Raw genomic sequence first — 230686 nt, 5'->3', positions numbered from 1 at the left:
TGGATCAGGTCCAGCGCAAGACCCTGGAAGGGGTCTCGCTGATGCTTTCGGCCGGGGCACCGATCCCCGAACCATTGCTGGCCAAGGTGCAGGAACTGGTTCCGCAGGCCGAGGTCCACACCCCCTATGGCATGACCGAGGCCTTGCCGGTCACCGATATCGACCTTCCCGGCATCCGCACCGCCGGCCAGGGCAATGGCGTGTGCGTCGGCACGGCTGTCGCCGGGGCCACGGTTGCCATCGCGCCGATTGATGCGTTGGGCGTGGCCGGCGATAAGCCGGAATTCACCCCGAATGCCACAGGCGAGATCCTGGTGCGTGCGCCGCACGTCAAGGACCGCTACGACCGCTTGTGGATCACCGAACAGCACAGCAGCTCGATCCCCGGCTGGCATCGCACCGGCGATGTCGGGCACCTGGATGACCAGGGGCGGCTCTGGGTCGAGGGCCGGCTGGGCCATGTGTTGCGCACCGCCACCGGCGCGATTACCCCGGTGGCGGCCGAGCACGCTGCCGAGGCGGTCGCCGGGGCCGGCCGTGCCGCGCTGGTTGGCGTGGGACCCGACGGAACCCAGGCAGCAGTCGTCGTCATGGAGACCGTGCCCCCGGCCCGCAAGCCGGGCCCGGCCAGCAGCGAACTGGCGCGCCAGGTGCGCTCCGCGGTCGCTGCCACCGGCACCGACGTGGCGGCCGTGCTGGTAGTGCCCAACCTGCCGACGGATATCCGCCATAACTCGAAGATTGACCGTGCCGCGCTAGCCGGCTGGGCCGCCGCTACGCTCGCCGGTGGAAGGATCCGCAACCCGTGAGTGCTCCAGACACTGCTTCGACCCCTCGCCGCGTGCTGGTCACCGGCGCCAGCGGCATGCTCGGAGGCGCCGTGGCACAGCTGCTGCGCGACAACGGCCACCACGTGCGCACCTTCCAGCGCGGTGCCTCGGCCGGTGCCACCGATGAAGTCCGCGGATCGCTGACCGATCTGGACGCCGTGGCTGCTGCCGTAAAGTCCATGGATGCAGTCATCCATCTGGCGGCAAAAGTCTCCTTTACCGGCCAGTGGGAGGATTTCGTCACCACGAATATCGACGGAACCAGCAATCTGCTGGCAGCCTCCAAGGAATCAGGCGTCAAGGATTTCGTTTTCGTTTCCTCGCCATCCGTAGCCCACTTTGGCGATTCGCTGGCCGGCGCCGGTGCCGGCGACGCCGATCCGCAGCAGGCGCGTGGATTCTATGCACGTTCCAAGGCGGCCGCCGAGCTGGAGGCCCTGGGCAACGATTCGCCCGAGTTCCGGGTGGCAGCCATCCGCCCGCATGTGGTGTGGGGGCCAGGCGATACCCAGCTGGTGGAGCGGGTCATCGCGCGGGCCAAGGCCGGACGGCTCCCGTTGCTGGACCATGGCGCAGCGTTGATCGACACCACCTATATCGACAACGCGGCGGCTGCCATCGTTCGCGGCTTGGAGCGCATGGACCACGCCCATGGACGTGCCCTGGTAGTCACCAATGGCGAACCCCGTCCGGTGGGCGAATTGATTGCCGGCATCTGCCAGGCCGGCGGGGCCCCTGCCCCGAAGCTCAACGTTCCGGGCTGGCTGGCCCGCGGTGCCGGTTCAGTGATCGAGAAGTTGTGGCTGGCCGCCGGTTCGCGCAACCTCGTGCACGATGAGCCGCCGATGACGCGTTTCCTCGCCGAGCAGCTGTCCACCGCGCACTGGTTCGACCAGCGGGCAACGCATGAAATCCTCGATTGGAAGCCCGAAGTCACCATCGACGAGGGACTGCAGAAGCTCACCGCGCACTACCGGAACTAATTGGCCTGCAAGGCGCCCGGCAGCCGCCTCGACGTCATCTGCTTTCTCCGATTCCGGCCCCGCCATGGCGCTGGGATATGTTGGTTCAATGCGCAAGAAGATTTCCTACCAGGGCGAGGCCGGCTCCAACTCGAATATGGCCTGCATGCAGCGTTTCCCCGAGATGGAAGCCATTCCGTGCGCCAGCTTCGAGGATGCCTTCGCCATGGTGGAAAACGGCGAGGCCGAGCTGGCAATGATTCCGATCGAGAATTCCATTGCCGGCCGCGTTGCCGACATCCACGTCCTGCTCCCCGAGTCCGATCTGCACATCGTCGGCGAGCACTACCTGCGCATCCGCTTCGACCTGCTCGGGCTGCCTGGCAGCAGCATCGCCGAAGCCACCGAAGTGCACAGCCACATCCATGCGCTGGGCCAGTGCCGCAAGGTCATCCGCGAGCACGGGCTGACCCCGGTGATTGCCGGCGATACCGCAGGTTCGGCGCGCGAAGTGCGCGACTGGAATGATCCTGCCAAGCTCTCGCTCGCACCTCCCATGGCGGCCGAGCTGTACGGCTTGGAGGTACTGGCCTCCGGGGTCGAAGATGACCAGACGAATACGACCCGCTTCGTAGTGCTCGCCCGCGAGCAGCAATTGCCGCACCGTTCGCAGCTTCCGGACTCTGTGATTACCACCTTGGTGTTCCAGGCACGCAACGTGCCCAGCGCCCTGTACAAGGCATTGGGCGGATTCGCGACGAACGGCGTGAACATCACCCGCCTGGAAAGCTACATGGTCGGTTCGTCCTTCGCCGCCACCACCTTCATGGTGGACATCGAGGGCCACCCCGAGGATTTGCCGGTGCGCCTGGCTTTGGAAGAGCTGGAATTCTTCACCTGGGAAATCAAGATCCTCGGCACCTATGCGGCCAGCGAGCATCGCCAACGCAATACGGCGGCATTCGTCTAGGCCAGGTTCTGGGGAACTATGCCCGCCAGGAGTAGCGGCGTTCGGGCCTGCCGACTCCGCCGTAGCGCAGATTCACCTGCGCCAAGTTCTCGTCGGCAAGATACTCCAGGTACCGGCGAGCGCTGACCCGGGAGGTTCCGAGCTTTTCAGCCGTTTCGGTGGCCGAGATGGGTTCGGCGGCTTCCTTGACGATGTTCTGGACCAGCTCCATGGTTTCGGCGCTGCAGCCTTTGGGCAGCGGGCGGCGCTGCTGCCCGGCGAGTCCGAAAAGCCTGTTGACGTCAGCTTGCTGCAGTTCCTGGTCGGTTGCCTGGCCCAGCGGCTGATAGGTCTTTGCGTAGTGCTCCAGGCGCTCGCGCAGGTCCTCGCGCGAGAAGGGCTTCATCAGGTAGTGGACAATCCCTCCGCGCAGCGCACGGCGCACGGTCTCCATTTCCCGCGCCGCACTGATCACCAGGACGTCGAGTTCCGGCTGGACTTCGCGCAAACGCTGCAACAGGTCCAGTCCATTCATGTCGGGCAAGTGGATGTCGAGCAAGATCAGATCCGGAGATAGCGCGGCGGCGGCCTTGAGCGCGTCGCTCGCGGAGTGCGCCACGCCGACCACGGTAAATCCAGGCTCGCTGTTGACGAACCCTGCGTGCACCTTGGCGACCATGAAGTCATCGTCGATCACCAGTACTTTGATCACTTCTTGCTTCCTACTTCCTGAGCGTGGCGGTAAATCGGGCACCGTGGTCATTGGCTGCGGCCAGCTCACCGCCGCGGCGCCGGCACACCAGGCGGCTGATCGCCAGGCCGAAGCCCCGGCCGCCGGAGACCGAGCTGTCCTTGGTGGAGAAACCCTGGGTGAAGATCTCGTCGATGGCATCTTCGGCGATCCCTTCTCCATTGTCGCTCACGATGACGCGGACCAGCTCGTTGGTTTCCTCGATGCCGACCTTGATTTGAGGCGTGGATGCCGAGATGGCCGCGTCCATCGCATTATCGACGAGATTGCCGATCACCGTGGTCAGATCCCGCGCCAGCTGGTCCTCGCACCGGCCCAAGGCCGAGTTCGGCACCATCGCCAGGTGCACTCCGCGTTCGGTGGCGACGCTGGACTTGGCAATCAGCAGCGCGGCAATCGTGGGTTCTGCGATGCAGGCGGAGACGTCCTCGAAGATCTTGCTCCGGCTGAAGCTCACGCCATCGATGAAGCCGATGACCTCGTCGTATTCCTCGAGCTGGATCAATCCGGAAATCGCGTGCAGCTGGTTGGCGAATTCGTGGGTCTGCGCCCTGAGCATGTCGGCAGTCGCTTTGCTGTCGCCCAGTTCCTGCTCCAGCAAGGTCAGTTCGGTCTTGTCGCGGAAGGTGGTGACGGAGCCCAGGTCCCGCCTGGCGGTCTTGACCGGCATGCGGTTGAACACCAGGACCCGCTCGCCGACAAGGAACTGCCGGTCGGGCTGCTCCTGGCTGGTATTCAGCGCGTGCCGCACCTGCGGCGCCACCTCCAATTCGTCCAGGGTCTTGCCGACACAGTCATCAGGCAGTTGCAGCAGCTCGACGGCGATGTCATTGGCCAGCATCACCCGGCTGTCCGGAGACACCGAGATGATGCCTTCCTTGACTCCGTGCAGCAGGGCCTCTCGGTGCTCGAACAGCTCCGCGATTTCGCCCGGTTCCATCCCGCGGGTCTGGTGCTTGACCCTGCGGGAGAGCAGTACCGAGCCGGTGGTTCCCAGCACCAGGGAAATGAGCAGGGTGGCCAAGGCGCTGGGAGCGATATCCTGGATCATTTCGCCGGTACTGGGATAGCTTTGGCCTGCGCTGACAATGCCGACCATCTTCCCGTCGTCATCCAGCACCGGTACCTGGGCAATCAGCACATGGTTGCCATTGCGCCAGATTTCCCCGGTCCATCCGCGGCCTTCGGCGACAGCGGATTCGGGGTGCAAGATCGAGGTTCCCACTTCATCGGGGTAGCTGGAGGTGATGACGGTGCCCTGGGGATCGGCGATGATCACGAATTGCAATCCCGAGGTGCTGCGTACCGATTCACCCATGGCAGGCAACGCCGAGCCCATTTCCGGCTCCGCTTGCGGAAGCAGAACGCGCAGCAGCGGGTTGGCGGCCAGCGATTCGGCTGCCGAGAGGCTGCGGCGCCCCTCGATCTTCTCGAAGTTATTGGTGGCCTGGGTCAGCGCGACCGTGATGACTCCGGCGAGCACCACCGCGATAATCAGCAATTGCAGGACCAGGTACTGTCCGGCCAGGGTCATCCTGCGGCGCGGGTACAGCTGAGCGAGAAATAAACGCATGGACTTCATTGCCTCGCCCCCCAAAAAATCCAGAATCCCATTGCGGCCCCCGGCAAGCCCCCGCTGGGCGGCTTGCAGCTGGCACTGTGCTACCTTACCGAAGATTTGAATGGTTCAGATCACAATTTCCGGTTACACAATGAACAGTATTTTCTTTGAGTACGCAAGAGTGACCGGATTCACCATCGCGCATAGGTTGGAATCACTCGCAACCCCGATGAAAGCAAAGAGGCTGAGTCAACATGAAACCATTCAAGTCCTTCCGTGCCCTGACGGCGCTGGCCGCGGCTGCCGCGCTTGCACTGACCGCCACCGGCTGCGGCGTGACCTCCGAGACCTCCAGCACCGACGCTGCAGAGTCCAAGGGCCCAATCGCGAACCTTCGCATCATGGTGCCGAACACCCCAGGCGGCGGCTACGACACCACCGCCCGCGTTGCTGCCAAGGTGATGGATGACGCGTCGCTGGCCAGCAACCCAGAAGTCTTCAACCTTGCAGGTGCCGGCGGTACCGTCGGCCTGGCCCGCATTGTCAACGAGAAGGGCAACGGCGATCTGGCCATGCTCATGGGCCTGGGCGTAGTCGGTGCCAGCTACACCAACGAAACCGACGCCAAGTTGACCGATACCACGCCGATTGCCAAGCTCATCGAAGAGCCCGGAGCGATCATGGTGTCCAAGGATTCGCCATACAAGACCATCGATGACTTGGTGAAGGCCTGGAAGAAGGATCCGAGCAAGCTCTCGGTCGGCGGCGGCTCCTCCCCTGGCGGACCTGACCACCTGCTGCCGATGCAGCTGGCCGAAGCCGTGGGCATTGATCCCAAGGACGTGAACTTCGTGTCCTACGACGGCGGCGGCGATTTGCTGCCTGCCATCCTGGGCAACAAGCTGGCCTTCGCGGCCTCCGGTGCCGGCGAGTACATGCAGCAGATCGAAGAGGGCTCCGTGCGCGTGCTGGCCACCAGCGGCGAGGAGCGCCTCGAAGGCGTGGACGCACCAACCCTGAAGGAATCGGGTATCGACCTGGTGTTCTCCAACTGGCGCGGCCTGGTGGCTCCACCGGAGATCTCCGAGGAGGACAAGGCCAAATGGGTCAACCTGATCACCGAAATGCATGATTCGGCCGAATGGCAGGAAGCCTTGAAGACCAACGGCTGGAGCGACGCCTTCATGACCGGCGATGAGTTCTCCGCCTTCCTCACCGAGCAGGACGAGCGCGTTGCCAGCGTCCTGAAGACCCTGGGTCTGGCGTGAGCGAAGTAAGCACCGCAAAGAAGAAACGCGTCGAACTCCTGTTCGCCGCGTTTCTTCTTCTCGTCGGAATCATTGTGTTTGTTGATGCGTCGCAGCTGCATGTGACGTACTCCCAGGCAGACGTGGTCGGCCCCAAGGCCCTTCCCTACGTCGTCTCGGGCATTCTTGTTCTTTCAGCCATTGCCTTGGCCATCACCGTGATGCGCGGAAACCTCGCCGAGGGCGAAGAAGGCGAAGACGTGGATCTGAGCCAGCCCTCGGACTGGAAGGTCCTGCTGCCGCTGATCGGCGTCTTCGTGCTGAACCTGCTGATCGTGAACTGGGCTGGCTGGGTCATCTCGGGAACCATCATGTTCTTCGGTGCGGCGACCTGCCTGGGCGCCCGGCGCTGGGTTTTGACCCTGGTCATTTCCCTCGCACTGGCTCTCGGTTCCTTCTACGGCTTCTACCTTGGCCTGGGCATCAAGCTTCCGGCCGGAATCCTCTCGGGGGTGCTGTAAGTGGAAACTCTTGACCTCTTGATGGGCGGCTTCGCCTCGGCGCTGACCCCGATCAACCTGCTCTTCGCCTTCGCCGGAGTCCTCCTGGGCACCGCTGTCGGCGTGCTGCCGGGCATCGGCCCGGCCATGGCCGTGGCCTTGCTGCTGCCCCTGACCTTCGGCATGGAAACCTCCAGCGCCCTGATCATGTTCGCGGGCATCTACTACGGCGGGATGTACGGCGGGTCAACCACCTCGATCCTGCTCAATACCCCCGGCGAATCCGCGACAGTCATCACCGCCATCGAAGGCCACAAGATGGCCAAGGCGGGCCGGGCCGCGCAAGCTCTGGCCACCGCGGCCATCGGCTCGTTCGTTGCCGGCACCATCGGCACCGCGCTGCTGGTGACCGTTGCCCCGATCGTTGTGAAGTTCGCCGTGAGCCTGGGCGCGCCGAGCTACTTCGCAATCATGGTCCTCGCTTTGGTCACCGTGACCGCCGTGCTGGGTTCTTCCAAGATCCGCGGTTTCGCCGCCTTGGGCCTGGGCCTGGCCATCGGCCTGGTCGGCATGGACCCGGTCTCCGGGCAGAGCCGCCTGACCTTCGGCTTCGCGCCACTGGTCGACGGCATGGACATCGTGGTGGTCGCCGTGGCGATCTTCGCCATTGGCGAGGCGCTGTGGATTGCCGCGCACCTGCGCACCAGCCCTGCACGCACCATTCCGGTGGGCACCCCGTGGATGGGCAAGGAGGACTGGAAGCGTTCGTGGAAGCCGTGGCTGCGCGGCACCGCCTATGGTTTCCCGTTCGGTGCGCTGCCTGCCGGCGGCGCCGAGGTTCCGACGTTCCTCTCCTATGTCACCGAGAAGAAGCTCTCCAAGCATCCGGAGGAGTTTGGCCATGGCGCCATCGAGGGCGTTGCCGGCCCTGAAGCGGCGAACAACGCCTCGGCCGCTGGCACCCTGACCCCGATGCTGGCTCTCGGCCTGCCCACCAACGCCACCGCTGCGGTGATGCTGGCGTTCTTGACCATGAAGGGCATCCAGCCCGGTCCGCTGCTCTTCGAGAATGAACCCGATTTGGTGTGGGCGCTGATTGCCAGCTTGTTCATCGGCAACACGCTGCTGCTGCTGATCAACCTGCCGCTGGCCCCCATGTGGGCGAAGCTGCTGAAGATCCCGCGCCCCTACCTGTATGCGGGCATCTTGTTCTTCGCTACGCTCGGTGCCTTCTCGGTGAACATGCAGGTCGCCGACCTCTGGCTGCTGCTGATCATCGGCTTGCTGGGCTTCGCCTTGCGCCGCTTCGGCCTCCCGGTACTTCCGCTGATCCTCGGCGTGATCATCGGCCCGATGGCCGAGGAACAGCTGCGCAAGACCTTCCAGCTCAGTGCCGGCGAGGTCTCGGGGCTGTGGAGCGAGCCGCTGGCCGTGGGCATCTACGTGCTCATCGCGATCCTGCTCCTGCTGCCGGTGCTGATCTCCATCATCCGCCGCAAGCGCGGAACCGGATCGGACGCTGCAGAAGCCCTGCTGGGCGAGAACTCAGCTGGCGGCGACCAGACCGAGCTGGCAGAGCCTGCCCACCGCAATGAGCACAACCAGGGTGCTGGAAGGAATGAATCATGACGATCGTTGTGGGCTACATCCCCTCGCCTGAAGGCGAAGCCGCCCTGGAACGGGCGATCATCGAGGCTAGGCGCAACGAGGCGCGATTGATCGTGGTGAACTCCTCCAAAGGCGACCAGCTGGTGGACGACAGGCTCATTGATGCGAAGCAGTATCACGAGCTGGAAGCCCGGCTTGCCGAGGCAGGCATCGATTTCTGGATCGAACGCCATTCCCAGGGAGCCGATGCGGCAGACCAGATCCTGCACATCGCCGAGGCGCAACGTGCCGAGCTGATCGTGATCGGTCTGCGCAAGCGCACGGCCATGGGCAAGTTCCTCATGGGGAGCAATGCGCAGCGGATTCTGCTCCAGGCGGCTTGCCCGGTGCTCTCGCTGAAGGCGTCCAGCGACTGGTAGTTCTCTTTCCATTCGCTCATTAACTGCAGATGGCCCGCACCAGTGGTGCGGGCCATCGACCGTTATCCCTACTTCTGGTAGGGGTTGGCTGGCGGAGTGTTGTTGCCGCCATTCGCAGTTGGATCCTGCGGCTGCTGCGGAGCTGGTGGATTGCCCGGGTGCGGGCGGTAGCCGCCGTCTGCCGGCGGGATTCCACCGGCCAGTCGAACCAGTTCCGTGGTGTTCTCCGCGGTGCGGATCTGCGCCAGCAAGGATTCGAGGCTTGCACGGACCAGAACCAGGTAGACCAGGGACACCAACGGACCGACGATCAAGAGCATCAGGAAGCCGAGCATCGCATCGGTCATGAACCCGGTAATCACCAGTCCGAGGTAGCCGATTGCCAAGAGGACCATGATCAAGATGTAGACGATCTTGATGATCGATGGCGTGATGAACTGCCTGAATTCCAAGTCGAAGAGGGACTTCACCTTATTTCCTGCTTTCTTTAGAAAAATCGTGCTGTCCCGCCCACGCTATCGAATTTCTCAGGAATCGCACAGTAGCTGAAGCGCAATATCATCATTTGTTGCAAAAAATTTCGCCAACAATTCCCGAACAGTCACTGCAGCTATTCTCCCAACCCATGCCAGAGCCTAGACTGGTGGAATGCCAAGCCCGCTGAAGCCGACCCTCATCCCTGCCCGATTGCAAGCCGGAGACACCGTCAGGGTCATCGCGCCCTCGTGTTCCCGCACCTTCGTGATGGAATTCGACAATACGCAGTGGGTCAATGAACGCTTCGATGCCATGGGGTTCAAGGTGGAATTCGGCGAGCACGTGGATGAGAATGACGATTTCGACAGCTCGTCCATTCCATCGCGCGTGGCCGATCTGCATGCCGCATTTGCCGATGCATCTGTCGCCGGGATCATCTCGGTCATTGGCGGCTTCAATTCCAACGAACTGCTCCCCCACCTCGACTGGGAGCTCATTGCCGCCAACCCCAAGGTCTTGTGCGGCTACTCGGATTTCACCGCCCTGGCCAACGCCGTGCACGCCAAGACCGGGTTAGTGACCTACGTCGGCGCGCATTGGTCCAGCTTTGGCATGCGCGATCATTTCGAGCCGACCGGCCAGTGGTTCCGAGCGGCAACCCACGAGCATGCCTGGAGCATCGAGCACGCCACTGAATTCACCGACGACCTGTGGTTCATGGACCAGGACAATCGCACCTCCAACGCAACCAACGGACCATGGATCCTGAACGAAGGCGCCGCCACGGGCATGGTGATCGGCGGGAATCTGGGCACGCTGAGGCTGCTGCAGGGAACCGAGTCCATGCCGCCCTTGGACGGGGCTGTGCTGTTTGTCGAGGACGACGGCGCCGCAGACGTCCACGAATTCGCGCGCAGCCTTGCCTCGCTGCTGCAGACCCCCGGAGCCGAGAAAATACGTGGACTTGCCATCGGCCGGTTCCAGCTCGAATCCAGCATTTCTCGCGACCTGCTGGAACAAATCATTGCCAAGCATCCGCTGCTCTCCACCGTGCCGGTGGTCGCCAACCTAGACTTCGGGCATACCTCGCCGATGTTCACCATCCCTGTCGGCGGCGTCGCCCGGCTCGACGCCCGAGGTCCTGTGCCCCGCATGGATTTCGCCCACGAGGCGCATCAGCTGGGTTAGCAGCTCCAGTCTCAGCCGCACGGGCAAAGCACCTGAGGCTCCCAAGTGCCTCTAGTGCTGCAGCAGGTAGCGGGACAGCTCGGCCAGCCGCGGGTTGAGCTCTTCCTTTTTGTCCTCCCGGTGCAGCCGGTACTCCAACAGCCGTTCGACCAGGTACCACTCTTCGACGCTGGGCAGCCACGATTCGCCGTTGACCGGGCGTTGCTGGTTCGGGTCCCAGTAGCCGAAAATTTCCAGGATCTCGGACCTGTCCAAGAAGAACTCCGGCTGCGCCGAGTAGCGTTGCATGCGATCCGGGATGTACCCACCGGCGCGGATGAACCACCCGGCGAACGTCGAGTCGCACTCGATGTTCCGGTCCCGAACATCATTGCCCTTGTACTGTGCCAGGCGCGAGGCCATATGCTCCGCCAACGCCGTTGGATCATCCATGAGCTTGCGCCCACGCTGGGTGGTGGTGAGCACTCCCTTGGCCTTGCGCAGAAGCCCCATGCGCTGCGCAGCTTCGCGAATCCTGGCCACGGTCAGCATGTTGTTTTCGCGCTTGGAGGACCCGCTTTCGAAGTCGATGCCTTCCAGGTCTGAACGTTCCACGAGATCGCCGACAACCTTCGGCGGCATCCAGCCAGCCTTGGTGAGAATCAGCCCGTCGCTGCACAGCTCGGCGAGCACCGTGAAGGGCCGCAGCAATTCGACAAACCAGGCAGGTGCCGGCCCGCCGTACGGTTCCAGGCCCAGACCAATCTGGGTGGCAGGGACGGACATGGCCAGGCGCAACTCCGGATCCATCGATTCGAACCAGCGCCCCAGACCGTTTCCGCCCGTGCCCTGGGTGGAGAGCATTTCCAGACGCCGACCAGCCACCGTGGCATTGAATTCACCACGATTGAACGGATTCCAGCGCCCGCCCCGCCAGTTCATCCACCAGATGATGTGGTCAGCCTCGTCATCGGCCATGTCTTCCACGAGGCCCGGCACCGGATCGCCGTTGAAGATGCCCAGCTTCTCGTTCCAACCGTGGATTCCGCCGCTGTCTTCCAGCGGCGCGCGCAGCGCTCCGTCCAGGACGCGGTAGCGCGGATCGCCAGCAGCCCCGCCGCACTGCGATTCCACAGTTATTTTGTGCATCCAGCAGTCGCCAAAGTCGTATTCGAAGTAAAGTTCGCCATTCGCGGCGTTCAAGGCCTGGCCCAGCGTGGTGCTCTCTTGGGGTTCGCCCATCTCGATTTCCAGCCGGCTTCGCTCTTCGTACCAGGTGATGACCTCGTCGGAGTGCCGCTGGAAATACGGATTGATGCTGTGAAAGGCCTGCAGGTGCGCGTGTTCCCAGCCCATGACACACTGCAGCGCTAGGCCTGCCTCGTCGAGCATGATGATGTCATCCATTTCCATGGTGCGCCAGATCAACGGGTCGGACCCCCCGAGTTCGATTCGCAGGGTCAGCATTCGATGCAGTGAAATCACGCCAGTCATGGACTCGACCTTATCGGCCCACGGCACGAATCCGGAACGGCGAGCGCAACACTGGCCAGGCCGGTGATGGCCGTGCAGGAGGCATTCTCCCGGTACACAAGGAAACCCCGCCGGCGGCCGGCATCAAGTGGCCGGCACTGCCAGGAACCGTGAAACGGGCGAGGGACCCGCCGGATATTCCGGACGGATCCCTCGTCTGCAGGGCGGAGGCAATCAGGCCTTGGCGACCGCTTCCTTCAGCGCCGACAGCAGCAACGCCACCGAACCTGGATTCGCATTGGGACCCATCATGCCGATGCGCCACACGGTGCTCGCGTACTTGCCCACGCCGCCGCCGATTTCAATATTGAAGCGGTCCAGCAGGTAGCCGCGGACCTTCGCCGAGTCAACGCCTTCAGGAACGTAGACGGTGGTCAGCTGCGGCAGGCGGTACCCGTCCTGGGCGAAGAGCTCCAGGCCCATCTCCTGCAAGCCAGCTTGCAGCAATCCGCCAGCTTCCTGGTGGCGCGCAGTCACCGCTTCCAGGCCTTCGGCCATGATCCGGTCGATGCCTGCTTCCAGCGAAGCGACCATCGAGACCGGCGCGGTGTGGTGGTAGGTGCGCTGACCTCCGGTGGAACCGGTGGCATAGCCGCCGAGCAAGCCCAGATCCAAGTACCAGGACTGCGGCTTCTGGACCCGACGCTCGAAAGCGCGGTCCGAAATCGTGAATGGTGCCAGGCCGGGAGCCACGCCGAGGCATTTCTGCGTACCCGCATAGCCGACGTCGATGCCCCATTCATCAGCCAGCACCGGCATGCCGCCGATGGAGGTCACGGCATCGGTGATCAGCAGGGCGTCGCCCTTGATTGCTCCCAGTGCAGCAATATCGGAAACGACGCCGGTGCTGGTTTCGGCATGCACGCCGGCGATAACGGTGGGGTTCGGGTGCGCCGCGGCAACGCGTTCGGCATCGATCGGAGTGCCGTATTCATGCTCAACGCGGACCACTTCTGCGCCAGCGCGCGAAGCAACTTCGCACATGCGCTCGCCGAACAGGCCGTTGATGGCGATCACCGCAACGTCCCCCGGATTAATGGTGTTCACGAACGCGGCTTCCATGCCGGCTGATCCCGTGGCACTCAGCGGCAAGGTGCGGGAGTTCTTGGTTCCCCAGAGCGTGCGCAAGCCATCGGCAACGCGGTCCATGCGTGCGATGAACTCCGGATCCAAATGCCCCAGCAGCGGCAAGCCGAGTGCCGCCGTGGCTTCTGGATACGGGTTGCAGGGACCTGGTCCGAACAGGTGGCGCTGAAGAACAGTCTTGCTCATGACGACTCTCTTTCATCTCTGTGGGATGTTCCAACTAGAGCCCAGCTTATCCCTCATTCCGCGGCAAAACGAAACATATCTTCCGCATTGCAAAAGTTTTCACGCAGGACTAGGCCGCCTCGGACTCGATGGACGCAAGATATTCCGGCAGTCCCGCGACCGATTCGAGAATGGCTGCATGCGGATACCGCTCCAGATCCTCGCGGCCCAGTTTGCCGGTAAGCACGCCGATCCCATGGACGCCCGCATGATGGGCGGCGAGCAAATCATTGGCAGTATCCCCGGCGGCAACGACCTTGGCTACATCGCGGATTCCGGTCAGTTCCATGGCGCGATGGATCATGTACGGTGCGGGGCGCCCGGCGGCGGTTTCGTCCCCGGCAACCACGGCATCCAGAAGCTCGCCAGGACCCACCTTCCAGCCCAGGCCATCAAGGATGATATCGGCGACATCGCGCGAGAAGCCCGTGGTCAATGCGATCCTCGTGCCACTGGCAGCCAAGTGCTGCAGCGCTTCGACGACTCCTGGCAGGGCAACCGGTGGGTTCTCCTGGTAATACCCCAGCAGCAGCTCGCGGAAACGGACAAACTGCGCCTGAACCTGCTCATCGCTGGCACTGCCGCCACCCAGTTCAATCAGCGCCTTGATCGCTTCCTTCTTTTCGGCGCCCATCCACTGCTGCAGGTCTTCTTCCTTGACCTCGACGCCGAAGTCTCGCACAGCATTCTCCAAAGCCCGGTAGACGTCGGCATGCTCGTCAATGGTTGTTCCAGCCATATCGCAGGCAATGAGTTCAAACATGTCTTCTCTTTTCGTCGTGTTTTCTGTTTCAGCCAGCAATGCTTCGCACACGGCTTAATGAGGCGCGCTGCTCGCTGGTGTTTTCAATGGTGAAGTTGGCAAGGTGGGGCAGGTACCGGTCATCGGAGAATTCGAGTTTCTGCCCTGATTTGGAGGCGGTCACTCGCTGCTCGCGCAGGAGCGGAGCGCCGACAGGCACGCCGAGCAGCTGCGCGTCCACTTCATCGGCGGCAACGGCGTCGATGGTGTGCTTTCCGCGGTAGAGGTCGACACCCTGTTCCCGCAGGTACGCGAAAATCGAACCGCTGTCCGTATCGAAGTCAAAGAGCAACCGCCCAACTTCTTGCGGAAAGCTGGTCCGCTCCAGCATCGCCGGACTCCCGTCGAGCAAGCGCAGGCGCAAAAGCTGCACCACCTTGGCGTCTTCGTCGAGTTCAAGCTGCTCGGACACGAAGGCATCGGGCCGGCGCTGCGCCAATTCCCTGGTGTCCTGCCCAGCTTCCAATCCGATGGAGCGAGCCCAATCGGTAAAGGACATGAAGGTCGTAAACGATTGGGATTGCACCTGTTGCGCCACAAATGGCGGCTTGCCCTGGCCTCCGGCGATGAGTCCCTCCGATCGCAATTGGGCGAGCGCATGCCGGACGGTGCCGCGTGAGGCATTGGCCCGCGCGCAGAGTTCAGCTTCGCTGGGCAGGACATCTCCTTCATGCCAGGTGCCGGACGCGATTTCCTGCCGCAACCAGGTGGTGAGGGCTTGGTATTTGGGTTGCTTCTTGTTCTCCATCACCACTTGATCATACAAGCCGACTTACCGAGAAATCACCGGTTTATAAGACATTTCAGTGAACTCAATGTGAACGAACGGGCGCCATTCTGAACACTGGGCAAACTTGTCCAGACAAGTGCCAATTTGGCTTGATTCCCCTCCTTTCAAGCGTGGATGATCACTGTCGTGAGCAAAGAAAAGACTTCCCCACAGACCCAGCCACGCGCCAACCACGCAGATGTGCTGGTGATCGGAGCAGGCATTGTCGGCATGGCCCATGCCGCCCGCTCTCTGGACGCAGGCCTCTCCGTCATCGTCATCGACCGCGACCATGAGGCCGTCGGCGCATCGGTCCGCAACTTCGGCCACTGCTGCATTACTGCACAGTCCGGAAAACTCTACGACCTCGCGCAGTCGGGCCGTCCCTTGTGGCTCGACTACGCTGAACGTGCCGGTTTCTGGGCCGTCGAATCGGGTGCCGTTGTGGTGGCCACGACGGAAACAGAATTGCAGGTGCTGCGCGAGCTGTCAGCGCGCCGCGTCACCGGCCAGGTCGAAATGCTCAACGCGCAGGACGTCGCCGAACAGCTCGGACGCGAAAGCACCGAAGGCATCCTCGGCGGAGCGTTCCTGCGTGATGATCTCCGGGTCGATCCGCGCACCACGGTAGCCAAGCTGGCCCAGTGGGTTGATGCCCACGTTGCTGGCAGCGTCCAGTTCAACACCAGCGCCTTGGGATTCGGTGCCGGCAAGCAACGCCGTGCCAGCGTGCACACCAATCGCGGCAGCTTCGAGGCCGACCAGGTGTTCATCTGCGTCGGGCACGATGTCGACTACCTCTTCCCGCAGATCGCGCAAGATCACCAGATCACCCGCTGCGCACTGCAGATGCTCCGCGCAGAAGCATCCGAGGATCTGGAGGTGAAGCCAGCCGTGCTCACCGCCACCTCCATGCTGCGCTACGAAGCCTTCACCGAAGTGCCAGCGGCCCAGGCCCTGCAGGCTGAAGTTCTCGCCGAGCACCCAGAGCTGCTGAGCATCCAGGCGAACGTCATGTTCACCCAGCGGCCCGACGGCACCCTGCTCATGGGCGATTCGCACAGCTACGCCGCAACCCAAGCGCCCTTCCTCAAGGAATCGACCTCGGAAACCTTGCACTCGGCCATCGCCGGCTACCTGCAGGGCACCGAGCTGAAAGTCATTGAACGCTGGCAAGGAATCTACGCGTCCAGTGCTGTCGCTCCCCTGCTAATCCGCAATGTTGCCGACGCCATCACCGTCGTCTCCGTCACCGCAGGTGTCGGCATGACCCTGTCCTTCGGCCTGGCCAATAAGAACGTCAACGAAATCGCCATCCCGGCAATCGCTTCCCCGATCAACGCCTAACTCAGCTACAGAACACTTTGGAGCACACCATGAAGATCTCTTCCATGATCAAATTCTCTGCCGTTTCGCTGGGCCTGCTGGCCCTCACCGCCTGCGGGTCCGCGCAAGCAGATGAGCAGGCCAATTCCGCGGCCCCAGCGTTCTGCGCCGACGGTCCGATCAATTTCGGCATCGAGCCGTACGAGGCCCCTGCCAAGCTGGAACCAGCCTACGGCGTGCTTGCCGACGCGTTGGAACGCGAACTCGGCTGCGAAGTCGAGATGCTGGTCGTCGAGGACTACGCCGCAGAAGTACTGGCAATGCGCAATGGAAAACTGGATCTGGGCCAGTTCGGACCCGTGGGATACGTGTTCGCCAGCCAGCAGGCGGGCGCTGAACCGCTGGTGTCCTTCGGCACCGCCGAGGGCGAGCTCAGCACCTACACCGGCGGCATCTGGGTGGCGAAGGATTCAGAAATCAAGACCCTCGAGGATCTGCGTGGAAAGGACTTCGCATTGGGCGGCGTGGGTTCGACGTCCGGAGATGTCCTGCCGCGCTACGCGCTGAAGACTGCCGGCATTCCCGAGTCCGAGATCAATTTGAACTATTCAGGTGGCCATCCCGAAGCATTGCTCGCACTGACCAACGGAACCGTCGACGCAGCCCAGCTCAACTCGCAGACCCAGGCCGTCGCCGAAGAAGAAGGCAGCTTCAACCCAGAGGACTACCGGCAGATCTGGACGTCGGATCCCATCCCGAACGACCCGATCACTATCAGCGCCGATGCCGACCCTGAATTGAAGAAGGCCGTCAAGGATGCGCTGCTGAACCTGTCCAAGGAAGACATCGCCCAGGTCGGCGCGTTCCTTGATGTCACCCCTCCAGGCCCGCTGCTGGAAGTCACCAAGGAAACCTACGCACCGCTGTTCGACCTGGCGTCCAAAATGGGCCTCACCGAGGATGACATCTAGCCATGAACACTACGCAGAATGCCGGCCCGGCTCTCTCCGTGAAGTCCCTGGCCAAGTCCTACAACCAGCGCCATGTGCTTGACGACGTCGATTTCTCCGTCAACCGCGGCGAGCTCGTAGCCTTCCTGGGCGCCAACGGCTCCGGAAAATCCACCACCCTCAAGTGCGTCGCCGGATTGACCACTCCGGATACGGGCAGCATCGAATTGGATGGCGTCCACCTCGCTGATCTGCATGGACGAGACCTAACCCGTGCACGATCCCGGGCAGCCATGGTGTTCCAGAAGATCCATCTGGTGCCCCGCCGTACTGCGCTGGACAATGTCTGCGCTGGCGCCCTGTCCCGCGTCTCCGGCTTCGGTTCGCTCTCCCCCGCATTCTTCTCGCGCGAACTGCGAGAAGAAGCAATGGCCTGCCTGGACCGGGTCGGCATGGCTGACCGGGCGCTGGACAAGGTCGGACGCCTTTCTGGCGGACAGCAGCAGCGTGTAGCCGTCGCCCGGGCGCTGTGCCAGCGCGCTTCGGTGCTGCTTGCCGATGAGCCGGTTTCCGCGCTGGACCCGCATGCGGCCGAGAACATCATGGAATTGCTCGCTACCCTGGCGCACGAAGAAAATCTTGCAGTTGCGGCGGTTTTGCACCAGCCAGAACTTGCCCAGAGGTACGCAGACCGCGCCATCGGGCTGCTGCACGGGCGCATCGCCTTCGACGGTCCGATCCAGAATCTCGGTGACGACTTCCTCGACGTTCTCTACTCTCCCGAGAGGATTGCAGCATGAGTCTCCATACCCCAAGCAGCGTCAAGGAGCAGGCAGTGGAAAGCACTACGCACATCACCGCGGCAAAGATCGCGCCGGCACTGCCCAAGGACCCGCACAAGACAGCACGACGCACCCTCTGGGCGACCGGAATCGCCGTCATTGCCGTCCTTCATTATCTGGCCATCACCGGAACTGATTTCGATCCGGCGCTGCTGGTGGACGGCTGGCGCGGGATGGCACGATTCATCAGCGATGCATTCCCACCGGACCTGAGCTGGGACAAGGTCATCCGCCCCGGCCTGGAGGCCACGCTGGTCACCTTGTGGATCGGCCTGCTGGGCACCACCCTCTCCATTCCCACGGCCTTGGTGCTCGCAGTGCTGGCCTGCCGGACGACGACGCCGCATCCGCTGGCCTACCAAACGGCACGCAGCATCCTGTCGTTCTTCCGCGCGGTCCCCGATATCGTCTTTGCGCTGATCTTCGTCACCGCGGTGGGACTGGGTCCGTTCGCCGGCGTGCTGGCGTTGATCTGCCACAACACCGGCGTGATGGGAAAGCTCTGGGCCGAGTCACTGGAAGAAACCGACCAAGGACCGCAAGAGGCTCTGTCCACCACCGGCGCATCACGGCTGCAGCAGTTGGCTCATGGATCATTGCCTCTGGTCATCCCGCAGTTCGTTGGCCTGCTGCTGTACCGCTTCGATGTGAATGTCCGTTCCTCGCTGGTCCTGGGCCTGGTTGGTGCCGGCGGCATCGGCCTGCTCATCAACCAGGCGATCAAGTCCTTCCAGTTCGATACGATGCTCACGCACATCATCATCGTCCTGATCTTGATCATCGTGGTTGACCAGGCATCGGGCTTTATCCGCCGGAAGCTGGCGGTTTAGCTACTGGCCATGTGGCGCAACGGTCTTGAGCCCCAGCAGGTGTCCGTGGTCCGGAAAGGATCACAGGCACCGGCTGGAGTTCTTGGCGTCGGTCGGCTTGCCGCGGGCCGGTGAACCCCTCCAGCACCTTGGACTTGGCGCCATTGGTCATGCAGCTACACAAAGCCGCAGCCAAGGCCACCGCGTCCATTGCCCCAACGGTTGTGTTGACTCGAATCTTGGTGCATGGTTCCGCACAACATGCTGGCAACTTGTGCGTCCCCCTTGCGACAGCCTGCAGGTTGTACAAGGGTGGAAGGACGAATGCGAAAGGAGCACACCTTGAAGAAAATCCTCATGGTCCTGACCAGCGTTTCCGAAATCGGCGAGGACAAGGAGCCTACCGGTTACAACGTCGCCGAGGCCGCGCACCCATGGAAGGTGTTCCGGGATTCCGGGCACTTCGTCGACTTTGCGTCCATCAAGGGCGGACAGCCCCCGCGCGACACGGTGGACCAGGATGACCCGATCCAGGTGCAGTTCACCCAAGATGAAACGACCCGTGCCGGCTTGTACAACACGGCACGTGTCGAGGTGGTGGATCCTGCGCAGTACGACGCGGTGTATCTCGTGGGTGGCCACGGCACCATGTGGGACTTCGCTGGCAATGCTGGCCTGCAGAAGGTGGTCAGCGACATCTACAACAAGGGTGGCGTGGTCGGTGCCGTCTGCCACGGTCCGGCTGGACTGCTGGATGTCGAGTTGCATCATGGCCTGAAGCTCCTGAGCGGTAAGACCGTTGCGGCGTTCACCAACGACGAAGAAGTGGCCGTCGGCAAGGACAAGATCATTCCGTTCTTCCTTGCTGACAAGCTCACCGAGCAAGGCGCCACGCATATCGCCGCCGATAACTTCGAAGAGAATGTACAAGTCTCCGAACGCCTGGTGACCGGGCAGAACCCGGCGTCCGCAGCGGGTGTCGCGAAGGAGATGGAGAAGCTCCTGGCTGAGGTGATCCACCAGGAAAAGGCCGAAGAGGCCGCGGCAGCCGAGGCTGAAGCAGAGGCCAAGGCAGAGTAAGCAACCGCGCGATGCGGCCTCTGCCGGGCAAGAAAATCCCCGCCTCCTGAGACGAAGGCGGGGATTTTCTTGCTCTGAAGCCAAGGACTACTTGCGCAGGCCCAAACGCTCGATCAGCGAACGGTAACGCTCGATGTCGGTGTTCTTCAGGTAGCCGAGCATACGACGACGACGACCAACCAGAGCCATCAGGCCACGGCGGGTGTGGTGGTCATGCTTGTGCATCTTCAGGTGCTCGGTCAGGTCCGAAATACGGCGGGACATGACGGCAATCTGAACCTCAGGCGAACCGGTGTCACCCTCGTGGGTAGCGTAAGCCTTGATGATTTCGTTCTTGATAGTGGCATCCAATGCCATAACAAACTCCTAGAGTTGGACCGCGTTCATAAGTCAGTGCGAACGCCGAGGCATTCACAGGGGAAACTCGCAACCGCGGACTGCAGCGAGAACCATCGTCAATCATATCACCGACGGGGACGCCGGCGGGACCTCCAAGCATGGGTGAGATACGGCACCTGCACCTTCTTATCTGGCTCATGCCCCAAATGCTCATGCCAGTACCATGCCAGGTTCGCTTCGACCTTGGCCCGCGTGGTGTCCGAGGACTTGCGGTAGTAGCTGCGTGATTTGGTCAGCTCGATAATCTCATCGAAATCCAGCTCCATGGACCAATGCCAGATGCCATGCTCGGGTTTCTGGAACTGCGGTCCCAGCGGCGGCTCCAGCTCGGGCCGGTGCACATCCCCTGCATGCATGATCCGTGCTAACCGGTGCATCCAGGGAACGGTGACATCCAACTGGTTCCACAACAGGGCCAGCCAACCGCCGTCATGGAGCAAGCGCGCCGCTTCGGCACTGGCTTGCGGGTGGTCAACCCAATGCCATGCCTGCGCATAGGTCACCAGATCAAAACTGTCAGCGGCCAAACCGGTAGCTTCACCAGCAGCGCAGGCCACCTCGATGTGCGGCAGGCGCTTGGACAGGACCGAGAGCATGTCCGCGGACGGATCTACGGCTGTGACTTCCAAGCCTGCAGAAACCAGTTGCTCGGTAAAGATCCCCGAACCGCAACCGATATCCACCGCAGTTGCCGGTCGGTGCTGCAACGTGAAATCCAGCGCTTCCTGGGGATAGGACGGACGGATCTTGTCATAGCTTTCGGCATCCGACTGGAACGCCGATGCCAATTCTTCGCGGCGCTGTGCTCCCACAACGAAGGCGCGTTGCGGCAACGAAGGTATTTCAGCCATGATTCCTAGTGGCGTTCGGCAGCCAGTACCGCACGGGCCTGGTCGACATCCTCGGTCATCTGCTCAATCAAGGCTTCGATGCCGCGGTAGGCGACCATCGGGCGCAGATGGGAAATGAACTCGACGACAATCTGCTGGCCATACAGGTCGAAATCTTCCACCCCTTCTTCGGGACGATCGATCACATGCGCCTCGACCACGCGGGAGACACCATCGAAGGTCGGGTTCGAGCCAACGGAAATTGCCGCCGGCCAACGCACCTCGGCCTCATCGATGACCCAGCCGGCATACACGCCATCGGCAGGGATGATGCCGGTGGCTTCGGGATCCAGATTTGCGGTGGGGAATCCCAGCTCGCGTCCGCGCGCGTGGCCATGCACTACTTCGCCGCGCATGCGATGCGGCCGGCCGAGGATCGCGGCGGCGGCCTCAACGTTGCCAGCCGCCAGTTCCTCGCGCACCCAGGTCGAAGACAAGCGCCGCTTATCCCCCACGTCTTCAACGCCGATGACCTCGAAACCGTATTTGGCTCCCAGCTCCTGCATGTAGCCGAAGTCTCCGGAATTGCCGCGGCCGAACCGCACATCGTGCCCGACAACGACGGCTACGGCGTTCAGCTTCTCCACGATGATGGAACGGACGAACTCTTCAGCGCTTTGATCCGCAAATTCCAGGGTGTAGTGGATCATCAGCGTGGCGTCCAGGCCAACGCTAGCCAGGGTGTCGATGCGGTCGGTGATGCCCATGATCAATTCAGGAGCACTCTCGGGACGGTGCACCAGCGCCGGGTGCGGGTCGAAAGTGATTGCCACCGATTGTGCAGAGCGCGCTTTGGCCTGTGTGACAGCTGCATCCAGCACTTCGCAGTGGCCCAGGTGGACACCGTCAAAGTTGCCAATGGTCACGACAGTGGGCGCCATATCCGCGGGGACGGCATCCAAGCCCTTCCAATAGTGCACTTTGCTCCTTCAGAAATTCTGCTGCGGTGGATGGAAAACCCACCGAGGTAATTCTTGCACGTCTTTAGGCGTGACGCTCATTACGATTACGGTACAGCCACCACAAGCCGATGATCGGCAGAACCAGCGGAATGTATCCGTACCCTTCGCCAAAACCGCTCCACACCGATGGATGCGCGAATTCTTCGGGGTGGGTCAGCGACAGGATTCCCACGACGATCACGCCCACCAATTCAATGGCTACCGCATACAGCGAGACCAGCCAGGCGCCACGCTTGGCCGAGGACAGCGAGAACGTGGCCAGGATGTAGATTAGGCCGGAAACCAGCGACAGGCTGTACGCGATCGGTGCCTCGTCGAATTTGCTCATGATCTGGTAGACCGCGCGGACCGTCGCTGCCAGAGCGAGGATGCCGTAGACGGCAATGATCACGCGGCCCAGGCCGGTGGACCGGCTCGGCTTGGGGGCCTTGTTGGCGCTGCGCGCCTCGGCGGCCTGCATGATGCGCGAGTTGCGCTGCTTTTCACCCATGGGGTACTCCTACTGCCAGATCTGTTCCATGCGGAACACCATAACGAAAGTGACCGCGGCTGACGCGGCCAGCACGGCGTTGGACCAGCGGCTCTTCTCGCTGATGGCCCAGAAGAAGGCGATCGGCGGCATGATCAGCGCCGTGATGAAGTAGCCCCAGAATTCCACCGGGTCCCCCTGCACCGCATTGCCGCCAGCCTGGCGGATCACCGCCGCAATGCCGTAGGCAATCAGGTACAGCTCGGTGGCCACCGCGCCGATCAGCGCCCAGTCATCCGGGTGCTTGCGAATTGCTGTTGCAATCACTGCCACCAGAAATGCCAGCGCACAGACCACCGCACCGGCGATGAAGAATCCATTCAGGGCAATCAAGCCAGGTCCTTTCGGGATTACTTGGCGGTGAAGACCAAGGCGGTACGGGCCTTGTCGCCTTTGTCTTCCAGCAACGCGACGAGCACGCCGTTGGGCGCGAACGCGGCAACGGTCTGGCCTTCGGCGATGTCCATGCTCAAGTGCGAGGCGGGGATGGTGCGGCCGAACGACAGCTCGACTGCTTCGTCGACGCTGACCGTGCGGTTGGGGAACAGCGTAGCGGCGGCCTTTTCAATGGGGAGGATCTCGAATTCCTGGGCCAACTGCTCCAGGGTGCGGGTGAGCTCGATCTTGTACGGGCCCACCTCGGTACGGCGCAGCGCGGTGAGATGTCCGCCCACGTTTAATGCTTCGCCCAGATCGCGGGCCAGCGCACGGATGTAGGTTCCGGATGAGCAGGAGACGGTGACGTCGACGTCGAGGATCTTGCCGCCGTTTTCGCGGCGCACCTCGTGGATCTCGAAACGCGAAATGGTCACCGGACGGGCCTTGAGCTCCACCTGTTCGCCGGCGCGCACGCGGGCGTAGGAACGCTTGCCATCGACCTTGATGGCCGAGACCGAGCTCGGGATCTGCTGGATGTCGCCGCGCAGCCGGGCCACCTCGCGTTCGATGTCCTCGTCGCTGACAGCTGCTGCGATGCGTTCGGAAATGATCTCGCCTTCGGCATCGTCGGTGACGGTGTTCTGCCCCAGGCGGATGGTGGCGGTGTAGGTCTTGTCGTGGCCCACGATGTAAGTCAGCAAGCGGGTTGCCTTGTTCACGCCGACCACCAGCACGCCGGTGGCCATCGGGTCCAGGGTGCCGGCATGGCCGACTTTCCTGGTCCCAGCGAGTCGGCGGATGCGGCCCACCACGTCATGGGAGGTCATTCCCTGGTCTTTGTCGACTAATACGAGGCCTGATGCCTGCTCTTGCGTGTTCTGCCCGGCTTTACTCACGCCTTCCAGTATATGGGCTGTGCAGAGAATAAGCCTGCCGCGGGTTCCAAGCGTGGCAGATCCCACGTGCGGACCAATCCCCCTCCGATAGCGTGGCTGCAGACCCGCCCGGACGCCGCGTCACAGAGGGACTGGAAAATTATTTTGACGGGATTCCAATCCGCCAGGCATCCGGCACCGAATGCTCCATGACAGCCTGCTCCGCACGGACAGGAAAGGAACCGACGACAATAGTCGCGGCGAAGCAAGGAGAAAATCATGAAGCGCACATACAGCAAAGCCGCTGGAGTCTTCGGGCTCATCGCAGTCGCCGCCATGGGACTGAGCGCCTGCTCAACAGGTTCGGAAACCATGGAATCGCCCACCGCTTTCGCTTCGGAAAGCAGCTCTCTCATGGCCAGCGAGTCCGCCATGGATCCAGCCGGAAATCTCGTTGGCCCAGGCTGCGCAGCCTACGCCGAAGCAGTCCCGACCGGTGATGGCTCGGTAGAAGGCATGGCGCAGGATCCAGTAGCCGTCGCCGCCTCGAATAACCCGCTGCTGACCACGCTGACCTCGGCAGTCTCCGGTGAGCTGAACCCGGACGTGGACCTGGTCGATACGCTCAACGGCGGCGAATTCACCGTCTTCGCACCGGTGGATAACGCCTTCGCCGAGATTCCGAAGGATGACTTGGCAGCAGTGGCCAAGGACGCCGACACCCTGACCAGCGTGCTGACCTACCATGTGGTTTCCGGCCAGATCGCACCGGCTGATCTTCCCGGAACCCACGAAACGGTCCAGGGCGAGGATCTTGAAGTCACCGGCAGCGGTGATGATCTGGAAGTCAACGGGGCCTCGGTCATCTGCGGCGGCGTGCAAACCGCCAACGCGACCGTGTATCTGGTGGACACCGTCCTGATGCCGCCGGCCAAGAAGTAGCACCCCCGGAAACAGCAGGTCCGCCGGCATGGAGGTGGTGCGTGGAATACCTTCCATGCACCACCTTCGCCGGTGCTGCGGGAACGTGGTTCCCGCAGCCCAGCTATTCCCCGAACGCCACGCCACCGCAGAGCGCCGCTGAGGCACAAATGCATGAGACTCTAGGATTCATGAGTTCCAATAGACTCGACGCCATGGAAGACGATTCCGTGCAAACGCCAGACGACTTGTTGCGACAGGTCGCGCTGGGGGCCGAATCTGCCTTCGAATCGCTCTATGATGCCATGGCATCGCGGGTCTTCGGCCTCGTGCTGCGGGTGCTTCGCGACCAGGCGCAGAGCGAAGAGGTCACCCAGGAAGTATTCGTCGAAGCGTGGCAGCAGGCCAAGCGCTTCGATCCGTCCCGCGGAACCGCTGCATCCTGGCTGCTGACCATAGCCCACCGCCGAGCCGTGGACCGGGTGCGCTCCAGCCAAGCGAGCCAAGCCCGGGATCTGCGCATTGGAATCAAGGAATTCCAGGACAGCTACGAAGACGTGGAAGAGAACGCCATCTTGCACGACGAGACCGTACGCGTTGCACGGGCACTGCAACAGCTCAGCCCACCGCAACGCGAAGCCATACAGCTGGCCTACTTCGGCGGATACACCCACCTGGAAGTCGCTGAGCTGCTGAAAGTACCGGTGGGAACCGCTAAAACGCGAATACGCGATGGCATGGGCAAGCTTCGAGAACTGATGGGAGTGGCGTAATGGAAAAGCATGAGAACGAGCGGACCGACAGCTTCGCCCTGGAAGCTCTGGGAGACGAGGACCGCGGCAAGCTCGCGCACCAGGACTCAGATGCCGCCCAGGCCCGCCACGAGCTGGATGCCTTGCAGGAAACTGCTGGACTGCTCGGCTTGGCAGCGCAGCCGGTTGCTCCCCCAGCACGGCTCAAGAACGATGTCATGGCAGCTATCCGCGCCACCGAGCAGCTGCCGCCCGTCCAGGACCAGGAGCCTGCCTCGGGCAGCTCCCCCGCCAGTGGCTCCACGGCTGGTGCGGAACGTGAATCCGATGCCCCGGCTACGCCCCCGGCGCCGCAGCCCGGGGCACCGCGCGGCAACCAGCGCTTCTTCGCCTTGGCCGCCGGCGTCCTGCTACTGGCAGCGGCGGCGTTGGGCGGCTTGGCCATCCAGCAGAATTCCGAGCAGCGCGAGCTGGAAAGCAAAATGGCAGCCATGGCCGAACATCAGGAAGAACTCGCCCGGATCTTGGGGGCTCCCGATGCCAAGTCCAAGACGCAGACCTTGGATGACGGGGCAACGATCACGCTGTCCTATTCCGCGGCCGAAGGACTGATGGCGGTTTCCACCTCGGGCATGCCGGAGCTGTCCAGCGACAAAGGGTACGAGCTGTGGCTGATTTCCGCCGACGGCGCAGTCCCGGCAGGAATGCTCACGGGCAGCGATGCCAACGGCATGATCATGGTTTCCGATCCGATGCAGGGGATCACTCATTTCGGGATCACCGTCGAGCCGGCCACCGGCTCCCCCGCCCCGACGACGGATCCCATCATGCTGCAGTCGCTATGAGATCGCAGAAGATCTTGTAGCCGGTTCCAATCTGCTGTGCGTCCCGTTCCGAAAACACTGTGAGTGGTTGTTCCCCCGCATTAGGGAGGGGAACATGGAACGAAACGCATGAGGTGAGTGGCAGTGGGCTTCAAGAACAAGCGCGGCAGCAGGGTTTACGTTTTCCACGCGGTAGCCGGAATATGTTCGGCAGCGCTCATGTTTGCCGTCGCCCAGTTGGCCTCGGCATTTTTCAATAGTGCTTCCTCGCCGTTTTTCGCTCTGGGGTCTGCCATCATCGACTTGACGCCTCCATGGCTCAAGGACTTCGCCATCTCCACCTTCGGGACCAATGACAAGCTGGCGCTGTTCATTTCCATCGGCGTGGCGGCAGCGGTGCTCTCTGCCCTGATCGGCCTGCTGGCCAAGCGGAGTTTCGCGTTGGCCTGCACCGCCATCATTGCTTTGGCGCTGGTGCTTGCCAGCGCTGTGGCCGCCCGCGCGTCCACCAGCCTGCTGGATGTTGTCCCTACGGTGCTGGGCGCAGTCGCCGGAATCGGAGCTCTTCATTGGCTGGCCCGGCTGGCTACAGCCACCGTCCCCGAACCCGGCCAGGGCACGGCAGCTGCCGGCCCAAGCCGCAGAATATTCTTGCGCGGCGCGGTCCTGTCCTTGGCGGCCGCGGCACTGGCCACCGCGGTGTCCACCTCCGTCTCCGCTACACGCAATATGGCTGTCGCCGCCCGCAACGCCCTGCGCCTGCCAGCGGCCCGGACGAAGGCCAAGGCCCTGCCCGAAGGAGTGCAAATAGAGGAGGCGAATATGCCCCGCTTCGTTACTCCCAACCAGGATTTCTACCGCATCGACACCGCGCTGTCGGTGCCGCAGATCGACCCGAACCAGTGGTCCTTGCGCGTGCACGGCATGGTGGAGAATGAATTCACCATCGGCTTCGACGAGCTGCTGGGCGAGGAACTCGTGGAAACGTATCTGACCCTGACCTGCGTATCGAATCCTGTCGGAGGAGATCTGGTAGGCAACGCGAAGTGGCTGGGCTACCCGCTGCGCAAGGTGCTGGAGCGCGCGGTTCCCCAGGCCGGCGCCGATATGGTGCTTTCGACTTCTCATGACGGTTTCAGCGCTTCCACACCGCTACAAGCGCTGACCGATGACCGGATGGCCTTGCTGGCTATCGGCATGAACGGCGAGCCGCTGCCCTTCGACCACGGATTCCCCGTGCGCATGGTGGTTCCCGGCCTCTACGGCTATGTCTCGGCCACCAAATGGGTGATTGATTTGGAGGTGACGCGTTTCGAGGACAAGGCCGCCTATTGGACTACCCGCGGCTGGTCTGAACGCGGTCCCATCAAGATGTCCTCCCGCATCGACACGCCTCGGCCTTTCGCCGAGGTCCCTGCAGGGGAAGTTGTCTTGGGCGGAACTGCTTGGGCGCAGACCCGGGGCATTTCACGCGTGCAGGTGCAGATCGATGACGGCCCCTGGGAGGATGCGCAGCTGGCCGCCGAAGCGTCGCTGGATACATGGCGGCAGTGGCGCTTCGTGTGGAAGGACGCGGCACCGGGCATGCATGCGGCGTCGGTGCGAGCCTATGATGCGCAGGGCAAGATGCAGACCCGCGAGAAAGCCAACCCTGTGCCCAATGGCGCCAGTGGTTGGCAGCGTCTGCAGTTCACCGTGCAGTAGCCTTGCTCACCAGCACCCTATTCGTCACGCAGCGCCTTGATAGCTTTCTCGACCCGGCGCGTCCTGGTGTCTTCGCCGCGGGCAGCCACGATGGGCTCCACATGGCCTCGTTGCTTGCTGTAGGACAGCTTGTTCCACGCTTCAAGGAGCTGCGGCTCGGCGGAGAGCAGCACGGCCAGTGGCTCGGGAATTTCGACGGTCCGCGGCTCTTCATCCAATTCGAGTTTCACGCTGATCTCATCGCCTGCGCCCTTGCCCGTGGCAGCGCGGGTTTCAGCGTTGAAGGAAATCAGAAACTGGCCACGCATCGATGAAATGGTGTTCCGGTAGCTATATCCCCCGTCAATGGTTACCAAGACAGGAACGCGCTTGCCACGGCCGAATCCGGCAACGACGTCATCTGGAACGACAATTCCGACGTTGTTCCCGCCGGTGGCACTGAGCACGGTGATGAATTCTGGCATTCTCGGGACCCCTGTTTCGGCTTATGCTGGTGATGGCTACGCTATCCCACGAACTCTGACCGGGTCTATGGGCCCGCACGGTTCCATGAGTGCTCCCGGCACGAGTCAGCCAGCACATCACACCGGTCCAGAGCATCAGAACGGCCAGCTGCCGCTCGGGGTTCGCGAGCACTTTAAATGAGTCTCGACGGACCCTTGCCCCGCCTGTGCCCCGGCCTAGAATTCGATTCATATGAGCGCATTGCCACGCGCCACCGCTGGGCTCGACATCCATGGAGGATGCCGCCAGGACCGTGTTCCACGGATTCAGCAGGCTCGTGCCATGGCTCTGGAAGCATCTGGTACTCAGCGGGTTCAAGTCTGCGTCTTCTTCGCGGCCGTCATCTGGCCGCGGCTCACTCGCACTCCCAGGAGAATCTCCCATGAAATCCCGAGTTCTCGCTGCCCTCGCGGCGGGATCGCTACTTACCGTGCCGCTCGTCGCTGCCCCGGCCCACGCTGCCGGTGCGTCCGAGCACAGCAAGCCGTCCATTGATTCGGTGCAGTCCGTTGCCGAGGGACTCGTCGGTCCGCTCAAGGTGGCTTTCGGTCCCGAAGGCTCGTACCTTGTCGCCGAGGCCTTCGGCGGAATCCTGTCATCCATCTCAACTGATGGCACCCGCCAGGTCTTGGTATCGGCTCCCGGCAAGGAAATCGCGGGCGTCTCGCATGACCGTGGCAACACCTATTACTTCGAGAACCTCGCCGGCACGGATGAAAATCCGCAAGCCGAAGGGCCCGCACTGGTCAAGGCCATTGATGCCCAGGGATCCACCCGCACCTTGGCGGACCTGTTCGAATACGAGGTGGCCCACGACCCGGATGGCCAGACGCTCTACGGCGTACGTGACGCCTCACCCGAATGCCTGGCCCAGGCCCCGTACCTCCAGACGCTTGGCGAGGTGTACTCGCACCCGTACTCCAGCGTTCCGGCCGCCAACGGCCTGTACGTGGGCGATGCCGGAGGCAACGCCCTCTACCACGTCGCAGCCGACGGCACGGTCGGCCTGCTGAAGACGTTGCCGGCTGAGCCGATCAAGATCACCGAGCAAGTAGCGGCTTTGGCCGGGGAAATGGGCTTGGCCGTTCCGGAGTGCATGATGGGCCTGGATTACTGGGCCCAGCCGGTGCCTACCGACATCACCGTGCACAAGCAGTGGCTCTACTACACCGTCTTGCCCGGCGTTCCGGGCGAGGGCCTGTCGATGGGCAAGGTTTACCGGATGAACCTGCACAGCAAAGTCACGCAGCTAGTGGCCACCGGGCTGAATGCCCCGACCGGGGTGGCGGTCGATGACCGCGGCCGGGTGTTCGTGGCCGAGCTCTTCAGTGGCGGCGTGGGAGCCATCCGGCACAGCGAGTCCATGACGGTGCTGCCGGTGTCGATGGCTTCTGATGTGGCAATCGACGGCACCAGGGTGGCCGTCACCGCCAACGCCCTGACGCCTACGGGCACCCTGCTCAGCGCCCGGATAGCCCGCTGATCGCCGGCATCCACCGGAGGGCTTGCCGCGACGGAAACTCATGAATTAAAAATGCTGGGGATCGCACCATGGTGCGATCCCCAGCATTGCATCCGGGCGGAAGGATTCCGGGAAGCTCCTAGGCTTCTTCGGCGTCCTCGTCCTTCTTGTATGGGTCTTGGTCTCCGGCGAAGTCCTTGCCTTCGCGCAGGGCCGCTACCTCAGCATCCTTCTCGCGGGCTTTGGCCAGCAGTTCCTCCAGATGCGAGGCGCCCTCGGGGATCTCGTCGGCAACAAAGGCCAGCGTCGGGGTCAGGCGGATGGTCAGGTTCCGGCCCAATTCCTTGCGCAGGGCGCCGCCACGCTTTTCCAGCAGGGCGGCGATGTCCTTCTTCATCTCGTCATCGCCAAAGACGGTGTAGTACACCGTAGCGTGCTGCAGGTCGTTGGTGACGCGCGCGTCGGTCACGGTGACGTTGTCGATGCGCTCGTCCTTGATGACGGTGCGCAGCGACTGGGCCATGAGGACCTGGACGCGCTTAGCCAGGCGTGCGGCGCGGGCTGAATCAGCCATGGTTTTCTCCTAATGGTTCAAAACTCGTGGGCGCTTGACCAAAGCTTATCGGTCAAACGCCCACGAATCAGTGAGTCACACTGCTAATTGCCTGTCGGCAATTAGTCGCGTGGCTTTTCGCGCATCTCGAAGGTCTCGATGATGTCGCCTTCCTTGATGTCGTTGAACGACCCCAAGCCGATACCGCATTCGAAGCCCTCGCGGACCTCGGTGACATCGTCCTTCTCGCGGCGCAGCGAATCGATCGACAGGTTGTCGCCCACGACGTTGCCATCGCGTACCAGGCGGGCCTTGGAATTGCGCTTGATGGTGCCCGAGCGGATGATCGAACCGGCAATGTTGCCGAACTTCGAGGAGCGGAAGACCTGGCGGATCTCGGCGGTGCCGAGGGCCACTTCTTCGTACTCCGGTTTGAGCATGCCCTTGAGCGCAGCTTCGATGTCGTCGATTGCGGAGTAGATGACCGAGTAGAAGCGCATGTCGACGCCTTCCTTGTCGGCCAGTTCTGCCACGCGCTCGGCTGGGCGGACGTTGAAGCCAATGATGATGGCGTTGTCCACGGTTGCCAGGTTGACGTCGTTCTGGGTGATCGCACCGACACCGCGGTGGATGACGCGCAGCTGCACGTCGTCGCCGACCTCGATCTTCATCAGCGAGTCTTCCAGTGCCTCGACAGCACCGGAAGCGTCACCCTTGAGGATCAGGTTCAGGGTATCGATCTTGCCATCGGCAACAGCCTTGTCGAAGTCTTCCAAGGTGATGCGCTTGCGGCGCTTGGCCAGCAACGCATTGCGCTCTGCGGTCTCGCGCTTGTCAGCGATCTGGCGGGCGGTGCGCTCGTCTTCGGTGATCAGGAAGCCGTCGCCAGCACGCGGAACCGAGGACATGCCCAGGACCTGTACCGGACGCGATGGCAGTGCCACGTCGAGGTTCTCGCCGTTCTCGTTGAACATTGCACGCACACGGCCGTGGGCGGTGCCCACCACCATGGTGTCGCCAACGCAGAGGGTACCGGACTGGACCAGGACGGTGACAACCGAACCGCGGCCCTTGTCCAGGTTCGCTTCGATAGCCACGCCGCGAGCGGACTTGTCCGGGTTGGCCTTCAGCTCCAGGACATCGGAGGTCAGCAGGACAGCGTCCAGCAGCTCTTCGATACCCTGCTTCTGCAGTGCAGAAACCTTCACGAACATGGTGTCGCCACCGTATTCCTCGGGTACCAGGCCGTACTCGGTCAGCTGGCCCATGACCTTGTCAGGGTTGGCGCCTTCCTTATCGACCTTGTTCACTGCGACGATGATCGGCACGCCGGCAGCCTGTGCGTGGTTCAGCGCTTCCACGGTCTGCGGCATGACGCCGTCGTCCGCTGCGACAACCAGCACTGCAACGTCGGTGACCTCGGCACCGCGGGCACGCATGGCGGTGAACGCCTCGTGGCCCGGGGTATCGATGAAGGTCATCGCGCGCTGGCGGCCCTCGTGCTCATGGTTGATCTGGTATGCACCGATGTGCTGGGTGATGCCGCCGTGCTCGCCCTCGATGACGTTCGACTGGCGGATGGCATCCAGCAGTCGGGTCTTACCATGGTCGACGTGGCCCATGATGGTGATGACCGGGGCGCGCTCTTCGAGCACGTCTTCGCCTTCGGCCTCAAGTTCGGCTTCCAGGTCCAGTCCGAAGCCTTCGAGCAGCTCCTTGTCCTCGTCCTCTGGGGAGACGACAAGCACCTTGTAGCCCAGCTCTTCACCGAGCACCTCGAAAGTCGCCTCATCCAGCGACTGGGTTGCGGTAGCCATTTCACCGAGGTGGAACAGCACGGTCACCAGCGCGGCCGGGTTGGCGCCAATCTTGTCAGCGAAATCGGTGATCGACGCGCCGCGGCGCAGACGGATCTCGGTGTCACCGGTGCCGCGCGGAACATTCACGCCGCCCAATGACGGAGCACTCATCTGCTCCAATTCCTGGCGCTTTGCGCGCTTGGACTTGCGCTGCTTGCCGCGACCGGCGCCTCCCTTGCCGAAAGCGCCGCCAACGCCACCGCGGCCGCGTGGTGCGCCTGGGCGGAAGCCGCCACCGGTGCCGCCACCGCCGCCGCCACCTGGGCGACCGCGTCCGCCGGCACCTGCACCCGGACGTCCGCCGCCTGCTGGGGCTGGACGATCGGTGCGGTTAGGCATCATGCGCGGAGTTGCAGTGGTGCCGGCGCCTGGGCGTGGACCGCCTGCACCAGCTGGGCGTGGAGCGCCCTGGCCTGCTGGGCGTGGGCCGCCTGCGCCGGCTGGACGTGGACCGCGCTGGCCATCGCGTGGCGGGCGTGGGCCGCCCTGGCCGTCGCGGGCCGGGCGTGGACCGCCAGCACCAGCTGGACGTGGACCGCGCTGGCCGTCACGTGGCGGACGAGGACCGCCCTGGCCACCTTCGCCGCGCATGCCCTGCTGCGAGGAGAACGGGTTGTTGCCTGGACGTGGACCGCCCGGACGTGGGGCGCCTGGACGTGGGGCACGACCGCCTTCGCGGCTGCCGCCGCCACGGCGTTCGCCGGACTCAGCGCCGCGCATTCCCTGCTGGGACGAGAACGGGTTGTTGCCTGGGCGCGGAGCACCTGGCTTTGGAGCCGGCTTGGCGCCTGGCTTCGGTGCTGGGGCTGCACCCGGCAATGGAGCGCCAGGGGTTGCCTTCGCGGTTGGAGCGGCAGGTGCAGCAGGAGCCGGAGCCGGCTTGGCGCCTGGCTTCGGCGCCGAGGCACCTGGGGTAGCTGCCGGCTTTGGAGCTCCAGGCGTCGCTGGCTTGGCGGCGGCTGGCTTCGCAGCTGCTGGCTTGGCGGCACCGTTCGAACCCGGGAATGCGTCGCGCAGCTTGCGCGCTACGGGTGGTTCAACGGTCGAGGAAGCGGAACGAACGAATTCGCCCATGTCCTGCAACTTGGTTAGTGCTTCTTTTGAAGTGATTCCGAGCTCTTTGGCGAGCTCGTGAACGCGGGGTTTAGCCACATCTCTCCTGTGTCGATGTGATCTGCTCAAACCCCGGTATCAAAAGATAAATCTTTGGATCAGCGGTCTGGCAGATCAGCTGTGTAATTCGTGAAATTCTTCCGTCGCACGGTGGATCACGCAGAACTGATAATTCATCGTTGTGCGCTCAGCATTGCCGACTCATCGGGTTGCCATCAGATTTCTGACCCGCTTTCATCATGTTTGCCAGATAGCTGGCTTGCTGCCAACTGATCTTCGTATGCAGTGAATTCCTGCAGTACCTGCGAATCGTCTACCGCGGCTCTGAAGGTCCGCGCGAACGCTCGGCGCTGCACTGCTTGCTGCACACACTTTTCGGTCCCGTGGGTCCAAGCACCCCGCCCGAAAGCGGAACCTTGCAGATCCAGATTCACCGCACGCAGCGGTGCACCGTCTTTGAGGACCCAACGGAGCAGCTCGTTCTTATTGGTTACGGTTCGACAGCCAATGCACGTGCGTTGCTGATGCAGCTTCATGCGAGCGCCGTCGCCACCTTCCCAAGTTATTACGAGCCATCTACTAGTCTAGCGCGTTTGGACGCCATAGCGCGCATGAGATGCGGCTCACACGCAACCAGACGTCCAGCACGCTGAACTGGAATTCTTCGGCAGCTGCTTACAGCTGCGGTTCCTTGCCGCCTGATGCCGCCAGGATGTCAATGCGCCAACCGGTCAGCTTGGCTGCGAGGCGGGCATTCTGCCCTTCCTTGCCGATCGCCAGCGAGAGCTGGGAGTCGGGGACAACCACGCGGGCACGGCGTTCACTTTCGTCCAGGATCTCCACCGAGATGACTTTCGACGGGGACAGGGCCGCTGCGATGAATTTTGCTGGATCCTCGTTGTAATCGACGATGTCGATCTTTTCGTCGTTCAGCTCGTTCATCACAGCGCGCACGCGGGTTCCCATTTCGCCAATGCAGGCACCCTTGGCGTTGACGCCGGCCTTGGTTGCACGCACGGCGATCTTGGTGCGGTGGCCAGCTTCGCGGGCCAGCGCCTCGACCGCGACGGTGCCGTCAGCGATTTCCGGAACTTCCATTTCGAACAGCCGGCGAACCAGGTTCGGGTGGGAGCGCGACAGGGTAATGGCCGGGCCCTTGTTGCCGCGTTCGGCCGAGACAACGTAGGCGCGCAGGCGGTTGCCGTGCTGGTACTTCTCGCCTGGCGACTGCTCGACCGGCGGCAGCAGCGCTTCCAGGTCGCCGAGCTTGACCTGCACCATGTGCGAGGAGTAGCCCTGCTGGATGACGCCGGAGATCAAGGTGCCGACACGGGCCGCGTACTCGCCGACGACCTGCGCATCTTCTGCTTCCCGCAGGCGCTGCATGATCACCTGGCGTGCGGTCGAAGCGGCAATGCGGCCGAAGCCGTGAGGAGTATCGTCGAATTCGCCCAGCAGCACGCCAGCGTTATCGCGGTCTTCCACCAGGATCGCCACATGGCCGTTGCTGCGCTCAATATGCGCGCGAGCGCCAGGCATGGCGCCTTCGGTCTTGTTGTAGGCCAGCAGCAGGGCCGACTCGATGGTTGGAATCAAGACATCCATCGGGATGTCGCGGTCTTTTTCCAGGATGCGCAGCGCATTCATATCAATATCCACGCTTAGCCCTCCAAATCTTCAGTATCGACAGTGTCCAAGAGCGCGTCGTCGAAGTTCAGTTCTGGATCGACAACTGCTTTGCGGATATTTTCAAATGCATGGGTCGCAGGTTCGAGCACCTTGACCTTCATGCCCTTCTTGGCCGGCTCGCGGTGCTCGGCAACCAGCACGTCATTTTCGTTGACCTCTAGCAGGCGTCCGCGGAGCTTCGTGCCGTCCGCCAGTGAAAGCTTGACCATGCGGTTGATGGCGCGGATCCAGTGGCGCTGGGCAGTCAACGGTCGGGAGAGTCCAGGGGAACTGACTTCGAGTTCGTATGGAGCCGCATTCGCATAGACGGCGTCCTTGTCCAGGGCATTGGAGATGGTGGTGGTGACTTCGCCAAGTTCATCGAGATCCAGCGTTTCATGCCCGTCAGCTTTGTCGACGATGATCTGCAGGATCATTTGCTTGCCGGAGGGACGCAAGGTGACTTCTTCTAAGAGAAGCCCGTGGGATTCTACGTCTTTGGAGAGCAATGCAGTCAGACGCTGCGCTTCCTGTTCGGTATCGGCCGGCATTCCGGTCATGGATATCCTCCCACGCTATTCGATGTTGTCCTTTAAGCCTATATTGCGTTCCGCCCATTGAGAACATCCAAACGGGCACAGGTGAAGGAACTCACGCCCATTTTCCATTCATCGTGGCGCGCGGCACCGCCAATGCCCTCATTGCCTGTGTTGATCATGGCATGATCGAAACGCTATGACTGAAAAAACGCCTACTTCCTCCCCTCGCTCCGACAGGCAAGCACGCCGTGCTCCGGGCTGGATTGCTCCTGCCTTGGCTGGCGCAGTTGCCGTGGCAGTGACGTGGGGAATAGGCAGCACGCTCTTTCATGGTGCCCTGGTCGAGCACGGACTGCCCGAACAAGTCAGTGAGGCCAGCGCCGATCAACGCACGATGTGGGAACAGGGAGCAAAGCTCGCGGATCTGGCATCCCAGGCACAGGCTTTGGCCAAACTGGCACCCGAGGAAAACGCGTCGCAGCTGTCTGCACTGGCAACTTCCTTGTCGCAGGGTTCAGCGCTGCTCGGCGAATTGCGTTTCGATGACCAAGAACCTGCGGCGTTGCCGCAACGCTACTCCCCCGACGCACTGGTTGCCCTTGCCACGAATGTCGCCCATGCCTCGGCACAGATGCCTGCATTCGAGGAGCCGTCGCTGCCCAGGGATTCGAAACTGGCCGAGATTGCCTTCCAGATCAATCTGGATGCCCGCCGTGCAGTTGCATCATCAGGTGACGAGCACGACCTCGACTTGGCTCTGCCGCTGAGCAAAGTCGCGGGCGAGGAAAAGCAGAATGACCAGCTGGTAGCCTGCCTGCCGCATGCAGATCTGCTGGATCCGGCTATGGAAATCACCGGAGCGCAGGACATCGAGCCAACGGCCGTCGCCCGTGCACTGGACCGCGGCTACGCGCTGGATTTCCTTCTTCAGCTCACGGCTGCTCGTGGCGCTGAGTCAGCCGAGGATGCCATTGAAGATCGGCGCAGCGAATTGGGAAATCAGCTTCGCGGCCTGCGCGACGTCGTTGACGACCGGTGTGCAGACCTGCGCGAGCCCGCCTATGCATTGCCCGAAGGCGGACTGGAAGAACTAGCCAAGCTCTCCGCAGCAGCCGAAGAAGATTTTGCTGAAGCGCTGGTCGTAGCAGCGGGAAATACCGATGGCGCCGCTGGATTGGAAATTTCCGGCCTAGCATTCCAAGCTCTCCGCGAACTGCACGAATCAAGCAGTGACTACCGTCTCTTGGAAACTGTCGAGTCCATGAAATAGCTTGAGTTCCTGCAGATTTTTCAGGCATATTTCCCACGTCGTTGATTTATCACGAAATAATTACAACCTTGATTCTCCACGGCGAATTATGGCCAGGGTTGGAACAGGCGTTTCCGTCGAGATGAAGCAGGCAATGTTTCAGCGATCAGTGGTTTTTAACCTTGCCCCTCGTTGAAACTGGCATACCCGATACTGATTTTTCGTAATCGACCGTAATTTCAGTTACCAGTCTTCCCTATTCTCCCCACCATCGAATGGAGCTGTAACTACATGAATTTCATTCCTACTCAACTGCTCTCGATATTCACTGCCAAAGGGTCTATGGTGAATTACAAGTGCTTAAGATTCGGCATTCAGCTCCGCTAAAATGGAGTGAAACTTTCCGCTTTCTTCCACTTATTGGGGAACTAACCACTTGCAGCTAGGTCGTCAATTGGAGGTAGTGAAATGTCAGGTCGATACATGCGTTCGACGATAGCTGAACTGGTCAGCGAAGTGATCAGTTCACGGCAAGGTCGTGCGCAGCTCAGCGCACATGGTTGGATTCAGGGCATGCCCATTGTCATTGCTCAATCCGGAGAATCTGTCAACGACGTCATGTCGCTCGTAGCCGCGCATCAGCCTCCGGTGCTGGTCGCTACCCTCGACCCCGAGAACAACGATTTGTGGTTCTTGTACGTATCAATCGGTTCCACCGCGTTGAAGGTCGTGGATCCGCTGGAACCCCGCACGACAATTGCCCAACTCTACAAAGCCGCATTAGGCTCTAGCTTCCTGACCTTCAGGATCGCGCAAATGCCGACCAGTTCCATGGTTCATGCCATGGAACCGCAACAGGTCCAGCATCATGCCGGTTACCCGCCAATTAGCACATCAGCTGCCGGAAGCCGCTAGTCTTTTCAGTTGCCGGCCAGGATCAGGTCCGAACCGAGCTTGATGATCAGTGCCGAAACGACGATCACGAAGACTATGCGTATGAAGGCGCTGCCCTTTGAGATGGCCATGCGCGCGCCGAGGTAGCCGCCGAGCATATTCATCAAGCCCATGGCCAGGCCCAAGGCTACCAAGACGTGCCCCGTCGGGATGAAGAGCAGCAACGCACCCAGATTGGTGCACAGGTTCACGATCTTCGCCTTGGCGGAGGACTGCAGGAAGTTGTAGCCCAGCACCGTCACCATGGCGATGATCAAGAACGATCCAGTGCCTGGCCCGATCATCCCGTCGTAGCCGCCGATCAGCAGCCCGATCAGGATGGCGCGCAGATAGTGCCCATGCCCGGTGAAGCGCAGGCGCGACAGCTCCCCCGCTTTGGGCTTGAGGATCGTGAAGAGCAGCACCGCAATGAGTGCTGCGATGATGATGGGCTGAATCGCTTCGGCTGGAAGTATTGTTGCCAGCGCGGCTCCGCCGAACGCCCCGAGCATCGCGGTCAATGCCATCGGAATCGCAGTTTTCAAATCCGGGCTGGTGCGCCGGTAGTAGGTCACCGCGCTGGTTGCAGTTCCGAAGATCGAGCCGAGCTTATTCGTGGCCAGCGCCTGCACCGGAGTGATGCCGGGGAAAAGAAGCAGCGCGGGCAATTGGATCAGGCCGCCGCCGCCAACCACCGCGTCGATCCATCCAGCGCCCAAGGCTGCCAGAAGCAGCAAGACCAGGGGCCAGAAGGAGACGGGTTCACCGTTGACGGACAGCAATTCCAAGATCTCTTGCACCGCGCTACTCCCCTATTCAGTTTTCGGCTGCCGCGCTCTTAGGCAGACAGCTCCGCAACGACGTCTTCGACCTTGACGTCGCGGCGTTCGCCTGAGGTACGGTCCTTGACCTCGACTACGCCCTCTGCGAGGCCACGGCCCACCACGACAATGGTTGGGATGCCGATCAGTTCCGCATCGGAGAACTTCACGCCAGCGGAAACCTTTGGACGGTCGTCCAGGATGACCTCCAGGCCGGCCGCTTCGAATTCGGCGGCCAGCTTCTCGGCGGCTTCCAGCAGCTCTGGGCCCTTGCCGGTGACAACCATGTGGATGTCGGCTGGGGCAACCTGCTTTGGCCATGCCAGGCCGTTTTCGTCGTGGTACGCCTCGGCGAGCGCGGCTACCGCACGGGTGACGCCAATGCCGTAGGAACCCATGGTGACGACGGTCAGCTTGCCGTTCTGATCCAGGACCCGCAGATCCAGTGCTTCGGCGTACTTGCGGCCGAGCTGGAAGATGTGTCCCATTTCGATGCCGCGTTCGGTGCGCAGCGGGCCGGAGCCATCCGGTGCCGGATCTCCTTCGAGCACGTTGACCGACTCGATGGTGCCGTCAAAGCCGAAGTCGCGCTCGGCCACCAGGCCGAAGACGTGCTTGCCCTTTTCGTTTGCGCCGGTGATCCACGAGGTGCCGGATACGACACGGGGATCAACCAGGTAGGTGATGCCGCTGGTTCCCTCGGTACCCAGAACAGCCTTGTCCAGGCCGTTGCCCGGGCCGATGTAGCCAGCAACTAATTCTGGGTGCTTGGCCAGGTCTTCGCCGTTAGCGGCTTCAACCTGGACCTCGCCGATGATGCCCAGCGGGGCACCTACGGTAGCTTCGACGCGCTTCAGGTCCACCTGGCGGTCGCCTGGAACACCGATGACTACCAGCTGGCGGTTGCCTTCAGGGTCGGTCACGGCCAGGACAACGTTCTTCAGGGTATCCTTGGCTTCCCAGGCACCGGCCTCGCGTGGGCGCAGCTCGTTGGCCGCGGCCACCAGGGTTTCGATGGTCGGGGTGTCCGGGGTATCGACGACCTCGAACGCAGGTGCGTTGGTGTAATCGATGGATTCTGGCACCACGGTGGTCACAGCCTCGACGTTCGCAGCATAGCCGCCTGCCGAACGCACGAAGGTGTCCTCGCCGATAGCCGTTGGATGCAGGAACTCCTCGGATTTGGAGCCGCCCATGGCGCCTGCCTGCGCGAAGACCGGGACAACTTCCAGTCCCAGGCGCTCGAAAATCTTCAGGTAGGCGGCGCGGTGCGCCATGTAGGCCTCGTCCAGGCCCTCGTCATCGATGTTGAAGGAGTAGGAATCCTTCATGATGAATTCGCGGCCGCGCAGCAGGCCCGCGCGCGGACGTGCTTCGTCGCGGTACTTGTTCTGGATCTGGTACAGGTAGACCGGCAGATCCTTGTACGAGTTGTACAGGTCCTTCACCAGCAGGGTGAACATTTCCTCATGGGTCGGAGCCAGGAGGTAATCCGCATCTTTGCGGTCCTTCAGGCGGAACAGGCCTTCGCCGTATTCGGTCCAGCGGCCGGTCTGCTCGTAAGGCTCGCGTGGCAACAGCGCTGGGAAGTGGACTTCCTGGCCGCCGATAGCGTTCATTTCCTCGCGAACGATAGCTTCAACACGCGCAAGGACCTTCAAACCCAACGGCAACCAGGTGTAGATTCCCGGGGCCGCACGACGGATGTAACCGGCGCGTACCAACAACTTGTGGCTGGCGACTTCGGCGTCAACCGGATCTTCACGCAAGGTGCGCAAGAAGGTAGTGGAAAGCTTCAAAACCACTCGGGGTGTCCTTTTCCGTCCGTCGACTTCAGAGATATTTCCGGATGCCGACTAGCTATGCAAAATCAAATGGGTTTTGGCCAGAAAATTGGCCTTAATCAATGCTACAGCTTTCGGCGACTTCCCAATAAATTCAAGGGGTCGAGCGGAACCGTGTTGCGTTTTCAGTAGCTTGCTCCCGCTTCTGGGCCACTGCTGGGCGTTGCAAGGTTCTTGCTTATTGAGGAGGTGACTTTAAACGAGACACCGCCTCGGTGCGCGTTTCTCACTGATTCTTGCTCGAAGCGTGTCCGCACATTGCGCCGCTCCACTGGCCATGGACACGGTTCATCAGCAGGTTCTTAACCGAACCTTCGTCTGAGACCACTCCATCCATCGGCAGCTGCTGCCTCACTTTGGAAGTATTTTCCATGCAAATGCGCGAAGCCCCTCTGGTCCAGGAACCAGAGGGGCATTCGCCACCGGAAGCGAGCCTACTTGGCCGCCGCCTTGACCTCTGCAACCGCCTTGTTCAGTTCATCAACGAGAGTCTTCACAGCCGCGTCTTCACTTTGTTCGGTGGTTTGGGTGTGGGAGACGGCAACGACGTTGTCGCCAACTACGCCCTGAATCTGGTACGAACCGCCCGGCACTTCAGCACCGTTCATGGTCATGGCGGTGTGGGTAGCGATAGTCTTGTCTGCGTCAGACTCAGCATCCAGGATCTTGGCAGAGGCCGAAACTTCCTGGCCTGCTACCTTCATCGAGAAGTCCTCGCAACCCTGCAAGTCCTTGGCATCTGCCATCTTGTTGATTGCTTCCAGCTTGGCAGCATCCTCGTAGCCAGCGACCGAATAGCTGCTGCTCTCACCGGCCTCGCCGACGACAATCGCTGCAGCCATGTTGACGCCGTCCAGGTCCTGGGTTCCCTGCTGCGCAACGTATTCCGCGCACTGCGCTGGTTCGATCTCCATCTGATCGATCAGTCCCTTTGCGCTTTCAACCGAGGCGCTCAGCGCAGCGCTATCCAGAACCTGCACATTCGGTTCGTCTCCACCGAGAGTTTTGGCGACCGCAGCGGCTTGCTCGGCGGTCAGCGCCGGGACTGCCGTGCTTTCCTGTTCCTGAGGGGCCTCCGAAGAGCCTGCAGCTCCTTCGGTTCCCGAATTCGAGCTGCAACCGGTCAGTGCCAGGGCAACTGCTACGGGCAGCACCCAGAGTGAACGCTTTTTCATGGTGATTTCCTCACTATGGTGATGATAAGCCACCCACAGCATTTCACAATATGTTGGAAATAAAAAGACAACAAGAGAGTGTTTCAGTGAATGGACTTGAGCAAGCTGTTCACTTGAATCGTCAAGAGCTGGTCAAGCGCCACCCACTGCCAGGAAAGCATCAGTCAAAGAGAAATCCGCAGGTGCCGCACATGGACAAGCCCCTGGCAGTCGAATCGCACTTCAACTGCCAGGGGCTTCAATGTGACTCGGAAGATGCATTGCTTCTCGGCAAACTATCCGCGTCGCTACCGCCACGGGCATCCCTCTCCTACGCGCAGCACCGCCTGATATTGGCGAGTCGGGGCACCGAGCACATGCGACTATTGCTTTCGAACCGCGTCGATTTCGGCGAACGCACGATCCGTCAATTCCACCGCTTGCGCGGCCAGCTCAGCTGCTTGCTGCGAACCTGTCTGCAAGGTAACCAGGACGAAATCGCCGTCCCGCAGCGCCTGCACCACGACCGAGGTCAATAGCTGTCCTCCACCTGCGTCCATTTGAGTCGACATGGTCAACGACTGGTCAGCTTTGACGTCCAAGGGCAGGATCTGGCGTTCAGTTTCGATTTTTTCGCCACCGGTCTCAACGGTGACGTTTTCGCATCCCTCTAGATCATCCAGGGTCAGCGCCTGTGAAACGTTGTTGCGGGTGGCATCGTCTGTCAAGGAGAAGACCTGCACGACCTTGCCGACGGATTCCGAGGAGCTGGTTGCCGTTGCGGATACGGATGCTGTCAAGTCGGTGACTGAATACTTGGCATTCAACTCGGCGCATTTCTCCGGCTTGATGCCGCTGGGAGCCTTCGCATTCTTGGCAATTTCCAGTTGCTGCTGCATTTGCTCGTTGCCGACCACCTGGACTGCGTTGTCGCCTTCCATAAGCTTGGAAGCGACGGATTTCACCTGCTCGGCAGTGAGCGCGCCACCCGAGGCAGCCTCTTTCTGGCTGTCTACGGAGGTCGTTGAAGCAGCCGATTGCGCAGGTTCACTAGCTGAATTTGAAGAACAGCCGGCCAGCATCATGCTCACCGCCAATGGCAGGGCCCAAAGGGTTAAACGCTTAGTCATTTACTGCTTTCCGTTGTTGCCGCCGAAGAGCCGACGACGTCGTAAAAATAAACTACTGGGTCAGCTGGCCCATGAGCTTTTGAAGGATCTCTGACGCTTCTTCAATTTCATTCGCGGTGTTCCCCGCTGATGTGGAGCGCTGTAGGCCGAGAAGGACATTCGAGCTGGCAGTGCGAATGATCAGCTGTTGCTGGGTCGACGACCCATCACTGCTGGTGATCACATACCCATCGGATAATCCTGCTGAAGAGTCTATGGGCTGCTTGGCAAGATGATAGGCACGAGTCTCGTTGCCCCGCTTGACGGTGTACCGCGCGCAATCAGCGTTGGCCGCCGTTTTGGCATCCCATTGGGCCTGCAAGAATTCAGAATCCTTGTAGATTGCGACCGTGAGGTAGCTGTCCTCGAATTCAATGGCGCCCATCGTGGCGTTCCTCAATTGATCGGCCACTGGCTCAGCAAAAGTGACCCCGCATTTGCTTGGATTCACTTTGACGTTCTCGATCCATTCCTGGGCTTGCGGAATGTTCTCACGAAGTTGCTTGTCGCTGATGACCTCGGAATTCTTTTCTTCTTGGGCGAATTCCTCGAGCAGGTTCTCCAGCTGTGCGCCATCGAGGCGAACCTGGGGTACCGGTGATGCGCCGACTTCGGCTTCTGGTGAGCTGCACCCGCTCATCAGGAGTACTGCTGCGCACATAGCAGCGCCCAAGTGCGCTCTAGCGCCAAAGCCTCGAACCACCAATTTTCCCATCACCATCGCCGTTACACCTTCGAGTCTAGAAGACCGCGGATCATTCGCTGAGCATTGTTGCTTCCGCGTTGGGCACAAGACGAAACATCACGAGGACAATGCCGGGGTCGACATTTTCATTGCGGCGCCCGTCGCGCGATCGGGTTGCGCTGCAATTCCCCACGGCATCGAGGCTCGCTGTGCTGAAGCCATACAGGAATCTGCGAACGAATCAGCATCATCGGCTTCGAAAATTAACGCTTTTCCATGGCGCCGGCTTCGGAGATCAGAACAGGATCGTCGCGAAGGTTCCGACCTGTTCAAATCCGATGCGCTGATATGTCTTAATCGCAGCGGTGTTGAAATCGTTGACGTAGAGGCTCACGACTGGCGCGAACTGCATTGAGTAGTCCACAGCGGAGGCCATGTAGCCGGCAGCCAACCCCTGTCCGCGGTACATCGGATTCACCCAAACACCTTGGATTTGCACAACTTCATCGGTGACCGTGCCCAGGTCAGCCTTGAAAATCACGTTGCCCCGCTGGTCGCAGTCCATGAGGGTATGCCCGTCACGAATTAGCTGGCGTACACGATTGCGGTAGAAGCTTCCCCCGTTTTCCAACGGCGAATAGCCAAGTTCCTCTTCGAACATTGCTGCGCTGGCCGGCAGCACTCGATCGAATTCCTGGACCGGGGCCGGGCGGAGCCGATTGCGTCGAACGCCCGACGGGTTGTGCGAGATCGCCATTAATGGCTGATTCGCCCGGAGCTCGAAAATTTCTTGCGGACCGTCCCGCAAGACCTCATGCATGGCCAGCACGGTTTCCGCCGGGCCGAAGACCGAGGCGAATCGCTGGCGGGTCTCGATGGCATGCATGGCGAATTTCTGGGCATCGGCCTCCGGCATGGCGGTGGGCGCCATATTGGCGCCCACCCAGCATGCCGATTCAAGGCCTTCACTGCCGTCCAAGCCAACGATATGGGCAAAGCCATCTGGAACCGCTGACTTGTGGATGTTCACCTGCGAACGGGTGAAGATGTTGGCGACGGGGTCGCGATCGAGCAACTCGATGAGGGCGGCCGTGTCACGACGGCCCAAGATGCGCGGCGCTCCCTCGACGCTTCGTCGGCTAGTTCTAGCTGACGGAGACCACGGGAGAACCCGAGGAAGGATTCTCGTCATTGTCCAGTCCCATTTCTGCCGCCAAACGGTTGGCTTCTTCGATCAAAGTCTCGACAATCTGGTCTTCCTGGACGGTCTTGATGACCTCGCCCTTGACGAAGATCTGTCCCTTGCCGTTGCCCGAAGCTACACCGAGGTCCGCATCGCGGGCTTCGCCCGGTCCGTTGACGACGCAGCCCATGACTGCCACGCGCAGTGGAGCCTTCATGCCTTCCAGCCCAGCAGTAACCTGCTCAGCCAAAGTGTACACGTCCACCTGGGCACGACCGCAGGATGGGCAGGAAACGATGTCCAGCTTGCGCGGACGCAGGTTCAGCGATTCCAGGATCTGGTTGCCGACCTTGACTTCCTCGACCGGTGGCGCCGACAGCGATACGCGAATGGTGTCACCAATGCCCTGGGAAAGCAGTGCACCGAAAGCGGTCGCGGACTTGATGGTGCCCTGGAACGCAGGACCGGCCTCGGTCACGCCCAGATGCAGCGGCCAGTCGCCGCGCTCTGCCAGCATCTCGTAGGCGCGGACCATGATCACCGGGTCGTTGTGCTTGACCGAGATCTTGAAGTCGTGGAAGCCGTGTTCCTCGAACAGGGAGGCTTCCCAGACAGCCGATTCGACCAGTGCTTCAGGGGTGGCCTTGCCGTACTTCTGCAGCAGGCGGCGGTCCAGTGAGCCGGCGTTGACGCCAATGCGGATCGACGTGCCGTGGTCCTTGGCAGCCTGGGCGATTTCCTTGACCTGGTCATCGAACTGTCGGATATTGCCCGGGTTCACGCGTACGGCGCCGCATCCTGCCTCGATGGCGGCGTAGACGTACTTGGGCTGGAAGTGGATATCGGCGATGACCGGGATCTGCGACTTCATCGCGATGATCTTCAGCGCTTCCGCGTCCTTGTCCGTTGGGCAGGCAACGCGCACGATGTCGCAGCCTGCAGCGGTCAGCTCAGCGATCTGCTGCAGGGTGGCGTTGATGTCGTGGGTCTTGGTGGTGGTCATCGACTGGACCGAAATCGGCGAGTCGGAGCCGACACCTACGGATCCAACCTGGAACTGGCGAGTCTTACGACGTGGTGCGAGTACCGGCGGTGGGCCTGCCGGCATGCCTAGGCTGACCGAAGTCAATGGACGCCTCCGAATAGATTGTGGGTATTTCTCTACTCCAAGTATGTCACCGTATCGCGGTGAGCGGGTATTGATGCGAGAAAGGCCACGGGAACCGTGGCCTTTCTCCCATCATTTTGCAGCTGGAGCCTGCGAAAGCCTAGTTGGCTTCGGCGATTTCCTTGATGCTTTTCAGCACGCCGGAAACCTGCTCGACAACTTCAGCGTCGTCCTTCGGGTGCAGTTCTGCGAAGCGCACTACCGAGTTCGGGATGGCCAGCTTGACGTTTTCAAGTACGTTGGCGCCGGCGATGTTCAGTGCCTTGCGTGCTTCGTCCTGTGCCCAGACGCCGCCGTACTGTCCGAAGGCGGTGCCCAGGACTACGGTTGGCATGTCCTTTAGTGCACCGGCACCGAAGGGACGGGACAGCCAGTCGATGGCATTCTTCAAGACAGCTGGCATGGTGCCGTTGTACTCGGGGGTGACCAGCATCAGCGCGTCTGCTTCGCCGGCTGCGTCGCGCAGGGCCTGGGCTGCGGCTGGAACGCCACCTTCCACGTCATGGTCCTCGTTGTAGAACGGGATATTCTCCAAGCCGCTGAACACTGAAATTTCCATGCCTTCGGGGGCGTTGTGCGAAGTGGCTTCCGCCAGCTGCTGGTTGGTCGAACCGTTGCGCAGGGAACCGACGAGGGTGAGGACTTTGGTGGTCATAAGGTGTTCTCCTTGGGGCAGAATTAATAGAAAGCTGACGCTTCATCTACTTTCAACCGCATCGCCAAACCGGGCATTCCGCCGATTCCAGTGACATGGGACACAGTACTTGCTTTCTCCGGTCAGTCCATTCCCGGCTTGCGGCGAAGCTGCTTCGTGGCCGAGCGATTGGCCTTGGCGCTCAGCCTGCGCCGGTGCGATCCCCGGGTGGCTTTCGTTGCTTTGCGCGCGGGCGCATCCGGGGCCAGGGCTTTTTCGATGATGCGTCCCAGCTTCTCCTGCGCAATCTGGCGGTTGCGCCATTGAGATCGTTCCTCGGCGGCAGTCACGACCAGTGCTCCAGCCACGAGGCGCGGTCCGAGTTTCTCGAGCAGCCTCTGGCGCTGCCAGTCGGACAATGCCCGTGAAGCGCCAATCACCCAAGCGAGCTCCACGCGGGAGTCAGAGGTATTCACATGCTGGCCGCCTGGGCCAGAAGAACGGGAGAAATGCCATTTCAGCTCCGCTGCAGGGATCGCCAGTGCCGACGTAATCTGCACATCCATGATGCTCTCCCCTTTCTTCTCCCCTACCAGTCTGGGCCATCGATGCCGTTTAAGGCAGCCAGCCTCCGCCGTTCTTGGTACAGAACAACGGAGGCTGGCACATGCAACCTGTCGCCTAGGAAGCGAATTCCTTCAGCAGGCCCATGACCGGGTTCCATTCTGTGATGGTGGCCGAGCCGACTGCGCCAACCAGCTGGAATGGGTCATTGGACAGCACGTCTTCCAATGCCACATGCGATTCGGCTGCGAAGATCAACAGCGCGCCGTCGCTGACCGGAGTTGGCCCCGAAGCCAGAAGGCGTACCGATCCTTCGCCAAGGAATCCCCCGAGGTACTCGCGGTGCGCTGGACGGTGTTCGTCGCGCAGCTCGGTGGAATTTTCGGCGTAAGCGTATTCAACAGCAAAAACAGTCATGTCTACAGCTTATTTCTCTCGTCTCAGAACAGTTGTATCGGCTGGAAGATATCCGCATATATTAAGAGCCCGCCCATGACCAGCATCGCCACCACGACGACATAGGTCAGGGGCAGTAGCTTGACCGTGTCAACCGGCTTGACCTTCTTGATCTTGAAGATCCGTGCAAACATGCGCTTCAGCCCCTCGTACAACGCACCCACCACGTGGCCGCCATCCAGCGGCAGCAGCGGGATCAGGTTGAAGGCGAACAGCGCCAAGTTCAGGCCCCCGACGAGCGACAGCAACGTTGCGAATTTGTCGGCGACCGAGATGGAATCCTCGGCGCTGATCTCTCCGGCGATGCGTCCAACGCCCACAATGGACACCGGCCCGTTGGGGTCGCGTTCCTCATTGCCGAAGGCCGCTTGGGCGACATCCACCATGCGCTGGGGTAGGTGAAGGATGACGTCACCGATCTTCAGCAGCTGCTCCCCGATCACGCCGGGAACCGCGCTCAGGGGCTGGGTTAAGTCGCGTTGCAAAGAGCCCATCCCGACGAAACCGACCTTGGTCATGATGTATTCGCCGTGCTCATCGAGCAGCACATAGCCGTTCTCGTCAGTGGCCGGACGCTCGGTCAGGTACGGGGTCAGCTCAGTGGTGTGGCTCTGCCTGTCACGGGAGTATTCCAGGGTGATGGGCTCTCCTGGATGATCGCGGATGACATCGGTGAGCTTGTTCCACTCGGCTTGCGCGACAGGGGTGCCGTTCACCGCGGTAATCGTATCGCCGGGCAGCAGGCCAGCCTCGTAGGCAGGAGCCGGGACGTCCTCGTCGGTGCATTCGGTCTGCTCCGCGTTCTGCGCGCTGGCAATGCACTGGTACACCTCGGAGACCGTGGTGGTCGGGGTGGCCTGCCCGAAGCTGGTGAGCACTATGGCGATCACCACGAACCCGATGAGCAGGTTCATGATCGGGCCGCCGAGCATGATGATCACGCGCTTGTAGATCGGCAGCTGGTAGAACAACCGGCCTTCATCGCTGGGCAGCACGTTTTCGTTGGCCTGCGAACGCGCGTCATCGACCATCTGGCCGAAGACCTTCTGGAAGAGATTCGCCTTCTTCCCCGGAACATCGGCAGCGACCTGCTCGCGTGGCGGGTACATGCCGACCATCGAGATGTAGCCGCCCAGTGGCAGCGCCTTGATGCCGTATTGGGTTTCACCCCGCTTGAAGGAAACCAGTGTCTTGCCGAAACCGATCATGTACTGCGGAACCCGCAGCTTGAAGAGCTTCGCGGGCACCAGGTGCCCTATTTCATGCAGCGCGATGGACAGCCCGACGGCTACCAGCATGAACAGGACGCCGCCGATGAACAGCAATGCACTCATGCGCTCGCCTCGATGATCTTCGTTGCATGGGCGCGGGCCCAACGATCGGTTTCCAGCACTGTTTCCACCGACAGCTCGGCATTCACCGGGGTGTACGCGTCCAGTGCGCGTTCAATGGTCTCGACGATGCCGGTGAAGCGGATCTTTCCATCATGGAAGGCATCCACTGCAACTTCGTTGGCGGCGTTGTAGACGGCCATATGCGTCCCCGACGAGGACGCTGCCTGCTTGGCAAGCTTCACAGCGCTGAAGACTTCTTCATCCAGCGGTTCAAAGGTCCAGCTGGCCGCGGTGGAGAAATCGCAGGCCTTCGCGGCCCCGTCGACCCGATGCGGCCAATTGATGCCCAGGGCGATGGGCAGGCGCATGTCCGGCGGCGATGCCTGGGCAATCACCGAACCGTCGATGAACTCCACCATCGAGTGGACGATGGACTGCCGGTGCACCACGGGCTCGATCTTCTCCAGCGGCACGTCGAAAAGCAGGTGGGCTTCGATGACTTCCAGGGCCTTGTTGACCATGGTGGCCGAGTTGGTGGTGACCATGCGCCCCATGTCCCAGGTCGGGTGGGCCAGTGCCTGGGCAGGGGTGACATCACGCAGCTGCTCGTAGCTGCAGCCGAAGAATGGGCCTCCGGAGGCCGTGACCAGCAACTTGGCCACTTCCTCCGGCGCACCAGAGCGCAGGGCCTGGGCAAGGGCGGAGTGCTCGGAGTCTACCGGCGAGATCTGGCCAGGGGCTGCGATCTGCTTGACTACCTGGCCTCCGATGATCAGGGATTCCTTGTTTGCCAGGGCCAGCAGGTGGCCGGCTTCCAGCGCAGCGATGGTCGGAGCCAGTCCAATGGCACCGGTGATGCCATTGAGCACTACGTCGGCCTCGGCAAACGCGGCTACCTCGGTGGCTGCCTGCGCGCCAACCACCAGCTCGGGTTCGTATCCGGTCACCGATGCGTCCTCGGCGGCCTCCTGGATGGCCGCGGCCAGCTCATCCTTTGATTCCACGGCGCTGCCGACCATTGCAGGGCGGTGCTTGATGGCCTGGCGAGCCAACAGTTCAAGGTTATATCCGCCGGATAAGGCGGCCACGGAGAATTGGCCGGATGCCTCTTCGATGACGTCCAGTCCCTGCGTACCGATGGAACCGGTGGAACCGATCAGGCTGACTCGACGGGGATGCCCGGCTGGAATGAAGGTTTTCTGGAAGCTCACCTAACCCATTATGGTTCGTTTAACTGTGAGCGCCCAAAGAGCGCCACACCCTGGAATCAGAATGCGGCGCTCCCTGCGGGTGGTGTTCAGAGACCAAGGCTGCGGGCAATGAGCATCTGCTGGACCTGCGTGGTCCCTTCTCCGATTTCCAGGATCTTCGAATCGCGGTAGTGGCGTGCCACCAATGACTCATTCATGAATCCGTACCCGCCAAAGATCTGGGTAGCATCTCTTGCATTGTCCATCGCCGCTTCGCTGGCAATCAGCTTTGCGTGCGCGGCTTCAATCTTGAAGTCCTTGCCGGCAAGCATTTTTGCCGCGGCCGCGTAATAGGCCAAGCGGGCAGTGTGGGCGCGCGAGGCCATGCGGGCAATCATGAAGGAAATGCCCTGGTACTGGCCGATTGCCTGGCCGAAGGAGGTACGGGTCTTGGCATATTTAACCGCCTCGTCAAGGCAGCCCTGCGCAGCGCCGGTGGCCAGGGCGGCGATGGCGATGCGTCCTTCGTCGAGGATTTCCAGGAAGTAGGCGTATCCGCGTCCGCGCTCGCCCAGCAGGTTCTCCTCCGGAACCCGCACTCCGCTGAAGCTCAGCGGATGGGTATCGCTGGCACGCCAGCCCACCTTGTCGTAGGCCTTTTCCGCGGTGAATCCCTCGGTACCGGTCGGCACGATGATGGCAGAGATTTCCTTTTTACCGGTTGCTTCATCGACGCCGGTCACTGCGGTAGCCGTGACGAGGGAGGTGATATCGGTGCCGGAGTTGGTGATGAATTCCTTGGCGCCGTCGATGACCCACTGGCCACTTTCAAGCTTCGCCTTGGTCAAGGATGCTGATGCATCGGATCCTGCGCCCGGCTCGGTCAGGCCGAAACCGGCCAAACGTTCACCAGCGGCCAGGTCAGGCAGCCACTTCTGCTTTTGCTCCTCGCTGCCGAAGCGGTAGATCGGCATCGCGCCCAGGGAGACACCGGCTTCCAGGGTGATGGCTACCGACTGGTCGACCTTGCCCAGCTCTTCAAGCGCCAACGCGAGGTGGAAGTAGTCGCCGCCGGAACCGCCGAATTCTTCGGAGACCGGAAGTCCAAAGAGACCCATCTCCCCCATTTGCTTGACGATGTCGTAAGGGAAGGCATGGTTCGCATCGTTCTGCGCGCTCTGCGGAGCAACGACTTCTCGGGCGAATTCGCGGACCATGTCAACCAGGTCTTGATGCTGGTCGTCGAGTTCGAGGTCAATCATCAGGCTCTCTCTTCGTTGAGGGACGAACCGACACCGGCTGCGGAGTGTGCATTATCCGATGGCGGTCATGTTATGCGCTTGGTGCGCAAGTTTCTTGGAAGCGCACGCTGCGACGAGTATGGTTAATATTTATTAACTGGTCACTGCCTACGGGTGGGTAGAACAGCTACATTTTTGACAGTAGTGGCAGCCGTCACAGTTGTCCAGACTGGGCTTGGCAAACGTAAGGAGTTGATGGTGTTGGCGAGCAAATATCAATCGCTCAATGAACCAACAGATCGCGAGCGCGCCAAAGCTGAACGACGCGAAGCGCTGTTACGCGAAGCCACGAGGCTATTTGCCTTGAATGGCTACGCGGGCGTTTCCCTGGAAGACCTCGGCGCGGCCTGCGGAATTTCCGGTCCGGCAGTGTACCGGCATTTCGCTGGCAAGCAGGCCGTGCTTATCGCCCTGCTGGTAGACATGTCCAAAGACATCTACGCCGGAGGTTGCACAGCGGCGGAAGCCGGCGGCACTCCCCTGGAGGTGCTGTCGCGCTTGGTGGATTTCCACACCGATTTCTCGCTGTCCCGCCCGGATATCCTGCAGGTCCAAGACCGCGACCTGAAATCGTTGCCGAAGGCCGAGCTGGAACTGGTTCGCAAACTCCAGAACTCCTATATCGGGCTATGGACTACCGAACTGGCAAAATTGCATCCCACCGGAAGCAAGCAGTCGCACCGGTTCCGTGCGCATGCTGTCTTCGGCTTGCTTAACTCAACAGCCCATTCCGCTCACTCACCGAGGACTAAAAAATCGGGTCTGAAGCCGTTATTGTCCAATATGGCACTCGCGGCGCTCACTTCCCCGGTAGTGTAGGTTTCAAGCCACTATTCCCTGGCGTGCCGAAACCGGCACGCTGACCCATACGATTGAAAGGCCTTTATCGTGCAGCTACGTGAAGTCCGCCCTTCCGACTTGGACGCATTCTTCGCTCACCAGCAAGAACCCGAGGCGAACCTCATGGCCGCTTATCAGGCGCGTAACCCAGCCGACCGCGCGGTATTCGACCACCACTGGAACTCGATTCTGAACGATCCTAATGTTCTGGTTCGCACCATCGAGCATGAGGGCGAAGTCGTTGGATCCATTCTGGTCTTCGACGGCGAAGTACCAGAAATCAATTTCTGGACTTCGACCAAGTACTGGGGCAAGGGACTGACCACCAGCGCAGTAGAAGCATTCCTTGCCGAATACACCAAGCGCCCCTTGACCGCACACGTGGTCCAGGACAACCTGGGTTCGATCAAGGTCCTGGAACGCCGCGGTTTCAAGACCATCGGCACCGAGCAGATCTTCTCCAACGCCCGTGCAGAGGTTGTCACCGAAAACGTCATGCAGCTGGATTAATTTCCCAACGCATTAAGCAAGAGCTGGCACTCAATTGAGAGCCGGCTCTTGCTTCTTAACACGGTCCTGCAGCCAAAGTTTGCCCCTCGGCGGGCCGCAACGTTGCCTTCGTTCTGCGAAAGGCAACGTTGTTTCCGCGGGAGGCTGGCTGGGCGTCTGTTCATCGGAATTGAGCCTTCACCCAACCTGCCGGTCACAACGCTGTGGTACTCAACTCCCGTCTTCCACGGGCCTGCAAGCACCACTTTCGACGTGCGGACAACCGCAAAATGCCATGGCGGGCGAAAGGGGCGCGTTTCCAATGGCAATATTGGAAACGCGCCCCATTCGCTGTTCAGCGTAATGCCTACTTCGTGTTGTTCAGCAGGCGCCAAGCCTCACGGCGTACTGCCTGCTCATGCGGATCCGGAACAGGTGCCGCAGCCAACAGCCGCTTTGTGTATTCATGGGTTGGGGCGTGCAGCACGGTGTCCACCATGCCCTGCTCAACCGCCTTGCCGGATTGCATCACCACGACCGCGTCCGCCAGCGTGTCCACGACCGCCAGGTCATGGCTGACGAAGAGGCAGGCGAAGTTGAAGTCCCGCTGCAGCTCCTGGAGCATTTCCAGGACAACTGCCTGCACCGACACGTCCAAGGCGCTGGTCGGCTCATCGGCGATCAGCAGCTCCGGGTTCAAGGTCAACGCACGGGCAATGCAAATACGCTGGCGCTGGCCGCCGGAAAGCTCGTGCGGGTACCGGTTGATCACGTTGCGCGGCATCCTCACGGCATCGAGCAATTCTTCGGCACGCTTGGTGCGCTCGGCCTTGCTGCCGATCTTGTGCACCACCATGGGTTCTGTGATGCATTCTCCAATCGGGAATCGCGGGTTCAGGGATGCGGCCGGGTCCTGGAAGATCACGCCGATGTCCTTGCGGACCTTGCGTGCTTCCTTCGGGGAAAGCTTGGGCAGGTTGTGGCCCCTGACCGACAAGGTGCCGCTAGCTACCGGCAACAGGCCCAGCACCGCCTTGGCAATGGTGGACTTGCCCGAGCCGGACTCGCCCACAATGCCCAGGACTTCGCCCTTGGCAACATCGAAGCTCACGTTTTCCACGGCGCGGAAGATCTTCCCGCGCATGTCGTACTCCAGCACGAGGTCCTTGGCTTCCAGAACCAGCTCGCGCCCTGGAGGGGCGGTTTCCGAGCTGTGCGCAGCGGCCTGCGTGGTGACAACGGCCGGAGCGGACAGGCGGGGCACCGCAGCCAGCAGGCGCTGGGTGTATGGATGCTCTGGGCGCAGCAATACCTGATCTACGGTGCCCGTCTCCACGAGGTTGCCCTGGAACATCACCGCCACTTCATCGGCCATATCCGCAACAACACCCATATTATGGGTGATGAGCAGGATGCCGGTATTCAGCCGGTCTTTCAGCTCGCGCAGCAGATCGAGGATCTCGGCCTGCACCGTCACATCAAGTGCGGTGGTCGGCTCATCGGCGATGATGACCTTCGGGTCGCAGGAGATCGCCATGGCGATGACGATGCGCTGCCGCTGGCCGCCGGAGAACTGGTGCGGGTACTGCTTGATGCGCTTGGCGGGATCCGGGATGCCCACCATTTCCAGCAGCTCGATAGCCCGGTCGGTCGCTTCCTTGCCGTAGGCGATGTCGTGCAGTTCCAGCGCTTCGGTCAGCTGGCGCTCGATGGTGAGCACCGGGTTCAGTGCCGTCATCGGCTCCTGGAAGACCATGGCGATATCGGTGGCGCGCATCTTGCGCAGCTTGCCTTCGTCCAGGCCAACCACGTTGACGTTTCCGACCTTGGCGGCACCGGAGACATTCGCGTTTTCCGGCAGCAGGCCCATGGCCGCGGTCGAGGTGACGGACTTGCCGGAACCGGACTCGCCGACCAGCGCGACGACCTGCCCCGGGCGGACGGCCAAGGACAAGCCCTTGACCGCGTGGACATCGGCCCCGCCGGTGGCAAAGACGACGTTGAGGTCGTTGAAGCTCAGTGCGAAGTCTTCTGAACCTTGTTCATTCATTGGTGCTGCGTGGCTCATGGCTTCTCCTTGCGGGTTGGAAGGGCGAACATGCCAGCGCGGCGGCGGCGCTTCTTTCCGACCTGGCGCGGGTCGAAAGCATCGCGCAGGCCGTCACCCAGGAAGTTCACCGACAGGGCGATGGCAACGATGATCATGCCTGGCCACCAGAACAGCCATGGACGGGTGGTGAAGGCGTTCTGGTACTGGCTGATCAGCAGGCCCAGCGAGGATTCCGGGGCCTTCACGCCGAAGCCGAGGTAGGACAGCGAGGACTCCAGCAGGATCGCGCCGGCGATCGCGAAGGTGGCGTTCACGATGATCACGCCCATGGTGTTCGGGATCAGGTGCTTGAAGATCACGCGGCTGGTCTTCGAGCCCATGGCCTGGGCTGCGGCCACGTATTCGCGTTCGCGCAGCGACAGGATTTCGCCGCGGACCAGTCGGGCCAGTCCGGTCCAGGTCACCAATCCGAGCACCAGGGCCAGTGTGATGATGGAGCCGGTGGAGGCACCGGCCATCTTGCCGAGCACTGCCGCCAGGACCAGCAGCGGGATCACGATGAACAGGTCGGTGATGCGCATCAGGATTTCATCGACCCAGCCGCGGAAGTAGCCGGAAACAGCTCCGATGACGGTTCCCAGGACGGTGGCGACCAGGCCGACGACGACGCCGATGATGATGGACTTCTGCGTCCCGTTCATGACCAGCGCGAAGTAGTCCTTGCCCACAGAGTCCTGCCCGAAGGGGTGCTCGCCGATGCGGAAGCCTTCGCCGCCGAGCCAGGTGGGAACCAGGCTCAGCGTCGGCTTGCCGCCGTCCACGACCGCTCCGGCATGGTAGTAGTTCTGCCCCCACCAGCCGGGGAACGGGCCCCAGCCGATGGAGCTGAATGCGAAAACGGTGATGACGATCAGCACGATCGTGGAAATCATCGCCGGCTTGTGGCTGACGAAGCGATCGAAGACGATGCGTCCCTGGCTCTTCGGCTTTTCGTGGATCTGGGCCAGCTTGGCGTCTTCCACCTCGGCCACGGAAGACAGGTTTTGCGGCTCGTTCAAGTTGTTATTCGTGGTGCTCATCGCTGGTCCTTAGGGTTGCAGGCATGAAGGAAATTCATTGGTTCATGCCTCCTAGACTCGGATTCGTGGGTCAAGCAGGGCGTAAACGATATCCGCCAGCAAGTTGAAGAGGATGGCGGCGGTACCGGTAACCAGGAAGAACGCCATCACAGGTGCCGGGTCGACATGGTCCAGGCCGGTGGCGAACATTTCGCCCATGCCCTTCCAGCCGAACACGCGCTCTGTGATCACTGCGCCGCCGATCAGGCCGGCGAAGTCGAAGGCGGCGATGGTGGCAATGGGGATCATCGCATTGCGGAACGCATGGCGGAAGATCACGGTGCGTTCGCTCAAGCCCTTGGAGCGCGCGGTGCGGATGTAATCCTGGCGCTGCACTTCGAGCATGGAGGAACGCGTGTAGCGCGAGTAGCTGGCCAGGGAGATCACCGCGAGCAGGATGGTTGGCATCAGCAGCTGGGTGCCGTTATCCAGGAAGTGGTCCCAGAAGCCGCCCTCGAGGTTGGCCGTGGAGGAACCGATGGTCGCGATGGGGCGTCCCTTGACGTCCAGGAATCCAGGCCAGGCGCGGAACATGTGGTCGATAACGGTCAACGCTGCGCCGGCGACACCGGTGATGATGGAAACGGACATGGCTGCCTTGCGCAGACGGCCTCCCATGGAACGCCCGATGGCTGCCGGGATCACTACCGCGAGGACCAGGCCGAAGAAGAGGATCCAGCCATTTGGCTCCAGCAGCATGTAGAAGGTCGCGTAGTACATGGCCAGGACCAGCACGACGGTAATCAATGCCGGGTACAGCACGCGCTTTTCCTTCAGGCCAACGCTCATGGCGGTGGCGCTCAGGGCCAGCAGAGCCGTCAGCACGATGATGATGGCCGGGCCCATTTGCGGGTAGCGGTAGAAATTCAGCCACAGGCTGTACTGCAGCACCAGCGGGACGAAAACCGCGGCGGCGAAGAAGGTGATGCCACGGCGCTTGAGCGAGCCGCCGAGGAACATCTGCAAGACGAGGCCGACAACGATGCCTATGGCTATGGACGTCCCCACGGATATCTGCGGATCGGCCAGCCAGTCGTTGTAGCTGATCGCCAGGTACTCCTTGAGCAGCACAGCTGCCCAGAAGACGGGAAGCGAGAAGAAGAGGAAGGTCAGGAAGGTAACGATGTAATCCAATCCGGAGTACTGGCGGATTGCAGTCAGCACGCCAATGGCGATACCCAGAACCGCGGCAATCACCGTAGCGAGCACGACCAGGCGCAAGGTGGATGATGCGGCGTTGGCCAGCAGGCCGGAGACCTCTACGCCGTTGATATTCCGGCCCAGGTCGCATTGGCCAATCAGGCACTTGCTGGCACCGGTCAGCCAGTCCCAGTAGCGGCCGTACCATGGTGCATCCAGGTTCATGTATTCCACACGCTGGGCCATCAGGTACTCGCGGTTATCCGCGTTGCTTTCGCGGAGGTCCTTGAGCGGGTCGCCTGAATTGATAACCAGTACGTAGAGCAAGAGCGATGCGGCAAACAGCACTGCCAGCGCTGAGCCCAGTCTCTTGGCGATAAATTTCCACACGGTTCTAATGTCCTACTTTCATCTCACGGAAGTGAGCCGGCCCTTGCGGTTGGGGACCTTTGAACACACTGCGGGGCCCGACTTGTGATCGGGCCCCGCACGTGTTCGCTCACGTTGTGCAAGTACGCTGCCTAGGGCAATTACTCAGCACGTACCCACTGCTCGGCGTTCCAGACGATCTGGTCCTGCGTTGCGGTGTGGCGGACATTCTGGATATCCGAACCCGAGGCGCTCAAGCCTGGGTGGGCGAATACCGGGATGCCGAACAGGTCATCCCACAGCAGCTTCTCGATCTTCTTGGTCTGTTCCGCGTGGACTGCTGGGTCCAGCGAACCTGCCAGGGTCTCCCATGCGGCGTCGACTTCAGGGTTCGAGTACTGGCCGAAGTTCTGCGGCTTGCCGGTGGCGTAGATGTTCTGGCCGGAGGTGATCTGGCCGGAACCTGCCCAAGCGAACAGCGCTACCTCGTAGTCGCCACGATCCTGGGCACCATTTGGCGAGAAGAAGTCAGCCGAACCGGAGTCCACGATCTTGAAGCCAGCTTCGTCACAGGAGGACTTGATGGCCGAAACCTCGTTGGCACGACGCTCGTTAGGTGCCGAGTAGCCGATGCGCACTTCGGTGCCAACAGCATCCTGCTCTTCGAGGATCTTCTTTGCGCCCTCGATGTCCACCTCGTCGTAGCGGCCGTCATAGGATGCGTCCACTACTTCCTGGTAGTTGTCCTGGAATGGGAAGACTTCGCGGGCGTTCATCACGATGGCGTCTGGGTTCAGCGGCTTGACCAGGTTGTCAACAATCTGCTGGCGTGGAACGCACATGGCGAAGGCCTTGCGCAGTTCCAGGTTGGTCATTGCGTTGCCCTTGGCAAAGTTGAAGTCAAGGTGCTCCCAGGTCAGGGTGTCGCCCTTCTGGATGGCCACCGCGTCGCCCAGGTTCTCCAGCTGCGCGAGCGTATCCACGGTCGGCTGCGGGTTGATGACGTCAACGTCCTTGTTCTGCAGCGCCTGGACCATGCTGGCGTCTTCAAGGAATCGGAAGGTCAATTCCTTGGTTGCCGGTGCAGGGCCGTAGTAGTTCTCGTTGGCAACCAGGGTTACGGATTCGCCAGCCTTCCAGCTGCCCAGCTTGTACGGGCCGGATACAGGCGAGATCTTCTCATCGGGCAGCTTGCCCGGGTCGGTCATCCAGCCTTCGTTCCAGAAGTCGGCGGCCTTCTTCAACTTGTCGGACTCCCCGGCGCGGATGGCGCTGACGAGTTCTTCGGTGCTCATGCCCGATTCCTCGGCCACGACATGTGCTGGGTGCAGCATCCAGGACTGCAGAGCCCAGTCCGGATCAGGCTCGGCGAATTCAACAGTGAATTCCTTGCCGTCCCAGTCGCCCTGCGGGCCTTCTGGCACGGTGTCGCCAAGATCAACGGAAACCGAGTTGAACAGCGGCTTTTCCTTGGAGCCCTCATTGAGGTTCAGGTTCTGCACTGCCCATGCAAGCACGGAGTCGGCGACGGTGATCGGGGTGCCGTCAGACCACTTGGCTTCTTCGTTGATCGTGTACTTGATGGTGAGCGGGTCGTCGCTGACCTTCTCGTAGCTGCCCAGGGCCTCATTCGGGTACAGGGTGCCGTCGGTGCCGAAGTAGCTGAAGCCGGCAAACATGCGGTCCACGATCGCCGAGTTGTAGGTGGAGTACGTGTTCGGAGTAAAGCCGTTGTAGCTGATGAATTCCGGTGCACCTACGGTGACGTTGATGGTGTCGTCGGCAGTGGTGATATCACCGAGATCAGCCTTGCCGCTGTTCGCTGCTTCTGCCGAGCCGTTGCCTCCACCTGCGTTGGCATCCTTCGATGCGTCTGCGCCGGTGTCTCCGCCGCCTGGAGCACAAGCCGACAGGGCCAGGGCCAGGGCAGCTCCTACAGCTACTGCTTTCGAAACGCGCTGAAACCGCATTTCGCCTCCTAGAGTTCTTGAATGGTACGAGTTCCGGATCGGTGGATCCACTGTGGATCAGATCACATGATCAATCCATTGAGGAATAGACTAACCCGAATTTTCTGGCTTGGATATAGAAAGAAGCGCTTCAGATTTCCGCCACCCCCCTGCCCCTGAGAGTCATTCGCAATGCGCTTGTTACTCGCCAGTTTTCGAGACGCACCTCACATCCCCGAGATTTCAAGGATTTCTTTCAGATTGGGAAAAATCAATCGGGCAACTGTTTCACGCATGTTGACTCACGGAGTGATTTATAACATTTTTGCAACGTTTGTTTCAGTTTCATTAAATCTGAAATATTCGTTGAATATGACGCTGTTTGAGCTTACATTAAGCGCCGAATGGGCCGGTGAAACCTTTCGGTTTCACCGGCCCACTCAGTTGGTTCCGGAGCTGCTAGATCAGTGAAGCACCTGGAATAGCAGCCAGCAGATTGCGGGTGTAAGCGCTCTTTGGCATATCGAAAATCTCGTCCGTCGTTCCCTGCTCTACGATCTTGCCGTGTTCCATCACGCAGACGTTGTCTGCAATCTGGCGAACCACGGCCAGGTCGTGGGTAATGAACAGGTAGGTGAGGCCCATCTCGCGCTGCAGTTCATCGAGCAGCTCCAGCACCTGGGCCTGGACCAGCACGTCCAACGCGGAAACAGCCTCATCGCACACGATCATTTCCGGCTGCAGGGCCAGGGCACGCGCGATGGCGATGCGCTGGCGCTGCCCGCCGGACAGCTCATTCGGGAAGCGGTGCATTGTGGAAGCCGGCATGGAGACCTGCTCCAGCAGCTCCTTGACCTTCTTCTCCCGCGATGCTGCATTGCCAATGCCGTGAATGCGCAGCGGCTCTTCGATCGTCCGGTAAATCGAGTACATCGGGTCCAGGGAACCGTACGGGTCCTGGAAGATCGGCTGCACACGCCGGCGGTACTTGAACAAGTGCTTCTCGCTCAGGTTGCCGATCTGCTCGCCATCAAAGATGATCTCGCCCTCGGTCTTGTCCAGCAGGTTCAGCACCATCTGGGCGATGGTCGACTTGCCTGAACCTGACTCGCCCACCACGGCAGTCGTGGTGCCCCGGGGGATCTCGAAGGAAACGTTGTCCACCGCGGTGAACTTCTCCTTCTTGCCGAAGCCCTTGCGGATATCGAAGACCTTCGTCAGGTTGCTGACCTTCAGCAGCGGTTCAGCCTTGCCCGGCTCAATCTCGTCCACAATGGCTTCGTGCTTGTCACCGCGCTGCGCAGACAGCGACGGAGCCGAATTGATCAGGCGCTGGGTGTACGGGTGCTGCGGGTTGCGCAGGATCTCCAGCGCCGGGCCGTATTCGACGACGCGTCCCTTGTACATCACGACGACCTTTTCGGCACGCTCTGCTGCCAGGCCCAGATCGTGGGTAATCAGCAGCACCGCGGTGCCCAGTTCACTGGTCATGGTGTCCAGGTGGTCCAGGATCTGCTGCTGCACGGTGACATCCAACGCGCTGGTTGGCTCATCTGCAATCAGCAGGCGCGGACGGCATGCCAGGCCAATGGCGATCAGCGCACGCTGGCGCATGCCACCGGAGAATTCGTGCGGGTACTGGCCGGCACGGGTCTCCGGGTCGGGCAGACCGGCATCAGCCAACACCTGGGCCACACGCTTCTTGGGGTTGTCCCCCGCCAAGCCGTTGGCCTTCAGGGTTTCCTTGACCTGGAATCCGATCTTCCAGACCGGGTTCAGATTGGACATCGGGTCCTGCGGAACCATGCCGATATGGTTACCGCGCAGCTCTACGAAACGCTTTTCGCTGGCCTGGGCAATGTCTTCGCCGTCAAAGAGAATCTGGCCGGAGGAAACCTTGCCGTTGCCGGCCAGCAGGCCAATAGCGGCCAGTGCCGAGGTGGACTTGCCCGAACCGGACTCGCCTACGATGGCCACGGTTTCGCCGGGCATCACGGTGAAGTTCGCGTCGCGGACAGCGTGCACCGGACCGTCAGGAGTGGAGAAGGTGATCGCCAGGTCCTTGACTTCCAGCAGCGGCTTGGGAGTTGCACTCTGAGTCATTGCTTAGGCTCCCTTCCGGGCCTTCGGATCCAGTGCGTCGCGCACTGCATCGCCGAGCATGATGAAGCTCAATACCGTCACCGAAAGGAACAGTGCTGGCCACATCAGCATGGTCGGGTTGTTGCGCAGCTGGGTCTGTGCCGACGAAATGTCGTTGCCCCAGCTCATGATGTCCGGTGGAAGTCCGACGCCCAGGAAGGACAGCGTGGCTTCGGCCACGATGTACACGCCGAGGTTCACCGTGGCAACGACGATGATCGGCGCCAAGGAGTTCGGGATCACGTGCTTGACCAACGCGTTGAATTTGGACAGGCCCAGGGCACGCGAGGCCTTCACGAAGTCCGCATTGCGGGCCTCGATCACGGCGCCGCGGGTAATGCGTGCCAGCTGCGGCCAGCCGAAGATCGCCAGCGTGACGATCACCGTCCAGACGCTTCGGTTCTCGCGGAATGCCGGAAGCTGCATTACGATGATGGCGCCCAAAATCAGGGGCAGGGCGAAGAAGATGTCGCCCAGGCGAGCCAGGATCGTGTCGACCCAGCCACCGTAGTAGCCTGCCAGCGCGCCGATGACGCCGCCGAGCACGACCACGATGATTGTAGTGAAGAGGCCTACCAGCAGCGAGGCGCGCGTGCCGTAAATGGTACGTGCATAAATATCGCAGCCTTGGAGGTTGAATCCCATGAGGTGCCCTGGGCGAGCTGGCTCATTGGAATTCTCCAAAAGACACGCTTGGTTGCCAGACGGATCAATCGATGTGAAGAGCTGCGGGAAGGCAGCGACAACCATGACAGCAATGATCATAATTGCGGAGATGATGAATAGCGGCTGCTTACGCAGGGACCGCCACGCTTCGGCCCACATTGACAATGGCTTGCCGGTTTCCTTGACCGAGTCCACCGCCTGCAGCGGAGTCTCGTCCAGCGGAGCAACGTAGTGCTCGATCTTGTACTTGGAAACCTTGCCGGCGCGGTTGCTGCGGATGGGCAAACCGTCTTCGGGATTAAAGTTCTGGTTCTCAGGCATAACGGATCCTTGGGTCAAGCAGTGCGTACAGCATATCCACGATCAGGTTGGCGAGTACGAAGACGATCACCAGAACGCCTACGATTGCAACCACCGTCGGGGTTTCGCCCTTCTGGATTGCCTGATAGAGCAAGTGGCCGACACCCGGGACGTTGAAGATGCCTTCGGTGACAATCGCGCCACCCATCAGCGCACCCAAATCAGCACCCAGGTAAGTCACCACGGGGATCAGTGAGTTGCGCAGAATGTGCACGGTAACCACGCGGTTGCGACTCAGGCCCTTGGCGGTTGCGGTGCGCACGTAGTCAGCGGTCTTGTTCTCAATGACGGAGGTACGCGTCAGGCGCAGCACGTAGGCCAGGGATACCAAGCCGAGGACCAATGCGGGCAGGATCAATTCGCCCCAGGTTGCCGCGCCGGAAACTGTAGGCTTGGCCCATTCGAGCTTTACACCGACCACGTACTGCAGCAGGAAGCCCAGTACGAAAGTTGGAACTGCGATAACCAGCAGCGACGCAACCAAAACGGTCGAGTCGAAGAGCTTGCCCTTGCGCATACCAGCAATAACGCCGAGGATGATGCCGAATACGGCTTCAATCAGCAATGCGAGGATTGCCAAGCGTGCCGTGACCGGGAATGCTCGTGCAAGCATGTCCCTGACTTCCTGTCCGGAGAACGAGGTTCCCAGGTCCAGAGTCACCAGGTTCTTCAGATACAGGCCATATTGAACCCAGAACGGCTTGTCCAGGTTGTACTGTGCGGTCAGGGCCGCTTTGGTGGCATCGCTCATGGGCTTGCCACCGGACAGCGCGGAGATCGGATCACCAGGAGTGGCGAAAACCAGGAAGTACACCAGCAGCGTTGCTCCGATGAACACCGGGATCAGCTGCGCGATTCGCTTCAGGGTAAAACTTAACATGCTTGCATCTCACCTCGAGACGCGTGAGGGCACAGGGCCATTTTCATCCTCTTTCCGTCGATAAATAATTCGACGTGTATTTTTGCGAGGCAGGACAAACACGCCAAAGGGAGACCCTGTTTTCCTCGGGTCTCCCTTAACGCGTTTTCAGCTTCTATTCGACCTGTCTAGGCCTGAAGCCGAAGGGAACTTATTTGCCAGTGATTTGCTGGTACATCGGAACACCGTTCCACCCGAACTCGACGTTATCCACGTTCTCGCTCCAACCACCCTGGACTGCCTGGTACCACAGCGGGATGGCCGGCAGATCCTTGAACAAGATCTCCTGTGCTTCGTTGAAGATCTTCGCGCCTTCAGCAGGATCCGTGGCGGCCAAGCCTTCGGCCAGCTTGTCGTCGAATTCCTTGCTGGAGTACTTGCCATCGTTAGAACCGGCCCCGGTGCCGAATAGTGGCCCAAGGAAGTTGTACAGCGATGGGTAGTCGGCCTGCCAACCGGTACGGAATGCGCCGGTCATCTTGTAGCTGGTCACCTTCTCGCGCAATTCCTTGAAGGACGAGAATGGCTGAGCGACTGCATTGATGCCCAGGTTGCTCTTCAGCTGGTTGACGACAGCTTCAACGTATTCCTTGTTGCCAGCGCCATCGACGTTGTAGCCGATGGAGAATTCGTCGCCGGACTCCCACTTGCTGATTTCATCAGCCTGTTCCCACAGCTTCTTGGCTTCAGCAGCGTCGAAATCGAGGACTTCACTGCCTGGAACCTCAGCACTGTAGCCTTCGAGCACGGGTGCGGTGAAGTCATCGGCCTTGACCTTGCCGCCGTTGTATACCTTGTCGATGATCAACTGGCGGTCAATGGCGCGCGAGATCGCTGCACGGCGGAGGTTGCCCTCTTCATCCTGCTTGAAGTGATCCAGGTAGCCCGGGATCGTGATGGTTGCGTTGCCGGCGTATGGCGAGTTGACCGAGCGGTCGCCCAGGTCAGTCTCGTAGGAAGCCAGCGAGCTTGGCGGGATCTGGTCCAGCACGTCCAAGTTATTGGACTGCAGATCGCTGTAGGCCGAGTCGGTGGACTGGTAGACCTTGAAGTCGATGCCGCCGTTGGCAGCCTTGCGTGGACCGTCGTAGCTCTCGTTGACTTCCAGCTTCAGGTTGACGTCGTGGTTCCACTCGGTCAGCTTGTATGGGCCGTTGCCAACTGGCTTTTCACCGAAGGCCTTTGGATCTTCGAATGCTGCTTCAGGCAACGGCATGAATGCGGTGTAGCCCAGGCGCAGCGGGAAGTCGGACTCAGGCTGGGACAGCTCGACGGTGAAGGTGGTGTCATCCACAACCTTCAGGCCTTCCATCTCTTCCTTCTTGGAGCCTTCCTTGTTGACCTCATCGAAGCCCTTGATGGACTCGAAGAAGTACGAGTTCAACTGCGCGTTCTTGGCTGCGGCACCGAAGTTCCAGGCATCCACGAACGAAGCAGCAGTTACTGGGGAACCATCGGAGAAGGTCTGTCCGGCCTTCAGCTTGATGGTGTAGTTCTGGGAGTCTTCGGTTTCGATGGACTCGGCGAGTTCATTGACCGGCGCGCCCTTGGCGTCGTAGCTGACCAGGCCGGTGAAGATCAGGTCCATGACGCGACCGCCGCCAACTTCGTTGGTGTTAGCCGGCAGAAGGCCATTCTGCGGTTCGGTGGTGTTTGCGGTTACGACATACGAGCCGTCACCTTCGCCACCGGCGGTTTCGGTCGAACCGCCGCCACAAGCGGACAGGGTCAGCGCCAAGGCTGCAGATAAAACGACAGCCTTAGATGCGTGCGAGTATCGCATCCTATTTCTCCTCAACAGATCGTTGCTGCTTCTGCATTTCGCAGAGCCGTGCAGTCAAGCGTGAGCTATAGCACGTAGTGAATGAGATTACATCAAACATTGCGAAACAACCAATGAATAGTCATGAAAGTAATGCTTGAAATCGGTTTATTCACCTGGCTGAATTTACTTCAGCCCGGTCATGATTTACTTTGAATCAAATAAAAATATTCAGCATTCCGGGGTCCTCCAGCACCGAGCCGACACCTGCGAGGAACTCGCTTGCTTCTTTGCCGTCGACCACCCTGTGATCGAAGGACAACGCCAGTGTCATGGTATGGCGAAGTGCAACTTGGTCTTGGTATTCCCAAGGTCTGCGCTTCACTTGGCCTAGTGCCAGAATTCCTGCCTGCCCCGGCGGCAGAATTGGGGTGCCGGCATCCACGCCGAAAACCCCCACGTTGGTGATGGAGAATGTGCCACCTGTCAATTGGGCTGGTGACAATGTTCCTTCGCGGCCTTGGAGAATGATGCCGCTGAGTTCGGCAGCCAATACTGGCAGCGTCTTAGCTTGGGCATTTTTCAGCACCGGAACCAGCAGACCACGATCACTTGCCACGGCCATGCCCAGATTCACTGACCCGAATTCAATGATTTCGTCAGCCTTTTCATCCCACGTCGAGTTCAGCGCGGGATAGGTCTTCAACAGTCTCGTCACTACGAGCGCTGCCAGCGTTGTGATATTGAGCTTCAGATCCTTGAGCAGTCGATGCGACCGCATGCGTTCCAGCAGCTCCATGGATTCGGTGACATCAACCGTGAGGAACTCCGTGGCATGCGGGGCGGTAAACGCCGACTGCACCATGGCCTTGGCCGTGGCCCTGCGAATCGCGGTGATCTTCACATGGCGATCCGCTCCTGGTGAAGACATGGATTCGCTGTCCATGGCCGCTGGCTTGATCGCACCGGCGGAGTCGATGGCCTGCTGGACATCCCGGCGCAGCACCAAGCCGTCCTCGCCGCTGCCGGCGAGCGCCGAAATATCGACCCCGTGATCACGTGCCAGCTTGCGTACCGGCGGGGTGCATCTGGTCACCGCATGCTGTTCACGTTCATGGGTGCCCGGCCCGTCAGCCGGCTGGGATGCAACTGGTGCCGAAGCTGCTGGTGCAGGTGCTGGCACAGCTTCCGGGTTGCGCGAGCCGCGGGCTTTGCGCTTCGGACGGTTTCCGGTATCTGCCGGCGCACCGTAGCCAACCAGGGTGGGGGTGCGTTCGCCGGCCTTGCTTTGCTCCTGTTGCGCCGAATCAGGCGCTGCCGGCTGCTCGCCGGAACCGCCGGGCTCCTGGTCGAAAGTGACCAGCGGACCGCCGACCTGCACGGTTTCGCCTTCGGTGGCGTGCAGGGCCTGGACGAATCCGGCAAAGGGCGAGGGAAGTTCAACGACCGCCTTGGCGGTTTCGACCTCGGCAATGATCTGGTTGAGCGCAACATGCTCGCCAACCTTGATCTTCCAATTCAGCACCTCGGATTCGGTGAGCCCTTCGCCGAGGTCGGGGAGTTTGAAGGTGTGGGCGGTCATCACTTGGCAGCTCCTTCGGTTGCCTCGTGGTGGCGCATCACGGTATCGACCGCGTGCATCACTCGATCCAAGTCGGGCAGGTGGTGGCTTTCGAGCCGCGATGGCGGATACGGGATGTCGAATCCGGTGACGCGCAAGGGGGCATGCTCCAGGTAGTCGAAGCAGCGCTCGGTGATTTCGGCGCAGATCTCCGCGCCAATGCCGCTGGTCCGGCTGGCCTCATGGACCACCACCAGCTTGCCGGTGCGCTTGACGGACTCGGCTACGGTGTCGATGTCCAGCGGATCCAGCGTGCGCAGGTCGATGACCTCCAGGCTGGTGCCTTCATCTTCCGCGGCCTTGGCCGCATCGACCAGGGTGTAGGTAGTGGATCCGTAGCCGACCACGGTGACGTCCTCGCCGGGGCGAACGATCTTTGCCTTGGGCGATGCATCGGGCGCCGGGGGGAGAAGTTGCGCGGTGGTTTTCTCGTGGTAGCGGCGCTTCGGCTCGAAGAAGATCACCGGATCATCGCAAGCGATGGCCTGGCGCAGCATGGAGTAGGCATCCTCGACGCTCGATGGCGCGAAGACCCGCAGGCCTGCTGTGTGGGCGAAGTAGGCTTCGGGCGATTCGGAGTGGTGCTCCGGCGAGCCGATTCCTCCGCCATAGGGGATGCGGACGGTGACCGGCATCTTCACCCGTCCCCGCGAACGGTAGTGCAGCTTGGCCAGCTGGGACACCAGCTGGTCGAAGGCCGGGTAGGTGAAGCCGTCGAACTGGATCTCCACCACCGGGCGATAGCCTCGATAGGCCAGGCCGATGGCGCTGCCGACAATTCCGGATTCTGCCAGCGGGGTATCGACGACGCGGTGCTCGCCGAATTTGGATTTCAGCCCATCGGTGACCCGGAAGACTCCGCCGAGGGTTCCGATGTCTTCGCCGAGCAGGATGACCTTCTCGTCCTGGTCCAGCGCATCGTGCAGCGACTTGTTCAGCGCCTTGAGCATGGTGGTTGCCACGGTTACTCTCCACCTTCAAAATCTGCCAAGTAGTCAAGGTAGTTCTTGGCTGCGCGTTCGGTTGGCTCATGCTTTTCTGCGTACACATTGGTGAACAGCTCTTCGGCCTTGGGATCTTCCATGCTGGTGATCGCCGCGCGAAGCTTCGCGGCGAGGTCATCGGCGGCGTTCTGCGCGCGTTGCTCGTAGGACTGCACATCGGCACCCATCTCATGCAAGTACTTCACCAGGCGGTCGATGGGATCCTTGGCCTTCCACTCTTCGAGCTGCTCGCTCTTGCGGTAGCGGGTTGGATCATCGGCGGTGGTGTGCGAGCCCATGCGGTAGGTGACCGCTTCGATGAAAGCCGGGCCCAGGCCATGGCGCGCATGGTTCAGCGCGGCCTTGGTGGCGGCGTAGACGGCCAGGATGTCGTTGCCATCCACCCGCCAGGTCTTCAGCCCGAAACCGTGGGCGCGATCGGCAATCTGGGTGCGGCTTTGCAGGGCGACAGGTTCTGAGATTGCCCACTGGTTGTTCTGGCAGAAGAACAGCACCGGCGCCTGGTAGCTGGCGGCGAAGACCATGGCTTCGTTCACGTCGCCCTGGCTGGTGGCGCCATCGCCGAAGTAGGCTACGGAGACTTGCTTGCCGCCATCGAATTTGATGCCCATTCCGTACCCGGCGGCGTGCAGGGCCTGCGAGCCGATGACAATCTGCTGGCAGGCGATATTGACTTCATTCGGATCCCAGCCGCTGGCCTGCGCTCCGCGCCACACGCTGAGCAGGTCCTCTGCCTTCACTCCCCTGGCCCAGGCGACACCATGCTCGCGGTAGGAGGGGAAGATGAAGTCGTCGTCATTGGTGGCCCGCACGGAGCCGATTTGCGCGGCCTCCTGGCCGAGCAGCGGAGCCCACAGGCCCAGCTGGCCCTGGCGTTGCAAGGCGGTGGCTTCATTGTCCATGCGGCGCAGGACAACCATGTCGCGCAGGAAATCTGCAAGGTCCGCTTCCTTGAGTTCCTTGAGATAGTGGTCAAGTTCTTCGTCCGGGATTCGTTTCCCGTCGACGTTCAGCAGCTGATGCGTGGGTAGGCATCCGGCGGCTACGTCAATGTGCTGTGTGGACACGATCGGCATCCTTACTCTCACGTAGTCGGTTGCGGGTTTTGATTCTCAAACGCCGCTTAATGTGATGCTACTCACGCAAGGCAGGATGCACAATGGTGTTTTTAAAATTAGAGCAAAACGCACTGTTTGATTGCCGTGGGGGATGCTAACGTGCACATTATGCAACTTCTGGACACCACCGACCGGCGCATCCTGCTTGCGCTTTCCAGCGCTGCCAAGCGCACCGGCGCAGCCATTGCCACGGCCTTGAACCTCGGGCGCAATACAGTGCAGACGCGGATGACCCGCCTGGAAAACGAGGTGCTTGACTCCATCGACCGCCGCATCCCGCCCGAAGTCCTGGGCTACGGGCTGCTGTCCTTTGTCGAGCTGCACGTCGACCAGCGCTGCCTGGGCGACATTGCCGCAAAGCTGGAAGCCATCCCCGAGGTGCTTGAGGCGCACGGCCTCACCGGCTCTGCCGACATCCTGGTGCGGGTAGCTGCCAAGGACGCCGAGGAACTGTTCCGGGTGCACGGCCAGCTGCTGCATATCGACGGGGTGAATCGCGCGGATTCGGCGCTGTCCATGGCCGAGCTCGTCCCCTACCGCACCACCGCCCTGCTCCAGCACTCGCTCTCCGGCAACGCATAGCGCTCCAGGGCAGCGAAAAAGTTCCGGGAACCAACCTGCTGGCTGGTTCCCGGAACTCTGCTTTTGCGCTTTGCCGCTATTCCCGGCTAGTGGTCGACAGCCTTTTCAGCACCGACACCGGTCAGCGAACGGACTTCCATTTCCGCCTGCTTGGTGATGTCCTCGACACCCTTATCGGTGACCGAGCCCAGCCAGCCCAGGAAGAAGGCCAGAGGAATCGAGACGATGCCCGGGTTGGCCAGCGGGAAGATCGCCATGTCGATGCTCGGGATCATCGAGGTTTCCGAACCGGAGAAGACCGGCGAGATGATGATCAGGAGCAGGGCCGAGCCGAGGCCGCCGTACATGGACCAGACTGCACCGCGGGTCTTGAAGCCCTTCCAGAACAGCGAGTACAGGATGGTCGGCAGGTTTGCCGAGGCCGCGACCGCGAAGGCCAGTGCCACCAGGAAGGCCACATTCTGGCCCTGGGCGCCGATGCCGCCGGCGATGGCGAAGACGCCGATCACCAGAACCGTCCGGCGAGCCACCTTCATTTCCTTCTCCGGGGTGGACTTGCCCTTGGCGATCACCGAGGCGTACACATCGTGGGCGAAGGAAGCGGCTGCGGTAATGGTCAGGCCGGCAACCACCGCGAGGATGGTTGCGAAGGCCACTGCAGAAATCAGGCCCAGCAGGACGGTGCCGCCCAGTTCGTAGGCCAGCAGCGGTGCCGCCGAGTTCACGCCACCGGGAGCCGCCTGGATCCGCTCCGGGCCGATCAGCGCGCCGGCACCGAAGCCCAGCACCAGGGTGAAAAGGTAGAAGGCGCCGATCAGCCAGATGGCCCAGACCACCGACTTGCGGGCTTCCTTGGCGGTAGGAACTGTGTAGAAGCGCATCAGCACGTGCGGCAGGCCTGCGGTGCCCAGCACCAGGGCCAGCGCCAGCGAGATGAAGTCCAGCTTGGAGGTTTCCGAAACGCCGTACTTCATGCCCGGGTTCAGGATCTCCGGGTTGCCGGCCACTTCAGCTGCCTTGCCCAGCAGTTCGGAGAAGTTGAAGCCGAACATGGCCAGCGTCCACATGGTCATGATCAGCGCGCCGGCGATCAGCAGGCAGGCCTTGATGATCTGCACCCAGGTGGTGCCCTTCATGCCGCCTACCAGTACGTAGAGGATCATCAGTGCGCCAACGATGACGATCACCAGAGACTGGCCGAACTTCTCGTCGATGCCCAGCAGCAGGGATACCAGCGCACCTGCGCCGGCCATCTGCGCCAGCAGGTAGAAGACGCACACCGCGAGGGTGGAGATCGCCGCAGCGATGCGCACCGGGCGCTGCTTGAGGCGGAAGGACAGTACGTCGGCCATGGTGAACTTGCCGGTGTTGCGCAGCAGCTCTGCGACCAGCAGCAAGGCAACCAGCCAGGCGACCAGGAAGCCGATCGAGTAGAGGAAGCCGTCGTAGCCCTGGATGGCGATAGCGCCGACAATACCCAGGAAGGATGCCGCCGAGAGGTAGTCTCCGGCAATGGCGGTGCCGTTCTGCGTTCCGCTGAAGGAGCGGCCGCCGGCGTAGTAGTCGGCTGCGGTCTTGTTGTTCTTGGAGGCACGGAGCACGATCACCAAGGTGACGCCCACGAAGGCCAGGAAGATGGCGATATTGACCAGGGGGTTGCCGACCTGGGTCGACTCGCCTGCGGCCTGGGCCAGGATGCTGAGCTGGTTCATCTAGTTCACTCCCTCGCGCTCAAGGCGCTCACGGATCTTGGCTGCCTTCGGGTCGAGCTTCTTATTCGAGAAGCTGACGTAGGCAGCGGTGATCGCGAATGTCGACACGAACTGCAGCAACCCGAGAACAATACCCATGTTGATATTGCCGAAGACCTTGATGGACATGAAGTCATGGAAGTAGTCGGCCAGCAGCACATAGGCGAAATACCAGACGAGGAAGAAGATGGCCATCGGGAAGACGAAGCTGCGGTGGGTCTTGCGCAGTTCCTGGAATTCCTCGGATTGGCTCTCCTTTACGAAATCAACGCCGGCAGAGACGTCGTGTTCCGGGTTGGCACTCATGATGCCCTCCTTGAGCGAGTTGGTGATGTGACTGAGCGCACATCGCTTGTGTGACTAAGTTCACTATTGGGGATTAATCCTTTGGCGGCTAGGGGGGCTGTGCCGCTCGTGGCTCAACGGACTGCTTTCTGCGCCCAACGGCGCACCTTGGCGCGCTGAACGGTCAACGGATTTCGCGGGGCCCTAAGATGGGGTACATGTCTCCAGCACTGCAAGTCACCCTGATCGTCGCCATCGTGCTGGTCGGAATCGCCCTTGTCGGCTACTTCGGTTTCAAGATCTCCCGCTCCACCCGGGAAATGGGCACCGACGTCGAAGAAGCCACCTACAAGACGCTGCACCACATGTCGGTTGCGGTCCCCCATTTGGAACGCGGCCTGACCGAGGACGGGGCGGCGAAAAGCGCCAAGGCGCTGCGCCGGCTGCTGAACTGCCAGGTGCTGCTGATCTCCGACACCACCCACGTGCTGGCCACCGATGCCGGTGCCGATTTCACTGCGGAGCATGAAGAGACAGCAGCCAGTGTTTCGAAAAGCGTGCTGGCGACCGGCAAGACCCAGGTAGAGCGCTCTTCCGGCATGGACTTCGTTTCAGCACCCATCACCGTAGGAGATCTGAGTGTCGGGACCGTGACGGCCCTGTCGCGCAGGGCAGGCGCCAGCTTTGTGCGGGCCGTCTCCGAGGTGGCAGTCTTCGTTTCGGCGCAAGTCTCCACCGCGCAGCTGGATGAGTCCAAGGCCATGCTGCTCGAAGCGCAGATGCGGGCCTTGCGCGCCCAGATCTCCCCGCACTTCATCTACAACTCGCTGAATGCGATCGCCTCGTTCATCAACACTGATCCTGCCCGCGCCCGCGAGCTGGTCATCGAATTCGCGGACTTCACCCGCTACTCCTTCCGCCGCCGCGGCGAATTCACCACCCTGGCCGAAGAGCTGGAAGCCATCGACCGTTACCTGCTGCTGGAAAAGGCCCGCTTCGGCGAGCGCATCAAGGTCTCCCTGCAGATCGCCCCCGAGGTGCTGCCCACGCAAATTCCGTTCCTGGCCCTGCAGCCGCTGGTTGAAAATGCCGTGCGCCATGGCCTGGAAGCACGTCCAGATGGCGGAGTCATCTCCATTACCGCCACCGAGGACGGAATGCACGCGCTGATCAGCGTGGAAGATGATGGCATGGGCATGGATCCCGAGCAGCTGGCCAGCGTGCTGGCCGGCGACACCCCGAATATGCATGTGGGCCTGCGCAACGTGGACCTGCGCATGCGCCAGCTCTACGGCAATTCAAATGGTCTGGTCATCGAGACCGCGCCGGGGGCAGGAACGCTGATCACCTTGCGCGTCCCGAAGTTCCGTCCACCCAGCGCCATTGCGTCGGATGTTTAGATAATCCCGATAAACGGTAGAATTTTCGCATGATTAACGTGGTGGTTGCCGATGATGAACTTCCAGCGGTAGAAGAGATCGCTTTTCTGCTCAGCCAGGATTCCCGCATCGGGAAAATTCACCGCGCCACCTCGGGTGCCGCGGCGCTAAAGGCGCTGGAGGAAAATGCGGTCGACGCGCTGTTCCTGGATATCCACATGCCTGCGTTGTCAGGCCTGGATATCGCCCGCGTCATCTCCCGCTTCGCCAATCCCCCGCTCATCGTCTTTGTCACTGCCGATGAGGACCAGGCACTGCAGGCCTTCGACTTGGCCGCCATCGACTACGTGCTCAAGCCCATTCGCCCGCAGCGCCTGGCCGAATCCGTGCGCCGCATCTGCGAACTGGTGGAAGATACCCCTGCCAAGCCGGAAATGATCACGGTGGACCAGGGCGGCATCACCAAGCTGATTCCCCGCGCGGACATCGCCTATGTCCAGGCGCAAGGCGACTATGCACGATTGCACACCAAGGATTCGAGCTACCTCATCCGGGTTCCGCTCAACGATCTGGAGCAGCAGTGGGGCGAGTCCGGCTTCGTTCGGATCCACCGCTCCTACCTGGTGTGCATGGACAAGATCGAGACCGTGCGCCTGCAAACCGGCAAGGCCGCCGTGGTGGTCAACAGCACCGAGCTTCCCATTTCCCGTCGCGCATTGCCCTACCTGCGTGAGCGCCTGGCCGCCAATCGCGTCCGCCCGCTGTAGGAAGCAGCTGGCCTTCCGTGGAACAGATTCCCCAAGACAGCAGCCGGCAAGAGCCCCCAACGCCCGGACGATTCGCTGAACAGCGTCCGCAACGTGTGCGCGTGCAGGCTCCGCAAGACGCCTCCTTGACAGTCTCCCCTGCCCGCCCCGAGCACACGGCAGAAGAGTTCTATGTTCGCCAGCTGATCCGTTCCCAGCTGCGGCTGGCCTGCGCCGTGGCTGCGGGCCTGCTGGCGCTGCTGGTCGGCATCAGCGCGCTGCTCGTCTTCTGGCCGGTCTTCGAGGACATCCGCCTGCTCGGCCTGCCGCTGCCTTGGTGGGTTTTGGGCATCGGGATGTATCCGCTGATCATCGTGGCTGGAATGCTCTATAACAGGGCCGCCGAGCGCAATGAAGAACGGTATCGGAGCATCAGCCGTGGCTAGCTTGCTGTCCGTTTCATCCTTGGTGCTGGTCTGCCTGACGACCATGCTGATTGCCTTCCATGGCTTGCGCCTGTCCCGCACTACGTCCGACTTCTACGTCGCTTCGCGCACCGTGCGCCCGTGGTGGAATGCCTCGGCGATTGGCGGCGAGTACCTTTCGGCGGCGTCGTTCCTGGGTGTTGCCGGGCTGATTGTGCTCTCGGGGCAATCGGGGTTGTGGTTCCCCATCGGCTACACGGCCGGCTACTTGATGCTGCTGCTGTTCGTTGCAGCTCCCCTGCGGCGTTCCCGGGCCTACACCATTCCGGACTTTGCGCAGATCCGCTTTGAAGGCTCCCCGATGTTGCGCAAGCTCACCACCTATCTGGTGGTGGTGATCTGCTGGCTGTATATCGTTCCGCAGATGCACGGAGCAGCCCTGACCCTCTCCATTGCCACCGGATTCCCCAGCTGGGTCGGTCCGGTCATTGTCGCGGCGGTGGTCTGCGTGACGGTGCTGTCCGGCGGGATGCGTTCGGTGACCTTCGTCCAGGCATTCCAATACTGGTTCAAGCTGGCTGCCCTGGTCATCCCCACGATCTTCTTGCTGGGGCGCGCCATCCCAGAGCATTCGTCCTCCGGCCATGTGCAGGCCCTGTACGCGCAGCTGGAGTCCGCGAATGCGATGAATCTCTACGAGACGGTCTCCATCATCTTGGCGCTGCTCTTCGGCACCCTGGGCTTGCCGCATGTGCTGGTGCGCTTCTACACGAACCCGACGGGCCAGGCAGCGCGTACCACCACGGTGATTGTGCTGTGCTTGCTCTCGGCCTTCTACCTGTTGCCCACGACGTTGGGTGTCCTGGGCTTGCTGTACACCCCGGAGCTCGGGGCCACCAATGAAACAGATGCCACCATCCTGTTGCTGCCCTCACGCCTTTTCGAAGGATTCCTGGGCGACGCGCTGACCGCAATCGTGGTCGGCGGCGCCTTCGCGGCATTCCTGTCCACCACCTCCGGGTTGGTGGTATCCCTCGCTGGCGCTCTGTCGCAGGAATTCTTTTCCGGCACCGTGCGCGGGTTCAGGATCTCTACCGTTCTGGCTACCGCACTGCCGGTCTTGATTGCGGTGGTGACCAATTCCTTGGCCTTGGCCGGTGCCATTGGCAACGTCTTCGCTTTCACTGCATCGACGATCTGCCCGCTGCTGCTACTAGGCATCTGGTGGCGTTCGCTGACCGCGCGAGGTGCGATTGCCGGCCTGCTGGCCGGCGGCATTTCCTGCGGGCTGTCCTTGATGATCGGCACCTTCCTGCCCCAGGAAGACGAGATCTGGATCCATCTCTTACGCCAGCCCGCGGCGTGGAGCGTTCCGCTGGCCTTCCTGGCGATGATCTTCGTTTCGCGCAGCACCAAGCGCAGCGTGCCAGCCAACGTTGAACGCGTCATGGCCCTGCTCCATGTCCCGGACTGGCGGGCGAAGTTCTAGCAGCTCTTCACCGCTTGCCCGGCAGGCGCGTCGCGGCTCGGCAACTCTGGTTCGGGAAGCGGTTTGCGCCGGGAGCCGTTGGCCAGCCCCAGCAGGACCCCGCCGAGCACCAAGCCCATCCCCAAAATGCTTTGAAGCCCAAGGCTTTCGGCTGCCAGCAGGGTTCCGAGCAGGACGCCGGTGACTGGATTGAGCAGGCCGATAAGGCCCACGGACGATGCTGGCAGTTGGCGCAGCCCGGTGAACCAGGCGAGGTATGCGGCCGCGGTAGCGACGAGGCTGACATATCCGAAGCCCGCCGCCGCCTGGATACCAAGCTGAGGCGGCGCTCCATGCACGAGCAGCGCGCAGGGCACCAGGACTGCCCCTCCGGCCACCAGCTGCCAGGCCGCGACCCGGACAATCGGCAGCCCTTGCGACCACCGCTTGGTCAAGATGAATCCGGCACTTGAGCAGAGCATCGCGACCAAGGACGAGATGATGCCCCGGATATCGATGCCGCCCTGCGCATCGAAGACCATGACGGCCACGCCGATGAATCCCATGAGCGCTCCAATCATCGGCCAGCGTGCAGGTCGCTCGCCGAGCATGAGCCAGGCGAACAGCATGAGCACACCGGCGGAACTCGCCATGGTCGTCGCAGCGACACCCGATGGCAGCAGTTGCGCCACCACGTAGACCAGAGCGAAGAAGGCGCCGATGTTCAGGATGCCCAGGACCGCGGATTTCCACCACCAGCTGCCGTGCGGCAGTTTCCTGGATATCGCCAGCAACACCAGGCCTGCGGGCAACGCGCGGATCGCCGCACCCCAGAGCGCCGAGTCTTCCGGAAGGAATTCCCTGGTGACGTAGTAGTTGGACCCCCACGCGATCGGGGCAATCGCGGTCAGCGCAACCCATCCGAATGTCCGCAGCCGGATTCCGGCAGAAGCTAAAGTATCTTCCATGGAAGATACTTTAGCTTCCTTGGAAGATATAATAAAGGGATGCAGCACAATGACCATGTCTCGCGCATCCAGCAGCAGTGGGCCGAACAGCGTCCGGATCTCGACACCGCTCCGCAGGGAATTATCGGACGGCTTCACCGGCTGGCCAATTACCTCACTGAAGAGCTCTGTGCGGTGTATGCAGAACACGGGCTGACCGAAGCCGAATTCGATGTGCTGGCAACCTTGCGGCGGGCAGGCGAACCGTTCTCCCTGACTCCCGGCGAACTTGCCTTGCAGACGATGGTGACCACCGGAGCCATGACCAAGCGGCTGGACAAGCTCGTAGGCAATGGCTGGGTCACCCGGACCCAGTCCGGTGAAGACCGTCGAGGACGCCTGATCTCCTTGACTGCCACCGGCAAAGAGAAAATCGACGAAGCCTTTGCCGCCCACATGCGCAACGAAAAGCGCCTCGTGGAAGAGCTCTCCCCCGCCGACCGTCCGGTGCTGGAGAACATGCTGCGCGACTGGTTGGCCCACCACGAACAGCCAGGCCTCTAAGTTGTCCGGTTTTTCCCTCTATGAATGCGAAAAGCCGCGGACGGCAACGGGAGAGAATTTCCCGCTGCCGACCGCGGCATGGCTTTGGAGCCGGTGGCGGCGACTAGTCGATCGAAGCCATCAGCTCGACTACACGGTCGAGGAACGCATCGACCTGCGACTCCTCGTAGCCATCGGTGCCCTGCGCAGAACGGAATTCCACGCGGCGCACGGTGTCAACGGCCATCGGCACGTCGTTCTCGAAGTAGTCGATGAGCTGATCGCACAGGCGATCGACGTCCTCGATGTTGTAGCTCGACGCGTTGGAACGCGAAGGACGGCGGAAACGCTCGCCCTTGGCACGGTGCAAGCGGCCACGCAGGATCGCGGCCAGGCGGCCAACCTGCTGCAGCCAAACCTCTTCGCCCTGATGGGCAATCAAGTCATCACGCTCGCGCTTGGCAAAGACATCTTCCAAGCGGTCCAGCGCGCCATCGACTTCGCGGGCCTGGTACCCGCCCTTCTGCGGTGCAAAAGTGGTGCGGCGGATCAGGTGGCTGGTGACCACACTGTCGTCGTTTCCTCCACCGTTGAAGGTGGCACGGGCACGGCTCAGGAACGCATCAACTTGCTTTGCGTTGTAGCCGAATTCCGAGTCCGGTACGCGGGAAAACGGAGCATCTTGCTGCTGCGACACGACAGTTCCTTTTTCTCTAGGGAGATATCCGTTGGGCACCGCACTCAGGCGGTACCCCTCATATTCTATTGGCTTGTGCCGATAGTTGGCCTGATGGCCACACCAGCGAGTGCATTCCGGTAGCGGATCACACCCGCTGGCGTCGCGGGCCGGGGACGCGGTCAGAAGACTGCGACACTCCACGCCAGCACATGTGAAATCACGTAACCCAGCGGAATGACGAACAGTACCGAGTCCAAGCGGTCCATGATTCCGCCATGGCCCGGAAGCAGGTTGCTCATGTCCTTGATGCCCAGTTCGCGCTTGACCATGGATTCCGAGAAGTCGCCGGTAGTCGCTGCAATGGTGGTGAAGAACGCCAGGATGACACCCGTCCACCATGGCATGTCCATCCAGAAGTGCATTGCGCATGCGCCGATGGCCATGGAACCGAGCATTGATCCGGCAAAGCCTTCCCATGACTTCTTCGGCGAAATCTTCGGCGCCATCGGATGCTTGCCGATCAGCACGCCCACGATGTAGCCGAAGGTGTCATTGGCGACCGCAAGCAGCAGCAACGTGGCGATGAGCCACTGGCCATTGACCGAATCGAGAATGAGCAGAGCAAAGGACAGCAGCAGCGGCACCCAGCTGATGATGAACACGCTGCTCATCACCGAGGCCACCGCTCCCTTGGCGCCATCCATCAGCCTGAAGAGCAAAGCGATCAGGATGCAGGCAATATAGCTGAACCCGAGTGCCTCTACCCCGCCCCAGATGGCACTGGCCGGCAACAAGATCGAAGACAGGTACAACGGCAATTGCGGTACCGCTGTCTTGGCATGGGTAGTAGCCCTGGCCACCTCCCAGCAGCCAATGCAGCTGAGCGCGATCAGCGCGATGACCAGCAACGGGTGGAACCACAGCAGGCCAACCAGCACGACTCCGAGCAACAGCACGCCGACGCCGATGGCCGCTGGCAGATTGCGCCCTGCACGCGACTTCTTCGGTTCCGGGGTTCCGATCAGCAGCTCGGCAGGGATATCTGCTTCTTCCGCGTCGGGTTTCCCGGTCTCGGCAAGGTCCGTGGAATCGGATACCGGCGGAGCAGGCAGCTTGCTGTCTGCGGGCGCGGGATTCTGCGCCGCAGATGCGGCTTCCGGTGTGGCTGTTTCTGCCTTCTTCGACTTGTCATCTTCGGCCGCGGGGTCCGGAACCGTCTTGTCGTTTCCGGGTGCCGCCGGCTGTGCAGGCTTCGCTGGTTCTGCCTGCTTGGCAGGTGCCTGCGCCTCAGCTTTCACCGGCTTGGACAGGTCGGCCTTGAAAGCGGCTTTGGCGCGCTCTTTCGCTTGCCCGGTATCAGCCTTGGCGGTATCAGCCTTGCCGGTCGATTCCGCGGCTGCCTGGCTGCCAGCCGCAGCTGGTTGAGGGGTCGGCAATGCGCCATCTTTTCCGGCATCCGGTTTCACTGCTGATACCGGCGTTGGCATGGCCGGTGGAGCGGGTACCGCAGAGGCAGGTGCAGGCTTGACCGGTTCCTGGATTCCAGTGGCAGGTTCTGGAGCTTCCTTTGCCCCGCGGTTTTTCATGAAACCGCGTTTCTTCCCCTTGGCGGCGGCTTCGCGCCGCGCGCGAGCTTCACGTCGGGTCAGGGGCTGGGATTCTCCGGATGCCACTGAGGGCACCGCCGAAGCGTTGCCCTCAGTGTTGTCTGTCGAGCCTGGCATTAGACTTCCAGCAGCTCTGCTTCTTTTTTCTTCAAGATCTCATCGACTGCGTCAACGTGCTTCTTGGTCAGCGCGTCGAGGTCCTTTTCTGCACGGGTACCCTCGTCCTCGCCAATTTCGCCGTCCTTGACGAACTTGTCGATGGAATCCTTGGCCTTGCGGCGGTGATTGCGCAGTGCAACGCGAGCGTCCTCGCCCTTGGCCTTGGCCAGCTTGACGTATTCCTTGCGGCGCTCTTCGGTCAGTACCGGAAGGACAACGCGGATCATCTTGCCGTCCGAGGATGGGTTGGCGCCAACTTCTGGATCGCCCAGAGCCTTTTCGATTTCGCGCAAAGCGGTCACATCGAATGGGGTGATGGTGATGGTGCGTGCTTCTGGCACTGCGAAGGAAGCCAGCTGCTGCAGCGGGGTTGGGGAACCGTAGTAGTCCACCATGACCTTCGAGTACATGCCTGGGTGGGCACGACCGGTACGGATCGTCGCGAAGTCCTCCTTGGCGGCCTCAATGGTGCGTTCCATCTTTTCGGCGGTATCCGCCAGCGTTTCCTCAATCACCGGTACTCCTCAAGTACTTCATCTGTGTTTCCGCTACGGGAAATTAAATCTACTTCAATCCTAAGCCACGATCACCGATTAGACGGTGACGGTGGTGCCAATCCGCTCGCCGCGAATTGCCGCGGCCACATTTCCTTCGCCTTCCATGCCGAAGACCAGCATGTCCAGCTTGTTGTCCTTGCACATGGTCATGGCGGTCTGGTCCATCACGCGGATGTTCTTGACCAGGGCGTCGCTGTAGGTCAGGGTATCCAGCTTGGTGGCGGTTGGGTCGGTCTTCGGGTCGGCAGTGTATACGCCGTCCACCCCCGACTTGGCCATCAGGACTTCGTCAGCATCGACTTCCAGGGCACGCTGCGCGGCCACGGTATCGGTGGAGAAGTACGGCAAGCCGGCGCCGGCGCCGAAGATGACGACGCGGTCCTTCTCCATGTGGCGGATGGCACGGCGCGGAATGTAGTTTTCGGCGACCTGGGCCATGGCGATGGCCGACTGGACGCGGGTTTCAACACCGCACTGCTCCAGGAAGTCCTGCAGCGCCAGGCAGTTCATGACGGTGCCGAGCATGCCCATGTAGTCTGCGCGCGAGCGGTCCATGCCGGAAGCGGAGAGTTCCGCGCCACGGAAGAAATTGCCGCCGCCAACCACGATTGCCACCTCGACCTCGCCAACGGTCTGGGCGATCTGCTGGGCGATGCCGCGAACGGTATCTGGGTCAACGCCGATCTTGCCGCCGCCGAATACTTCGCCGGAGAGCTTGAGCAGTACGCGGCGTCGTTTGGTTTCTGGGGTGCTTGGCATGAGGTGTCTTACTCCTGGAGGTCGGAATCAAGCTGGGGGTTCTACGTCCCAGATCCCAAGCTATCGTGAGATCCGGGCTCAAGAAAAGGGAGGCGAGTCACCGAGTTTTCTCTCGGTGCCCACCTCCCTTTGATCTTGTGCGCTCAGGTTGCCCCGAACGCGGTTCGCTTAATGCGTATGGCTACTGCTTAGAGCTGCAAAGCCTAGGCGCCAACGCGGAAGCGTGCGAAAGCAACTGGCTTGGTGCCAGCTTCTTCGAAGACCTGGCCAACGGACTTCTTTGCGTCCTTGGCGAAAGCCTGGTCAACCAGGACGATTTCCTTGAAGAAACCGGTCAGGCGGCCTTCAACGATCTTGGTGAGTGCAGCTTCTGGCTTGCCCTCTGCGCGAGCGGTTTCGTCAGCGATGCGGCGCTCGTCGGCAACCTTGTCAGCTGGAACCTCTTCACGGGACAGGTAGGTAGGAGCCATTGCAGCGGTGTGCACTGCAACGTCGTGCGCGACGGTTGCGGCAGCTTCGCTGTCAGCGTCAACAGCCATCAGGACGCCAACCTGGGCTGGCAGGTCCTTGCTGGTCTTGTGCAGGTACGAAGCGACCTTGGCACCCTCGATGCGTGCAACACGGCGTACAACAACCTTCTCGCCGAGGATTGCGCCCTCTTCGATGACGGTGTCGCCAACGGTCTTGCCATCCAGCTCGTAAGCCAGCAGTGCTTCTGCATCTGCAGCGCCGGAAGCCACAGCGGCATCCAGAACCTTGTTGGCCAGTGCGATGAACTTGTCGTTCTTCGCTACGAAGTCGGTCTCGCAGTTGATCTCGATCATCACGCCGACGTTGCCCTCAACCTTGGCAGCAACCAGGCCTTCAGCAGTCGAACGGCCTTCGCGCTTGGTAGCGCCCTTCAGGCCCTTGACACGGATGATCTCGATGGCCTTCTCGGCGTCGCCGTTGGCCTCGTCCAGTGCCTTCTTAACGTCCATCATGCCGGCGCCAGTGCGCTCGCGCAGTGCCTTGATATCAGCAGCGGTGTAGTTTGCCACGTGCAATCCCATTCAGCTAGGAGTTTCAAGTTTATTTTGCTTATGGGACGGGTCGGATTTCCGGCCCGTCCCACAAGACTTGGTGAAGTTCACCTCGAGCTACACGCTAGTGCGCCCAGGCAAACTTCTGGAGTCACGGAGGTGACTACTTGGCTTCTGGAGCCTCGGTTGCAGCGTCTGCAGCTGGAGCTTCGGCCTTGGCCTTCTCGCCCTCAAGCAGTTCGCGCTCCCACTCAGCCATTGGCTCAGCAGCACCCTCGGTCTTGCCGGCAGCCTTGTTGTTCTTGGCGATGAGGCCTTCGGCCACAGCGTCAGCAACAACGCGGGTCAGCAGGTTGACGGAGCGGATTGCGTCGTCGTTGCCTGGGATTGGGTAGGTAACCTCGTCTGGATCGCAGTTGGTGTCCAGGATGGCCACAACTGGGATGCCCAGCTTCTGGGCTTCGTCGATAGCCAAGTGTTCCTTCTTGGTGTCTACGATCCAGATAGCGGAAGGGGTGCGGGTCAGGTTGCGGATACCACCGAGGTTGTTCTGCAGCTTGGTCAGCTCGCGCTTCAGCAGCAGCAGTTCCTTCTTGGTGTGGCCCGAGCCGGCAACGTCCTCGAAGTTGATCTCTTCCAGTTCCTTCATGCGCTGAACGCGCTTGGAAACGGTCTGGAAGTTGGTCAGCATACCGCCGAGCCAACGCTGGTTGACGTATGGCTGGCCAACGCGGTTAGCCTGCTCGGCAATGGCTTCCTGAGCCTGCTTCTTGGTACCGACGAACAGTACGGTGCCGCCGTGGGCAACGGTCTGCTTCACGAACTCGTAAGCGCGGTCGATGAACGACAGCGACTGCTGCAGGTCGATGATGTAGATGCCGTTGCGCTCGGTGAAGATGAAGCGCTTCATCTTTGGGTTCCAGCGACGGGTCTGGTGGCCGAAGTGGACGCCGCTGTCAAGCAGCTCTCGCATGGTTACGACTGGCATGTCGCAACTCCTTTCAGCAGTGGCGGACCGGGCGCGCGTGCGCCCGCGGTAACTGCTCTTGGTTGTTCGGGTTGATGCAGATAGCCATTGTGGATATCCGCCCTAGCATGAGTACCGATTGATGCTTGGCATCTCGACTTCGGTCCACCGATTCTCTCGGACCACTGGAACCTCAGGCCACAGCCGATTTAGCTGTGAATACTCATACGCGAAGTCAATCTCCTGCCCGATGCACCCAATTTTGGACACACCTGTGACAGGACACTGCTGCTTCAAGTGTACTACAGAGAACCCCTTGCCCCGCACCGCGGTTTCGGTGATGTACAGCCCATTGCCTTGCCCACAATTCGTTCCCCCGGTTGCCCATGATCCATGTTCCGGGGACACCTTGGAAAGATGAAAATCAAGTATCTCATCGCAGGATTGCAGGTTCTGCTGCTGGCCTTCAGCTTTCCTCCGGCCGCGCCCACGGACGCCGAGCCGCAGCAAGTCCAGATACCTGCCGCACTTGCCGCCACCAATGGCTGGCGCTGGCCGCTGGCTGGCGAACCGGCAATTCTGGCGCCCTTCGACAAACCGGAGAAAAATTGGCTTCCCGGGCACCGAGGCGTGGACTTGGCAGCCAGCGCTGGTGATGCCGTTTTCGCACCGCAGCGCGGCAGGGTCTCGTTTGCTTCAGTGATCGTGGATCGGCCTGTGCTGGTTATCGATCACGGCTCCGGGTTCAAGACCAGCATCGAACCGGTTTCCGCTGAAGTCTCGGTGGGCGACTGGGTGGAGGCCGGCACCAAGGTGGGCCAGGCAGCAACCGGGGCGCATTGCTCTGGCCGTTGCATCCACTGGGGTGTGCACCTCGATGGAGAATATATCGACCCGGTATTGCTGATCCGCGACATGCGTCCATCGATTCTCTTGCCGTTGAACGAATGATGCGGCATCTCCCGAGGGCGGCACGAACCGGATCACCATCCGGCTCCAATGCACTTCTTCACACACCCGTGCATCCAGCGGGATCAGGCTGTGCACTGGAGCGGAACCGGGAACAAGAAAATCGTCCAGCAACTCATTTTTCAATAGCTGCTGGACGATCTGCCTTGGTAGGGAGTGACGGACTTGAACCGACGACCAAGGGATTATGAGTCCCCTGCTCTAACCAACTGAGCTAACTCCCCACATGGGTTCATCGCCGAAGCGGTGCAACCACACTCGAAATATTCTAGGGCATCACTAGCCGAAACACCGATTTGGCGCACCCAATGATGACATTCCGGCTAGTGGGTGGTCACTTCTTGGCCCCGGTAGAGGGCTTCGAAGGAGTTCATCGTCTTTTCCTGCGCGTGGTTCTTCACCTTTTCGTGCCCAGCTTCACCCATCTTGGCGCGGCGCTGCTCGTCCAAGGCCAGAACCTGGTCCAGCTTGTTGGCCAGATCCTGCCGATCACCCGGCGTGAACATATAGCCATTGACGCCTTCATCCACCAGATGCGGCAGCGCCATCGCGTTGGCCAGGACCACTGGCTTGGACGCCGAAAGCGCCTCAAGGGTCACCAATGACTGTAGCTCGGCGGTGCCTGGCTGGCAGAATACGTCGCAACGCAGGTAGGCCTGGCGCAATTGCTCGTCACTGACGTGCCCCAGGAAACGGACGCGGTCTCGGATCTGCAAATCATCTGCGATCTTCTCCAGATGAGCGCGCTGCTCTCCGCCTCCGACGATCTCGATGATGGCGTCAGGCACCTTGCTCATCAGAGGCAAAGCCTCGATCAGTTCGTTGATGTTCTTCTCCACCGCGAGGCGGCCCACGAACAAGATCGTAGGGAACTCATTGCGGATGATTTCTTCCCCGTCCGCCAGCTCGTAGTTGCCGATCTCAATGCCATTGGACAGCGGGAGCACGTGATTCAGTTTGGCCCGTTCGCGCATGGCCTTGGCGGCCAGCGGAGTGGGGGTCGTGACGGTATCCGCACGGCCAAAGATCTTCCCCATGTCTTTCCACGAATTGTGCGCGACAATTCGCTTGAACCATTGCGGGAACGGCAGGAATGGGTCCAGGTTTTCCGGCATGAAGTGGTTCGTCGCGATGGAGCGAACGTTGTTCTTCCGCGCCCATGCGATGGTGCGCTGGCCAATCATGTAGTGGCTCTGGGCGTGGACCACGTCGGGCTTGATATCCGAGAGCAGCTTGCTGATCTGCTTATTGACTTCCCACGGGAACACGATGCGGAAGTATTCATGGGTCGGTACCGAGTGCGATTCCAAGCGATGGACAATAGCCTCATCGCGGATTTCCGTATAGGTCTTTCCCTTGTCGCCACGGGCTGCCAACACGTGCACCCGGTGGCCTCGCGCATGCATCGCCGTAGCCAACCGGTAGCAAAACATCGCTGCTCCGTTAACGTCTGGCGGATAAGTGTCAGCAGCAATGACGATGGTCAGCGGTTTTTCCTTGGCCACGGGCATCCTTCGGCGTTCACACGCGTTGTAGTTTTTGATAGAGAAATTTGCAGCTTCAGTCTATTTGGAATCAGGCATGGATTTTTCGCCTTCGGTCTTGTTCCGGCGTTCGATCACGTCGGGGTGGTGCCTGGACAGCGCGGTCACGCCCACGATAGCCAAACCGGCAGCCACCAGCATCAGCACGGTGACCAGTACTGGGACATCGGGACGCAGCTCTCCGAGGATGCTGATTCCTATGGCAATGCCAATGATCGGATCGATCACGGTCAACCCTGCGATGACGAGGTCTGGAGGCCCTTTTGAGTAGGCCTTTTGCACAAAGTACGAGCCGAGCAACCCGGCGACTGCCACCGATAGTCCAGCCAGCCACGGCAGTTGGAAAAAGCTGCTGTCGCCGATATTCAATACGGCGATGGCAATGGTTCGCACCAGCACGGCAACGAATCCGAAAAGCACACCGGCGCCGAGGATGAAGAAGAACGCGCCAAGCTTCTTGTGGAAGAAGATGGTGGCCAATCCCACGATGGCGACGACTACCGCCAGGATCATTTCAATCAGGTGGGCTTCGGTTTCAGTCACTTCCTGGTTGCCGCTGGTGGCCGTGACTGCCAGCAGCACGAACCCAACCGAACCAACCATGCAGCTGATGATCGCCAGCACGGTGGGACGGTTCATCGTCAGGTCGGTTTCCTTGGCATTGACCATAGCGGTGATCACCAGTGCAATGGCGCCGATCGGCTGTACCACTGTCAGCGGTGCGCTGGCCAGGGCGAAGACGTTCAAGGCCATGCCCAGGGCCATGAGGCCCAAACCGCTCATCCAGCGTTTATTGCTGGCCAGCTTGCCGACATTCTTAAGCGTCAGATCCAGCCCGCCGACTGCGTTGCGTACTGCCTGCGATTGGAAGTGCGCGCCAAAGGCAAGGCAAAAGGCACTGCATAGTGCCGCTGCGATAGCGATCCAAACCATGTCAGTGCCTTTCTAGCCTAAGTTTTCAAATGACGGGGCAGGTGCACGCGTACTAGGCCGATGCACGGCCCCGTCGGCGAAAGACCTAGGAGCGCTTGAACAATGCCCGGATAACAGCGACCAGTGCCAGCCCGGAACCTGCCATCACGATATATGGACGTGCCTGTTCAGCGCGGTGCGAGCCGGCTCTGTCAGCCTCCGATTGGTCTTCGGAAGACGAAGACGAGGAAGGGCGGACAAATCCCTTGGCCTTGGCCGCTGCCCCGGCAAACTTTTCTCCAGCACCGTGGGTGAAGGAACGCACCTTGTCGATCTTGGCCAGCGGAGCCTGCACGCTTTCGCCCAGGTTGTCACGCAGTGCCTGGATCTGGCGGCGGCGACGCTTGGTGCGAAGGACCAGCTCATCGGCGCTCGGTGCCGGCGGCTTCGGTTCCTTCTTCTTGTCTGCGGACTCATCATCCTCAGCCGACTTCTTCTTCAGCGGCTCGTCAAGAGTGCTGACATCGAAGGCGCTGCCATCCTTGAGCACGCCAAAATCGTGGCGGAGTCCGCGAATAGCTGCTTCCGGCTTCAGCGGCAGTGCCTTCTTGACCTTTGAATATCCGACCAATCCCAAGATGGCGGCAATCAGCAAGAAGAAACCTGCAACTATCAATGCGGCGGCCCAACCTGGCAGCCAAAGAGCCAACACGTTGACCAGGGTTACTACTACGGCAATGACGAAGAGCAGCACTACGAGCAGTGCGGCGCCTGCAAGCGCCGCGGCCATGCCAATGCTGATTCCCTTGCCCTTGAGCACGGTGGTCGCAAGCTTGATCTCGTCCGAGAGCTGTTGTGGAACAAGCTCCTTGAGTCCATCAACCTGCGCCTTAGCACTCTTGACACTCGACTTAAGGCTTTCGTCAGCTTGCGTCGATTCAGCTTCAGACATGGTTTCTCCATATTCTCGATCGCTCAGCAACCGGTACAACAAACGCTAACACCCCGGTTGCCGCATACGACTCAGTCTTCAGGCGTAAAACCCACTGCTTTATCTCATGCTGTGGGTGTAACTGGTAACGATTCGAAAGTCTATCGTCTAATCACCTGTGGTTATAGGAGATTCAGGCGTTGCCGGGTTTTCACTTCAATTTTGCGCACCGGCACCACTGTTTTCGGGTAAAGCAAAACCTCCCAGTTGCTGGTGCAACTGGGAGGTTTTCTTGGCTCCTCCAACTGGACTTGAACCAGTAACCCTTCGATTAACAGTCGAATGCTCTGCCAATTGAGCTATGGAGGAATGCAACGAGTAATACTTTAGCACTGGCCAAGTCCGGTTTTCAAATCGGCAGCTCCTCATGCGGAGCACACGTTCCCTTCCCCGATTTTCCGCCATTATTCGCGTGCGACAAGGTGCTCAACCGCCACTGCGAAGCAAATTACTTTCTGTGATCTGCCGCATACCTGGCCAACTCCAGCAGCTGCTGCGCCGACTGCTCCCATGAGTAGTGGGCGGCTCGTTCCACAGCCCGTTGCGAATATTCTTTCCAGGCTCCGGGCTCATCCAGGGTGCGTACTTGGTCCGCGAACCCCTGCGCATCATCTGCCGACGCATACAGCGCGGCGTCTTCTGCGACTTCCCGGAAGATCGGCATGTCGGTGGCAATCACCGGAGTTCCCATGCTCATGGCTTCAACCAGTGGCAGGCCGTAGCCTTCTTCGCGCGAAAGGGTGACCAAAGCCGTGCACTCGCTGAGCAACCGTTCGTATTCCTCATCGCTGACTCCCCGGTGGAATACCACAGTGGCGCCTGAAGGAATGAGCTTGGTTAATTCGGCATGACGCTGTTCGCTGATCCCGCTGAGCAGATGCAGCTCATAGTCGGGCAGATGCGCCATACCTCGGATGAGCGTCTCGGCATTCTTGTATTCCATGAAAGAGCCCATATAGATCAGGGTCTTCCTTGGCCGCTTCGCCTGGTCCCGGCGTGCAAAGTTTCCCGTCGGTGCGTTGGACACCAAGCCAATATGCTTCTTGGTCAATCGATGCTTGCGCATCAGCTTGGCGGTGGTGTTGGAGACGGTAGCTACCGCGTCGGCACGATTCAGCAGCATTCTTTGCGGCCAGTAGACCTGGTGGAACAGGAACCACCCGGCACGGATCGGCAGGGGCAGGAATTTCGGCGCGTGCGGATGCGAGTAGTAGATCAAATCATGCAGGGTCAGGATCACGGGATATTTTCGCCCCACGGTCCCCATGGTTTGCATGGGCGAAAACACGACATCAGGGTTGAGCTTATTGACCTGCAAGGCCACGAACGGTTCGAACACACTGGTGGGTCCGGAAATCTTCAAATACGGGACATCTGGAAGCATACCCAGTTGCCTGGTGTCGTTGACCAGCATCGTGACGTCGGTAACTTTGCTGGCGGCTTCGATCAACCCAGCGGTGTACCGGCTGATGCCGTCGTGGTGGGTGATGCGGGTGTATCGAGCGTCGATAACGAGTTTCACGTGCGCAGTTGCCTTTAGTTCGTGGTGCTTACGCTGTCCAGCCTAACGGGTTGCCGGGTCGCGCATCGCCAGATAGCTGATAACCGAGAGGGCCGCGGCAACAACCCAGCCAAGCAGTCCGGCGGCAATTCCCCATGCGCTGGCCACTGCGCCGCCAGCCAAACCGCCGACGGGAACCACTCCAAAGGTGAATAGCCGTCGTGCACTGAGGACTCGTCCCAGCAGGTGCTCGGGAACGATCTGCACGACCCATGAGGAGGCAGCAATGTTGAAGAGCAGCACGATGATTCCCCAGCCCAACGAGAACGTGCCCAGCAGCACCATGGACCACAGTTCTGGTGCGTAGGCTGCGGCCAGTACGCAGCCAGTCAATGCCGCCTGCAGTGAACCGGTGCAGACCAATAGCGTTGCCGGCGGAAACTTCCCAGCCAGCTTTCCTGCGACTGCTGCGCCGATCAGCCCGCCGATGCCGCCAATCGAGACGAAGATGCCGTACCCGAATTCGCCAAAGCCGAGCTCGTTGATGATGAAGATCGCCTCCACCGACGAGCCGATGGCCAACCCCAAGTTGGAGAACATCACGGCAACCGTGATCGCTAAGAGCAGCCGATGCCGGAGAAGATATCTGAGGCCGGCGAGCATGCCGCTCTGTTCGGCCGACGGCTTGAGCGTGCCACCAGGGCCTTGCGATGGGTGATGGGAATGCACACGCAGCGCCATCAGCAAGGCCAGCAGGCCCAGTGCCGCCGAGATGCCCAGCAGCGGCGGCGCTCCCCACAGCGCGAAGCCGGTTCCCGCAAGCCCCGGGACAACCACTGTCATGGATTGGTCCGCCGCGCTCAGCGAGGCGATCAGCTTGCTAATGCCCGCTGATCGGTTCTCGGGATCATCTTCGATGAGTTGCGGGACGGCAGTGGTTTGCGACGTTTCGGAAAAGACGTTGCAGATGCCAAGCAATGCGCACAGCAGCATTCCCATCGGGATCGATAGCGCGTCTGCGGATGACAGCACCGCCAAGCACCCCAGCAGGAACAGCTTGGCCCCGAGACCGATGCGCAGCACACGGAACGCGGAATACTTGTCGACCATATGGCCCGCGGGAATGCTTGCGAGCACGAAGGCCAGGGAACCAAGCGCATTGAGCATGCCCATTTGCATGGCGGTTGCCCCGAGGGCGCCAACGAACAACAGGTCAATCGTGATATCCGATAGCGAGCGTCCTGCCGCGTCAGTGGCATTCGCCCCGAGGAGCAGACGTTGGGATCGCTCGGCTTTCCGTGGGCTTACCGTAGTCACCTGCCCTCCCTTGCTCCAACTGTTTGATCATACATGCTCGCGATGAAAACACAATCAAACGATTAGCGATACTTCTTGAACGCTACAAGTCGAGTCGATTACTCCGCTTCGCTATTGAAAGAGCTAATTATTGAAACATCAACATGCAGGTCGGAGGGCAACTTACCACAACTACGTGCCACTGATGCGAAAATTGAGAAATTTTTCCCTGGGAGAATCCATCGAATTACTCGGCTTGCATTAACTAATTGAAGTGTGTTGTTAATAGATTCTTGTTAGGTGAGCCTGACCAACTATTGATTGTCTCTATTTGAGGAGCATGCTCTTGGGTGCCTCACTGCCTACCCTGCAAATACCTGATCTGCCGCTGCCGATCTACGACGATGCGCTGCTCTGCGCAAACACCGTCCACGTCTACGAAAACGAATCACGTGATGCCATCTCACGTGTGGCCAACCGATTGGCATCGGTCAACGCGCCGACAACCGGACCGACCCCGCAGCAGCTGAAAGCACGCATCGACCTGGTCGATCTGCATCGCCCCTTGGGTTCGACCCAGGACTCGTTCACCGAGTTGAACGAGTTGTACTTCAACGACGCGGTCTACTTCCACGACCCGAAGTATGCTGCGCACTTGAACTGCCCCGTCGTGATCCCTGCAGTCGCCGCCGAAAACTTCGTCACGAGCATCAACACCTCGATGGACACTTTCGACCAGAGCGCCGGAGCCACACTGATCGAACGCAAGCTCATCGAATTCACCGCCGAACTGATCGGCTTCGACGCCGGGCAGGCCGATGGAATCTTCACCTCTGGCGGAACGCAATCCAACCTCCAGGCCATGCTCATCGCGCGGAACACCGCGACCGCGAAGCTGCGTGGAACTTTGCCTGAACGGCTGGCCAACCTGCGGATCTACTGCTCGGAGGACGCGCACTTCTCGATTCGCAACGCCGCGATGCTCCTGGGCCTGGGCTACGACGCAGCCGTGGCCATCCCCACCGACGCCCAGCACCGCATGGACGTACAGGCCTTGCGCGCGCAACTTGATGCAGACCGTGCCGCCGGGCTGGTGCCCATGGCCATCTCCGCCACCAGCGGGAATACCGACTTCGGTGCCATCGATCCGCTGCCCCAGCTGCGCGCCATCGCCACGGAAGTCGGTGCATGGTTCCACGTCGACGCCGCATACGGTTGCGGTCTGCTCGTCTCCAGTTCCCACCGCCACCGGTTGGACGGAATTGAACAAGCCGACTCGGTCACCGTCGATTACCACAAGTCCTTCTTCCAGCCCATCGGTTCCAGCGCCTTGGTGGTCCGCTCTGCGGATTCCATGGAATCCATCGCACACTATGCCGAGTATCTGAACCCGCGCGCGGAGGCGGACTCCACCCCTAACCAGGTGGCGAAGTCGCTGCAGACCACGCGGCGCTTCGATGCGCTCAAGCTGTGGGTCACCTTGCGCTCCTTGGGTGCTCAACGCCTGGGCGACATGTTCGACCAGGTCATTGCGTTGGCCGAGGACGCGCAGCAGGAAGTGGCCATGCGCGCCCAGTTGCATATGGCAGCCGATGTGCAGCTGAGCACGCTAGTCTTCTCCTTTGAAGATCCGCAGCACCCCTTGGACCTGGCCGAGCACAATGCCCTGGCCAACGAGATCCGCCAGCGCCTCTACGCCAGCGGCGAAGCAATGATCGCCGCCACCACGGTCAAGGGCAAGCGCCTGTTGAAACTCACGCTGCTCAATCCGAATACGACCTTGACCGATATCAGCGAGATCCTCGACGCCATCTGCCGCATCGGTTCGGGCATCCTGGCCGAACGCACTCTTGGAGAGAAGAAATGATTCAACCTGCCGAACATTTTGATGTCATCGCCATTGGGGCTGGCCCATTCAACCTGGGCTTTGCCGCTTTGACCGATGGCCTGGCCGATCTGGATGTCGCCGTGCTGGAAGCCGGAGAGGAATTTATCTGGCACCCCGGCATGATGCTTCCCGGAACCCACCTCCAGGTTCCTTTCATGGCGGACCTGGTGACCATGGCGGATCCGACCAGCAAGCACTCATTCTTGAACTACCTCAAGGAAAAACATCGACTCTACCCGTTCTATATCCGCGAAGACTTCTACGCCTTGCGCGAGGAGTACTCCAACTATCTGGCATGGGCGGCGGAAAATATCCGCAGCGTTCGTTTCGGGCACCGGGTGCTCGAAGCCGACTACCGCGATGGGACCTACCAGCTGTCGGTGCTCACCGCCGCGGGACTGACCCGCTTCACCGCAGACAAATTGGTGCTCGGCACCGGAACCCAGCCTTATCTGCCGCCTGTCATCACACCGGAAGCGCAAGCCAGCGGCAAGGTGCTGCACTCCAGCGACTACGCGTTCCACCGCGAACGTATCCTTTCGCCCCGGGCACCAGGTTCATCTCCGCAGGTAACAGCTGTGCTGGGCAGCGGCCAGAGTGCCGCAGAAGTCTTCCTGGATCTGCTGCGCAGCTTGCCAGCCGAGGACCATCTGGTGTGGGCAACCCGTTCGGAACGCTATTTCCCGCTGGAATACACCAAGCTCACCTTGGAAATGACGTCTCCGGAGTACATCGACCACTTCCACTCCCTGCCCATGGACCAGCGGGATGTGCTTTCAGCTGAGCAAAAGGGGCTCTACAAGGGCATCAATGCGGATCTGATCAACGAAATCCATGAAGAGCTCTACCAGCGAAGCGTCAATGGAGCCCCGAATGTGCACCTGCGCACCGGTTGCGCTGCCACGAGCATCGACGCCGACCCGGATTACCTGGCGGTCCGCCTGCACCATGAACGCACCGGAGAAGACTTGGAGTTCCTTGCCGACAACCTGGTCATGGCAACCGGCTACCGTGCCAGCGCGCCGGACTTCCTGGAAGGCATCAGCCAGCGCATCGACTACCTCCCCGACGGCCGATTCAATGTCGACCGCGAGTATTCCATCGGGCTGGATCAGGACATCTTCGTGCAGAACGCCGAATTGCACACCCACGGCTTCACCGCCCCGGACCTCGGCATGGGCGCCTACCGCAATTCGGTCATCATCAACCGCCTGGCTGGACGCGAGGTCTACCCGGTAGAGCAACGGATCGCCTTCCAGCGATTCGGCGCCGCTGAACTCAGCGGCCTGCCCACTTCCTCCAATGCCAGTGCACGATCCTAAGGATTTACCGATGACCAGCTACACCTTCCGCCCCGTTTCACTGCCCGACGATTCGGCGCTGCTTCATTCGTGGATTGCCACCGAACACGCATCGTTCTGGGGCATGCCCAATGCGACCGAAAAGGAGATCGAAGCGGAATACCGCACCTTGCTCTCTACCCCCGGATACGAAGTGCTCCTCGGTATCGACGCTTCGGGAGACGAGAAATTCCTGGTCGAGCTCTACGACCCAGCCGCATCCCCACTGGCCGACGCGTACAACTATGTACGTGGCGATCGCGGATTGCATTTCCTGGCGCCGGAGGCAGCGACCCCCCAGCCCGGGTTCACGCTGGAGGCGCTGGCCGCAGCCATGGTCCAGGCGTTCGCCCTGCCTGGAACTGAACGAATCATCGTGGAGCCAGATGTGCGCAACAAAGCCATCCATGCGCTGAATGCCCGCGTCGGCTTCCGACCGGTACGGCCAGTGGAGCTTCCCGAGGCAGACGGCTCGATCAAGCAGGCTCTGCTGTCCATTTGCACCCGCCAGGATTTCGAGAACGCAACCGGCCGCCGCTTGGAATCCTCGTTCCTCTCCCCCGTGCGTTGGGATATCGCCAATCGCCATGTTCTGGCCAAGGCCTTGGGCGAATTTTCGCATGAGCGCCTGCTGGAACCTGCCGAGCATGGCGACAGCCGATATTCAGTCCAGAAGGACGCGCACCGCTACAGCTTCAGCGCCCAGCGCTACCAGCTGAACCACTGGATGGTTTCACCGAAGTCTGTGGAACACCACGTTTTCGTTGACGGCAGTTGGCAGCCGGCAGACGCGGATGCCATCGAATTCATCACGCTCTTCGCCGAGGAACTCACGCTCTCCCCAGCGCAGCTTCCCACCTATCTGGAGGAGCTCTCCTCCACGTTGAGCAGCCACTGCTACAAACAGGTCCATGCAACCCATGATTCAGCGCAGCTGGCCGAATTCAATGGCAGCGCCGCACAATCATTCCAGCTCATCGAATCCTCGATGACCGAGGGGCATCCGTGCTTCGTTGCCAACAATGGACGCATGGGCATCGGACGCACCGACTACCTGAAGTACGCCCCCGAAACCGGGGCCGCACTGCACCTTGGCTGGGCGGCGGCCCACAAGTCCCGGGCGCAATTCGATGCCATCGATTCGCTGGACTACGAAGGCCTGCTGGCTAGCGAACTGTATCCCGCCGAACGCCAACGACTGGATGCCGTTTTGGAGGCCGCACTGTTCGGCACGGGCTTGGCAGCCGAAGACTACCTGTTCATTCCGGTACATCCTTGGCAGTGGGAGAACCGCCTGTCGATCACGTTCGCCAACGACATTGCCCGCAAGCAATTGATCTGGCTGGGCAGCGGCGCCGACGAATACCAGGCCCAGCAGTCGATCCGCACCTTCTTCAACCTGTCCAACCCACGCCGCCACTACGTCAAGACGGCAATGTCGATCTTGAACATGGGCTTCATGCGCGGCCTGAGTGCCGAGTACATGAAGGTGACTCCGGCCATCAACCAGTGGCTGGGCGAGCTGTTTGCAAAGGATCCGGTGCTCTCGACCCAGCCGGTCGCCCTGCTGCGTGAAATCGCGGCCGTAGGCTACCGCAACCCGCAGTTCGAAGCGGCCACGGCCAAGAGCGATCCGCAGCGCAAGATGCTTGCCGCGCTGTGGCGCGAGTCCCCGATCAGCTTGCTCGGCCCGGATGAGAAGTTGGCCACGATGGCCAGCTTGCTGCACGTCGATGCATCCGGCCGATCCTTTGCCGGCGCCCTCGTCCGCCGCAGCGGACTGGCTCCGGCCGAGTGGCTGAGCCGCTATCTGGATGCCTACCTGATTCCGCTGGTGCATTGCCTGGCAGCCTATGATCTGGTGTTCATGCCGCATGGCGAGAACGTGATCATGGTGCTGGAAAACGGTGTCGTGAAGAAGGTGCTGCTCAAGGATTTGGGCGAAGAGATTGCGGTGCTGTCGGATCGGGTGGAACTGCCGGAGGAGATCCGCCGGGTGCGTACCGGAGGAGACCCGGTCTTGTCGGTCTTCACGGATGTCTTCGATTCGTTCTTCCGCTTCCTCGCCCCGCTGCTGGATGCCGAAGGCCTGCTGTCGGAAGCTGAATTCTGGAAGACCGTGGTGGATCGGCTGCTTGATTACCGTGGGCAGCACCCGCAATTCGCTGACCGCTTCGACGAGCTGGGGCTCTTTGCACAGAGTTTCCCGCTCTCTTGCCTGAACCGCTTGCAGTTGCGCAACAACCAGCAGATGCTCGATCTGGCCGACCAGTCCGGCGGCCTGCTCTATGCCGGGGATCTGGAGAACCCGTTGGCCACCGTGGCCGCCCCGGTGTCCTGACCTTTACTTTCCCCAGTGCCGTCGTGCCCAGATCGGGTGCGGCGGCACTGCAGTTCAATGGCCTAGTCAACGCCGCAATCCACAGTATTGGAGGCAGTGCGGCGGCTATTGGTGAAATTTCCTTGGGAAAATTACTTGACGTTTCAATCAAATGCTCCTAGTATTTAGTTAAAGCTTCAACAAACAATTCCAAGTAGTCATCATGGTCAACGTCAGCATCATCGGCAAGGGCAACATGGGCCAGGCCATCTCGTCAGTCTTCAGCAAGGCAGGGGCCACCATCCAGCTGCTCGGCTCGGCGATTCGGCCACCGCCGCCTCCGGCGACATCATTGTTCTTGCCGTCCCATACCCGGCCATCGAAGCCATCATCGCCGAGCGCGGCGAACAGCTGGAGGGCAAGATCATCGTGGACATCACCAACCCGCTGAACTTCGAGACCTTCGATTCCCTGACTGTCCCGGCAGACAGCTCGGCCACCGCAGAAATCAGCAAGGCCCTGCCTTCATCCCGAGTCGTTAAGGCCTTCAACACCAACTTCGCCTCCACCATCGCTGAAGGCAAGATCGGAACCACCCCGACCACCGTGCTGATTGCCGGTGATGACGAGGATGCCAAGTCCCAGCTGGCCGATTTGGTCACGGCCGGCGGCCTGCGCGCCATCGACGCTGGCGCCAGCAAGCGCGCCCGCGAGCTGGAAGGCATCGGCTTCATGCAGATCTCCCTGGCAGCCGGCGAGAAGATCGCTTGGACCGGAGGCTTCGGAGTCAACTAATCCCGCCAACCCCTCATGCGCACCATGCCCCGGCGGCGGACAATGTCCACCGCCGGGGCATTGCCGTGCATCAAGCTGCCCGCACTCCCCACCGCTGGCTGCCAGTTGCCTATGTCGGCGCTTGCGCTGCGATCCTGCGGTCGAGTTCTTCAACCCCTGAGCCCTCAAGCCGCGGGAGCACCTGTTTCCTGCCGGCCATGGCGAGGAGAAGATCGAGCAATACGCCACGCACCTCGGGTCCCGCCCCGCTGCTGAAATCATCATCGGCTGCCGATATCCGCAACCCCTTGACCAGGGTGCTGCTGTTGACCGCGAAATCCCTGGAGGCGAAGAATTCTGCCACAACGCGCAGCGCCTGGGGATCCGGGAACAGCGGCGCATCCAGCGCCTTGGCGATGTCTTGCCCATGCACCACCACTTCGCCCAGCAAACCGGTCACCAAGTTCAGCGGGGCAATGCGTTTGGCCGCGGAACGATTGAAGTTCTCCAGTGTTTGCCAAGTGCCGATCCCAAGCTGCTTGCGCAACAGCCGTTCATTGTGCCGGCCGGTATTGAATCCGGAGCGGGCCATGCTCGCCAGCCAGTGGACGGTGGTAGTGGATCCGGCCGCCGCCAGATGCGCTGCAACGTCATGCACCTGCCAGTTCTCGCACAGCGACGGGGCAGTCCACTGCTCGGGCGCCAAGTCGCCCAGCATTTCTGCCAGCTTTGCACGCTCGGCATCAACCAGCCCCCAGTGCCATTTCGCATCTTTCATGGGGGCCCTTCCCATCGGGTCCAGTTCCGGATCAGCTTCAAGGAGCATACCGGATTGGTGCCTCGTTATCTTGCCACTGGTCATCCCCCCCCACTTCTCCGGAGTTCCAAAAAATCCCTGAAATCCTCCGGTACCAAGTGTTGCTAAATACCACTACCTAGTTCTACTATCTAGTTGTACTCAATGATGCTAAGTAGAGAGGGGTGCAGCATGGCCTCGCAGATGACTGAGATGCTCAAAGGCACCTTGGAGGGGATCGTCTTGGCGATCCTGGCCGAACGCCCGGCCTACGGATACGAGATCACCACGGAACTGCGCGAACGCGGCTTCACCGATCTGGCCGAGGGGACCATCTACGCACTGCTGGTGCGCATCGAGCAAAAGGGCCTGGTTTCGGCGGAGAAAGTCCCCTCCGAAAAAGGACCTCCACGCAAGGTCTTCACCCTCAACCCCCGAGGCAGGCAGCAGCTCGACGATTTTTGGAGCACCTGGAACCTGCTCGTTTCCCGCATCGACAGCCTTCCCCACCCAACAACTCCGAAGAAAGGGCACTGATCATGGTCGCCAAATGGATTGAAACCTTCACTGGATCGCTGGAACAGAAAAAGCAGTACAAGCAGAGCCTGGCGCGCCTCAAGGAGCTGCCGCAGCCCTATGCGAAGGCCGCTGCGGGATTGCAGCGCTACCTGATGAACCAGAGCGGAATTACCGACGCCGAGACGATGATCTCGATGTACTCGGATTTGGCAGACCTCTTCGAAGGGGCGGCCGCCAACGGCACCTCGCTGCGCGAACTGCTGGGCGAAGATCCGGCGGAGTTCGCCGACGACTTCGCCCAGGCCTACGGCGGCAAGCGCTGGACCGACAAGGAGCGCGCCCGTCTGGCACAGGCCATTTCCGAAGCGGAAAACGAGACGAAGGAGCAATGACATGAACACCGCGCTGGCCCCCGAACCGGCCATCGAGGTCATCGGCTTGGCCAAGTCGTTCAAGAACCTGCCGGTGCTGCGCTCACTGGACTTCGCCGTGCAGCCTGGCAGCATCTTCGCCTTGCTCGGCTCCAATGGCGCCGGCAAGACGACACTCGTGCGGATCCTGGACACCCTGCTGCCCGCCGATGCGGGCACTGCCCGGATCTGCGAAACGGCAACCTGCGAGAATCCCGCCCAGGTCCGCAGGTCCCTGGGCCTGACCGGCCAGTTCGCCGCCGTGGATGAGGTCTTGACCGGACGCGAGAACCTGCTGCTGGTCGCCCGGCTGCTGCGGCTGCCCGATCCGCCAGCGATCGCCAGCGGACTGCTGGAGCGATTCAGTCTCTCGGACGCGGCCGACCGCCCCCGGCACCTACTCCGGCGGGATGCGCCGGCGCCTGGATATCGCCATGGGTCTGGCCGGCGACCCGCCAGTGCTCCTGCTCGACGAGCCGACCACGGGACTGGATCCCCAATCGCGCCGCGAGGCCTGGCAGCTGATCCGCGGCTTGGCCGAGTCCGGAACCGCAATCCTGCTCACCACGCAGTATTTGGATGAAGCGGAACACCTGGCCGATCACATCGCCATCCTCCACGAGGGCACCATCATCCAGCAGGGCACGCTGGCCGAGCTGCAGGCCCTGCTGCCGCCGGCCATCACCGAGCCGGTCACCAAGCGGCCGAGCCTCGAGGAGATCTTCCTGGAACTGGTCGGCAGCAACCAGCGAACCGATGGGAGCCAGCCATGAGCATCGCAGCACTGCGTGAAACCCGGATCCTCACGGGCCGCTCGATGCGCCACGTGATGCGCAGCCCCGACACGATCATCACCACCGCAATCACTCCGGTAGCCATGATGCTGTTGTTCACCTATGTCTTCGGCGGTGCCCTCGGCACCGGCGCCCCCGGTCCGTACATCAACTACTTGCTGCCGGGCATCCTGGTCATCACCATCGCCTCCGGGGTCGCGTACACCTCCTACCGGCTGTTCCTGGATCTGCGAGACGGCCTGGTCCAGCGTCTGCGCGCCATGCCGATCTCCCGTTCCAGCGTGCTCTGGAGCCATGTGGCCACGTCACTGGCGGCCAACTTCCTCTCCCTGGCGCTGGTGCTGGGGGTGGCCGTTACCATGGGCTTCCGCTCCTCGACCCCCGTTGCCTCGTGGTTCGCGGTGTTCGGGCTGCTGTGCCTGGTGACCCTGTGCCTGACCTGGATCGCCGTGCTGGCCGGATTGGGCGCGAAATCGGTGGATGGTGCCAGCGCCTTCAGCTACCCGCTGATCTTCCTGCCCTTCATTTCCTCGGCGTTCGTTCCCACCGCGGCCATGCCCGGCCCGGTGGCCGGGTTCGCGCAGCACCAGCCGATCACGGCGATAGCCGATTCCCTGCGCGCCTTGCTATCGCAGGACCCCGTGGGCTCCGAGCTGTGGGCAGCACTGGCGTGGCTGGCGGGCATCACGCTCCTGGCTTGGGCGCTGGCCGCGCGGATCTACCGGGGCAAGACCACCAGCTGAGCAGCAGATGCCGCGTGCGGAGGAGTGCAAACCCCTAACTTGAACATTGTTCAAGTTAGGGGTTTTTCATGCTACATTAAGGCCAGCAATTGAACACCGTTCAGGACTGGCTGATTCTTGGCAGGCAGTCGCCCAACCACGCTAAGGACCCCATGAGCATCTCCACGCATCAGATCGGCACCGCAGATTTCACTGAGCTGGCCATCCGCATCGCCGACGGCCACCAGCTCACCGAGGCAGAAGCCCTCGGCCTGCTGGCAACGCCGGACGCCGACACGACACGGCTGGTCAACGCGGCCGGACTGCTTCGGCGCAAGCATTTCGGCAACACGGTGAAAGTCAACTACCTGGTCAATCTGAAGTCCGGCCTGTGCCCCGAGGACTGCACGTATTGCTCGCAGCGTTTGGGCTCCAAAGCTGAAATCCTGAAGTACACCTGGCTCAAACCGGAAGAAGCGGTGCACCAGGCCGGCCTGGGCATCGCCGGCGGCGCCTCGCGGGTCTGCATGGTGGCCTCCGGAAAGGGGCCCACGGACCGCGATGTCGACCGGGTGGCTACGATGATCGGCGCGCTGAAGGAAGACCATCCCGAGGTGGAGGTCTGCGCCTGCCTGGGCATCCTGAAGCAGGGGCAGGCCCAGCGGCTCAAGGAGGCCGGTGCGGATGCCTACAACCACAATCTGAATACTGCCGAATCCCTCTACCCGGAAATCTGCAGCACGCACAGCTTTGACGAGCGTGTCTCCACCGTCCAGCAGTCCCAGGCCGCCGGCCTCTCCCCCTGCTCGGGGCTCATCGTCGGTCTGGGCGAAACCCCAGAGCAACTCGTCGAGGCGATCTTCGCACTGCGCGCGCTGGATGCCGATTCCATTCCGGTGAACTTCCTGATGCCATTCGATGGCACCCCGCTGGAAGGGACCTGGAACCTGACACCGCTGGCCTGCCTGCGGATCTTGGCCGTGGTGCGCATGGCCTGCCCGGACAAGGAATTGCGGATGGCCGGCGGTCGCGAGATGCACCTGCGCTCCTTGCAGGCCACCGCGCTGGAAGTGGCCAATTCGCTGTTCCTCGGCGACTACCTGACCAGCGAAGGCCAGGATGCGAAAGCCGACCTGGCAATGATTGCCGACGCCGGGTTCGTGGTGCTCGGGCAACAGGGCAAGGACCCGATGCAGCTGGCCGCGGAACTGAGCGAAGCCGCCGGCCATGCTGCCCGCCAGCCATCGGATGCCGGCAATGCCGGATCCTCTGGCTGCGCAGGTTCCTGCTGCTCCCCTGCTGATTCTTCGCCCTGCGGCAGTTCTGCCCCCAGTTGTGGCAGCGGCAACGGAAGCGCCGAACCGGTGCTGCGCCGCCGCGGCGCCGGAACCGCGCAGAGCCCTAACGCATGATCGCCACCGGAACGACGCTGCTGGAGAGGGATGCCGGGCTGCTTTGGCACCCCTATGCTTCCCTGGATGCCGGCGCGCACTATGCGGTGCGCGAGGCGCACGGCGCCCAGCTGGTCCTGGAAGACGCCGCAGGAACCCGGCGGGAGGTCATCGACGGGATGTCCTCATGGTGGTCGACGGTGCACGGCTATCGCCACCCGGCTCTGGATGCCGCGGCCCGCGGCCAGCTGGAGCGCTTCAGCCACGTGATGTTCGGCGGCTTGACACACCAGCCGGCCATCGAACTGGCCGAACGCCTGGTCGCGCTGGCCCCGGAGAGCTTGCGCCACGTGTTCCTGGCCGACTCCGGGTCGATCAGCGTCGAAGTCGCGCTGAAGCTCGCCCTGCAATACCAGGAGGCCAAGGGCCGCACCGGACGCCACCGCTTTGCCGCGTTGCGCGGCGGCTACCACGGGGACACCTTCGCCACCATGGGCATCTGCGATCCGGTGGACGGGATGCATGCCGCGTTCGCCCCGCGCTCCTCCGGCGAGCTGTTCCTGCCCAAGCCTCCGGCGGCGCGCCGCGACGCCTCGGGCGGCTGGGAATATTCAGCCGCTGAATTGGCGCAATGGGAACTGGAAACGCAGGCACTGATCGCGGCCCACGCCACCACGCTGGCCGGGCTCGTCTTCGAGCCGGTGCTGCAGGGAGCCGGCGGGATGCACATCTATCCCCCTGCGGTGCTGCGCACCCTGCGCGAGCTGGCAGACCGCCACGGACTGGTGCTGATCGCCGACGAAATCGCCACCGGCTTCGGGCGCACCGGGCAGCTGTTCGCGGTGCAGCATGCCGGCATCGAACCGGACATCATGTGCGTGGGCAAGGCGCTGACCGGCGGTTACCTGACCCTGGCGGCGATGCTGTGCTCTTCGCGGATCGCTTCTGCCCTGTCCGGCAGCGGGGACTCGGCGGGCGCGGCATTGCTGCACGGCCCGACGTTCATGGGCAACCCGTTGGCCTGCGCGGTGGCTTGCGCTTCGCTGGATCTGCTCGCCGGGGAACCGGGCACCGCACCCAGCCGCGCTCCGTGGCGGCAGCAGGTCGCCACCTTGGAATCCGGGTTGCGCACCCACTTGGCACCGGCCGCGCAGCTGGCCTCGGTGCAGGAGGTGCGGGTGCTGGGCGGGGTGGGGGCCATTGCGCTCGCCTCCCCGGTCCAGGTGGCCGAGGTAACCGAAGCTGCCGTCCAGCGCGGGGTCTGGATCCGCCCCTTCCGGAACCTGGTCTACGTGATGCCGCCATATATCAGCACCCCCGAACAGCTCGCGGTCCTGGGCCGCGGCGTGGTGGGCGCCGTGGAGCAGGTCCATGGCTGAGCCGGGTTGGGACTCCTGGCTGGCCACGCGCGCCACGGTGCGCCAGCGGCGGGGGCTGCAACGCAAGGACACGGCCGCGGCGGGGCTCTTCGACTTGTCTTCCAACGACTATCTGGGGTTGTCCGGGCACCGCGATATCCGGCAGGCCGCCGCTCAGGCCGTCCTGGATTACGGCGCCGGAGCTTCGGCCAGCCGGGTGGCCGCCGGAACCCTGCCGGTGCATCAGGAGCTGGAAGCCGGGCTCTGCGACTACGCCCAGCGCCAAGCCGCCCTGGTGTTCTCCAGCGGCTACACCGCCAACCTCGGGGTGCTCGCCGCCCTCGGCGGTCCGGGGAGCCTGTTTATCCTCGACGCGCATGCCCACGCCAGCCTGATCGACGGCGCCCGGCTATCGGGTGCCGAAGTCGCCACCGCAGCGCATAATGACCTGGCTGATTTCACCCGCCTGCTGGAAGCCAACAGCAGCGCCCAGCACCCCAAGCCCCGCGTGCTGCTGGTGGTCGAATCCGTCTATTCGGTATTCGGCGACGCCGCACCGCTGCCCGGGCTGGCGGCCCTGTGCGCCGAGTTCGACGCTTTGCTGCTGGTGGACGAAGCGCATTCGCTGGCCGCCACCGGCCAAGGCTCCGCAGTGCTGGCCGCCGGACTGGCTGGCCACGGACGGGTAGTGTCCACGGCGACCTTGTCCAAGGCCCTGGGGTCGCAGGGCGGCGCGGTGCTCATGGGCGGGCCTGGCGCGGCGGCACTGCGCGATCATCTGGTCAACACTGCCCGCACCTTCATCTTCGATACCGCGCTATCCCCTGCCGCGGCAGCAGGAGCGCTGGCGGCCTTGCTCTTGGCCGGGCCGCAACGCCGTGGCGCACTGGCGGAGAATGCACTGCTGATCCGCGACCAGCTGCAAGCCCACCCGGCCCTGGCCGGCCGCCTGGAAGTCGGAGCCGGAGCCGTGCTCTCGGTGAAGATGCCCAGTGCCGGCGCGGCAACCCGGGCGGCCGAAACGCTGGCCGTCCAGGGCATCTCGGTAGCCTGCTTCCGACCGCCCAGCGTGCCCGATGGCATCTCCCGCATCCGGCTCACCGCCCATGCCCACCACGGGCACCCGGAATTATCTGCGGCTGTCCACGCGGTAGCCCGCGCCATCATCCAGGAGGATTCATGAGCTGCCCTTTCGCCGCGACGGCGAGCGCTTTGGACCTGGCACCGCTCGCCGGGCCGCTGTCCGAGGCCTACCCGGACGTTGTCAACGCGCGCTACCGGAGCATCGAGGATCCGGACACCGTCCGCACCATCCTGGCGCGGCCCGATGTGTTCTCGCCGGCCAATGCCCTGTCCACTGCGGTGGAACCGGAACCTGCCGCGCTGCGGATCCTTGCCCGGGCGCGTTTCACGCTTCCCGAGGTGCTGGCCAGCGCTTCGGGCCCAGCGCATCTGGAAGTGCGCCGGATTGTCGCTGGATTCTTCAGCCCCGCCAAGGTCCGTGCCCAGCGCGAGCCGATCCTCGACCGGGTGCGCGGGATCTGCGCGGACCTCGAACCCAGGCTGCGCAAGGGGGAATCGGCGGATCTGGCCACCGAATTGGCAGCCGTGATCCCGGCGGAAGCCATGGCCCGGCTCACCGGGGTGCCGGTGCCTGAGCTGGGGACACTCAAGGCCTGGAGCCGGGACTCACTGGAGCTGTTCTGGGGCTGGCCGGATGCGCAGCGGCAGCTGGCGCTGGCCCGCAGCGCGGCACAATACTTCGGCTGGCTGGATGCATCGGTGCACCAAGCAGTGCAACACGACGATGGGAATCTCTACGCCGCATTGCACCGGGCCGGGGTATCCGAACCCCAGATCCGCTCGCTGGCTTATTTCCTGGGCATCGCCGGACAGGAAACCACTTCGATGCTCATCCAGACCGCGTTGCATTCGGCGTTGCATGAACATCGCTGGGAAGCCCTGGCGCAGGCGGGCACGGAAGAGGCCGCGGCCCAGGGGCTGGTGCGCGAGGTGCTGGCCCGGGCCTCCTCGGTGCCGACCTGGCGGCGTATTGCCCTCAAGGACACGCGGATCGGGGACCTGGAATTCGCCACCGGGGAGCAGCTGGTGCTGCGCTTGGCCGGTGGCGAGCTCGGCGCCGCCGGCGATGATTCACTGGCTTTCGGCTACGGGATCCACCGGTGCCTGGGCGCTTCCCTGGCCAGGATGGAAACCGAGCTGGTGCTCTCCGAAACCGCACGCTGCCTGCCGCTGGCCGTCGCCGATGGGCCGCCCGTGCCCTTCGGCCATCTGCTGTCATTCCAGGCGCCACCCGCAGTGCCCATCGCCTACCGTGCAGAGAGGATGCTGGAATGATCCATGCAATGACCGGAACCGATACCGAGGTCGGAAAGACCGTAGCCACCGCGGTGCTGGCCGCCCGCTCACTGTCCCACGGGCACAGCGTCGCCATCTACAAGCCGACTCAGACCGGCCTGGGCAAGTCAGAACCCGGGGACGCCCAGGATGCGGCACACTGGCTGGGCAATCTCGGCCAGCTCTCGGCCTTCGAAGGGGTGCGCCTGCGCCACCCGATGGCACCGGTGGATGCAGCGCTGTGCGCTGGGCTGGATCCGGCTGCTGTGCTGCCCACCTTGGCCCAGCACGTGCAGCAGGTCGGCGAGCTCGATGCCACGCATGATGTGGTGATCATCGAGGGGGCCGGCGGCTTGCTTGTGAAGCTGACAGCGGCCGGGGAAACCATCGCCGATCTGGCGCAGGCCGTGGGGGCCAGCCTCGTCGTGGCCGCCCGCCCGGATCTGGGAACGCTGAACCATACGGCATTGACCCTGGAGGCCTGCGGTACACGCGGTTTCACCCGGGGCACGTTGCTGCTGGGCAGCTATCCGGAACACCCCGAGCCGCTGCATCAACGAAATCTGGCGAATCTGCGGAACATGGCCGCCAGCCATGGCTGGGATTTTGCCGGGGCGCTGCCAGCTGGCCTGGTCCGCGATCCTAGCCGGTGCCGCGCCGCCCTGCATGAAGCGGCCGCGACACTGGCCTGGCCTTGCCCTGGACCCTGCTAGTTCTTTGGCAGGGTGAGGATCTCGGCTCCGGTATCCGTGATCGCGATGGTGTGCTCGGTATGCGCGGTACGGCAGCCGGTGGAACTGCGCAGAGTCCACCCATCCTTATCAGTGACCAGCTTGCTGGTGTCTTCCATGATCCAGGGTTCAAGCGCGAGCAGCAGGCCCGGGCGCAGCGTGTAGCCCCGGCCTGCACGGCCGTCATTGGACACGTGCGGGTCCTGGTGCATCGTGCTGCCGATGCCGTGGCCGCCGAATTCCAGGTTCACCGGATAACCTTCGGCGGTGAGCACCGAGCCAATAGCGAAGGAAATATCGCCAATCTTGGCTCCCGGGACCGCAGCTGCGATACCTGCGGCCAAGGCGCGCTGGGTTACCTCGATCATCTTGAGATCTTCTGCCCGCTGCTTCTCTCCCACAATGAAGCTGATGGCCGCGTCCGAAGCGATGCCGCGCAGCTTCACCGCCAAATCCAAGGTCAGCAGGTCGCCGTCGGCGAGCGCATAGTCATGCGGCAAGCCATGCAGCACCGCGTCGTTGACGCCGGTGCAGATGTAGTGGCCGAAGGGACCATTGCCGAAGGCGGGGGCGTAATCGACATAGCAGGATTCCGCGCCGGCTTCCTCGATCAGTTCCTTGGTCCAGGTGTCGATTTCCAGGAGGTTGGTGCCGACCTTGACCCGGTTCTTGAGCGTTTGCAGGATGGTGCCAACAAGGCGTCCGGTGTCCCGGGCGCGGTCCAGTTCGCTGGGGGTGAGTATCTCAATCATTCCAATTATTATACCGGTCAAACTTTACCGGTACTATAATTTTTCCATGGTCAGATTGCCGCTTACTCCCCGCGAAATCGAGCAGGGAAAGAACCTTGGTGCACTGCTTCGGCGGGCGCGCGGGGAACGCACCATCCTCGATATCGCGCTCGAGGCCGGGCTTTCCCCTGAAACATTGCGGAAAATCGAGACCGGACGCGTAGCCACTCCCGCGTTCTCAACCATCGCCGCCATTGCAGCAGTGCTGGACCTTTCCCTGGACAGCATCTGGTCCAGCATGAACGACGCGGAGCCGGATAGGGCCGCAGGGCTTTCGGATAGGCGGCTGCTGCGCCGCTAGCCGTGCTGGTCCGCCGCGGAATAACGGCATGCGGCCGCTTGTTGCCCCAAGCATGAAGAACATCGGCTTTTTGTCCTTCGGCCACTGGACCGAGCATCCGCAATCCGGCACCCGCTCAGCATCCGACGCACTGCTGCAGGCCATCGACCTGGCAGTCGCAGCCGAGGAGCTCGGCGCGGACGGCGCCTACTTCCGCGTGCACCACTTCGCGCAGCAATACGCTTCCCCGTTCCCGCTGCTCGCCGCCATCGGCGCACGGACCAGCCGCATTGAGATCGGCACCGGCGTGATCGACATGCGCTACGAGAACCCGTTGTACATGGCCGAGGATGCAGGTTCAGCCGACCTGATTTCCAATCGCCGGCTGCAGCTGGGCATCAGCCGCGGCTCGCCCGAGCAGGTTATCGACGGTTGGCGGCATTTCGGCTTCGAGCCCCGCGAAGGCGAATCGGATGCCGACATGGGCCGCCGCCACGCCGAGCGGCTGCTCGAAGTGCTCTCCGGCGAGGGCTTCGCCGAACCCAGCCCCAAGCCGATGTTCCCCAACCCTCCCGGCTTGCTGCGCATCGAACCGCACTCCAGCAGCTTGCGCGAGCGCATCTGGTGGGGTTCGGGCTCCAATGCCACCGCAGTATGGGCGGCGAAGCTGGGAATGAACCTGCAAAGCTCCACGCTGAAGGACGATGAATCCGGCAAGCCTTTCCACGTCCAGCAGGCCGAGCAGATCGCGCTCTACCGCCAGGCATGGAAGGACGCCGGCCATGCCCGCGAGCCACGGGTATCGGTCAGCCGCAGCATCTTCGCGCTGACCGACGAGCGGGACTGGCAGTACTTCGGCCGCGACCGCTACAGCTCCGACCAGGTGGGCAACATCGATGCGAAGACCCGTGCGGTCTTCGGCAAGTCCTACGCCGGCGAACCCGATGAGCTGGCCAAGAAGCTGGCCGAGGACGAAGCGATCGCCGCAGCCGACACGCTGCTGCTGACCGTTCCGAACCAGTTGGGCGTCGATTACAACGCGCACGTCATCGAATCGGTGCTCAAGCATGTTGCTCCGCAATTAGGTTGGCGGTAGCACAACGAAGGATGGTGCGCCTAGATTGACCGTGTCATCATAGCCACATCATGCTCAGCCCGTTGCCGCAAGGCGCGGGCTGGTTTTCTGTGTGCAGGAGAGCCAGATGGCAGAGCATTTTAAGCACCGGCTGAAGCGTATCAGGGTTCGCCGCGACAGCTCTGTACCAGCTGGGCATGCACAGCAACGCGAATGCCATCGAATCGGTGCTCAAGCACGTGGCCCCGCAACTGGGTTGGCACTGAAGCGGGGGAATCGTTACGCCGACTCCTTCCCCAGTTATTTCATTGAGATCTGCAGCACTAGGGTGGATCAAAAGAACAAGAAGATTTCACGCAGATCCAGGGAGTAACTCATGAGCAAGCCATTGAACATCGCCTTCATCAAGGCCAGTTGGCACGCGGATATCGTTGACCAGGCGCTTGCCGGGTTCAAGGCCGAGATGAAAGCTTCCGGGCAGGAATGCTCCATCCACGTCGTTGCCGTACCCGGTGCCTACGAAATGCCGCTTCAGGCCATGCGCCTGGCGAAGACCGGGAAGTACGATGCAGTGGTGGCCGCGGCCCTAGTGGTTGACGGCGGCATCTACCGCCACGACTTCGTGGCCCAGGCTGTGGTCGACGGGCTGATGCGCGTGCAGCTGGACACCGACGTGCCGACCTTTTCGGTCAGTCTGACCCCGCACCACTTCCACTCGAACGATGAGCACCAGGCCTTCTACTTCGAGCATTTCCTGAAAAAGGGTGCAGAAGCTGCCCGTGCAGTGCAGGCAGTGGCAGCTATCGAGCTCTAGAGTAATTCGCGGAAAATGGCGTGCCGCCTTGGCCAAGATTTCACTGGCCAAGGCGGCACGCCTGTTTTTCCCAACCTGTCCCCCGAGCTCGGTACGCTCGGTGCATGATCGACTTCAATAATTCTTCCGTCCTCAAACTGGGCCCTTGGGACCTGTCGCAGGTGGCCCCTGAAATCATGCCCATGCTGGTTGCTGGCGAAGAGCTGCAGGCCGCCTTCAAGGGCGCCCGCGACTACGTGGTGTTCACCGATAAGCGGCTCATCGCCGTCAATGTGCAAGGCATGACCGGCAAGAAGCGGGATTACACCTCGTTGCCGTATTCGAAGGTCCAGTCGTTCTCGGTTGAAACGGCTGGAACCTTCGATCTGGATGCTGAACTGGATCTCTGGTTCAGCTCATTGGGCAAGGTCCGTTTGGAGTTCAAGGGCAAGGTGGATATCCGTGCCCTGTCGCAGCTGGTCGCCGGCTACGTCTTGTAGCGGACCCTTTTACCACGCCTCGCGCGGGCTCAGCCGTGCCGCGGCCATCGAGGCACCCAGGATGATGGTGCGCATGAAGCGCTCGGCCGCTTCGATGAGCAGCCGTTCCCCGTCATCCACTGCTTCCTGCAGTGTCATGGGAATGGGCATGATCGAGGCAATGGCATCGATGCCGATATCGTGCACGTCGCGGCAGCCGCGGCCCAGCGTTCCTGCCAAGGCCACTACCGGCACGCCATGCAGCGAGGCGCGCCGCGCGACTTCGGCAGGCACCTTGCCCTTGGGAGTCTGGAAGTCGATGGCGCCTTCTGCGGTGATGACCAGGTCCGCTCCGCGCAGCATCGAGTCCAGATCGATGCCGGCCAAACCCGAGTCCAGGATCGCCTCGAAGCGGGGCAGGAGCACCGCTCCCACCGCGGCCAGCCCGGCACCCAGTCCGCCCGAAGCACCGGTTCCCGGGGCCAAGGCGAAATCGGTGGAGCGCGCGGACTCCAGCGCATCGCGGCGCAGGATCGAGGCCCAGCGTTCGAAGCCTGCCGACATGCTTTCCACCTGTTCCTCGGTGGCGCCCTTCTGCGGTCCGAATACGCGCGCCACTCCGCGCGGTCCGGTCAGCACATTGTGCTGGTTCAACGCCATCGTGATTTGCACTGTCCCGGCGGCCAATGCCGGGTGCAGGCCGGAGAGATCGAGCCGGTCCACGCGGCCGAGGTAATTGCCGCCGGCTTTGACCTCACGGCCCTTGGCATCGAGGATCCGTGCTCCCAGTGCCTGCAATGCGCCCATGCCGCCATCGGAGGTGCCCGAGTCGCCGCAGCCCACCAGGATCTTCGAAGCCCCGGCATCGATCGCGGCCGCGATCAGCTCCCCCACTCCGAAACTGGTCGTGGTTCCCGGATCCCGCTGGTCGCGGGGAACCAGTCGCAGGCCCGCCGCGGCTGCCATTTCCACGACAGCAGTTCCCTCCGCCTCGTCGCCGAGCATCGCGTAGTGCGACTGGACCTGCTGGCCGACCGGACCGGTGACCGTTACCGGCATCAGCTGGCCGCCGGTAGCGCAGGCCAGGGTTTCAGCGGTGCCTTCGCCGCCATCGGCGATGGGCACGGCCTTGACTGCCGCTCCGGGCAATGCCCGGCGGACGCCGGCGCCGATGGCTGCCGCTACGGCTGCGGCGTCGAGGGATTCCTTGAAGCCCGACGGTGCGACCAGGATGCGTTGTGGAAGTGCGTGTGCCATGATTCTTTGTCCTATTCAGTGAGGATGGATGCGTTGGAAATGAAGCTTTGAAGTGAGTCAGAGGAACAGCGGCAGTCCCATGGCCGGCCAGATCCAGAAGGCGAAGGCCAGGACCAGCAGGACCATGAGCGGTCCGAGCACCGCGCTCAGGCGCAGCAGGTCTGCTGGCCGATAGGTTTCGATGCTTTCGATCTCGGAGAACAGGTTCACCGGTTTCGCGCTGCTGGTCAGGGTGTGGCAGAAACCGGCCGCAGCGGTGGATGCCAGGGCAATAGCCACCGCATTGACCCCGACGCCCGGGGCGAGGGACACCACCAGCGGGATCAGCACCGCTGAGCGGGCCGAGCGGGACTGGACGACCAGGTGCGCCGCGGCTGAGATCACCACCACCAGAATGGTGAAGACCCAGGCCGCGGCAGCTCCGAGCTGCTCTACCGGGCCAAGCACCCGGCGGGCCAGCCAGTCAGCGGCTCCGGTTCCGGCGAGCGCGGTGCCAAAGGTCAGGGTCGCTGCCATGAAGATCAGCATCGACCACGGCACCGACTTCAAGGCCTTGGCCAAGCCGACCGAGCCGTATCCCGGACTGGCGACCAGCAACGAGCCGAGCAGGGCCACGATGGCTGGGTGGAGCTGATGCAGCGGCTCGGTGCACCAGAGCACCACCATCGCCGCGACCAGCAGCGCTGCCCTGGATTGCCCTACGGTGAGCGGGCCGGTCAGCGGCACCGGCGAATGCTCCTGCAGCCGTTCGATGCCCACGGCCAGCGGCTGGGCACGATCTTCGGCGCGGGTGAACATCCACAGCACCAGTTCGGCGCACAGATGCGAGGAAACGAACGCCAGTGGCAAGCCATAGACCAGCCAGCCGGCGAAGGAGAAACCTTCATGCCCTGAGGCCGTGAGGATCTGGCTGGTGATCAGGTGCGCTCCCGCGCCCAGGTAGGATGCCACCGCCGAAAGCAGGATGACCGAGGGGAAGACCAGGGCCAGGGCCAAAACGACGCGGCGGCGATCCGCCAGGGCCTTGGCCAGGGCGATGAACACCGGGATGGCCAGGGCCGCGCGCCCGGAGGTGGAGGGCACCGCAAATGCGGTGGCAACCAGCACCCCGGTGCTCAGGTGGATCAGCTGCCGCGGGGTGTTCGCGCCCGCGGCGATCCAGGCTGCGGCACGGGTCGCCAGTCCGGTGGCGGTGATCCCCGCCGCGATCACGAAGGCGGCCAGCAGCAGCCAGATGGTGTCTTCGCCCAGTGAGGAGAACAGTTCGGCTTCGGGCAGCACCCCCATGAGCACCAGTACCACGGCTGCACCCAGGGCGATGTAGGTATCGCCGACAGGCGAGAAGATCCAGAGCCAGATGGCCACGGCGAAGACCGCCAGGGTCAGGGCTCCTTGCGCAGGCAGTGCCTGCGCTGTCCCGGCCGCCGGGCCGAAGGCTGCGTAGGCGCACCAGGCAAGGAAGGCCAGCAGGAGCAGCGCGGCGATGATCCGCGCGGCGCTCTGCCTGCTCCACCGGCTTGGTGCCGCGCCGGCCTTGCCCGGTTCGGCACTCTGGCCCATGGGCCGCTGGGCGGTGTAGCGGAATCCCGCGCGGGGTGCGGTTGGCTTGATGCTCATGACTCGCCTCCAAGGCTGCTGGCCATGGACTGGGCGAAGTCTTCCTCGCAGCTGCTGCCATGGCCGGCGTCGGCAAGCGGCAGGGAGAATCCGAAGCTGGTCCCGTTGCCCTGTCCCGATTCCACCCAGGCCGTGCCGCCGTGGGCTTCGGCAACCGCTTTCACCACGGCCAGTCCGAGACCCATGCCGGACCCCTGCTCGCCGGTACCCGGGGCGCTGCGGTAGTTCTCCAGCAGGGCACAGGCTTCTTCCGGGTCCAAGGCCGGTCCATCATTGGCAACCCAGAAGCTGGCCATGCCATCGGCTGCGGCAGAACCGATCCGGATGCTTTGGCCGTCTTCGGTATGCGCGACCGCATTCTGGATCAGCTGGTGCATTCCCTGGGCTACGCGCAGCGGATCCAGCCACGCCTGGGCCTTGGCGGACTCGGCGATCCTGAATCGGCGGTCCGGGTAGGCTCCCGGACGGGAAGCCGCCGCGGCGACTTCCGCCGTGACTTCGCCAACGGAGATCATCTGCCGATGGATGAAGTTCGGGGTGGAGCTTTGCGCCAGCAAGTCCAGGTCGGCAAGGGTCTGCCCCATTTGCGAAATATGGTCGTGCGCGGTGCTGATGATGGCGTTGCGTTGCTTGCGCGGAAGATCTTCCTCATTCAGCTTCTGCAGGGCAGAGGCCAGCTGGCGTTGCGGGCTGCCCAGGTGCTCGCGTGCTTCGGAGATGAAGTGGCGTTGGGCCAGATGCGAGGCTTCAACCCGGTCGAGCATCGCGTTCAGCGTGCTGGCCAGTTGCGCCAGGTCGTCTCGTCCTTCTACCGGAACGCGGGCCGAGAGGTCTTTGGCGGTAATCGATGCGGCGGTTTCGCTCATGGTGCGGATGGGGCGCATGATCTGGCCGGCTGCCAGCCAGGCGATGCCCGCCGTCAGGGCCAGTCCCCCGGCTGCTACGCCAAAGAGCATCGTTGCCTGCCGGTTGGCTACTTCCTGGGCACCGCCGATGAAATGCGCGACAACCAGGTGTGCCTGGTGGCCTTCGCCGTTGGCCCCTGAGGCGTCCTTCGCCTCGGCTTTCGCCCAGCGGACCGTCCCATGGTTGCTCTCCTGGATTCCAGAAGTCTTCGCGTCATTGAGAATCCGTCCCAGGAGCGCCGGGTCTTCAGCCAGCCATCTCCCGGCCTGGTTTGCGGCGGTTCCTGCGGCGAGCACCCGACCGTCGGCCTGGCCGATGATCGCTTCGCCGGCCATTGGCTGCTGGCGGGCCAGATAGCGTTCCATCAATTCGCCCATGGAGGAAAATGGCCGGGCAGTCTTCGGATCCAGACCCTCGGCCGCGAACGTCCGGAACTCCTCGATTTCCTGCGCGATACCCACGTTGGCTGCCTCGGCAACCTGGCCGGACAAGAGCGAACGCATCGAAACCGTGACCGCCAGCAGCGCCAGTGCAGTAGTCAGCACGATCCAGCCGACAATGCGCAGCCGCGCCGAAACCGTTGATCCTTGGTTCTCCCGGGAGTCAGTCATGGTTTACTCCGTCCTGCTCCTGCGCTTTCGCAGCATTTGGCGCCGGGGCTAAAGAGAGCTGGACAACAATCGGCTCATGATGCGGGATGGGCGGATTGGCCTTGTCGGCAAGAGCCTGGCTGGCACCTGCCAGTCCCGCTGGCACGGCCAGCACGACGAGGATGAGAAGTATGCGACGAATCATGTTTTGAACATTAAAAAACCCTTGTGAGGGGCTCATTAGGGACTTGTTAGAAGATCATGGCTCGCCCATGAGAATTAAATGAGAGCGTTCGAAAACCCCGTGATCTCGCGCTTTCCCCGGGCTCTGAGTCGCGGAGAATTTCATGAAGATTTGTTCAATCCCGCTGATTTCCATGTTCTTGGTGCTGTAACAATTGCTGGTTGGCCTTCGGCCACTGAAGAAGGCAGGGAATCAACGAGGTCCGCGGATGGAAGGCTCTTGAGGTGCCGGCGCGAAAAAGCGGTACAAGAAAAGAGGCTCCGCCATCCTTGATTGGATGGCGGAGCCTCTGCGAATGCGAGCTACTTCGTAGCCCAGAGCACCGATTCATCGGAGAACGAGATCGTCTCGCTCACGCGGATTTTCGCATCTTCCACGGCCTCGGCCGGCACGTCGAAGACTACCTGGTAGCTTCCCTTGCCGCCGTTGGCCAAGGTAGGCAGGTCCATGCCCGGCTTCGCGGGGACCGCGGTCGCGCTGGAAGTGCTGTAAATGCTGGCATCCGATCCCACGAGTTCTGGATTCAGATCCAACTAGGCATCTCCCTCTTCGTCCCCGTTGTAGACCACGGAGAGGTCAACCAGCGCATACTGGCCTTCGGCCTTCTCATTGAACTCGTTGGCCTTGGCGATCTGAGCTCCGGCGTCCAGGTTCACTGCGCTGACGTTCACCGAATACTCGCCAACGGTAGCCGCCTCACCCAAGGCAAGTACCTGTGATTCATCTTCGGCCTGCTCGATGACCTCCGCCGGGGCTGCCACTTCGCCGTCCGATGCGTCGGCAATATCGTTGGCAACCTCATCGATCGCCTTCACGTAGGCTGCCTGGGTGGCAAAGACCAGGATGATGGCCACGATGGCAATGATGCTCGATGCGATGCCCAAGCCCTTGCTGCCACGGCGCTTGGAGGCGACGACGAGCGAGATGACACCGAGCACCAGGGCAATGAAGCCGAGCACCGCGGCGATGTTGTTGACGATCGGCACCCAGCACAATGCCAAGGCCACGATGCCCACGACCAGGGCCGCGATGCCCAGGCCCTTGCCAGCCGTGGTCCCGGCCTGGGGCGCCGGCGGCACCACATTCGGGTCGAGCGGATTTTGTACAGACATGAAAGCTGCCTTCGAGTGAAGACGGTGCCACGCTGGCTCCGAGTCGGCGATCGGCTCAAGCGGATGACTGCTCCAGCCGATTCGGAGTCTTTATTGACTCTTCAAGAGCTTGTCATTGCGCACCGACAATTTAGCTTCCCGCAATTCTTTGCCTGCGATTCTGCCGAGAATTTTCGTCCCCTTGGCGGACCGTTCGCACAACCCGGGCGATTAATTACAGAATGCAATCATGGCCACTTCCATTGAACGTTCTCCGGGCCGGAGCACGCTGCGCTATGTGCGCCTGATGCTGCTCGTGGTGCCCCTGCTCCTCGTCGTCGCCATTGTCATCTATGGCATTGCCAACCAGCGCATCGAAGACTCGCTGAGTTCCTACTACCTGGGACCGGCACGAGACCTCTTCGTCGCAATGCTGGTGACTACCGGGGTGTTGCTGGTGGTCTATACCGGAGAAGAGCTGGAAGATTTTGCCCTGAATTTAGCCGGCTTCTACGCCATGTTCGTTGCAGTGGTCCCCACCAGGCTGGGAGAAACGCTGGCAGACCTGCCAATCGGCGAGCAGCGGCGGCTGATCTTCTCCGTGCAGGTATCGGTCATTGCGGTGCTCGTCGTCAGCGTGGTTTTCATCTGGCTGGGATTCCGGACCAGCAACGCTCCGCACCGCGCGCTGTTCCAGAGCAACTTGACCAAAATCCTGGGATTGCTCAGCACCCTGCTCCTGATCGCCTTTGTCCTTCTGCTGTTGTGGCGGACTGTCGAAGGCGGGCAGTTCGCCGGAGTGCATGCCGGCGCCGCGTTCCTGCTGATATTCTCCATGGGCATCGCCATTGCAAGCCATCTGGATCATAGGCCGCTGTGCTCCATGGATACCAGCGGCGGCAAGAAGACCCACTATGCAATCCTCTTGGTGCTGATGCTGCTGGGGCTGACTGCCTGGCCGATTCTGCTGGCACTGGGTATTGAGGAAGCGCTGTTCATTGTCGAATGGTTCGAGATCGGGTTGTTCTCGTACTTCTGGTATCTGGAATCCCGGCGCTTGTGGAACCTGGCGGACTGACTGCTACTGGGAAAAATTGCACCGGCGTGCCCGGCCCGAGGCCCCGATGCACGGCTCGTGGATTCCGGGCTTCTCAGGCGAAAATAAAAAGTTCCGGCTCGCAGATGCGAGCCGGAACTTTTCTGTAAGCTCCTCCAACTGGACTTGAACCAGTAACCCTTCGATTAACAGTCGAATGCTCTGCCAATTGAGCTATGGAGGATTGCAACGAGATATAACCTTACCCAAGAATCCCGTGATTGCAAAATCGGGGTCCTAGGTCCCGCGCAAGATCCTCCGGCGCATTTCCAGTTCCATCAATTCCCGGTTGATCTGCGCATATTCTTCACCCTCAGGTTCCATTTCCGCACGCTGCAGCCGGCCGATGAGCTCGGCCTTGCGGTGTGTGATTTGAAGCTCAATCAATCCATTGATGATGTCGGCGCAGTAGCGGTTCAGGCTGTGCTCATCCGATGCCGGAATGCTGGTCACGGCAAGTTCCGAGACGAAGCTGCGCAATTGCTCCGGGACTTCGTTGCGGATCACTTCAACCCAAGAGGTCGCCGAAGCTCCTGCACTGGAAGCGGCAACGATCCCGTCGTGGACAGCCGAGTGGGCCGGGGCCAGGAACCGGGCCTCGTAGAACGCCTGCCATTGCTCGTCCTTCAGCCGTTGCGGCTGCTGGATGACAACTTCCAGTGCCTGCCGTTCAAGGCGCATCACCGGGTCTCGGTGATCAGGGCGTTCGAAGGCCGGCGCGGCCGGGATGGCCGGTTCGGCTTCGCCTGGCTGCGGGCGCGGTGCCTGCAGTTCAGCGTTTTTCGGCAACCGGGCGCGCTTGATGGAGGCGCCGACCGAGCGGTTAACGTCTTCGTTGTTCATTCCCAGCCAACCGGCCAGCTCACGGGCATACGCCGGACGAATGGCGGAGTCGCGGATCTGCGCAACGATCGGAGCGGTCTGGCGCAAGGCCTGGACGCGTCCTTCAACGGTGTTCAGATTGAATTTCTTCAGTTCGGCACGGATGGCGAATTCGAACAGCGGACGCTTGAGCTCAATGAGCTCGCGTACCGCTTCATCGCCGCGGTGCAAGCGCAGATCGCAGGGGTCGGCACCGGTTGGCTCAACGCACACATAGGTCTGGGCGATGAACCGCTGGTCCTCCTCGAACGCACGCAGCGCGGCCTTCTGCCCCGCGGCGTCGCCGTCAAAGGTGAAGACCACTTCGCCTCCGGTGCCGTCATCCTGCAGCAGGCGGCGGGCAATCTTGATGTGGTCGGTGCCGAACGCGGTACCGCAGGTGGCCACCGCGGTGGTGATGCCAGCCAGATGGCAGGCCATCACATCGGTGTAGCCTTCCACCACGACAATCTGCCGGTTCTTGGAAATCTGCTTCTTGGCCAGGTCGATGCCGTAAAGCACCTGGGACTTCTTGTAGAGCTGGGTCTCCGGGGTGTTCAGGTACTTTGGCCCCTGGTCGTCCTCGTAGAGCTTGCGCGCACCGAAGCCGATGGTTGCCCCCGACAGGTCGCGGATCGGCCACATGACCCGTCCGCGGAACCGGTCGTAGATGCCGCGGTTGCCTTCGGAGAACATGCCGGTGAGCTTCAGCTCGTCATCGACGAAGCCCTTGGAACGCAGGTGCTTGAGCAGCGAATCCCAGCCCTTGGGCGCATAGCCTACCGTGAATTGGGCTGCGACTTCCGCGTCGAAGCCGCGGCCGGCGAGGAACTCGCGGCCCGCGGCGCCTTCATCGGTGGCCAGCTGCTCGCGGAAGAATTCCTCGGCGACCTTGTGCGCGTCGACCAGGCGCTGGCGCTTGCCGTAGTCCTCGCGGCGCGGCCCCGGTCCCCCGTCCTCGTAGTGCAGCTCGTAGTTGATCCGGGCTGCGAGCAGTTCCACCGTTTCGGTGAACGAGGAATGGTCCATTTTCTGGATGAAGGCAATGACATCGCCGGACTCGCCGCAGCCGAAGCAATGGAAGGTGCCCAGCTGCGGGCGGATATGGAAGGACGGGCTGCGTTCGTCGTGGAAAGGGCACAGGCCCTTGTACGAGCCGATGCCCGCGGATTTGAGCGTGACGTAGGATTCGACAACCTCGCGGAGGTCGGTGCGGTTGCGCACCTCGTCGATATCTTCACGCTTGATCAGCCCTGCCATGATTCCCTTCTAGAACAACTTTGCGTCAGGGGCTTCGCCCTTGACCAGATACGAGTGCCACTCGGTGGCCGACAGGTCGGTGAGCGAGGCGACCTGGTCAATCACCACGCGCAGCTGCGCGGCCTCATCAGCGGCGTCCTCCCAGTCGGCTGCGAAGATCGGCTCCAGGTTGTCCCGGCCGGTCTCGAAGAGCAGCTGAACCAGTTCGGCCAGCAGCATGCGCTGGTCCTCGTAGAGCGGCTGGCGCACCTCGGAGGTCATCACGTAGCTGGCGGCGATGCCCTTCATCACGGCAATCTCATGCTCGGTTTCCTCGGGCACGATCAGGCTCGCGTTGTAGCGGGTGAGCTTGCCGTCCCCGTAGCGGGCACGGGTGGCATCCATGGCGGCGGCGGCGAAACGGCCAATGAACTGGCTGGTCATGTCCTTCAGCGCGGCCATGGAACGCCGCGAGCCGTCAAAGTGGGCAACCCACTCCTCGCTGGCTTCCAGGCGGCGCAGCGCAGCATCGATATCGGCCTCGTCGGTCATCGGCAGGTACCAGTCCTTGGTCACCTGCAGCGCACGCTCGCGCTGCAGGTCCTGCTTGAGCCAACGCAGCTGCAGCTTGCCGCCGACAATTGCGTCTTCCACATCATGCACGGAGTAGGAAATGTCGTCAGCCAGGTCCATGACCTGGCCTTCCATGCAGACTGCTCCCGCCGTGGCCTCCGGAACATTGCGCAGCCACGCGAAAATCGTCGCGTCATCTTCATAGACGCCGAACTTCTTGGTCTTCTTGCCGTTGACTTCGGGGGCATCAGCCTTCAACCACGGGTACTTGCATGCCGCGTCCAGCGAAGCGCGCGAGAGATTCAGCCCGGCCGAATGCCCATTGTGCCTGAAGGTCTTCGTTTCCAGGCGGGTCAGCAAGCGCAGCGTCTGCGCGTTGCCCTCAAACCCGCCGATGTCCTTGGCGACCTTGTCCAGGGCTTTTTCCCCATTGTGGCCGAAGGGCGGATGGCCCAGATCGTGTGCCAAGCAGGCGGTATCAACGACATCCGGATCGCAGCCCAGGGCTGCACCGAGCTCGCGGCCCACTTGGGCCACTTCCAATGAGTGCGTCAGCCGATTGCGTACGAAGTCATTCTGGTTCGGTGCCACAACCTGGGTCTTGGCACTCAAACGGCGCAATGCAGAGGAATGCAGCACGCGGGCACGGTCCCGCTCAAACGCGGTGCGGTACGACTTCTTTGCTGGTTCAGGCACCCACCGTTGCTGGTCGGCTTCGGTATATCCGGGGATCTGAGTCATGGTTCCCAGTCTAGTGAGTGATTGCCTGCATTTCGGAGTTATCCACTAGTGGCGTAGCCGTGGCCAGCGAATGGGACCTAGCCGCCGGAAATATCCAGTTCGGCGGCCTTGATCATTTCGCGGTGGGCGTCGCTCATCACGCGGTTATCCAGCCAGCCGTCGGGCACGTGGGTCTTCTTCGGGTGGCCGGCGCGGCCACGGGTGCCCTCAGCGCCCTCGCCCGGGTACGGCAGGTCCAGATCCAGCTGGTCCAGCAGTTCGCGCAGGCGGGCCAGGGATGGCACCTGGGCCAGCTGCGAGCGGATCTCGCCGCCGACCGGGTAGCCCTTGAAATACCAGGCGATGTGCTTGCGGATATCGCGCATGCCCTTGCCCTCATCCTCGAAGAACTCGGTGAGCAACTCGCCGTGGCGGTACACGGTGTCAGCCACCTTGCGCACCCCGGGACGGAAACGGTCCTCGCGGCCCTCGAAGGCAGCCTGCAGGTCGCCGAAGATCCATGGGCGGCCCTGGCAGCCGCGGCCCACCATAATGCCGGCGGCACCGGTCTGCTCCACCATCTCGATGGCGTCCTCGGCGCTGAAGATGTCGCCGTTGCCCAGCACCGGCATATCATCCATGGCCTCGCGCAGGGTGGCGATGGCCGACCAGTCGGAGTGGCCGGCATAGTACTGGCCAGCGGTGCGCGCATGCAGGGTCACTGCGGCGGCGCCGTGGTCGCGGGCGATCTTGGCGGACTCCAGGTAGGTCACGTGGTCCTTGTCGATGCCGATGCGCATCTTCACGGTCAGCGGGATATCGCCCTTGGCGGCCTCCGACGTCGCAGCCTCGATGATCGAGGTGTAGAGGTCGGTCTTCCAGGGCAGGGCCGAGCCTCCGCCCTTGCGGGTGACCTTGGGGACCGGGCAGCCGAAGTTCAGATCAACGTGGTCCGCCAGGTTCTCATCGACCACCATGCGCACGGCGGCACGCACGGTTGCCGGATCCACGCCGTAGATCTGGATGGAGCGGATCTCTTCATCGGGGTCGTGCGAAATGATGCGCAGGGATTCGGGGTTGCGTTCCACCAGCGCGCGGGCGGTGACCATTTCGGTCACGTACAGCCCGCCGCCGTATTCACGGCAGAGGCGGCGGAAGGCGCGGTTGGTCACGCCAGCCATCGGAGCAAGGACCACCGGGGTATCAATGGTCAGCTTGCCCAGCTGCAGCGGTGGCAGCTTGAGGGTCGGAGTGTTGGTGGGCGCATCAGTCAGGGTCGTCACCCATCCATTGTCTCGCATGAACGCAAATCGGGAACTGAGATCTTGATCAAACTGTGTTCCCGAGGTGCTGGATTATTCTCCTATTGTGGACAAAAATGGTGCAATGACAAGTAAATTTTCGGCGGCGCGGGCGGTTCTGCTCGCCTTGGCCGCCGTCATTGTGGCTTTGGTTATAGCCGCGCTGCTCGTGGTTTCGCTGCGCCCGGCACCACAGGTCCACGCGGAGAACACCCCCGAAGGGGTCGTGCAGCGGTATCTGATGGCCTTCAAAGCCGAGGATTTGCCTGCCATGCAAGGCTATGTCATGGAGGGCGAATCCAGGACGCTGTGCAATCCGGAGCCCTATGCCACGCAGCCGCTGGACGTGCAGCTGCTCAGCAGCACCGTGGGCACTGCGAGCGCTACCGTCCACACGAGGTTCGATTCCGGGGATGCCAGATTCCTGCCCTGGCCGGATCTGTCCTCCTACGAGGATGCCTTCGAGCTGCGCAAGGTCAACGGGACCTGGCTGATCGACCGCATGCCATGGCAGGTCGGACTGTGCACCGCCGAGGAGATGGGCTACTGATGGCCACCACTACTGCTCCAGCGCCGCTGTCGCGAAGCGGCAGCGTGCTGCGTCCGGTGATCCTCCACGGACTGCTGTTCATCTTGCTGATGGTCGTGGCCACCGGCCTGGCCGCCTTGCTCACCGCGCTGTTCCATGGCTTCGATGCGCAGCAGGTCAGCACCGAACAGCTGGCGATGGCCTGGGCGTTCAGCTTGGTCGGGATCCCGTTGGCCTGGTTGCTGTGGCGCTCCATCCGCAAGCGGCTGGCCCACCCGGCGGCCTTCGATTCGGCGATCTGGTCCTTGCAGGCCTCGGCCGCGTATCTTGCGACGCTGGCTGCCAGCAGCTGCGCCGCGTTGGCGGTGCTCTCGGGACTGGTCGCCCCTTCCACTCAGGGGGCGTGGCAGCCAACCCTGGGCACGGCTTTGGGATGGGGAGCGGTGTGCGCCTGGCAGCACCACCAGGTCGTGGTTGCGCGGACCGCGCCACGGCAATTCGCGCATCTGGCCGCGGCGGTGGGGAACTACTTCAGCATGGTGCTCGTCGCGCTGTCGCTGGTGGCCACGCTCAAGGCTGCACTGGAAATCCTGGTCCGTCCGGACAACACATTGGCAGGTCCTACCGGCATGCGGCATCTGCTGGTTGCGGTGATCTGGCTGGCTGGCGCCACGGCACTGTGGTTCTGGCATTGGAAATTGCGCCGCGTGCAGAAAATGTCCGATCCCTTCAACGACATCCTGTTGATCGCTCTGGGACTGGCCGCACCGGCACTGGCGCTCCTGCTCTCGGGCGCCAAGCTGTTTTCCTGGGCGTGGCCGCAAGCGTGGACCGCCCAGGAACGCGCCGGGCTTTTCCTCGCAGGCGGTCCAGAGCTGCTGGCCATCGTGGTGGCGGCCGCGGTGATCTGGATCTACCACCAATTGCAATTGCGTTCCGGGTTGCGCTCGACTTCCATAGTGAACGCGGCACGCCTGGTGCTTGGCGGGATCGGCCTGGCGGTGCTGGCCACCGGCTTGGGGATGGTGGTCAATGCGCTCTTCGCGGCGATAGCGGCCAGCGTCACGGTGGAATACTCGGCGGGATTGCTGGGCCATGGCCTGGGACTGCTCATCCTCGGGGCGGCGGTGTGGGTTGCCTATTTCAAGCCGTTCAAGCCTTCGCCGGCGGATTCCCGCGGCGTCTACCTGGTCTTGTTCTTCGGAGCCAGTTCCGTGGTCGCCCTGATTTCCCTGCTGGTCCTCGGATACCGGATTTTCGAATACTACCTGGGATCCGAGACTCGCCTCGATTCCCTCCTGGACACCGTGCGGGCCCCGCTGGGCTGGCTGGTCGCGACCGCTGCCGTGGCTGGCTACCACTTCGTGCTGTGGCGTGCGGACAAGCAGTCCAAGGCCGAGGCTTCCGGCGTATCCGCGGTGGACCACAGCTCGGTGACGCGCCGTGCCGTGATCATCGTCGGGCCAGCTGCTTCCGAGCCGATGGCCGCGCAGCTCGTAGCGCGGCCCGAGCTGTCGGTGACGTGGGTTGCTTCGGCCGGTCCGGCCTTGGATGACCGGGCCGAGGTGTCGGTGCTGGCGAGAATCGAAGAATATCTGGACTGCGAGTCCGGGCCGTTGCTGGCCATCGCCAACGACGATGGCACCGTGCAGTTCACCGATCTGGCCTAGGCCAAAAGGCCCAGCAGCACTCCCCCGAGCCCCGAGATGGCAACCACGATCCATGGTGCCGTCTTCCAGGCGGTCAGCAGGACGAAGCAGAGCAGCGCCAGCACGAACGCGGGAGCGGAAGTAATCGCCGAGGTGAAGACCGGATCGTAGAGGGCGGCGGCCAGCACACCGACCACTGCCGCGTTGGCGCCGCGCAGGATGGCACGTGCCGCCGGCCAGTGGCTCACCCGGTTCCAGAATGGCAGCACGCCCAGCAGCAGCAGGAATCCCGGAAGGAAGATGGCCAGCAAGGCAATGGCCGAGCCGAGCACTCCGCCGGGGCCTGATTCAACGAGGACGCCGAGGTAGGCGGCAAAGGTGAACAGCGGTCCGGGGACTGCCTGGGCGGCGCCGTAGCCGGTGAGGAAATCCTGCGAGCTGATCAGCCCGGGATCCACGACTGCGCTTTGGAGCAGCGGCAGCACCACATGGCCGCCGCCGAAGACCAATGCGCCGGAGCGGTAGAACGCATCGATGAACGCCAGCAGATCCCAGCCGGTAGCCCAGGCAGCCAGCGGCAACCCGACAAGCATGAGGGCGAACAGCGCCAGGCAACTGATCCCCAAGGTCCGCGAGACCGGGAACCGCAGTGCCGACGCTGGACCCGAATCCGCATCACGGCACCAGAAGTACCCTGCCGCGGCGCCGAATGCAATGGCCAGCAGCTGCCCGAAGAATCCCGCCAAGAGCAGTGCAGAGGCCGCGGCCGCCACGGCGATGGCTGCACGGGTCCGGTCCGGTGCCAGGTTCCTGGCCATGCCGGACACCGCCTGGGCGATGATGGCGACCGCAACGATTTTCAGGCCGGTCAGCAGCCCGGTTCCGGCAGGGCCGGTAAACAGCGACGCACCGAAGGCGAAGACTGCGAGCAGAACCGCTGAGGGAAGGGTGAAGGCGAGGAATGCCGCCAAGGCTCCGCGCAGGCCGGCGCGGTGCAGGCCGAGGCCGAAACCTACCTGGCTGGAGGCCGGGCCGGGCAGGAACTGGCCCAGCGCGACCAGCTGGGCGTATTGCTGGTCATCCAGCCAGCGGCGCCGGTCCACCAGTTCGGTGCGGAAGTATCCCAAGTGGGCGATGGGACCGCCGAAAGAAGTAAGGCCGAGCTTGAGGAAGACCTTGAAGACTTCGCCCGCCGATCCTTTGTCCAGCTGCTGTGATTCCATGGATTCCAGCATAGGCGGAGAAAGGAAACGGACGGTGAACACCCACCGCCCGGCACGCTACTCGCGCACTTCCAGCGGCCTGCGTCCGCTGGATTCCTGTGCGCTGCGCGCCCCGGAGATCGAGGCCAGGCCAACGGCGAGCAGCGTCAGCACGGTGCCCATGACGGTGGCCGCGGTGACGGAGGAACCCGGGGCTGGGAAAAGCACATCCATGAGCAGCGAGCCGGCCAGCTGTCCGCCCACCGCCGCGAGGCTGGTGACCAGCACTCCGAGCCGTTTGACCACCAGCGCGGTGATGCCCACGAACAGGCAGCCGAGCAGCCCGCCGATGTAGTACCACCACTGGCCGGGCAGCGGATGCAGCTTCGCGCCGGCCGGCAGCCGCACCAGCATCACCGCCGCCAGTACCAGGAACCCGACGGAGAAGTTCACCAGGGTTGCCGCCGTGGCGCCGCCATAGGCTGCCGCTTGCACGCCGTTGGCGGCGGCTTGGAAGCCCATGAGCATGCCGACGGCTGCCGAGAGCGCCATCGGCACCAGCAGCGATGCGAGCTGCGCATCCGCGCCGCGCGGGCTGACCGCCCAGATCACTCCGGCAATGGTCAGCACCACGCCGAGGATGCGCATGGCATTGATCTTGCGCGGTTCGGCCCCGCCAAAGCCCACCCGGTCCATGAGCATGGAACCGATTGCCTGCCCGGTCACCAGGCAGACGGTGAACAGCGCCACGCCGATGAGCGGCACCGCGGCGGCCTGGCTGAAGACCACCAGCGCGCCCACCGCGCCGGCCACCAGGTACCACCGCGGGAAACTGCCCCGGGCCAGTGCGCGCGGCACCAGCCGCACCGTGTTGCGCACCCGGGGGACGGCGATCGCCAGCAGGATCAATGCCGCCAAGCCGACGCCGAAGCTGATGGTTGATGCCGCCATGGCATCTCCCAGCTTCGCGCCCAGCGCCCCGTTGATGCGCGACTGCACGCACAGCAGCAGGCCCGAAGCGATGGCAAGCAGGATGAACAGGAGCTTTCCGCCGGTGCGGACCGGCGTGGCGGGGATGGTGCTGGTGGTCAACGGGGTTCTTTCAGGGATCTGGAGGATGGCTCGGCAACGCAAGAACGGGACCCGCCTGGCGGGTCCCGTTCTGTCTGGCATTACTTCGCCGCGTCGCTGGCGAGGATATGCGTCGTGGAAATGACGGTGGCCTGCTCAACCGCTGCCAACGCGTCGATCAGCGAGGAGAGGACAAACATCGACGAGTCGACTTCCAGCTTCACCGGGTACTGGTGGATCAGCATGGCGACCATGTCGCGCACCGCTTCGGCCACCTCGTCATCGCTGAAGGCCGGATTATGGCCCACCAGCACGTCGGTCGGGGCGTTCTCGCGGGCCGGCACGTAGCTCACCGCGAAGGCCAGCGGCACGCCGCCCTCGCGCTTGGGCTTGTCGCGCAGCACCAGTGCGCCCTGCGCGCCGGTGTGCTCATCGAGCAGCATGCGCTGCGCCGAGCCTACGGTCATCTTGGCCGGATCCCAATCGGTGTGCACCGCATTGTAGAAGTCCATCACCAGCTTGGTCAGCTCGACGCTGCCGGTGGACAAGTCCTCGATCACCCGGTCGTTGGTGTCGAACACCGGCTCGGCCAGCGCTCCCGGTTCCAGCACGACATCGCGCGAGACCTGGATTTCGCCCAGGCCCAGCGACTGGCAGAAGCCGGCCGCCGCGGTGGCCGGATCTCCGGGAGTCACGGTGTAGCGGGCCTTGAGCTCCTGCGCCTGGCCTGCCGGGATCTGCTGGCGCAGCTGCTGCACCAGCGCGGTGCCCACGCCGGAACGGCGCTGCTCGGCAGCCACCTCGACATAGAGCCAGAGGCGCTGCGGATGCAGCGAGGAGGCGAATACCACGCCGGCGCCGATGGCCACGCCGTCAACCGTGGCCACCAGCGTGCGGGAGAACGGCGCATCGCTGTTCTCGCGCAGCATGGTGCGGTCCTGGTGGGCCTGCGGCGAGCGCGGGTCCCCGAAGATCTGCAGCAGCTCCAGGTCGTCGCCGGAACGCCAGGGACGGAATTCCAGTTCGTTCATCGGGCTCTAGGCTCCGTTCAGGCGCTCGGAAAGGTAGGCGGTGACCTGGTCCAGGGACACGCGTTCCTGGGACATGGTGTCGCGTTCGCGGATCGTCACTGCCTGGTCTTCGAGGGTGTCGAAGTCCACGGTGATGCAGAACGGGGTGCCGATCTCGTCCTGGCGGCGGTAGCGGCGGCCGATCGCGCCGGCATCGTCGAAGTCGATGTTCCAACGCTTGCGCAGCTCGTTGGCCAGGTCCTTTGCCTTCGGCGAGAGGTTCTCGTTGCGGCTCAGCGGCAGCACGGCGGCCTTGACCGGGGCCAGGCGCGGATCGAGCTTGAGCACGGTGCGCTTGTCCACCCCGCCCTTGGTGTTCGGTGCCTCGTCCTCGGTATAGGCATCGACCAGGAACGCCATCATCGAACGGGTCAGGCCGAAGGACGGCTCGATCACGTACGGGGTGTAGCGTTCCCCGGTGGCCTGGTTGAAGTAGGACAGCTCGGAGCCCGAAGCCTTGGCGTGGCTCGACAGGTCGTAGTCGGTGCGGTTGGCGACACCCATCAGCTCGCCCCACTCCGAGCCGGCGAAGCCGAAGCGGTATTCGAAGTCGATGGTGCCTGCCGAGTAGTGGGCGCGCTCGTCTTCGGGCACGTCGAACTGGCGCAGGTTCTCTTCCTTGATGCCCAGGTCGATGAACCATGCCCAGCAATCCTTGACCCACTGGTCGAAGAACTTCGGTGCGTCTTCCGGTGCGGTGAAGAACTCGATTTCCATCTGCTCGAACTCGCGGGTGCGGAAGATGAAGTTGCCCGGGGTGATTTCGTTGCGGAAGGCCTTGCCGATCTGGCCAATGCCGAATGGCGGCTTCTTGCGGCTGGCGGTGAGCACGTTGGCGAAGTTCACGAAGATGCCCTGCGCGGTTTCCGGACGCATGTAGGCCAGGCCGGCTTCGGAATCAACTGGGCCCAGGAAGGTCTTCATCAACCCGGAGAACATCTGCGGCTCGGTGAACTGGCCCTTGGTGCCGCAGTCGGGGCAGGCGATCTCGCTCATGCCGTCCTTGGGCGCACGGCCCTTCTTGGCTTCGAAGGCCTCGATCAGGTGGTCCTGGCGGTGGCGCTTGTGGCACTGGATGCATTCGACCAGCGGGTCGGTGAAGGTGGCTACGTGGCCCGATGCTTCCCAGACGGCCTTGGGCAGGATGATCGAGGAGTCCAGGCCCACCATGTCCTCGCGGCCGCGAACGAAGTTCTGCCACCACTCGCGCTTGATGTTTTCCTTCAGTTCGGTGCCCAGGGGTCCGTAATCCCATGCGGAACGGGAACCACCGTAGATCTCACCGGCCTGGAAAACGAATCCTCGACGCTTTGCGAGGGAAATAACCTGGTCTAGCTTGGACTGTGGCGCCATATCAACTCCAATGGGACTTACGAGGCCGCTGGTTGCGGTCCGTAGAAAAATACATACATTTCAAGGGTATCGTTTCAACGCCCTGCGCACGAAGCCGAATCAGGTAACGCTGGCGTGAACTTCCACGCCTTTGGGCCATATCCACGGTGCAGGCCGGTTATATAGGGAAGAATGGAAGCCATGAGTGCCAATGAAGCTTTTGACCTAGAAATCCGTGACGAGTCCATCCGTTTGGGCCAGCTGCTCAAGCTCGCCTCGCTGACAGAGGACGGCATCCACGCCAAGGAAATGATTTCCGAGGGAATTGTCACCGTCAACGGCGAGGTGGACACCCGCCGCGGGGCGCAGATCCGCCCCGGCGACGTGGTGTGCGTGAACGGCGGATGCGTGCGCGTCACCGCCCAGCCGTAGGTAGCCCTTCTTCAGGACGACCTTGTTGAGGAAGCCGGCAACGTCCTGGATTTCTTCCATGCACACCGAGTGGCCGATCTGCGGGTAGGTTTCGCTGGTCAATTCGGTGTGCCCCGGAACCCAGCCCAGGGTGTATTCGATCTTGTCCCGGGTGATCACCGGGTCAATTTCAAAGCATGAAAATGATCTAGATGTTTGGGTAGTCTAATTATCCTCGGTCAAGTCCAAGGTAGTTTTAGCAACGACCAAGCTTCGTTTGGATACATAACGTTGGCGCTGGGTAAAGGCGCTGCCTCGGCCTGAAGTGGCATGTGGCAGATCATCCCTTAGCGACATATGTCCAGAATAATGATTGCCAACCCTTGTCAGTTTGAATACCTTGTACTTTTCGTAACCCCACCCATAATGAGCACCTTCATTTAGGGACCATAAGATTAATTCACCAAGTTTCTTGTCGGCTCTATTCCCCGAATCAACGAGCTGATGCGCGTGAGATTCGGTCCACTCAACATCGTCACGAATCCATTCAATTTTAGGGACTTCTTTTCTGATCGATGAGTTCTCATAGAATGCCAAATATTCAACGTCACGAAAGTGACGACCTGCTTGGCACACATAGAATGGCTGCTCTTTATACACTTCCCAAGCAACATTTCCGGCTACGACCACAACGTCTTTAGTTTTGACAGGGCACTCCGAGTGGATCTCCTCCCAACGGGTTGCTTGTCGCATCCATTTCTCAGCCAGCGGCGACACGAAACCTGCAGTCTCGAAAATTCGCTCCATTTCTGTCAAAACATTGCTCTGCCTAAGTGAGTCATGGTGGGCTAATTTATTCCGAAATTTACGTATTTTGTTCAACGAGCCTTGAATTTGATTACGTTTCCCCAGACCATAAGGGAACGCTTTATGAAGGCACTGATCCCACAGATTCTGTTCACTCGCAACCAATAGCGATTCCCAAAATCCAAAATTCTGTCCCGCTATAATTTGGTCTCGAGTTTTCCGCAGAGTTCCATCAGATTCTTCCTTGGCTAATCGTTGGCTTACGACATCTATTCCGTTCTGTTGCCGCTCGTTCAGCCACCCCATGGTGAACCATGGAATTCCGCGTTCTTTTTCCTTAAAATGCAATTGCAATTGAGCGTCGATCGCATTCCGAACGACAACTTCTAACTGAGCCACGGAGACCATAGCTTCGGATGCCATTCGTCCGTTCCATTCATAGTATTCTCGGGCCTTCTGCTCATCGCCTTCGGCCTCAGCTAGAAACGGTTCTAGCCGTGGCCACGACAGCAATTCTGCCAAGTCATCAAAGGGAACTTCATTGCTTTCAACTCCGGCCACTGGAACACCGTCCGATTCATTACTTCGTTGCTACCGCTAACTTAATCTGCTACGATGATGCTATCGAAATACCCCGGTGGGCCTCTCAATATGAAGTCGCCGGGGTTCTTTTTTGCCCTTCGGATTATTTGTCCTTCAGGACGACCCTGTTGAGGAAGTCGGCAACGTCCTGGATTTCTTCCATGCACACCGAATGGCCGATCTGCGGGTAGGTTTCGCTGGTCAATTCGGTGTGCCCCGGAACCCAGCCCAGGGTGTATTCGATCTTGTCCCGGGTAATCACCGGGTCGGCCAGGTCGCGGCCCCAGAACATCGGCAGCGGCTTGTCCGCCAGCTTCGCGTCATCGAATAGATCCAGATGCTTGGGATCCACCGCAAAGCCGGAGAGCCCCACCACTGCCTCAATGGCATCGCGCTGGTAGCGGGCCAATGAGGTGGCCATGGCCATGCCCTGGGAGAAGCCGAGCAGGGTGATCGACGAGTGCTGCTGGGACAGCGGTTCCAGCAGCGCCCAGAGCGCTTCGACGCTGCGTGCCACCGACTCGATGGAGTAGTTGATTTCCTGGGTCAGCGGGAACCAGCTGTACCCCGGTCCTGCCTGCAGCGGTGCGCGCACCGAGAGGTAGGTGAACTCTTCGGGCAGTTGCTGCGAGAGCCCCATGAGGTCTTGCTCGTTGGAGCCGTAGCCGTGCAGGAACACCAGCAGCGGAGTTCCTAGGCGGGATTCGTCGTTGCGGGAGATGATGGCTACCGGAGCCTGGTCTTGGTATGTCATAGTTCCCCAAGACTATCGAACAGCGACGCGCTGTTCCGGCGGTTCCACAGAGCGCTGCCATCGTATCCCGGCACTCGCGTGGAGCCATGAGCCTTTGCCGGCGCGCCGGGATGCCCTGGGCGGGTAGAGTGGTGCCCACCGAATCATCCTCTAGAATGATTGACTAGAAGTTACCCTTTGGTAACAATGGATTCGTGCCCAACGACATTGCTTCCGAACCGTCAAACACCGCCGATTCCCCGCTCCATCCATGGCGCCGCTATGTCGCCATCGGGGACTCGTTCACCGAGGGCATCGGCGACCCCGATCCATCGAGCGCAGGAAGGCACCTTGGCTGGGCCGACCGCTTGGCCCAGGAGCTCAGCCGTACCGTCCCGGACTTCGCCTATGCCAATCTCGCCATCCGCGGCCGGCTCATCGGACAGATCGTGGCCGAACAGCTCGATCCCTGCATCGACCTGAAGCCGGACCTGATCTCGCTGTGCGCGGGCGGCAACGACGTGCTGCGCCCGGGCGGCGATCCAGACAAGATTGCCGACATCCTCGACGACGCGGTAGCCAAGCTCACCGCCACCGGTGCCACGCTCCTGCTCTTCACCGGGCCCGATATCCGCGATACCCCGGTCCTTGGAAGCATCCGCGGCAAGGTGGCGATCTACAACGAGAACGTGCGCACCGTCGCTGCCCGGCATGACGCCATCGTTGCCGACATGTGGGCATTGCAGGAATTGCACCAGTCCCAGATGTGGGCGCCTGACCGCCTGCACTTCTCCCCCATCGGCCACCAGCGCATTGCCGCCATGGCACTCGACTCGCTGAACGTCCCGCATCAGCTGGATACCGACATCGTTCCGGTCGTGGATGAGCGCAGCTGGCGCGAAGCACGCAAGGAGGATCTGCAGTGGGCCCGCGAGCATCTGGCGCCCTGGGTGCTGCGCCGCCTGCGCCACCAGTCCTCCGGTGACGGCATCACCCCGAAACGGCCTTCGGCTACGCCGTTCGCAGATGCCAAGCCCAACGACTCGCTCGGTGCCGGCGACAGCGCCAAGTAGCAAGAAAGACTGAAGCGGTTCCGCCGATTACTGGCGGAACCGCTTCAGTCTTTAAAGGCTTGCCAAACTTCGCCCAGATTCTAGTCTCCGAAGACCAAGGTCCGAAGCACCCCATCCAGCTGCGTCGCATCGGTCAAGAATCCGTCATGGCCAATGGGCGAATCGATGTAGTGCACCGGCTTCGGCTTGGCCAGCGACGAGGCCAGCTTCACCGACTGCTCGGGGAAGTACAAGCGGTCGGTGGTAACCGCGGCAACCACCACGTTGGCCTTCTCCAAGCGCGCCAGGGCGGCCTCCAGGGATTCATGGCCACGAGCAACATCGTGGCTCATCAGCGCCTCGGTCAGCACCAGATAGCTGTTCGCGTCGAAACGATTCACCAGCTTGCTAGCCTGATGGTCGAGGTAGCTTTCCACCTGGTATCGCCCGCGCGGCCCGTCCAGCTGGCCCGTCGGCTTCTCGCCATCCTGCGGATTGCGCGAGAAACGGGTTTCCAGCTCGGCCTCGGAACGGTAGGTGATGTGGGCCAGGCGGCGAGCCAGGCCGAGACCGGCGTCAGGACGGGCATCGTTGCCGTAGTAATCGCCATTGCAGAAGTGCGGATCCAAGCGGATGGATTGGGTTTGCACCTGCGCAAAGGCAATTTGCTCGGCAGTCGCCTGGGCGCTAGAGGCCATCACGACCAGGTTCTTGACCTGCTCGGGGAACTCGACAGCGTATTCCAGCGCGCGGGCACCGCCCATCGAACCGCCGATGACCGCATGCCAGGATTCGATTCCCAGCTGCTTGGCCAGCCGCGCCTCGAGGCGCACCGAGTCCTTGATGGTGACGAAAGGGAATCTGGAGCCGTAAGGCAGGCCCTGCTCGTCCAAGGACGAGGGGCCGGTGGATCCATTGCAACCACCCACCATGTTGATGGACACGACAAAGTACTCATTGGTGTCAACCGTGGCGCCGGGGCCAACGAAGCCTTCCCACCAGCCGGCGCTGTGCGAATCGCCTTGCGCGACGTGGGCGTCACCGGTGAGTGCATGCATCACCAGCACCGCGTTGGAGCCATCAGCTGCTAGCTTCCCCCACGTCTCGTAGGCCAGCACCACGTCGGGAAGGTATCCACCGAATTCAAAGTGGTACTCCCCCACGGAACTACGGCGCAAAATGCCGTCTTGTCCGCCAGCGAGCTCTTCGGCGCGCAGAGTCTCTTCAGTAGTCACAATGGATGGCATGCCTAGAGGGTTTCCTGCAATTCCTTGTTTTCAAGGGCCGCAACAGCTTCGAAGCCCAGCTCAAGATCGGCCAGGATGTCCTTGATGTTTTCCAGCCCGACGCTCAGCCGCACCAGTCCCGGGCTCACACCGGCGGCAATCTGCTCCGCTTCGGAGAGCTGGGCGTGGGTGGTGGAGGCCGGATGGATGACCAGCGAGCGCACGTCGCCGATGTTCGCGACGTTGGAGTGCAAGACCAGTGCGTCCACGAATGCCTGTCCGGCTTCCGCGCCGCCCTCCAGCTCGAAGGCGATGATCGAGCCAGCGCCGTGATCGCTGTACTTCTGCGCGCGCTCATGCCACGGAGAGGACTGCAGGCCGGCGTAGGCGACCTTCTGCACTTCCTCGCGGGCTTCGAGCCAGTTGGCAACTTCCACTGCGTTCTGGCCGTGGCGCTCGATGCGCAGCGACAGGGTTTCCAGGCCTTGGGCGATCAAGAACGCATTGAACGGCGCCACTGATGAACCCAGATCGCGCAGCAGCTGCACGCGTGCCTTGAGGATGTAGGCCAGATTCGCGCCGAGGATGCCGTTGATGCCCAGGTCGCGGGCGAAGACCAGGCCGTTGTAGGACTCGTCCGGGGTGTTGAATCCCGGGAAGCGTTCGGCGTCCTTGGCGAAGTCGAAGTTGCCCGAGTCCACGATGACCCCGGCGATGGCATTGCCGTGGCCGCCAAGGAACTTGGTGGCCGAATGGATCACGATATCGGCGCCCCACTCGATGGGGCGGATCAGGTATGGCGTGGCCAGGGTGTTGTCCACCAGCAGCGGCACGCCGGCTTCGTGGGCGATCTCCGAGATGCCCTCGATATCCAGCACGTCCTGCCGAGGATTGGAGATGCTTTCGCCGAAGAAGGCCTTGGTGTTCGGGCGCACCGCGGCACGCCATTCGTCCAGGTTGTCCGGGTCGGAGACGAAGCTGACTTCGATGCCCAAGCGCTTGAGCGTGTGCTTGAGCAGGTTCTGGGTTCCGCCGTACAGGCTCGGGCTGGCTACCAGATGGTCGCCGGCTTCGGCCAGGTTCAGGATGGCGAAGGTGGTGGCGGCCTGTCCCGAGGACAGCAGCAGCGCGCCAACGCCGCCTTCCAGATCAGCGATGCGGGTTTCCACGGCGTCGGTGGTCGGGTTGCCGATACGGGTGTAGATCGGTTCCAGTTCCTGCAACGCGAAACGGGCAGCGGCACTCTCGGCGCTCGGGAAGACAAAGGAAGTGGTTTGGAAAATCGGGAGAGCTCGCGCTCCGGTCGTCGGATCCGGGGTCTGGCCGGAATGGATCTGACGGGTTTCAAATGACCAGTTGTTGCTCATGGTTTCCTCCAAATAGCGTTTCATGACTATGGGGGTACGCCGCTGAAAAGACACCGACAGGAAGCACCGTATCGAAACGACTTCCAGGGGGTAACCCGCGCTTGTCCTTGATGCCTTGTGCATTCAAGGGCCAGGTCTTCACCCGGGGCACCCCACCGCGGTTGGAGGGTTGCCGCCCAGTAAGCCGGGGCTTGTTACTGGAACTCATGACCTGCTATCAGTTTGCCCGAAAACCGAAGATCTTTGCAACGCAGTGGACCAGGATTGGACTCAATCGGTCATATTTCGCGAATTCCGCAGATTTTCCGCAGAGTATTCGATAACATCAGCGCACTTAGGGGAGCCTAAGTAGAGACTCGCATCACATGTTGCCATGATGGGCACATGATGAGGCTAGATCACGTAAGTTATGCATGCGGCCCGGACGGGCTGCTGCCAACCGCTGAAAGAATCTCCGAGTCCCTGGGACTGGAATTCGTCAAGGGCGGCGTGCATCCACGATTCGGAACACGCAATGTCATCTTCCCGCTCAAGCATGGCCAGTACCTGGAAGTGGTTGAAGTCCTGAACCACCCGGCCAGCGACAAGGCTCCCTTCGGCCAGGCCGTGCGCGCCCGCTCGGAGCTCGGCGGCGGATGGATGGGATGGTGCGTCTCGGTGGAGGATCTATCCAGTGCCGAAGAGCGCTTGGGCCGCAAGTCCGTGCCGGGGAACCGCAAGTTCCCGGATGGCCGCGAACTTACCTGGCAGCAAATCGGCATCAAGGGCCTGATCGCTGATCCGCAGGTCCCGTACCTGATTTCCTGGGATGAAGGCTCCGAGGAGCTGCATCCTTCCAAGGCGCTGGAGCCTGTCGGCGAGATCAGCCAGATCTCCATCGCCGGCTCGCGTGATCGGGTGCTGGATTGGCTGGGCCAGCCGCAGAACGTCAATTTGGGCGCTGTCACCATGCAATATGAAGCCCCGAATGGCACTCCTGGCATCATGTCGGTAACCTTCGAAACCGAGTCCGGCACCGTGGTGCTGTAGGAAACTCGGAAACGAACGCAGGTAGGCGGGGACAATGGCGTCCCCACCTACCTTTTTTCGTTAATGGCGTTTCAGTCGCTGGCGCAGGCCTTCGGGCACTACTGGCCGATTCCGATGGCAGGCCCAATCAGCGCGTAGCCGACGAAGCCGATAGCATCGAGCAGGAAGTGCGCGATGACCAGCGGCATCACCCGGCCGTACTTCTGGTACACCCAGCCGAAGACGATGCCCATGAGCATGTTGCCGATCATCGGCCCCACGCCCTGGTAGAGGTGGTAGCTGCCGCGGAGCACTGCAGAACCGATCATGATGCTCCACAGTCCCAGCTTCAGCTTCTTGGCATAGGTGAACAGGAAGCCGAGCATCAGCACTTCTTCGAGCACTGCATGGCGTACAGCCGACAGCAGCAGCACGGGGACGCTCCACCAATAATCACCGAGGTTGGCTGCTGACAGTGCTGTGGTGACGCCCAGTGCCCGTCCGGCAGCATAGACGCCCAGCGTCCCCACGCCCATGGCCAGGAACAGCCCCGCCCCGAGCATCGTGTCCTTGCCCGGACGTCGTATGTCGAAGCCGATGTCACGGATGGTTCGGCCGGTCGTGCGCTTCATCAGGTAGAGTGCCAGCACCACGGGCACCAGCGCGAAGACAATGTCCAGAAGCTGGTAGGTGAAATCAAAGAACTCGCGTGTGCTCAGCGGGTTGTTCAGCGATGTCGTCTGATCACGCAACGGTGCCCTGGTGACTTTATCCGCAAAGCTCAGCAGCGAAAAGACCGCGCTCTGCCCCAAGGACAGGGCGAGAACCAAAATGATCTCGAACCTGAGGGTTCTGCGGGTTGCCGTCTGCTCAATTTGTTCAGCGTTCACGTTCTCGATCATAGGCTGATCTGGCTGTGCGCGTACTGAGTAGCCACGTGGCAAAGCTGCGATAGCCTGAAGGTGAGACCACCAGCGAGTTGAACGAGAAGGGTACGAATGAGTCGTCCTGCCACCAGTGGAGAATTGCAAATCGCCCGCCAGCTCTGCCCCGATCTTTTGTGGGAAGATGCGGCCGTGAATGAAGGCGGACAATTCCACAAGGTGGTCATTGGCAATCCGCAGGCGGTGATTCGCATGGCGCGCACGCCAGCGGCGACCGAACAGATGCCGCGAACCGTCGAGCTGCTGTCTTTGCTGGAAAGCCAGCTCAACTTTCAGATCCCGGTGGCGGTCTCCGAGATCCTGCATGTCGACGGGCTCAGCTCAGTTGCCATGTCCTTCATCCCCGGAAGTGCGCATGAGCCTCATTACGGGGATCCAAAGGTGCTGGGCCAGCTGGTGAAGGAATTGGCCGAGGTACCGCTGGAACAGATCAGCGCTCATCTGGCCAAACCGTTTTCATTCCGTGGCGAATGGACCCAAGCCCGGCAGCAGCAATGCTTCGATGCGCTGCCCGAGGAACTTCGAGCTCCTGCAACCGCACTTTGGGATCAGCTCGATATTCTGGCGCAGGTTCCAGCGGGACTGGTGCATGGTGATTTGGCTGGCCACAACATGCACTGGATTGACGAGAAGCTGATTGGCATCTTGGATTGGGACCTCGCAGCAGCGTGGGACCCTGCGTTGAACACCGCGTACCTGAGCCTGTGGCATGGTTTGGAAATGGTGGATTTGATTGCTCCCAATTCTGAGGAAGCGCACCGGGCCAAAATCTGGTTGGGTCTCATGAGCCTTGAACGGTTATCGGATACGCTCTCGCGCTCGGACAACCCGAAGATGGGCAAGCTCATGCGTAAGATCGGTCCGCGCATCCTCACTGCAGCGCAATCAATCAATGGATAGGAAGCAATTTGGCCTGACCCGCCGACGAGCAAGCCATCTGGAGCGCAAAGAAAGCCCGCCTGAATGTTGTCAGGCGGGCTCTCATGCACCGTATCGGGTGCAATGCTTGCTTAGCTCAGGGCTGCGATAGCTGCATCGTAGTCGGGCTCGGTGGTGATCTCCGGGACGATCTGGTTGTAAACAACCTTCCCGTCCTCATCCAGCACAACAACCGAACGGGCCAGCAGGCCAGCCAGTGGTCCGTCGACCTGGGTGACTCCGTAGTCCGAACCGAAGTCGGAACGGAAGACCGAACCAGCTGTAACATTCTCGATGCCTTCGGCACCGCAGAAGCGGCCCAGTGCGAATGGCAGGTCAGCAGAAACACACACGACGGTGGTGTTCTCCAGGCCGGCAGCCAGTTCGTTGAAGCGACGCACGCTGGCAGCGCAAACGCCGGTATCAACCGACGGGAAGATGTTCAGGACAACGCGACGGCCAGCCAGCGATTCGCTGGTGACATCTGCAAGGCCGGTGTCGGTGAGAGTGAAAGCTGGAGCCTGCGAGCCAACGGCCGGCAGATCACCAATAGTCTGTACAGGGGTTCCCTTGAAAGCAGTATTAGCCATAGGTCTTGTCTATCATGAATGCCTAATACGGAGCTATCATTTCAGCCTACAAGCGCAAACAAGTCGTTCAGATCCTGTATCCATGCAAAACTGTGGATATGGGACCCAACTACGATTCATACGCGGCGAAAATGCGTGCTCAAACAATGGACGGGATTGATCTGGACGTAGTTGCCCGTTTCGCGGACATGCTCTGTCCTCGTAATTCACGAATTCTCGATATCGGTTGCGGGATTGGCAATACCGTCAATGCGTTGCGTCGCTGCGGACATGATGCCTATGGCGTAGATCCAACGCCCCAAGTTCTGGATGTAGCAAAAGACCTATTCGATGGAAGCTGGTTCAGACAGTTATCAGCCGACCAGCTGAGCTTGGGTACACTCAACGAGCATTCGCTGCCGGAACAGTACGACGCCATATTGATGACCGGAAATGTGCCTGCCTTCATTTCACGTGGCGAACTGCGAAGCGTATTCGATTTTGCCGATCGGGTGATCCGTTCAAATGGAGTACTCATCGTTGGGACCACCAGCAACGCCCATGGCGGCCCCACGGACCAGACCGATATTCTCAAAGGAACCTCGCTGCAGCTCGTACACCGATTTGCGGACTGGCATTTAGGCCCCTACGGTTCAGACTCTCTGTGGTCCGTGAGTGTGTATGCGCGGACTGCGCAACGGTCCGGGTTCGGGATGCCTGACGGAATATTCGTCTTGCCTTCCTAATGTCGTAATTCCCTTCGAAGCTCTAGCCGCTACCGGATTGGGCACAAGCTCTGCAACTCCGGAAATCGTTTCCTGGAATCGAACGGTACTTCGTAGCCAACTACATTAAAAATCGAGATGATCGCTCTATCTCACCGGATGGCCGGATCATGTCTCCTTTGGAAGAACAGCTTCCGAGGAATCACGTAAGTCGATCAACTAGTTCGCCCGCCCGATACACGCTATGCGTCAGGTTCATTCCGGGGCGGTACGCCAGATGCGCCGCAACCGGAGCGTCAAGCACATGCAGATCTGCGCGCTTGCCGATCTCAACGGATCCGACTTGGTCGGCAACTCCGAGAGCTAGCGCCCCTCCGTAGGTTGCCGCCTCGATGGCTTCAGCCAGAGACAGGTTCATTTGGAGCACCGCCGTAGCAACGCAGAAGTTCATGTTGCTCGTATAGCTGGTCCCCGGATTGCAGTTGCTCGCCAGCGCGATTCGCACCCCTGCATCAAGCAGTTCGCGACCCGGCGCAAGCGGCTGCCGGGTGGACAGGTCGCAGGCGGGCAAGCAGGTAGCTACCGTGCCCGGCTTGCCCGAACGCGCCGAGGCATCCCAACCGGCCCAGCTGTCGGCGAGCGCCTTGAAGTCCTCTTCATCCAGGTAATTCACGTGATCTACCGAACGGCTGCCGAATTCCACGGCCAGCTTCACTCCCGGGCCTGGGCCCAGCTGGTTTCCATGGACCTTGGTCGCCAGCCCTTTGCGGTGCGCGGCTTCCAGGACCCGGCGCGATTGCTCTTCGGTGAATGCACCGCGTTCGCAGAAGACATCGACGAAGTCGACGTTGCCTGCCACCGCATCAAGCATCGGTCCGGTGACCAAATCCGTATAGGCCTCGGCATCCCAGCCTGCCGGAACCAGATGGGCGCCTAGGAAGGTCAGTGAATCTACCAGTGGCTTGCCGAGTATGGAATGCCGGATCTCTTCTTCCAGTGCCAGGCCGTAGCCGGTCTTGGTTTCCATCCAGGTGGTGCCCATCGCCAGCGCTTCATGGCGGCGTTCCGCCACAACTCCGGACAGCTCCTTGTCGGAGAGCTGCCCGGTGGCCGAGGTGGTGACCGCAATGCCGCCGGCGGCATAGGACTGGCCTGCCATGCGGGCCACGAATTCTTCGGCGCGGTCGCCGCCGAAAATCAGATGGCTGTGGGAATCAACCCAGCCGGGCAGCACCGCACGGCCGCCCAAATCGATCTCGTGCGCCGTTGCTGGTGCCTGCGCCATGTGGCCGACCCATGCAACCAGGCCATCTTCGATTAGCACCGCGGCGTCTTCCAGCACGCTGCCTTTCGCGTCAACCGTCGTCAGCTGTCCGATGTTGGTAAGCAACAAGGTTGCCATGAGCGCTCCGCCTTCGTGGTAATTCCAATCCTTCAGGCACGAGCCTACCTATGGCTTGCCGCCTGCGGGGCAGAACAAGAGGGTGCCCGTCTGAAATTTCAGACGGGCACCCTTGTGCCCTGTTTCAGGGCAGGTTTATCCCTTGGTGGCGCCTGCCAGCAAGCCGCGCACGAAGAACCGCTGCAGAGCGAAGAACACCGCCAGCGGAATGATCATCGAGATGAAAGCACCTGCGGTAAGCAGCTCCCAGGATTGTCCATAGGTACCCGAGAGGTCCTGGAGCGCCTTGGTAATCGGCAATTCCCCACCCGAGGTGAACACGGTTGCCACCAGCAGGTCATTCCAGACCCAGAGGAACTGGAAGATTCCGAAGGAAGCAATGGCCGGCATCGACAAGGGCAGGACGATTTTCGAGAAGATCTTCCCGTGCCCGGCTCCGTCAACGCGCGCGGCCTCGATTACCTCATCCGGGATCTCCGAAATGAAGTTATGCAGCATGAAGATCGCCAAGGGCAAGGCGAAGATCGTGTGCGCAATCCAGACCTTGGCGTAGGCGCCATCCAATCCGTTGACGCCCAAGCCTGGCAGGATATACAGCCCGCCAATTTTCACCCCGTCCGAGAAGAGCTGGAGCAGCGGCACCAGCGCCATCTGGATCGGAACGATCTGCAGGGCGAAAATGAGCACGAAGAGCGTATTGCGTCCCTTGAAGTTGATCCAGGCGAACGCGTAGGCAGCCAAGCTGGCAATCAGGATCGGCACAATCGCCGCCGGAATGGTGATGACCAGCGAATTCAGGAAGGCCTTGGACAGCGGAAGGCTGTCGCCGGAGGCGAAGGCCTGCACATAGTTGTCCAGCGTGAACGACGGGTTGGACAGGGCCGTCCACCAGCCCGTGGTCTTGATGTCATCAGCCTGCCTGAAGGAGGAGACGAACAACCCGAAGGTGGGGATGGTCCACACTGCGGCAATGATGAACGCCGCAATGGTGGCGCCGCGGGAGGTCGTGGCCTTGCGCAGTTTCCCGCTGGATTTCTCGGTGGCCGCCATCAGGCGCCGAGTGGATTCGCCGACGGTGCTCATCGCATGACCCCCTGCTTCTTATGCTGCCTGACGTTGTAGATGATGATCGGCAGCACCAGGATGAACAGGATGACGGCCAGGGCCGAGCTGTAGCCGGTACGGGCCCCAAGCTGGAACTGGCGCACCATTTCGTAGGCCAGGACCGTCGTATCCGAGCGGCCGCCGGTCATCGAGGAGACGATGTCGAAGACCTTGAGCGAGGCAATAGAAATCGTGGTCAAGACAACGATGACCGTGGAGCGGATCCCCGGCAGGGTGACATTGGCGAAGCGCTGCCACGGGCTGGCTCCGTCCAGGGCTGCCGCCTCCAGCTGCTCTGCCGGCACGCCCTTGATGGCCGCGGACAGGATCACCATGGCGAATCCTGCCTGTGTCCAGATCAGGATGACCACCAGGAACAACGTGTTCCACGGTTCGAGCCCGAGCCAGTCGACCGGCTTGGCGCCGAATGCCGTGATGATCGCATTGAGCACGCCGATCTGATCGCCTTGGCGAATGTCGTAGAAGAATTTGAAGATGATCGATGCGCCCACGAAGGAAATCGCCATGGGCATGAACACGAGCAGCTTGAAGAACTTCTCGCCGCGGCTCTTGTCGATGAACACCGCATAGGCCAAGCCGATGATGGTGGAAACCACCGGCGCCACCAGAACCCAGACCAGGGTGTTGAGCAGGGCTGTCAGGCCATCGGGGCTGGTGAATACCCAGCGGAAGTTCCCCAGGCCCACGAAGCCCGACCCGTCATTGGCCATGAAGGCGCTGATGGCGGTGCGGATCGTCGGGTAGATCAACCCGATGGCGAGCAGCAGCATGGCCGGAGCAAGGAACCCAGTCAGCTGCAGCAGCGAGCCGACACCGTGCCGCGAGCGCCGGTCCGCGAAGAACAGCACCGCGCCGAGCACGGCGGCCAGCGCGGCCACCCACATCACCGAGTTGTACAGCCCCAGGACCAGCAGGATCGCTGCCGGAACCACGACCGCGGCGAGGAAGCGCACCACGGTGAATGCGCGTCCGCCATTGGTTGCTATCTCGACAAAGCCGAGGATCGCCGCGATCAGGATCGCGAAGGCAAGCAGCACCACCGGCACCTGGATCAGCGGCGGGACGCCGGCAAGCCATTGGAAGAATTCGGTCATGGTCTCAGGCCCCTGTCATCTCGCCAACGGCCGGGATTCCCGGCCGTTGGCGGCTTGCAAGGTGGTGGCTAGGAGTCATAACCGGACTGGATGTTCTCCAGCACTTCCTCAATCGGCTTGCCGTCGATCCAGTCCACCAGTCCCTTCCAGAAGGAGTCGGAACCCACGCTCTTGGGCATCAGATCAGACCCGTCGAAGCGGAAGGTGGTGTTCGGATCCTGCAGCAGTTCAACGGCGGAGCGCAGCAGGTCGCTGCTGGCGTTCGCTGGATCGAGCCCGGAGTTGGCCGAGATCACGCCGCCGAGAGAGACCCTGCTATTGGCCCAATCCGCGCTGGCCAGGTATTCCTGGACCTTGGCGGTCTCTTCATCGTTGGAGAAAGCTGCGACGAATTCGCCGCCGCCGACGATGGATACCGGGTCATCGGCCTTGGCTGGAGGTGCGACGAAGGCCCAGACATCTCCGTCAGGTGCCACGGTGGCCTTCTCGCCATCGGCATTCTTAGAATCGAGGACATAGCCTTCCAGGAAGGAGGCCTGGTGGGTCAGCGGGCAGGTTCCCTTGGCCACTGCCGTACCGACATCGCCGAAGGCGGTGGCGTTGATCGACTTCACATCGCCATATCCGGCGTTGACTTGTTCGGGGTCGAGCAGGATCTTCCCGACGGACTCGAAGGCGCTGGTAATTTCTGGCGAGGTGAATTCCAGGTCGCCGGCAACCCACTTGTCATAGGCCTCGGGGCCGGACTGGCGCAGCACCGCGTCCTCGATCCAGTCGGTGCCCGGCCAACCCGATGCCTCGCCCGATGCGAATCCGGCACACCAGGCCGGTTCATCGGTCTTCTTCGAGATTTCGGTGCCCAGGGCGATCATCTCATCCCAGGTTTCAGGCACGCTCACGCCCCACTGCTCGAACTGCTTGGGCGAATACCAGATGTAGCCCTTGACGCTGGCCATCAGCGGCACGCCGTACTGCACGCCATCGACCTTGCCGTAGTTCTGCCAGTCCTCGGACCAGTTGCTCTGCAGCTGGGCCTGCACTGCTTCGGGCAGCTGCTGCACCTTGCCCTGGGCCACGGTTGCCTGCAGCAGGCCGGGCTGCGGGAAGACTGCCAAATCCGGGGTGTCGCCGCCTTGGACCTTGATCCCGATCTGGGATTCGAAGTTTTTGTCTCCGGTGTAGCGGATCTTGATGCCGTTTTCCTCGGACCACTTGGCCCACGACTTTTCCAGCAGTTCCGCCTCGATGCCGGTGACCGGGCCATAGATGTCCACGACACCGTCGGCTTCGCCCACCTGGGCTGCGCCGCCTCCGGAGGCGTTGGGGTCATTGGGGTCTGCCCCGCCGGAGCAGCCGGCCAGGAGCATGCCGATAGCTGCCATCGAGATAACCGGCGCGAGCTTCAGACTGCGTTGTGCTTTCTTCATGATGCCCTCCACGTTGACTAGTACCTTGCCGAGTGAAGCGGCCTGGCACGAATGATCTCCTCAATAGTGACGCAGATCATCGACGCGCGTCAACACCTATGGAAGAAGATCGTCCAGAGATTGTCGTGGGATGCTCAGCGCGGAGCCGGGCCGGTGCTGTCGCGGACCGTCATCAGCGGCGCGATAAGCTGCTGCACGGCACCCTGGGAACGGCCTTCGATTTTCTGCACCAGTGCGTCCACCGCCGCATGGGAGACCGCCTCGCCCGGTGGGGCGACCGTGGTCAGTGCCGGGGCTACCATTTCGGCCGAGCGGTCGCCGACACCCAATGCAATTACCGAGAGGTCTTCTGGGATGCGCAACGACGCCATGCCAGCGGCGTTGACGAAACCGGCAGTGGCGAATTCCTTGAGCGCCAGCACCGCCGTGGGGCGCGGGTGCAGGTCCCGGTAGGCATCCAGCGCCGTCCGTCCGCCGCGCGCGTTGTTTTCCACCGGGATTTCCTGCATCGACATGCCGCGGAGGCGCGCGGCTTCAGAGATGGCGCGGGCCGTGCGGATGGCCGGACCGTTGCCGGCCTCCTGGTCTTCCACGGAGACGTTGATGTACATGATGGATTGGTGGCCGAGGTCCGCCAGGTAGTCCACCGCGATGCGCCCGGCCTCGGCGAAATCATTATCGACATAGGACAGGTCGGCATTGTCATCGGGACGGCCAATGGAAGCGAAAGGTATGCCCGCGCGCCGCAGGACATCGAAGCGCGGGTCATTGATCGACACTTCCATCAGCAGCACCCCGGCCACCAGTTTCTGCCCGACCAGGCTTTCCAATCCCATGACATCGGTCATCGGATTGGACCACAAGAGCATGTGGTAGCCCAGCGCGCGGGCACGCTCCATTGCGGCGGTGACGTATTCGAACTCGGTGGAGGAATAGCCGTCCACGCTGGTGGGAAAGTGCAGGGCAAGGATCCCCCGGCGGGATCCGGCCAGGCCCTGGGCAAAGGCATCCGGGGTGTAGTTCAGCTCCCGCATGGCCGCCACGACTCTGGCCTTGGTCGCCTCGGAAATGGTGCGCCGGCCGCTGATCACGTAGGACACGGTACTGGGAGATACGCCGGCCAAGCGCGCCACATCATCCCTGGTAGCCATGAGCCCTCCGCCTTTGGTTATGCCAACTCGTCATCCCTATTGAAACACGGCGCCGGGCCAACCGAGCTGGTCAGCGGCTGGCGACGAAGGCCTGCACGCAAGCCTCGATGTCCTCGGCCGAATGCGCGGCGGAGAGCTGCACGCGGATGCGCGCGGCGCCCTTGGGCACCACCGGGAAGCTGAAGGCGGTCACGAAGACGCCCTGTTCCAGCATCTTGCCTGCCACCTCTGCGGCCTTGACCGCGTCGCCGAACATCACCGGGATGATGGCGTGCTCGCCGTCGAGCAGCTCGAAGCCCTCTTCGGTCATGCGGCGGCGGAAGTGCGCGGCGTTCTCGAAGAGCTTCTCGCGCAGGTCCCCGGAATCCACCACGAGGTCCAGCGCCTTGAGGGTCGCGGCGACAATCGACGGGGCCAGCGAGTTGGAGAACAGGTACGGGCGGGCCTTCTGGCGCAGCATCGCGACGATTTCGCCGCGGCCGGAGACGTAGCCGCCCGAGGCTCCTCCCAGGGCCTTGCCGAAGGTGCCGGTGTAGATGTCCACGCGGTCCGAGACCCCTGCATGCTCGGGAGTGCCGGCACCGGTGGCGCCCATGAAGCCCACCGCGTGGGAGTCGTCGACCATGACCAGCGCGTTGTACTTGTCGGCCAAATCGCAGATGGCTTCGAGCGGTGCCAGGTAGCCGTCCATGGAGAAGACGCCGTCGGTGACGATGATGGTGCGGCGTGCACCCGCCCCGTCGTTGAGCTGCGCGGCGGCCTGCAGCTGGGTTTCCAAATCGGCCATGTCCTGGTTGGCATAGCGGAAGCGCGCGGCCTTGGACAGGCGGATGCCGTCGATGATCGATGCGTGGTTCAGCGCATCGGAGATAATCGCGTCTTCCTTGCCGAACAGCGACTCGAAAACGCCGCCGTTGGCATCGAAGCAGCTGGAGAACAGGATGGTGTCGTCGGTGCCCAGGAACTTCGAGAGCCGGGATTCCAATTCCAGGTGCAGGTCCTGGGTGCCGCAGATGAAGCGGACCGAGGCCATGCCGAAGCCGCGCTCGTCCATGGCGGACTTGGCGGCGTCGATGATCTGCTGGTTATCAGCCAGCCCCAGGTAGTTGTTGGCGCAGAAATTCAGCACCTTCCGTGCATCGTCACCCAGCGAGCCGGCCAGGATGGACGCAGACTGGGCCGAGTCGATGTGGCGTTCTGCCTTGAACAGGCCGGAGGACTTCAGCTCGTCCAGTTCGGCGGCAAGCTGGTCTTTGAGGTCCGTGTACATTGCAAATACTCCTTGTTGATCCGGGAAATTCTTAGCCTGGGAAAACGGTCCAGTCGAGCACGACCTTGCCGCCGTGGCCGCTGCGGGCAGCTTCGAAGCCCTGCTGCCATTCGGTGGCCGGCAGGAAGTCGGTCACCACCGAGGCAATGCGCTCGCGCATCACTTCCGAGGAGGTGAGCATGGCGCTCATGGCGTACCAGGTCTCGAACATCTCGCGGCCGTAGATGCCGCGCAGGGTCAGCATGTGGGTGACCACCTTGCCCCAGTTGATATCGATGGAGGTGCTGGGCAGCCCGAGCATGCAGATCTTGCCGCCGTGGTTCATGTTCTCGATCATTTCCGGCAAGGCGGTCTTGTGCCCGGACATTTCCATGCCGTAGTCGAAGCCTTCAACCATGCCCAGCTGCTGCTGCGCTTCCCTGATGCGGGTGTTCGCGACGTTCACGGCCAGGTCGATGCCCATGCTCTGGGCCAGTTCCAGGCGCTGCTCGGAAACATCGGTGATGGCGATGTTGCGGGCGCCGACGTGGCGGGCCACTGCCACTGCCATCAGGCCGATGGGGCCTGCACCGGTGATCAGCACATCCTCGCCGACCATCGGGAATTGCAGCGCGGTGTGCACGGCATTGCCGAAAGGGTCGAAGATGGCGCCGAGCAGCGGGGTGATGCGCTCGTCGCGGTGGATGTAGACGTTGCTTTCCGGGATAACCACGTATTCGGCGAAGGCGCCATCGCGCTGGACACCGACAGAGTCGACGTTGATGCACATCTGCTTGCGACCGGCGCGGCAGTTGCGGCACAGCCCGCACACGACATGCCCTTCGCCGGAGACGCGGTCGCCGACCTTGACACCGTGGACGAAGCTGCCGACCTCCACGACCTCGCCATAGAATTCGTGTCCGGGAACCAGCGGGGTGTTGATCATGGCCTTGGCGGCATCGTCGTAGGCTTCGATGTGCAGGTCGGTGCCGCAGATGCCAGCGGTCATGACGCGGATCTTCACGTCGTGCGCGCCGGTTTCCGGTTCTGGGCGATCAACGAGTTCCAGTCCCGCGTGCGGACCGGACTTGTACAGTGCTTTCATGCTGGTTCCTTAGGATTGGGCACCTGCTGTGCGCAAGACAGACATGGGGTCGCTTCAAGTGTCGCACCCAACAACTCGAGGTAACACCTTAGAAGATCACTGATTTACTGATCCAACGATTTAGTATTTACTTCATGGAATTGCATCAGTTGAGGATTCTTCGTGAACTCGCGGATCTGGGCAGCGTTAATGCTGTAGCCAAGGCCCTTTTCGTCTCGCCTTCGGCGGTCTCGCAGCATTTGGCGCAATTGCAACGCAACTTCCCTGCGCCCCTGACCCAGAAGGACGGACGCAGGCTGGTGCTGACTGCAGAGGGAAAACTGCTGGCCTCCGCAGCGGCCTCGGTCGCTTCGACCCTGGCAGAGGTCTCAGCGAGAATCCGCACCCAGGAACAGGAACGGGACACCCCCATCCGGATCGCCGGATTCCACTCCATCGGACAGACCATCTTCGCCCCGCTGCTGACCTACCCGGAAGGCCAGTTGCCCCCGTTGCGCTTTTCCGACGAGGACGTCTCGCAGCAGGATTTCCCTGCCCTGACCTCGACGTACGATTTGGTACTGGCGCACCGGATGCCGCACACGGCCCCGTGGCCAGAAGACCGGATCAGTGTCATACCACTGGCTTTCGAACCGCTGGACGTCGCAATCCACCGGGACCATCCGCTGGCCGAATTCAAGGAGCTCTCCCCCGAACAGGTCATCGACGAGCCCTGGGTCGTTTCGCGTTCGGGCTATTCGCCGGCAGACGTCCTGGAAACCATTGCCGCACTGGCCGGCCAAGCTCCGCGAATCGAGCACCGGGTCAATGACTACGCCACCGCCGGAGCCCTGGTTGAAGCCAGCGGCTGCCTCGGGATCCTGCCTCGCTATACAGCACGGAAAACACTGGACAGTACGGTGACTTTACGACCAATCAAAGGTCTTTCAGCCGGTCGACAAATCGACGTTCTGGTTCGTGCGGAGCACCTCCACAGAGAACCAGTCATGGACGTCATCGAGGCGATACGGCAGACCATCCGGGGGCTTGTCGGCGCCTAGCCGTTAACTTCCTACCTACGCACCGAAGCCGCCACTGAATCAATCCTGGCTGCCTGAGAATCTGCAAGGAACGCGTACCGGAGCCAACCTCCGAAATATGCACGCCGAATGGCCATCTCCACGAGTCTCGCAGTTAAACTGGGGGCGTGGTTGATCAGAAACACGGCATGGGTCCGCAGTACTTGGCAGGATTCACGACGGCTTTCGGCGCCCATGGCATCGCGGCGGCACTGGGCACCGAAACCGATAATCTCGGCCTGACTTTTGCCGCCCTTGGCCTCATCCTGGCGACCTACGACATCGCCGAGGTCATCTTGAAACCGGTCTTCGGCGCACTGAGCGACCGGATCGGGGTGAAGCCGGTAATCGTGGTCGGGCTGCTGGTATTTGCGGCGGCCTCGCTGCTCGGCGCCTTCGCTGCTTCCCCGCTGCTGCTCGCCACTGCGCGTTTGGCTCAGGGAGCCGCAGCGGCAGGCTTCTCCCCCGCTTCCTCTTCGGCCGTAGCCCGGATGGTCGGGCCGTCCTTGGCCGGACGCTACTTCGGCAAATATGGTTCCTGGAAGGGGCTCGGGTATGCCGGCGGTCCGCTGCTGGGAGCGGCCCTCATCACCTGGGCTGGCCTGCCAGCGCTCTTCCTGGTTCTGGCAGTGCTCTCGCTGGGCGCAGCGCTGTGGACCGGCATTCGCATGCCGTCCATACCTGTGCTGCCCAAGCAGCGCTCCACCCTGGCTGACATGGTGAAGCAATCCACCGCACCAGCCTTCCTTGGCCCGGTGCTCCTGTTGGCTGCTGCCACCGCGATCCTGGGAGCCGCGGTGGGCTTCATCCCGCTGCTCGCAGCCCGCCTCGGCGCCGACCCGATCCTCGGCATGGGAGCCGTCAGCATCCTGGCCGTCATCTCGGCCGTGGTGCAGCCGCGGATCGGGCGGATCCACGATGCCGCCCCGCAACGGGCCAATACCCTGATGCTGGCTGGTGCGGTCCTGCTGATTGCAGCGGTGGTGCTGTTCGCGGCTGTTCCGTCACTGCCGGTGATCTTGCTGGGCGCGGCGGCAATCGGCCTGGGAGTCGGCCTGATTACCCCGCTCGGATTCGCACGCTTGGCCGCTACCACGCCTCCAGAGCGCATGGGCCGCACCATGGGCAGCGCCGAGCTCGGACGCGAAGTGGGAGATGCCGGCGGACCGATCCTCGTGGGTCTGGTGGCCGGTGCGGCTTCCCTGCCGCTGGGCCTGGGAGCACTGGCTGTTGCCTGCGCCGTGGCGGCGGCAGGCGGTGCCAGCATGATGCGTTCCACGGCTTCATCCGCGGAACGTCCGCAGAGCGCCGGCTAATCGGTTCCCGGATCCTGCAATGCCATCCCACCGCAGAAACTGGCGGCAGCGCAGGGGTGCCGCGATGGTATTTCGGCGCGTACAGTATTCGCATGAATGCCCTCGAGCCACTCACCCTGCGTGGTGCCCATGTCACCCTTGAACCGTTGTCCATGGAACACCACGACGGTCTGGTGCAGGCTGCCAGCGACGGCGAGTTGTGGAACCTCTGGTACACCTCGGTGCCACGTCCTGAGAACATGCGCGAAGAAATCCGCAGGCGCCTTGCGTTGCAGGCGGAAGGGTCGATGCTGGCCTTCACCACCCGGCTCAATGATCCCGTCAGCGGACTGCCTGGCCGGATCATCGGGATGACCACCTACTGCGGCATTGACCTCGTGCTGCCCTGGGTGGAGATCGGCTACACCTGGAACTCCGCCAGCAGCCACGGTTCAGGCACCAATGCCGAAAGCAAACCCCTGTTGCTGAGCCATGCCTTCGAAACGCTGGATTGCGAGGTCGTGGTGTTCTGCACGCACTGGATGAATTTCCGTTCACGCATGGCCATCAGCCGCTTGGGTGCCAAGCAGGACGGCGTGCTGCGCGCCCGTTCGCGGATGCCGGACGGGTCCCTGCGGGACACCGTAGTGTTCTCAATTCTGAAAGCCGAATGGCCGCAGGTGCGCAACGAACTGGATCGCCGCATCGCCTCCAGGCCCTGAATGCAGCATGTGCGCAGGACGGACGGCCTAGTGGAAACTGCCGCTAGCCGTTGAACGTCTCCGGGTGCGGGCCGGTGCGCCCTTCGCTATCCAGTGCGTCAATTGAAGCCAATTCCGCGACAGACAGCTCGAAGCCGAACAGGTCTAGGTTCGCGGCAATGCGTGACGGGGTCACCGACTTCGGGATGACCACCCGGCCCTGCTGCAGGTGCCAGCGCAGGATCACCTGAGCGGCGGTAACCTGATGGGACTTCGCGATCGCCAGGATGGTCTCGTCGGCGAGCAGCGCTCCCTGAGCGAGCGGGCTCCAGGCTTCCGTGGCAATTTCGTGCTGCCCGTTGGCGGCAATCACCTCGCGGTTCTGCAACGTCGGATGCAATTCCACCTGATTCACCGCAGGAACGATAGTTCCCTCGGCGATCAGCTTGTCCAGGTGATCCGGCTGGAAGTTCGAAACGCCAATGGCACGGACCTTGTTCTCTGAGTACAGCTTTTCCAAGGCCTTCCACGTCTCAACGTAGAGTTCCTTTTCGGGAGCTGGCCAATGGATCAAGAACAGGTCCAGGTAGTCCAGGCCCAAGCGCCGCAGGCTTGCTTCAAAGGCTTCAAGTGTCTGTTCGTACCCCATGTCGGCGATCCAGACCTTAGATGTGATGAACAGTTCGTCGCGAGCAATTCCCGACTCGGCCAAAGCCTTGCCGACACCCTCTTCGTTGCCGTAAATCGCGGCTGTATCGATGCTGCGGTAGCCAGCCTTGAGCGCTGAGCTCACTGCAGCAGTAGTCTCTTCGTTGGGAACCTGGAAGACTCCAAAACCTACCTGAGGCATTTCAATGCCATTGTTCAGCGTGATGGTTGGAATGGGGGTGATCATATCTAACTCCTAGAAATTGGTTGGGGACTGAGAAAAACTGTGGATTAGCCGGCTGCGATCAGCTGGGGCGATGCGGCTGGAGCCTTCTTGGCCAAGATCATGGCGAGAACAATCACGATCAGTGCGACGAGGGTGATCAGTGCACCAATCCAGACCGGAGAGGTGTATCCGAGTCCTGCCGCGATGCCTAGCCCGCCGGCCCATGCGCCCAGTGCGTTGCCAACGTTGAAGGCACCGATGTTGGCGCCGGATGCCAAGGTTGGCGCGTTGCCGGCGTAGTGCATGATGCGGCTTTGCAGACCGGGAACGGTTCCGAAGCCGAAGCCGCCCATGAACAGCAAAGCGAGTACTGTGGCGACCTGATTGCTTGCGAAGAATCCGAAGAGGACAAGTACCACCAGCAGGGCGGAGATGAAGAAGAGCAGTGTGCGGTCGATGCTCTTATCGGCCATGCGGCCACCGATCCAGTTGCCTGCGAACAGGCCGACGCCGAAGAGCATCAGCAGCCAAGGCACGGTGGTTGCGCTGAAGCCGGTAATCTCGGTCAAGGTGTAGGCGATGTAAGTGAAGGCGCCAAACATGCCGCCGTAGCCCAGGATGGTGACCCCCAGGGACAGCCAAACCTGCAGCGAGGTGAAGGCGCTAAGTTCCTTGCGCAGCGAGATTCCTTCGGCGGCGTGCTTGATGGCTGGGACCAGTACAAGAATCCCAATGAGCGCCAGAACACCAATGCCGGAGATTGCCCAGAAGGTCGACCGCCACCCGGAGTGCTGGCCGAGCAGGGTTCCGAAGGGCACGCCCAAGACGTTGGCTGCGGTCAGACCGGTGAACATGATGGCGATGGCGCCGGCCTTCTTACTGGTTGGAACCATGTCAGCAGCCACGACCGCGCCTACGCCGAAGAAGGCACCGTGGCACAGGGCGGCAATGACTCGACCGAGCATTGCCACTTCATAAGTTGAAGCGATTGCGGTGAGCGAGTTGCCAACGATAAACAAGACCAGCAGGCCGACAAGCACTGGCTTGCGCGGCAAGCGGACGGTTACCGCCGTCAGCCCCAATGCACCAACCACAACGCTGAGCGCGTATCCGGAAATGAGCCAGCCAGCTGCCGCCTCGCTGACGGCGAAGTCCGTGGCCACATCTGGCAACAGGCCCATGATGACAAATTCAGTAAGCCCGATGCCGAAGGCACCGATGGCTAACGCAATAAGGCCAAGCGGCATAGCGTTACCCCTGATAGACTGGATAAATTAGTTGCACACGCTTGTTATTGCGCGATATCCAATATCGTTGCACACGCAACTAACCGGCGCAAGCAAGTACTTCTCGGAGGACCTATGGGAATCGCAGATGATGCTGTCGAAATCCGTGCTCGCGGATGGCGCACTTTGGCGTCATTGCACGGATTAATCGACGCCGCACTGGAAAAGGACCTGACCGCGCAGGCGGGTCTCTCTGTGGTCGAGTACACACTTCTGGATGCCCTGAATCGGCAGGATGGCTGGCATATGCGCATGGCGCAGCTGGCCCGCGCAACGGCACTGAGCCCCAGCGCAACTACGCGATTGGTAACCCGGCTCGAAGACCGAAATCTGCTTTCGCGGGTGCTATGCGCCGATGACCGCCGAGGCATCTACACTGAGCTCACCGCCACCGGCCACGAGCTGTATCAGAAGGCCAAGCCCATTCATGATGCCACCCTGGAACGCGTGTTGAAGCTGGCAGAAGAGCAGCCAGAGCTGGCGCCGCTGGCCCGCATTCTCCACGAGTTCTCTGCCGCGTAGCCAATTGCTGAATCCTCAGAAGGGACCATCCTTGCTGCATCCGAAATTTTCCGCCGTGCTTTTCGATTGCGATGGCGTCCTGGTGGATTCCGAGTCGATCACCAATTCCGTGCTCCGCCAGATGCTCATCGAGCTGGGCTGGGAGATCAGCCCCGAACAATGCATCGAGATCTTCATCGGCAAGGCGTTGAAAGACCAGTGGCAACCCATCTTCGACCAGACCGGATTCCGTATCGACGACCAATGGATTAGCCAGTTCCGCGCACGCCGTGACGAAGCTCTGCGCTCGAAGCTGCAGCCGATTCCCGGAGCGTTGGAGGCCGTCAAGCAGATTTCGGCGATCTACGGCCAGAACATTGCCTGCGCCACCGGGGCTGACCGTGCCAAGGTCGAAATGCAGCTGGCCCTGACCGGGTTCGCCGAGTACTTCGCAGACCGGGTATTCAGCGGCATGGAGTGCCCGCGCAGCAAACCGGCCCCGGATGTCTATCTGGCCGCCGCCGCGTCAGTGGGCATTGGCCCTGGCGGCGCACTGGTTATCGAGGACACGGCCACCGGGGTGGCTGCCGGGATCGCGGCCGGCGCGACGGTGTACGGCTACTGCAACGGCGGACCCACGAGCACTTCGCCCGAGCTGCTGCGCGCGGCCGGAGCAACCGTCGTGTTCAGCAGCATGGACGCACTGCCCGGCCTCGCTTCCGGAGCATAGTTGACGGCTCCGCTGGTCGCATTTCCGCTACCCCGCAGGCTGGCCCAGGACCTTGTCCAGGGAAACTGCCAGCTTGCGCCAGTACCCCAGCTCGTAGACGATGATCACGGTCAGCGGCGAGCACAGCAGCACCAGCAAGCAGGCCCACACCGGAACGCCCAGCTGGCTGAATCCGGCCGCGGCCAAAGGCATCAGGAACGTGGGCAAATGCGCCCAGGTGAACATCGGAGCACCGAGCAACCAAGTCAGCAGCAGGGTAATGACAACCATGAAGACGAAAACCGGAATAGCCAGAGCCACAATGACCACCACTGGGTCGGTAGCGGCTTCGGGGTCATAGGCGTAGCCGATAATGTGCAGCCCGGCACCGATCGCGGCAATGGACGTGAAGAGCGCAATATGCCCGAAGATCCAAGCTGCGGCCTTGTCCCGACGCAGACGGAGCACCGGTCCGGAGGGCAACTGGAAGTATGCCCACCACAGGGAGAAGGAAATCAGCACGCCCGCGGCGACCACCACGATGCTCTCGAAGTTCCAGTTCGACCCCTGGGAGATCGACTGGGCAGCCGCCAGGGTTCCCACGATGCACTCACCCAAGGCGATAATCGACATTAGCGAATAGCGCTCCGCCAAATGGTGGGCGTGCCAGGGAATACCCGATTCGCCATGGGCACGGGCCACCCGTTCCGCAAGCAAGGGTGCGCTGAAGTCGATGACCCAGAAGACCGCCAGGCAGCACAAGGCCGGGACCAGCGGGAGCGGGAGGAAGAGGAATGAGGTCCAGCCCAGCTGGGCAATGCCCACCCCGATAGCATTGCCGCGTGCCGCCACCCGGTGCCGCGGGTCGTGCCGGGCCACTCGCATCCACTGCCCGATCAGCGCCACCCGCATGACGATGTAGCCAGCGACCATCACATTGGCATCAAGCACCGCACCATGATCAATTGAGGCGAACATCATCGGGATGCCGACCGCCAGCACGATGACGCCCGCCATCTGCACCAAGGTCAGGCTCCGGAACAGCCAGTCGTCGTTATCGAAGGCCGAGGCCAGCCACGCGTAATTCGCCCAAGCCCAGATGATCGACAAGCACGCGATGGCAAAGGAGATGATGGCCGGCCCATAGTGGCCCACCTCGATGCCATGGGCCAGCTCGCTGCCCGCAATTCCGAAGGCGGTGACAAAGGTCAGATCGAAGAACAGCTCCAGGCTGGTGGCAGTCCGGTGCTGCTCCTGCGGGTCGCGTCCGCGCATGCGGCGCAGGCCGTGTTGGTAGAAATCAAGGCTACTGCTGGCGGACATCATGCGGCTTTCTCGAGAAATCAATGGCGGCATTCACAAGATTAGGCAGTCGCCAGCTGGAAATATCGCATTGACGCTTCGGGAAATCCGGGCTGCCTACTTCCCAGCCGAATCCAGTTCATGCTTGAGCGGGAAGTACCAGCGCATGACCTTGCGCAATTTGTCCGAATCATCGCGTGCCCAGTTGCGCATGAGCTCGCTGCCGAAGGAAATCGCGGTGACCGGTTGGGCGCCGGCGGCGATCATCCGCTCGAAGGCGCGGTCGTGGGCCACCTGGGAAATCCCGCCCACGGCATCGGCTACCGGATACACCTCGTAGCCTTCGGCCAGCATGTCCAGCGTCGGGAAGGTCAGGCAGACCTCGGTCCACAGTCCTGCCATGACGACCTTGCGACGGCCGCTGCCTTCGATGGCGCCCCTGAACTCGGCATCTTCCCAGGCATTGACTCCGCTGCGGTCGATTTCCTTGACACCTGGCAACTCGTCCGTGATCACCTGCGCGGTACCCTGGTTGACTCCCATGTCCACGCCCACGGTCGAGAGCACCACCGGAATCCCGTATGCCGTAGCCAGCCGGCACAGTGCAACGACATTCAAATCGATCCGTTCGCGGGTAGCGGAGGTGACGGTCCCGTACTGCTCGGGCTGGTAGTCGATCAACGCCAACACGCAATTTTCCGGGGTGAGCAAGTGGTCTTCGCGCTGATCGCGAACCGGTTCCGGTAAGGTTTTCTTGTGCATGCCCAGCTCCTCTTGCATCGATAAGTTTCAAGAAAATACCTGCGTTGCTTCAGGATATCCCGGGGAACCAGGCCCGGCCAGTGCCCGGGGCCGTTCCCCCGGGACTTCCAAGAATCCGTAATCGCACAGGCCGGTTGCTATTCACGTCCGGCACTGGCCGCCGGCGAGCAGCAGTTGCAGTGTCTGGCGCCCTATTCGGCCCAGCGGATCCCCCTCGGCCAGCGCCGCGGTGAGCATGGCGTAGCGCAGCGCCCATCCCCTGGAGCGCTGCCACAGGTCGCTGCCCTGCCAGGTCCCGTAGCTCTCGAACGCCGTGGCAGTGACTTCGGGGCTGAAGTGCATCCACAGCATGCCCAGATCCGAGGCAGGGTCCCCGGCGCACAGATCCCCGAAATCGATCAGCGCGGCTAGCTGGCAGCGACCTTGTTGCTCGGTGACGACCGTATTATGCGGATGCGGATCACCGTGCAACCACAGCGGTGCGCCTTCGTACGGATCGGCGGACAATGCTTCCGCCCAAACGGCATGTGCCTGCTTTCGCAGCGGGGCTTCCAGCGCCGCGATCTGGTCTCGGGTGTTCGCATCGAGTACTGCCAACGGCACGCCCCGAAATTCGCTGCTTGGCGCTGCAGCTCCGGCAGGCTGGTGCAGCCGGTACAAGAAGTGTGCGAATTCCCCTGCATAGCCATCGCGTCTGCGGCGGTCCACCGTCGCGGCGCTGCGGCCCGGGACAAAGGGGCAAATGGAGAACGTGAAGGGGTATTGCGGTGCTGGTCGGCCAACGAAGACCGGCATGGCGATGGGCAGTCCGGTCTCGGCGGCCAATTGCGGCAGCCAACGCCGTTCCTTGCGCCCAATGGCCTCGCCCAGTTCCCGGCGCGGCAGGCGCACCACCAGCTCAGCTCCCAGCCGATACACCTCGTTATCCCACCCGGTAGCCAGATAGGCAATGTCATGGTTCGCCCAGTGCGGCGCCTGGCTAGCCAGCAGATGCCTGACCAGCTCCGCGTCAATTTCGACTTCGGCTGGCGGCATTCCCGTGCCTGTGGAGACAGAAGAGGTCATTGCTCAATGCTAGTGCACGGCCAATGACTCACCCCGCTGCGCGAATCGTTCTAGAATCGGTGCATGGAATCCCCTGCACCCGGCGAGCAGATCCTCACCACCCTCCTGCTAGAGAAATTCGACCAGCTTACCGAAGCCTTGGCGAGCATTCCGCCGGAACAGGCCAATAGCCTCCTGCCCGTTCAAGGCAGCAATTCGCCAGTGCAACTGATGCTGCATTGCTGCGGGATGATGCGCCGCTGGTCCTCCACGGTCAACCTCGGCGTCGAAGTCCCCCGCGATCGGGCCGCCGAGTTCACCGCGGTGATGGACAAAGAGGCTGCGCTACAGCTGGCGAGCGATGCCAGGAAGTCGTTCGTCAACGACTTGGCGCTCACTGCCATGCATGATGCTCCCATTGCGGCCCCACCAGGCAGGGATAGCGAATACTGGATGGCCACCTGCGAAGGCGTCCTGATGCACGTGCTCGAAGAACTCTGCCAGCACTTGGGGCATCTGGAAATCACCCGGGACGTCCTGAACCTTCCGGCTTGTTGAAAGCCTGGGCGCATAATTCAGATTTCCACATCGCTCCAGTCGAAGGCGGTCGTTTCTCCCGTCTCCCAATCTTGGCGGAGAATGGCGTAGGCGACCGATGCCAATCGTAAGCCGTCTTCAGCTGGCCAGCCCATCCGGTAGTGGGCTTCCTTGAGGAAGCCGGACTTCAGGAACACCTTGCGCATCGCAATGTTGTCTTCCCGGGTTTGCCCTTCGAAGCGCACAGTCTCCGGGTTCTCCTTGAAGACCTTGGTGCACAGTTCCTTCAGTATCCGCGTACCCAATCCTTGCCCCCGATAAGCCTCCGCAAGGCGGAGGTCGAACATCGGGGTGTCGTCTTCCAGATCTTCAAGAACAACCATGCCCAGGCAATCGCCATTGCCCATGATCCAGAAACCTTGGCTCTCGCTGTTCCAATATCTTCCGCCATCAACCAATGCCCGCAGCTCCGTCTGCGTCCAGTCTCGACGGACATGGAAGGGGAACTTGTTGCCGAGCAGAAATGCGACAATGCCATCGCTGTCTTCAGGACCCAACGGCGTGAACGAGATATTCATGGCCCAAGCCTATCCAAAACGGCGTTGCCTTCGGCCGACCACCGTGGCAACTTCGTATTGCTCGATGCCAGGGGACCCGGAGCGGCACAGGGATGGCTATGCGGCTTTCCTGTTCATAGAAACGTAGCGCGAAAAGCCGGCACGTTTCGCGAACCTGGCCGGGCGCGAATCCGACTCGCTAAAACCGAGCTTGCGGTACAGCGACAACGCAGCGACATTGGTGTCCTTGATATCGCGGAGCACGAATTCATCAAACGGCCGGGCCAGCAGGTGCTTCATCAACTCCATGGCCACCCCACGGCGTTGGTATTGGGGTGCGGTAGTCACGAATCCGATTTCCGCCAGTCCGGGCCGAGCCCCCTCGAAAGCTCCCAGGAACTGCGTGCGGACGATGAAATAACTGATCAGCCCGTGCCACGTTCCGAGATGGCGCTGGAATTCGCTCCGGTCCGGCGTGAAGCACTCCTGATCGGCTTCGGTGAGGCTCGCGATAGCGGCGGGAACCCTGTCCACCAGCGCCACATAAAAACGTTCCGGGATGATCATGTGGGCAAACGCCCGCGCCAACGTTTCCTGATTCTTCGAAAAATAGGCGAAGTCCTCGGCGAAACCGCCGACGAGCACCGCGGCAATGTCCGATGGCTGAAATCCGGCCAGTGCATTAACCCGTTTGATTTCGATCATTGCGATTCCTTCAGCCTCGGTCAGCTCAATGCATCCGACCCAGCCCCCCCGGAGGGGCCTGTGCATGTGCTTACGCATACTCTAGCGAACCCGGAGTGCGGGTTCGACCTCTCCGAATCCATCCGCGTGCAGCCGCCAAGCCGCATTCGGCTTGATAACCAGCACTCGGCGTCCCGGCAGTGCCGTGATGCCGGCCCTTCGGCCAGCTTCGATGCAGTGCATGCAGGGAGCCGATGACGAAGAAGCCCAAACGAGACAGCGGCGGCCCGTACTCCCCACCGGGAATACGGGCCGCCGCTGCAAGAATGCGGACCTTACAGGCCCAGTTTCTCCATCACGATCTCGCGCACGCGGCCGGCATCGGCCTGTCCGCGGGTGGCCTTCATGACAGGGCCCATCAGCGCACCGATGGCCTGCATCTTGCCGCCCTTGATCTTCTCGACCACATCAGGCATGGCGGCCATGGCGTCATCCACGGCCTTGCCCAGTGCGTCATCGTCATTCACCACAGCCAAGCCGCGCTTCTCGACGACTTCGCTTGGGGTGCCTTCGCCGGCGATGACGAATTCAAGCACCTGGCGGGCGATCTTGTCGTTGATCTTCTTCGTTTCGATCAGCGAGTTCAGCTCGACGATGGTCGCAGGGGTGACGCCCAGATCAGCGATCTCCTTGTCCGCGGCCTTGGCCAGGCGCGCGATCTCGCCCATCCACCACTTGCGGGCCACGGCAGCCGATGCGCCGGCAGCCACGGTGGCTTCGATCTCGTCGAGCACACCCGCGTTGACCACGTCGCGGAATTCCTTGTCCGCGTAGCCCCACTCGGCCTTCAGGCGCTTGCGGCGCTCGGCTGGAGGCTCCGGCAGGCGTGAGCGCAGCTCTTCGACCCACTCGGCGGTGGTAACGATCGGCACCAGGTCAGGCTCCGGAAAGTAGCGGTAGTCATCGGCGTCCGACTTCGGGCGGCCCGAGGTGGTGGAGCGGGTGTCCTCATGCCAGTGGCGGGTTTCCTGGACAATCTTCGCCCCGGAATCCAGTACGGCAGCGTGGCGCTCGATCTCGAAACGCACGGCGTGCTCCACAGCGCGCAGGGAGTTCACGTTCTTGGTCTCGGTACGGGTGCCGAACTTGTCCGCGTCCTTTGGCATCAGCGACACGTTGGCGTCGCAGCGCACGTTGCCGCGTTCCATCTTCGCATCCGAGACGCCCAGGTTCTTCACGATCTCGCGGATCGCCGCCACGTAGGCGCGGGCCAGCTCCGGGGCGCGCTTGCCGGCGCCCACGATCGGCTTGGTGACGATTTCCACCAGCGGCACGCCGGCACGGTTGTAGTCCACCAGCGAGTAGTCGGCGCCCTGGATGCGGCCTGCGGCACCGCCCATGTGGGTCAGCTTTCCGGCATCCTCCTCCATGTGGGCGCGCTCGATCTCCACGCGGAAGACCTCGCCGTCCTCCAGCTCGATATCCAGCCAGCCGTCGTGGGCGATCGGGTCATCGTACTGGGAGGTCTGGAAGTTCTTCGGGGTGTCCGGGTAGAAGTAGTTCTTCCGGGCAAAGCCGCACTTCTCGGCAATCTGGCAGTTCAGCGCCAGGCCGATCAGGATGGAGTACTCCACGGCGGTCTTGTTGACCACTGGCAGCACGCCGGGCAACCCCAGGTCCACCGGGGTGACGTTGGTGTTCGGCTCGTCGCCGAAGGCGTTCGGGGCGTCGGAGAACATCTTGGTCTTGGTGTTCAGCTCGACGTGGACCTCGAAGCCCAGGACCGGGTCGTAGCGGTCCAGCGCCTCGTCGAAGTCGACCAGTTCATCGTTGTAGTTGCTCATGGTGCCTAGGCCTCCTGCGCGATCGAAGCGGTGTCAATGGCTGGTGCCTGCGAGATCAGCGAGTGGCCCCACTGCTTTTCGAGCAGCGCTTCCAGCGCCGCGCCGGCACGGTACAAGCGGGCGTCCTCGTAGGCCGGAGCCAGGAACTGGATGCCCACCGGCAGGTTCTCGGACAGGCCGCCAGGCACGGTGATGCCCGGGACGCCGGCGAGGTTGGCCGGGATGGTGGCCACGTCGTTGAGGTACATGGCCAGCGGGTCGTTGTCGTTCGCGCCCAGCTCGAAAGCCACGGTCGGCGCGGTCGGCGAGACCAGCACGTCTGCCTGCTCGAAGGCTGCGGCGAAGTCGCGCTGGATCAGCGTGCGGACCTTCTGCGCCGAACCGTAGTAGGCGTCGTAGTAGCCGGCGGACAGCGCATAGGTGCCCAGGATGATGCGGCGCTTGACCTCGTCGCCGAAGCCTGCGGCGCGGGTGGCGCCCATGACGCGCTCGATGGTCATCGGGCCGTCTTCCGGCAGCACGCGCTTTCCGTAGCGTACCCCGTCGAACTTGGCTAGGTTGGAGGAGACCTCCGAAGGCATGATCAGGTAGTAGGCGCCCAGCGCGTACTTGAAGTTCGGGCAAGAGACCTCGACGATCTCGGCGCCGGCAGCCTTGAGCAGTTCCAGCGACTCGTTGAAGCGCGCCTGCACGCCTTCCTGGTAGCCCTCGCCGGTCAATTCCTTGATGACGCCGATGCGCAGGCCCTCCAGGTCCCCGGCGGCGCCGGATTCGGCGGCGGCCACCAGGCCTTCCAGGGCGTTCGGCAGCGAGGTGGAATCCTTCGGGTCGTGCCCGCCGATCAGTTCCTGCAGGTAGGCCGAGTCCAGCACGGTACGGGAGACCGGGCCGATCTGGTCCAGCGAGGAGGCCATGGCGATCGCGCCGTAGCGCGAGACAGCACCGTAGGTCGGCTTCACGCCGACGGTGCCGGTGACGGCGCCTGGCTGGCGGATGGAGCCTCCGGTGTCGGTGCCCAGGGCCAGCGGTGCCTCGAAGGAGGCCACGGCTGCGGCCGAGCCGCCGCCGGAACCGCCCGGAATGCGGTTCAGGTCCCACGGGTTGCGGGTCACGCCGTAGGCGGAGTGCTCGGTGGAGGAACCCATGGCGAATTCGTCCAGGTTGGTCTTGCCCAGCATCGGCAGCTTGGCGGCGCGGATCTTCTCGATCACGGTGGCGTCGTACGGGCTCATCCAGCCTTCGAGCATCTTCGATGCCGCGGTGGTGGGCTGGCCCTTGGTGACGATCAGGTCCTTGATGGCGATCGGCACGCCGGCCAGCGGGTGCAGGGCTTCGGCTCCGGCACCGCCGGCGGCGCGGATCGCGTCCACCTCGGCGGCCACGGCGAGCGCCTCTTCGGCGTTCACGTGCAGGAAGGCGTTCAGCGTGCCGTCGACTTCGGCAATGCGGTCCAGGTGGGCCTGCACGGCTTCGACGGAGGTCACCTCGCCGGCGCGCAGCTTGGCTGCCAGCTCGGTGGCGGAAAGCTTGATCAGTTCATTCACTGGGATTATTCACCATCCAGAATTGCCGGGACCTTGAAGCGGTCCGAGTCCGAATCAGGCGCGTTGAGCAGAACTTCCTCGATGCTCAGCGTCTGCCCCACCGTATCTTCGCGCAACACGTTGGTCAGCGGGATCGGGTGGCTGGTGGCTGGGACGTCGGAGGCGGCGACTTCGCTGACGGACGCGATGGCACCGACGATAGCGTCGAGTTCACCGGTCATTTTGTCCAGCTCCGCGTCGCTCATCTCGATGTGGGCAAGGTGTGCCAGATGCACAACGTCCTCACGGCTGATGGCAGACATGTATCTCCCTAGAATGGCGGTTGGGTTTCATAGACAAGTCTATCCCTTGCGCGCCGGGCCCGACGCATTATTCCGGGGCCTTCATTATGCTGTGCGCAATACCAAACCGCTCAGATCCTGCCCGAGGGCGTTCTCCCAGAACCCGATCACCCCTGCTTCAGCTGGTTCGCCGGCCACCGGCCTGCGGATGATCTCCGCCTGCTTGCCGGCGGTCTGCCCGTGGACGCGGATCCGCGGATCGTCGGTGAAGGATTCGGTGCGGTGCTGCGGCACCGCGTTCCCGGCCAGCAGCTCGCGGGCCTGGGCGAGGAAGACGGGATCGCCGGCGGCATCGTAGACGTAGCGCAGGCCCAGGATCGCGTGCTCGCTGGTGCCCAGCAGGTGCTGCTCCGCGCCTTCGATAGGGGCATCGCGATAGGTCAATGGAACGTGGTAGACCACGTCGGAGGTGTCGGCGTGGTCGGCGTAGAAGCTCAGCTCAATGCCGACCTCGCCCTGCGGGTCTTCGAGGCGGAATCCGCCGATGTTCTCAAGTTTCGGGGCGCCCTGGCCGGTGTAGAACTCCTGCTTGGCCAGCCAGGCGGTCACCAGCTCGGTCTTCGTTGGAGACATGGTGGTGTTGTAGACGATTCCCATGAGCATAGTCTGTCAACAGCTCGTATTAGGCACAAGTGTTGGCGCAATGGTTCTTGGTCCGGGCAAAAGCTCCTACGATGGATCCATGCACACCGATGGGCCGTGGAATGATCTCCAGCAGGCGCAGCAGTACGGCGAGCGCCTGCTGCGCGATGCCGCCGTTGAACTGCGCGAGTCCGAGCCGGAGGACTTCGCGGCCATGGCCCGGTGGTGGAATGACCCGGCTTGAGCGGTGCTGCAGCAGCGGATCATCAAGCCGCGCCCCGAGACTGGGCTCATGGACATGTTCGCCCAGTGGAGCCGCAACGAGCCGAATAGCGGCGATGCCGGTTTCAGCATCTTCGAGCGCGGCACCGGAAGCTTCATCGGCCACATCACGCTGCATGGCGGACAGCTGCCGCATCGCGCGGCCGAGCTGGCGGTGATGATTGTCCCGGACTTTGTCGGCCAGGGCTTCGGCACCCGCGCCACGAAGCTGATGTCAGCCTACGGTTTCCGCGAGCTGGGGCTGCACCGGATCAGCCTGTGCGTTGCCGCCTTCAACAAGCGGGCCATCAAGGCCTATGAAAACGCCGGGTACATCCAGGAAGGACGCCAACGCGAGGTGTACTTCCATGACGGGGCATTCCACGACCAGGTGCTTCTGAGCCTGCTCTCCGGCGAATATTTCGCCCAGCAAGGCTGAGCGGCACCCCGCGAAGCTACTTGGCAGCTTCCTGGAGCATGGACTTCACCAGTGGTCCGGCCGATTGGGCACCGCCGTCCCCGTCCTCGACGAATGCGGCAATGGCCAGATCGCCCTGGGCGGCGATGGCCCAGGCATGCGCGTTCTTCTCGCTGTCGTATTCTGCGGTGCCGCTCTTGCCGATGATCTTGCCGCTGCCTGTCCCCTTCAAATCCTTCAGGGTTCCATGGTCCACGACCTCGGCCATCATCGCCGACAGCTGCTCGGCTTCCTTTTCGGTGAGCGTAGAGGCCGGCTTGGCAGCTGCCTCGGGTTCAGGCGAGAGCACCAGCTTGGGTTGCACGGTGGATTTGGCCTGGATAGATGCCATCACGGTGGCCATGCCCAGCGGCGAGGCTTCCACGACGCCCTGGCCAATCATGTTCGCGGCCTGGATGGTGCCTGTCGAATCCTCGGGTACCGAACCGAACACGGCGCCGGTACCGGTGCCGTCCTCGGCCAGCAAGCCGAGCGAGGTTGCGGCGTCGGCCAGCTTCTTGCCGCTGATCTCCTGCCCCTGGTTCACGAAGACCGTGTTGCAGGATTGGGCAATCGCCTCGGAGAGCGGGATGGTGCCTACCGCGGACGCCGGGTAGCCGTCGTAGTTCTTAAAGCTCTTTCCGTCCACCACCGTGGTTGCCGGGCATTTGACCTCGGAGCCCGGGGTGGCGCCTTCACGCAGCATGGCCAAGGCGCTGATGACCTTGAAGGAGGAGCCCGGCGCATAGGACGCTTGCAGGGCGGTGTTCAAGCCGGCGGATACCGGGCCGGAAGATGCAGCCAGGACGCTGCCGTCCGAGGGCCGGATAACCACTATGGCCGAGTTCGATTCGGCATCTTCCAGCAGTTCATCCGCTGCTTGCTGCAGGCTGGTATCAAGGGTGGTCTTCAGGTCCTTGCCTGGCACCGGGGCGTTGGCGAACAGTTCCGCTAGCTCTTCATGCTCAGCATCGTATTGCGACACCGTGACTCCGGCGGTTCCCGAGAGGGTGTCATTGTAGGCGGCCTGCAATCCCGATTGGCCTACCTGGTCGCCGGCCTTGACCTTGCCCTCGGACTTCTCGATGATTTCCGCGGTGGCCTTTCCTACGCTGCCCAGCAGCGGACGGGCGAAGGAACGGGTGGGTGCCAATGGCAGCTCGTCATTCTGGAAGTTGGCTCCCGGGATGGCCTTGATTTCTTCGTCGGTAACCTCACGGGTTGCGTCATCGCGCAAGACGATGGCTTCCACCCATGCCTTATCGCCGGCGGCCATCACGCGTTTCGCGTACGCGTCCTCATCGATGTCCACCAGCTTGGCCAGCTTCTTCGCTGAGCTTTCCCAGTTCTCCTTGCCGGTATGGGTCTTGTCCATGCCGACGCGTATCACCGGCCGGTCAGCGACAATGTTCTGGCCTTCTGCATCGGTGATGCTGCCGCGTGCTGCCGGCTCGAATGCCGCCTTGAGGTAGTCGCCGCTTTCGAATCCCGGGGCGAGGATTGACGGGTCGAAGCGCAGTTTCCAGGCCTCGGCTTCCTTGTCGTATTCCCAGACGGCCCGGGTGTCATAGCTCAGATCCTTGTCCGATGCGTCGACATCCCACACCGTGGTGATGTTCGCGGTGGCCGTCTTGACTCCGTCTTGTTCCTCTTCGTCCTCTGCTACCGAGCTGACGGTACTCGTGTGCTTGATTTCGCCCATGGTGCCAAAGGCTGTTTCCTGGGCCTTCGCCGCGTCCTGCGGGCTGGTGCCGGTAAATTGCACGCCGGCGAAATCGCCGCTGTTCATGGCGGCCACCAGCGCATCGGCTGATGGTGCCGGGTCGGGTGCGCCAGCGCTGCAGGCGCTCAGCGGCCCGAGGGCGAGAGCGGCGACGGACAGGGCGGTGACACTTCGGCGAACAGCACTCATGGCGCCATTCTATTCATGCGCTTTGCCAGACCACAATGCATGTCCACCGAAGTCATGGGCGGTTCAGCAGGAATGGGGAGGAATTGGTCAGGACTGCAGGCGGTAGGCGTAGACCACCAATTTGATGTCGGTGTTCGGCACCACCCAGTCGCGTTCTGGATGGTGGGCGAATCCGAGGGTTTCATACAAACCCCGAGCAGAGAGCCAACTGCTGCCGGTGGTCAAGGAGACGGCGTTGATTCCCGGAATAAGCCGGGCACGTTCGATGGCGGCCAGCACCATGGCCCGCCCGATCCCGCCGCGCTGCGCGGCGGGATCGACGCTGAGCATGCGGATTTCCAGCTCGTCGTCCCGGGCGATGTCCGCATAGTCGCTGCCCGCGCGGATCAACGTCATGGAACCGGCAATTTCGCCGGCTCGGCGCACCACATAGATTTCGCTCTGCGTTGCACGCTCGGCGACCTTGCGGACAAAGTTCAGGTATTCGTCCTGCGGGCTGCTGAAATGCCCAGCGGCAAAGTAGGACTCAGCGGTCAGCTCGCCCACCCTCTGGTAATCGGCCGGCGTAGCCAGTTCAATCGACAGATCGCCACTGCAGTATGAAAAAGTTTGCTCGTCAGTCATGATCTTCCAAGTGTGCCATGGCTTTTGGCGGTCTGCCGCAGTTCAGCGGCCGCTGCGGAACTAATGCATTGCTGCAAGCCGTTGCCGCCGACGATTCTCCGATCTGCAGCCATTGGCGGTAGTGGATCTTGCAAGGCAATGTCCCGGAGAAGACTTGCCCAAAAGTTTGTTAATAGAGTTAACTAACCTTGTGACTTCCCCGCGCAAGGATTGGAATATGCTGTACCACGGCAGCGCCATTTTGCCGTCCCATGGAAGGGAACACAACCTCTCGCTGATTCTGCAAACACTTTCAGACCAAGGCGAAATGAGCCGTGCCGATCTGGCACGCGCGACCGGTCTGACTCGTGTCACCATCTCAGAACTAGTCGCCGAATTGATCAATCGTTCCCACGTTATCGAGACCGGACAGCAAGAAGGCAAACGCCCGGGAAAACCCTCAACCCTCCTCGATTTGAATCGTCCCGGGCTCAGGATCATCGGTGTGGATTTATCCGGCGTTGTCCCGTTCCGCGCAGCGATCATGGACCTGGATGGTGCCATTCTCCAGAGCTTTTCCTCCCCGAAGCGCGATGCAACAAGGGAAGCGGCGGTAGCCCAGCTCCTGGAACTGATCGTCACGGCGATACGGCACTGCGACGCACCGATTCTTGGCATCGGCATCGGTTCCCCCGGGGTAGTGACCGATAAGGGAATTGTCGTCGCTGCCGAAAAGTTCGATTGGCGCGGCTTCGACTTGGGCGCCGCAGTCGAACAGGCTACCGGCATCAACACCCATATCCTCAATGACGCCGACTGCGCCATTCTCTCCGAGCACACGTTTGGCCAAGGCGGCGACCACATGGTCTTGCTGCGCCTCGGGCGTGGTGTAGGTTGCGGCGTCATCACCCACAACACCTTGGTGCGCGGCTCGGATTTTGCCGCCGGCGAGCTGGGCCATGTCCGCCAGCGTGCAGAGGACACGGCCTTATGCAGCTGCGGAGAAATCGGCTGCCTGGAAGCCTATGCTTCCGTTCCTGCAATTTGGAAGTCCTTGGCCGAAGGGGAAGAGAAAGGGCAATTGAACCAGCGGGTCGCGGCCTATCTTGCTGGCGCAGTTGCTCCGCTTCTTTCAATTCTGGACATTCGAAACGTCGTTTTCACCGGCACCCCAGACATCGTAGATCAGCCTCTCGCACAAGCGTTGCGCGAAGCACTGGCCCTGCGCTCGCATACGGCTCGCTCCGAAAACTTCAGTCTTTCACTCAGCGAAGATCCAGAGCATCTGGTGCTCCGGGGTTGCGCCGTGAACGTGCGGTTCCACGAACTAGGGATCGCTTAGCGGCTCCTTTTCGCCCACTTGTTTCTGCTATTCCACTAATCATCAATGCCAAGATCGGAGAGTCCACACCATGCGAGTACTCATTGGTTCATCCCCGGAAGAAGTCGCAAAGATCGCGTCCGACAACGTGTTGGCCGGCCTGGCTCACCACAGCGCTGGCGCTGGACCGGTTCTAGGGCTTGCCACGGGCTCCTCCCCGCTGGGACTGTATCGTGAATTGTCCCGCGCAGTTCAGGAAGGTCGCGCCGATTTCAGCCGTGCACAGGGATTCGCCCTCGATGAATACATCGGGATCCCCGACACCCATGAACAGTCCTACCGACAGACCCTGCTCAACGAAGTCTGCGACGTCATCGGCTTGCCTGCGGACTCATTGCATGTTCCGCAGGGCATGGCAGCCTCGGTGGAAGCCATTGAGGCGGCGGCCCGCGCGTACGATGCGTCCATCGCACAGGCCGGAGGCATCGATGTGCAAATCCTGGGCATCGGATCAAACGGCCACTTGGGCTTCAACGAACCGGGCAGCGCGCTGCGAAGCCGCACCCGGATCAAGCGCCTGGCGGCGAATACCCGTGAAGACAATGCGCGCTTCTTCGACGGCATTGAGCATGTTCCCACCCATTGCGTCACCCAGGGCCTCGGCACGATCCTGGACGCAGGCCGCCTGGTCCTGGTTGCCGTGGGCTCCGGCAAGGCAGATGCAATTGCTGCTGCCGTGGAAGGCCCGATCTCAGCTTCCTGCCCGGCATCTGTCCTGCAGCTGCATCAGGACGCAGTGGTAGTCGTTGACGAGGCAGCGGCCAAGGGACTGAAGCTGCGTGACTACTACGACGACGCGGCTGAAGATCTGACCGTTCTGGACCTCACCGTCCGCTAAAACTCCCTTGCCAGTGGCATACTTTAGCCATGGCCGTCTACTTTGAATGCGTTACGCAAGCCAACCTCAGCCCTGCTGAGCTCTTCGAGAAATCGTTGAGCATCGACGCGCATACCGGTTCGATGGCCGATTCGCAGGAGCAGGCAGTGGCTGGGGTGACCAGCGGAACCATTGGCCTGGGCCAGCACGTAACCTGGCGGGCCAAGCATTTTGGCATTCCCATCCGGATGACCTCCACGATTTCCGTCGTGGATGCCCCGCGCAGCTTCACCGACCAGCAGCTGCGCGGACCGTTCAAGTCCTTCCACCACGTCCATGAATTCCATGCAATGGACCACGGGACGTTGATGGTCGACAAGATCCAATTCAGTGCCCCGCTTGGTCCATTGGGGTGGCTGGCCGAACGGCTCGTCCTCGGCTGGTACCTGCCCAAGCTCATCCGGATCCGCAATGACTACCTGGTCGCGGAGCAAACCTGACTCTGCAGAATGGGAGCACCGGAACTGCTTGTACAGTGGACTAGTCGCATAGTCGTCAGCAACCCGCTAACCAGATGAAGGCCAATGACCCGAATGCAGCAGACCTCGCAAGCCAACGCCCCGACCACAGTGCGGAAATTCGCTCTGGTGGTTTCCCACCTGCTCTCCCCTATCATCTTGGCTACCGTGCTGCTGCTGGCCACTCCATGGCGGGATGCTTCGGTGCGCTTCAGCGAGTCGGTCACCGCGGCCCTGTTCACCACGATTATTCCGTGGCTGATCCTGGCCGGCGCGAAACTGCGTGGCAAGGTCACCGACATGCACGTGACCGTAAGGCATCAGCGGCATTGGATCTACGCCTATACCGCCGGATTGATCCTCTGCGGCCTGCTCGTACTGCGGCTCATGGACGCCGGGACGCGGATGTACCTCGAAGTGCTCAGCATCCTGCTGGGATTGGCAGTCGTCGCTGTGATCAATATGTGGTGGAAGGTCTCGGTGCACCTGGCCGTGGGCACCTACGTGATCTTGCAGGTGGCCGGGCAGTTGAACGAGCTGATGCCGCTGGTGGTGTTCTTCATTGCGGTGCTGTCCTGGGCACGCATCCGCAGTTTCCAGCACACCGCCACACAAGTGTGTGGCGGTGTCGCCGTGGGCATTGCCATCCACTATGCGCATGAGTGGATGGCAGCCGTTCTGCTTTAAGCGCCAGGCTCCGTGAGCTTAGCCGGGTCCACCAATCCGGCGTACTGCCAGCCCGGATTGCTGATGGGCCGGCCAACCTGGCATCCTGCTTCCTCGGCAATCAGCGCGCCGGCGGCCCAGTCATACTCCTGGGTGCCGTATTCGGCGTAGGCGTCCAAAGACCCCTCGGCCACGAGGCACAAATCCAGCGCAGCCGAGCCGAGCCGGCGCACATTTACATAGTCCTCAAGCATCGTCCCGAGCACCTGGGCTTGGAACTGCCGGCGCTCGGAATCATAGCCGAAGCCGGTGGCCAGGATCCTGGTTTCCGATTCAACCGGGCCGCTGAGCTGCGTGAGCTTTCCGGAACGCAGGTCGAGTTTCCATGCGCCCAGTCCCTTCCCGGCAAAGTACTCCACCTGCAAGGCAGGGGCGACGATGGCCGCGGCCACCCAGGTCTCGCTGCCATCATCGTTGCGCTGGCAGACGCCCACCGACGAGCAATAATAGGCAATGCTGCGCACGAAGTTCGTGGTGCCATCCAGCGGATCAATGCTCCAGCGCAGACCGCTAGGATGCGCCGGCTTGGCGCTGGGATATTCTTCGCCGGTCAACTCGTCGTTGGGCCGGGAGGTCACAATGGCATCGCGAATCGCTTCCTCGGCAGCCCGGTCGAAGTCGGTGACCCAGTCCCCTGCCGCCGACTTGTCGGTGAGGTTGAACTGCGATTCGTCGCGGCGGCCAAGTACTTCAGCGCCGGCGGCGGCAGCCCGGCGGGCCACCATCACCAGCGGATCGTGGGTTACTGCGCGGTCCATATCTAGCCTTCCGTTGGTGCGGCGAGTGCTGCCTTGCGTGCTGCTTCCGGTCCTTGCTCCAGCAGGATGCCGAATCCGGCTTCGTCCAGTACCGGAACGCCCAGGGACTGGGCCTTGTCCAACTTCGACCCGGCTGATTCGCCGGCCACCAGGAAGTCGGTCTTCTTCGAGACACTGCCCGTGGCCTTGCCACCACGGACAATGATCGCTTCCTTGGCGGTATCCCGGGAATAGTTCTCCAGGGTACCGGTCACCACGATGGCCAGGCCTTCGAGGTTCTTGGTGATGTTCGCATCCTGCTCGTCTTCCATCTGCACGCCGGAGGCCTGCCAGGAGGAGACGATCTCACGGTGCCAATCCACCGCGAACCAGTCAACCAGCGCTTCGGCGATGATGGTGCCAACCGAATCGATCTCGGCCAGTTCCGCCACCGCGTTGCCCGAGTCCAGGACCTCAAGCAGTGCATCCATGGAGCCGTAGCGGGTGGCAATGGCCCGCGAGGCGTTCGGGCCGACGTGGCGGATGGACAGGGCTACCAGCACCCGCCACAGCGGGTTGCCCTTGGCCTTCTCCAGCTCATCAAGCAGCTTCAGTGTGCTCTTGGTCGGCACCGAAGGCTTTTTGGCGGTGGCCTTGGAATAGAAGTACGGGACGAGCTCGTACTTGCCGGTGCCCTCCCCCTTGGAGCGCTTTTCCCGCCAGACCTTGACTTCTCCAAGCTCGTCGAGCTTGTCCTTGAGGTTGAACAGGTCAGCCTCGTTCTTCAGCGGGCCGGGTCCGGCGGGCAGGATGACGCCGCCCTGGGTGGCCGGGTCCTCGCCCGGACCGCTGGTCAGGGCAGCTGCCGCTTCGTAGCCGAGGGCTTCGATGTCCAGTGCACTGCGTCCGGCAAGGTAGGCCACGCGCTCGGTGAGCTGTGCCGGGCAGGATTCGGCGTTGAGGCAACGGATATCCACGTCGCCTTCCTTGGCCGGGGCCAGCGGCTGCCCGCAGGAAGGGCATTCGGTGGGCATGACGAAATCACGAAGGTCCACGTTGCCATCGCGCAGCGGAAGCACCGGGCCGACAATCTCCGGGATGACGTCTCCAGCCTTGCGCAAGATGACGGTGTCGCCGATTTTGACGTTTTTCGCCTTGACGACTTCCTGGTTGTGCAGGGTCGCGCGCGCGACGGTGGAGCCGGCGACGAGGACTGGTTCCATCACGCCGAAGGGGGTCACGCGGCCGGTGCGGCCCACCTGGACCTGGATGTCCAGCAGCTTGGTGTGCACTTCTTCGGGCGGGTACTTGTAGGCGACGGCCCAGCGCGGAACCCGCGAGGTGTAGCCCAGCTGTTCCTGGGTGGCCAGGTCATCGACCTTGATGACAATGCCATCGATGTCGTGGATCAAATCATGGCGCTTCTCGCCGTGCTCGGCGATGTAGTCCTTGGCTTCCTGGCGGCTGCCGACCACACGGCCGTACGGAGAGACCGGCAGGCCCCAGCCGCGCATCAGCTCATAGGCCTGGGACTGCTCGGTCAGGTTGAAATCGCGGCTGCGGCCCAGGCCATGCACGAACATGCGCAGCGGACGCTTGGCGGTCTGCCCCGGATCCTTCTGGCGCAAGGACCCGGCGGCCGCGTTGCGCGGGTTGGCCAGCGGCGCCTTGCCCTGGGCAATCAGTGCCTCATTGAACTTGTTGAAGTCCTCGGTGGCGATGAAGACTTCGCCGCGGACTTCGAATTCCGCAGGCCAGCCGGAGCCGGACAGCTGTTGCGGGATATCGCTGATGGTCAGCGCGTTGTGGGTCACGTCTTCTCCGGTGGTGCCGTCCCCGCGGGTGGCCGCGCGAACCAGCTTGCCCTCGCGGTAGGTCAGGTTCAGTGCCAGGCCGTCGATTTTGACTTCGCACAGCCATTGGACCGGGGTCTGCGGGTGCAGGCGTTCGGCGTTGGCCTGGGCACGCTCCAGCCACGCGTCGAGTTCATCAAGCGAGAAAACGTCTTCCAGCGAGTACATCCGGCTGGCGTGGGTGACCGATGCGAAGGCGGCGGAGGCTTCGCCACCGACTTCCTGGGTGGGCGAGTCCTGTCCAGCAAGGATGGGATAGGTCGCCTCGAGCAGCTGGAGCTCCTGGAATAACGCGTCGTATTCCGCGTCGGAGACCAGCGGAGCATCATTTTGGTAATAGGCCTCGCGGTGGGCGCGGATCTGCTCGACCAGCTGTTCATAGCGGGTCTTGTCGGCTTCCGGCGGTACGTTGGCGGTCTCGACTGGTGCTGCGTCTTTTTCACTCACGTATTCAATTGTGCCCCACCGGCGGACTGTTTAGCTGGCTTGGAGCCCTAGTTCCCAGGTGCGTCCGCTGTTGCGGGTTCGGCTGCCAGCACGTCAATCACGATCACTGCGATGTTGTCCCGGCCGCCGGCTTCCAGCGCAGCCGCAGTGAGAATCCGGGCCGCTTCGGTGCGGTCCTTGTAGTTCACCAGCAGGGTCTGCAAAATGTCTTCGGTCAATTCGCCGGAGAGCCCGTCGCTGCACAGCATGTAGCGGTCGCCGATGCGTGGCTGCAGGACGGTGACGTCCGGCTGGCTTTCGGCGCCTGCGCCCAGGGCGCGGGTAATCAGATTCCGGTGCGGATGGTTGCGGGCTTCCAGCTCGGTGATCTGCCCGGCATCCACCATTTCCTGCACCGCCGAGTGGTCGCGGGTCAGCTGCTGCAGCGCACCGTCGCGCAGCCGGTAGCCGCGCGAGTCTCCCACGTTGACCAGCAGCAGGCTCGGGACTTCCTCGGTGGCCACCGGCAGCGGCGCGGTAGCCGGGGCCAGGTTGGCGCGGTGGTTCTCCAGCATTTGCGGAGTGATCTTGGAAATCACGTCGGTATTCTGCGTCATTGCGAAGCTGGAGGTCCACGGTGGCACGGCGGCCAGTGGTGCGGTTACGCTGTCCCGGCCCTTGCTGGGGGTCTTGATCTGCACCAGGGCGCACAGGGTGGTGCCGCCGCGCGATTCAAGCGCTTCGCGGATGCGGTCATCGGCCAGCTGCACCTGCCGCTGGACATCCGGCACCGAGGGCAGTTTCCGCACCGAGGTCTTATTGGCGAAGGTGCAGATTTCTTCCATGGTTTCCACCGCAAGCTGGCTGGCCACCTCGCCGGCTTCATGCCCGCCCATGCCGTCGGCAACCGCGTACACGATGTCGTGCATCAGGATACGGTCCTGGTTCTGCGAGCGCTTGCGTCCCACGTCCGTCAGGCCCGCCGCGGCGAGGATGAAGGGAACCGGGGCTGGTTCATTAGCCATCAGTCAATCACCAGTCCTGCTCCCTCGCCTGCCGAGAGTTCGTAGGGTTGGATATCCCCGAAGCCGCGCACCGCGGTAATTTCCTGGGCGGTGAGCACGAAGCGTGCATCATTGCGCAGCGTATTCGCGGTAATCGCATCGGTCAGCACGGTGCCGGGCTCGGCCAGCGAGGTCAGCCGGGCCGCCATGTTCACCGTCGGTCCGTAGATATCGCCCAGGCGCGAGAGCAGCCGGCCCCAGACCACCGCTCCGCGGGTTTGCGGGAAGAGCTCGTCCTTGGCCAGCTCGCGCGAGAGGGACAGCGCGATCTGTGCGCCGGCCTGCGGGGTTTCTGCCACGTAGAGCACTTCATCGCCGATGGTCTTGACCAGGCGGCCGCCGCCCACGGAAATGATTTCCGCGCACTTGGCCTCGAAACGCTGGACCAGCTGGGCCAGCGTGCGCTCATTCATGCGCCGCGACAGCGAGGTGTAGGAGACCAGGTCGGCGAAGCCCACCGCACGGGCCAGCGGCAACGGGGTGCCGCCATCGTCCTCGCCGCGGTCCTGGTTGTAGGCGGCCACGCCGGTTTCCACGCGCAAGGCCATGCGGTGCACGGCGGAGTTCAGCTGGCGGCGCCACGAGTAGAGCAGCAGGTCCTCGATGGCGGGGATGATTTCAGGCAGCAGGCTGAAAAGCTGGCGGCGGGCTTGGCGGTCGGACAGGTTCTGGTTGGCGATCATGTCCTCGACCAGGGCCTCGATTTGCCAGACCACCATGCGGTCGGTCATCTGGCCGACCGAACGCATCAGCGAGATGGCGGTTTCCTCGGTCAGCGTGCCTTCGCGGACCATGCCCACCATGGTGCCCAGGGCTTTCTTGTCGGCCTCGGTGAAGAACACTTCGTCATCGCTGAGTTCCGGGAAGCCCATGGCGCGCCACAGCTTGCGTGCCGAGTGCAGGGAGACCCCTGCCTCGGAGGCGACTTCGCGTCGGCGGAATTCGCGCTGGCCGCCGATGAGCCGTTTTTCCAGCGAGGCGACGGTGTCGCGGACAGCCTCGGGGGTGTGGGCCGGAATGCGCAGCGGGCCTTCCATGGCCTCGGCAAGTTCGAGAATTGGATCCGATTCGGCGGGGGTTGCCGCGGGAGCGTGCTGGCGGGCGCCACGGACAGCCTCGGCGGCGGACTGCGGAGAGTCTGCCCGAGGTGTGTTGGTGTGCTCGGTGCTCATGCCCCCATGCCCTCACTGTTCGTCGTTTCGGTGTGCGCCATACTCTGGCTGCTGCGCAGGTTCGCCATCGCCTCCATGGCCAGGGAACGGAAATACTGTACCGAGGGCACATGCGAGAGCCGCACGTATCCCTGGTTCAGCACGATATCCAAGGTTCCCGCACGCGTCATGGCATTTTTCGCCTTGCTGTGCGCGACCAGGTCGCGAACTGTAAATAATCCTACAGATTGCAGCTTGCCGTCGTTATACGTCGGCCGGAACATGATCCGCTCGGTAGTCAGCACGATGCGGCTGCGCAGCCACCGGGCCCAGGGAATCACGCTCCAGATGAGCACCAGCGCGGCCCAAAGGACTACCGCAACGATCATCCACACATTTGCATTGGAAGCCAGCCAGTCCGAGAGATCATCCCGGGAAAGATAGCCAAGCGAAAACGTGCACAGTGCGGTCAAGACGAGGAAGGCTCCCACGGGCTGGCGCAGCACTCGGGAATGCTCACGAGTTTTGATGATCACTCGTTCCCTTTCATGCAGCGGCAACTTCATCGTGTTGTTCCTCGTCCCTCCTGTTCCCGGCTGAGTGCTTCGGTCGTCTCTTCCAATACTAGTCCCGGGCCAATACCCAAGCCGGGTTAGGCATACTTTCCGTCGGCGCGCCGCACGTGGTGCACGTCGCCTGCCAGCACATGTTCACGCTGCCCGGTGCCGTGTTCCAGCACCAGCGAGCCATCGGTGCCCAGCTCTATGGCAGTGCCCACCAGCGTGGACCCGTCAGGGAATTCCACACGCACGTCATGTCCCAGCGTGGCCAGCTTGGCGCTGACCAGCTGGTGCAAGGATTTCCCGTTGTTTCCAGGCAACGGCATCTGCGCCATGCCGCCGACTTGGCGGAATCCCCGGTCCAAAGCCGCAAATTGCTTCAGGTACTCAGCCAGCAATTCGGTGCGGTTCAGGTTCTTCGCACCGGCCAACCGCAGGGATGTCGCGGTAGCCACCGGAAGTTCCTCCCGGCTCTGGTTCACATTGATTCCGGTCCCGACCACCACGCCATAGCCGTTGCCGGCAGGAACCATTTGCGCCAGGATGCCGCAGACTTTCTGCTCGCCAGCCAAGAGGTCGTTGGGCCATTTGATGCCCAGTGGAACGCCGCAGGTATTCTCGGCCGCCCGGCTCCAGGCCAGCGCCGCCAGCATGGTGTACCAGGAGAGGGATTCGGGAGGGAAGCCAGGTCCGGGCACGGCCAGGACGCTGACGGTGAGGGAAGATCCTGCCGGGGTCACCCATTCACGGCCCAAGCGCCCCTTGCCGCCCTGCTGGTGCTCGGTGTAGTACACGCTGAGATGTCCGGCCTCTCCGGTGCTGGCCAGTTGCGCCAGCTCGGTATTCGTAGAACCGGAGGTTGGCTTGAGATTGACCAGCCCCAAATCCAACGGGGCGGTGAGCTCATTGAAGATCCGGGAATCGAGAACAGCGCGGTCGGTGCCATACGGGTTTTCCATATCTCCAACCCTATGGCACCGGCCGTCCATTATTCCCTGTTTTACCCCGCTTGACTGCCTACAGGAAGATGTCCTGGACCAGCGGGATCTGCGGGTTCAGGGTGTACTTCTCCAGATCCGTCTCCCCGGCCAAGGTCAGCACCTGGCCGTCGGTGAAGAAATTGCCGCTGACGCCCGCGGGCGGGCTGGCAAGAATTGCCATGGCCGCGTCTGCCACGACCGAAGCGTCGCGTGCGCCCTGGACCATTTTCTGCCCGCCCGGCAGGTTGCGGATTGCTGCGGTGTCGATCAAGGTTTCAGGCCAGAGCGAGTTCACCCCGATGCTGTCTTCCTTCAGCTCCTCAGCGAGCCCAAGGGTGGTCAGCGACATCCCGTACTTGGCCATGGTGTAGGCCAGGTGCTGCCCTGCCCACTTGGGGTCCAGGTTCAGTGGCGGGGAGAGGGTCAGGATATGGGCATGCTCGGAAGCGCGCAGGTACGGGAGCGCGGTCTTGGACAGCAGGAAGGTGCCTCGGACGTTGATGTCCTGCATCAGGTCGTAGCGCTTCATATCGACCTGGTCGGTCTTGGCCAGGTTGATGGCCGAGGCGTTGTTGACCACGATGTCGATGCCGCCGAATTTTGCCACCGCTTCCTCCACGGCGCGCTGCACGTCGGCGTCCACGCGGACATCGCCGACAACGGCCAAGCCCTGGCCGCCGGCTTCCTCAATCTGCGCAACGGCGGTATGGATGGTCCCTTCCAGCGTCGGGTGAGGCGTATCGGTCTTGGAGAGCAGAACCACGTTGGCCCCTTGCCGGGCTGCGGCCAACGCGATGGCCAGGCCGATGCCGCGGCTGCCCCCGCTCATCAGGATGGTGCGGTTCTTCAGGTTGCCGGGAACGGGCGCGATAAGAGTGCGCGATTCAGTAGTCATGTGATACAGATTACGCGATGATCCGCCACTAAGCTACCGTTCAGTAACTTATTCTGGCGTGCCACGCACCAGATATCGGGCCATTTTGTAAGATTCCTACAACCGAAAGAGCTGTTTCCCCAGCTAGACTGGCTTGGATGGCATTTTTCTTGTGCCATTCCTACACATTGAAGACAACTCAAGGGAGTCGAAGGCATGACGCAGGGCAGAACTGAGGCAGCCGAGTCAATCGACCTGTCCACCACCGCCGGAAAGCTTGCTGAGTTCCGCCGCCGCCAGAAGCTCGCTGAAGCGCCAAGCGGCGAAGCGGCGATCGAAAAGCAGCACTCCCGCGGCAAGCACACTGCCCGCGAACGCATTGAAATGCTCATGGACGAAGACTCATTCGTCGAGTTCGACGCACTTGCAGTCCACCGCTCCACCGCCTTCGGCATGGAGAAGAAGAAGCCATTGGGCGATGGCCTGGTCTCCGGCTACGGCACCGTGGATGGCCGCCTGGTGGCCGTCTACTCGCAGGACTTCACCGTTTACGGCGGCTCGCTGTCCCAGGTCAACGGCGAGAAAATCGTCAAGGTCCAGGAATTCGCGCTGCGCAACGGCTGCCCGGTAGTCGGCATCCTCGATGGCGGCGGTGCCCGCATCCAGGAGGGCGTCGCGTCCCTGGCCATGTTCGCTGATATCTTCCGCAACAATGTCCACGCCTCGGGCGTTGTCCCGCAGATCTCGCTGATCATGGGCCCATCGGCCGGCGGCGCCGCCTACTCCCCCGCGCTGACCGACTACGTGATCATGGTCGACAAGACCAGCCACATGTTCATCACCGGCCCGGACGTCATCAAGACGGTGACCGGCGAGGAAATCGACATGGAAACCCTGGGCGGCGCCCGCCAGCACAACGCCAATACCGGTACCGCCACCTACCTTGCCTCCGATGAGGAAGACGCTGTGGAGTTCTGCAAGGAACTGCTGGACTTCCTCCCGTCCTCCAACCTCTCGGATCCGCTGATTGCCGAATTCGATGAAGAACTGGATATCACCGCCGAGGACCTGGAGCTCGATACGCTCATCCCGGATTCGGCAAACCAGCCTTATGACATGCGCACCGTGATCGAGTCGGTTGTCGATGATGAGCACTTCTTCGAGATGCAGTCGCTCTACGCACCCAACGTGATGATTGGCTACGCCCGCATCGAAGGCCGCACCGTGGGCATTGTCGCCAACCAGCCAATGCAGTTCGCCGGCACCTTGGACATTGCCGCCTCCGAAAAGGCCGCCCGCTTCGTGCGCAACTGCGACGCCTTCAACATCCCGATCCTCACCTTCGTGGACGTGCCGGGCTTCCTGCCGGGCAAGGACCAGGAGTTCCAGGGCATCATCCGCCGCGGTGCAAAGCTGCTTTACGCCTACGCCGAGGCCACCGTGCCGAAGCTGACCGTGATCACCCGCAAGGCCTACGGCGGAGCGTACATCGTGATGGGCTCGAAGAAGCTGGGCGCAGACCTGAATCTGGCTTGGCCTACCGCGCAGATCGGCGTGATGGGTGCCCAGGGCGCGGTGAACATCCTCTACCGCCGCGATCTGGCCGCGGTGGAAGCCGAAGGCGGAAACGTCGAGGCCCGCCGCAAGCAGATCATCGACAACTACGAGGCCGAACTGCTCAACCCCTACCAGGCCGCTGAGCTGGGCTACGTGGATGCGGTCATCGCCCCGAGCGAGACCCGCTTCCAGCTGGTTCGCGGTCTGCGCGCGCTGCGCGAGAAGCATGCGACCCTGCCTCCGAAGAAGCACGGCAACATCCCGCTGTAAGCGGCAGATCCTGCCCGACCAGTACCCACCAGAACCACAAAGGAGCACGCCGATGGACCAGAACAGCGCCTTGCCTGTTGCCCCGCAGATCCGCGTCGCCAAGGGAAACCCGAGTGACGAGGAATTGGCGGTGGTCACCGCATTGCTCGCTGCCATGGGCAACGCTCCCGCGCCTGCACCGCAGGTCGCAGAGCCCAAGAAGCGCGTAGATCGGATTCGCCGGCGCCGCGCACTCGTTCCGCGTTTAGGCTGGACCATCGGACGCCGCTGAGCATTCCAAAGGCCAATGTGCTGAACAATTCCGCAGGGAATCGTCCAGCCCATTGGCCTTTGGCGTACCAGCCGGGAACCTAGTCTTCGTCGGGTACTTCGGAATCCAAGATGGCCAAATCGGCACGGGTGACCAGATGCGAACTCACGGCGTGCTCCACCAGCCGGGCGCGACGGTTGGTGGCCAGTTTTCCGGGTCCCCCGCGCAGTCCGGCAACGCCCGCCTTATCCAATTTGTCGCACACGTTATCGAGTTTGCGATTGAACTTCGTAATTCCCCACCCCAGCCGTGCGGCAGCCGCCGCGCTGGTGGGAATCGAGCTCAGCCCGGTGCCTTCGCGGCGCAGCATCGGCTCAGCCAAGACCACTACCAGCGCCCGCTGGGCACTGGTCAGCAGCACCGGCCCAATGGTGGTTTCTCCGCAGGCATCGTATTCCAGGTAGTCCTGGCGGAATGCCGGCTGCGCGACATGAATAGACAGCTCATAGGTGGTGGGACCGGCAGTGAACACCACGCCCACCCGGTTGAGCACCAGCGGCAGGCTCGACTCCGGCGACAGCCAGGCTTGCAGGCCGCCGGTTCGATCCGCAATGGTCGCGGTCAGCCGGCTGCCCACGTTGTTGAGCCACCACAGCCCGCTGTGCTTGCTAATCGTCAAGAAGTGCCGGTGCAAGTACGGATTGTCGTCGATTGCGAGGTCGCCTTCACGTCCGATGGTGAAGGGCTTGCCGTCCTGGACAGGATAGTACTGCCCGCAGTACTCGATAGTTACTTCACTCATCGCTTATGCCTACCTTGCTTAACCTGCGCCGGTGCAGAACCGTGCTCCATCCGAGATACGTCCATCATCGCGCACGAGCTTGACCTCGATACAAGTTTGCCCGCCTTCGCCGATGTCGGTAGTCGCGCTGGGAGACTTCGTCTGCTTGAACTCTCCCGTTTCCGTTGCGGTAATGGGAGCCCAACGGTAATGGTCATCCTTATTCGGTTCCGGGTTGGACCAGCGGAAGGTTACCGTTTCTCCCACCGTAGAGTACTCGAAATTATCCACCTTGGGGACGGTGCCGCCAACTAGTGCGTCCTTGGGACCGTCGGTGGCGGTAATGGGCGGGCCGGTACGCTGCGCGGCTTCCTGCTCCGGCAAGAACATGTTTGCAATGAAGGCGCCGCCAACCAAGATGAACAGCACTATGCCCACCGCGATGAATACCTTCGGCAGGCTCTGGCGTTGCTTCGGCTCTGCCGGCTTGGCCGATGGCGTTCCGGATTCGTCTTGCGCTTTATCTTCTGGGTTCGGAGCCGGCGCAGGTTCCTTCGGCATGTGCAGCCGCGGTATCGGCGCTGACGGTCGTACCCGCCGTGCCTGTTGCCCGGGAACGGAGGAAATCATCGGTGCAGAAGGCAGCGGACGCTGCACGTCGCTGATCGAAATGACATTGCGGACGCGCGTGCTTTCACCGTCCTCCTCCTCAGCCGCTTCGGCAGGTTCTTCGATAACCTCAAAAGGAGTGACCGAGAAGCCCAACTCGATCTGGATTCGCTGCAGGGAGCGGGCGAATTCGGCGGCCGAGCCGAATCGCGAAGCCGGGTTCTTCGCCATGGCTACCGACAACGCCTGGTTCAGCGACTCGGGAACGTCAAGCCGCTCCAACGGCTTCAATGGAGAATTGCAGATCCGCTCAATGAGCACTGGCTGCGCATTATCCTGTCCCGGCCGGACGAACGGCGAATGCCCTGCCAGAACTGTATAGATCGTGGCACCGAGCGAGTATACGTCCATGCGCACGCCCGGAGGCGTGTCGCCGCTGAACGCTTCCGGGGCGGACCATGGCACCGACAGCCCTGCGGTGTGCGATCCGATGGTTCCCGAGATGCCGAAGTCGGTCAGGGCCGGCCGGTTGTAGTCAGTAGTCAGCACGTTTCCCGGCTTGATGTCTCGATGCACGATGCCCGCTAGATGCGCGGTATGGACCGCTGAGCACAATTGGATGGCCAAGGTCAGCGTTTCATCGATGCTCAAGACACCGCGGCGGTAACGGGCATCCAAGGAAGGCCGGGAGCAATACTCCATGGCCAGATAGGAACGTCCGTCATCGGTGATCTCCGCTTGGTAGATCGTGACGATATAAGGATGGGTGGACAGCTGGGCCATCAAATTGGCCTCGGCCTCGAAACGTTGGCGGGCTTCCTCATCACTGACATCAGCCAGCAGCACCTTGACCGCCACCTTGCGGTTGGGCCGGTGCTGCTCGTAAAGATAGACATCGGAGAATCCGCCGGTACCCAGTGGCTTGACGTACGCGAATCCCGGTATTTGCGGTGCCGGAGCTGGCGCGCGCTTTGGACTCACGGCAGATCCTCGAAGCGGATGCTGACGCCATCACCCAAGTCAGCGACGTCGCCGTTGATCAGCATGATCTCCTGGTGGCGGGACAGGCGCCGTGGCCGCTGCCCTTCGCGCAGCAGCACGGTGCCATTGGTCGCACCAAGGTCCACCAGTTGCACATGCCATCCCTCCACACGCACGTGCAGGTGCGAACGGGAGATGTCGCCGCTGGGGCTTTCAACCTTCAGCAGGCGGGGTTCGCTGTCGGATTTGACGGCTCCTGCGCTTGGCTGGCGTCCGAGAACCACCGAGCGGTTCAGCTCGTGGGCGTATTCGCGGGTACCGCCGTGGTCGCTGACAATCATGCGGCCCATGGCAGGCTTGCGAACCTGCTGCGCCTGGGCGGTCAATCGCTCGCCGCATTGCCTGCACGTCGACGCGGTGGGTGGATTGGAGTGCCGCTTGGAGCAAGAACGCGCCAGGATGAATTCATTCAGGGACACCGAACTTTCTGTACCGTCCTTGGCATCCAACCCTGATGAAGGCCTGGATTTCGGAACACTGGAGCCGCGGATGATCGTGTGCTCGTCGTCAGCTGGTTCGGCGGGAGGCGCAGCGATGGCAGGACCTGCCGGACGGGGCTTGATAATCGTGTCCTGGTCATCGCCCTGGCCGGTATCGTAAACGGTCTCTGCCGCACCTCTGGCTCCGAGCAGCTGCCCGGCAAGCGAGAGTTCCTCCGAGAAAACTTCCTGCTCGTATTGCGCTGGATCCTGGGTTGCTTCTGAGTCAAAGGTCCGGTCGTCCTCGGCATCCTTTGCCGATGCCTTGACTAGCGTGGCCTCATCGGCCGCCTTGGCAGCGTCGGCTGCCCGTGCCAGCACATCAGCTGGGCCCTTGGGATCTGCAGCTTCCTTGGCTGGTGCAGCGTTCGGTGCAGCAGCAGGCTTGGCCGCCGCCGGTGCCGTGTCCTTTGCTGGCGGGGCAGATGACTTGGCAGTAGCCGGTGCTGGATTCTTCGCTGGCGTTGCATCCGACTTGGCAGCCGCTGGTGCAGGATTCTTTGCTGGCGCCTCAGTTGGTTTGGCCGCATCAGATGCGGAAGCAGCCTTAGCCGGAGCAGAAGCTGGCTTGGCCGCAGCCGGTGCCGGGTCCTTTGCTGGCGCCTCAGCTGGTTTGGCCGCATCAGACGCAGAAGCAGCCTTAGCCGGAGCAGAAGCTGGCTTGGCCGCAGCCGGTGCCGGATCCTTTGCCGGCTCCGCTGCCGGCTTAGCCGTGGCAGGCGCAGGGGTCTTGACCGCAGCAGGCTTAGCCGCGGCAGGCGCAGGGGTCTTTGACGAGGCAACAGCCGGCTTGGCAGCATCTGTCGCAGGGGCAGACTTAGCTTCGGAAGGCGCAGGAGTTTTTGCCTGAGCTACCGCAGGTTTTGCAGCATCGGATGCTGCAGCGGGCTTAGCCGCAGCAGGAGCCGGAGCCTTCGCCGGATCAGCGGCAGGCTTGGCATCAGCCGGTGCAGGGGCTTTAGCCGGTGCCGGGGCTTTAGCCGCGGCTGGAGTCTTTTCTGCAGCGGTGGGGTCCTCTCCTGCGGCCCATTCCAGCTGCGATACGCGTACGATGCCTTCGCCAATTGGCAGCGCGAATGTGGCTTCGGCTTTCGCCGAACCGGTGCTCAGCGTCCACGACTTCGACTCCCCCAGCTTGCGTTCGGCCCAGGTGGCGATGCCTGCGCCGCTCACCTTCTCCTCGCCGGAGGCAGTCCGGGCGATGAATTCCGGGGCACCGCGCAGGATCAGATGCGGTGCGCTGTCACGGGAGATCAGAGCGAAGTTCGGCAGGTCGGCAATGTTCATCTGGTACATCGGCAACAGCTCCGAGAGCAGTGCTTCCACCGTGGTCTTCCCATTGAGCTTGGCCCACAGGCCATTGACCTGTTCTGCGCTCGCGCTGGAAGGAAGGAGGACAATGTGCTGGCCATTGACCAGGGCGTACCAGTCTCCGGGAAGGTAACGCAGGCTGTTCATGATTTCTCCTCTTGGTGGCTCGTAGTCGATATGCGCGGAATAGTAATGCCAACATCATCGGGGTGCCCATGCTCCACATCGGCAACGATCACGCTGATATTATCGCGTCCCCCGGCATCCAGGGCCGCTTGGACCAGTTCTTCGGAAGCTTGCTGGGGATCCGGGAACCGCGCAAGGATTTCCTGGATTGCGGCATCGCCGACTTCGCTGCTCAGACCGTCTGAGCAGACCAGGATGCGCTCCTGCCCTGCCAGCGGCACCAGCCAGTAGTCCGGTTGGCTGTTGGCGTTGATCCCCAGGGCGCGGGTGATCACATGCCGGCGTGGATAGGTGGCTGCCTGCTCGGCGTCCAGCTCTCCGATATCCATCAATTCCTGCACTTCGGAGTGATCTACGCTGACTTGTTGCAGCACTCCCTGGGTCCACAAGTAGGTGCGCGAATCGCCGACATTGAACACCAGCAGCTGGGGTTCTTCCGCCCGCCCGCTGGCGGCGCCTGCATCAATCAGCACGGCCCCGGCCAGGGTGGTGCCGGCTCGACCCGAGCCCGCCGCCACGATGCTGCGATCAGCTTCGACCAGCAGGGTATCCAAGGTCTCCGGATCCAGCTGCGCGCCGGCATCCATGAATCCATCGCCAAGGATCTTGAGGCACAGGGCGCTGGCTATTTCGCCTGCTTCATGCCCGCCCATGCCGTCGGCAATGGCCAGCAGCCGTTCAGAGGCCAGCAAGCTGTCCTCGTTCAGGGCGCGGCGCAGTCCACGGTCAGTTGCCTGGCCGTGGCTGAATCTGAGGCTTGCCCCAGGGTTGAGATCTGTCACGGACGTTCCACCTGGAAATAGCGGTCGCCAAAGTACACGGTATGGCCAATCATTGCCTGCTCCGGCTTGCCCGGAACAAGTTCGCGCACGTTCCCGTCCTCGTCGACAATGCACGAGCCGTTGCCCGAATCCCGGTCGGTCACCCAGACGCTGCCAACGCCTGGCTGGATCAGCAGATGCGTTTTGGAGACCGTGCGGTCCGGATCATCCAGTGCAACCAGGTGGACACCCACATCGCCATCCGAGTACGAGGGGTTGCGCCCGATCAGGATGCTGCCGGCCAGGTCGAGGCACTGGCTATCGTCGAAGAGCAGATGCACGGCATCCGGGGATTGCGGACGAATTTGCGTATGACCGAGGTCTTCATCCGGATCAGCTGCGGCCTCGGTGGAGGGAACCTCAACGATCTTCGCTTCCGGCTTGGGCCGTGCGGAGGGACGGGGACGAACCGATTCCTGCGCTTCGGGGGCAGCAGCGCGCACAGCACCTGGCACCGAATCGATGACTCCACCAGAAGTGCCCTGCGCATCGTCCGGCTCCCCCACAAAGCGCCGGCCCGGAGCATACTGCTGCGGAGGCGCGAAGGACTGCGGCCCTGCGGCGCCCCCGGTGGTCAGCGGGTCACGTCCAGCCTTGATATCCAGCACCAGCGTCCCGGCCACCTTGTCATGCCACCCCTGCTTCTTGCCGTTCGCATCGAAGCGATTGGAGATGACCATCAGCACCGATCCAAGAATCGGGACGATGCCTGCCACAGCAATCAGCAAGCGGCGGATGATGGTTTTGCCCCAGCCCGGGCGCTCGCCCTTGAGGGTGGTGGTGCGCAGCCCGAGGAGCACATTGCCCAGGGTCTTGCCCGAGGTAGCTTCCCACCACCACAAGAACACCGTGTAGGCCAGTGCGAGGACGCTGTACAGGATATATGTTCCGGCGATTTCGCCCGCAAGCTGCGGAGCGCTCAGCGGGGTCACCATCTTGGAGGCGATGATCGGCAGGAAAATCACCGACAGGACCAGCACCGGCAGGAAGTCGAACAGCCATGCGAGCAGCCTCTGGGTAGTTCGGGCATCGACCAGATCCATCTTTACCGCCATGGCTTCCTCCGGTTTTTCTGTTGCAGTATTCGTGCCGTCTTGGCTGTCTTCGCAGCCAGCTCATGTATCAGGGATCGTGGGGAGTACTTCACGCGCATCTTGCCGAAGAATCCCAGCGGTTCCTGCATCTTCCGGGTATGCGCAATGACATCTTCCCAATACTTCCGCACCTGTTCCTCGGTCGGCTGCTCATGGGAGAAGTTCGCCGCGTCCGCACGCTGCGCCAGGGAGCGCACCGGATCGGACAGCGCCGGGAAGCCGGCGGCCAGCACGCTCGCGCTTTCCCGCCGGGTCGCGCCGTTGGCCGTAGCGATACGGTGATCCGTGGCATGGCTGAGCAGTTCCTGCCAGCCGCCGCTCATGCGGTCCCCTGTGCTGCCGGACTTCGCCCGCTTTTCGCGGCGGCGCAGCTTCAGCAGGGCAATCAGCAGCAGCGGCGAAAGCAGGAGCAGCAGCGACCCCAGCGAAATGCCGACAACGATGATGACCTGCCCCCAGCGCTCCCAGAAGGTTTCAGGTTCCTCTTCCACTTCCTGCGGCTCCGGTGCAGTTTGCGGCGGCAAGTCGGCTTCTTCCTGCGCCGGCGGCGGAGGCTGCAGCACCTGCGGCTGCGGCACGGCCTTGGGTTCCTGTTCCGGAGGGGTCGGCTGCTCATCCTCGTTGGGCGTCGGGTTGAAAGCAACCCAGCCTACATCTTCAAAGGCGATCTCCACCCAGGCGTGGACATCGGAGCCCTTGATTTCGACTGCCTTTTCAGGCGCGTATTCCTCGGGATAGAAGCCCATGACCACGCGCGCGGGAATCCCCTGCTCGCGGGCCATCAGCGCCATCGCAACAGCATACTGCTCGTCATCGCCAATCATCTGCTCGGCATCGAGCAGGCTGGTGATGCGTCCCGCGCCGTGCCCGGACAGCGAGGGCACCTGTCCCTCGGTGCCGTTGGAGAAGAACCCGGTTCCGGAGAGCATCGCTTCGATGCTCCGCACACGCTCCAGGTCCCCGCGGCCCGATCCGGTGAATTCAGCGGCTTTTGCTCCCGCTATGGCTGGCACATTGGCCAGCTCAGGCATGCGGAACTGCGCCAAGTCCAGTTCGTTGAGCTGCTCATCGCTGGGCTTGGCCGGGAACAGCACCTTGGCCGTGTAGGCATCGCCCTCCGCCAGCCCGATGGAGCTCAGCGCGCTCTCGGAGGAATCGCTGTAGAACAGCGAACGGGCCAGTTCATCTTCACGCCCGCCGGTCAGTTCCATGCCCAGCAGCTTGCCACCGGACGGAACCCACACGCCTTGATAGTCCTTGATCGAGAATTCAAGCTCGGCGGCTTCGCGGCCTTCCACCGTGTCGGCCGAACGGATATCGCTGGCATCGCCCACCGGGGCGAAACTGCCACCCGCGGACGGATCCACGTTGATGACCATGCCGTTGTAGGAATCCAGGGCGGCCAGGCGGATGCGCTCGTCCTTGGGCAGGCCCTTGACGGTCATCAGGGTGTCGTCAGCCATCGTTTTCACATATTTGCGGAAACGCGTCAGGGGGCTTGGGTAGTCATAGAGGTCCACCGGCGGTTCCAATGCATCGCGCAGCACCTGGCGCGGGGTTTCCGGGGCCAGCAGCGGCGTGGCCGCCGCGGTCGCGACGCCGGCACCGGCCAGCACCAGGGTTCCGGCAATCACGCGGCGCAGCAGCAGCTGCTTGGAACCCTGGGAGTCAAGCTGCTCGTGGTTCAGCGAACTGAATCCGCCGGAAACACTCGTATCGATGAAGCGCCGCCAGGCAAGCCAGCCGACCAGCACCGCGATGAAGGCGACGCCGCGGGCGACGGGCATCGGCACATCGCGGGTGCCGAAGACAATGCCGAGCACGAACATTGCCAATAGCGGCAGCAGCGTCCAATACGGCGAGCGCAAATGCCAGGCGGCCAAGCCGGCCAGCAGCGCAGTGAGCAGCGCGGACAGGAAGGCCACTATCAGCACGCCCCCGTGTGAACCTACAGGTGGCGCCACGGTAAGCATGTCTTTCCAGCTGAAGACCAGGCCGGTCAGCAAGGTGCGCAGGGATTGGCCGGTGGGCAGGAGGCCAAAGGCTGCCTCGCGCGGGGTCGCCAACGGCGTGCCAAGCACGAGGTACAGCAGCGCGAACAGGCCCAGGGTCCGCCAGGTGCCCAGCTTGAAATGCACATTGGCCCAGGCCAAGGCCAGGCCGGCAACCAGTCCGCCAACGGCAGCGAGGATGAAGTTCAGGCTCGCGCCGTAGGCTTCCAGCAGACCCAGCGCGCCAAGCACCATGGCCAGGGCGAGGCAGGCCGCGTCGACGCCATAGCGCCAGAGCGGAATCGTCTGTTTCATGCCACGGCCTTTCGCAGCATCACGCCGAGTTCTTCCAGCTTGCCGAGGCTCAATACGGTCAGCTCGCCAATATTCGAGCGCGAAGGTTCAATCCCGGTTTCGCAGCGGATGGCGATGGCGCGCACGCCGGCCGGCACGTGCATCCATGCCTCGCGCAGCGATTTGGCGCTGGTTCTGGTGCCGGTGAGGAAGAAAATCACCGAGGCGCCGGGCACCGTGCCAGCGGTGTGGCGCACCACGTCCACCAGGTTCTCGCGCTGGCCGGTGGCCGCCTCGATGCGGGTCAGCCCGTCCATCATCTGCCGGCCGCTGCCGGTGCGCACCGGGCCCTGCTGGGTCAGGATGGCCAGCTTGCGCTGTTCGGCCACGGCTTGCTGGCCGATGGAGGCCGCCACCGAGATGGCCAATTCGAAATCCTCCTCGGCGTGCGCCTCGGCGTACTCGTCCAGGTTGGTGCTCAGCGACAGGGCCAGGTGCGAGCGCCGGGTCTCTTCGAACTGGCGGACCATCAGCTCGCCGGTGCGGGCCGTGGATTTCCAGTGGATGTGCCGGCGGTCATCTCCCGACTGGTATTCGCGCAGTGCGTGGAAGGACACGTCGGAATTAGAGAGGTCGGAGGTGGGCATGCCTTCCAGATCACGGATGAACCCGGCCGAGGAGCCATCCAACGCGGTGGTGCGCGGATGGATGAACAGCTCGTAGCTTTCGGTCCATTTCACCTGCCGGCGCAGGATCGCAAAGGGGTCCTGGCGGACCGAGCGGACCGGGCCCACATCGAGCACCTGGCGGCGCTGGGTGGGGATGGTGAACAGGTCCTCATGCGTTTGCTGCGGTTCCAGACGCGGGATCCGGAACTGGGCGGCGCCGTGGCCCACCGGAAGTTCCATCATCACCGGTGCCGAGCTGCGCGAAGCCTTGTTGGCTACCTGCATGGCTCCCACGGCGCGGTCCCCCACGGCCACGCGGGTGCGGTGCAGATCCAGGTCGACGCTGAAGTCGTTGCGACCCAGGACGAAACCCACCGAGGCGAGCAGCAGCACGGTGGCCATGAAGGCACCCAGCAGGGCTTCCTGCCAGCCGAAGCTGGCGCCCAGGATCCACAACAGCACCGCGGTGCCCAGCAGCACGAAACCCAGCGGGGAGATGACCGTGGCGATCGGTGCGAGGTACCGGGTGGACAGTTCCCTGGCCCGTGCCGTGGCAGGGTCCAGGTAGTCGCGCAGCACCGCCATGGCCTCGCTGGCCATGGTCAGCGACTTCTCGGCCCCGCGATTCAGCTTGCTGTTCCGTGCAGGACGCTTAGCTCGTCGGCTCATTAATGCTCGTCCTGGTCCTTGCTCTCGGCTTCGGCGGAGTCCTCGTCGCCACGGCGGGTCGGAGCCGGGACCTTGCGCAGCACCGAGGCGATGACCTGCTCGGCGGTGGTGCCGGTGAACTCGGCTTCCGGGTCAAGCACCAGGCGGTGGGTGAAGACATGCGGCGCCAATTCCTTGATGTCATCGGGCAGCACGTAGTTGCGGCCCTGGCTGGCGGCCCAGACCTTGGCCGCGCGCACCATCGCCAGGGCGCCGCGCACCGAGACGCCCAGACGGGTGTCGGCGGAGTCGCGGGTCGCTTCGCACAGGGCTGCAACGTATTCCAGCACGGCGGTGTCCACGTGCACGGTGGTGGCCAGCTCGGCCATTTCCACCACTGCTTCGGTGGTGATGATGGCGTTCAGCGCGGCCGAGCGGTCGCGCTGGGTGCTGCCCGAGAGCAGCGCCACGGTGGCCTCGCGGTCGGGGTAGCCGATGGAGGTCTTGATCAGGAAGCGGTCCAGCTGCGCTTCGGGCAGCCGGTAGGTGCCTGCCTGCTCGATCGGGTTCTGGGTGGCGATGACCATGAACGGGCGGGCCTGCGGGTAGGTGGTGCCATCGACGGTCACCCGGCCTTCTTCCATGACTTCCAGCAGCGCCGACTGGGTCTTGGGCGAGGCGCGGTTGATCTCGTCGGCCAGCACGAGGTTGGCGAAGATCGGCCCGTGGTGGAAGTCGAATTGGCCGCTGCGCTGGTCGTAGATGGTGATGCCGGTGACGTCCGAGGGCAGCAGGTCCGGGGTGAACTGGATGCGCGAGTTGCTGCCGCGCACGGTGGCGGCCAGCGAACGGGCCAGCATGGTCTTGCCGGTGCCCGGTGCGTCTTCGAGCAGCACGTGCCCTTCGCTGAGCATGGCGGTGAGCACCAGCTTGATGGTCTGCTCCTTGCCCAGCACGGACTGGCCGACGTTGGACACCAATTTGGCGAAGGTATCGCAGAACCAGTTGGCCTGCTCGGTGCTCATGGTCATGGCAGTGTTTGTTCTTTCTGTACGTCTTGATGCCCGGTCGATGCCGCGCTTATCTGAAATTAACGTGGTCGGATTCGGTGCCGTCGATGCGTGCGAAGTACGGCTGGGAGTATCCCGGCTCGATCACGCATGGCAGGTCCTTCGAGGCTCGGCCATTGCCGTTGACGTTGAAGGTCACGTAGTTATCCGAGAACATCCCGCCGGAGTGGTAGCACTGGGCCAGGTAGGTGTGGGTTCCCGGGGCGAAGTTGTAGAGCTCCACGTGGTACTTGTAGCAGTTCGGCGGGCAGGTCGAGTTCGAGTAGCCGTTGTACATCGGCCCCTCGGACAGCTTCACCGAACGCGCCGGCTTCGGGTTGGTCTTCTCCGTCTTGGACCAGGACCTGGATTGGCCTTCGGTATCCGTTGCCACGATCTTGATGGTGCGGCTGGTGGAGTAGCCCAGGCCGGTGACCTTCTGCGAGCCGTCGTTCTTGGTGCTGTTGCCACCGATCTTCACCGTCTGGGTGACCTTGCGCCCGTTGGATTCCCCGGCAGCGGTATTCCAGCTGAAGGAGATCCAGTCGTTGCCATGCGACGCGGAAATCTTCGCGTTGTCGCGCAGCGGACCGTAGGCGCTGGTCTTGTTGCTGGCCGGGCTGGCGGTGCCGGCGCCGGCGGCGTTCAAGGCGCGCACGCGCCAGGTGTGCGCGGTGCCGTTGGAACCGGTGTCGATCACCGAGCCCGGTCCGCCGAAGGAGTTCCAGCTTCCGCCGTCGGTGGAGTACTGGTAGCCGGTGATCTTCGATCCGTTCGCGGCAGGGGCCTGGAAGTCCAGCCGCACCATGCGATTGGCGCCCGTGGCCTTGGCGCTCACGCTGGACACTGCCTTAGGCCGTCCGTACGGGGTCACCGCCACCGACTTGGAGCTCTGTTCCGAGCTGCCCTTGCGGTTGGTGGCGGCAATGGTGAAGGTGTAGGAACCGGAGGTGCTCAGGCCGGTGACCGACTGGCTGGTCTGGTTGGCGGGAATCGAGCCGATGGTCTTCTCCAGGGTGCCGGACTTGAAGACGCGCAGGGTGTAGCCGGTGATCGGCGCGCCGTTGGTGCCCGGAGCGTTCCATGCCACGTTGACCACGCCGCCATCCACCGCGGAGTCCTTGCGGGCCGCGGTAGGCGCCGCTGGCTTGAACGGCTTGCCCGCCGGAGTCACCGCGGCCGAGTAGGCGCTGAAGGCCGATGGCTTGGAGGCCTTGTTCACCGCGCGCACGCGCACCTGGTAGTCGGTGCCGTTCTTCAAGCCCTTCCAGGTGTAGGAGGTGCCGGTGATGCCGGTGACCTGGGTGACGCCGTTGGCCGGTGCCGGGGAAATCTCCAGGGTGTAGCTCTGGATGGCCGAACCGCGGCTGACCGGGGCGGTCCACTTGAAGGCGGCCTGCTGGTCGCCGTCGGTGCCGGTGGGGGCGGCCGGCTGCTCGGGTTCCACGTCCGGACGGGCATCGGCCGATTGCGCCGAGGCCGGGGATTCGCCGATCTCGTTGGTGGCGGTGACGGTGAAGTTGTACACGGTATCGTTGGCCAGCGGAGTGATGGTGCAGGTGGTGGTGGCGCACTTCTGGGTGTGCCCGCCGCCGCGCACGGTGTAGCCGGTGATGTCCGAGCCGTTATTTGCCGGTGGATCCCACTGCAGCACGACCTTCTGGTCGCCGGTGGACTGGACGCGAGGCAGTCCCGGGGCTTCCGGGGCGCCCTTGACGTTCAGCGTCACGGTGCCGATGACGTTGCGTGCCACGTCTTCGGTGACATCGCCAATGGTGTATTCCACCCGCATGGTGCCCACGAAGTCGTCGTTCGGGGTAATTGCCACCTGGTCGCCGCGCTTTTCCACCGTCCCGGTGTCTTCCAGGGCGCGGGCGTTGATCAGGCGCAGCGGACCTTCATCCGCGTACGGGTTGTGGTCATTGGCCAGCACATCAACCACTTCGGTCTTGCCCTGGGCGGCATCGGGGACGTTGTCGGCCACGGCTACCGGCAGCTCGCGCACCGAACCGGTGACGGTAATGGCCATGGCGGCCGGGACCGGCGGGTTGACGCCGTCGCTGACCGTGACGGTCACGCTGCCGGTGGTGCCCTTCGGGGTCGATGCTTCGGCGCTGACCTTCAGGTTGTGCCCCTCGACCAGTTCGGCCGTCACGCCCTGGATGTCCACCGAGGCAATGGCGAACTTCAGGTTCGGGACGTCCTCTTCATTGGCATCGCCGGCGGCCATGCGCAGGTCCAGGAAGGCAGGCTCCTCGCCCTGGCCCACCGCCAGGGAATTGGCCTGCAGGGTCGGTGCGAAGTTCTCCTCGTCGGGCTGCTCTTCTTCTTCTTCTTCGGGCTCGTCTTCTTCCGGCTGGCCTTCCTCGTTCTGGTTCTGGCGTTCCTCGGAATCGTTCTGGCGCGGCGCCGGGGTGACGTTGATCGGCAGGGTCAGCTTGGACTTCAGCCCCTTTTCATCGTCGGGGCCGGTGCCGTCGGTGACTTCGAAGCTGACGGTCGCCGAGCCGTCGAAGTCAACCGGGGCGCGGAAGGACAGCTCGGTGGCGGACTTGACCAGTTCGCCGTCGTTCTGCGGCATCGAGGTCACCGATTCCTCGGTGGTCAGGCGCGGGGTGCGGCCATCGCGCACGAGGACCAGGTGTTCCAAGTTCAGCGGCAGGACTTCTCCCGCTTGGACCTGCAGGTTCAGCCCGCTGCGCAGGATCGGACGGGCGCCGGCGGTGCCCGGCACGTGGACGAAAGCAGTTGAGGTCAGTTCGTCCGGGTCGGTCAGGGTGTAGGCGATGATCTGCGCCTCTTCGGTGGCGGTGACCACCAGGCCGTCCTCGGTCACCTGGGCGGCGGATGGGTTGTCCGGCAAGCTGATTTCCAGTTCGCTGGAGCTGCCGTCCGGGTCCTCGTCGTTGCGCAGGATATCGACGGTCACCTGCTCATCGGCAATGACTTCTTCCAGCGACACACGGTCGTCGCGGGCAATCGGGGCGAGCAGCTGCGCCTCGGGATCGGACTTGACGCTCAGCGTGCCCGCCGCGGTGCCGCCGCGGCCATCGGAAATCATGTAGCGGATCGACACGTTGCCGTCTTCCGGAGGCGAGGTGAGGGTGACGCGGCCGTCAACGACTTCCACTTCGGTGCTGGATTCGGTGGAGACCTCGCTCATCAAGGCGATCGGGTCGCCGTCCGGGTCGGTGTCGTTGTCCATCACGTCCACGGCGACCGGGCGGTCCGGGCGCACGGTCAGGAAATCGTTGACCGCTACCGGGGAATTATTGGATTCGGCCAGCGGCGCCACGCCGATCTTGATCGTGCCGGTGGCGCGGGCACCCAGGCGGTCTTCCACCACGTAGCTGAATTCGTCGGTGCCCGAGGCATCGGGATTAGCCGTGTAGTCGATGGAGGCCCCGCGGATTTTCGCGGTGCCCATGCGCGGCGAATCGCCGAATTGCACGAGCGACACCGAGTCGCCATCGGGGTCGATGGCGTCAATCGGGACCAGCACGTTGGTGCTGGATCCGGCGAACACGCGCCCGGTGACCGGTTCAGGGTTCGGCGGGCTGTTCTTCTCCAGGTCGTTGGCTTCCGCTTCGGGCAGCACGTTGAAGGTGACGCTGGCGCTGGTTTCCTGGCCGTCGGGTCCGGCCACGGTGTAGACCGCGGACACCTGCTTGGCCTTGCCGCCGAAGTCGCCGGCACGGAAGCGGATCGTCTCATCGGCGACCGAGATCAAGGATCCCTCGCCCAGGTCATCGGCTTCTTCCAGGTCCGGGCGCAGGATCAGCTCTCCGCCGTTGGGGTGGATGTCGTTTTCCAGGACCTTGACGGTGGCCACGTCGTTTTCGCGGACGGTGACGGTGTCGGGGTTGGCCTGCGGCGGATCCATGCGCGGCGGGGCCGGAATCGGGATCACCCGGATGGAGCCGGTCGCTTCGCGGGAGCCGTTGGAGACGGTGTAGCTGATGGTGGTGGGGTCGGTCAGGCCGCGCACGTCGGTGATGCGCACGAACGTATTGCGTTCCACCGAGGTGGAGAATGGCTTGTCGCTGGCGGTCTGCACGCCGGTGACCACCAGCACGCCGCCGGCCGGGTCGGTGTCGTTGCCCAGCACGTTGACCAGCACATCCTGCCCGGCAGGCAGCAGGGCTACATCGCGGACAGCGATCGGGTCCTCGGCCTTTTCCTCCGGCTTCTTGATGTCGATGCGGGCCAGGCCGGGGGCGCTGGCCGGGCCGTTGGTGGCCATGTATTCGACGTAGTAGGTACCGGCCCGTTCGGCGCGGGCGGTCACGGTTCCGGTCTGCGCATTGGTCCTCAGTTCCAGTCCGGGCACATCGTCCACGCCGGCCAGGCGCAGTCCTTCTCCGGTGGGGTCCGTGTCATTCTCCAGCGGGGTGAAGCTGGCGGATTCATTGATGGTGGCCACCACGTGGTCGGTGGCGGTCACCGGCTTGACCACGGAGTCGGCCAGGACCTCGATCAGCACCCGGCCCTTGGTGCCTTCCTGGCCGTCGGAGACCTGGATGGCCAATTCCTTCTGGCCCAGCTTCTTTCCATCGTCCTGGAAGGTCAGGGTGCCATCGGGCTGGACCCGGATCACGTCATCGCCCTCGGAGGTGCCGCCGAGCAGGCGCAGGTCATCGCCTTCCGCGTCGGTCCAGTCGGTGAGCACGTTGTGGCTGACCGATTCGCCCTGCTGCACGCGCAGCACGGTGGTGCGCTGCTGTTCCGGGGCCTTGTTGGTGTCTTCATCCACCACGTTCAGCTTGACCCGAGCGGTGTCCTGTCCCCCGCGGCCGTCCTTGGTGGTGTAGGCGAAGCTCGCCCCGCCCTTGGCGTCCTCGGGAACCACAATCTGGAATCCGGTGCCGTCATGGACCGGCTGCACGGCTCCGATCGAAGGCGCAGCGCCCTCCAGGTTGGCAGTCAGCAAGTCGCCGTCCGGGTCCACGTCGTTATAGAGCACCGGGAGCAAGGTGGTGCGGCCGGGGCGCACCGAATAGGTGTCGTCTTCGGCAATCGGCTTCTTGTTTTCTTCGGTGCGGTTGGGCAGCTCGATGGCGTCGGTGATTTCCTTGGTTTCTTCTTCCTTGGCCTCGCCCTCGCCGGCAGGCGGTTCCAGATCGCTCCAGTTGCTGACGATTTCCATGCCTTCATTGGCCAGCCAGACCTGTCCCGAATGCACATCGTTCAACACGACCACGTCGCGGTTGACACGGAATGCCAGTTCAGCGCCCTCGGTCATTTCCGGGATTCTGGTGCTCTGGTTATCGGCCGGGTTGTCGCAGAAGCGCAGGTACTCGCCACTGGTCTGCCAGGCCGCGTAGGTGCAGGATCCCACGCGTACCGGCTGGATCGGGGTGCCGGCGGTTTCCAGCTGCTCGTAGTTGGTGTCCTTGCCGGACAAGCTCACCGTTGCCAGCGACTGGTCCAGCGCGACGGCAATGGTCTCGGCTTCCGGACCCGGGGACTGGATTTTGGCGTTGGCCGGGTTCTCCAGGATCGCGGAGCCGCCTTCGGAGGTGACCAGCTGGCCGCTGGCATCATCGAAGACCACGCCGACCTTGCCCACGGCCGAGAGCTGCGGCTTCTTCATTTCGGCCAGTTCGGGAATTTCGATTTCCTCGCCGAGCTCGGCTGTTCCCTCGTCGTCCAGGGTGAAGCTGGACAGGGTTCCGGCGCCAATGTCTGCGGCCCAGATGGTGTCATCGGCGCCAACCACGGCGGCGGCTTCGCCCTTGGATTCGATCAGCGGTTCGGCGCCTTCGCCTTTGAATTCCGCGATCTGCTCGAGATTGCTGGCATGGACGGTACCGTGTTCTGCGTCGGTAACTGCAACAACTGAGGCGCCGAAAGAGAAGGACGAGTTGGCAGGCAGGTTGTTGTCGCCGGCGAATTGCACCATCGCGGGATCGATGGTGGTCAATGATGCCTGTTCAATGTTGCGCACCAGCACGCTTTCCTCATGCTGGACCAGGTCGTAGTTGGCCAGAGGGGTGGCGACGCCGCCGTCAATGGTGCGCGACTGGTAGTTGACATGCCCGATTTTGCCTTCGGACTGATTCACCACCCAGACGCCACCGTCGTTCAGTTCCACGTCAGCGGTTTCGAAGCCCGGATAGATAATGGCACCGGTTACGGCAAGCGCCGCCACCACTGGAATAGCAGTCACCTTGAAGCCGGTGCTTTTGAGCAGTCCGGTCCATCCGGTCGAAGCGGCTTTTGCCATCTAGAGGTCAGTCCTTGTTTTGCTGGTACGAGTGCGCGCTGGAATCCGGCCTTATTCCCCAAAATCAGATTCGTCGCCCTCCAATTCTAACGAACTGACAAAACCATCGCCATGGAGAGTTCTCCCCACGCGTGCTGACTAGGCGGTTCGGCAACGCAACACAATCCGGAAGGCCGTTCATGGCTTACCGCGGATCACTGCTTTCCAAGGTGTTGAACACACATCCATCGCTGACAACACTAGCGAGGCAGCTCTCACCCTTGGAATGCCAGCTTGGGCGAGGGATAAGTAATAGAGAATGAACCCGCGGAAAAGTCTTCAACAAATCTTTCATATCAACTACTGTTAGCTACATGACATCCCCCGCACCGCACCGCGATCCCTCGGCCATCGACCAGATCGCCGAAGATTTCTTCGCCAAATCCCTTGAACTGACCCCGGAGTGGGGAGTTTCCCTTGGCATGCCGGGTTTCGAAACCGCCTACGGCGACTATTCCCCTGCCGGCACGACCCAGATGATCAGCTTGCTGCGCGAGACCTTGGGCGCATTGGCCAACGCCACCCCGGTCGACGCCATTGACGAGGTCTCCCTCGATGCGATGACCGAGCGGTTGAGCCTGGAATTGGAAATCCTGTTCACCGGGCGCACCGAACTGAACAATATTGCCAGCGCGGCCCAGGAAATCCGCTCGATCATCGATTTGATGCCGCAGGATACCTCCGCGGATTATGCCTTCATCGCCCAGCGGATGTCGAACATCCCTGCCGCGATTGACGGCTACATTGCGTCCCTGCGAGATTCCGCCTCGAACGGCTTGGTCGCCGCACAGCGACAGGTCTCCATTGTGATCACGCAAACCACCGACTATGCCAAGGACGGCGGCTTCTTCGACCAGCTGGCCGTCTCCGGCACCACGGTGGATGCCGCATTGCAGGAACAGCTTCAAGCCGGTGCAGACGCCGCAAAGACGGCCTACCGCAAGCTCACCACCTACCTGCAAGATGAACTCCTGCCGCAGGCACCAGCCGAAGACGCGGTGGGCCGGGAGTACTATTCGCTGATGTCCCGCCGCTTCCTGGGCGCAACAGTGGACCTGGAAGAGACCTATGCCTGGGGAGTTGGCGAGCTCGATGCCATCATTGCCGAGCAGCAGCGCGTCGCCGAGCAGATCAAGCCGGGCGCCACGATTGAGGAAGCCAAGAGGATCCTCAACGAGGATCCGGCACGAAAGCTGAAAGGCACCGACGCCTTGCGCGATTGGATGCAGGGCAAGGCGGATCAGGCCATGGCCGATTTGTCGGGCACGCATTTCGAGATCCCGGCACCCATGGACCGCATCGAGTGCATGATTGCGCCCACCCAGGATGGCGGCGTGTACTACACCGGGCCGTCGGAAGACTTCAGCCGTCCGGGCCGGATGTGGTGGTCGGTTCCGCCGGGAGAAGATGAATTCACCACGTGGGCCGAACTGACCACCGTGTACCACGAAGGCGTGCCGGGCCATCACCTGCAGATTGGCACCGCGCAGATGCAGGCAGCCACGCTGAACAGCTGGCGCCGATTGATGTGCTGGGTTTCCGGCCACGGCGAAGGCTGGGCACTGTATTCCGAGCGTCTCATGCACCAGCTGGGCTACCTCGACGATCCAGGCGACTACATGGGCATGCTTGACGCGCAGCGCCTGCGTGCAGCTCGCGTGGTCTTCGACATCGGTGTCCATTTGGGCTTGGAAGTCCCCGCGCAGTGGGGCTCCGGCACCTGGAATGCCGAAAACGGCTACGAGTTCCTCCAGAAGAATCTGGACATGCCCAAGGGGCAGCTGGACTTCGAGTACAACCGCTACCTCGGTTGGCCGGGCCAGGCCCCGTCCTACAAAATCGGCCAGCGACTCTGGGAGCAGATCCGCGATGATCTCGCAGCGGCCCAGGGCGAGAACTTCTCGCTCAAGGATTTCCACACCGCGGCATTGCAGCTCGGTTCAGTGGGCCTGGATATCCTGAAGCGCGCACTGGTCAAGTAGCTTCCAGCAATGCGAATTGGCGGCCCTGCAATACTGCAGGGCCGCCAATTCGCATTACGCCTTGTAGCTGGAAATCTGGATCAGATTGCCGCAGGTGTCATCAAAGGTCGCCACCATCACGGGACCTGCGTCGATTGGCTCCTGCGTGAACTCCACTCCCAATGAGCCCAAGCGCTCGAATTCCGCCTGGACATCATCAACGGCAAAAGACGTTGCGGGGATGCCATCGGCTTTCAGTGCCGCGCGATATGGCCCGACAGCTGGATGCGCCGCCGGCTCGAGGAGGACTTCAGGACCATCCTCCTGGTCGGCAGCGACGAGGGACAGCCAGCTGTACTCGCCGACGGGAATGTCGTGCTTCACCTTGAAGCCCAGCACCTCGGTATAGAACGCCTTGGCTTTCGCCTGGTCATCGACGAAGACACTCGTAATGTATACGCGCATTAGTTTCCTTCTTTCCGCTCCAGAATAGGCAACGGCAATAAAATCGCACCGCTTTGCTGGCTCCTACCTTTCCACAAGACACCGACAGGTCAAGGCTGGCAGGCCCTGCGTGTGAGATCACCGCCCCGAATCACGGAGTCCAGTAGCGTGAAATCGCGATAAACTCGACAGATTCTACTGATAATCGATAGATTATGATTGATAATCAATCGTATGACGAATTCTGCCATTGCTCTGCTTCGGGCTTCGCTGATCGCTATCTTCCTCGGCGCACTCTTGGCCCAGACGCTGATTTTGCCGCTGCTTGTCGCAGAGTCCGTCAGCATCCATCCCGAAGTTGCCTATCTGGCCACCCCATACCGATGGGTGGTGACGGCGGGAATCATATGCCTGCAGGTTGCCCTGGCCTGCATCTGGATACTGCTGTCAAAGGTTCAACGTCAGAGAATCTTCGAGAATAGTTCATTGCGCTGGGTCACCACCATCATCTGCGCATCCGCGATCGCCACCTTCTTGGTCCTGGGATTGGGATTTCACTTGCTGTCGATCGTCGGCGCCGGCGGTCCCGGCGTATTCTTGATGGTCGCTGGCACCGTGGCGTTCGGCAGCGCCGCCACCTGGCTGCTGGTTGTGATGCGCAATCTGCTCGCGTCGGCAATAGGACTGGAAGCCGAGATGCGTGCAGTGATCTGACTTTCCTTGCACAGTCAAGGCAAATAGTCCAGAAACAATGAACGACACGCAGAAATTCCCAAATGGCGAACTTTGTTTCGGCGCCCAAGGAACCCTTCATTTCTCGCGTAGTTTCACCGGATTTGTGACCCCCGGCACCGCTTTGGAGTGCAATGAAGCACAAACAACGAAATATCGTCATGTTCAGTAACATTGACTGCTGCCCAAGCAGATGAGCACCCTAATCTTGAACGCATGTCTACTAACGCACCTGCAACTAAGCTTCCCCGCTGGATGACCAGTTTCGGACCGCAGATCATTGCGGCACTGATTGTCGGTCTCCTTTTGGGCCTCGTGGCCAAGTACACCGGCAGCACCGCCGAAGAGCCCAACGGCCTGGGTGAAGCCCTGTCGATCATTGGATCCAGCTACGTAGCCCTGCTGCGCACCGCGGTAATCCCGCTGATCTTCTTTGCAGTTGTCGCCTCGATTGCCAACCTCGCCAAGGTCACCAATGCAGCACGGCTCGCATGGCAGACCCTGCTGTGGTTCGCCATCACCGCTCTGGTCTCCGTCGTCATCGGCATGGTCCTCGGCACCGTTTTCCGCCCCGGAGCGAATACCGGCCAGGACATGCCGGATGACTACACCGGCAAGACCGGCGACTGGCTAGGCTTCCTCACCGGATTGGTCCCAGCCAATTTCCTGGGCCTGGGCGCCAGCACCAAGCTTGCCGATGATGCCACCGCCACCACCTCGATCAGCTTCAATGTCCTGCAGATCCTGGTGATTGCCATTGCTGTGGGCATCGCCGCACTCAAGGTCGGAAAGGCAGCAGAACCCTTCCTGGCGTTCTCCGCTTCTATCTTGGCGATCATCCAGAAGGTCCTCTGGTGGATCATCCGCATTGCACCGATCGGCACGGTTGGCCTGATCGGCAACGCTGTCGCCACCTACGGCTGGGACACCATCGGCGCGCTGGGCAAATTCACCGTAGCGATCTATGTCGGCCTGGCACTGGTGCTGTTCGCGCTGTACCCAGTCCTGGTCCGTGCTCATGGCCTGTCCATCAAGCAGTACTTCTCGGGCGTTTGGCCAGCCGTGCAGCTGGCCTTCGTCTCGCGCTCGTCGATTGGCACGCTGCCATTGACCCAACGCGTCACCGAACGCAACCTCGGCGTGCCTTCGGGCTACGCTTCCTTCGCGGTGCCGTTGGGCGCCACCACCAAGATGGACGGCTGCGCTGCCATCTACCCTGCGATCGCCGCCATCTTCGTTGCCCAGTTCTTCGGCGTCGAGCTCTCGCTCACCGATTACTTCCTGATTGCCCTGGTCTCCGTCTTGGGCTCGGCGGCAACCGCAGGCACCACCGGCGCCATCGTAATGCTGACGCTGACCCTGTCCACCCTGGGCCTTCCGCTGGCAGGCGTCGGCTTGCTGATGGCAGTTGACCCGATCATCGACATGGGCCGCACCGCGGTGAACGTCGCCGGCCAGGCGCTGGTTCCAACCATTGTCGCCAAACGCGAGGGCATCCTGGACATCGACATGTACAACGCTCCACGCAATGGCAATCCTTTTGCCGACGAAAGCATCTCGGCTCCAGAAGCTGAGGCAGCCGCGGCCAAGTAGGCATTGCTGGTGATGATCGGCGCACGGGCATTTTCGCCCGTGCGCCGATTTCTTGTTTAAGGTCACACCCACTCCTTTTGCACAGAGTGCAACTTTGCACGTAGTGTAATCATGTGACTTCTCCAAGTACCGGCACCCGCCGCGAACTGAACAAGCAGGCGACGAAACAAGCCATCGTCGAAGCCGTCGCCGATCTGCTCCGCCACGGCTCTGGCACCGCGCTCACTGCGACCCAGATCGCCGAGGCGGCAGGAATCTCCCGGCGAACGCTCTTCAACTACTTCCCCTCGGTGGATGCGGTCTATTCCTATCCGCTGCATCAGGTTCTGGGAACCATGGTGGATTCCATCAGCGACCTGACTGATTCCATGCCATTGGTCGAAGCGATCATCGAAGCGCTCAAGTCCGATGATGTCACGCGGCTGCTCGGACAGGTGGCTCACTTCGGTGCGTTCTTGCGGACCGAAGGTGCCAACTGCGGCTTCCCCGCCATGATGAATGAATGGCAGACAGCCGCCACTGAAGTCATCGAGAAGGTGGCCCGACGCTATCCGCACGCCAATACCTTCAACGTCAGGGTCTTCACCCATGCGCTGCTCGGCGCAGGCCAAGCCGCCTTCGACGAGTGGATCGAACGTCTGCCCGCCACCGAAACTGTCGGCATGGACATCTCCCCCGAACTAATTTCCGTCTTCCATTCCTTGATTACCCAGGCCATGGAAACCCTTGACGAGGGTTTCAAGGCCTTGCCGCTTTCCAGCACTAGCACCGTGAAGGACATCTAAGCTCATGGCTTCCCTCCTCTACCGCCTCGCGCGATGGGCACACCTGCACCGCTACCGCGTCATTTCGATGTGGCTGGCAGCCTTCATCTTCATTGGGCTGTGCGCCAGCTTGTTCATGGGCCAGCTGTCCAATACCTTTACCCTTCCGGGAACCGAAACCCAGCGCACCCTGGACCGGATGAAGGAAGAACTTCCGGATCTCGCCGGCGGTTCCGGGTCCATCGTGTTCCGCGAAAGCTCGGACCGGCCACTGAATGAAACCCAGAAGCAGGCCATCGCCGACTCCTTGGACCAGCTGGGCATGCATTCCCAGGTCGTCGAGGCCATGAGCCCTTTCGAATTGCAGGAACAGCTCGACAAGGCCCAGCCTGAGCTGGACAAGGCGCAGCAGGAACTGGTTGACGGCCAGAAAAAGCTGGACGATGCCAAGGAGCAGATTGCCGATGGCAAGGTGCAGCTCAAGGATGGCCGTGAGGAGCTCACCGAAGGCTGGGCCCAGTACTTCGACGGGCAGAAGGAAATCCAGGATGCTGAACCGCAGATCGCCGCAGCCGAAAAGCAGCTGGCCGATAGCCGCGCACAGCTGGAAGCCGGGCAGCGTGAGCTGAACTCGGGCCGCGAGCAGCTGGAGGCTGGCGAAGCGAAGTACGAGACCGGTTTGGCCCAGTACAAGGACGGCAAGGCCGAATACGATGCGGGCCGGGAACAGTTCGAGGCTGGCGAGAAGAAGCTCGAAGCCGCCGATGCCAAGCTCGCCGCGGGCGAAAAGGAATACCAGGCTGGCATGGACCAGCTGCTCGGAGACTCCTCCCGCAAGGAATTCGAGGCAAACCTGTCCGACGGCAAGAAGGAAGCCACCGCGGGCCTGAAGGCTGCCGAGGACGGACTGGCCAAAGCACAGGCAGGCCTGGCCGAAGCTGAAGCGGCGATCAAGGACCTGACGGCCAAGATTGCCGGCGTGCAGCAGCAGCTCGATGCCGCTGAAGAAGCCGGCGATGAACAGAAGATCGCCGAATACACTGCTACCCTCAACGCCCTGAAGGAAGGCCTGGCCAAGGCCGAGGCCGGCAAGACCGCAGCCGAATCCGGCATCACCGAAGCTACCGCCGGCAAGAAGCAGGCCACCGCCGCGCTGGAGCAGATCGCCAAGGCAGAGGCAGGCCTGAAGCAGCTTGATGCCGCGCGCAAGGAACTCGACGCCGGCCAGGCCCAGGCCAAGGCCGGCCACAAGGAACTGGAAGCCAACCGCGGCCAGCTTGATGCCGCCAAAACCCAGCTGGATGCAGCCAAAGCGCAGCTGGATGCAGCCAAGAAGGAAATCGCCAGCAACAAGGCGAAGCTGAACCAGGGCCAGGCCGAGCTCGATGAAGGCCGCGCCAAGCTGGAAGCCGGGCAGCGTGAATTCGATGCCAAGAAGGCCCAGTTCCTTGAAGGCAAGGCTGAACTGGCAGCCGCCAAGAAGCAGCTTGAAGACGGCGAAAAGACCATCAAGGAAAAGACCGCCGAGCTCGAGCAGGGCGAAAAGGATGTCGAGCAGGGCCTGAAGGACCTGGAGTCCGGCCGTGCTGAGCTGGAATTCGCTTCCCGACAGGTGGGCGCGAGCTCCGGCATGCGTTTTGTTTCCGAAGACGGAAGCACCGCTGTCTCGCAGGTGAGCTTCAAGGTCCAGACCGACGCCCTGACTCCCGATGACCGCGAGCAGATCAAGGCCATCGCGGCAGGGCCGCAGGCCAATGGGGTTCAGGTGCTGTTCTCCAAGGAGATCATGCAGGACATGTCCCAGGTCTTCGGCGCTTCGGAAATCGTTGGCGTGGTGATCGCCGCCATCGTCCTGCTGGCCATGCTCGGCACCTTGGTTGCCGCCGGCTTACCGCTGCTGCTGGCGATCCTCGGCGTAGGGGCCGGCGTGGGCACCACCATGGCGTTCTCCTCGCTGATCGACATGGCCTCGATTACCCCTGCCCTGGCGCTCATGCTGGGCCTGGCGGTGGGCATCGACTACGCGCTGTTCATCATCCACCGCCACCGCTCGCAGCTGCTTTCCGGCATGGAGGTCGGAGAATCGATTGCACGCGCGGTGGGCACCAGCGGCAACGCGGTGGTCTTCGCCGGCCTGACCGTGATCATTGCGCTGGCAGCCCTGGCTGTCCCGGGACTGCCGTTCCTGACCGTCCTGGGCCTGTCGGCCGCGTTCACCGTATTGTGCTCGGTGCTGCTGAACATCACCCTGCTGCCGGCGCTGCTGTCCCTGGCTGGCAACAAGCTGGTATCCAAGCGGGCCCGCAAGAAGGCCGCCGCAGATGCCGAGAATCCGAAGGTCAAGGAATCGATCTCCACCCGCTGGGTGCGCATGGTCACGAAGATCGCTGTCCCAGTGACCTTGCTGGTGGTAGTCGTTCTGGGTGCCATCGCCCTGCCGGCCACGCAGATGCGTACCGCATTGCCCGATGGCAGTGCTGAACCTGCTGATTCGCAGGCCTTCCAGGCCTACGAGCAGACCAGCGACAAGTTCGGCTCGGGCTACAACGGCCCGCTGCTGGTCCTGGCTGACCTGCCGGCCGGGCTGAGCGAGCGCGAAGCCGAGGAGAAGAGCCTCGACGTGGCCGACCTGCTGCGCGAATACGACGGTGTCGTGGCCGCCATCCCGGTCACCATGACCGACGACCGCAGCTTGGCCGCCATCCAGGTGATCCCTACCGATGGCCCGTCCTCGGAAGCCACCGAGGCGCTGGTGCACCAGCTGCGCGCAGATTACTCGAAGTTCTCCGAGGCCACCGGCGCCGATATTGCCGTGACCGGACAGGTTGCCGCGCAGATTGACGTCTCCGAGAAGGTCACCGCCGCGCTGGTCCCATACCTGAGCATCGTGGTGGGCCTGTCGCTGATCCTGCTGCTGCTGGTCTTCCGCTCGGTGGTGGTTCCACTGCTGGCTACCGGCGGCTTCCTGCTTTCGCTCGCGGCCGCCTTCGGCGCCAGCGTCATGGTGTACCAGTTCGGCTGGTTCTCCGCGCTGTTCGATGTCAATGTCCCAGGTCCGCTGCTGTCCTTCCTGCCGATCCTGCTCACCGGCATCCTGTTCGGCCTGGCCATGGACTACCAGGTCTTCCTGGTCTCGGCGATGCGCGAACGCTACGCCCACGGCGAGCCTGCCAAGGAAGCCGTCCGTTCCGGCTTCTCGATGGCAGCACCGGTGGTCACCGCAGCCGCGCTGATCATGATTTCGGTCTTCGCCGGCTTCGTGTTCTCGCACCTGGCAATGATCCGGCCGCTCGGTTTCGCGCTGGCCTTCGGTGTGCTCTTCGATGCGTTCATCATCCGCATGACCCTGATTCCTGCAGTCATGCACCTGCTCGGCGACAAGACCTGGTACCTGCCCAAGTGGCTGGACAAGATCTTGCCCGACGTTGATGTGGAAGGATCGAAGCTCAACGAAATGCTGGAATCCGAGGACAACGCTTCCCAAGACGGCTCCAGCCAGGACCAGACCAAGGAGAACGCGGCAGTATGAGCGAACAGCTGAATCCCGAACCCCGGCTGCTCTTGGCTTCGGCTTCCTGGGGGCGCAAGAAAGTTCTGTCCGATGCCGGCATCATGTTCACCACCCAGGTATCCGAGGTGGATGAAGACGCAGTGCTTGCCGCCGCGGTGGACCGCGATGGCGATCAGTCGCCAGCGCAGACCGCCTTGCTGCTGGCCCGTGCCAAGGCTGAGAATGTGGCGCAGGCCGGGCAGCCGGATGGCACCGTGGTGCTGGGTTGCGATTCGGTCTTCGAGCTTGATGGCACGGCCTACGGAAAGCCGCACACCGCGCAGGTGGCCCGCGAACGGTGGCAGCAGCTGAGCGGTGCCACCGGCATCCTGCACTCGGGCCATTGGCTGATCGATACCGCCGATCCAGCCCAGGCCCGCGGCCAGGTCTCTTCGACCGTGGTGCATTTCTCCACCGTGAGCGATGCCGAGATCGAGGCCTACGTAGCCAGTGGGGAACCACTGCCCTGCGCCGGAGCCTTCACCATTGATGGGCTGGCCGCGGCCTTCATCGAGTCCATCGAAGGCAACTTCCAGAACGTTGTCGGTTTGGATGTCTTCGTGCTGCGCGGCCTGCTGGCGCAGGCCGGGATCAGCCTCGTGGATCTCTGGAAATAGCCCGGCTCTTGCCGGATGGTGGTGCCTTCCGCTGCATGGCGGAGGGCACCATTTTTCATGCCTGCAGTTCCTTGCTCAGCAGCATCCACTCGTCCCCGAACCCGCGTTGGCGCATGATGCGGCGCCGGCATCGGCGGCATTGGAGGTATTCAACAATCCCGGTGGACGTCGGATGGCTGGATTCGATCTGCCAGCTGTGCTCGTGGAGATCAACTTCTTTCCGGGAACCAGCGGCGTGGCTGTGCTGTGCAGTAGTCATGGCTCCAGCATGATGTAATGCTCTTATGCAACTCAACCCTTACGGAGAATATGCGGTGCTGCTCGCCGCATCACTGGCCAACGGCTGGCCTTCGGAGCGCGATGGCATCGAGCAACGCGCCCGCGAGCACGGCATGACCATGCCCTTTCCGCGACTTGGCTCGGACTACGTCCAAATGCGCGCAGTGATGGATGACTGGCTGGACATCGTTGACGCACCGTCGGATGCCGAACGGGCACGGCTGCTCAATGCGCAGACCGCTCGCGCTTCAGCCTATCCGCGCCTGGTTGACCATGATGACGAGGGATGGCACCTGCACTATCGCGATGCCGGCCAGAGCATGCCCCAGGTGCTGCGCTCCGTTTTTTCCGTTGGCACGGCATTGCATCTGACCACCCGAGGCATGCACCGGCTGCGGCGCTGCGAAGCGGAACCGTGCACCAACGTGGTTGTGGACGTGACGCGCAACGGGCGCCAGCGCTACTGCTCTGTGCGCTGCGCCAATCGCGCGGCAGTCAGGCGCCACCGTGAGCGGCAGGCGTAGCTGCCGAGCCCGCTCCACGCTGAATCCAAAGCGCATTGGCTTGGCTGGATGCCCCGTGGTTTGCCAAGGCATGAAGTCCCGTCCACAGTTGCCTGTCCCGGGCGCGGCACCGGCATGGGCGGGCCCCTCGGAGCGCAAGGTAGATTGGATTAATCAGCATTTCAGGAATTCCATGACAGCCACCCAGCTAGAACACGAGAACGTTCTCGTGGATCCTGGTCCACCCCGCATCTTCCCAGTGCGAGATGTCAGTTCCGGCCCGGACCAGCATCATCGCTGTTTCGGGAGTACTCACCTCAACAATGGCATCCGCACCCCCTGCTCCGCCGCATCCGCCAGCAGCGGAGTCTTCTCCATCGACGAACTTGAAGAGGCAGGCAGTCTGCTTATCGGCAGAAGCGACGGCGAAGTAGTCAGCACCGCCATTTGCCACCAGGAAACGCACGGACTGCGAGTCAAGGTTTGCCAGCGGGCTCTTATCGCCTGGCCACTTGTCAGCTTCGCCAGGTTCTCGGTCCAGCGCCGGAATTCCGGTCCCGCTGGAACAGGCTGCCAGTGGCAGCGTTCCAGCAGCGAGCAGCGCACACAGCGCCTTTCTCCGGTTTCCCACGGCGGCCTCCTTGTTTTTCATAGTATCGACAGCTTAGTTCGACCGGCACAGGACGGATAGGGCAGATGCCAGCACCTCCGACATGCAAGCGGAAAGCGGCGTTCCCTCCATGGCCCGGCGGGTGGTAGCGGCCGCAGGCCATATCGGGCGGGTGCAACGAAGCCATAGAGCGAGGCAGCTTTGTAGGATTCCTCTAAAAATTTCACCCTAACACCCTCGTTTTAGGCGATAACTACATATAGTTCCCACAAAAACGATAGGCTCTTAGCTGAGAAACCCTATTTTTAAAAGACAAGGTTCATGATGAATCCATTGACGAAGGTGCTTATCGCCAACCGTGGCGAGATTGCAGTGCGTATTATCCGTGCCGCCCGCGACGAGGGAATCGAGTCTGTTGCGGTCTATGCCGACTCGGATCGCGATGCGATGCATGTGCGCCTGGCTGATGAGGCCTACGCACTGGGCGGCACCACCGCCGCTGAATCGTACCTTCGCATTGAGAAGATCCTGGACGCCGCCGAACGTTCCGGCGCCGACGCGATCCACCCTGGCTACGGATTCCTCTCGGAGAACGCGGAGTTCGCCCAAGCCGTGATCGACGCAGGCTTGACCTGGATCGGTCCTTCGCCGGAATCCATCGACAAGCTCGGCGACAAGGTCAAGGCCCGCCACATCGCTGAAAAGGTGGGTGCTCCGCTGGTGCCCGGCACCAAGGATCCGGTGGCCTCGGCGGACGAGGTGTATGCCTTCGCCGACGAGCACGGACTTCCATTGGCCATCAAGGCCGCGTACGGCGGTGGCGGACGCGGCATCAAGGTTGTCCGCAACCGCGAAGAAATCGGCGAGATGTACGATTCGGCGGTCCGTGAAGCTGTCGCTGCTTTCGGCCGCGGCGAATGCTTCATCGAACGCTTCCTAGATGCACCGCGCCATGTGGAGACCCAGTGCCTGGCCGACACCCATGGCAATGTGGTTGTCGTTTCCACCCGCGACTGCTCGCTGCAGCGCCGCAACCAGAAGCTGGTCGAGGAAGCCCCGGCCCCGTTCCTGAGCGAAGAGCAGACCTCCCGGCTGTACGAAGCTTCCAAGGCCATCTTGCGCGAGGCAAACTACACCGGCGCCGGCACCTGCGAATTCCTCGTGGGCCAGGACGGCGTGATCTCGTTCCTCGAGGTCAACACCCGCCTGCAGGTCGAGCACACGGTCTCCGAGGAGATCGCCGGCATGGACCTGGTGCACGAGCAGTTCCGCATCGCCCGTGGCGAGGAACTGGGCTACGGCGACCCCGAACTGCGCGGCCACTCCTTCGAATTCCGCATCAACGGCGAGGATGCCGGTCGCAATTTCATGCCGACCCCAGGCACCATCACCAAGATGAACCTGCCCACCGGACCCGGCGTCCGCGTGGATTCGGGCATCGAGCAGGGCGAGACCGTTTCGGGGAACTTCGACTCGATGATCGCCAAGCTGATCGTGACCGGCCCGACCCGTGCAATCGCCGCAGCCCGTTCACGCCGCGCCCTGGAGGAATTCCAGATCGAGGGCATGGCCACCGTGCTGCCATTCCACCGCGCGGTGATGAGCGATCCGTCATTCGTTCCGGCAGAGGGATCATTCAAGGTCCATACCCGCTGGATCGAGACCGAATTCGATACCGTCATCGAGCCTCACCCTATGCCCATGGGCGGCGAGGAGGCAACCGAGGAAGAACGCACCTGCGTGACGGTCGAGGTTGGCGGAAAGCGCTTGGAAGTCACCCTTCCCTCGTCGCTGGGCTCCGTATCCTCGAACGGTGCCGAGAAGGCCGCAGGCAAGAAGAAGCGCAAGCCCGGCCGCAAGGCAGCCGGTGCCGCTGGCGCGAACAGCGCAGAGCTGCGTTCGCCAATGCAGGGCACCATCGTGAAGGTTGCCGTCGAGAATGGCGACACCGTTTCCCAGGGTGATCTGATTGTCGTGCTGGAAGCGATGAAGATGGAGCAGCCGATTATCGCCCACCGTGATGGCGTGGTCAGCGGCCTGGACATCGCTCCGGGCGAGACCCTGTCGTCGGGTGCCGTCATCGCGTCGATCGACGAAGCCAAGTAGAACCCGCCAAGCGCACCGGAGGGCCTGGACAGAATTGTCCAGGCCCTCCGGTGTTCTTCTTTCAGCCCATGGCTTCTACTTTGGCACTTGTCCATGTTCGGCCCAATGCACCATGGATGCCCTGAGGCGATCTGGCATGAGCAGGAACTTCGGTTCGAGTTCTTCCCACCCCGGCATTTTCGCCTGGCGGCTAGCCGCTTCGTGGGTCGCATCGATATCTTGTCGCGTATCGAGCCCGCTGCCGTTCTCGCCCACCAAGCTCAGGTGGTAGATCCACACCGAACCGTCGGCTTCCACATGCTTGAAGGTCGCTTCCAGTACTGCTCGCTGCGCAGATAAGGATGCCTCGCATTCTTCGTAGCGGTTGTTCAGCGTTTCCATCCATGCGCCGAAGTTCCCATCTTGCCCATCCTTGATTCTTGAACGGCTCAGTTCCAGCCGCATGCCTTGCGGCACTGAAGATGGCATCGTGAAGCCGGGAAAGTTCCGAGGCGTGGGGACATAAGGAACATAAGGCTCTTTGTCGTCCATGACGTGATGCTTGCAGAATCCGCCAGTTTTGTCACGGCCACGCAGAGGTGGGAATTCGGGCAGACCCAGGCTACTGCCGAGCGAGCCAGGCTTCGAATGTTTCGTGGCCTAGCCTGGCGGAACTGCCGGGCAGCAGTCGCCCATCGCGCATTGCCTTGCCCATGGGACCGGGAACAGGCACTTCAACAATCTTTGGCGACTTGCCGCGGGATTTCAGGTACTTGGCAATCAAGTCGGGAGCGTATTCCTCTTGCGGTCCCGCAAGGTCTAGCACCACACCCTGTGCGGGTCCCCCGGCAAGGGCAACGAGCGCGGCGGCCACCTCGCTGCCTGCGATGGGCTGCATCCGCATTTTCGGCGCCATCTGCACCGGCCCCGCGCCCAGCCGGCCGACATTCTGGCCAATGAATTCGTGGAACTGTGTAGTGCGCAGCAGGGTGTAACCGCCGGGAAGCATTTGCAGCATCCGCTCTTGCGCCGCTTTGCCGGCGTAGTAGCCAGAATCCACCGTGGCTGCGCCAATGATTGAAAGCGCCACGTGGTTCTGCACCCCGGACTCGCGTCCTACGCTGACGAGGTTGGCCGTCGATTGGGTGAAATAACGCATGGAGGCCGCCGCACTCGCGGTGCTGGCTCCGGAAACATCGATGACCGTTTGGCAGTCAACCAGCCACTGCTCGACCGCGCTGCGGTTCGTCAGGTCGCATCCCGCAGACCGTGCGAGCACCACTGGTTCGTGGCCTGCATTCTTGAGCTGTTCCACCACCAGCGTGCCGATGGCACCGGTGCCTCCCGCAACTGCGATACGCATGAGCGCTCCCCTTCGGTATTGAACATGTCGTGTCCCATGCTTCCATGCCGTGCATGAAGTTGTAAGGGCGGGGCACTCATTCATCTCGCCTTCACCCATGCTCGGCGGCAATGGGAAACGGCCCGGCGAATCATCATTGCCAGATGATTCGCCGAGCCGTTCACTCAGCAAAGCTGTCGAATTACTCGACCCATTCTTCCATGTCCATGTCCGAGGTGTCGCGAGTCATGAACAGCGCAACCAGGGTCAGTACCGCACCAAGCGCCAGGTACAGGCCAACACCCAAGGTGTTGCCGGCACCGGCCTTCCACAGGGCCACAGCCACGAAGGAGGCAGGGGCCGCGCCGATCACCGAGGACAGGTTGTAGGCAACGGCCGAGCCGGTGTAGCGAACGTTCGAAGGGAACAGCTCTGGCAGGTAGGCGGCCATCGGGCCGAAGGTCAGGCCCATCAGGGTGAACCCGATGATCAGACCGGCCATGGCAGCGCCCTGGCCTGGTCCGAAGAACAAGGTCCATGCCAGTCCGAAGACCAGGATGCCCGAGGTGACCCAGATCAGGAACTTGCGGCGGCCGAACTTCTCAGCCAACGGGCCCGAAACCACGGTGAAGATGCCGAAGAAGACAACGCCGATGATCAGCATGGTCAAGAAGGTTGGGCGTTCAATGCCCAGGCCTGGAACGAAGCCGGTTGCGTCAAAGGTCTTGCCCTTGGCTTCAGCGGCAGCCGTCGCCTGCTCGACGCTGGCTGGCTGGGTGCCGTAGGTCAGGGTGAAGGAGGTCATCAGGTAGAACAGCACGTAGGTTGCCAGCATGATGAAGGTACCTGCCAAGGTTGGCCGCCAGTGCTTCTTCATGGTCACCGCGAATGGCGACTTCACGACCTTCTTCTGGTCCAGAACCTTCTGGAAGGAGGAGGATTCGACCAGCTTCAGGCGTACCCACAGGCCAATGATCACCATAACTGCCGAGAAGTAGAACGGAACGCGCCAACCCCAGGCCATGAACTGTTCTGCAGTGCAGAAGGTCTGCAGGGCCACGAACATCAGGTTTGCAATGATGAAGCCGATTGGGGCGCCCAGCTGAGGGAACGTGCCGTAGATGGCGCGCTTGTTCTTCGGAGCATTCTCGGTTGCCAGCAGCGCCGCACCGGACCATTCGCCGCCCAGCGCCAGGCCTTGGGCGAAGCGCAGCAGCACCAGTGCGGTCGGAGCCAATACGGTCCAGTGTCCGGCAGCAGGCGGCAGGAAGCCGATCAGGAAGGTAGCGATACCCATCAGCAGCAGCGAGGCTACCAGCGTGCCCTTGCGGCCGAGCTTGTCGCCGTAGTGGCCGAAGATGATCGAACCCAGCGGACGAGCCACGAATGCCACACCGAAGATCGCAAACGAGGAAAGGATCGCGTTGATGGTGGAAGCGTTGGGGAAGAACAGGGCTGGGAAAACGAGCACCGACGCGGTGGCGTAGGCATAGAAGTCGAAGAATTCGACAGTGGTGCCAATCATGCTGGCGAACAGCACGCGACCGCGGGTGTTTTCCTTCGGCGCCACTGCTTGGTTAGCCTGCGACATGTGAGGCTGCTCCTTAGAGTGAAAGTACGAGTGAGATGTTCAATTTTGCTGTCATAATCGTAAACCTCAGTGACCAGTATTCGGATATTGATGTCCATTATTTGGACACATGCTTAATGGAATCTGAACCACGATCGGCAAACCGCAGGCCTACTAGCGCGAATATGCACATCCACATATTGAGACGTGACCTGAGAAAACAGTTTTTACACTTATATCAGAGTCGTTCGCCAAAGTGAATGGAGTCACAACATCTTGTATTACGGATGTTGGGAAAACATGTCGCGTTTCAGGACTTCGCTGGCGTTCTCCGACAGGTTCAGCATCGTTAAATGCCAGAGGCGGCATCTGCCCCAAAAAAGGACAGATGCCGCCTGGAAAAGCTCTTCAGGACCTACCGATGGCGGTGCAGGCGGCGAGCGGCTTCAGCCAGCGAACCCGACAGCGACGGGTACACGGTGAAAGTTTCAGCCACGTCGTCAACGTGCAGGCTGTTCTGGACTGCCAGTGCCAGTGAGTAGATCAGCTCGCTCGCGCGCGGTGCAACCACGACACCGCCGATGACGGTGCCCGAGCCCTTGCGGGAAACGATTTTCACGAAGCCCTGGTCCACGTTCATCATCTTGGCGCGGGCGTTGGTGTTCAGGTCAACCTTGATGATGTTAGCCTGGTACTTGCCCTCAGCCACCGCACGCTGGGTAACACCCACGGTAGCGATTTCCGGGGAGGTGAAGACGTTGGACGCCACGAGATCCAGATTCAACGGCTTGACCGAGTCGCCAAGCAGGTGCGCCACGGCGATGCGGCCCTGCATGGCTGCCACCGAAGCCAAGGCGAATACGCCAGTGCAGTCGCCGGTTGCGTAGATGTTGGTTGCGGTGGTGCGCGAAACGCCATCCACCTTGATGTGCCCCGAGTCGGTCAGCTGCACGCCGGCTTCTTCCAGACCCAGGTTGGCGGTATTAGGGATGCCGCCCACGGCAACCAGGCAGTGGCTGCCTTCGAGCACGCGTCCGTCAGCCAAGGTAACCAGTACCTTGTCACCCTGGCGCTCCACGCCTTCGGCGCGGGCCTGGGAAACAACATTGACGCCGTTTTCCTTGAAGGCGTCTTCCAGCACGCCCGCTGCGTCCGCATCCTCGCCGGGCAGCACGCGGTCGCGCGAGGAAACCAGCGTGACCTTGGCACCGAGCAAATTATAGGCCGAAGCGAACTCGGCACCGGTCACGCCCGAACCGACAACGATCAGGTGCTCAGGCACCTCGTTCATGTTGTAGATCTGGGTCCAGTTGAAGATCCGCTCGCCATCGGGCTTGGCTGTAGGCAGTTCGCGCGGGTGGGCGCCCACTGCTATCAGCATGGCGTCCGCTTCGATTTCCTGCTCGGAACCATCTGGGTGCGATACCGCAACCGTGTGGTCGTCGAGCAGGCGGCCTTCGCCGATCACGATGCGCACGCCGGCGCGTTCAAGGGTGGTGCGGATATCCGAGGACTGCTCCTTGGCAAGGTCCAGCAGTCGGTGGTTCACCACCGAGAAGTCGGTGACGGCCGAGTCGAGTCCGTCAACGTGAACTCCAAAGGTTTCCGCGTGCTTCACGCGGCGCACCGCATCCGCCGTGGCAATCAGGGTCTTGGAAGGCACGACGTCGGTCAGCACCGCCGAACCGCCCATGCCTGCACGTTCCACGACGGTGACATTGGCACCCAACTGGGCTGCGCCCATGGCGGCTTCGTAGCCGCCTGGTCCTCCGCCGAGAATAACTAAACGGGTTGCTTCATTCCTACGATCTGCGCTCACAATCACCATTGTTCACCATGCCGGGTAATTGCGCACATCGAAGCACAATCCCGGAACGTGATTTTGATTCTGAAGCACTAGTTTCACCTGACAAAGCGCCCCGCTAGCGGTAGCGTATTTCCCGTGACTGATACGCAAAATGACCCACAGGTCCTGGCAGCGCAGGCTGCCCAGGCAATCGCCAAACAGACCGGCGTCGCAAAACACGACATCGCGCTGGTCCTGGGCTCCGGTTGGGGCCAGGCCGCCGAACTCATCGGCGAAACCACCCACACCCTGGATGCCACCGAAATTCCAGGCTTCCATGCCCCGGCCGTACCCGGCCACAAGGGCAGCATCTCCTCGATCCTGACCTCCACCGGCAAACGGGTACTGGTCCTGGGTGCCCGCACCCACTACTACGAGGGACGCGGCGTCCGCGCGGTAGTCCACCCGATCCGCACCGCGGCGGCTGCCGGCTGCGAGCAGCTGGTGCTCACCAACGGCTGCGGCGGCCTGAACCCGGACTGGAATCCGGGCACCCCGGTAATGATCTCGGATCACATCAACCTGACGGCCACCTCCCCACTCGAGGGCGCGACCTTTGTCGACCTGACCGACTTGTACTCCTCGCGCCTGCGCGAAATTGCGCTCTCCGTTGATCCGACACTGGATCAGGGCGTGTACGCGCAGTTCACCGGCCCGCACTACGAAACCCCTGCCGAAGTGCAGTACGCCAAGACCATCGGCGCGGATCTGGTCGGCATGTCCACCGCGTTGGAAGCCATCGCGGCCCGCCACGCAGGCATGGAGATCTTCGGCATGTCCCTGGTGACCAACCTGGCAGCCGGCATCAGCCCGGTTCCGCTGAGCCACGAGGAAGTCATCGAAGCCGGCCAGGCAGCCGGTCCGCGCATCTCCAAGTTGCTGGCGCAGATCATCGCGAAGCTCTAGGCCTCGCGCACTTAGCGCACAGCAAGCAGTCAGTGTCCTTTGAAGGGAAATCAGTGAACCACACGCAGAAAATCCAGTTGCTTGACGCGGCGTGCCAATGGGCGGCCCAGGATCCCGATCCGCAAACGCAGGAAGAACTGCAACTGCTGATCCAGCGCGTCAACGACGGCGACGCGCTGGCCTTCGAGGACATTTCCGACCGCTTCAGCGGCGTGCTGGAATTCGGCACAGCCGGACTGCGCGCCGAATTGGGTGCCGGCCCGATGCGCATGAACCGCGTGGTGGTCATGCGCACCGCGGCGGGCATCGCCCGCTTCCTGGCCGAGAAGGCCAATGGCCATTACACGCCCAAGGTGGTCATCGGATTCGATGCCCGGTTCAACTCGGATGTCTTCGCCAAGGATTCGGCCGGCGTCTTCGCCGCGGCCGGGTTCGAGGTGCTGCTGATGCCTTCGGCACTGCCCACCCCGGTGCTGGCTTGGGCCGTGCGCGAATTCAGTGCCGAAGCCGGCATCATGGTGACGGCCAGCCACAACCCTCCGCGGGACAATGGCTACAAGGTCTATGTCGGCGGGAAGATCACCGATGAGTCGGGTCGCGGAGCCCAAATCGTCTCCCCGATCGATGCGCAGATCGCTTCGCTGATCGACCACGGCCAGCCGGTGGCGCAGATCCCGCGCGCCGAAAACGGCTGGAAAGTGCTCCCCGCAGCCGGCGCTGAAGGCGACATCGAAGCAGCCTACCTGGCTTCCATCCGCCCGATTATCGACGCTGGCCAGCCGCAGGACTCGGTACGCAAGAACCTGCGGATCGTGGTTTCGGCCATGCATGGCGTGGGCGGCCACACCATGCGCCAGGCCCTGCTGAACGCCGGATTCACCGACGTGCACATGGTTGCCGAGCAGGAGTACCCGGATCCGCTCTTCCCTACCGTGAAGTTCCCCAACCCCGAAGAGCCCGGGGCCATCGACCTGTCGCTCGAGCTGGCCCGCACGGTGGGCGCAGATCTGGTGATTGCCAATGACCCGGATGCCGACCGCTGTGCGGCGGCGATCCGCGATAACGGCAGCTGGCGGATGCTGCGCGGCGATGAGGTGGGCTGGCTGCTCGGAGACCAGGTTTCCAAGACCTTGCCGGAGGGCAAGAAACTGGCCAATTCCATCGTGTCCTCGCGCATGCTGGCAGCCATCGCCAAGTATGCCGGACGCGAGCACGAGGAAACCTTGACCGGTTTCAAGTGGATTTCCCGCGTTGAGGACCTCGGCTACGGCTACGAAGAAGCCCTGGGCTACTGCGTGGCCCCGGATCTGGTGCGCGATAAGGACGGAATCTCAGCTGGCATCGTCCTGGCTGACCTGGCTGCCCAATTGAAAGCAGCCGGAAGCACCATTGCCGGCCGCCTCGATGAGCTGGCGGCCAAGCACGGCGTGCACGTCACCGACCAGCTCTCCCTGCGCTTCACCGATCTGGCGCAGATCCCCGCGCTCATGGACAAGATCCGCAACGACGCTCCGGCAACCCTGGGCGGCTCCGAGGTTTCCGAGGTCACCGACCTGTCCCAAGGCACCGAGAAGCTGCCGGCGACCAACGCCATGGTTCTGCATACGTTCTGCGGTTCCCGGGTGATCGTGCGTCCCTCGGGAACGGAACCGAAACTCAAGTGCTACTTGGAAACCATTGAACCGGTCGATGATCCGGCCGAAGTCCCCGAAGCCCGCCAACGCGCAACAGCGAAGGTCCTGGCCATCAAGGAAGAATTGGCAGCTTACCTGAATGCCAACTAGGCTTACCCCTTCGAGACCTTCATTTGAAATGATTGAATTCTTTATTGTTAGAGGAAAAGATGACTGAACTAAGCGCCCGCGAGATCGCCAGCTACATCGACCACACCCTGCTGGCCCAGAATGCTTCCCGCGAACAGGTTGTGCAGATCTGCGACGAAGCCAAGCAGTACGGCTTCAAGTCGGTTTGCGTCAACCCTTTGTGGGTTTCCACCGTTTCGCGTGAGCTGGAAGGCTCTGAAGTGCTGACCTGCTCGGTCATCGGTTTCCCGCTGGGTGCTTCGGCCACCGATACCAAGGTATTCGAAACCAAGCACGCTGTTGCCGACGGCGCCAACGAAATCGACATGGTCATCGACGTCGCTGCTGCCCTGCGTGGCGACCGCGACGCCCTGGTGAACGAGATATTCGCCATTGCGCAGACTGCGCATGAAGGCGGGGCCATCTTGAAGGTCATCATCGAAACCTGCCTGCTCACCGAGGAAGCCAAGGTTTTGGCCTGCGAGGCTGCCAAGGCCGCCGGTGCCGATTTCGTCAAGACATCCACCGGTTTCTCCACCGGCGGCGCAACCGTTGAAGACGTGGCGCTGATGCGCAAGACCGTCGGCCCGGACATGGGGGTCAAGGCCTCGGGCGGCGTTCGCAGCGTCGAAACCGCGCGGGCCATGATTGCAGCCGGCGCAACCCGGCTAGGTTCTAGCTCAGGAGTTGCTATCCTAGAAGGAGAGCAAAGCGGTTCCAGCTACTAGGAATTCGCCCCATCTGTTTCCCAAGGAGAAAAAGTGTACTCGAACGGCAAGAACACTGCCCATTCAGGTGAAGGCCGCCTTGTCGGCAATATCGTCAACTTCGTGATCTTCTTCGCATTGTTCGCGGCTGGCATCTACACCTTGGGCTACTGGACTCTTGAGGTTGCTTGGTGGCCGACCCTGGTGAGCTTCGCTCTGATGTTCTTGGCCTTCGCCATCCCGATGCACCTGATGGGTCGTGCGGAGAAGGCTGAGGATCTGGTTGCCGCGGCTAACGCCCACCAGAACTAGCTAGAGCTTTCCAAGAGAGGGAAACCCGACTGCGGGTTTCCCTCTCTTGGCGTTTAATCGCATTTCCTTGGCCTAGACTGGCCGGATGGAATCATGGGACCAACGCGTTGAAGAGTTCTGGAACTCGGCCGGAGGAAAACGCCCGGAACAGCTCCGCACCGAGCTGGCAGGCCTAGTGCAGGACAGGGATCCGCAGGATCCGCGGGTGCTCTTCGAAATCGCTTCCCTGCACGACTATCTGGGCGAAGAAGAACAGGCGGTTGGCCCCTACCGGGCAGCGCTGGACGCCGGGCTGGACGCGCCGCAGCATGATGAAGCGCTGCTCCAGCTGGCCAGCACGCTGCGCAACCTCGGGCAGTGCACGCAATCCATTGAGCTGTTGCGGCAGATCCCATCCGGCTCGCCGATCTTCACCGATGCCCAGGCCTTCTTGGCGCTGGCGCTGCACGATGCCGGCCAGCCCACCGAAGCCCTGCAGCTGGCGCTCAGCGCCATAGCGCGCCATGCCTCGCTCTACACACGGGCCATCAACGGCTACGCCGCCGAACTGGGCGCGCCAGCTGGATCAGAACAGCGCTAGCAAGCGTGGGCCAGCGGCCTGCCGGAAACGGCAGGATCCTGGCCCACGCGGTCAGCGAGCGCCGCATCAGTCCTTCGCTGCCGGGGTCGGCTCGAAGATCGCGTAGAGCAGCTTCTCTGCCCATTCAAGGATCTCCCCGTCGGCCAGATCCCTGCCGCCGATTGGCGAGGTCTTCGGCTTCGGAATGAAGATCGAATTCAGCGCCGGCTTGTTCGCAGCCCCCGGGTACAGGCGTTCCAAGCGCACCTGGCGCGAAGCAGGCAGGTCCTCGATCTTTGCCGGGGCCAGCTTGATGTGGTTGCCGATCTGCTGGATATCATGCAGTCCCACGGCACGCGCACGGATGCGCAGGGCCGCCACCCGCATCAGGTTCTCCACCGGAACCGGCAGCTTGCCATAGCGGTCCACCAGCTCATCACGGACCTCGGCGAGCGCCTCGTCGGTCTCGGCCTGCGCAATGTTGCGGTACGCTTCCAGGCGCAACCGCTCGCCTGGTACGTAATCGTGCGGCAGGTGGGCATTGACCGGCAGGTCGATCTTCATTTCGGTGGCTTCTTCCTCGCCTTCCCCCTTGTAGTCGGCCACAGCCTCGCCGACCAGGCGCAGGTACAAGTCGAAGCCCACCCCGGCGATATGCCCGGACTGCTCGCCGCCGAGCAGGTTGCCGGCTCCACGCAGTTCCAGGTCCTTCATGGCCAGCTGGTAGCCCGAACCCAGCTCGTTGTGCGCGGCCACGGCCTTCAGCCGCTCCAGGGCGATCTCGCCCAGCGGCTTCTCCGCATCCCATAGGAAGTAGGCGTAGGCGCGCTCGCGGCCACGGCCCACGCGCCCGCGCAGCTGGTGCAGCTGGGACAGGCCGTAGTTGTTCGCCCGGTCGACGATCAGCGTGTTCGCGTTGGAGATATCCAGGCCGGTTTCGATGATCGTGGTGGAGACCAGCACATCGAATTTCTTTTCCCAGAAGTCCTGGATGATCCGTTCAAGCCTTGATTCGCTCATCTTGCCGTGGGCCACCTCCACGCGGGCTTCGGGAGCCAGTTCGCGCAGTTCGGCCGCCACCCGTTCAATGGAGCTGACCCGGTTGTGCACGAAGAACACCTGGCCATCGCGCATCAGCTCGCGCTTGATGGCAGCGGAAATCTGCTTGTCGCTGCGCGGACCTACATAGGTCAACACTGGGTGCCGTTCTTCTGGCGGGGTGGCCAGGGTGGAGGTTTCGCGGATGCCGGTCAGCGACATCTCCAAGGTGCGCGGGATCGGGGTGGCGCTCATCGCCAGCACGTCCACGTTCGTGCGCATCTTCTTGAGCTCTTCCTTGTGCTCCACGCCGAAGCGCTGTTCCTCGTCGATGATCACCAGGCCCAGGTTCTTGAATTCCACGTTCTTGCTCAGCAGGCGGTGGGTGCCGATGACGATATCCACACTGCCGTCCTTCAGCCCGGCCAGGATCTCCTTGGATTCCTTGGCAGTCTGGAAGCGCGAGAGCGTCTTCACGCGCACCGGGAACCCGGAGTAGCGTTCCGTGAAGGTCTGGTAGTGCTGGGAGGCCAGCAGCGTGGTGGGCACCAGCACGGCCACCTGCTTGGAGTCTTGGACCGCCTTGAACGCGGCGCGCACCGCAATCTCGGTTTTGCCGAAGCCCACGTCGCCGGAGATCAGCCGGTCCATCGGGATTTCCTTCTCCATATCGGACTTCACCTCGTTGATGGCGGTGAGCTGATCCGGAGTCTCGATGAAGGCGAAGGCTTCCTCCAGCTCGTTCTGCCACGGGGTGTCCTGGGCGAAAGCGTGGCCGCGGCTGGCCATGCGAGCCGAGTACAACTTGATCAGGTCGCCGGCGATCTCCTTGACCGCCTTGCGCGCCTTGGATTTGGTGCTGGCCCAGTCCGAGCCGCCCATCTTGGACAGGGTCGGCGCTTCGCCGCCGACATACCGGGTGACCATATGCAGCTGGTCCATCGGGACGAAGAGCCGGTCCCCCGGCGCGCCGCGCTTGGAGGAGGCGTATTCCACCACGAGGTATTCACGCTTGGCGTCCTTGCCCGAGCCGTTGACCTTGCGGGCCATGAGCTCAACGAACTTGCCGATGCCGTGCTGCTCGTGGACGATGAAGTCCCCCGCTTCCAGGCTCAGCGGGTCAACCGCATTGCGCTTGCGCTTGACGGTGAGCTTGCGGCCCTTGCGGTTAGGGTAGGCGCTGGAGCGGCCCAGCAGGTCTGCTTCGGTGAGCAGGCCCAGCTTGAGCTCCTCGAAGACGAACCCTCGGCCGGCGGTGGCCTGGGTGATCTCGATCAGACCGGCGGTTGGCTCGGCGGACAGGTCATCCACGCGGTGCGCTGGGATCTTGAATTCGGCAAAGAGCTCGGAGAGGCGGGCAGCCGGGCCCGGTCCCTCGGTCGCCACGACAAAGCGCCATTGGTCCTTGACCCGCCCGGCAATGAATTCCATCATCGCTTCGATGTCGCCTTGGTAGCCATGCGGTTCGCGGGCCGGCACGCGGATGGTCGCGGCACCCAGATCCAGTTCTTCATCGGCGCCCAGTGAGGTGATGGCCCACCAGGAGACCTTGGCGGCGCGTGCGTGCTCCACCGTTTCGGCCAGCGAGGCGAAGTCGCCGGTGGCCAGCTTGCGTTCAGACCCGGCGGTGGCCAGATCCAGCGGGGCGCTGGCCCCATCCGAGGCCGAGGCCCACGCGGCTGCCAGGAACTCGGCGTTGGTGGCATTCAGGTCCTGGGCTCGGGCGCGCACCCGCTCTGGTTCCATGACCAGCGCGATGGAGGATTCGGGCAGCAGCGAGAGCAGCGGCACCATCTTGTCTACCAGCAGCGGAGCCAGGGATTCCATGCCTTCCACGGCGATGCCGCCGGCAATCTTGGTGAGCATTTCCTGGGCGGCCGGGAACTGGTTCTTCAGGTTCGCGGCCCGGCTCATCACCTGCGGGGTGATGAGCATTTCGCGGCAGGGCGTGGCGATGATCCGCGTAGGCCCGGGGTCATCGGTGGAGCGCTGGTCTGCGATGGCGAAGTAGCGCATCGAGTCGATCTGGTCGCCGAAGAAGTCGATGCGTACCGGATGGTCCAGCGTCGGAGGGAAAACGTCAATGATGCCACCGCGCACAGCGAACTCGCCGCGGTGCGTCACCATGTCCACGCGGGCGTAGGCGGCGGCCGCCAGGTCCTTGATGACGTTGTCGAATCCCGGCTCGGCGTCCAGTTCCAGTACCACCGGGCGCAGTTCGCCCAGGCCTGCGACCAAGGGCTGCAGCACAGCACGGATTGGCGCGATGATGATATTCAGGCTCTCGTCCCGGTCGTGCAGCCGGCGCAGCACTTCCAGCCGGCGGCCCACGGTATCGCTGCGTGGCGAAAGGCGTTCATGGGGCAGAGTTTCCCACGAAGGGAATTCGGCGATTTGCCCTGCCGGGAGGAAGGCGCCCAGGGAGCTGGAGACCTCTTCCGCCTCGCGGCCGGTCGCGGTGACGATCAGCGTCACGCCCGGATGCTCGCTGCGGCTCAGTGCCTGGCTGATGTGCGCCGAGAGGATGGGGCGCATGCCCTGCGGGGCGGCGATTTCCAGTTCTTCGCTGCGTGCATGGTAGTCATGAGCGGCGCTTTGCCCAATGCGCCTGAAGGAAGGTTCTTCGCGCAGGAAATCATGAAGTCCGCTTAGGCTCATGGGGGTTCGGGTCCTCTCATGCAGACGCTTGGCTCGGTGCTTTCGTGCGGCGGTGCGCCGAAATGACACCACGAACGCCGGCCGTCGATGATTTTCCACGGCCGAAACGTCAATATGTTGTTTTGGGTGCAGTCCTAGCCTACCCAATGCACCTTTGCAGATAGGGTTAATACTGTCCGTCGCCGGGCCTGCACTTTTGCTGCCCGGCCACCTAGATTTCCAGATTGGGATTAGCTTTCATGGCATTGAACGCAAGCACTCAGATCGCCCACCCTGCAGACCAGGTCATCGCAACGCTCAGTGATCGCGGCTTTGCCGAGCACCTGACCAAGGTGGCCAACGGTTCCTTGACCGACTTCTCCGTGAACGGCGACACCGCCGGCGCCTTCACCGTGACCACCGTTCGTTCGGTCCCCACCGATCGCGTTCCGGATATCGCCCGCAAGTTCGTTGGCGCAACCATCGAGATCACCCAGGTCGATGAGTGGACCGCCCCTGATGCCGCCGGCAACCGCTCGGCCACCGTGAAGATCTCTGTTGCCGGCGTTCCGGTGAACGTCAGCGGCACCGAGCAGCTCACGGCACAGGGCGAAACCTCCGAGTTCTCCATCGATGCGAAGGTTTCTTCCTCGATTCCCTTCATCGGCGGCAAGCTCGCTTCGGCCGCTGAGCCATACCTGGGCAAGGCACTGAATCTGCAGGCTGCCCAGGTCGATGCCTGGCTCTCGAAGCAGGCCTAGCGAATAGTTACGCAACACCTCAGTCCCCGGACGTGCGATATCTCGCAATACGTCCGGGGATTTGTGCTCTGGAGCACTGTTCGCGCTAGTGTTGAATGCAGGTGTGCCGGGAAGTCTGGTCGGCGAGAAATATTCATTTAACGAAGTAAGCGAGTTAAACGCATGAGCCAAACTCCGTCTTCGGGTTCCGGCAAGAACCTGTTTTCGCGCCCCAGCTATAACGAATCAGTCCGTATCGGCGACATCCTGCGCAAGGAAACCGTCGGCGGCATGGTTCTCATCGCCGGCGCCCTGCTGGCCTTGGTCTGGGCCAACACCCCGCTGCGCGATTCCTATTTCGCACTGCGCGATTTCCACTTCGGCCCAACCCTGTTCGGCGTGGACCTGAATCTGTCCGTCGGCCACTGGGCCGCCGATGCGCTGCTGGCGGTGTTCTTCTTCCTGACCGGCCTGGAGCTGAAGAAAGAATTCGTCATTGGCGATCTGCGCAATGTGAAGACTGCGGCCGTTCCGGTAGCAGCCGCTTTCGGCGGCGTGCTGGTGCCGGCGTTGATCTTCGTCGCCATCGCGTCCATGTCCGGTGGCGGCGAGCTGCTGCGCGGCTGGGCCATTCCGACCGCAACCGACATTGCCTTCGCCGTGGCGGTGCTCGCGGTGATCGGCTCGGCGCTTCCCGCGGCGCTGCGCATCTTCCTGCTGACCCTGGCCGTCGTCGATGACCTGATTGCCATTGTCATAATCGCCGTCGTGTTCACCGACGATCTGAACCTGTCCTACCTGGGCCTGTCACTGATCCCCATCATCCTGTTCACGGTGCTTGCCCGTTCCCTTGGCAAGTTCTTCGCCAAGCGGGCGTGGGCCGCGTGGGTCATCTTGCTGCCTTTGGGCATCATCACCTGGATCTTCGTCTTCGGCTCCGGCATCCATGCCACCATCGCCGGTGTGATTCTGGGCTTCTGCGTCCCGGTCAAGCGCACCGATGGCCGCGAAGGCATCGGCCTGGCCGAACAATTCGAGCACCGTTTCCGGCCGCTGTCCTCCGGCTTCTGCATTCCCATCTTCGCCTTCTTCGCCGCTGGCGTGACTGTCATTTCCCCGGAGCAGGGCAGCGGCGGATTGCTCACCGATCCGGTGTTCTGGGGCATCGTGCTGGGTCTGGTGCTCGGCAAGCCGATTGGCATCATGGGCTCGACCTGGGTAGTGACCAAATTCACCAAGGCCTCGCTGGACAAGGATGCCCGCTGGGGCGATCTCTTGGGCGTCACGCTGCTGGCAGGCATCGGTTTCACTGTTTCCCTGCTGGTTTCCGAACTGTCCTTCGGGCTGGAGTCCGCGCACTACGAGCACGCCAAGGTAGCGATCCTCGCCGGATCGTTCCTTGCCGCGATCCTCGGCGCCCTGTGGCTGATTCCGCGCAACCGCCGCTACAAGGCCCTGCACGAGCAAGAGACGCGTGACGACGACAAGGATGGCATCCCCGACGTATACCAGCAGGGCGACGAAGCGAACTAGCCCGCTGGAATGCTGAAGAAATAGCTCGGGCGTCGGCTTTCACAAGTGAAAGCCGACGCCCGAGCTATTTCATTTTACTGCTACTTGTGCGCCTCGTGCATGGCAACCTCGGCGGCCACCCAAGCGAGCATGGCGCACTTGACGCGTGCGGGGAACTTGGAGACGCCGACAAAGGCGGCGGCGTCTTCCAGCACGTCCTCATCAGGCTCGAAGTTTCCCTTGGAGCGCATCATCTCGCGGAAATAGTCCCGCTTCCCAAGGAATTCTTCCTTGGTCAGTTCCGGCAGCATCTCTGCCAGCACCGAAGCGGAGGCCAAGGAGATGGAGCAGCCATCTCCTTCCCAGCTCATCGAGGTGAAATGGTCCTGGTCATCCAGCTCGACGCGGACGCGGATCTGGTCGCCGCAGATCGGGTTGTGCTGATGCGATTCACCGTGCACTAGCCCTTCGGTGAGCTCAACCAGCGGCGAGCCGATCCGGCGCTTCGAGTGGTCCAGGATGACCTGCTGGTAAAGCTGATCCAGTTCGTTCATTTAGACTCCAAAGTATTCGCGCACGGAGCTCAGGGCCTCAAGCAGGGCCTTGATGTCTGCTTCCGTGTTGTACAGATAGGTGCTGGCGCGGGTCGTGGAATTCACGCCCAGGGCGCGGTGCAGCGGCTGCGCGCAGTGGTGGCCCACGCGCACCGCGATGCCGCGCGAATCCAGGTACTGGCCCACATCGTGCGGGTGCACCCCCATCACTTCAAACGGGACAGTGCCGATGCGCTGGGCGTCGGCCGGGCCGAAGACGCGCACGCCGTCGATCTTCGAGATGCCCTCATAGAGCATCGCCCCGAGGTGCTCTTCCCAGGCCGCGATCCGGCCCATGCCGATTTCGTCCAGGTAGGCAACTGCGGTGGCCAGGCCGTGGGTCTGGGCAATGCGCTGGGTACCGGCTTCGAAGCGCTGCGGCGATGGCATGTACTGCGCATGCTCCATGTCCACCACGGTGATCATGGATCCACCGGTCAGGAATGGCGGCATGGCGTTGAGCAGTTCTTCGCGTCCGTAGAGTGCGCCAATGCCGGTTGGGCCGAGCATCTTGTGGCCCGAGAAGGCCATGAAGTCCACGTCCAGGGCCTTCACGTCGACCGGCAGATGGGGAACGGACTGGCATCCGTCCAACACCGTCAAGGCGCCGACCTTGCGGGCGGCATCAACGAATTTCTGGGTATCAGTGATGGTTCCCAGCACGTTGGACACGTGGGTGAAGGCCACCAGCTTGGTGCGTTCGGTGACCAGTTCATCGAGCAGGTCGTAGCGCAGCGCTCCGTCTTCGGTGATGGGCACGTAGCGCAAGGTGGCACCGGTTCGGAAGGCCAGTTCCTGCCATGGGATCAGGTTCGCGTGGTGTTCCAGTTCGGTGGTGAGGATTTCATCGCCCGGACCCAGACGGAAGCGGGCTGCAGCTTCTCCCCCGCGGCCCAGGGAGGCATTGGACATCGAGTAGCTGATCAGGTTTAGCGCTTCGGTGGCGTTCGCGGTCCAGACCAGTTCGTTGGTGCGTGCACCGATGAACTTGGCCACCGTCTCGCGTGCCTGCTCATAGATTTCGGTCGCTTCAACTGCCAGGGAATGCGCACCGCGGTGCACCGCGGCATTGGCGTTCTCGTAGTAGTGCTGCTCGGCTTCGTAGACGCAGCGCGGCTTTTGGCTGGTGGCGCCGGAGTCCAGGTACACCACGTCAACGCCGTTGACTTGGTGCTCCAGAATTTCAAAGTCGGCCTTGATGCGCTCAACTTCTCCAGCTGTCAACGCTTCAAGTGCTTCTGGCTGACCGGTCATCGTGTGCACGTGGTCCTCCGAATAATTGTCTTGGATGCCTGGCAGGACGCGGCATCAGAGAAGTCGGCGCCCTATTAGGCAAGGGGTACATTGGGTAATTATTCCATTCTGGGCCTCGAAGCACATCTAAGTCAGGCCTTAGTAAGGAACGCCTCGCTACATGGCATTCCTAATTTTTAACGAGAGGAGGACCGCTGCGAACTGGTCCAGTCCGCAGCGGTCCCCCTCTTCATCGCTCCCGCCAGGGGCAGCGATCAGCTGATATGGAATTTTGCCTGGGCGGCTTCCAGTCCCGAGGTCATCAGCAATTGAACTGCGTCAGCGCAATTGTCGATCAGGAACGGAAGATCCGCCTTCTCGGTCTTTGAGAAGTCCTGCAAAACCCATTTGGCGGTATCCATGCGGCCCGGAGGACGTCCAACGCCTGCGCGCACGCGCAGATAATCCTTGGAACCCATGGCCTTTGAGATATCGCGCAATCCGTTATGCCCGCCTTCGCCGCCACCGCGCTTGAGCTTGATGGTGTCGAACGGAATATCGATCTCGTCATGCACGACGATCAGGCGGTCGACGCCGATGCCGAAGAACTTCGCGGCATTGGCTACCGGCCCGCCCGAAAGGTTCATGTAGACCATGGGCTTGGCCAGCACGATGCGCGGACCGCCAACCCCCATGCGCCCCTCGACCACTTGGGAACGCGAAGAGTGGGTCTTGAATTTCGAGCCGACGCGATTGGCCAGCTCGTCGAGCACCATCTGCCCGATATTGTGTCTATTGCCAGCGTAGCCGGACCCGGGGTTCCCGAGTCCGGCTACGAGCCAAGTTTCATCACTCATGATGCTCAGCTGAAACCTAGGTCGCTGGAATTAGGCAGCGATGATCAGGTCCAGGTGATCAACGGTGCGGTTCAGCGCGTGGATCTGGATGTCCTTGATGGTGGTCTTGACGGTCTTGCCTTCGATGTTCAGAACCAGCTCAACACCGCGGTCGCGAACGGCCAGGGTGGTTTCGCGGCCTGGCAGCAGGACGTGCTGCGGCTCGGAGCCTGCGCCGTAGACTACAGCTGGGATCTGGCCGTCGCGGCGAGCCTGGCGGGCAGCGCCCTTACCGAAATCGGTGCGTACAACGGCGTCAAGGTTGACAGATGCCATGATGATTCTCCTTAGGAAATGGTTGCTTCGTTCAGGCCCTTGCGTGGACTCGGGAAGCAACCAACATCTAGGAGATGAAAGAGCTTTTCCGGCCTTGTCGATAACGGTCCCACCATTGCTGGTGTTTCCCTCGCCTGGGCACAGTCAATTATTCTAGCAGTCCGACGCCCCTGGACGAAAATCTGTCTCCCAGAACACAGCGGGACCTTGCGCTGGCGGGTAGCGTTGAGGCAAGTCCCCGCAAGCCGCTGCAGCCGACGAACGCTGCAGGAAGGAATTCCATGGCCAGCAAGCAGCCCGCAATGTCCCCTTCCGATCTTCCGATTGCACCGGTATTGGACCGGGCCACCGGTCCCCGGCGTGCCGAAGCAGATGAGCTGCTGGCGCTGTTCAAGGAAATTTCCGGTTACGAACCGGTAGTCTGGGCCGGGCGGATCCTCGGCTTCGGCCAGTACGAGTACCGCTACGAGTCAGGGCACGGCGGCATCGCGCCGCTGCTGGCCTTTGCTCCCGGCCCGAGCCACCACACCATCTATCTGGCCAGCGGATTTGCCGAACGCTGGCCGGAGCTGCTGGAGAAGCTCGGCAAGCACCGGAGCAGCAAAGCCTGCCTGTATCTGACCCGGCTTGCCTCGGTGGACCAGGCAATCCTGCGCGAACTGATCGAGAAGTCGCTGCAGGAAACGCTGTCCGACGACACGACCATGAACAGCTGATTTAACTGCCTTCGGCCGGCACCCGCAGGGGTACCGGCCGAAGGCTTGCGAAACGAGGGCTGCTAGGCGCGGCCGTCAAACAGGTTCGTAACCGAACCGTCGTGGAACACCTCGGAGATCGCGCGGGCGATCGTCGGTGCGATCGAGAGCACGGTCAGGTTCTCGAAGCGCTTCTCTTCAGGGATCGGCAGGGTGTTGGTGACAACAACCTCGCGGGCACCGCACTCGGCCAGGCGCTGCGCGGCCGGATCCGAGAATACGGCGTGTGTCGCGGCGATGATGACATCCTTGGCGCCGGCTTCCTTCAGCACACGCACGGCGCCTGCGATGGTTCCACCGGTGTCGATCATGTCGTCGATCAGGATCGCGGTGCGGCCCTCGACCTGGCCCACCACGGTCTTGGACTCGGCCTGGTTCGGCACGGTCAGATCGCGGGACTTGTGCACGAAGGCCAGCGGAGCGCCGCCCAGGCGGTCAGCCCACTGCTCGGCCACGCGCACGCGTCCGGTATCCGGGGACACCACGGTCACTTCGCTGACATCCACCTTGGACTTGATGTAGTCGGCCAGCAGCGGGAAGCCGAACAGGTGGTCCACCGGACCGTCGAAGAAGCCCTGGATCTGCGCGGTGTGCAGGTCGCAGGAGATCACGCGGTCGGCGCCGGCGGTCTTGAACAGGTCGGCAACCAGGCGGGCCGAGATCGGCTCGCGGCCGCGGCCCTTCTTGTCCTGGCGGGCGTACGGGTAGAACGGCGCCACAACGGTGATGCGGCGAGCCGAAGCACGCTTCATCGAGTCGATCATGATCAGCTGTTCCATCAGCCAGTTGTTCAACGGTGCTGGGTAGGACTGCAGCAGGAACACATCCTTGCCGCGCACCGACTCGTCCGAACGCACGTAGATCTCGCCGTTGGCGAAGTCATAGGCGTTCAAAGGCAGCAGATCGGTGTCGAGTTCCTTGGCTACTTCTGCGGCAAGTTCCGGGTGCGCGCGCCCGGTGGCCAGCACCAGCTCTTTGTCGACGTTATGGCGGATTTCACTCATGGGGTTTGCTTTCTCGCTCGCTTCGCTATCACGTATGAGGTTGTTGTCGAGGAAATGTAGTCCGTAGCTGGATTACTCGGAAGCCGAGGAGTTCAGCGAGGACTTGAATGCTGCGTCAGCCGAAGGGGTGCCTGGGCGCTTTTCCAGCGTCCATCCCTCGGAGTTGCGCTGCGGTGCCACAGACAGTGCCAAGGCACCGGCCGGGACGTTCTTGCGGACGATGGCTCCAGCTCCGGTGTATGCGCCGTCCCCGATTTCCACCGGAGCGACGAATACGGTGTTGGAGCTGGTGCGCACATGCGAACCGATCTTGGTGCGGTGCTTCTTCTCGCCATCGTAGTTTGCGGTGATATTGCCGCAGCCGATGTTGGTGAATTCACCGATTTCAGCATCTCCGGCGTAGCCGAGGTGCGAGAGCTTGGAGCCACGGCCAATCGTGACATTCTTGGTTTCGTAGAAAGCGCCGATCTTGCCATCTGCACCGAGGTCGGTACCCGGGCGCAGGTAGGCGAACGGGCCAACCGAGGCGCCGTCGGCGATGCGCGAGTCGGTGGCGTCGGTGCGCTTGACGGTAGCGCGCTGGCCAACCACCACGTTGGTCAAGGTGGTGTCCGGGCCAACGGTGGCGTTGGCGCCGATGACGGTCTCGCCGTGCAGCTGGGTTCCCGGCTTGATCGTGGCGTCCTGGCCGATCATGACGTCGGCGTCGATCCAGGTGGTCGCAGGATCGACGATGGTCACGCCCTGGCGCATCCAGAATTCGGTCATGCGCTGGTTGTAGATGCGGGCCAGGTTGGACACCTGCACGCGGTCGTTGGCGCCCTCGATCTGCCAGCGGTCGGCGATCTGCGAGGAAGCGACGCGGCCGCCGCGTTCACGGGCGATGGCGAGCACGTCGGTCAGGTACATCTCGCCCTGTGCGTTGTCGGTGGTGACCTCGGTCAGTGCCGAACGCAGCATCTGGGCATCGAATGCGTAGATGCCGGAGTTGATTTCCTTGACTGCCAATTCCTCCGGCGAGGCGTCCTTCTGCTCGCGGATGCCGGAGACGTCCCCGTTGGCGTCGCGCAGGATGCGGCCGTAGCCGGAAGGGTCATCCAATTCGGTGGTCAGCACGGTCACCGAGTTGCCGTTCGACTCATGGGTGGCCACCAGTTCCTGGAGCACCTCGCTGGTGAGCAACGGCACATCGCCGTAGGTCACCACAACGGTACCCTCAAGCGACGGGTCGACAACTTCCAAACCCTGCTGCACGGCGCGGCCGGTGCCCGGGATCTCATCCTGGTCGGCAATGGTGATGGAAGGGAACTGCGTCAGGATGTGCTCTGCGACCAGATCGCGCTGGTGGCGGACAACTGCTACCAGGTTCTGCGGCTGCAATGCCGATGCCGCGTAAAGTGCGTGGCCAATCATGGACCGACCTGCAATTTCATGCATGATCTTCGGCTTCGCCGATTTCATGCGGGTACCGGCGCCAGCGGCGAGGACGATGACAGCTACTGGTGCATTGACCTGATCACTCAAGTGCATTCTCCTGCAAATTGATTTCAAGGTTTTGGGCAGAGAAGTAAAACCTCAGAGCAAGTCTATCGCGAGCGCCGGGATGTGCTGAATTGATTAAAAAATAACGGCGCCACATCCGTGACGCCTTATCAATGGTTCCGCCCCTAGGATTCGAACCTAGAATGCACAGCTCCAAAGGCTGGCGTGTTGCCATTACACCAGGGCGGAAAATCGCTTGCGCAGGGCATGCCCGACAAGCACGCTAATCATTCTGCCATGATCGGCCCGTTGTGCGAAATCGCAAAACACCGTAGCTAAACTCACTTTTGTTCTCTGCTTTAAACAGCTCGGGCCAGCCTGCAATGACCTCGATTTGCCCTCGGAACGTAAAATGGGAATCGTGGCTCATTTACTCGGGGGCGAAGCCCTGCATCTGGAATATCCCACCCATGTCGTTTTCGACTCGGTCACCATCGGCATCTCCGACGGCGACCGCATCGGCTTGGTGGGTCGCAACGGCGAAGGCAAGTCCTCGCTGCTTGGCATGCTCTCCAACAGGATCGAGCCCAACTCCGGGCGGGTGACCAAGCGCAACGGACTGCGCGTGGGCGTGCTGGACCAGTCCGACACCCTGGATCCCGAAGCAACCGTGCACTTCAGCGTGGTGGGCGAAATGGACGACCACGAATGGGCCGGCCAAGCCCGGATCCGCGACATCATCTCCGGGCTGGTCGCAGACCTGGACTGGGAAGCAAAGGTCGGCACCCTTTCCGGTGGCCAGCGCCGCCGCGTGGCCCTGGCCGCGCTGCTGGTGCAGGACTGGGATGTCGTCATCCTGGACGAGCCGACCAACC

Annotated in this window: 211 protein-coding genes, 4 tRNA genes, 3 pseudogenes and 1 riboswitch (2 of these 219 cut by a window edge); of the genes and pseudogenes, 86 read left to right on the top strand and 132 right to left on the bottom strand. The window is 62.2% G+C overall.

Annotation, left to right across the window (positions count from 1 at the left end):
* The 3 genes from ATK23_RS02355 to ATK23_RS02345 form a co-directional block, all read left to right on the top strand.
* On the top strand, positions 1-809 hold the end of the coding sequence (locus tag ATK23_RS02355) for an alpha/beta fold hydrolase (protein ID WP_066139227.1). It extends 1783 nt beyond the left edge of the window; only the last 809 of its 2592 coding nucleotides appear in the window; its start codon lies beyond the left edge, outside the window; the stop codon is at positions 807-809.
* The gene (locus ATK23_RS02350) at positions 806-1813 is read left to right on the top strand and encodes an NAD-dependent epimerase/dehydratase family protein (RefSeq protein ID WP_083515480.1); all 1008 of its coding nucleotides are present in this window, start codon (positions 806-808) and stop codon (positions 1811-1813) included. Before ATK23_RS02355 ends, ATK23_RS02350 begins: the two co-directional genes overlap by 4 nt.
* 88 nt (positions 1814-1901) lie before the next feature.
* A complete protein-coding gene (locus ATK23_RS02345; RefSeq protein ID WP_066139230.1) occupies positions 1902-2762 on the top strand; it encodes a prephenate dehydratase in 861 nt (286 codons plus the stop codon).
* A gap of 16 nt (positions 2763-2778) precedes the next feature.
* Here ATK23_RS02345 and ATK23_RS02340 read toward each other — a convergent pair whose 3' ends face one another.
* Positions 2779-3453 carry a response regulator gene (locus ATK23_RS02340; protein ID WP_066139233.1) on the bottom strand — a complete coding sequence of 225 codons (675 nt, stop codon included), beginning with the start codon at positions 3451-3453 and terminating at the stop codon, positions 2779-2781.
* A gap of 10 nt (positions 3454-3463) precedes the next feature.
* Positions 3464-5065, bottom strand: a complete 1602-nt coding sequence (locus ATK23_RS02335) for a sensor histidine kinase (protein ID WP_322787524.1) — start codon at positions 5063-5065, stop codon at positions 3464-3466.
* Positions 5066-5307: 242 nt separating this feature from the next.
* Between ATK23_RS02335 and ATK23_RS02330 the strand changes: the two genes are divergently transcribed.
* The 4 genes from ATK23_RS02330 to ATK23_RS02315 are packed head-to-tail and all read left to right on the top strand — an operon-like array spanning position 5308 to position 8827.
* Positions 5308-6321 (top strand): Bug family tripartite tricarboxylate transporter substrate binding protein, encoded by a 1014-nt coding sequence (locus ATK23_RS02330; RefSeq protein WP_066139239.1) that lies wholly within the window; start codon positions 5308-5310, stop codon positions 6319-6321.
* Entirely contained in the window at positions 6318-6821 is a 504-nt protein-coding gene (locus ATK23_RS02325; RefSeq protein ID WP_038989643.1) for a tripartite tricarboxylate transporter TctB family protein, read from the top strand. The genes ATK23_RS02330 and ATK23_RS02325 overlap by 4 nt, the downstream gene beginning before the upstream one ends.
* 21 nt (positions 6822-6842) lie before the next feature.
* Entirely contained in the window at positions 6843-8429 is a 1587-nt protein-coding gene (locus ATK23_RS02320) for a tripartite tricarboxylate transporter permease (RefSeq protein WP_083515481.1), read from the top strand.
* Complete coding sequence (locus ATK23_RS02315) at positions 8426-8827, top strand: universal stress protein (RefSeq protein WP_066139242.1); 402 nt, start codon at positions 8426-8428, stop codon at positions 8825-8827. Before ATK23_RS02320 ends, ATK23_RS02315 begins: the two co-directional genes overlap by 4 nt.
* A 68-nt stretch (positions 8828-8895) precedes the next feature.
* Here ATK23_RS02315 and ATK23_RS02310 read toward each other — a convergent pair whose 3' ends face one another.
* Positions 8896-9297, bottom strand: coding sequence for a DUF4282 domain-containing protein (locus ATK23_RS02310; RefSeq protein ID WP_066139245.1), 402 nt, complete (start codon positions 9295-9297; stop codon positions 8896-8898).
* A gap of 178 nt (positions 9298-9475) precedes the next feature.
* Between ATK23_RS02310 and ATK23_RS02305 the strand changes: the two genes are divergently transcribed.
* Positions 9476-10492: a S66 family peptidase gene (locus ATK23_RS02305; protein ID WP_066139248.1), complete on the top strand. Its 1017-nt coding sequence runs from the start codon at positions 9476-9478 to the stop codon at positions 10490-10492.
* 51 nt (positions 10493-10543) lie between these two features.
* Here the strand turns inward: ATK23_RS02305 and ATK23_RS02300 are convergent, their stop codons facing one another.
* From ATK23_RS02300 to ATK23_RS02285, 4 genes are all read right to left on the bottom strand, one after another.
* Positions 10544-11965, bottom strand: a complete 1422-nt coding sequence (locus tag ATK23_RS02300; RefSeq protein ID WP_157066340.1) for a plasmid pRiA4b ORF-3 family protein — start codon at positions 11963-11965, stop codon at positions 10544-10546.
* Between the two features lie 213 nt (positions 11966-12178).
* Positions 12179-13276, bottom strand: a complete 1098-nt coding sequence (locus tag ATK23_RS02295; protein ID WP_066139254.1) for a pyridoxal-phosphate-dependent aminotransferase family protein — start codon at positions 13274-13276, stop codon at positions 12179-12181.
* A gap of 109 nt (positions 13277-13385) precedes the next feature.
* A complete protein-coding gene (locus tag ATK23_RS02290) occupies positions 13386-14078 on the bottom strand; it encodes a phosphonatase-like hydrolase (protein ID WP_066139257.1) in 693 nt (230 codons plus the stop codon).
* Between the two features lie 28 nt (positions 14079-14106).
* Positions 14107-14865 carry a GntR family transcriptional regulator gene (locus ATK23_RS02285; protein ID WP_066139260.1) on the bottom strand — a complete coding sequence of 253 codons (759 nt, stop codon included), beginning with the start codon at positions 14863-14865 and terminating at the stop codon, positions 14107-14109.
* A gap of 168 nt (positions 14866-15033) precedes the next feature.
* On the opposite strand from ATK23_RS02285, the gene ATK23_RS02280 reads away from it, so the two are divergent.
* The 5 genes from ATK23_RS02280 (at position 15034) to ATK23_RS02260 (ending at position 19893) form a co-directional block, all read left to right on the top strand.
* Positions 15034-16233 carry a TIGR03364 family FAD-dependent oxidoreductase gene (locus ATK23_RS02280; protein WP_245858283.1) on the top strand — a complete coding sequence of 400 codons (1200 nt, stop codon included), beginning with the start codon at positions 15034-15036 and terminating at the stop codon, positions 16231-16233.
* A gap of 29 nt (positions 16234-16262) precedes the next feature.
* On the top strand, positions 16263-17183 hold the full coding sequence (locus tag ATK23_RS02275) for a phosphate/phosphite/phosphonate ABC transporter substrate-binding protein (RefSeq protein ID WP_066139263.1): 921 nt from the start codon (positions 16263-16265) through the stop codon (positions 17181-17183).
* A 2-nt stretch (positions 17184-17185) separates the two neighbouring features.
* Positions 17186-17962, top strand: a complete 777-nt coding sequence (locus ATK23_RS02270) for a phosphonate ABC transporter ATP-binding protein (protein WP_066139267.1) — start codon at positions 17186-17188, stop codon at positions 17960-17962.
* The gene (phnE, locus tag ATK23_RS02265) at positions 17959-18834 is read left to right on the top strand and encodes a phosphonate ABC transporter, permease protein PhnE (RefSeq protein WP_083515484.1); all 876 of its coding nucleotides are present in this window, start codon (positions 17959-17961) and stop codon (positions 18832-18834) included. Before ATK23_RS02270 ends, phnE begins: the two co-directional genes overlap by 4 nt.
* 303 nt (positions 18835-19137) lie before the next feature.
* The gene (locus ATK23_RS02260; protein ID WP_407645287.1) at positions 19138-19893 is read left to right on the top strand and encodes a type 1 glutamine amidotransferase domain-containing protein; all 756 of its coding nucleotides are present in this window, start codon (positions 19138-19140) and stop codon (positions 19891-19893) included.
* Between the two features lie 87 nt (positions 19894-19980).
* Here the strand turns inward: ATK23_RS02260 and rpsO are convergent, their stop codons facing one another.
* From rpsO to truB, 6 genes are all read right to left on the bottom strand, one after another.
* Complete coding sequence (gene rpsO / locus ATK23_RS02255; RefSeq protein WP_013348393.1) at positions 19981-20250, bottom strand: 30S ribosomal protein S15; 270 nt, start codon at positions 20248-20250, stop codon at positions 19981-19983.
* 107 nt (positions 20251-20357) lie between these two features.
* Positions 20358-21143 (bottom strand): class I SAM-dependent methyltransferase, encoded by a 786-nt coding sequence (locus tag ATK23_RS02250; RefSeq protein ID WP_066139272.1) that lies wholly within the window; start codon positions 21141-21143, stop codon positions 20358-20360.
* A gap of 5 nt (positions 21144-21148) precedes the next feature.
* Positions 21149-22102 (bottom strand): bifunctional riboflavin kinase/FAD synthetase, encoded by a 954-nt coding sequence (locus ATK23_RS02245; RefSeq protein WP_066139275.1) that lies wholly within the window; start codon positions 22100-22102, stop codon positions 21149-21151.
* Between the two features lie 64 nt (positions 22103-22166).
* Positions 22167-22634: a hypothetical protein gene (locus ATK23_RS02240; RefSeq protein WP_174520601.1), complete on the bottom strand. Its 468-nt coding sequence runs from the start codon at positions 22632-22634 to the stop codon at positions 22167-22169.
* Between the two features lie 9 nt (positions 22635-22643).
* Entirely contained in the window at positions 22644-23006 is a 363-nt protein-coding gene (locus ATK23_RS02235) for a hypothetical protein (protein ID WP_083515485.1), read from the bottom strand.
* 17 nt (positions 23007-23023) lie between these two features.
* Positions 23024-23947, bottom strand: a complete 924-nt coding sequence (truB, locus tag ATK23_RS02230; protein WP_083515486.1) for a tRNA pseudouridine(55) synthase TruB — start codon at positions 23945-23947, stop codon at positions 23024-23026.
* Between the two features lie 258 nt (positions 23948-24205).
* Between truB and ATK23_RS02225 the strand changes: the two genes are divergently transcribed.
* The 4 genes from ATK23_RS02225 (at position 24206) to ATK23_RS02210 (ending at position 28127) form a co-directional block, all read left to right on the top strand.
* On the top strand, positions 24206-24868 hold the full coding sequence (locus ATK23_RS02225; protein WP_066139281.1) for a fasciclin domain-containing protein: 663 nt from the start codon (positions 24206-24208) through the stop codon (positions 24866-24868).
* A gap of 170 nt (positions 24869-25038) precedes the next feature.
* Positions 25039-25620 (top strand): ECF RNA polymerase sigma factor SigK, encoded by a 582-nt coding sequence (gene sigK, locus ATK23_RS02220; RefSeq protein ID WP_066139284.1) that lies wholly within the window; start codon positions 25039-25041, stop codon positions 25618-25620.
* On the top strand, positions 25620-26444 hold the full coding sequence (locus ATK23_RS02215; RefSeq protein ID WP_066139287.1) for an anti-sigma factor: 825 nt from the start codon (positions 25620-25622) through the stop codon (positions 26442-26444). Before sigK ends, ATK23_RS02215 begins: the two co-directional genes overlap by 1 nt.
* Before the next feature lie 198 nt (positions 26445-26642).
* Complete coding sequence (locus tag ATK23_RS02210; protein WP_066140293.1) at positions 26643-28127, top strand: molybdopterin-dependent oxidoreductase; 1485 nt, start codon at positions 26643-26645, stop codon at positions 28125-28127.
* Positions 28128-28144: 17 nt separating this feature from the next.
* Here the strand turns inward: ATK23_RS02210 and ATK23_RS02205 are convergent, their stop codons facing one another.
* Entirely contained in the window at positions 28145-28591 is a 447-nt protein-coding gene (locus ATK23_RS02205) for a YdeI/OmpD-associated family protein (RefSeq protein WP_052253498.1), read from the bottom strand.
* Between the two features lie 422 nt (positions 28592-29013).
* On the opposite strand from ATK23_RS02205, the gene ATK23_RS02200 reads away from it, so the two are divergent.
* Positions 29014-30114, top strand: coding sequence for a ScyD/ScyE family protein (locus ATK23_RS02200; RefSeq protein ID WP_066139290.1), 1101 nt, complete (start codon positions 29014-29016; stop codon positions 30112-30114).
* Positions 30115-30232: 118 nt separating this feature from the next.
* On the opposite strand, the gene rbfA is transcribed toward ATK23_RS02200, so the two are convergent.
* The 5 genes from rbfA to ATK23_RS02175 form a co-directional block, all read right to left on the bottom strand.
* Positions 30233-30667, bottom strand: coding sequence for a 30S ribosome-binding factor RbfA (gene rbfA / locus ATK23_RS02195; protein ID WP_066139293.1), 435 nt, complete (start codon positions 30665-30667; stop codon positions 30233-30235).
* Between the two features lie 101 nt (positions 30668-30768).
* Positions 30769-33657, bottom strand: a complete 2889-nt coding sequence (gene infB, locus ATK23_RS02190; protein WP_066139296.1) for a translation initiation factor IF-2 — start codon at positions 33655-33657, stop codon at positions 30769-30771.
* 176 nt (positions 33658-33833) lie between these two features.
* Complete coding sequence (locus tag ATK23_RS16765; RefSeq protein ID WP_066139298.1) at positions 33834-34154, bottom strand: YlxR family protein; 321 nt, start codon at positions 34152-34154, stop codon at positions 33834-33836.
* 139 nt (positions 34155-34293) lie between these two features.
* Positions 34294-35277, bottom strand: a complete 984-nt coding sequence (gene nusA, locus ATK23_RS02180) for a transcription termination factor NusA (protein ID WP_038989667.1) — start codon at positions 35275-35277, stop codon at positions 34294-34296.
* 2 nt (positions 35278-35279) lie between these two features.
* Entirely contained in the window at positions 35280-35846 is a 567-nt protein-coding gene (locus ATK23_RS02175) for a ribosome maturation factor RimP (RefSeq protein WP_038989669.1), read from the bottom strand.
* A 175-nt stretch (positions 35847-36021) separates the two neighbouring features.
* Between ATK23_RS02175 and ATK23_RS02170 the strand changes: the two genes are divergently transcribed.
* Both ATK23_RS02170 and ATK23_RS02165 read left to right on the top strand, forming a co-directional pair.
* Entirely contained in the window at positions 36022-37095 is a 1074-nt protein-coding gene (locus ATK23_RS02170) for a hypothetical protein (protein ID WP_157066341.1), read from the top strand.
* Positions 37096-37647: 552 nt separating this feature from the next.
* On the top strand, positions 37648-37989 hold the full coding sequence (locus ATK23_RS02165; RefSeq protein WP_066139303.1) for a hypothetical protein: 342 nt from the start codon (positions 37648-37650) through the stop codon (positions 37987-37989).
* A gap of 5 nt (positions 37990-37994) precedes the next feature.
* On the opposite strand, the gene ATK23_RS02160 is transcribed toward ATK23_RS02165, so the two are convergent.
* The 13 genes from ATK23_RS02160 to ATK23_RS02100 all read right to left on the bottom strand — a co-directional run bounded on the left by ATK23_RS02160 (position 37995) and on the right by ATK23_RS02100 (position 51471).
* A complete protein-coding gene (locus ATK23_RS02160; protein WP_100339311.1) occupies positions 37995-38786 on the bottom strand; it encodes a TSUP family transporter in 792 nt (263 codons plus the stop codon).
* A gap of 59 nt (positions 38787-38845) precedes the next feature.
* Positions 38846-40633, bottom strand: coding sequence for a proline--tRNA ligase (locus ATK23_RS02155; RefSeq protein ID WP_066139305.1), 1788 nt, complete (start codon positions 40631-40633; stop codon positions 38846-38848).
* A 473-nt stretch (positions 40634-41106) separates the two neighbouring features.
* On the bottom strand, positions 41107-41847 hold the full coding sequence (locus ATK23_RS02150) for a hypothetical protein (RefSeq protein WP_066139307.1): 741 nt from the start codon (positions 41845-41847) through the stop codon (positions 41107-41109).
* 362 nt (positions 41848-42209) lie between these two features.
* Positions 42210-42917, bottom strand: a complete 708-nt coding sequence (locus ATK23_RS02145; protein WP_211286058.1) for a hypothetical protein — start codon at positions 42915-42917, stop codon at positions 42210-42212.
* Positions 42918-43008: 91 nt separating this feature from the next.
* Entirely contained in the window at positions 43009-43635 is a 627-nt protein-coding gene (locus ATK23_RS02140; protein ID WP_157066343.1) for a PDZ domain-containing protein, read from the bottom strand.
* A gap of 340 nt (positions 43636-43975) precedes the next feature.
* Complete coding sequence (locus ATK23_RS02135) at positions 43976-44788, bottom strand: GNAT family N-acetyltransferase (protein ID WP_066139316.1); 813 nt, start codon at positions 44786-44788, stop codon at positions 43976-43978.
* A gap of 37 nt (positions 44789-44825) precedes the next feature.
* The gene (ispG, locus tag ATK23_RS02130) at positions 44826-45992 is read right to left on the bottom strand and encodes a flavodoxin-dependent (E)-4-hydroxy-3-methylbut-2-enyl-diphosphate synthase (protein ID WP_038989684.1); all 1167 of its coding nucleotides are present in this window, start codon (positions 45990-45992) and stop codon (positions 44826-44828) included.
* A gap of 139 nt (positions 45993-46131) precedes the next feature.
* Positions 46132-46686, bottom strand: a complete 555-nt coding sequence (locus ATK23_RS02125) for an NAD(P)H-dependent oxidoreductase (RefSeq protein WP_066139320.1) — start codon at positions 46684-46686, stop codon at positions 46132-46134.
* A 122-nt stretch (positions 46687-46808) separates the two neighbouring features.
* Positions 46809-47231 (bottom strand): alternative ribosome rescue aminoacyl-tRNA hydrolase ArfB, encoded by a 423-nt coding sequence (gene arfB / locus ATK23_RS02120; protein ID WP_066139325.1) that lies wholly within the window; start codon positions 47229-47231, stop codon positions 46809-46811.
* 115 nt (positions 47232-47346) lie between these two features.
* The gene (locus tag ATK23_RS02115) at positions 47347-47646 is read right to left on the bottom strand and encodes a YciI family protein (protein ID WP_066139328.1); all 300 of its coding nucleotides are present in this window, start codon (positions 47644-47646) and stop codon (positions 47347-47349) included.
* A 23-nt stretch (positions 47647-47669) separates the two neighbouring features.
* A complete protein-coding gene (locus ATK23_RS02110) occupies positions 47670-49019 on the bottom strand; it encodes a M50 family metallopeptidase (protein WP_066139330.1) in 1350 nt (449 codons plus the stop codon).
* The gene (gene dxr / locus ATK23_RS02105; protein ID WP_052253501.1) at positions 49016-50230 is read right to left on the bottom strand and encodes a 1-deoxy-D-xylulose-5-phosphate reductoisomerase; all 1215 of its coding nucleotides are present in this window, start codon (positions 50228-50230) and stop codon (positions 49016-49018) included. The genes ATK23_RS02110 and dxr overlap by 4 nt, the downstream gene beginning before the upstream one ends.
* A gap of 86 nt (positions 50231-50316) precedes the next feature.
* The gene (locus ATK23_RS02100; protein WP_038989689.1) at positions 50317-51471 is read right to left on the bottom strand and encodes an acyl-CoA dehydrogenase family protein; all 1155 of its coding nucleotides are present in this window, start codon (positions 51469-51471) and stop codon (positions 50317-50319) included.
* 183 nt (positions 51472-51654) lie between these two features.
* Between ATK23_RS02100 and ATK23_RS02095 the strand changes: the two genes are divergently transcribed.
* Both ATK23_RS02095 and ATK23_RS02090 read left to right on the top strand, forming a co-directional pair.
* Positions 51655-52329, top strand: a complete 675-nt coding sequence (locus ATK23_RS02095) for a TetR/AcrR family transcriptional regulator (protein ID WP_223308907.1) — start codon at positions 51655-51657, stop codon at positions 52327-52329.
* A gap of 69 nt (positions 52330-52398) precedes the next feature.
* Entirely contained in the window at positions 52399-52860 is a 462-nt protein-coding gene (locus ATK23_RS02090) for a GNAT family N-acetyltransferase (RefSeq protein WP_038989691.1), read from the top strand.
* Positions 52861-53206: 346 nt separating this feature from the next.
* Here the strand turns inward: ATK23_RS02090 and ATK23_RS02085 are convergent, their stop codons facing one another.
* The 11 genes from ATK23_RS02085 to pdhA form a co-directional block, all read right to left on the bottom strand.
* On the bottom strand, positions 53207-54907 hold the full coding sequence (locus tag ATK23_RS02085) for an ABC transporter ATP-binding protein (RefSeq protein WP_066139333.1): 1701 nt from the start codon (positions 54905-54907) through the stop codon (positions 53207-53209).
* Positions 54904-55968: an ABC transporter permease gene (locus ATK23_RS02080; protein ID WP_038989696.1), complete on the bottom strand. Its 1065-nt coding sequence runs from the start codon at positions 55966-55968 to the stop codon at positions 54904-54906. The genes ATK23_RS02085 and ATK23_RS02080 overlap by 4 nt, the downstream gene beginning before the upstream one ends.
* A gap of 51 nt (positions 55969-56019) precedes the next feature.
* Entirely contained in the window at positions 56020-57537 is a 1518-nt protein-coding gene (locus ATK23_RS02075) for an ABC transporter permease (protein WP_066139336.1), read from the bottom strand.
* 140 nt (positions 57538-57677) lie between these two features.
* Positions 57678-59486, bottom strand: a complete 1809-nt coding sequence (locus tag ATK23_RS02070; protein ID WP_066139339.1) for an ABC transporter family substrate-binding protein — start codon at positions 59484-59486, stop codon at positions 57678-57680.
* Between the two features lie 438 nt (positions 59487-59924).
* The gene (locus tag ATK23_RS02065) at positions 59925-61568 is read right to left on the bottom strand and encodes an ABC transporter ATP-binding protein (protein ID WP_066139341.1); all 1644 of its coding nucleotides are present in this window, start codon (positions 61566-61568) and stop codon (positions 59925-59927) included.
* 3 nt (positions 61569-61571) lie between these two features.
* Positions 61572-62594 carry an ABC transporter permease gene (locus ATK23_RS02060; protein WP_174520602.1) on the bottom strand — a complete coding sequence of 341 codons (1023 nt, stop codon included), beginning with the start codon at positions 62592-62594 and terminating at the stop codon, positions 61572-61574.
* On the bottom strand, positions 62587-63513 hold the full coding sequence (locus tag ATK23_RS02055; RefSeq protein WP_066139343.1) for an ABC transporter permease: 927 nt from the start codon (positions 63511-63513) through the stop codon (positions 62587-62589). The genes ATK23_RS02060 and ATK23_RS02055 overlap by 8 nt, the downstream gene beginning before the upstream one ends.
* 190 nt (positions 63514-63703) lie before the next feature.
* Positions 63704-65335, bottom strand: coding sequence for a peptide ABC transporter substrate-binding protein (locus ATK23_RS02050; protein WP_066139346.1), 1632 nt, complete (start codon positions 65333-65335; stop codon positions 63704-63706).
* A gap of 196 nt (positions 65336-65531) precedes the next feature.
* Positions 65532-66896: a dihydrolipoamide acetyltransferase family protein gene (locus tag ATK23_RS02045; RefSeq protein ID WP_066139348.1), complete on the bottom strand. Its 1365-nt coding sequence runs from the start codon at positions 66894-66896 to the stop codon at positions 65532-65534.
* Positions 66896-67885, bottom strand: coding sequence for an alpha-ketoacid dehydrogenase subunit beta (locus ATK23_RS02040; RefSeq protein ID WP_066140302.1), 990 nt, complete (start codon positions 67883-67885; stop codon positions 66896-66898). Before ATK23_RS02040 ends, ATK23_RS02045 begins: the two co-directional genes overlap by 1 nt.
* Positions 67886-67899: 14 nt before the next feature.
* The gene (pdhA, locus tag ATK23_RS02035) at positions 67900-69015 is read right to left on the bottom strand and encodes a pyruvate dehydrogenase (acetyl-transferring) E1 component subunit alpha (protein ID WP_066139355.1); all 1116 of its coding nucleotides are present in this window, start codon (positions 69013-69015) and stop codon (positions 67900-67902) included.
* A gap of 150 nt (positions 69016-69165) precedes the next feature.
* Between pdhA and ATK23_RS02030 the strand changes: the two genes are divergently transcribed.
* Positions 69166-69639: an Lrp/AsnC family transcriptional regulator gene (locus ATK23_RS02030; protein ID WP_038989709.1), complete on the top strand. Its 474-nt coding sequence runs from the start codon at positions 69166-69168 to the stop codon at positions 69637-69639.
* Positions 69640-69725: 86 nt separating this feature from the next.
* Here ATK23_RS02030 and ATK23_RS02025 read toward each other — a convergent pair whose 3' ends face one another.
* Together ATK23_RS02025 and ATK23_RS02020 are read right to left on the bottom strand one after the other, a co-directional pair.
* Complete coding sequence (locus tag ATK23_RS02025; protein WP_066139357.1) at positions 69726-71351, bottom strand: monocarboxylic acid transporter; 1626 nt, start codon at positions 71349-71351, stop codon at positions 69726-69728.
* Complete coding sequence (locus ATK23_RS02020; protein WP_066139362.1) at positions 71352-71696, bottom strand: DUF485 domain-containing protein; 345 nt, start codon at positions 71694-71696, stop codon at positions 71352-71354.
* 197 nt (positions 71697-71893) lie between these two features.
* Between ATK23_RS02020 and ATK23_RS02015 the strand changes: the two genes are divergently transcribed.
* The 4 genes from ATK23_RS02015 to ATK23_RS02000 are packed head-to-tail and all read left to right on the top strand — an operon-like array spanning position 71894 to position 75714.
* Complete coding sequence (locus ATK23_RS02015) at positions 71894-73075, top strand: sensor histidine kinase (RefSeq protein ID WP_066139365.1); 1182 nt, start codon at positions 71894-71896, stop codon at positions 73073-73075.
* Positions 73076-73104: 29 nt separating this feature from the next.
* Positions 73105-73821 carry a LytR/AlgR family response regulator transcription factor gene (locus tag ATK23_RS02010; RefSeq protein WP_066139367.1) on the top strand — a complete coding sequence of 239 codons (717 nt, stop codon included), beginning with the start codon at positions 73105-73107 and terminating at the stop codon, positions 73819-73821.
* Between the two features lie 17 nt (positions 73822-73838).
* Entirely contained in the window at positions 73839-74246 is a 408-nt protein-coding gene (locus tag ATK23_RS02005; RefSeq protein WP_052253504.1) for a hypothetical protein, read from the top strand.
* Positions 74239-75714: a sodium/solute symporter gene (locus ATK23_RS02000; RefSeq protein WP_407645286.1), complete on the top strand. Its 1476-nt coding sequence runs from the start codon at positions 74239-74241 to the stop codon at positions 75712-75714. Before ATK23_RS02005 ends, ATK23_RS02000 begins: the two co-directional genes overlap by 8 nt.
* Here ATK23_RS02000 and ATK23_RS01995 read toward each other — a convergent pair.
* Positions 75711-76661 carry a DMT family transporter gene (locus tag ATK23_RS01995; RefSeq protein ID WP_066139373.1) on the bottom strand — a complete coding sequence of 317 codons (951 nt, stop codon included), beginning with the start codon at positions 76659-76661 and terminating at the stop codon, positions 75711-75713. The two genes, ATK23_RS02000 and ATK23_RS01995, sit on opposite strands and share 4 nt — an antisense overlap.
* Before the next feature lie 39 nt (positions 76662-76700).
* Between ATK23_RS01995 and ATK23_RS01990 the strand changes: the two genes are divergently transcribed.
* Entirely contained in the window at positions 76701-77204 is a 504-nt protein-coding gene (locus tag ATK23_RS01990) for a MarR family winged helix-turn-helix transcriptional regulator (protein ID WP_066139376.1), read from the top strand.
* Positions 77205-77307: 103 nt separating this feature from the next.
* On the opposite strand, the gene ATK23_RS01985 is transcribed toward ATK23_RS01990, so the two are convergent.
* From ATK23_RS01985 to rpsB, 6 genes are all read right to left on the bottom strand, one after another.
* Positions 77308-77880: a DivIVA domain-containing protein gene (locus ATK23_RS01985; RefSeq protein WP_038989718.1), complete on the bottom strand. Its 573-nt coding sequence runs from the start codon at positions 77878-77880 to the stop codon at positions 77308-77310.
* A gap of 161 nt (positions 77881-78041) precedes the next feature.
* Entirely contained in the window at positions 78042-79586 is a 1545-nt protein-coding gene (locus tag ATK23_RS01980; protein ID WP_245858280.1) for a phosphatidate cytidylyltransferase, read from the bottom strand.
* Positions 79586-80143, bottom strand: a complete 558-nt coding sequence (gene frr, locus ATK23_RS01975; RefSeq protein ID WP_038989719.1) for a ribosome recycling factor — start codon at positions 80141-80143, stop codon at positions 79586-79588. The genes ATK23_RS01980 and frr overlap by 1 nt, the downstream gene beginning before the upstream one ends.
* A 78-nt stretch (positions 80144-80221) precedes the next feature.
* Positions 80222-80944, bottom strand: coding sequence for a UMP kinase (gene pyrH, locus ATK23_RS01970; RefSeq protein WP_038989720.1), 723 nt, complete (start codon positions 80942-80944; stop codon positions 80222-80224).
* 203 nt (positions 80945-81147) lie between these two features.
* Entirely contained in the window at positions 81148-81984 is an 837-nt protein-coding gene (gene tsf / locus ATK23_RS01965) for a translation elongation factor Ts (protein WP_038990119.1), read from the bottom strand.
* 145 nt (positions 81985-82129) lie between these two features.
* Positions 82130-82954 (bottom strand): 30S ribosomal protein S2, encoded by an 825-nt coding sequence (gene rpsB, locus ATK23_RS01960; protein ID WP_038989721.1) that lies wholly within the window; start codon positions 82952-82954, stop codon positions 82130-82132.
* 396 nt (positions 82955-83350) lie between these two features.
* Between rpsB and ATK23_RS01955 the strand changes: the two genes are divergently transcribed.
* Positions 83351-83884, top strand: coding sequence for a M23 family metallopeptidase (locus ATK23_RS01955; RefSeq protein ID WP_083515489.1), 534 nt, complete (start codon positions 83351-83353; stop codon positions 83882-83884).
* 165 nt (positions 83885-84049) lie between these two features.
* Here ATK23_RS01955 and ATK23_RS01950 read toward each other — a convergent pair.
* The 7 genes from ATK23_RS01950 to ATK23_RS01920 all read right to left on the bottom strand — a co-directional run bounded on the left by ATK23_RS01950 (position 84050) and on the right by ATK23_RS01920 (position 90167).
* Positions 84050-84126 (bottom strand) — tRNA-Ile (locus ATK23_RS01950).
* A gap of 99 nt (positions 84127-84225) precedes the next feature.
* A complete protein-coding gene (locus tag ATK23_RS01945; RefSeq protein ID WP_066139379.1) occupies positions 84226-85413 on the bottom strand; it encodes a glycosyltransferase in 1188 nt (395 codons plus the stop codon).
* Between the two features lie 54 nt (positions 85414-85467).
* A complete protein-coding gene (locus ATK23_RS01940; RefSeq protein WP_066139382.1) occupies positions 85468-86379 on the bottom strand; it encodes a DMT family transporter in 912 nt (303 codons plus the stop codon).
* A gap of 85 nt (positions 86380-86464) precedes the next feature.
* The gene (locus tag ATK23_RS01935; protein ID WP_052253506.1) at positions 86465-87310 is read right to left on the bottom strand and encodes a phage holin family protein; all 846 of its coding nucleotides are present in this window, start codon (positions 87308-87310) and stop codon (positions 86465-86467) included.
* A 272-nt stretch (positions 87311-87582) separates the two neighbouring features.
* Positions 87583-87658 (bottom strand) — tRNA-Asn (locus tag ATK23_RS01930).
* 139 nt (positions 87659-87797) lie between these two features.
* Positions 87798-88871: a glycosyltransferase family 4 protein gene (locus tag ATK23_RS01925; RefSeq protein WP_066139385.1), complete on the bottom strand. Its 1074-nt coding sequence runs from the start codon at positions 88869-88871 to the stop codon at positions 87798-87800.
* Positions 88872-88913: 42 nt separating this feature from the next.
* Complete coding sequence (locus ATK23_RS01920; protein ID WP_083515490.1) at positions 88914-90167, bottom strand: MFS transporter; 1254 nt, start codon at positions 90165-90167, stop codon at positions 88914-88916.
* A gap of 319 nt (positions 90168-90486) precedes the next feature.
* Here ATK23_RS01920 and ATK23_RS01915 point away from each other — a divergent pair, with 319 nt between their 5' ends.
* From ATK23_RS01915 to ATK23_RS16700, 5 genes and pseudogenes are all read left to right on the top strand, one after another.
* Positions 90487-92013, top strand: coding sequence for a pyridoxal phosphate-dependent decarboxylase family protein (locus ATK23_RS01915; RefSeq protein ID WP_083515491.1), 1527 nt, complete (start codon positions 90487-90489; stop codon positions 92011-92013).
* Complete coding sequence (locus ATK23_RS01910; protein ID WP_066139391.1) at positions 92010-93356, top strand: lysine N(6)-hydroxylase/L-ornithine N(5)-oxygenase family protein; 1347 nt, start codon at positions 92010-92012, stop codon at positions 93354-93356. The genes ATK23_RS01915 and ATK23_RS01910 overlap by 4 nt, the downstream gene beginning before the upstream one ends.
* 10 nt (positions 93357-93366) lie before the next feature.
* Entirely contained in the window at positions 93367-95715 is a 2349-nt protein-coding gene (locus tag ATK23_RS01905; protein ID WP_066139394.1) for a GNAT family N-acetyltransferase, read from the top strand.
* Positions 95716-95901: 186 nt separating this feature from the next.
* Positions 95902-96081, top strand: a pseudogene (locus ATK23_RS16705) (hypothetical protein); the annotation flags it as partial.
* A gap of 42 nt (positions 96082-96123) precedes the next feature.
* Positions 96124-96489, top strand: coding sequence for an NADPH-dependent F420 reductase (locus ATK23_RS16700; protein WP_322787526.1), 366 nt, complete (start codon positions 96124-96126; stop codon positions 96487-96489).
* 109 nt (positions 96490-96598) lie between these two features.
* Here ATK23_RS16700 and ATK23_RS01895 read toward each other — a convergent pair whose 3' ends face one another.
* Positions 96599-97246 (bottom strand): maleylpyruvate isomerase family mycothiol-dependent enzyme, encoded by a 648-nt coding sequence (locus ATK23_RS01895; protein ID WP_157801622.1) that lies wholly within the window; start codon positions 97244-97246, stop codon positions 96599-96601.
* 210 nt (positions 97247-97456) lie between these two features.
* Between ATK23_RS01895 and ATK23_RS01890 the strand changes: the two genes are divergently transcribed.
* The 9 genes and pseudogenes from ATK23_RS01890 (at position 97457) to bioD (ending at position 105529) form a co-directional block, all read left to right on the top strand.
* Positions 97457-97801 (top strand): PadR family transcriptional regulator, encoded by a 345-nt coding sequence (locus tag ATK23_RS01890; RefSeq protein ID WP_066139400.1) that lies wholly within the window; start codon positions 97457-97459, stop codon positions 97799-97801.
* A gap of 2 nt (positions 97802-97803) precedes the next feature.
* The gene (locus tag ATK23_RS01885; protein WP_066139403.1) at positions 97804-98175 is read left to right on the top strand and encodes a DUF1048 domain-containing protein; all 372 of its coding nucleotides are present in this window, start codon (positions 97804-97806) and stop codon (positions 98173-98175) included.
* Between the two features lies 1 nt (position 98176).
* A pseudogene (locus ATK23_RS01880) lies at positions 98177-98966 on the top strand (ABC transporter ATP-binding protein).
* Complete coding sequence (locus ATK23_RS01875; protein WP_066139406.1) at positions 98963-99730, top strand: ABC transporter permease; 768 nt, start codon at positions 98963-98965, stop codon at positions 99728-99730. Before ATK23_RS01880 ends, ATK23_RS01875 begins: the two are co-directional and overlap by 4 nt.
* Before the next feature lie 152 nt (positions 99731-99882).
* Positions 99883-101121 carry a biotin synthase BioB gene (bioB, locus tag ATK23_RS01870; protein WP_066139408.1) on the top strand — a complete coding sequence of 413 codons (1239 nt, stop codon included), beginning with the start codon at positions 99883-99885 and terminating at the stop codon, positions 101119-101121.
* Entirely contained in the window at positions 101118-102479 is a 1362-nt protein-coding gene (gene bioA, locus ATK23_RS01865; RefSeq protein ID WP_066139412.1) for an adenosylmethionine--8-amino-7-oxononanoate transaminase, read from the top strand. Before bioB ends, bioA begins: the two co-directional genes overlap by 4 nt.
* Positions 102472-103641, top strand: coding sequence for an aminotransferase class I/II-fold pyridoxal phosphate-dependent enzyme (locus ATK23_RS01860; protein WP_066139415.1), 1170 nt, complete (start codon positions 102472-102474; stop codon positions 103639-103641). The genes bioA and ATK23_RS01860 overlap by 8 nt, the downstream gene beginning before the upstream one ends.
* Positions 103638-104816 (top strand): cytochrome P450, encoded by a 1179-nt coding sequence (locus tag ATK23_RS01855; protein ID WP_066139417.1) that lies wholly within the window; start codon positions 103638-103640, stop codon positions 104814-104816. The genes ATK23_RS01860 and ATK23_RS01855 overlap by 4 nt, the downstream gene beginning before the upstream one ends.
* Positions 104813-105529: a dethiobiotin synthase gene (gene bioD, locus ATK23_RS01850; protein ID WP_066139420.1), complete on the top strand. Its 717-nt coding sequence runs from the start codon at positions 104813-104815 to the stop codon at positions 105527-105529. The genes ATK23_RS01855 and bioD overlap by 4 nt, the downstream gene beginning before the upstream one ends.
* Here the strand turns inward: bioD and map are convergent.
* Positions 105526-106299, bottom strand: a complete 774-nt coding sequence (map, locus tag ATK23_RS01845) for a type I methionyl aminopeptidase (RefSeq protein ID WP_066139424.1) — start codon at positions 106297-106299, stop codon at positions 105526-105528. The two genes, bioD and map, sit on opposite strands and share 4 nt — an antisense overlap.
* 46 nt (positions 106300-106345) lie before the next feature.
* Here map and ATK23_RS01840 point away from each other — a divergent pair, with 46 nt between their 5' ends.
* The 4 genes from ATK23_RS01840 to ATK23_RS01825 all read left to right on the top strand — a co-directional run bounded on the left by ATK23_RS01840 (position 106346) and on the right by ATK23_RS01825 (position 108986).
* Positions 106346-106639: a helix-turn-helix domain-containing protein gene (locus tag ATK23_RS01840; RefSeq protein WP_058255293.1), complete on the top strand. Its 294-nt coding sequence runs from the start codon at positions 106346-106348 to the stop codon at positions 106637-106639.
* Between the two features lie 52 nt (positions 106640-106691).
* A complete protein-coding gene (locus ATK23_RS01835) occupies positions 106692-107714 on the top strand; it encodes an LLM class flavin-dependent oxidoreductase (RefSeq protein WP_066140309.1) in 1023 nt (340 codons plus the stop codon).
* Between the two features lie 355 nt (positions 107715-108069).
* Complete coding sequence (locus ATK23_RS01830) at positions 108070-108507, top strand: 6,7-dimethyl-8-ribityllumazine synthase (RefSeq protein WP_066139427.1); 438 nt, start codon at positions 108070-108072, stop codon at positions 108505-108507.
* 104 nt (positions 108508-108611) lie between these two features.
* On the top strand, positions 108612-108986 hold the full coding sequence (locus tag ATK23_RS01825; RefSeq protein WP_066139430.1) for a PH domain-containing protein: 375 nt from the start codon (positions 108612-108614) through the stop codon (positions 108984-108986).
* 9 nt (positions 108987-108995) lie between these two features.
* Here ATK23_RS01825 and ATK23_RS01820 read toward each other — a convergent pair whose 3' ends face one another.
* From ATK23_RS01820 to ATK23_RS01795, 6 genes are all read right to left on the bottom strand, one after another.
* The gene (locus tag ATK23_RS01820) at positions 108996-110222 is read right to left on the bottom strand and encodes a glycerate kinase family protein (RefSeq protein WP_066139433.1); all 1227 of its coding nucleotides are present in this window, start codon (positions 110220-110222) and stop codon (positions 108996-108998) included.
* A 57-nt stretch (positions 110223-110279) separates the two neighbouring features.
* The gene (locus ATK23_RS01815) at positions 110280-111839 is read right to left on the bottom strand and encodes an SLC13 family permease (protein ID WP_066139436.1); all 1560 of its coding nucleotides are present in this window, start codon (positions 111837-111839) and stop codon (positions 110280-110282) included.
* On the bottom strand, positions 111836-113356 hold the full coding sequence (locus ATK23_RS01810; protein ID WP_066139442.1) for an ATP-binding protein: 1521 nt from the start codon (positions 113354-113356) through the stop codon (positions 111836-111838). The genes ATK23_RS01815 and ATK23_RS01810 overlap by 4 nt, the downstream gene beginning before the upstream one ends.
* On the bottom strand, positions 113349-113576 hold the full coding sequence (locus tag ATK23_RS01805) for a hypothetical protein (RefSeq protein ID WP_157066344.1): 228 nt from the start codon (positions 113574-113576) through the stop codon (positions 113349-113351). Before ATK23_RS01805 ends, ATK23_RS01810 begins: the two co-directional genes overlap by 8 nt.
* 305 nt (positions 113577-113881) lie before the next feature.
* Complete coding sequence (locus ATK23_RS01800) at positions 113882-114112, bottom strand: hypothetical protein (RefSeq protein WP_066139448.1); 231 nt, start codon at positions 114110-114112, stop codon at positions 113882-113884.
* Entirely contained in the window at positions 114113-114691 is a 579-nt protein-coding gene (locus tag ATK23_RS01795; RefSeq protein WP_066139450.1) for a hypothetical protein, read from the bottom strand.
* Between the two features lie 229 nt (positions 114692-114920).
* On the opposite strand from ATK23_RS01795, the gene ATK23_RS01790 reads away from it, so the two are divergent.
* Positions 114921-115748 carry a hypothetical protein gene (locus ATK23_RS01790; RefSeq protein WP_066139452.1) on the top strand — a complete coding sequence of 276 codons (828 nt, stop codon included), beginning with the start codon at positions 114921-114923 and terminating at the stop codon, positions 115746-115748.
* A gap of 129 nt (positions 115749-115877) precedes the next feature.
* Here the strand turns inward: ATK23_RS01790 and ATK23_RS01785 are convergent.
* The 4 genes from ATK23_RS01785 to dusB all read right to left on the bottom strand — a co-directional run bounded on the left by ATK23_RS01785 (position 115878) and on the right by dusB (position 120460).
* Positions 115878-115950: transfer RNA gene (locus ATK23_RS01785), tRNA-Asn, on the bottom strand.
* 53 nt (positions 115951-116003) lie between these two features.
* The gene (dnaG, locus tag ATK23_RS01780) at positions 116004-117887 is read right to left on the bottom strand and encodes a DNA primase (protein WP_066139455.1); all 1884 of its coding nucleotides are present in this window, start codon (positions 117885-117887) and stop codon (positions 116004-116006) included.
* A gap of 9 nt (positions 117888-117896) precedes the next feature.
* The gene (locus ATK23_RS01775) at positions 117897-119180 is read right to left on the bottom strand and encodes a deoxyguanosinetriphosphate triphosphohydrolase (RefSeq protein WP_066139457.1); all 1284 of its coding nucleotides are present in this window, start codon (positions 119178-119180) and stop codon (positions 117897-117899) included.
* Positions 119181-119257: 77 nt separating this feature from the next.
* A complete protein-coding gene (dusB, locus tag ATK23_RS01770) occupies positions 119258-120460 on the bottom strand; it encodes a tRNA dihydrouridine synthase DusB (protein ID WP_066139460.1) in 1203 nt (400 codons plus the stop codon).
* Positions 120461-120545: 85 nt separating this feature from the next.
* Here dusB and ATK23_RS01765 point away from each other — a divergent pair, with 85 nt between their 5' ends.
* Both ATK23_RS01765 and ATK23_RS01760 read left to right on the top strand, forming a co-directional pair.
* Positions 120546-121010 carry a hypothetical protein gene (locus tag ATK23_RS01765; RefSeq protein ID WP_066139462.1) on the top strand — a complete coding sequence of 155 codons (465 nt, stop codon included), beginning with the start codon at positions 120546-120548 and terminating at the stop codon, positions 121008-121010.
* Positions 121010-122659, top strand: a complete 1650-nt coding sequence (locus ATK23_RS01760; RefSeq protein ID WP_066139465.1) for a DUF5671 domain-containing protein — start codon at positions 121010-121012, stop codon at positions 122657-122659. Before ATK23_RS01765 ends, ATK23_RS01760 begins: the two co-directional genes overlap by 1 nt.
* Here the strand turns inward: ATK23_RS01760 and chrA are convergent.
* The 4 genes from chrA to ATK23_RS01740 form a co-directional block, all read right to left on the bottom strand.
* On the bottom strand, positions 122656-123861 hold the full coding sequence (gene chrA, locus ATK23_RS01755) for a chromate efflux transporter (RefSeq protein WP_083515534.1): 1206 nt from the start codon (positions 123859-123861) through the stop codon (positions 122656-122658). The two genes, ATK23_RS01760 and chrA, sit on opposite strands and share 4 nt — an antisense overlap.
* Before the next feature lie 57 nt (positions 123862-123918).
* Positions 123919-124932, bottom strand: a complete 1014-nt coding sequence (locus ATK23_RS01750; protein WP_066139468.1) for a DMT family transporter — start codon at positions 124930-124932, stop codon at positions 123919-123921.
* Positions 124933-125012: 80 nt separating this feature from the next.
* Positions 125013-125942 carry a GNAT family N-acetyltransferase gene (locus ATK23_RS01745; protein WP_066139471.1) on the bottom strand — a complete coding sequence of 310 codons (930 nt, stop codon included), beginning with the start codon at positions 125940-125942 and terminating at the stop codon, positions 125013-125015.
* A gap of 6 nt (positions 125943-125948) precedes the next feature.
* Positions 125949-127334, bottom strand: a complete 1386-nt coding sequence (locus ATK23_RS01740) for a glycine--tRNA ligase (RefSeq protein ID WP_066139473.1) — start codon at positions 127332-127334, stop codon at positions 125949-125951.
* 180 nt (positions 127335-127514) lie between these two features.
* On the opposite strand from ATK23_RS01740, the gene ATK23_RS01735 reads away from it, so the two are divergent.
* On the top strand, positions 127515-127745 hold the full coding sequence (locus ATK23_RS01735; protein WP_083515494.1) for an RNA-binding S4 domain-containing protein: 231 nt from the start codon (positions 127515-127517) through the stop codon (positions 127743-127745).
* Positions 127746-127949: 204 nt separating this feature from the next.
* Here the strand turns inward: ATK23_RS01735 and ATK23_RS01725 are convergent, their stop codons facing one another.
* On the bottom strand, positions 127950-129092 hold the full coding sequence (locus ATK23_RS01725; RefSeq protein ID WP_066139479.1) for a hypothetical protein: 1143 nt from the start codon (positions 129090-129092) through the stop codon (positions 127950-127952).
* Between the two features lie 124 nt (positions 129093-129216).
* Positions 129217-129867, bottom strand: coding sequence for an alpha/beta hydrolase (locus ATK23_RS01720; RefSeq protein WP_066139482.1), 651 nt, complete (start codon positions 129865-129867; stop codon positions 129217-129219).
* A gap of 194 nt (positions 129868-130061) precedes the next feature.
* Here ATK23_RS01720 and ATK23_RS01715 point away from each other — a divergent pair, with 194 nt between their 5' ends.
* Positions 130062-130919, top strand: coding sequence for an SGNH/GDSL hydrolase family protein (locus tag ATK23_RS01715; RefSeq protein ID WP_066139485.1), 858 nt, complete (start codon positions 130062-130064; stop codon positions 130917-130919).
* A gap of 80 nt (positions 130920-130999) precedes the next feature.
* Here ATK23_RS01715 and metX read toward each other — a convergent pair whose 3' ends face one another.
* Together metX and ATK23_RS01705 are read right to left on the bottom strand one after the other, a co-directional pair.
* The gene (metX, locus tag ATK23_RS01710; protein WP_066139488.1) at positions 131000-132145 is read right to left on the bottom strand and encodes a homoserine O-acetyltransferase MetX; all 1146 of its coding nucleotides are present in this window, start codon (positions 132143-132145) and stop codon (positions 131000-131002) included.
* Positions 132146-132147: 2 nt separating this feature from the next.
* On the bottom strand, positions 132148-133491 hold the full coding sequence (locus ATK23_RS01705) for a bifunctional o-acetylhomoserine/o-acetylserine sulfhydrylase (RefSeq protein WP_066140316.1): 1344 nt from the start codon (positions 133489-133491) through the stop codon (positions 132148-132150).
* 92 nt (positions 133492-133583) lie between these two features.
* A riboswitch (SAM riboswitch) is annotated at positions 133584-133703 on the bottom strand.
* Positions 133704-133875: 172 nt separating this feature from the next.
* Here ATK23_RS01705 and ATK23_RS01700 point away from each other — a divergent pair.
* A complete protein-coding gene (locus tag ATK23_RS01700; protein WP_066139491.1) occupies positions 133876-134520 on the top strand; it encodes a VOC family protein in 645 nt (214 codons plus the stop codon).
* A 98-nt stretch (positions 134521-134618) separates the two neighbouring features.
* Here the strand turns inward: ATK23_RS01700 and ATK23_RS01695 are convergent, their stop codons facing one another.
* Entirely contained in the window at positions 134619-135401 is a 783-nt protein-coding gene (locus ATK23_RS01695; protein ID WP_066139495.1) for a CPBP family intramembrane glutamic endopeptidase, read from the bottom strand.
* Positions 135402-135497: 96 nt separating this feature from the next.
* Here ATK23_RS01695 and ATK23_RS01690 point away from each other — a divergent pair, with 96 nt between their 5' ends.
* Entirely contained in the window at positions 135498-136343 is an 846-nt protein-coding gene (locus tag ATK23_RS01690; RefSeq protein WP_083515495.1) for a phosphotransferase family protein, read from the top strand.
* 110 nt (positions 136344-136453) lie between these two features.
* On the opposite strand, the gene tpx is transcribed toward ATK23_RS01690, so the two are convergent.
* Positions 136454-136951, bottom strand: a complete 498-nt coding sequence (tpx, locus tag ATK23_RS01685; RefSeq protein WP_066139500.1) for a thiol peroxidase — start codon at positions 136949-136951, stop codon at positions 136454-136456.
* Between the two features lie 98 nt (positions 136952-137049).
* On the opposite strand from tpx, the gene ATK23_RS01680 reads away from it, so the two are divergent.
* Positions 137050-137676, top strand: coding sequence for a class I SAM-dependent methyltransferase (locus ATK23_RS01680; protein WP_066139503.1), 627 nt, complete (start codon positions 137050-137052; stop codon positions 137674-137676).
* Positions 137677-137857: 181 nt separating this feature from the next.
* On the opposite strand, the gene hutI is transcribed toward ATK23_RS01680, so the two are convergent.
* The 7 genes from hutI to tdh all read right to left on the bottom strand — a co-directional run bounded on the left by hutI (position 137858) and on the right by tdh (position 146208).
* On the bottom strand, positions 137858-139057 hold the full coding sequence (hutI, locus tag ATK23_RS01675; protein WP_066139506.1) for an imidazolonepropionase: 1200 nt from the start codon (positions 139055-139057) through the stop codon (positions 137858-137860).
* 135 nt (positions 139058-139192) lie between these two features.
* On the bottom strand, positions 139193-140140 hold the full coding sequence (locus ATK23_RS01670; protein ID WP_038989785.1) for a carbohydrate ABC transporter permease: 948 nt from the start codon (positions 140138-140140) through the stop codon (positions 139193-139195).
* Positions 140137-141276 (bottom strand): carbohydrate ABC transporter permease, encoded by a 1140-nt coding sequence (locus tag ATK23_RS01665; RefSeq protein WP_066139509.1) that lies wholly within the window; start codon positions 141274-141276, stop codon positions 140137-140139. The genes ATK23_RS01670 and ATK23_RS01665 overlap by 4 nt, the downstream gene beginning before the upstream one ends.
* Positions 141277-141344: 68 nt before the next feature.
* A complete protein-coding gene (locus tag ATK23_RS01660; protein ID WP_066139512.1) occupies positions 141345-142703 on the bottom strand; it encodes an ABC transporter substrate-binding protein in 1359 nt (452 codons plus the stop codon).
* 134 nt (positions 142704-142837) lie between these two features.
* A complete protein-coding gene (locus ATK23_RS01655; RefSeq protein WP_066139518.1) occupies positions 142838-143854 on the bottom strand; it encodes a LacI family DNA-binding transcriptional regulator in 1017 nt (338 codons plus the stop codon).
* 70 nt (positions 143855-143924) lie between these two features.
* On the bottom strand, positions 143925-145124 hold the full coding sequence (locus ATK23_RS01650; RefSeq protein WP_066139521.1) for a glycine C-acetyltransferase: 1200 nt from the start codon (positions 145122-145124) through the stop codon (positions 143925-143927).
* 31 nt (positions 145125-145155) lie between these two features.
* A complete protein-coding gene (gene tdh, locus ATK23_RS01645) occupies positions 145156-146208 on the bottom strand; it encodes an L-threonine 3-dehydrogenase (RefSeq protein ID WP_066139525.1) in 1053 nt (350 codons plus the stop codon).
* Between the two features lie 134 nt (positions 146209-146342).
* On the opposite strand from tdh, the gene ATK23_RS01640 reads away from it, so the two are divergent.
* From ATK23_RS01640 to ATK23_RS01630, 3 genes are all read left to right on the top strand, one after another.
* Complete coding sequence (locus ATK23_RS01640) at positions 146343-147248, top strand: LysR family transcriptional regulator (RefSeq protein WP_066139528.1); 906 nt, start codon at positions 146343-146345, stop codon at positions 147246-147248.
* A 146-nt stretch (positions 147249-147394) separates the two neighbouring features.
* Positions 147395-148582 carry an MFS transporter gene (locus tag ATK23_RS01635; RefSeq protein ID WP_245858275.1) on the top strand — a complete coding sequence of 396 codons (1188 nt, stop codon included), beginning with the start codon at positions 147395-147397 and terminating at the stop codon, positions 148580-148582.
* A 92-nt stretch (positions 148583-148674) separates the two neighbouring features.
* Positions 148675-149283, top strand: coding sequence for a GNAT family N-acetyltransferase (locus ATK23_RS01630; protein ID WP_066139534.1), 609 nt, complete (start codon positions 148675-148677; stop codon positions 149281-149283).
* Positions 149284-149326: 43 nt separating this feature from the next.
* On the opposite strand, the gene ATK23_RS01625 is transcribed toward ATK23_RS01630, so the two are convergent.
* Together ATK23_RS01625 and ATK23_RS01620 are read right to left on the bottom strand one after the other, a co-directional pair.
* On the bottom strand, positions 149327-150157 hold the full coding sequence (locus ATK23_RS01625) for an aldo/keto reductase (RefSeq protein WP_066139537.1): 831 nt from the start codon (positions 150155-150157) through the stop codon (positions 149327-149329).
* Positions 150158-150201: 44 nt separating this feature from the next.
* Positions 150202-151383 (bottom strand): MFS transporter, encoded by a 1182-nt coding sequence (locus ATK23_RS01620; protein ID WP_066139540.1) that lies wholly within the window; start codon positions 151381-151383, stop codon positions 150202-150204.
* Positions 151384-151497: 114 nt separating this feature from the next.
* Between ATK23_RS01620 and ATK23_RS01615 the strand changes: the two genes are divergently transcribed.
* Both ATK23_RS01615 and ATK23_RS01610 read left to right on the top strand, forming a co-directional pair.
* On the top strand, positions 151498-151944 hold the full coding sequence (locus ATK23_RS01615; protein ID WP_066139542.1) for a MarR family winged helix-turn-helix transcriptional regulator: 447 nt from the start codon (positions 151498-151500) through the stop codon (positions 151942-151944).
* A gap of 55 nt (positions 151945-151999) precedes the next feature.
* Positions 152000-152653, top strand: coding sequence for an HAD family hydrolase (locus ATK23_RS01610; protein ID WP_245858273.1), 654 nt, complete (start codon positions 152000-152002; stop codon positions 152651-152653).
* Between the two features lie 27 nt (positions 152654-152680).
* On the opposite strand, the gene ATK23_RS01605 is transcribed toward ATK23_RS01610, so the two are convergent.
* From ATK23_RS01605 to ATK23_RS01595, 3 genes are all read right to left on the bottom strand, one after another.
* Positions 152681-153955: a low temperature requirement protein A gene (locus ATK23_RS01605; protein ID WP_157801621.1), complete on the bottom strand. Its 1275-nt coding sequence runs from the start codon at positions 153953-153955 to the stop codon at positions 152681-152683.
* Between the two features lie 96 nt (positions 153956-154051).
* A complete protein-coding gene (locus ATK23_RS01600; protein WP_066140321.1) occupies positions 154052-154696 on the bottom strand; it encodes an isochorismatase family protein in 645 nt (214 codons plus the stop codon).
* Between the two features lie 141 nt (positions 154697-154837).
* Positions 154838-155761: an aminoglycoside phosphotransferase family protein gene (locus tag ATK23_RS01595; RefSeq protein WP_083515497.1), complete on the bottom strand. Its 924-nt coding sequence runs from the start codon at positions 155759-155761 to the stop codon at positions 154838-154840.
* Positions 155762-155824: 63 nt separating this feature from the next.
* On the opposite strand from ATK23_RS01595, the gene ATK23_RS01590 reads away from it, so the two are divergent.
* Positions 155825-156298 carry a mycothiol transferase gene (locus tag ATK23_RS01590; RefSeq protein ID WP_066139551.1) on the top strand — a complete coding sequence of 158 codons (474 nt, stop codon included), beginning with the start codon at positions 155825-155827 and terminating at the stop codon, positions 156296-156298.
* 17 nt (positions 156299-156315) lie between these two features.
* Here ATK23_RS01590 and ATK23_RS01585 read toward each other — a convergent pair whose 3' ends face one another.
* The 6 genes from ATK23_RS01585 to ATK23_RS01560 all read right to left on the bottom strand — a co-directional run bounded on the left by ATK23_RS01585 (position 156316) and on the right by ATK23_RS01560 (position 161844).
* The gene (locus ATK23_RS01585; RefSeq protein ID WP_066139554.1) at positions 156316-156855 is read right to left on the bottom strand and encodes a GNAT family N-acetyltransferase; all 540 of its coding nucleotides are present in this window, start codon (positions 156853-156855) and stop codon (positions 156316-156318) included.
* Between the two features lie 96 nt (positions 156856-156951).
* Positions 156952-157539: a GNAT family N-acetyltransferase gene (locus ATK23_RS01580; RefSeq protein WP_066139558.1), complete on the bottom strand. Its 588-nt coding sequence runs from the start codon at positions 157537-157539 to the stop codon at positions 156952-156954.
* 314 nt (positions 157540-157853) lie between these two features.
* The gene (gene gatB / locus ATK23_RS01575; protein WP_066139561.1) at positions 157854-159362 is read right to left on the bottom strand and encodes an Asp-tRNA(Asn)/Glu-tRNA(Gln) amidotransferase subunit GatB; all 1509 of its coding nucleotides are present in this window, start codon (positions 159360-159362) and stop codon (positions 157854-157856) included.
* A 5-nt stretch (positions 159363-159367) separates the two neighbouring features.
* Positions 159368-160906 (bottom strand): Asp-tRNA(Asn)/Glu-tRNA(Gln) amidotransferase subunit GatA, encoded by a 1539-nt coding sequence (gene gatA, locus ATK23_RS01570; protein WP_066139564.1) that lies wholly within the window; start codon positions 160904-160906, stop codon positions 159368-159370.
* A 5-nt stretch (positions 160907-160911) separates the two neighbouring features.
* Positions 160912-161208 (bottom strand): Asp-tRNA(Asn)/Glu-tRNA(Gln) amidotransferase subunit GatC, encoded by a 297-nt coding sequence (gene gatC, locus ATK23_RS01565; protein WP_038989805.1) that lies wholly within the window; start codon positions 161206-161208, stop codon positions 160912-160914.
* Positions 161209-161292: 84 nt separating this feature from the next.
* A complete protein-coding gene (locus ATK23_RS01560) occupies positions 161293-161844 on the bottom strand; it encodes a maltokinase N-terminal cap-like domain-containing protein (RefSeq protein ID WP_157066345.1) in 552 nt (183 codons plus the stop codon).
* A gap of 46 nt (positions 161845-161890) precedes the next feature.
* Here ATK23_RS01560 and ATK23_RS16185 point away from each other — a divergent pair, with 46 nt between their 5' ends.
* Both ATK23_RS16185 and ATK23_RS01555 read left to right on the top strand, forming a co-directional pair.
* Positions 161891-162073, top strand: coding sequence for a hypothetical protein (locus tag ATK23_RS16185; RefSeq protein ID WP_157066346.1), 183 nt, complete (start codon positions 161891-161893; stop codon positions 162071-162073).
* Between the two features lie 48 nt (positions 162074-162121).
* A complete protein-coding gene (locus tag ATK23_RS01555) occupies positions 162122-162529 on the top strand; it encodes a GNAT family N-acetyltransferase (protein WP_157066347.1) in 408 nt (135 codons plus the stop codon).
* 16 nt (positions 162530-162545) lie between these two features.
* Here the strand turns inward: ATK23_RS01555 and ATK23_RS01550 are convergent, their stop codons facing one another.
* On the bottom strand, positions 162546-164459 hold the full coding sequence (locus tag ATK23_RS01550) for a penicillin-binding transpeptidase domain-containing protein (RefSeq protein WP_066139575.1): 1914 nt from the start codon (positions 164457-164459) through the stop codon (positions 162546-162548).
* Positions 164460-164546: 87 nt separating this feature from the next.
* Positions 164547-165083: a GNAT family N-acetyltransferase gene (locus ATK23_RS01545; protein ID WP_066139578.1), complete on the bottom strand. Its 537-nt coding sequence runs from the start codon at positions 165081-165083 to the stop codon at positions 164547-164549.
* 154 nt (positions 165084-165237) lie between these two features.
* Here ATK23_RS01545 and ATK23_RS01540 point away from each other — a divergent pair, with 154 nt between their 5' ends.
* The 4 genes from ATK23_RS01540 to ATK23_RS01525 all read left to right on the top strand — a co-directional run bounded on the left by ATK23_RS01540 (position 165238) and on the right by ATK23_RS01525 (position 168465).
* Positions 165238-166404, top strand: a complete 1167-nt coding sequence (locus ATK23_RS01540; RefSeq protein ID WP_157801620.1) for an ROK family transcriptional regulator — start codon at positions 165238-165240, stop codon at positions 166402-166404.
* 70 nt (positions 166405-166474) lie between these two features.
* A complete protein-coding gene (gene nagB, locus ATK23_RS01535) occupies positions 166475-167281 on the top strand; it encodes a glucosamine-6-phosphate deaminase (RefSeq protein ID WP_066139584.1) in 807 nt (268 codons plus the stop codon).
* A 29-nt stretch (positions 167282-167310) separates the two neighbouring features.
* Positions 167311-167760, top strand: a complete 450-nt coding sequence (locus tag ATK23_RS01530) for an SRPBCC family protein (RefSeq protein ID WP_066139587.1) — start codon at positions 167311-167313, stop codon at positions 167758-167760.
* A gap of 84 nt (positions 167761-167844) precedes the next feature.
* The gene (locus tag ATK23_RS01525) at positions 167845-168465 is read left to right on the top strand and encodes a hypothetical protein (RefSeq protein ID WP_066139589.1); all 621 of its coding nucleotides are present in this window, start codon (positions 167845-167847) and stop codon (positions 168463-168465) included.
* Here the strand turns inward: ATK23_RS01525 and ATK23_RS01520 are convergent.
* From ATK23_RS01520 to ATK23_RS01490, 7 genes are all read right to left on the bottom strand, one after another.
* Positions 168462-169262, bottom strand: coding sequence for an inositol monophosphatase family protein (locus ATK23_RS01520; protein WP_066139592.1), 801 nt, complete (start codon positions 169260-169262; stop codon positions 168462-168464). The two genes, ATK23_RS01525 and ATK23_RS01520, sit on opposite strands and share 4 nt — an antisense overlap.
* 2 nt (positions 169263-169264) lie before the next feature.
* Positions 169265-171541 carry an NAD-dependent DNA ligase LigA gene (gene ligA, locus ATK23_RS01515; protein WP_245858271.1) on the bottom strand — a complete coding sequence of 759 codons (2277 nt, stop codon included), beginning with the start codon at positions 171539-171541 and terminating at the stop codon, positions 169265-169267.
* Positions 171542-171588: 47 nt separating this feature from the next.
* Positions 171589-172545, bottom strand: a complete 957-nt coding sequence (locus tag ATK23_RS01510) for a PP2C family protein-serine/threonine phosphatase (protein ID WP_066139597.1) — start codon at positions 172543-172545, stop codon at positions 171589-171591.
* Positions 172545-173756 (bottom strand): adenylate/guanylate cyclase domain-containing protein, encoded by a 1212-nt coding sequence (locus ATK23_RS01505; protein WP_038989813.1) that lies wholly within the window; start codon positions 173754-173756, stop codon positions 172545-172547. Before ATK23_RS01505 ends, ATK23_RS01510 begins: the two co-directional genes overlap by 1 nt.
* The gene (locus ATK23_RS01500) at positions 173753-174301 is read right to left on the bottom strand and encodes a hypothetical protein (protein WP_066139600.1); all 549 of its coding nucleotides are present in this window, start codon (positions 174299-174301) and stop codon (positions 173753-173755) included. Before ATK23_RS01500 ends, ATK23_RS01505 begins: the two co-directional genes overlap by 4 nt.
* A gap of 86 nt (positions 174302-174387) precedes the next feature.
* Entirely contained in the window at positions 174388-175254 is an 867-nt protein-coding gene (locus ATK23_RS01495) for a biotin--[acetyl-CoA-carboxylase] ligase (RefSeq protein WP_066139603.1), read from the bottom strand.
* Between the two features lie 58 nt (positions 175255-175312).
* A complete protein-coding gene (locus tag ATK23_RS01490; RefSeq protein ID WP_066139606.1) occupies positions 175313-176170 on the bottom strand; it encodes an SDR family oxidoreductase in 858 nt (285 codons plus the stop codon).
* A 195-nt stretch (positions 176171-176365) separates the two neighbouring features.
* Between ATK23_RS01490 and ATK23_RS01485 the strand changes: the two genes are divergently transcribed.
* Together ATK23_RS01485 and ATK23_RS16180 are read left to right on the top strand one after the other, a co-directional pair.
* The gene (locus tag ATK23_RS01485; RefSeq protein ID WP_066139607.1) at positions 176366-177976 is read left to right on the top strand and encodes an acyl-CoA carboxylase subunit beta; all 1611 of its coding nucleotides are present in this window, start codon (positions 176366-176368) and stop codon (positions 177974-177976) included.
* 52 nt (positions 177977-178028) lie between these two features.
* Positions 178029-178247 carry an acyl-CoA carboxylase subunit epsilon gene (locus ATK23_RS16180; RefSeq protein WP_066139610.1) on the top strand — a complete coding sequence of 73 codons (219 nt, stop codon included), beginning with the start codon at positions 178029-178031 and terminating at the stop codon, positions 178245-178247.
* 79 nt (positions 178248-178326) lie between these two features.
* Here ATK23_RS16180 and ATK23_RS01475 read toward each other — a convergent pair whose 3' ends face one another.
* The 9 genes from ATK23_RS01475 to ATK23_RS01435 are packed head-to-tail and all read right to left on the bottom strand — an operon-like array spanning position 178327 to position 195424.
* A complete protein-coding gene (locus ATK23_RS01475; RefSeq protein WP_038989819.1) occupies positions 178327-179028 on the bottom strand; it encodes an FHA domain-containing protein in 702 nt (233 codons plus the stop codon).
* An 18-nt stretch (positions 179029-179046) separates the two neighbouring features.
* Positions 179047-180597, bottom strand: a complete 1551-nt coding sequence (locus ATK23_RS01470; RefSeq protein ID WP_066139613.1) for a serine/threonine-protein kinase — start codon at positions 180595-180597, stop codon at positions 179047-179049.
* Complete coding sequence (locus ATK23_RS01465; protein WP_066139618.1) at positions 180594-182594, bottom strand: FHA domain-containing protein; 2001 nt, start codon at positions 182592-182594, stop codon at positions 180594-180596. The genes ATK23_RS01470 and ATK23_RS01465 overlap by 4 nt, the downstream gene beginning before the upstream one ends.
* Positions 182591-183415: a PP2C family protein-serine/threonine phosphatase gene (locus ATK23_RS01460; protein ID WP_066139623.1), complete on the bottom strand. Its 825-nt coding sequence runs from the start codon at positions 183413-183415 to the stop codon at positions 182591-182593. Before ATK23_RS01460 ends, ATK23_RS01465 begins: the two co-directional genes overlap by 4 nt.
* Positions 183412-184509, bottom strand: a complete 1098-nt coding sequence (locus tag ATK23_RS01455; RefSeq protein ID WP_083515500.1) for an RDD family protein — start codon at positions 184507-184509, stop codon at positions 183412-183414. Before ATK23_RS01455 ends, ATK23_RS01460 begins: the two co-directional genes overlap by 4 nt.
* Positions 184500-186854, bottom strand: coding sequence for a DUF4129 domain-containing transglutaminase family protein (locus tag ATK23_RS01450; protein WP_066139629.1), 2355 nt, complete (start codon positions 186852-186854; stop codon positions 184500-184502). Before ATK23_RS01450 ends, ATK23_RS01455 begins: the two co-directional genes overlap by 10 nt.
* Positions 186851-188170: a DUF58 domain-containing protein gene (locus tag ATK23_RS01445; RefSeq protein WP_038989824.1), complete on the bottom strand. Its 1320-nt coding sequence runs from the start codon at positions 188168-188170 to the stop codon at positions 186851-186853. Before ATK23_RS01445 ends, ATK23_RS01450 begins: the two co-directional genes overlap by 4 nt.
* Complete coding sequence (locus ATK23_RS01440; RefSeq protein ID WP_038989825.1) at positions 188170-189180, bottom strand: AAA family ATPase; 1011 nt, start codon at positions 189178-189180, stop codon at positions 188170-188172. Before ATK23_RS01440 ends, ATK23_RS01445 begins: the two co-directional genes overlap by 1 nt.
* Before the next feature lie 49 nt (positions 189181-189229).
* Positions 189230-195424, bottom strand: coding sequence for an Ig-like domain-containing protein (locus ATK23_RS01435; RefSeq protein ID WP_066139632.1), 6195 nt, complete (start codon positions 195422-195424; stop codon positions 189230-189232).
* A 353-nt stretch (positions 195425-195777) separates the two neighbouring features.
* Here ATK23_RS01435 and ATK23_RS01430 point away from each other — a divergent pair, with 353 nt between their 5' ends.
* Entirely contained in the window at positions 195778-197445 is a 1668-nt protein-coding gene (locus tag ATK23_RS01430) for a DUF885 domain-containing protein (RefSeq protein ID WP_066139634.1), read from the top strand.
* A 54-nt stretch (positions 197446-197499) separates the two neighbouring features.
* Here ATK23_RS01430 and ATK23_RS01425 read toward each other — a convergent pair whose 3' ends face one another.
* Positions 197500-197889 (bottom strand): VOC family protein, encoded by a 390-nt coding sequence (locus ATK23_RS01425; protein WP_066139637.1) that lies wholly within the window; start codon positions 197887-197889, stop codon positions 197500-197502.
* A 213-nt stretch (positions 197890-198102) separates the two neighbouring features.
* Between ATK23_RS01425 and ATK23_RS01420 the strand changes: the two genes are divergently transcribed.
* The 5 genes from ATK23_RS01420 to ATK23_RS01400 all read left to right on the top strand — a co-directional run bounded on the left by ATK23_RS01420 (position 198103) and on the right by ATK23_RS01400 (position 205124).
* A complete protein-coding gene (locus ATK23_RS01420) occupies positions 198103-198582 on the top strand; it encodes a DUF2975 domain-containing protein (RefSeq protein ID WP_066139640.1) in 480 nt (159 codons plus the stop codon).
* 234 nt (positions 198583-198816) lie between these two features.
* Positions 198817-200193, top strand: a complete 1377-nt coding sequence (locus ATK23_RS01415; protein WP_066139643.1) for a dicarboxylate/amino acid:cation symporter — start codon at positions 198817-198819, stop codon at positions 200191-200193.
* A 113-nt stretch (positions 200194-200306) separates the two neighbouring features.
* Positions 200307-200978 (top strand): TetR/AcrR family transcriptional regulator, encoded by a 672-nt coding sequence (locus tag ATK23_RS01410; RefSeq protein ID WP_066139646.1) that lies wholly within the window; start codon positions 200307-200309, stop codon positions 200976-200978.
* Between the two features lie 4 nt (positions 200979-200982).
* Positions 200983-204486, top strand: coding sequence for an MMPL family transporter (locus ATK23_RS01405; RefSeq protein ID WP_066139649.1), 3504 nt, complete (start codon positions 200983-200985; stop codon positions 204484-204486).
* Complete coding sequence (locus ATK23_RS01400) at positions 204483-205124, top strand: Maf family protein (protein ID WP_066139657.1); 642 nt, start codon at positions 204483-204485, stop codon at positions 205122-205124. Before ATK23_RS01405 ends, ATK23_RS01400 begins: the two co-directional genes overlap by 4 nt.
* A gap of 55 nt (positions 205125-205179) precedes the next feature.
* Here the strand turns inward: ATK23_RS01400 and ATK23_RS01395 are convergent, their stop codons facing one another.
* Positions 205180-205383 carry a hypothetical protein gene (locus tag ATK23_RS01395; protein WP_066139659.1) on the bottom strand — a complete coding sequence of 68 codons (204 nt, stop codon included), beginning with the start codon at positions 205381-205383 and terminating at the stop codon, positions 205180-205182.
* 25 nt (positions 205384-205408) lie between these two features.
* Between ATK23_RS01395 and ATK23_RS01390 the strand changes: the two genes are divergently transcribed.
* Positions 205409-205927 (top strand): CGNR zinc finger domain-containing protein, encoded by a 519-nt coding sequence (locus ATK23_RS01390; protein ID WP_066139661.1) that lies wholly within the window; start codon positions 205409-205411, stop codon positions 205925-205927.
* A gap of 187 nt (positions 205928-206114) precedes the next feature.
* Here ATK23_RS01390 and ATK23_RS01385 read toward each other — a convergent pair whose 3' ends face one another.
* Positions 206115-206537: a hypothetical protein gene (locus ATK23_RS01385; RefSeq protein ID WP_066139664.1), complete on the bottom strand. Its 423-nt coding sequence runs from the start codon at positions 206535-206537 to the stop codon at positions 206115-206117.
* A 300-nt stretch (positions 206538-206837) separates the two neighbouring features.
* On the opposite strand from ATK23_RS01385, the gene ATK23_RS01380 reads away from it, so the two are divergent.
* Positions 206838-208622, top strand: a complete 1785-nt coding sequence (locus ATK23_RS01380; protein ID WP_066139667.1) for an acetyl/propionyl/methylcrotonyl-CoA carboxylase subunit alpha — start codon at positions 206838-206840, stop codon at positions 208620-208622.
* Between the two features lie 75 nt (positions 208623-208697).
* Here ATK23_RS01380 and ATK23_RS01375 read toward each other — a convergent pair whose 3' ends face one another.
* The 4 genes from ATK23_RS01375 to ATK23_RS01360 all read right to left on the bottom strand — a co-directional run bounded on the left by ATK23_RS01375 (position 208698) and on the right by ATK23_RS01360 (position 213341).
* Positions 208698-209153, bottom strand: coding sequence for a DUF6176 family protein (locus tag ATK23_RS01375; RefSeq protein ID WP_245858268.1), 456 nt, complete (start codon positions 209151-209153; stop codon positions 208698-208700).
* A gap of 70 nt (positions 209154-209223) precedes the next feature.
* Complete coding sequence (locus tag ATK23_RS01370; RefSeq protein WP_066139670.1) at positions 209224-209964, bottom strand: SDR family oxidoreductase; 741 nt, start codon at positions 209962-209964, stop codon at positions 209224-209226.
* A gap of 181 nt (positions 209965-210145) precedes the next feature.
* Positions 210146-211534: an MFS transporter gene (locus ATK23_RS01365; RefSeq protein ID WP_038989839.1), complete on the bottom strand. Its 1389-nt coding sequence runs from the start codon at positions 211532-211534 to the stop codon at positions 210146-210148.
* A 394-nt stretch (positions 211535-211928) separates the two neighbouring features.
* Entirely contained in the window at positions 211929-213341 is a 1413-nt protein-coding gene (locus ATK23_RS01360; RefSeq protein WP_073706651.1) for an NAD(P)H-quinone dehydrogenase, read from the bottom strand.
* Positions 213342-213455: 114 nt separating this feature from the next.
* Between ATK23_RS01360 and ATK23_RS01355 the strand changes: the two genes are divergently transcribed.
* The 5 genes from ATK23_RS01355 (at position 213456) to ATK23_RS01335 (ending at position 217666) form a co-directional block, all read left to right on the top strand.
* A complete protein-coding gene (locus ATK23_RS01355) occupies positions 213456-214265 on the top strand; it encodes a purine-nucleoside phosphorylase (RefSeq protein ID WP_066139673.1) in 810 nt (269 codons plus the stop codon).
* A 53-nt stretch (positions 214266-214318) separates the two neighbouring features.
* On the top strand, positions 214319-216049 hold the full coding sequence (locus tag ATK23_RS01350; RefSeq protein WP_066139678.1) for a phospho-sugar mutase: 1731 nt from the start codon (positions 214319-214321) through the stop codon (positions 216047-216049).
* Between the two features lie 59 nt (positions 216050-216108).
* Positions 216109-216795, top strand: coding sequence for a deoxyribose-phosphate aldolase (deoC, locus tag ATK23_RS01345; protein WP_066139681.1), 687 nt, complete (start codon positions 216109-216111; stop codon positions 216793-216795).
* Positions 216796-216828: 33 nt separating this feature from the next.
* Positions 216829-217086 carry a hypothetical protein gene (locus ATK23_RS01340; protein ID WP_066139684.1) on the top strand — a complete coding sequence of 86 codons (258 nt, stop codon included), beginning with the start codon at positions 216829-216831 and terminating at the stop codon, positions 217084-217086.
* An 85-nt stretch (positions 217087-217171) separates the two neighbouring features.
* Positions 217172-217666, top strand: coding sequence for a tetratricopeptide repeat protein (locus ATK23_RS01335; protein ID WP_083515502.1), 495 nt, complete (start codon positions 217172-217174; stop codon positions 217664-217666).
* Positions 217667-217732: 66 nt separating this feature from the next.
* Here the strand turns inward: ATK23_RS01335 and mfd are convergent, their stop codons facing one another.
* Complete coding sequence (mfd, locus tag ATK23_RS01330; protein WP_066139687.1) at positions 217733-221341, bottom strand: transcription-repair coupling factor; 3609 nt, start codon at positions 221339-221341, stop codon at positions 217733-217735.
* 239 nt (positions 221342-221580) lie between these two features.
* Here mfd and ATK23_RS01325 point away from each other — a divergent pair, with 239 nt between their 5' ends.
* Together ATK23_RS01325 and nhaA are read left to right on the top strand one after the other, a co-directional pair.
* Complete coding sequence (locus tag ATK23_RS01325) at positions 221581-222081, top strand: DUF2505 domain-containing protein (RefSeq protein WP_066139691.1); 501 nt, start codon at positions 221581-221583, stop codon at positions 222079-222081.
* Between the two features lie 162 nt (positions 222082-222243).
* Positions 222244-223593 carry a Na+/H+ antiporter NhaA gene (nhaA, locus tag ATK23_RS01320; protein ID WP_066139694.1) on the top strand — a complete coding sequence of 450 codons (1350 nt, stop codon included), beginning with the start codon at positions 222244-222246 and terminating at the stop codon, positions 223591-223593.
* Positions 223594-223673: 80 nt separating this feature from the next.
* Here the strand turns inward: nhaA and sufU are convergent, their stop codons facing one another.
* From sufU to ATK23_RS01300, 4 genes and pseudogenes are all read right to left on the bottom strand, one after another.
* Positions 223674-224126 (bottom strand): Fe-S cluster assembly sulfur transfer protein SufU, encoded by a 453-nt coding sequence (gene sufU / locus ATK23_RS01315; RefSeq protein WP_066139698.1) that lies wholly within the window; start codon positions 224124-224126, stop codon positions 223674-223676.
* The gene (locus ATK23_RS01310; RefSeq protein WP_066139701.1) at positions 224127-225419 is read right to left on the bottom strand and encodes a SufS family cysteine desulfurase; all 1293 of its coding nucleotides are present in this window, start codon (positions 225417-225419) and stop codon (positions 224127-224129) included.
* Positions 225420-225673: 254 nt separating this feature from the next.
* A complete protein-coding gene (gene pth / locus ATK23_RS01305; protein ID WP_066139704.1) occupies positions 225674-226255 on the bottom strand; it encodes an aminoacyl-tRNA hydrolase in 582 nt (193 codons plus the stop codon).
* Between the two features lie 42 nt (positions 226256-226297).
* Positions 226298-226570 (bottom strand): annotated as a pseudogene (locus tag ATK23_RS01300) (50S ribosomal protein L25); the annotation flags it as partial.
* A 281-nt stretch (positions 226571-226851) separates the two neighbouring features.
* Here ATK23_RS01300 and ATK23_RS01295 point away from each other — a divergent pair.
* A complete protein-coding gene (locus ATK23_RS01295; RefSeq protein ID WP_066139707.1) occupies positions 226852-227286 on the top strand; it encodes a DUF1801 domain-containing protein in 435 nt (144 codons plus the stop codon).
* A gap of 62 nt (positions 227287-227348) precedes the next feature.
* On the opposite strand, the gene ATK23_RS01290 is transcribed toward ATK23_RS01295, so the two are convergent.
* The 3 genes from ATK23_RS01290 to ATK23_RS01280 all read right to left on the bottom strand — a co-directional run bounded on the left by ATK23_RS01290 (position 227349) and on the right by ATK23_RS01280 (position 230060).
* Complete coding sequence (locus ATK23_RS01290; RefSeq protein WP_038989861.1) at positions 227349-228329, bottom strand: ribose-phosphate diphosphokinase; 981 nt, start codon at positions 228327-228329, stop codon at positions 227349-227351.
* Positions 228330-228401: 72 nt separating this feature from the next.
* Positions 228402-229853 carry a bifunctional UDP-N-acetylglucosamine diphosphorylase/glucosamine-1-phosphate N-acetyltransferase GlmU gene (glmU, locus tag ATK23_RS01285; RefSeq protein WP_407645284.1) on the bottom strand — a complete coding sequence of 484 codons (1452 nt, stop codon included), beginning with the start codon at positions 229851-229853 and terminating at the stop codon, positions 228402-228404.
* 132 nt (positions 229854-229985) lie between these two features.
* Positions 229986-230060, bottom strand: a tRNA-Gln gene (locus ATK23_RS01280).
* 172 nt (positions 230061-230232) lie between these two features.
* Between ATK23_RS01280 and ATK23_RS01275 the strand changes: the two genes are divergently transcribed.
* On the top strand, positions 230233-230686 hold the beginning of the coding sequence (locus tag ATK23_RS01275; protein WP_066140330.1) for an ABC-F family ATP-binding cassette domain-containing protein. It continues 1337 nt past the right edge of the window; 454 of the gene's 1791 nt are visible here — the first part of the coding sequence; its start codon is at positions 230233-230235; its stop codon lies beyond the right edge, outside the window.

This window comes from Glutamicibacter nicotianae (genome assembly GCF_002797775.1).
Classification (GTDB): Bacteria; Actinomycetota; Actinomycetes; order Actinomycetales; family Micrococcaceae; genus Glutamicibacter; species Glutamicibacter nicotianae.
This window is presented reverse-complemented; position numbering and strand designations above follow the sequence as displayed.

Bases quoted from the DNA above. Each gene is read 5' to 3' on its own strand.
- gatB (WP_066139561.1), bottom strand. From the start codon at position 159,362: ATGAGCAACTACAACGATGAACTGGTCGACTTCGACGAGGCGCTGGAC.
- tdh (WP_066139525.1), bottom strand. From the start codon at position 146,208: ATGAAAGCACTGTACAAGTCCGGTCCGCACGCGGGACTGGAACTCGTT.
- ATK23_RS01700 (WP_066139491.1), top strand. From the start codon at position 133,876: ATGATGAGGCTAGATCACGTAAGTTATGCATGCGGCCCGGACGGGCTG.
- ATK23_RS01415 (WP_066139643.1), top strand. From the start codon at position 198,817: ATGTCTACTAACGCACCTGCAACTAAGCTTCCCCGCTGGATGACCAGT.
- ATK23_RS02170 (WP_157066341.1), top strand. From the start codon at position 36,022: ATGACTGAAAAAACGCCTACTTCCTCCCCTCGCTCCGACAGGCAAGCA.
- ATK23_RS01455 (WP_083515500.1), bottom strand. From the start codon at position 184,509: ATGGCGGTAAAGATGGATCTGGTCGATGCCCGAACTACCCAGAGGCTG.
- ATK23_RS01825 (WP_066139430.1), top strand. From the start codon at position 108,612: ATGATCGACTTCAATAATTCTTCCGTCCTCAAACTGGGCCCTTGGGAC.
- ATK23_RS02320 (WP_083515481.1), top strand. From the start codon at position 6,843: ATGGGCGGCTTCGCCTCGGCGCTGACCCCGATCAACCTGCTCTTCGCC.
- ATK23_RS01505 (WP_038989813.1), bottom strand. From the start codon at position 173,756: ATGAGCACCGAGCACACCAACACACCTCGGGCAGACTCTCCGCAGTCC.
- ATK23_RS01665 (WP_066139509.1), bottom strand. From the start codon at position 141,276: ATGACCGAATTCTTCCAATGGCTTGCCGGCGTCCCGCCGCTGATCCAG.
- ATK23_RS02215 (WP_066139287.1), top strand. From the start codon at position 25,620: ATGGAAAAGCATGAGAACGAGCGGACCGACAGCTTCGCCCTGGAAGCT.
- ATK23_RS01425 (WP_066139637.1), bottom strand. From the start codon at position 197,889: ATGCGCGTATACATTACGAGTGTCTTCGTCGATGACCAGGCGAAAGCC.
- ATK23_RS02020 (WP_066139362.1), bottom strand. From the start codon at position 71,696: ATGAGTGCCAACCCGGAACACGACGTCTCTGCCGGCGTTGATTTCGTA.
- ATK23_RS01655 (WP_066139518.1), bottom strand. From the start codon at position 143,854: ATGGCTACCAGGGATGATGTGGCGCGCTTGGCCGGCGTATCTCCCAGT.
- ATK23_RS02315 (WP_066139242.1), top strand. From the start codon at position 8,426: ATGACGATCGTTGTGGGCTACATCCCCTCGCCTGAAGGCGAAGCCGCC.
- ATK23_RS01990 (WP_066139376.1), top strand. From the start codon at position 76,701: ATGCAGCACAATGACCATGTCTCGCGCATCCAGCAGCAGTGGGCCGAA.
- ATK23_RS01680 (WP_066139503.1), top strand. From the start codon at position 137,050: ATGGGACCCAACTACGATTCATACGCGGCGAAAATGCGTGCTCAAACA.
- ATK23_RS01560 (WP_157066345.1), bottom strand. From the start codon at position 161,844: ATGGGAATCGTCTACAACACCACCATGTCTCCAACGAAGACCGAGCTG.
- ATK23_RS01445 (WP_038989824.1), bottom strand. From the start codon at position 188,170: ATGAGCCGACGAGCTAAGCGTCCTGCACGGAACAGCAAGCTGAATCGC.
- pyrH (WP_038989720.1), bottom strand. From the start codon at position 80,944: ATGCCAAGCACCCCAGAAACCAAACGACGCCGCGTACTGCTCAAGCTC.
- ATK23_RS02200 (WP_066139290.1), top strand. From the start codon at position 29,014: ATGAAATCCCGAGTTCTCGCTGCCCTCGCGGCGGGATCGCTACTTACC.
- ATK23_RS01390 (WP_066139661.1), top strand. From the start codon at position 205,409: ATGCAACTCAACCCTTACGGAGAATATGCGGTGCTGCTCGCCGCATCA.
- ATK23_RS02015 (WP_066139365.1), top strand. From the start codon at position 71,894: ATGTCTCCAGCACTGCAAGTCACCCTGATCGTCGCCATCGTGCTGGTC.
- ATK23_RS01815 (WP_066139436.1), bottom strand. From the start codon at position 111,839: ATGAGCATCAAGCCAACCGCACCCCGCGCGGGATTCCGCTACACCGCC.
- ATK23_RS01735 (WP_083515494.1), top strand. From the start codon at position 127,515: ATGAGTGCCAATGAAGCTTTTGACCTAGAAATCCGTGACGAGTCCATC.
- ATK23_RS01625 (WP_066139537.1), bottom strand. From the start codon at position 150,157: ATGATCACCCCCATTCCAACCATCACGCTGAACAATGGCATTGAAATG.
- ATK23_RS02050 (WP_066139346.1), bottom strand. From the start codon at position 65,335: ATGCGATACTCGCACGCATCTAAGGCTGTCGTTTTATCTGCAGCCTTG.
- ATK23_RS01495 (WP_066139603.1), bottom strand. From the start codon at position 175,254: ATGGAAAACCCGTATGGCACCGACCGCGCTGTTCTCGATTCCCGGATC.
- ATK23_RS02055 (WP_066139343.1), bottom strand. From the start codon at position 63,513: ATGTTAAGTTTTACCCTGAAGCGAATCGCGCAGCTGATCCCGGTGTTC.
- ATK23_RS01400 (WP_066139657.1), top strand. From the start codon at position 204,483: ATGAGCGAACAGCTGAATCCCGAACCCCGGCTGCTCTTGGCTTCGGCT.
- rpsB (WP_038989721.1), bottom strand. From the start codon at position 82,954: ATGCCAGTCGTAACCATGCGAGAGCTGCTTGACAGCGGCGTCCACTTC.
- ATK23_RS02305 (WP_066139248.1), top strand. From the start codon at position 9,476: ATGCCAAGCCCGCTGAAGCCGACCCTCATCCCTGCCCGATTGCAAGCC.
- ATK23_RS01375 (WP_245858268.1), bottom strand. From the start codon at position 209,153: ATGGACGACAAAGAGCCTTATGTTCCTTATGTCCCCACGCCTCGGAAC.
- ATK23_RS02010 (WP_066139367.1), top strand. From the start codon at position 73,105: ATGATTAACGTGGTGGTTGCCGATGATGAACTTCCAGCGGTAGAAGAG.
- nhaA (WP_066139694.1), top strand. From the start codon at position 222,244: ATGAGCCAAACTCCGTCTTCGGGTTCCGGCAAGAACCTGTTTTCGCGC.
- ATK23_RS01810 (WP_066139442.1), bottom strand. From the start codon at position 113,356: ATGACTGACTCCCGGGAGAACCAAGGATCAACGGTTTCGGCGCGGCTG.
- ATK23_RS02065 (WP_066139341.1), bottom strand. From the start codon at position 61,568: ATGACTCAGAGTGCAACTCCCAAGCCGCTGCTGGAAGTCAAGGACCTG.
- ATK23_RS01475 (WP_038989819.1), bottom strand. From the start codon at position 179,028: ATGAGTGAAGTAACTATCGAGTACTGCGGGCAGTACTATCCTGTCCAG.
- ATK23_RS01290 (WP_038989861.1), bottom strand. From the start codon at position 228,329: ATGAGTGAAATCCGCCATAACGTCGACAAAGAGCTGGTGCTGGCCACC.
- mfd (WP_066139687.1), bottom strand. From the start codon at position 221,341: ATGAGCCTAAGCGGACTTCATGATTTCCTGCGCGAAGAACCTTCCTTC.
- ATK23_RS01690 (WP_083515495.1), top strand. From the start codon at position 135,498: ATGAGTCGTCCTGCCACCAGTGGAGAATTGCAAATCGCCCGCCAGCTC.
- ATK23_RS02025 (WP_066139357.1), bottom strand. From the start codon at position 71,351: ATGAACCAGCTCAGCATCCTGGCCCAGGCCGCAGGCGAGTCGACCCAG.
- ATK23_RS01520 (WP_066139592.1), bottom strand. From the start codon at position 169,262: ATGGACCGCGCAGTAACCCACGATCCGCTGGTGATGGTGGCCCGCCGG.
- ATK23_RS02210 (WP_066140293.1), top strand. From the start codon at position 26,643: ATGTTTGCCGTCGCCCAGTTGGCCTCGGCATTTTTCAATAGTGCTTCC.
- ATK23_RS01830 (WP_066139427.1), top strand. From the start codon at position 108,070: ATGAGCAAGCCATTGAACATCGCCTTCATCAAGGCCAGTTGGCACGCG.
- ATK23_RS01795 (WP_066139450.1), bottom strand. From the start codon at position 114,691: ATGTCTGTACAAAATCCGCTCGACCCGAATGTGGTGCCGCCGGCGCCC.
- bioD (WP_066139420.1), top strand. From the start codon at position 104,813: ATGATCCATGCAATGACCGGAACCGATACCGAGGTCGGAAAGACCGTA.
- ATK23_RS02085 (WP_066139333.1), bottom strand. From the start codon at position 54,907: ATGAGCCACGCAGCACCAATGAATGAACAAGGTTCAGAAGACTTCGCA.
- ATK23_RS01630 (WP_066139534.1), top strand. From the start codon at position 148,675: ATGAATGCCCTCGAGCCACTCACCCTGCGTGGTGCCCATGTCACCCTT.
- ATK23_RS01790 (WP_066139452.1), top strand. From the start codon at position 114,921: ATGGCCACTTCCATTGAACGTTCTCCGGGCCGGAGCACGCTGCGCTAT.
- ATK23_RS01440 (WP_038989825.1), bottom strand. From the start codon at position 189,180: ATGACCATGAGCACCGAGCAGGCCAACTGGTTCTGCGATACCTTCGCC.
- ATK23_RS01890 (WP_066139400.1), top strand. From the start codon at position 97,457: ATGGCCTCGCAGATGACTGAGATGCTCAAAGGCACCTTGGAGGGGATC.
- ATK23_RS02205 (WP_052253498.1), bottom strand. From the start codon at position 28,591: ATGCCAGAATTCATCACCGTGCTCAGTGCCACCGGCGGGAACAACGTC.
- ATK23_RS01720 (WP_066139482.1), bottom strand. From the start codon at position 129,867: ATGACATACCAAGACCAGGCTCCGGTAGCCATCATCTCCCGCAACGAC.
- nagB (WP_066139584.1), top strand. From the start codon at position 166,475: ATGCGAGTACTCATTGGTTCATCCCCGGAAGAAGTCGCAAAGATCGCG.
- ATK23_RS02070 (WP_066139339.1), bottom strand. From the start codon at position 59,486: ATGCGGTTTCAGCGCGTTTCGAAAGCAGTAGCTGTAGGAGCTGCCCTG.
- map (WP_066139424.1), bottom strand. From the start codon at position 106,299: ATGATTGAGATACTCACCCCCAGCGAACTGGACCGCGCCCGGGACACC.
- ATK23_RS01875 (WP_066139406.1), top strand. From the start codon at position 98,963: ATGAGCATCGCAGCACTGCGTGAAACCCGGATCCTCACGGGCCGCTCG.
- tpx (WP_066139500.1), bottom strand. From the start codon at position 136,951: ATGGCTAATACTGCTTTCAAGGGAACCCCTGTACAGACTATTGGTGAT.
- ATK23_RS01980 (WP_245858280.1), bottom strand. From the start codon at position 79,586: ATGCCAGGCTCGACAGACAACACTGAGGGCAACGCTTCGGCGGTGCCC.
- arfB (WP_066139325.1), bottom strand. From the start codon at position 47,231: ATGGATGTGCAGATTACGTCGGCACTGGCGATCCCTGCAGCGGAGCTG.
- ATK23_RS02100 (WP_038989689.1), bottom strand. From the start codon at position 51,471: ATGATTGACCTCGAACTCGACGACCAGCATCAAGACCTGGTTGACATG.
- ATK23_RS01335 (WP_083515502.1), top strand. From the start codon at position 217,172: ATGGAATCATGGGACCAACGCGTTGAAGAGTTCTGGAACTCGGCCGGA.
- ATK23_RS01640 (WP_066139528.1), top strand. From the start codon at position 146,343: ATGGAATTGCATCAGTTGAGGATTCTTCGTGAACTCGCGGATCTGGGC.
- ATK23_RS02150 (WP_066139307.1), bottom strand. From the start codon at position 41,847: ATGAAAAAGCGTTCACTCTGGGTGCTGCCCGTAGCAGTTGCCCTGGCA.
- ATK23_RS01550 (WP_066139575.1), bottom strand. From the start codon at position 164,459: ATGAGTGCTGTTCGCCGAAGTGTCACCGCCCTGTCCGTCGCCGCTCTC.
- ATK23_RS02175 (WP_038989669.1), bottom strand. From the start codon at position 35,846: ATGACCGGAATGCCGGCCGATACCGAACAGGAAGCGCAGCGTCTGACT.
- ATK23_RS01360 (WP_073706651.1), bottom strand. From the start codon at position 213,341: ATGGTGATTGTGAGCGCAGATCGTAGGAATGAAGCAACCCGTTTAGTT.
- pdhA (WP_066139355.1), bottom strand. From the start codon at position 69,015: ATGCCGATCGTGTCCACACAGCACATTGACGTAGCCGCCGGATGCCTA.
- ATK23_RS02225 (WP_066139281.1), top strand. From the start codon at position 24,206: ATGAAGCGCACATACAGCAAAGCCGCTGGAGTCTTCGGGCTCATCGCA.
- ATK23_RS01365 (WP_038989839.1), bottom strand. From the start codon at position 211,534: ATGTCGCAGGCTAACCAAGCAGTGGCGCCGAAGGAAAACACCCGCGGT.
- ATK23_RS01835 (WP_066140309.1), top strand. From the start codon at position 106,692: ATGAAGAACATCGGCTTTTTGTCCTTCGGCCACTGGACCGAGCATCCG.
- ATK23_RS02335 (WP_322787524.1), bottom strand. From the start codon at position 5,065: ATGCGTTTATTTCTCGCTCAGCTGTACCCGCGCCGCAGGATGACCCTG.
- ATK23_RS01895 (WP_157801622.1), bottom strand. From the start codon at position 97,246: ATGAAAGATGCGAAATGGCACTGGGGGCTGGTTGATGCCGAGCGTGCA.
- ATK23_RS02140 (WP_157066343.1), bottom strand. From the start codon at position 43,635: ATGAGCGGGTGCAGCTCACCAGAAGCCGAAGTCGGCGCATCACCGGTA.
- ATK23_RS01380 (WP_066139667.1), top strand. From the start codon at position 206,838: ATGATGAATCCATTGACGAAGGTGCTTATCGCCAACCGTGGCGAGATT.
- ATK23_RS01650 (WP_066139521.1), bottom strand. From the start codon at position 145,124: ATGTACACGGACCTCAAAGACCAGCTTGCCGCCGAACTGGACGAGCTG.
- ATK23_RS01940 (WP_066139382.1), bottom strand. From the start codon at position 86,379: ATGGTTTGGATCGCTATCGCAGCGGCACTATGCAGTGCCTTTTGCCTT.
- ATK23_RS01670 (WP_038989785.1), bottom strand. From the start codon at position 140,140: ATGAGCACCGTCGGCGAATCCACTCGGCGCCTGATGGCGGCCACCGAG.
- ATK23_RS01325 (WP_066139691.1), top strand. From the start codon at position 221,581: ATGGCATTGAACGCAAGCACTCAGATCGCCCACCCTGCAGACCAGGTC.
- ATK23_RS01490 (WP_066139606.1), bottom strand. From the start codon at position 176,170: ATGACTACTGAATCGCGCACTCTTATCGCGCCCGTTCCCGGCAACCTG.
- ATK23_RS01530 (WP_066139587.1), top strand. From the start codon at position 167,311: ATGGCCGTCTACTTTGAATGCGTTACGCAAGCCAACCTCAGCCCTGCT.
- bioB (WP_066139408.1), top strand. From the start codon at position 99,883: ATGAGCATCTCCACGCATCAGATCGGCACCGCAGATTTCACTGAGCTG.
- ATK23_RS01705 (WP_066140316.1), bottom strand. From the start codon at position 133,491: ATGAGCAACAACTGGTCATTTGAAACCCGTCAGATCCATTCCGGCCAG.
- ATK23_RS01905 (WP_066139394.1), top strand. From the start codon at position 93,367: ATGACCAGCTACACCTTCCGCCCCGTTTCACTGCCCGACGATTCGGCG.
- ATK23_RS02275 (WP_066139263.1), top strand. From the start codon at position 16,263: ATGAAGATCTCTTCCATGATCAAATTCTCTGCCGTTTCGCTGGGCCTG.
- ATK23_RS01915 (WP_083515491.1), top strand. From the start codon at position 90,487: ATGCTCTTGGGTGCCTCACTGCCTACCCTGCAAATACCTGATCTGCCG.
- sufU (WP_066139698.1), bottom strand. From the start codon at position 224,126: ATGAACGAACTGGATCAGCTTTACCAGCAGGTCATCCTGGACCACTCG.
- chrA (WP_083515534.1), bottom strand. From the start codon at position 123,861: ATGGAATCACAGCAGCTGGACAAAGGATCGGCGGGCGAAGTCTTCAAG.
- ATK23_RS02125 (WP_066139320.1), bottom strand. From the start codon at position 46,686: ATGACCACCAAAGTCCTCACCCTCGTCGGTTCCCTGCGCAACGGTTCG.
- ATK23_RS01775 (WP_066139457.1), bottom strand. From the start codon at position 119,180: ATGACTCAGATCCCCGGATATACCGAAGCCGACCAGCAACGGTGGGTG.
- ATK23_RS01840 (WP_058255293.1), top strand. From the start codon at position 106,346: ATGGTCAGATTGCCGCTTACTCCCCGCGAAATCGAGCAGGGAAAGAAC.
- hutI (WP_066139506.1), bottom strand. From the start codon at position 139,057: ATGGCAACCTTGTTGCTTACCAACATCGGACAGCTGACGACGGTTGAC.
- ATK23_RS02110 (WP_066139330.1), bottom strand. From the start codon at position 49,019: ATGAGTGCATTGCTGTTCATCGGCGGCGTCCTGTTCATGCTGGTAGCC.
- ATK23_RS01450 (WP_066139629.1), bottom strand. From the start codon at position 186,854: ATGAAACAGACGATTCCGCTCTGGCGCTATGGCGTCGACGCGGCCTGC.
- ATK23_RS02240 (WP_174520601.1), bottom strand. From the start codon at position 22,634: ATGGGTGAAAAGCAGCGCAACTCGCGCATCATGCAGGCCGCCGAGGCG.
- ATK23_RS01580 (WP_066139558.1), bottom strand. From the start codon at position 157,539: ATGATCGAAATCAAACGGGTTAATGCACTGGCCGGATTTCAGCCATCG.
- ATK23_RS01955 (WP_083515489.1), top strand. From the start codon at position 83,351: ATGAAAATCAAGTATCTCATCGCAGGATTGCAGGTTCTGCTGCTGGCC.
- ATK23_RS02060 (WP_174520602.1), bottom strand. From the start codon at position 62,594: ATGCCTGAGAACCAGAACTTTAATCCCGAAGACGGTTTGCCCATCCGC.
- ATK23_RS02295 (WP_066139254.1), bottom strand. From the start codon at position 13,276: ATGAGCAAGACTGTTCTTCAGCGCCACCTGTTCGGACCAGGTCCCTGC.
- ATK23_RS01510 (WP_066139597.1), bottom strand. From the start codon at position 172,545: ATGGCTAATGAACCAGCCCCGGTTCCCTTCATCCTCGCCGCGGCGGGC.
- ATK23_RS01465 (WP_066139618.1), bottom strand. From the start codon at position 182,594: ATGAACAGCCTGCGTTACCTTCCCGGAGACTGGTACGCCCTGGTCAAT.
- ATK23_RS02080 (WP_038989696.1), bottom strand. From the start codon at position 55,968: ATGAGCACCACGAATAACAACTTGAACGAGCCGCAAAACCTGTCTTCC.
- ATK23_RS02260 (WP_407645287.1), top strand. From the start codon at position 19,138: ATGCGAAAGGAGCACACCTTGAAGAAAATCCTCATGGTCCTGACCAGC.
- ATK23_RS01740 (WP_066139473.1), bottom strand. From the start codon at position 127,334: ATGGCGCCACAGTCCAAGCTAGACCAGGTTATTTCCCTCGCAAAGCGT.
- ATK23_RS01370 (WP_066139670.1), bottom strand. From the start codon at position 209,964: ATGCGTATCGCAGTTGCGGGAGGCACCGGTGCCATCGGCACGCTGGTG.
- ATK23_RS01760 (WP_066139465.1), top strand. From the start codon at position 121,010: ATGGCCACCACTACTGCTCCAGCGCCGCTGTCGCGAAGCGGCAGCGTG.
- ATK23_RS01805 (WP_157066344.1), bottom strand. From the start codon at position 113,576: ATGAGCCCCTCACAAGGGTTTTTTAATGTTCAAAACATGATTCGTCGC.
- ATK23_RS01945 (WP_066139379.1), bottom strand. From the start codon at position 85,413: ATGCCCGTGGCCAAGGAAAAACCGCTGACCATCGTCATTGCTGCTGAC.
- ATK23_RS01620 (WP_066139540.1), bottom strand. From the start codon at position 151,383: ATGCCGCTTGGCCTTATTGCGTTAGCCATCGGTGCCTTCGGCATCGGG.
- ATK23_RS02285 (WP_066139260.1), bottom strand. From the start codon at position 14,865: ATGGAGAACAAGAAGCAACCCAAATACCAAGCCCTCACCACCTGGTTG.
- ATK23_RS01295 (WP_066139707.1), top strand. From the start codon at position 226,852: ATGGCCAGCAAGCAGCCCGCAATGTCCCCTTCCGATCTTCCGATTGCA.
- ATK23_RS02345 (WP_066139230.1), top strand. From the start codon at position 1,902: ATGCGCAAGAAGATTTCCTACCAGGGCGAGGCCGGCTCCAACTCGAAT.
- ATK23_RS01660 (WP_066139512.1), bottom strand. From the start codon at position 142,703: ATGAAGAAAGCACAACGCAGTCTGAAGCTCGCGCCGGTTATCTCGATG.
- sigK (WP_066139284.1), top strand. From the start codon at position 25,039: ATGAGTTCCAATAGACTCGACGCCATGGAAGACGATTCCGTGCAAACG.
- ATK23_RS01885 (WP_066139403.1), top strand. From the start codon at position 97,804: ATGGTCGCCAAATGGATTGAAACCTTCACTGGATCGCTGGAACAGAAA.
- dnaG (WP_066139455.1), bottom strand. From the start codon at position 117,887: ATGGCAGGGCTGATCAAGCGTGAAGATATCGACGAGGTGCGCAACCGC.
- ATK23_RS01745 (WP_066139471.1), bottom strand. From the start codon at position 125,942: ATGAACGAACTGGAATTCCGTCCCTGGCGTTCCGGCGACGACCTGGAG.
- ATK23_RS02045 (WP_066139348.1), bottom strand. From the start codon at position 66,896: ATGACCGCCCACACCTTCAAACTCCCCGACCTCGGCGAAGGGCTCACC.
- deoC (WP_066139681.1), top strand. From the start codon at position 216,109: ATGACTGAACTAAGCGCCCGCGAGATCGCCAGCTACATCGACCACACC.
- ATK23_RS01765 (WP_066139462.1), top strand. From the start codon at position 120,546: ATGACAAGTAAATTTTCGGCGGCGCGGGCGGTTCTGCTCGCCTTGGCC.
- ATK23_RS01485 (WP_066139607.1), top strand. From the start codon at position 176,366: ATGACGCAGGGCAGAACTGAGGCAGCCGAGTCAATCGACCTGTCCACC.
- ATK23_RS02115 (WP_066139328.1), bottom strand. From the start codon at position 47,646: ATGACTGTTTTTGCTGTTGAATACGCTTACGCCGAAAATTCCACCGAG.
- rpsO (WP_013348393.1), bottom strand. From the start codon at position 20,250: ATGGCATTGGATGCCACTATCAAGAACGAAATCATCAAGGCTTACGCT.
- ATK23_RS01600 (WP_066140321.1), bottom strand. From the start codon at position 154,696: ATGCACAAGAAAACCTTACCGGAACCGGTTCGCGATCAGCGCGAAGAC.
- ATK23_RS01585 (WP_066139554.1), bottom strand. From the start codon at position 156,855: ATGAATATCTCGTTCACGCCGTTGGGTCCTGAAGACAGCGATGGCATT.
- ATK23_RS01405 (WP_066139649.1), top strand. From the start codon at position 200,983: ATGGCTTCCCTCCTCTACCGCCTCGCGCGATGGGCACACCTGCACCGC.
- ATK23_RS01590 (WP_066139551.1), top strand. From the start codon at position 155,825: ATGGAATCCCCTGCACCCGGCGAGCAGATCCTCACCACCCTCCTGCTA.
- ATK23_RS01420 (WP_066139640.1), top strand. From the start codon at position 198,103: ATGACGAATTCTGCCATTGCTCTGCTTCGGGCTTCGCTGATCGCTATC.
- ATK23_RS01855 (WP_066139417.1), top strand. From the start codon at position 103,638: ATGAGCTGCCCTTTCGCCGCGACGGCGAGCGCTTTGGACCTGGCACCG.
- ATK23_RS02270 (WP_066139267.1), top strand. From the start codon at position 17,186: ATGAACACTACGCAGAATGCCGGCCCGGCTCTCTCCGTGAAGTCCCTG.
- pth (WP_066139704.1), bottom strand. From the start codon at position 226,255: ATGAGTGATGAAACTTGGCTCGTAGCCGGACTCGGGAACCCCGGGTCC.
- rbfA (WP_066139293.1), bottom strand. From the start codon at position 30,667: ATGGCTGATTCAGCCCGCGCCGCACGCCTGGCTAAGCGCGTCCAGGTC.
- ATK23_RS01430 (WP_066139634.1), top strand. From the start codon at position 195,778: ATGACATCCCCCGCACCGCACCGCGATCCCTCGGCCATCGACCAGATC.
- ATK23_RS01605 (WP_157801621.1), bottom strand. From the start codon at position 153,955: ATGTCCGCCAGCAGTAGCCTTGATTTCTACCAACACGGCCTGCGCCGC.
- ATK23_RS01910 (WP_066139391.1), top strand. From the start codon at position 92,010: ATGATTCAACCTGCCGAACATTTTGATGTCATCGCCATTGGGGCTGGC.
- ATK23_RS02330 (WP_066139239.1), top strand. From the start codon at position 5,308: ATGAAACCATTCAAGTCCTTCCGTGCCCTGACGGCGCTGGCCGCGGCT.
- phnE (WP_083515484.1), top strand. From the start codon at position 17,959: ATGAGTCTCCATACCCCAAGCAGCGTCAAGGAGCAGGCAGTGGAAAGC.
- ATK23_RS01595 (WP_083515497.1), bottom strand. From the start codon at position 155,761: ATGACCTCTTCTGTCTCCACAGGCACGGGAATGCCGCCAGCCGAAGTC.
- ATK23_RS01545 (WP_066139578.1), bottom strand. From the start codon at position 165,083: ATGACTGACGAGCAAACTTTTTCATACTGCAGTGGCGATCTGTCGATT.
- ATK23_RS01860 (WP_066139415.1), top strand. From the start codon at position 102,472: ATGGCTGAGCCGGGTTGGGACTCCTGGCTGGCCACGCGCGCCACGGTG.
- dusB (WP_066139460.1), bottom strand. From the start codon at position 120,460: ATGCGAGACAATGGATGGGTGACGACCCTGACTGATGCGCCCACCAAC.
- ATK23_RS01935 (WP_052253506.1), bottom strand. From the start codon at position 87,310: ATGTCTGAAGCTGAATCGACGCAAGCTGACGAAAGCCTTAAGTCGAGT.
- ATK23_RS01555 (WP_157066347.1), top strand. From the start codon at position 162,122: ATGGACATGTTCGCCCAGTGGAGCCGCAACGAGCCGAATAGCGGCGAT.
- ATK23_RS02165 (WP_066139303.1), top strand. From the start codon at position 37,648: ATGCCCATTGTCATTGCTCAATCCGGAGAATCTGTCAACGACGTCATG.
- metX (WP_066139488.1), bottom strand. From the start codon at position 132,145: ATGCCATCCATTGTGACTACTGAAGAGACTCTGCGCGCCGAAGAGCTC.
- ATK23_RS01995 (WP_066139373.1), bottom strand. From the start codon at position 76,661: ATGGAAGATACTTTAGCTTCTGCCGGAATCCGGCTGCGGACATTCGGA.
- ATK23_RS02030 (WP_038989709.1), top strand. From the start codon at position 69,166: ATGCAACTTCTGGACACCACCGACCGGCGCATCCTGCTTGCGCTTTCC.
- ATK23_RS02290 (WP_066139257.1), bottom strand. From the start codon at position 14,078: ATGTTTGAACTCATTGCCTGCGATATGGCTGGAACAACCATTGACGAG.
- ATK23_RS02300 (WP_157066340.1), bottom strand. From the start codon at position 11,965: ATGACTGGCGTGATTTCACTGCATCGAATGCTGACCCTGCGAATCGAA.
- ATK23_RS01435 (WP_066139632.1), bottom strand. From the start codon at position 195,424: ATGGCAAAAGCCGCTTCGACCGGATGGACCGGACTGCTCAAAAGCACC.
- ATK23_RS01310 (WP_066139701.1), bottom strand. From the start codon at position 225,419: ATGACCGGTCAGCCAGAAGCACTTGAAGCGTTGACAGCTGGAGAAGTT.
- ATK23_RS01615 (WP_066139542.1), top strand. From the start codon at position 151,498: ATGGGAATCGCAGATGATGCTGTCGAAATCCGTGCTCGCGGATGGCGC.
- ATK23_RS16765 (WP_066139298.1), bottom strand. From the start codon at position 34,154: ATGAAGCTGCATCAGCAACGCACGTGCATTGGCTGTCGAACCGTAACC.
- gatC (WP_038989805.1), bottom strand. From the start codon at position 161,208: ATGTCTGCCATCAGCCGTGAGGACGTTGTGCATCTGGCACACCTTGCC.
- ATK23_RS02250 (WP_066139272.1), bottom strand. From the start codon at position 21,143: ATGGCTGAAATACCTTCGTTGCCGCAACGCGCCTTCGTTGTGGGAGCA.
- ATK23_RS01500 (WP_066139600.1), bottom strand. From the start codon at position 174,301: ATGAAGTTGCCGCTGCATGAAAGGGAACGAGTGATCATCAAAACTCGT.
- ATK23_RS01395 (WP_066139659.1), bottom strand. From the start codon at position 205,383: ATGACTACTGCACAGCACAGCCACGCCGCTGGTTCCCGGAAAGAAGTT.
- ATK23_RS16185 (WP_157066346.1), top strand. From the start codon at position 161,891: ATGGTTCTTGGTCCGGGCAAAAGCTCCTACGATGGATCCATGCACACC.
- ATK23_RS02040 (WP_066140302.1), bottom strand. From the start codon at position 67,885: ATGCTCAAGGCGCTGAACAAGTCGCTGCACGATGCGCTGGACCAGGAC.
- ATK23_RS01695 (WP_066139495.1), bottom strand. From the start codon at position 135,401: ATGATCGAGAACGTGAACGCTGAACAAATTGAGCAGACGGCAACCCGC.
- ATK23_RS01525 (WP_066139589.1), top strand. From the start codon at position 167,845: ATGACCCGAATGCAGCAGACCTCGCAAGCCAACGCCCCGACCACAGTG.
- ATK23_RS16180 (WP_066139610.1), top strand. From the start codon at position 178,029: ATGGACCAGAACAGCGCCTTGCCTGTTGCCCCGCAGATCCGCGTCGCC.
- ATK23_RS01820 (WP_066139433.1), bottom strand. From the start codon at position 110,222: ATGGCACACGCACTTCCACAACGCATCCTGGTCGCACCGTCGGGCTTC.
- bioA (WP_066139412.1), top strand. From the start codon at position 101,118: ATGATCGCCACCGGAACGACGCTGCTGGAGAGGGATGCCGGGCTGCTT.